Source organism: Paraburkholderia sp. FT54 (genome assembly GCF_031585635.1).
Classification (GTDB): domain Bacteria; phylum Pseudomonadota; class Gammaproteobacteria; order Burkholderiales; family Burkholderiaceae; genus Paraburkholderia.
Map to the genome: position 1 here is coordinate 111,682 of NZ_CP134196.1, position 226,759 is coordinate 338,440.

At 60.6% G+C, this 226,759-nt stretch carries 217 protein-coding genes, 18 pseudogenes, 1 riboswitch and 1 other annotated feature (2 of these 237 running past the window's edge); of the genes and pseudogenes, 109 read left to right on the top strand and 126 right to left on the bottom strand.

The window, feature by feature from the left end; translation table 11 throughout:
* The 3 genes from RI103_RS19815 to RI103_RS19825 form a co-directional block, all read right to left on the bottom strand.
* A protein-coding gene (locus RI103_RS19815) for a zinc-binding alcohol dehydrogenase family protein (protein WP_310817054.1) crosses the window boundary here: on the bottom strand, positions 1–366 show its 5' end (the start). It extends 600 nt beyond the left edge of the window; the window shows 366 of its 966 coding nt (coding positions 1–366); it begins with the start codon at positions 364–366; the stop codon falls past the left edge of the window.
* A gap of 149 nt (positions 367–515) precedes the next feature.
* A complete protein-coding gene (locus tag RI103_RS19820) occupies positions 516–1,346 on the bottom strand; it encodes a helix-turn-helix transcriptional regulator (RefSeq protein ID WP_310817055.1) in 831 nt (276 codons plus the stop codon).
* A gap of 145 nt (positions 1,347–1,491) precedes the next feature.
* A complete protein-coding gene (locus RI103_RS19825; RefSeq protein WP_310817056.1) occupies positions 1,492–2,436 on the bottom strand; it encodes an AEC family transporter in 945 nt (314 codons plus the stop codon).
* Between the two features lie 122 nt (positions 2,437–2,558).
* On the opposite strand from RI103_RS19825, the gene RI103_RS19830 reads away from it, so the two are divergent.
* Complete coding sequence (locus RI103_RS19830; protein WP_310817057.1) at positions 2,559–3,425, top strand: LysR family transcriptional regulator; 867 nt, start codon at positions 2,559–2,561, stop codon at positions 3,423–3,425.
* Between the two features lie 9 nt (positions 3,426–3,434).
* Here the strand turns inward: RI103_RS19830 and RI103_RS19835 are convergent, their stop codons facing one another.
* On the bottom strand, positions 3,435–4,103 hold the full coding sequence (locus RI103_RS19835) for a VC0807 family protein (RefSeq protein ID WP_310817058.1): 669 nt from the start codon (positions 4,101–4,103) through the stop codon (positions 3,435–3,437).
* 192 nt (positions 4,104–4,295) lie between these two features.
* Here RI103_RS19835 and RI103_RS19840 point away from each other — a divergent pair, with 192 nt between their 5' ends.
* Positions 4,296–4,829: a GNAT family N-acetyltransferase gene (locus tag RI103_RS19840; protein WP_310817059.1), complete on the top strand. Its 534-nt coding sequence runs from the start codon at positions 4,296–4,298 to the stop codon at positions 4,827–4,829.
* A 75-nt stretch (positions 4,830–4,904) separates the two neighbouring features.
* On the opposite strand, the gene RI103_RS19845 is transcribed toward RI103_RS19840, so the two are convergent.
* A complete protein-coding gene (locus RI103_RS19845; protein ID WP_310817060.1) occupies positions 4,905–5,645 on the bottom strand; it encodes a GNAT family protein in 741 nt (246 codons plus the stop codon).
* 165 nt (positions 5,646–5,810) lie between these two features.
* Here RI103_RS19845 and RI103_RS19850 point away from each other — a divergent pair, with 165 nt between their 5' ends.
* Positions 5,811–7,334, top strand: coding sequence for a PLP-dependent aminotransferase family protein (locus RI103_RS19850; RefSeq protein WP_310817061.1), 1,524 nt, complete (start codon positions 5,811–5,813; stop codon positions 7,332–7,334).
* 230 nt (positions 7,335–7,564) lie between these two features.
* Entirely contained in the window at positions 7,565–7,897 is a 333-nt protein-coding gene (locus tag RI103_RS19855) for a hypothetical protein (protein ID WP_310817063.1), read from the top strand.
* 49 nt (positions 7,898–7,946) lie between these two features.
* On the opposite strand, the gene RI103_RS19860 is transcribed toward RI103_RS19855, so the two are convergent.
* Complete coding sequence (locus tag RI103_RS19860; protein ID WP_310817065.1) at positions 7,947–8,753, bottom strand: aminoglycoside phosphotransferase family protein; 807 nt, start codon at positions 8,751–8,753, stop codon at positions 7,947–7,949.
* Positions 8,754–8,941: 188 nt separating this feature from the next.
* Between RI103_RS19860 and RI103_RS19865 the strand changes: the two genes are divergently transcribed.
* Positions 8,942–9,529, top strand: a complete 588-nt coding sequence (locus RI103_RS19865; protein ID WP_310817067.1) for a flavin reductase family protein — start codon at positions 8,942–8,944, stop codon at positions 9,527–9,529.
* 46 nt (positions 9,530–9,575) lie between these two features.
* On the opposite strand, the gene RI103_RS19870 is transcribed toward RI103_RS19865, so the two are convergent.
* Positions 9,576–10,061, bottom strand: a complete 486-nt coding sequence (locus RI103_RS19870; protein ID WP_310817069.1) for a GNAT family N-acetyltransferase — start codon at positions 10,059–10,061, stop codon at positions 9,576–9,578.
* 354 nt (positions 10,062–10,415) lie between these two features.
* Here RI103_RS19870 and RI103_RS19875 point away from each other — a divergent pair, with 354 nt between their 5' ends.
* Entirely contained in the window at positions 10,416–10,715 is a 300-nt protein-coding gene (locus tag RI103_RS19875) for a hypothetical protein (RefSeq protein WP_310817070.1), read from the top strand.
* A gap of 109 nt (positions 10,716–10,824) precedes the next feature.
* Positions 10,825–11,943, top strand: a complete 1,119-nt coding sequence (gene ald, locus RI103_RS19880) for an alanine dehydrogenase (RefSeq protein WP_310817071.1) — start codon at positions 10,825–10,827, stop codon at positions 11,941–11,943.
* A gap of 6 nt (positions 11,944–11,949) precedes the next feature.
* Here ald and RI103_RS19885 read toward each other — a convergent pair whose 3' ends face one another.
* The 13 genes from RI103_RS19885 to RI103_RS19945 form a co-directional block, all read right to left on the bottom strand.
* The gene (locus tag RI103_RS19885) at positions 11,950–12,948 is read right to left on the bottom strand and encodes a dienelactone hydrolase (protein ID WP_310817072.1); all 999 of its coding nucleotides are present in this window, start codon (positions 12,946–12,948) and stop codon (positions 11,950–11,952) included.
* Positions 12,949–13,106: 158 nt separating this feature from the next.
* Positions 13,107–13,940: an AraC family transcriptional regulator gene (locus RI103_RS19890; RefSeq protein ID WP_310817073.1), complete on the bottom strand. Its 834-nt coding sequence runs from the start codon at positions 13,938–13,940 to the stop codon at positions 13,107–13,109.
* Between the two features lie 86 nt (positions 13,941–14,026).
* Positions 14,027–15,535, bottom strand: a complete 1,509-nt coding sequence (locus tag RI103_RS19895) for a DHA2 family efflux MFS transporter permease subunit (protein ID WP_310817074.1) — start codon at positions 15,533–15,535, stop codon at positions 14,027–14,029.
* Positions 15,536–15,729: 194 nt separating this feature from the next.
* Complete coding sequence (locus tag RI103_RS19900) at positions 15,730–16,407, bottom strand: glutathione S-transferase (protein ID WP_310817075.1); 678 nt, start codon at positions 16,405–16,407, stop codon at positions 15,730–15,732.
* A gap of 73 nt (positions 16,408–16,480) precedes the next feature.
* Complete coding sequence (locus RI103_RS19905; RefSeq protein ID WP_310817076.1) at positions 16,481–17,704, bottom strand: dienelactone hydrolase family protein; 1,224 nt, start codon at positions 17,702–17,704, stop codon at positions 16,481–16,483.
* 29 nt (positions 17,705–17,733) lie between these two features.
* On the bottom strand, positions 17,734–19,374 hold the full coding sequence (locus RI103_RS19910) for an AMP-binding protein (RefSeq protein ID WP_310818636.1): 1,641 nt from the start codon (positions 19,372–19,374) through the stop codon (positions 17,734–17,736).
* A 72-nt stretch (positions 19,375–19,446) separates the two neighbouring features.
* Positions 19,447–19,842 carry a RidA family protein gene (locus RI103_RS19915; RefSeq protein ID WP_310817077.1) on the bottom strand — a complete coding sequence of 132 codons (396 nt, stop codon included), beginning with the start codon at positions 19,840–19,842 and terminating at the stop codon, positions 19,447–19,449.
* Positions 19,839–20,282, bottom strand: a complete 444-nt coding sequence (locus RI103_RS19920; protein WP_310817078.1) for a thioesterase family protein — start codon at positions 20,280–20,282, stop codon at positions 19,839–19,841. The genes RI103_RS19915 and RI103_RS19920 overlap by 4 nt, the downstream gene beginning before the upstream one ends.
* Positions 20,279–21,487 (bottom strand): acyl-CoA dehydrogenase family protein, encoded by a 1,209-nt coding sequence (locus tag RI103_RS19925; RefSeq protein ID WP_310817079.1) that lies wholly within the window; start codon positions 21,485–21,487, stop codon positions 20,279–20,281. Before RI103_RS19925 ends, RI103_RS19920 begins: the two co-directional genes overlap by 4 nt.
* A gap of 1 nt (position 21,488) precedes the next feature.
* Positions 21,489–22,340, bottom strand: a complete 852-nt coding sequence (locus RI103_RS19930; protein ID WP_310817080.1) for an enoyl-CoA hydratase family protein — start codon at positions 22,338–22,340, stop codon at positions 21,489–21,491.
* 26 nt (positions 22,341–22,366) lie between these two features.
* Entirely contained in the window at positions 22,367–22,927 is a 561-nt protein-coding gene (locus tag RI103_RS19935) for a MarR family transcriptional regulator (RefSeq protein ID WP_310817081.1), read from the bottom strand.
* Positions 22,924–23,697, bottom strand: coding sequence for an SDR family NAD(P)-dependent oxidoreductase (locus RI103_RS19940; protein WP_310817083.1), 774 nt, complete (start codon positions 23,695–23,697; stop codon positions 22,924–22,926). Before RI103_RS19940 ends, RI103_RS19935 begins: the two co-directional genes overlap by 4 nt.
* Positions 23,694–26,066, bottom strand: coding sequence for a bifunctional salicylyl-CoA 5-hydroxylase/oxidoreductase (locus RI103_RS19945; protein ID WP_310817084.1), 2,373 nt, complete (start codon positions 26,064–26,066; stop codon positions 23,694–23,696). The genes RI103_RS19940 and RI103_RS19945 overlap by 4 nt, the downstream gene beginning before the upstream one ends.
* Before the next feature lie 427 nt (positions 26,067–26,493).
* On the opposite strand from RI103_RS19945, the gene RI103_RS19950 reads away from it, so the two are divergent.
* The 10 genes and pseudogenes from RI103_RS19950 (at position 26,494) to RI103_RS19995 (ending at position 37,335) form a co-directional block, all read left to right on the top strand.
* Complete coding sequence (locus RI103_RS19950) at positions 26,494–27,213, top strand: IS6 family transposase (protein WP_310818637.1); 720 nt, start codon at positions 26,494–26,496, stop codon at positions 27,211–27,213.
* Positions 27,214–27,267: 54 nt separating this feature from the next.
* Positions 27,268–27,598: pseudogene (locus tag RI103_RS19955) on the top strand (DDE-type integrase/transposase/recombinase); the annotation flags it as partial.
* Between the two features lie 255 nt (positions 27,599–27,853).
* A complete protein-coding gene (locus tag RI103_RS19960) occupies positions 27,854–29,284 on the top strand; it encodes an aldehyde dehydrogenase family protein (RefSeq protein ID WP_310817085.1) in 1,431 nt (476 codons plus the stop codon).
* 156 nt (positions 29,285–29,440) lie between these two features.
* Positions 29,441–30,526, top strand: coding sequence for an alanine racemase (locus RI103_RS19965; protein WP_310817086.1), 1,086 nt, complete (start codon positions 29,441–29,443; stop codon positions 30,524–30,526).
* Between the two features lie 163 nt (positions 30,527–30,689).
* Positions 30,690–31,817, top strand: coding sequence for a transporter substrate-binding domain-containing protein (locus tag RI103_RS19970; protein ID WP_310817087.1), 1,128 nt, complete (start codon positions 30,690–30,692; stop codon positions 31,815–31,817).
* Between the two features lie 64 nt (positions 31,818–31,881).
* On the top strand, positions 31,882–33,174 hold the full coding sequence (locus tag RI103_RS19975; protein WP_310817088.1) for an ABC transporter permease subunit: 1,293 nt from the start codon (positions 31,882–31,884) through the stop codon (positions 33,172–33,174).
* Positions 33,174–34,310, top strand: a complete 1,137-nt coding sequence (locus RI103_RS19980; RefSeq protein WP_310817089.1) for an amino acid ABC transporter permease — start codon at positions 33,174–33,176, stop codon at positions 34,308–34,310. Before RI103_RS19975 ends, RI103_RS19980 begins: the two co-directional genes overlap by 1 nt.
* Before the next feature lie 69 nt (positions 34,311–34,379).
* Entirely contained in the window at positions 34,380–35,138 is a 759-nt protein-coding gene (locus RI103_RS19985; protein WP_310817091.1) for an amino acid ABC transporter ATP-binding protein, read from the top strand.
* Positions 35,139–35,315: 177 nt separating this feature from the next.
* Complete coding sequence (locus RI103_RS19990; protein ID WP_310817092.1) at positions 35,316–36,164, top strand: ureidoglycolate lyase; 849 nt, start codon at positions 35,316–35,318, stop codon at positions 36,162–36,164.
* A 247-nt stretch (positions 36,165–36,411) separates the two neighbouring features.
* Complete coding sequence (locus RI103_RS19995) at positions 36,412–37,335, top strand: LysR family transcriptional regulator (protein WP_310817094.1); 924 nt, start codon at positions 36,412–36,414, stop codon at positions 37,333–37,335.
* Positions 37,336–38,456: 1,121 nt separating this feature from the next.
* Here the strand turns inward: RI103_RS19995 and RI103_RS20000 are convergent.
* From RI103_RS20000 to RI103_RS20025, 5 genes and pseudogenes are all read right to left on the bottom strand, one after another.
* A pseudogene (locus RI103_RS20000) lies at positions 38,457–38,563 on the bottom strand (cold shock domain-containing protein); the annotation flags it as partial.
* 1,212 nt (positions 38,564–39,775) lie between these two features.
* Positions 39,776–40,078, bottom strand: a complete 303-nt coding sequence (locus RI103_RS20010; protein ID WP_310817096.1) for a Dabb family protein — start codon at positions 40,076–40,078, stop codon at positions 39,776–39,778.
* Positions 40,079–40,212: 134 nt separating this feature from the next.
* The gene (locus RI103_RS20015; protein WP_310817097.1) at positions 40,213–40,422 is read right to left on the bottom strand and encodes a hypothetical protein; all 210 of its coding nucleotides are present in this window, start codon (positions 40,420–40,422) and stop codon (positions 40,213–40,215) included.
* Positions 40,423–40,526: 104 nt separating this feature from the next.
* Positions 40,527–40,712, bottom strand: coding sequence for a DUF3331 domain-containing protein (locus RI103_RS20020; protein WP_310817098.1), 186 nt, complete (start codon positions 40,710–40,712; stop codon positions 40,527–40,529).
* A gap of 399 nt (positions 40,713–41,111) precedes the next feature.
* The gene (locus RI103_RS20025) at positions 41,112–41,462 is read right to left on the bottom strand and encodes a response regulator (protein ID WP_310817099.1); all 351 of its coding nucleotides are present in this window, start codon (positions 41,460–41,462) and stop codon (positions 41,112–41,114) included.
* 455 nt (positions 41,463–41,917) lie between these two features.
* On the opposite strand from RI103_RS20025, the gene RI103_RS20030 reads away from it, so the two are divergent.
* Together RI103_RS20030 and RI103_RS20035 are read left to right on the top strand one after the other, a co-directional pair.
* The gene (locus RI103_RS20030; RefSeq protein ID WP_310817100.1) at positions 41,918–43,756 is read left to right on the top strand and encodes an ATP-binding protein; all 1,839 of its coding nucleotides are present in this window, start codon (positions 41,918–41,920) and stop codon (positions 43,754–43,756) included.
* Between the two features lie 148 nt (positions 43,757–43,904).
* Positions 43,905–44,276 carry a response regulator gene (locus tag RI103_RS20035; protein ID WP_310817101.1) on the top strand — a complete coding sequence of 124 codons (372 nt, stop codon included), beginning with the start codon at positions 43,905–43,907 and terminating at the stop codon, positions 44,274–44,276.
* 158 nt (positions 44,277–44,434) lie between these two features.
* Here the strand turns inward: RI103_RS20035 and RI103_RS20040 are convergent, their stop codons facing one another.
* Complete coding sequence (locus RI103_RS20040; protein ID WP_310817103.1) at positions 44,435–44,860, bottom strand: VOC family protein; 426 nt, start codon at positions 44,858–44,860, stop codon at positions 44,435–44,437.
* A 2,150-nt stretch (positions 44,861–47,010) separates the two neighbouring features.
* Between RI103_RS20040 and RI103_RS20045 the strand changes: the two genes are divergently transcribed.
* Positions 47,011–47,301 carry a hypothetical protein gene (locus tag RI103_RS20045; RefSeq protein ID WP_310817106.1) on the top strand — a complete coding sequence of 97 codons (291 nt, stop codon included), beginning with the start codon at positions 47,011–47,013 and terminating at the stop codon, positions 47,299–47,301.
* A 143-nt stretch (positions 47,302–47,444) separates the two neighbouring features.
* Here RI103_RS20045 and RI103_RS20050 read toward each other — a convergent pair whose 3' ends face one another.
* Complete coding sequence (locus RI103_RS20050) at positions 47,445–47,717, bottom strand: hypothetical protein (RefSeq protein ID WP_310817107.1); 273 nt, start codon at positions 47,715–47,717, stop codon at positions 47,445–47,447.
* Between the two features lie 863 nt (positions 47,718–48,580).
* Here RI103_RS20050 and RI103_RS20055 point away from each other — a divergent pair.
* Both RI103_RS20055 and RI103_RS20060 read left to right on the top strand, forming a co-directional pair.
* A complete protein-coding gene (locus RI103_RS20055; RefSeq protein ID WP_310817108.1) occupies positions 48,581–49,231 on the top strand; it encodes a hypothetical protein in 651 nt (216 codons plus the stop codon).
* Between the two features lie 519 nt (positions 49,232–49,750).
* A protein-coding gene (locus RI103_RS20060; RefSeq protein ID WP_310812641.1) for an IS3 family transposase occupies positions 49,751–51,114 on the top strand; the annotation gives its coding sequence in 2 pieces (ribosomal slippage) (positions 49,751–50,213 and positions 50,213–51,114; 1,365 coding nt in all).
* Positions 51,115–52,343: 1,229 nt separating this feature from the next.
* Here the strand turns inward: RI103_RS20060 and RI103_RS20065 are convergent.
* The 6 genes and pseudogenes from RI103_RS20065 to RI103_RS20090 all read right to left on the bottom strand — a co-directional run bounded on the left by RI103_RS20065 (position 52,344) and on the right by RI103_RS20090 (position 56,363).
* Positions 52,344–52,628 carry a hypothetical protein gene (locus RI103_RS20065; protein ID WP_310817110.1) on the bottom strand — a complete coding sequence of 95 codons (285 nt, stop codon included), beginning with the start codon at positions 52,626–52,628 and terminating at the stop codon, positions 52,344–52,346.
* 150 nt (positions 52,629–52,778) lie between these two features.
* The gene (locus tag RI103_RS20070; RefSeq protein WP_310817112.1) at positions 52,779–53,471 is read right to left on the bottom strand and encodes a glycine zipper 2TM domain-containing protein; all 693 of its coding nucleotides are present in this window, start codon (positions 53,469–53,471) and stop codon (positions 52,779–52,781) included.
* Positions 53,472–53,700: 229 nt separating this feature from the next.
* The gene (locus RI103_RS20075; RefSeq protein WP_310817113.1) at positions 53,701–54,291 is read right to left on the bottom strand and encodes a TMEM165/GDT1 family protein; all 591 of its coding nucleotides are present in this window, start codon (positions 54,289–54,291) and stop codon (positions 53,701–53,703) included.
* 15 nt (positions 54,292–54,306) lie between these two features.
* Positions 54,307–54,487, bottom strand: a riboswitch (yybP-ykoY riboswitch).
* Positions 54,488–54,554: 67 nt separating this feature from the next.
* A pseudogene (locus tag RI103_RS20080) lies at positions 54,555–54,774 on the bottom strand (DUF1289 domain-containing protein).
* Positions 54,775–54,777: 3 nt separating this feature from the next.
* Positions 54,778–56,079, bottom strand: a complete 1,302-nt coding sequence (dmeF, locus tag RI103_RS20085) for a CDF family Co(II)/Ni(II) efflux transporter DmeF (RefSeq protein ID WP_310817115.1) — start codon at positions 56,077–56,079, stop codon at positions 54,778–54,780.
* An 8-nt stretch (positions 56,080–56,087) separates the two neighbouring features.
* Positions 56,088–56,363: a metal/formaldehyde-sensitive transcriptional repressor gene (locus RI103_RS20090; protein ID WP_310817116.1), complete on the bottom strand. Its 276-nt coding sequence runs from the start codon at positions 56,361–56,363 to the stop codon at positions 56,088–56,090.
* A gap of 151 nt (positions 56,364–56,514) precedes the next feature.
* Here RI103_RS20090 and RI103_RS20095 point away from each other — a divergent pair, with 151 nt between their 5' ends.
* The 6 genes from RI103_RS20095 to RI103_RS20120 all read left to right on the top strand — a co-directional run bounded on the left by RI103_RS20095 (position 56,515) and on the right by RI103_RS20120 (position 62,242).
* A complete protein-coding gene (locus RI103_RS20095) occupies positions 56,515–57,576 on the top strand; it encodes a DMT family transporter (protein WP_310817118.1) in 1,062 nt (353 codons plus the stop codon).
* Positions 57,577–57,791: 215 nt separating this feature from the next.
* Positions 57,792–58,769, top strand: a complete 978-nt coding sequence (locus tag RI103_RS20100; RefSeq protein WP_310817120.1) for a chromate resistance protein ChrB domain-containing protein — start codon at positions 57,792–57,794, stop codon at positions 58,767–58,769.
* Positions 58,766–59,950 carry a chromate transporter gene (locus RI103_RS20105; RefSeq protein ID WP_310817122.1) on the top strand — a complete coding sequence of 395 codons (1,185 nt, stop codon included), beginning with the start codon at positions 58,766–58,768 and terminating at the stop codon, positions 59,948–59,950. The genes RI103_RS20100 and RI103_RS20105 overlap by 4 nt, the downstream gene beginning before the upstream one ends.
* Before the next feature lie 31 nt (positions 59,951–59,981).
* Positions 59,982–60,716 (top strand): superoxide dismutase, encoded by a 735-nt coding sequence (locus RI103_RS20110; RefSeq protein ID WP_310817124.1) that lies wholly within the window; start codon positions 59,982–59,984, stop codon positions 60,714–60,716.
* Complete coding sequence (locus RI103_RS20115; protein ID WP_310817125.1) at positions 60,713–61,165, top strand: chromate resistance protein ChrB domain-containing protein; 453 nt, start codon at positions 60,713–60,715, stop codon at positions 61,163–61,165. Before RI103_RS20110 ends, RI103_RS20115 begins: the two co-directional genes overlap by 4 nt.
* A gap of 24 nt (positions 61,166–61,189) precedes the next feature.
* The gene (locus tag RI103_RS20120) at positions 61,190–62,242 is read left to right on the top strand and encodes a YncE family protein (protein WP_310817127.1); all 1,053 of its coding nucleotides are present in this window, start codon (positions 61,190–61,192) and stop codon (positions 62,240–62,242) included.
* Positions 62,243–62,280: 38 nt separating this feature from the next.
* Here RI103_RS20120 and RI103_RS20125 read toward each other — a convergent pair.
* The 5 genes and pseudogenes from RI103_RS20125 to RI103_RS20145 form a co-directional block, all read right to left on the bottom strand.
* Positions 62,281–62,502, bottom strand: a pseudogene (locus RI103_RS20125) (GDCCVxC domain-containing (seleno)protein).
* Between the two features lie 4 nt (positions 62,503–62,506).
* Positions 62,507–62,989 (bottom strand): DoxX family protein, encoded by a 483-nt coding sequence (locus tag RI103_RS20130; protein WP_310817129.1) that lies wholly within the window; start codon positions 62,987–62,989, stop codon positions 62,507–62,509.
* Positions 62,986–63,801, bottom strand: coding sequence for a DNA-binding domain-containing protein (locus tag RI103_RS20135; protein ID WP_310817130.1), 816 nt, complete (start codon positions 63,799–63,801; stop codon positions 62,986–62,988). Before RI103_RS20135 ends, RI103_RS20130 begins: the two co-directional genes overlap by 4 nt.
* Complete coding sequence (locus RI103_RS20140) at positions 63,773–64,663, bottom strand: DUF692 domain-containing protein (protein ID WP_310817131.1); 891 nt, start codon at positions 64,661–64,663, stop codon at positions 63,773–63,775. Before RI103_RS20140 ends, RI103_RS20135 begins: the two co-directional genes overlap by 29 nt.
* Before the next feature lie 15 nt (positions 64,664–64,678).
* The gene (locus RI103_RS20145; protein ID WP_310817132.1) at positions 64,679–64,999 is read right to left on the bottom strand and encodes a DUF2282 domain-containing protein; all 321 of its coding nucleotides are present in this window, start codon (positions 64,997–64,999) and stop codon (positions 64,679–64,681) included.
* Between the two features lie 132 nt (positions 65,000–65,131).
* Between RI103_RS20145 and RI103_RS20150 the strand changes: the two genes are divergently transcribed.
* From RI103_RS20150 to RI103_RS20160, 3 genes are all read left to right on the top strand, one after another.
* Positions 65,132–65,791: a sigma-70 family RNA polymerase sigma factor gene (locus RI103_RS20150; protein WP_310817134.1), complete on the top strand. Its 660-nt coding sequence runs from the start codon at positions 65,132–65,134 to the stop codon at positions 65,789–65,791.
* Complete coding sequence (locus RI103_RS20155) at positions 65,788–66,441, top strand: DUF1109 domain-containing protein (protein WP_310817136.1); 654 nt, start codon at positions 65,788–65,790, stop codon at positions 66,439–66,441. The genes RI103_RS20150 and RI103_RS20155 overlap by 4 nt, the downstream gene beginning before the upstream one ends.
* Positions 66,442–66,510: 69 nt before the next feature.
* A complete protein-coding gene (locus tag RI103_RS20160) occupies positions 66,511–67,125 on the top strand; it encodes a class I SAM-dependent methyltransferase (protein WP_310817137.1) in 615 nt (204 codons plus the stop codon).
* A 52-nt stretch (positions 67,126–67,177) separates the two neighbouring features.
* On the opposite strand, the gene RI103_RS20165 is transcribed toward RI103_RS20160, so the two are convergent.
* Genes RI103_RS20165 through RI103_RS20175 form a run of 3 tightly spaced genes read right to left on the bottom strand, consistent with a single transcriptional unit; the run spans position 67,178 to position 68,037 of the window.
* A complete protein-coding gene (locus RI103_RS20165; RefSeq protein ID WP_310817139.1) occupies positions 67,178–67,390 on the bottom strand; it encodes a GDCCVxC domain-containing (seleno)protein in 213 nt (70 codons plus the stop codon).
* Positions 67,390–67,677, bottom strand: a complete 288-nt coding sequence (merP, locus tag RI103_RS20170) for a mercury resistance system periplasmic binding protein MerP (RefSeq protein WP_310817141.1) — start codon at positions 67,675–67,677, stop codon at positions 67,390–67,392. The genes RI103_RS20165 and merP overlap by 1 nt, the downstream gene beginning before the upstream one ends.
* A gap of 9 nt (positions 67,678–67,686) precedes the next feature.
* Entirely contained in the window at positions 67,687–68,037 is a 351-nt protein-coding gene (locus RI103_RS20175) for a mercuric transporter MerT family protein (protein ID WP_310817142.1), read from the bottom strand.
* 67 nt (positions 68,038–68,104) lie between these two features.
* Here RI103_RS20175 and merR point away from each other — a divergent pair, with 67 nt between their 5' ends.
* The 4 genes and pseudogenes from merR to RI103_RS20195 all read left to right on the top strand — a co-directional run bounded on the left by merR (position 68,105) and on the right by RI103_RS20195 (position 71,872).
* Positions 68,105–68,548, top strand: a complete 444-nt coding sequence (gene merR / locus RI103_RS20180; protein WP_310817144.1) for an Hg(II)-responsive transcriptional regulator — start codon at positions 68,105–68,107, stop codon at positions 68,546–68,548.
* 644 nt (positions 68,549–69,192) lie between these two features.
* A pseudogene (istA, locus tag RI103_RS20185) lies at positions 69,193–69,819 on the top strand (IS21 family transposase); the annotation flags it as partial.
* Positions 69,820–70,527: 708 nt separating this feature from the next.
* The gene (locus tag RI103_RS20190) at positions 70,528–71,295 is read left to right on the top strand and encodes an aldo/keto reductase (protein WP_310818515.1); all 768 of its coding nucleotides are present in this window, start codon (positions 70,528–70,530) and stop codon (positions 71,293–71,295) included.
* Positions 71,288–71,872: an alpha/beta hydrolase gene (locus tag RI103_RS20195; protein WP_310817146.1), complete on the top strand. Its 585-nt coding sequence runs from the start codon at positions 71,288–71,290 to the stop codon at positions 71,870–71,872. The genes RI103_RS20190 and RI103_RS20195 overlap by 8 nt, the downstream gene beginning before the upstream one ends.
* Positions 71,873–72,171: 299 nt before the next feature.
* Here the strand turns inward: RI103_RS20195 and RI103_RS20200 are convergent, their stop codons facing one another.
* Together RI103_RS20200 and RI103_RS20205 are read right to left on the bottom strand one after the other, a co-directional pair.
* A complete protein-coding gene (locus RI103_RS20200; RefSeq protein WP_310817147.1) occupies positions 72,172–73,308 on the bottom strand; it encodes a hypothetical protein in 1,137 nt (378 codons plus the stop codon).
* A 449-nt stretch (positions 73,309–73,757) separates the two neighbouring features.
* On the bottom strand, positions 73,758–74,123 hold the full coding sequence (locus RI103_RS20205; RefSeq protein WP_310817148.1) for a transposase: 366 nt from the start codon (positions 74,121–74,123) through the stop codon (positions 73,758–73,760).
* Between the two features lie 46 nt (positions 74,124–74,169).
* On the opposite strand from RI103_RS20205, the gene RI103_RS20210 reads away from it, so the two are divergent.
* The 4 genes and pseudogenes from RI103_RS20210 to RI103_RS20225 form a co-directional block, all read left to right on the top strand.
* Positions 74,170–74,439 (top strand): hypothetical protein, encoded by a 270-nt coding sequence (locus RI103_RS20210; protein ID WP_310817150.1) that lies wholly within the window; start codon positions 74,170–74,172, stop codon positions 74,437–74,439.
* A gap of 647 nt (positions 74,440–75,086) precedes the next feature.
* Positions 75,087–75,290, top strand: coding sequence for a hypothetical protein (locus tag RI103_RS20215; RefSeq protein ID WP_310817152.1), 204 nt, complete (start codon positions 75,087–75,089; stop codon positions 75,288–75,290).
* Positions 75,291–75,324: 34 nt separating this feature from the next.
* Positions 75,325–76,485 carry a glycosyltransferase gene (locus RI103_RS20220; RefSeq protein WP_310817154.1) on the top strand — a complete coding sequence of 387 codons (1,161 nt, stop codon included), beginning with the start codon at positions 75,325–75,327 and terminating at the stop codon, positions 76,483–76,485.
* A gap of 95 nt (positions 76,486–76,580) precedes the next feature.
* Positions 76,581–76,754 (top strand): annotated as a pseudogene (locus tag RI103_RS20225) (polysaccharide deacetylase family protein); the annotation flags it as partial.
* Between the two features lie 191 nt (positions 76,755–76,945).
* On the opposite strand, the pseudogene RI103_RS39665 reads toward RI103_RS20225, so the two are convergent.
* The 6 genes and pseudogenes from RI103_RS39665 to RI103_RS20255 all read right to left on the bottom strand — a co-directional run.
* Positions 76,946–77,047 (bottom strand): annotated as a pseudogene (locus RI103_RS39665) (transposase zinc-binding domain-containing protein); the annotation flags it as partial.
* Between the two features lie 777 nt (positions 77,048–77,824).
* Positions 77,825–78,702, bottom strand: a pseudogene (locus RI103_RS20235) (IS3 family transposase); the annotation flags it as partial.
* Positions 78,296–78,412, bottom strand: a sequence feature (AL1L pseudoknot). Its footprint overlaps the pseudogene before it by 117 nt.
* 277 nt (positions 78,703–78,979) lie before the next feature.
* Positions 78,980–79,088 (bottom strand): annotated as a pseudogene (locus RI103_RS20240) (transposase zinc-binding domain-containing protein); the annotation flags it as partial.
* 54 nt (positions 79,089–79,142) lie between these two features.
* Positions 79,143–80,513: an O-antigen ligase family protein gene (locus tag RI103_RS20245; protein ID WP_310817156.1), complete on the bottom strand. Its 1,371-nt coding sequence runs from the start codon at positions 80,511–80,513 to the stop codon at positions 79,143–79,145.
* A 557-nt stretch (positions 80,514–81,070) separates the two neighbouring features.
* Entirely contained in the window at positions 81,071–81,325 is a 255-nt protein-coding gene (locus tag RI103_RS20250; protein ID WP_310817157.1) for a hypothetical protein, read from the bottom strand.
* A 503-nt stretch (positions 81,326–81,828) separates the two neighbouring features.
* Positions 81,829–82,452, bottom strand: coding sequence for a glutathione S-transferase (locus tag RI103_RS20255; protein WP_310817158.1), 624 nt, complete (start codon positions 82,450–82,452; stop codon positions 81,829–81,831).
* Positions 82,453–83,537: 1,085 nt separating this feature from the next.
* Between RI103_RS20255 and RI103_RS20260 the strand changes: the two genes are divergently transcribed.
* The 3 genes from RI103_RS20260 (at position 83,538) to RI103_RS20270 (ending at position 85,620) form a co-directional block, all read left to right on the top strand.
* Positions 83,538–83,864: a DUF4148 domain-containing protein gene (locus tag RI103_RS20260; RefSeq protein WP_310817159.1), complete on the top strand. Its 327-nt coding sequence runs from the start codon at positions 83,538–83,540 to the stop codon at positions 83,862–83,864.
* A gap of 95 nt (positions 83,865–83,959) precedes the next feature.
* A complete protein-coding gene (locus RI103_RS20265) occupies positions 83,960–84,730 on the top strand; it encodes a DUF4118 domain-containing protein (RefSeq protein WP_310817160.1) in 771 nt (256 codons plus the stop codon).
* A gap of 2 nt (positions 84,731–84,732) precedes the next feature.
* Positions 84,733–85,620, top strand: a complete 888-nt coding sequence (locus RI103_RS20270; RefSeq protein ID WP_310817161.1) for an alpha/beta fold hydrolase — start codon at positions 84,733–84,735, stop codon at positions 85,618–85,620.
* A 179-nt stretch (positions 85,621–85,799) separates the two neighbouring features.
* On the opposite strand, the pseudogene RI103_RS20275 reads toward RI103_RS20270, so the two are convergent.
* Positions 85,800–85,907: pseudogene (locus tag RI103_RS20275) on the bottom strand (IS6 family transposase); the annotation flags it as partial.
* Positions 85,908–86,190: 283 nt separating this feature from the next.
* On the opposite strand from RI103_RS20275, the gene RI103_RS20280 reads away from it, so the two are divergent.
* Together RI103_RS20280 and RI103_RS20285 are read left to right on the top strand one after the other, a co-directional pair.
* The gene (locus RI103_RS20280; protein WP_310817162.1) at positions 86,191–86,502 is read left to right on the top strand and encodes a DUF4148 domain-containing protein; all 312 of its coding nucleotides are present in this window, start codon (positions 86,191–86,193) and stop codon (positions 86,500–86,502) included.
* Positions 86,503–86,918: 416 nt separating this feature from the next.
* Positions 86,919–88,418 (top strand): catalase, encoded by a 1,500-nt coding sequence (locus tag RI103_RS20285; RefSeq protein ID WP_310818517.1) that lies wholly within the window; start codon positions 86,919–86,921, stop codon positions 88,416–88,418.
* 382 nt (positions 88,419–88,800) lie between these two features.
* Here RI103_RS20285 and RI103_RS20290 read toward each other — a convergent pair whose 3' ends face one another.
* Positions 88,801–89,478 carry a c-type cytochrome gene (locus RI103_RS20290; protein ID WP_310817164.1) on the bottom strand — a complete coding sequence of 226 codons (678 nt, stop codon included), beginning with the start codon at positions 89,476–89,478 and terminating at the stop codon, positions 88,801–88,803.
* A gap of 479 nt (positions 89,479–89,957) precedes the next feature.
* On the opposite strand from RI103_RS20290, the pseudogene RI103_RS20295 reads away from it, so the two are divergent.
* Positions 89,958–90,344: pseudogene (locus RI103_RS20295) on the top strand (transposase); the annotation flags it as partial.
* A gap of 272 nt (positions 90,345–90,616) precedes the next feature.
* On the opposite strand, the gene RI103_RS20300 reads toward RI103_RS20295, so the two are convergent.
* Both RI103_RS20300 and RI103_RS20310 read right to left on the bottom strand, forming a co-directional pair.
* Positions 90,617–92,362, bottom strand: coding sequence for an alkaline phosphatase family protein (locus RI103_RS20300; RefSeq protein WP_310817166.1), 1,746 nt, complete (start codon positions 92,360–92,362; stop codon positions 90,617–90,619).
* 1,224 nt (positions 92,363–93,586) lie between these two features.
* Positions 93,587–94,147 (bottom strand): cytochrome b, encoded by a 561-nt coding sequence (locus tag RI103_RS20310; protein WP_310817168.1) that lies wholly within the window; start codon positions 94,145–94,147, stop codon positions 93,587–93,589.
* A gap of 188 nt (positions 94,148–94,335) precedes the next feature.
* Between RI103_RS20310 and RI103_RS20315 the strand changes: the two genes are divergently transcribed.
* Together RI103_RS20315 and RI103_RS20320 are read left to right on the top strand one after the other, a co-directional pair.
* A complete protein-coding gene (locus RI103_RS20315) occupies positions 94,336–94,863 on the top strand; it encodes a transposase (RefSeq protein WP_310817170.1) in 528 nt (175 codons plus the stop codon).
* A 26-nt stretch (positions 94,864–94,889) separates the two neighbouring features.
* Positions 94,890–95,309 (top strand): IS3 family transposase, encoded by a 420-nt coding sequence (locus tag RI103_RS20320; protein WP_310817172.1) that lies wholly within the window; start codon positions 94,890–94,892, stop codon positions 95,307–95,309.
* A 304-nt stretch (positions 95,310–95,613) separates the two neighbouring features.
* Here RI103_RS20320 and RI103_RS20325 read toward each other — a convergent pair whose 3' ends face one another.
* Positions 95,614–97,671, bottom strand: a complete 2,058-nt coding sequence (locus RI103_RS20325) for an alkaline phosphatase family protein (protein WP_310817174.1) — start codon at positions 97,669–97,671, stop codon at positions 95,614–95,616.
* Between the two features lie 636 nt (positions 97,672–98,307).
* On the opposite strand from RI103_RS20325, the gene RI103_RS20330 reads away from it, so the two are divergent.
* The 5 genes from RI103_RS20330 to RI103_RS39670 all read left to right on the top strand — a co-directional run bounded on the left by RI103_RS20330 (position 98,308) and on the right by RI103_RS39670 (position 102,284).
* Positions 98,308–99,186 (top strand): site-specific integrase, encoded by an 879-nt coding sequence (locus tag RI103_RS20330; protein WP_310817175.1) that lies wholly within the window; start codon positions 98,308–98,310, stop codon positions 99,184–99,186.
* Positions 99,187–99,192: 6 nt separating this feature from the next.
* The gene (locus tag RI103_RS20335) at positions 99,193–100,386 is read left to right on the top strand and encodes an IS91 family transposase (protein WP_310817176.1); all 1,194 of its coding nucleotides are present in this window, start codon (positions 99,193–99,195) and stop codon (positions 100,384–100,386) included.
* A gap of 1,053 nt (positions 100,387–101,439) precedes the next feature.
* Positions 101,440–101,670, top strand: a complete 231-nt coding sequence (locus RI103_RS20340; RefSeq protein WP_310817178.1) for a hypothetical protein — start codon at positions 101,440–101,442, stop codon at positions 101,668–101,670.
* A gap of 139 nt (positions 101,671–101,809) precedes the next feature.
* Positions 101,810–102,037 carry a hypothetical protein gene (locus RI103_RS20345; RefSeq protein ID WP_310817180.1) on the top strand — a complete coding sequence of 76 codons (228 nt, stop codon included), beginning with the start codon at positions 101,810–101,812 and terminating at the stop codon, positions 102,035–102,037.
* Between the two features lie 4 nt (positions 102,038–102,041).
* Positions 102,042–102,284: a hypothetical protein gene (locus tag RI103_RS39670; RefSeq protein WP_409077012.1), complete on the top strand. Its 243-nt coding sequence runs from the start codon at positions 102,042–102,044 to the stop codon at positions 102,282–102,284.
* 169 nt (positions 102,285–102,453) lie between these two features.
* Here RI103_RS39670 and RI103_RS20355 read toward each other — a convergent pair whose 3' ends face one another.
* From RI103_RS20355 to RI103_RS20370, 4 genes are read right to left on the bottom strand one after another with little or no spacing between them, the layout of a single operon-like run.
* A complete protein-coding gene (locus tag RI103_RS20355; protein WP_310817182.1) occupies positions 102,454–103,329 on the bottom strand; it encodes an ABC transporter permease in 876 nt (291 codons plus the stop codon).
* Complete coding sequence (locus tag RI103_RS20360; RefSeq protein ID WP_310817183.1) at positions 103,326–104,282, bottom strand: ABC transporter permease; 957 nt, start codon at positions 104,280–104,282, stop codon at positions 103,326–103,328. The genes RI103_RS20355 and RI103_RS20360 overlap by 4 nt, the downstream gene beginning before the upstream one ends.
* 27 nt (positions 104,283–104,309) lie before the next feature.
* Complete coding sequence (locus tag RI103_RS20365) at positions 104,310–105,467, bottom strand: peptide ABC transporter substrate-binding protein (RefSeq protein WP_310817184.1); 1,158 nt, start codon at positions 105,465–105,467, stop codon at positions 104,310–104,312.
* 57 nt (positions 105,468–105,524) lie between these two features.
* The gene (locus RI103_RS20370; RefSeq protein ID WP_310817186.1) at positions 105,525–107,174 is read right to left on the bottom strand and encodes an MASE4 domain-containing protein; all 1,650 of its coding nucleotides are present in this window, start codon (positions 107,172–107,174) and stop codon (positions 105,525–105,527) included.
* 815 nt (positions 107,175–107,989) lie between these two features.
* On the opposite strand from RI103_RS20370, the gene RI103_RS20375 reads away from it, so the two are divergent.
* Together RI103_RS20375 and RI103_RS20380 are read left to right on the top strand one after the other, a co-directional pair.
* Complete coding sequence (locus RI103_RS20375) at positions 107,990–108,331, top strand: DUF4148 domain-containing protein (protein WP_310817188.1); 342 nt, start codon at positions 107,990–107,992, stop codon at positions 108,329–108,331.
* 300 nt (positions 108,332–108,631) lie between these two features.
* A complete protein-coding gene (locus tag RI103_RS20380; RefSeq protein WP_310817189.1) occupies positions 108,632–108,919 on the top strand; it encodes a hypothetical protein in 288 nt (95 codons plus the stop codon).
* 31 nt (positions 108,920–108,950) lie between these two features.
* Here RI103_RS20380 and RI103_RS20385 read toward each other — a convergent pair whose 3' ends face one another.
* The 8 genes and pseudogenes from RI103_RS20385 to RI103_RS20425 form a co-directional block, all read right to left on the bottom strand.
* Entirely contained in the window at positions 108,951–109,310 is a 360-nt protein-coding gene (locus RI103_RS20385; RefSeq protein WP_310817191.1) for a nitrile hydratase accessory protein, read from the bottom strand.
* Between the two features lie 2 nt (positions 109,311–109,312).
* The gene (nthA, locus tag RI103_RS20390; RefSeq protein ID WP_310817193.1) at positions 109,313–109,951 is read right to left on the bottom strand and encodes a nitrile hydratase subunit alpha; all 639 of its coding nucleotides are present in this window, start codon (positions 109,949–109,951) and stop codon (positions 109,313–109,315) included.
* A 27-nt stretch (positions 109,952–109,978) separates the two neighbouring features.
* On the bottom strand, positions 109,979–110,722 hold the full coding sequence (gene nthB, locus RI103_RS20395) for a nitrile hydratase subunit beta (protein ID WP_310817194.1): 744 nt from the start codon (positions 110,720–110,722) through the stop codon (positions 109,979–109,981).
* A gap of 124 nt (positions 110,723–110,846) precedes the next feature.
* Positions 110,847–111,842, bottom strand: coding sequence for a GTP-binding protein (locus RI103_RS20400; RefSeq protein WP_310817195.1), 996 nt, complete (start codon positions 111,840–111,842; stop codon positions 110,847–110,849).
* A 73-nt stretch (positions 111,843–111,915) separates the two neighbouring features.
* A pseudogene (locus RI103_RS20405) lies at positions 111,916–112,594 on the bottom strand (CbtA family protein).
* A complete protein-coding gene (locus tag RI103_RS20410; RefSeq protein WP_310817196.1) occupies positions 112,500–112,709 on the bottom strand; it encodes a CbtB domain-containing protein in 210 nt (69 codons plus the stop codon). Before RI103_RS20410 ends, RI103_RS20405 begins: the two are co-directional and overlap by 95 nt.
* A 495-nt stretch (positions 112,710–113,204) precedes the next feature.
* On the bottom strand, positions 113,205–113,753 hold the full coding sequence (locus RI103_RS20415; protein WP_310817197.1) for an ankyrin repeat domain-containing protein: 549 nt from the start codon (positions 113,751–113,753) through the stop codon (positions 113,205–113,207).
* Between the two features lie 230 nt (positions 113,754–113,983).
* On the bottom strand, positions 113,984–115,180 hold the full coding sequence (locus RI103_RS20425; RefSeq protein ID WP_310817198.1) for a DJ-1/PfpI family protein: 1,197 nt from the start codon (positions 115,178–115,180) through the stop codon (positions 113,984–113,986).
* Positions 115,181–115,980: 800 nt separating this feature from the next.
* Here RI103_RS20425 and RI103_RS20430 point away from each other — a divergent pair.
* Positions 115,981–116,757: an alpha/beta hydrolase-fold protein gene (locus RI103_RS20430; protein ID WP_310817199.1), complete on the top strand. Its 777-nt coding sequence runs from the start codon at positions 115,981–115,983 to the stop codon at positions 116,755–116,757.
* Between the two features lie 519 nt (positions 116,758–117,276).
* Positions 117,277–117,483, top strand: a complete 207-nt coding sequence (locus RI103_RS39675; RefSeq protein WP_409077013.1) for a transposase — start codon at positions 117,277–117,279, stop codon at positions 117,481–117,483.
* A 64-nt stretch (positions 117,484–117,547) separates the two neighbouring features.
* On the opposite strand, the gene RI103_RS20440 is transcribed toward RI103_RS39675, so the two are convergent.
* Positions 117,548–118,645 carry a recombinase family protein gene (locus RI103_RS20440; protein ID WP_310817201.1) on the bottom strand — a complete coding sequence of 366 codons (1,098 nt, stop codon included), beginning with the start codon at positions 118,643–118,645 and terminating at the stop codon, positions 117,548–117,550.
* A gap of 204 nt (positions 118,646–118,849) precedes the next feature.
* On the opposite strand from RI103_RS20440, the pseudogene RI103_RS20445 reads away from it, so the two are divergent.
* A pseudogene (locus tag RI103_RS20445) lies at positions 118,850–118,991 on the top strand (IS6 family transposase); the annotation flags it as partial.
* A 239-nt stretch (positions 118,992–119,230) separates the two neighbouring features.
* Here RI103_RS20445 and RI103_RS20450 read toward each other — a convergent pair.
* From RI103_RS20450 to RI103_RS39685, 4 genes are all read right to left on the bottom strand, one after another.
* Complete coding sequence (locus RI103_RS20450; RefSeq protein WP_310817203.1) at positions 119,231–119,806, bottom strand: acetate uptake transporter; 576 nt, start codon at positions 119,804–119,806, stop codon at positions 119,231–119,233.
* A 392-nt stretch (positions 119,807–120,198) separates the two neighbouring features.
* Positions 120,199–120,393: a class II aldolase/adducin family protein gene (locus tag RI103_RS20455; RefSeq protein WP_310818519.1), complete on the bottom strand. Its 195-nt coding sequence runs from the start codon at positions 120,391–120,393 to the stop codon at positions 120,199–120,201.
* Positions 120,360–120,521: a hypothetical protein gene (locus RI103_RS39680; RefSeq protein ID WP_409077014.1), complete on the bottom strand. Its 162-nt coding sequence runs from the start codon at positions 120,519–120,521 to the stop codon at positions 120,360–120,362. The genes RI103_RS20455 and RI103_RS39680 overlap by 34 nt, the downstream gene beginning before the upstream one ends.
* 91 nt (positions 120,522–120,612) lie before the next feature.
* Positions 120,613–120,798, bottom strand: coding sequence for a hypothetical protein (locus RI103_RS39685; RefSeq protein ID WP_409077015.1), 186 nt, complete (start codon positions 120,796–120,798; stop codon positions 120,613–120,615).
* Positions 120,799–121,046: 248 nt separating this feature from the next.
* On the opposite strand from RI103_RS39685, the gene RI103_RS20465 reads away from it, so the two are divergent.
* Positions 121,047–121,631, top strand: a complete 585-nt coding sequence (locus RI103_RS20465) for an MOSC domain-containing protein (RefSeq protein ID WP_310817204.1) — start codon at positions 121,047–121,049, stop codon at positions 121,629–121,631.
* Between the two features lie 240 nt (positions 121,632–121,871).
* Positions 121,872–122,056: pseudogene (locus tag RI103_RS20470) on the top strand (transposase); the annotation flags it as partial.
* Positions 122,057–122,380: 324 nt separating this feature from the next.
* On the opposite strand, the gene RI103_RS20475 reads toward RI103_RS20470, so the two are convergent.
* The 6 genes and pseudogenes from RI103_RS20475 to RI103_RS20505 form a co-directional block, all read right to left on the bottom strand.
* Complete coding sequence (locus tag RI103_RS20475) at positions 122,381–127,978, bottom strand: AAA family ATPase (protein ID WP_310817205.1); 5,598 nt, start codon at positions 127,976–127,978, stop codon at positions 122,381–122,383.
* A gap of 586 nt (positions 127,979–128,564) precedes the next feature.
* Positions 128,565–129,878, bottom strand: coding sequence for a cytochrome c (locus tag RI103_RS20480; RefSeq protein ID WP_310818520.1), 1,314 nt, complete (start codon positions 129,876–129,878; stop codon positions 128,565–128,567).
* 11 nt (positions 129,879–129,889) lie between these two features.
* Complete coding sequence (locus RI103_RS20485) at positions 129,890–131,668, bottom strand: GMC family oxidoreductase (protein ID WP_310817206.1); 1,779 nt, start codon at positions 131,666–131,668, stop codon at positions 129,890–129,892.
* 72 nt (positions 131,669–131,740) lie between these two features.
* Positions 131,741–132,466, bottom strand: a complete 726-nt coding sequence (locus RI103_RS20490) for a gluconate 2-dehydrogenase subunit 3 family protein (RefSeq protein WP_310817207.1) — start codon at positions 132,464–132,466, stop codon at positions 131,741–131,743.
* Positions 132,467–132,638: 172 nt separating this feature from the next.
* Positions 132,639–133,031 (bottom strand): annotated as a pseudogene (locus RI103_RS20495) (hypothetical protein); the annotation flags it as partial.
* Between the two features lie 857 nt (positions 133,032–133,888).
* The gene (locus tag RI103_RS20505) at positions 133,889–134,245 is read right to left on the bottom strand and encodes a response regulator (RefSeq protein WP_310817208.1); all 357 of its coding nucleotides are present in this window, start codon (positions 134,243–134,245) and stop codon (positions 133,889–133,891) included.
* Between the two features lie 698 nt (positions 134,246–134,943).
* On the opposite strand from RI103_RS20505, the gene RI103_RS20510 reads away from it, so the two are divergent.
* Positions 134,944–135,216, top strand: coding sequence for a hypothetical protein (locus tag RI103_RS20510; RefSeq protein ID WP_310817209.1), 273 nt, complete (start codon positions 134,944–134,946; stop codon positions 135,214–135,216).
* A 104-nt stretch (positions 135,217–135,320) separates the two neighbouring features.
* Here RI103_RS20510 and RI103_RS20515 read toward each other — a convergent pair whose 3' ends face one another.
* The 3 genes from RI103_RS20515 to RI103_RS20525 form a co-directional block, all read right to left on the bottom strand.
* A complete protein-coding gene (locus RI103_RS20515; protein WP_310817210.1) occupies positions 135,321–136,625 on the bottom strand; it encodes an MFS transporter in 1,305 nt (434 codons plus the stop codon).
* 376 nt (positions 136,626–137,001) lie between these two features.
* Positions 137,002–137,220: a hypothetical protein gene (locus RI103_RS20520; protein WP_310817212.1), complete on the bottom strand. Its 219-nt coding sequence runs from the start codon at positions 137,218–137,220 to the stop codon at positions 137,002–137,004.
* Between the two features lie 388 nt (positions 137,221–137,608).
* Positions 137,609–138,430 carry an aldo/keto reductase gene (locus RI103_RS20525; RefSeq protein ID WP_310817214.1) on the bottom strand — a complete coding sequence of 274 codons (822 nt, stop codon included), beginning with the start codon at positions 138,428–138,430 and terminating at the stop codon, positions 137,609–137,611.
* A 151-nt stretch (positions 138,431–138,581) separates the two neighbouring features.
* Here RI103_RS20525 and RI103_RS20530 point away from each other — a divergent pair, with 151 nt between their 5' ends.
* Entirely contained in the window at positions 138,582–139,568 is a 987-nt protein-coding gene (locus RI103_RS20530) for a LysR family transcriptional regulator (RefSeq protein ID WP_310817215.1), read from the top strand.
* Between the two features lie 157 nt (positions 139,569–139,725).
* On the opposite strand, the gene arsB is transcribed toward RI103_RS20530, so the two are convergent.
* Together arsB and RI103_RS20540 are read right to left on the bottom strand one after the other, a co-directional pair.
* Positions 139,726–140,799, bottom strand: coding sequence for an ACR3 family arsenite efflux transporter (gene arsB / locus RI103_RS20535; RefSeq protein WP_310817217.1), 1,074 nt, complete (start codon positions 140,797–140,799; stop codon positions 139,726–139,728).
* A gap of 2 nt (positions 140,800–140,801) precedes the next feature.
* Positions 140,802–141,317, bottom strand: coding sequence for an arsenate reductase ArsC (locus tag RI103_RS20540; RefSeq protein WP_310817218.1), 516 nt, complete (start codon positions 141,315–141,317; stop codon positions 140,802–140,804).
* A gap of 199 nt (positions 141,318–141,516) precedes the next feature.
* On the opposite strand from RI103_RS20540, the gene RI103_RS20545 reads away from it, so the two are divergent.
* Positions 141,517–141,858 carry a metalloregulator ArsR/SmtB family transcription factor gene (locus RI103_RS20545; protein WP_310817220.1) on the top strand — a complete coding sequence of 114 codons (342 nt, stop codon included), beginning with the start codon at positions 141,517–141,519 and terminating at the stop codon, positions 141,856–141,858.
* 116 nt (positions 141,859–141,974) lie between these two features.
* On the opposite strand, the gene RI103_RS20550 is transcribed toward RI103_RS20545, so the two are convergent.
* The 3 genes from RI103_RS20550 to arsH are packed head-to-tail and all read right to left on the bottom strand — an operon-like array spanning position 141,975 to position 143,573.
* Positions 141,975–142,448 (bottom strand): ArsI/CadI family heavy metal resistance metalloenzyme, encoded by a 474-nt coding sequence (locus RI103_RS20550; RefSeq protein WP_310817221.1) that lies wholly within the window; start codon positions 142,446–142,448, stop codon positions 141,975–141,977.
* The gene (locus RI103_RS20555; protein WP_409077016.1) at positions 142,449–142,787 is read right to left on the bottom strand and encodes an ArsR/SmtB family transcription factor; all 339 of its coding nucleotides are present in this window, start codon (positions 142,785–142,787) and stop codon (positions 142,449–142,451) included.
* Positions 142,788–142,796: 9 nt separating this feature from the next.
* Positions 142,797–143,573, bottom strand: coding sequence for an arsenical resistance protein ArsH (gene arsH, locus RI103_RS20560; protein ID WP_310817223.1), 777 nt, complete (start codon positions 143,571–143,573; stop codon positions 142,797–142,799).
* 348 nt (positions 143,574–143,921) lie between these two features.
* Here arsH and RI103_RS20565 point away from each other — a divergent pair, with 348 nt between their 5' ends.
* The gene (locus tag RI103_RS20565; RefSeq protein ID WP_310817224.1) at positions 143,922–145,175 is read left to right on the top strand and encodes an MFS transporter; all 1,254 of its coding nucleotides are present in this window, start codon (positions 143,922–143,924) and stop codon (positions 145,173–145,175) included.
* A 7-nt stretch (positions 145,176–145,182) separates the two neighbouring features.
* Here RI103_RS20565 and RI103_RS20570 read toward each other — a convergent pair whose 3' ends face one another.
* From RI103_RS20570 to RI103_RS20585, 4 genes are all read right to left on the bottom strand, one after another.
* A complete protein-coding gene (locus RI103_RS20570) occupies positions 145,183–145,419 on the bottom strand; it encodes a hypothetical protein (RefSeq protein ID WP_310817225.1) in 237 nt (78 codons plus the stop codon).
* A 39-nt stretch (positions 145,420–145,458) separates the two neighbouring features.
* Positions 145,459–146,016 carry a glycine zipper domain-containing protein gene (locus RI103_RS20575; RefSeq protein WP_310817226.1) on the bottom strand — a complete coding sequence of 186 codons (558 nt, stop codon included), beginning with the start codon at positions 146,014–146,016 and terminating at the stop codon, positions 145,459–145,461.
* A 117-nt stretch (positions 146,017–146,133) separates the two neighbouring features.
* Positions 146,134–146,931 carry a hypothetical protein gene (locus RI103_RS20580; protein WP_310817227.1) on the bottom strand — a complete coding sequence of 266 codons (798 nt, stop codon included), beginning with the start codon at positions 146,929–146,931 and terminating at the stop codon, positions 146,134–146,136.
* Positions 146,932–146,952: 21 nt separating this feature from the next.
* Positions 146,953–148,494: a hypothetical protein gene (locus tag RI103_RS20585; RefSeq protein ID WP_310817228.1), complete on the bottom strand. Its 1,542-nt coding sequence runs from the start codon at positions 148,492–148,494 to the stop codon at positions 146,953–146,955.
* A 294-nt stretch (positions 148,495–148,788) separates the two neighbouring features.
* Between RI103_RS20585 and RI103_RS20590 the strand changes: the two genes are divergently transcribed.
* Complete coding sequence (locus RI103_RS20590; protein WP_310817229.1) at positions 148,789–149,232, top strand: hypothetical protein; 444 nt, start codon at positions 148,789–148,791, stop codon at positions 149,230–149,232.
* 131 nt (positions 149,233–149,363) lie between these two features.
* On the opposite strand, the gene RI103_RS20595 is transcribed toward RI103_RS20590, so the two are convergent.
* Positions 149,364–149,870, bottom strand: a complete 507-nt coding sequence (locus RI103_RS20595) for a phasin family protein (RefSeq protein WP_310817230.1) — start codon at positions 149,868–149,870, stop codon at positions 149,364–149,366.
* Between the two features lie 46 nt (positions 149,871–149,916).
* On the bottom strand, positions 149,917–150,294 hold the full coding sequence (locus RI103_RS20600) for a hypothetical protein (protein WP_310817231.1): 378 nt from the start codon (positions 150,292–150,294) through the stop codon (positions 149,917–149,919).
* Positions 150,295–150,707: 413 nt separating this feature from the next.
* Here RI103_RS20600 and RI103_RS20605 point away from each other — a divergent pair, with 413 nt between their 5' ends.
* The 3 genes from RI103_RS20605 (at position 150,708) to RI103_RS20615 (ending at position 153,563) form a co-directional block, all read left to right on the top strand.
* The gene (locus RI103_RS20605; protein ID WP_310817232.1) at positions 150,708–151,439 is read left to right on the top strand and encodes a glycosyltransferase; all 732 of its coding nucleotides are present in this window, start codon (positions 150,708–150,710) and stop codon (positions 151,437–151,439) included.
* Positions 151,440–151,702: 263 nt separating this feature from the next.
* A complete protein-coding gene (locus RI103_RS20610; RefSeq protein ID WP_310817233.1) occupies positions 151,703–152,074 on the top strand; it encodes a nucleotide pyrophosphohydrolase in 372 nt (123 codons plus the stop codon).
* A gap of 52 nt (positions 152,075–152,126) precedes the next feature.
* Positions 152,127–153,563 (top strand): MFS transporter, encoded by a 1,437-nt coding sequence (locus RI103_RS20615; RefSeq protein WP_310817234.1) that lies wholly within the window; start codon positions 152,127–152,129, stop codon positions 153,561–153,563.
* A gap of 78 nt (positions 153,564–153,641) precedes the next feature.
* Here the strand turns inward: RI103_RS20615 and RI103_RS20620 are convergent, their stop codons facing one another.
* The 3 genes from RI103_RS20620 to RI103_RS20630 form a co-directional block, all read right to left on the bottom strand.
* Positions 153,642–154,412, bottom strand: a complete 771-nt coding sequence (locus RI103_RS20620; RefSeq protein WP_310817235.1) for an SDR family oxidoreductase — start codon at positions 154,410–154,412, stop codon at positions 153,642–153,644.
* 51 nt (positions 154,413–154,463) lie between these two features.
* Positions 154,464–155,318, bottom strand: a complete 855-nt coding sequence (locus tag RI103_RS20625) for an alpha/beta hydrolase (RefSeq protein ID WP_310817236.1) — start codon at positions 155,316–155,318, stop codon at positions 154,464–154,466.
* A 92-nt stretch (positions 155,319–155,410) separates the two neighbouring features.
* Positions 155,411–156,106, bottom strand: coding sequence for an alpha/beta hydrolase (locus RI103_RS20630; RefSeq protein ID WP_310817237.1), 696 nt, complete (start codon positions 156,104–156,106; stop codon positions 155,411–155,413).
* Positions 156,107–156,279: 173 nt separating this feature from the next.
* Between RI103_RS20630 and RI103_RS20635 the strand changes: the two genes are divergently transcribed.
* Together RI103_RS20635 and RI103_RS20640 are read left to right on the top strand one after the other, a co-directional pair.
* The gene (locus RI103_RS20635) at positions 156,280–156,912 is read left to right on the top strand and encodes an ABATE domain-containing protein (protein ID WP_310817238.1); all 633 of its coding nucleotides are present in this window, start codon (positions 156,280–156,282) and stop codon (positions 156,910–156,912) included.
* Positions 156,913–157,068: 156 nt separating this feature from the next.
* Positions 157,069–157,524, top strand: a complete 456-nt coding sequence (locus tag RI103_RS20640; RefSeq protein ID WP_310817240.1) for a hypothetical protein — start codon at positions 157,069–157,071, stop codon at positions 157,522–157,524.
* 7 nt (positions 157,525–157,531) lie between these two features.
* On the opposite strand, the pseudogene RI103_RS20645 reads toward RI103_RS20640, so the two are convergent.
* From RI103_RS20645 to RI103_RS20655, 3 genes and pseudogenes are all read right to left on the bottom strand, one after another.
* Positions 157,532–157,645, bottom strand: a pseudogene (locus tag RI103_RS20645) (arsenate reductase); the annotation flags it as partial.
* Positions 157,642–158,046 (bottom strand): annotated as a pseudogene (locus RI103_RS20650) (arsenic resistance protein); the annotation flags it as partial. The pseudogenes RI103_RS20650 and RI103_RS20645, both read right to left, overlap by 4 nt.
* Positions 158,047–158,065: 19 nt before the next feature.
* A complete protein-coding gene (locus RI103_RS20655; protein WP_310817242.1) occupies positions 158,066–158,392 on the bottom strand; it encodes a metalloregulator ArsR/SmtB family transcription factor in 327 nt (108 codons plus the stop codon).
* 327 nt (positions 158,393–158,719) lie between these two features.
* Between RI103_RS20655 and nthA (RI103_RS20660) the strand changes: the two genes are divergently transcribed.
* Genes nthA (RI103_RS20660) through RI103_RS20675 form a run of 4 tightly spaced genes read left to right on the top strand, consistent with a single transcriptional unit; the run spans position 158,720 to position 160,939 of the window.
* Positions 158,720–159,388, top strand: coding sequence for a nitrile hydratase subunit alpha (gene nthA, locus RI103_RS20660; RefSeq protein WP_310817243.1), 669 nt, complete (start codon positions 158,720–158,722; stop codon positions 159,386–159,388).
* On the top strand, positions 159,385–160,050 hold the full coding sequence (nthB, locus tag RI103_RS20665; RefSeq protein ID WP_310817244.1) for a nitrile hydratase subunit beta: 666 nt from the start codon (positions 159,385–159,387) through the stop codon (positions 160,048–160,050). The genes nthA (RI103_RS20660) and nthB (RI103_RS20665) overlap by 4 nt, the downstream gene beginning before the upstream one ends.
* Positions 160,051–160,061: 11 nt before the next feature.
* Positions 160,062–160,415, top strand: coding sequence for a nitrile hydratase accessory protein (locus RI103_RS20670; RefSeq protein ID WP_310817245.1), 354 nt, complete (start codon positions 160,062–160,064; stop codon positions 160,413–160,415).
* Positions 160,416–160,453: 38 nt separating this feature from the next.
* Positions 160,454–160,939, top strand: a complete 486-nt coding sequence (locus tag RI103_RS20675) for a RidA family protein (RefSeq protein ID WP_310817247.1) — start codon at positions 160,454–160,456, stop codon at positions 160,937–160,939.
* 59 nt (positions 160,940–160,998) lie between these two features.
* Here RI103_RS20675 and RI103_RS20680 read toward each other — a convergent pair whose 3' ends face one another.
* Positions 160,999–161,445 carry an SRPBCC family protein gene (locus RI103_RS20680; RefSeq protein WP_310817248.1) on the bottom strand — a complete coding sequence of 149 codons (447 nt, stop codon included), beginning with the start codon at positions 161,443–161,445 and terminating at the stop codon, positions 160,999–161,001.
* 539 nt (positions 161,446–161,984) lie between these two features.
* Between RI103_RS20680 and RI103_RS20685 the strand changes: the two genes are divergently transcribed.
* From RI103_RS20685 to RI103_RS20705, 5 genes are all read left to right on the top strand, one after another.
* On the top strand, positions 161,985–163,286 hold the full coding sequence (locus RI103_RS20685) for a gallate dioxygenase (RefSeq protein ID WP_310817250.1): 1,302 nt from the start codon (positions 161,985–161,987) through the stop codon (positions 163,284–163,286).
* A gap of 127 nt (positions 163,287–163,413) precedes the next feature.
* On the top strand, positions 163,414–164,763 hold the full coding sequence (locus RI103_RS20690; protein ID WP_310817251.1) for an aromatic acid/H+ symport family MFS transporter: 1,350 nt from the start codon (positions 163,414–163,416) through the stop codon (positions 164,761–164,763).
* A 65-nt stretch (positions 164,764–164,828) separates the two neighbouring features.
* Positions 164,829–165,854 carry an amidohydrolase family protein gene (locus tag RI103_RS20695; RefSeq protein ID WP_310817252.1) on the top strand — a complete coding sequence of 342 codons (1,026 nt, stop codon included), beginning with the start codon at positions 164,829–164,831 and terminating at the stop codon, positions 165,852–165,854.
* Between the two features lie 2 nt (positions 165,855–165,856).
* A complete protein-coding gene (gene ligK, locus RI103_RS20700; protein ID WP_310818522.1) occupies positions 165,857–166,540 on the top strand; it encodes a 4-carboxy-4-hydroxy-2-oxoadipate aldolase/oxaloacetate decarboxylase in 684 nt (227 codons plus the stop codon).
* Positions 166,541–166,554: 14 nt separating this feature from the next.
* Complete coding sequence (locus RI103_RS20705; protein WP_310818523.1) at positions 166,555–167,262, top strand: substrate-binding domain-containing protein; 708 nt, start codon at positions 166,555–166,557, stop codon at positions 167,260–167,262.
* A gap of 12 nt (positions 167,263–167,274) precedes the next feature.
* Here RI103_RS20705 and RI103_RS20710 read toward each other — a convergent pair whose 3' ends face one another.
* The gene (locus tag RI103_RS20710) at positions 167,275–167,526 is read right to left on the bottom strand and encodes a hypothetical protein (RefSeq protein WP_310817253.1); all 252 of its coding nucleotides are present in this window, start codon (positions 167,524–167,526) and stop codon (positions 167,275–167,277) included.
* A gap of 274 nt (positions 167,527–167,800) precedes the next feature.
* Between RI103_RS20710 and RI103_RS20715 the strand changes: the two genes are divergently transcribed.
* Positions 167,801–168,238, top strand: a complete 438-nt coding sequence (locus RI103_RS20715) for a DUF1801 domain-containing protein (RefSeq protein WP_310817254.1) — start codon at positions 167,801–167,803, stop codon at positions 168,236–168,238.
* Positions 168,239–168,405: 167 nt separating this feature from the next.
* Complete coding sequence (locus RI103_RS20720) at positions 168,406–168,717, top strand: hypothetical protein (protein WP_310817256.1); 312 nt, start codon at positions 168,406–168,408, stop codon at positions 168,715–168,717.
* 55 nt (positions 168,718–168,772) lie between these two features.
* On the opposite strand, the gene trpS is transcribed toward RI103_RS20720, so the two are convergent.
* From trpS to RI103_RS20735, 3 genes are all read right to left on the bottom strand, one after another.
* On the bottom strand, positions 168,773–169,801 hold the full coding sequence (gene trpS, locus RI103_RS20725; protein WP_310817257.1) for a tryptophan--tRNA ligase: 1,029 nt from the start codon (positions 169,799–169,801) through the stop codon (positions 168,773–168,775).
* 284 nt (positions 169,802–170,085) lie between these two features.
* Complete coding sequence (locus tag RI103_RS20730) at positions 170,086–170,424, bottom strand: hypothetical protein (RefSeq protein ID WP_310817259.1); 339 nt, start codon at positions 170,422–170,424, stop codon at positions 170,086–170,088.
* A 119-nt stretch (positions 170,425–170,543) separates the two neighbouring features.
* Positions 170,544–171,965 (bottom strand): aldehyde dehydrogenase family protein, encoded by a 1,422-nt coding sequence (locus RI103_RS20735; RefSeq protein ID WP_310817261.1) that lies wholly within the window; start codon positions 171,963–171,965, stop codon positions 170,544–170,546.
* A 99-nt stretch (positions 171,966–172,064) separates the two neighbouring features.
* Between RI103_RS20735 and RI103_RS20740 the strand changes: the two genes are divergently transcribed.
* The 8 genes from RI103_RS20740 (at position 172,065) to RI103_RS20775 (ending at position 181,692) form a co-directional block, all read left to right on the top strand.
* Positions 172,065–173,003, top strand: coding sequence for a LysR family transcriptional regulator (locus RI103_RS20740; protein ID WP_310817263.1), 939 nt, complete (start codon positions 172,065–172,067; stop codon positions 173,001–173,003).
* Between the two features lie 232 nt (positions 173,004–173,235).
* Positions 173,236–175,170, top strand: a complete 1,935-nt coding sequence (locus tag RI103_RS20745) for an EAL domain-containing protein (protein ID WP_310817265.1) — start codon at positions 173,236–173,238, stop codon at positions 175,168–175,170.
* 30 nt (positions 175,171–175,200) lie between these two features.
* Positions 175,201–175,620: a hypothetical protein gene (locus RI103_RS20750; protein ID WP_310818524.1), complete on the top strand. Its 420-nt coding sequence runs from the start codon at positions 175,201–175,203 to the stop codon at positions 175,618–175,620.
* Positions 175,621–176,050: 430 nt separating this feature from the next.
* Positions 176,051–177,742: a fibronectin type III domain-containing protein gene (locus tag RI103_RS20755; protein ID WP_310817266.1), complete on the top strand. Its 1,692-nt coding sequence runs from the start codon at positions 176,051–176,053 to the stop codon at positions 177,740–177,742.
* Positions 177,743–178,011: 269 nt separating this feature from the next.
* Entirely contained in the window at positions 178,012–178,452 is a 441-nt protein-coding gene (locus RI103_RS20760; protein ID WP_310817267.1) for a hypothetical protein, read from the top strand.
* A gap of 326 nt (positions 178,453–178,778) precedes the next feature.
* Positions 178,779–179,417 carry a helix-turn-helix domain-containing protein gene (locus RI103_RS20765; protein ID WP_310817269.1) on the top strand — a complete coding sequence of 213 codons (639 nt, stop codon included), beginning with the start codon at positions 178,779–178,781 and terminating at the stop codon, positions 179,415–179,417.
* A gap of 42 nt (positions 179,418–179,459) precedes the next feature.
* The gene (locus RI103_RS20770; RefSeq protein WP_310817271.1) at positions 179,460–179,936 is read left to right on the top strand and encodes a hypothetical protein; all 477 of its coding nucleotides are present in this window, start codon (positions 179,460–179,462) and stop codon (positions 179,934–179,936) included.
* 595 nt (positions 179,937–180,531) lie between these two features.
* Positions 180,532–181,692, top strand: a complete 1,161-nt coding sequence (locus RI103_RS20775) for a porin (RefSeq protein WP_310817272.1) — start codon at positions 180,532–180,534, stop codon at positions 181,690–181,692.
* Positions 181,693–181,908: 216 nt separating this feature from the next.
* Here RI103_RS20775 and RI103_RS20780 read toward each other — a convergent pair whose 3' ends face one another.
* Positions 181,909–182,574 carry a DsbA family oxidoreductase gene (locus tag RI103_RS20780; RefSeq protein WP_310817274.1) on the bottom strand — a complete coding sequence of 222 codons (666 nt, stop codon included), beginning with the start codon at positions 182,572–182,574 and terminating at the stop codon, positions 181,909–181,911.
* Positions 182,575–182,827: 253 nt separating this feature from the next.
* Between RI103_RS20780 and RI103_RS20785 the strand changes: the two genes are divergently transcribed.
* On the top strand, positions 182,828–183,121 hold the full coding sequence (locus tag RI103_RS20785; protein WP_310817276.1) for a DUF1330 domain-containing protein: 294 nt from the start codon (positions 182,828–182,830) through the stop codon (positions 183,119–183,121).
* Positions 183,122–183,226: 105 nt separating this feature from the next.
* Here RI103_RS20785 and RI103_RS20790 read toward each other — a convergent pair whose 3' ends face one another.
* The 3 genes from RI103_RS20790 to RI103_RS20800 form a co-directional block, all read right to left on the bottom strand.
* The gene (locus tag RI103_RS20790; RefSeq protein ID WP_310817278.1) at positions 183,227–184,078 is read right to left on the bottom strand and encodes a carbohydrate ABC transporter permease; all 852 of its coding nucleotides are present in this window, start codon (positions 184,076–184,078) and stop codon (positions 183,227–183,229) included.
* Positions 184,075–184,965 (bottom strand): sugar ABC transporter permease, encoded by an 891-nt coding sequence (locus RI103_RS20795; protein WP_310817280.1) that lies wholly within the window; start codon positions 184,963–184,965, stop codon positions 184,075–184,077. The genes RI103_RS20790 and RI103_RS20795 overlap by 4 nt, the downstream gene beginning before the upstream one ends.
* A gap of 143 nt (positions 184,966–185,108) precedes the next feature.
* Positions 185,109–186,341 carry a sugar ABC transporter substrate-binding protein gene (locus RI103_RS20800; protein WP_310817282.1) on the bottom strand — a complete coding sequence of 411 codons (1,233 nt, stop codon included), beginning with the start codon at positions 186,339–186,341 and terminating at the stop codon, positions 185,109–185,111.
* Between the two features lie 385 nt (positions 186,342–186,726).
* Between RI103_RS20800 and RI103_RS20805 the strand changes: the two genes are divergently transcribed.
* The 3 genes from RI103_RS20805 to RI103_RS20815 all read left to right on the top strand — a co-directional run bounded on the left by RI103_RS20805 (position 186,727) and on the right by RI103_RS20815 (position 189,780).
* Complete coding sequence (locus RI103_RS20805) at positions 186,727–187,500, top strand: SDR family oxidoreductase (protein ID WP_310817284.1); 774 nt, start codon at positions 186,727–186,729, stop codon at positions 187,498–187,500.
* Between the two features lie 64 nt (positions 187,501–187,564).
* Positions 187,565–188,647, top strand: a complete 1,083-nt coding sequence (locus RI103_RS20810; protein WP_310817286.1) for a sn-glycerol-3-phosphate ABC transporter ATP-binding protein UgpC — start codon at positions 187,565–187,567, stop codon at positions 188,645–188,647.
* Positions 188,648–188,916: 269 nt separating this feature from the next.
* The gene (locus RI103_RS20815; protein ID WP_310817288.1) at positions 188,917–189,780 is read left to right on the top strand and encodes an SIS domain-containing protein; all 864 of its coding nucleotides are present in this window, start codon (positions 188,917–188,919) and stop codon (positions 189,778–189,780) included.
* Between the two features lie 120 nt (positions 189,781–189,900).
* Here the strand turns inward: RI103_RS20815 and RI103_RS20820 are convergent, their stop codons facing one another.
* Both RI103_RS20820 and RI103_RS20825 read right to left on the bottom strand, forming a co-directional pair.
* On the bottom strand, positions 189,901–190,782 hold the full coding sequence (locus RI103_RS20820; protein ID WP_310817289.1) for a helix-turn-helix domain-containing protein: 882 nt from the start codon (positions 190,780–190,782) through the stop codon (positions 189,901–189,903).
* Positions 190,779–191,636 carry an IclR family transcriptional regulator C-terminal domain-containing protein gene (locus RI103_RS20825; protein WP_310817291.1) on the bottom strand — a complete coding sequence of 286 codons (858 nt, stop codon included), beginning with the start codon at positions 191,634–191,636 and terminating at the stop codon, positions 190,779–190,781. Before RI103_RS20825 ends, RI103_RS20820 begins: the two co-directional genes overlap by 4 nt.
* Positions 191,637–191,904: 268 nt before the next feature.
* Here RI103_RS20825 and RI103_RS20830 point away from each other — a divergent pair, with 268 nt between their 5' ends.
* From RI103_RS20830 to RI103_RS20850, 5 genes are all read left to right on the top strand, one after another.
* Positions 191,905–192,864: an MBL fold metallo-hydrolase gene (locus RI103_RS20830; RefSeq protein WP_310817293.1), complete on the top strand. Its 960-nt coding sequence runs from the start codon at positions 191,905–191,907 to the stop codon at positions 192,862–192,864.
* Positions 192,865–192,918: 54 nt separating this feature from the next.
* Positions 192,919–194,628 carry an FAD-dependent oxidoreductase gene (locus RI103_RS20835; RefSeq protein ID WP_310817295.1) on the top strand — a complete coding sequence of 570 codons (1,710 nt, stop codon included), beginning with the start codon at positions 192,919–192,921 and terminating at the stop codon, positions 194,626–194,628.
* 65 nt (positions 194,629–194,693) lie between these two features.
* On the top strand, positions 194,694–194,930 hold the full coding sequence (locus tag RI103_RS20840; protein ID WP_310817297.1) for a DUF2783 domain-containing protein: 237 nt from the start codon (positions 194,694–194,696) through the stop codon (positions 194,928–194,930).
* A gap of 321 nt (positions 194,931–195,251) precedes the next feature.
* The gene (locus RI103_RS20845; RefSeq protein WP_310817299.1) at positions 195,252–195,728 is read left to right on the top strand and encodes a hypothetical protein; all 477 of its coding nucleotides are present in this window, start codon (positions 195,252–195,254) and stop codon (positions 195,726–195,728) included.
* A gap of 94 nt (positions 195,729–195,822) precedes the next feature.
* On the top strand, positions 195,823–196,518 hold the full coding sequence (locus tag RI103_RS20850; RefSeq protein WP_310817300.1) for a 4'-phosphopantetheinyl transferase superfamily protein: 696 nt from the start codon (positions 195,823–195,825) through the stop codon (positions 196,516–196,518).
* A gap of 230 nt (positions 196,519–196,748) precedes the next feature.
* Here the strand turns inward: RI103_RS20850 and RI103_RS20855 are convergent, their stop codons facing one another.
* Positions 196,749–197,228 carry a hypothetical protein gene (locus tag RI103_RS20855; RefSeq protein ID WP_310817302.1) on the bottom strand — a complete coding sequence of 160 codons (480 nt, stop codon included), beginning with the start codon at positions 197,226–197,228 and terminating at the stop codon, positions 196,749–196,751.
* Between the two features lie 624 nt (positions 197,229–197,852).
* Here RI103_RS20855 and RI103_RS20860 point away from each other — a divergent pair.
* A complete protein-coding gene (locus RI103_RS20860; RefSeq protein ID WP_310818525.1) occupies positions 197,853–199,088 on the top strand; it encodes a YbfB/YjiJ family MFS transporter in 1,236 nt (411 codons plus the stop codon).
* Positions 199,089–199,868: 780 nt separating this feature from the next.
* Here RI103_RS20860 and RI103_RS20865 read toward each other — a convergent pair.
* Together RI103_RS20865 and RI103_RS20870 are read right to left on the bottom strand one after the other, a co-directional pair.
* A complete protein-coding gene (locus RI103_RS20865) occupies positions 199,869–200,240 on the bottom strand; it encodes a hypothetical protein (protein ID WP_310817304.1) in 372 nt (123 codons plus the stop codon).
* A 543-nt stretch (positions 200,241–200,783) separates the two neighbouring features.
* Positions 200,784–201,839 (bottom strand): LacI family DNA-binding transcriptional regulator, encoded by a 1,056-nt coding sequence (locus tag RI103_RS20870; protein WP_310817306.1) that lies wholly within the window; start codon positions 201,837–201,839, stop codon positions 200,784–200,786.
* A gap of 198 nt (positions 201,840–202,037) precedes the next feature.
* Between RI103_RS20870 and RI103_RS20875 the strand changes: the two genes are divergently transcribed.
* The 5 genes from RI103_RS20875 (at position 202,038) to RI103_RS20895 (ending at position 208,322) form a co-directional block, all read left to right on the top strand.
* On the top strand, positions 202,038–203,063 hold the full coding sequence (locus RI103_RS20875; RefSeq protein WP_310817308.1) for a TRAP transporter substrate-binding protein: 1,026 nt from the start codon (positions 202,038–202,040) through the stop codon (positions 203,061–203,063).
* Between the two features lie 62 nt (positions 203,064–203,125).
* The gene (locus RI103_RS20880; RefSeq protein ID WP_310817310.1) at positions 203,126–205,012 is read left to right on the top strand and encodes a TRAP transporter large permease subunit; all 1,887 of its coding nucleotides are present in this window, start codon (positions 203,126–203,128) and stop codon (positions 205,010–205,012) included.
* Between the two features lie 102 nt (positions 205,013–205,114).
* On the top strand, positions 205,115–205,654 hold the full coding sequence (locus RI103_RS20885; protein ID WP_310817312.1) for a VOC family protein: 540 nt from the start codon (positions 205,115–205,117) through the stop codon (positions 205,652–205,654).
* Complete coding sequence (locus RI103_RS20890; RefSeq protein ID WP_310817314.1) at positions 205,651–206,949, top strand: ribulose-bisphosphate carboxylase large subunit family protein; 1,299 nt, start codon at positions 205,651–205,653, stop codon at positions 206,947–206,949. The genes RI103_RS20885 and RI103_RS20890 overlap by 4 nt, the downstream gene beginning before the upstream one ends.
* A 26-nt stretch (positions 206,950–206,975) precedes the next feature.
* The gene (locus RI103_RS20895) at positions 206,976–208,322 is read left to right on the top strand and encodes a four-carbon acid sugar kinase family protein (RefSeq protein WP_310817316.1); all 1,347 of its coding nucleotides are present in this window, start codon (positions 206,976–206,978) and stop codon (positions 208,320–208,322) included.
* On the opposite strand, the gene RI103_RS20900 is transcribed toward RI103_RS20895, so the two are convergent.
* From RI103_RS20900 to RI103_RS20960, 13 genes are all read right to left on the bottom strand, one after another.
* A complete protein-coding gene (locus RI103_RS20900; protein ID WP_310817317.1) occupies positions 208,319–209,119 on the bottom strand; it encodes an SDR family oxidoreductase in 801 nt (266 codons plus the stop codon). The genes RI103_RS20895 and RI103_RS20900 overlap by 4 nt on opposite strands.
* Before the next feature lie 140 nt (positions 209,120–209,259).
* A complete protein-coding gene (locus RI103_RS20905) occupies positions 209,260–209,415 on the bottom strand; it encodes a DUF3309 family protein (RefSeq protein ID WP_007178285.1) in 156 nt (51 codons plus the stop codon).
* A 128-nt stretch (positions 209,416–209,543) separates the two neighbouring features.
* The gene (locus RI103_RS20910) at positions 209,544–210,770 is read right to left on the bottom strand and encodes a YbfB/YjiJ family MFS transporter (protein ID WP_310817321.1); all 1,227 of its coding nucleotides are present in this window, start codon (positions 210,768–210,770) and stop codon (positions 209,544–209,546) included.
* 95 nt (positions 210,771–210,865) lie between these two features.
* Entirely contained in the window at positions 210,866–211,480 is a 615-nt protein-coding gene (locus RI103_RS20915) for a TetR/AcrR family transcriptional regulator (protein WP_310817323.1), read from the bottom strand.
* A gap of 115 nt (positions 211,481–211,595) precedes the next feature.
* On the bottom strand, positions 211,596–213,230 hold the full coding sequence (locus tag RI103_RS20920) for an MFS transporter (RefSeq protein ID WP_310817325.1): 1,635 nt from the start codon (positions 213,228–213,230) through the stop codon (positions 211,596–211,598).
* Between the two features lie 7 nt (positions 213,231–213,237).
* Entirely contained in the window at positions 213,238–213,525 is a 288-nt protein-coding gene (locus tag RI103_RS20925) for a DUF3303 domain-containing protein (RefSeq protein ID WP_310817326.1), read from the bottom strand.
* Between the two features lie 405 nt (positions 213,526–213,930).
* On the bottom strand, positions 213,931–214,140 hold the full coding sequence (locus RI103_RS20930) for a hypothetical protein (RefSeq protein WP_310817328.1): 210 nt from the start codon (positions 214,138–214,140) through the stop codon (positions 213,931–213,933).
* A gap of 183 nt (positions 214,141–214,323) precedes the next feature.
* Positions 214,324–214,608, bottom strand: coding sequence for a hypothetical protein (locus RI103_RS20935; protein ID WP_310817331.1), 285 nt, complete (start codon positions 214,606–214,608; stop codon positions 214,324–214,326).
* 88 nt (positions 214,609–214,696) lie between these two features.
* Positions 214,697–214,975, bottom strand: coding sequence for a hypothetical protein (locus tag RI103_RS20940; RefSeq protein WP_310817332.1), 279 nt, complete (start codon positions 214,973–214,975; stop codon positions 214,697–214,699).
* Positions 214,976–215,621: 646 nt separating this feature from the next.
* Positions 215,622–215,828, bottom strand: coding sequence for a hypothetical protein (locus tag RI103_RS20945; RefSeq protein WP_310817334.1), 207 nt, complete (start codon positions 215,826–215,828; stop codon positions 215,622–215,624).
* A gap of 322 nt (positions 215,829–216,150) precedes the next feature.
* A complete protein-coding gene (locus RI103_RS20950) occupies positions 216,151–216,360 on the bottom strand; it encodes a hypothetical protein (RefSeq protein ID WP_310817328.1) in 210 nt (69 codons plus the stop codon).
* A 183-nt stretch (positions 216,361–216,543) separates the two neighbouring features.
* Complete coding sequence (locus RI103_RS20955) at positions 216,544–216,828, bottom strand: hypothetical protein (protein ID WP_095421727.1); 285 nt, start codon at positions 216,826–216,828, stop codon at positions 216,544–216,546.
* A gap of 88 nt (positions 216,829–216,916) precedes the next feature.
* Complete coding sequence (locus RI103_RS20960) at positions 216,917–217,195, bottom strand: hypothetical protein (protein ID WP_310817332.1); 279 nt, start codon at positions 217,193–217,195, stop codon at positions 216,917–216,919.
* Positions 217,196–217,610: 415 nt separating this feature from the next.
* On the opposite strand from RI103_RS20960, the gene RI103_RS20965 reads away from it, so the two are divergent.
* Complete coding sequence (locus tag RI103_RS20965; RefSeq protein WP_310817336.1) at positions 217,611–219,761, top strand: protein kinase domain-containing protein; 2,151 nt, start codon at positions 217,611–217,613, stop codon at positions 219,759–219,761.
* 51 nt (positions 219,762–219,812) lie between these two features.
* Here RI103_RS20965 and RI103_RS39690 read toward each other — a convergent pair whose 3' ends face one another.
* Together RI103_RS39690 and RI103_RS39695 are read right to left on the bottom strand one after the other, a co-directional pair.
* Entirely contained in the window at positions 219,813–220,931 is a 1,119-nt protein-coding gene (locus tag RI103_RS39690) for a formylglycine-generating enzyme family protein (RefSeq protein ID WP_409077030.1), read from the bottom strand.
* Positions 220,932–220,949: 18 nt separating this feature from the next.
* Positions 220,950–221,795: pseudogene (locus RI103_RS39695) on the bottom strand (caspase domain-containing protein); the annotation flags it as partial.
* A 368-nt stretch (positions 221,796–222,163) separates the two neighbouring features.
* On the opposite strand from RI103_RS39695, the gene RI103_RS20975 reads away from it, so the two are divergent.
* The 5 genes from RI103_RS20975 to RI103_RS20995 all read left to right on the top strand — a co-directional run.
* Positions 222,164–222,667 (top strand): DUF4399 domain-containing protein, encoded by a 504-nt coding sequence (locus tag RI103_RS20975; RefSeq protein ID WP_310817338.1) that lies wholly within the window; start codon positions 222,164–222,166, stop codon positions 222,665–222,667.
* A gap of 47 nt (positions 222,668–222,714) precedes the next feature.
* On the top strand, positions 222,715–223,149 hold the full coding sequence (locus RI103_RS20980) for a DUF4399 domain-containing protein (RefSeq protein WP_310817340.1): 435 nt from the start codon (positions 222,715–222,717) through the stop codon (positions 223,147–223,149).
* A gap of 292 nt (positions 223,150–223,441) precedes the next feature.
* Positions 223,442–223,723, top strand: coding sequence for a hypothetical protein (locus RI103_RS20985; protein ID WP_310817341.1), 282 nt, complete (start codon positions 223,442–223,444; stop codon positions 223,721–223,723).
* 224 nt (positions 223,724–223,947) lie between these two features.
* On the top strand, positions 223,948–225,402 hold the full coding sequence (locus RI103_RS20990; RefSeq protein ID WP_310817342.1) for an efflux transporter outer membrane subunit: 1,455 nt from the start codon (positions 223,948–223,950) through the stop codon (positions 225,400–225,402).
* A 229-nt stretch (positions 225,403–225,631) separates the two neighbouring features.
* On the top strand, positions 225,632–226,759 hold the 5' end (the start) of the coding sequence (locus tag RI103_RS20995) for an FHA domain-containing protein (protein WP_310817343.1). It continues 1,455 nt past the right edge of the window; only the first 1,128 of its 2,583 coding nucleotides appear in the window; its start codon is at positions 225,632–225,634; its stop codon lies off the right edge, out of view.

The window sequence follows — 226,759 nt, forward strand, 5'->3', positions numbered from 1 at the left end:
GCCGATCGCGGAGGCTTCGGCGTGGCTCAGCGTTTTCGGTTTGCGCGACAGTGCCGCGAGCGGCACCTTGATGAACTCGGCATGCGTGCCGTCGCGCGTGAAGCCGATGTCGCCGCCGGTGCCCCACACTTCGGCGCCGAGCCAGGCTTGCGGTCCGTCCACCACCACGCCGCTGAAGTCGCGCCCCGGCGTGCGCGGCAAGACCGTGTGTTCGAAATGCCCGGAGACGTTCTTGACGTCGCTCGGATTCACCGAGGCCGCCTTGATCTGTACGACGACATTGTCCGCATCGGCTTGCGGAGTCGGCAGATCGGTGTATTCGAGCATCTCGGGGCTGCCAAAAGATTTGAACTGGATGGCTTTCATCGTATGTCGCTCCAATGGGATTCCAGGCTGCGTTGCGCAGGAGATTGAACGTTAGTCTAGGTGACCGGCATGAAGGCGTTGAGACAAAGACTTTCGAAATTCGGACAAGGCGCCTGGCGACCTGTGCTCCCGTGGCGCTGCGGAGCTAATCAACCCTGGCGGCTCTTCGCCGCTTCAGGCGACACGACCGAAGCCGCCTCGCTCAAGGTGCCGCTCGGATCGAAGCCGGTCGGCGGCGCGCCCAGTTCGCGCCGGAACATGTCGCTGAAGCTGCTCGGCTGAAAACCGAGCGAGCGCGCGACGCTGCTCACCGGGCGTCCTTCCGCGAGCCAGGAGACGGCGACCGCCAGTTGCACCTGGCGGCGCCATTCGGCAAAGCCGACGCCCAGTTCGCGCGTGAAGAGGCGCGCCAGCGTCCGTACGCTCGCACCGACCGACGCCGCATGCTGCTCGAAGCTGATCGCAATCGACGGGTTGTCGATCACCGCCCGGCACAACGCTTCGAGCCGCCGGTCCGACGCATCGGGCAGCGCGATGCGCAGCGAGGAGCGCGGCGCGTGTCCGAGCTCCAGCATGGCGAGACGGTACGCGGCGTCGAGATAGGTTTGATCGCGGGAGTCGCCGTTTTCGTGCTCCGCGATCGACGTGATCAGTTCGCGCAACAGGCCGTTCACCTCGAACACGTCGCTGCGCCGGCTCAGGTGGCTGACATTGCGCTCGTGGAGATAGAGATTGCGCATCTCCACCTCGCTCATCATGTGGATGGAGTGCAGCGTGCCGGCCGGCAGCCAGACGGCGCGTTGCGGCGGCACGACCAGCGCTTCGCGGCCGACCTCGACCCACATCACGCCCGATACCGCGTATAGCACCTGCGCCCACGTATGCGAGTGCGGATCGATGCGCAACCCGCGCGGATAGTGCCGCGCGAGCGAACGGGCATCGGCGTCGTCGTGGAGGTCGGGTGGGCGGGCTTTCGGCACGGCGGCTTGGTTCAGGCATCGCGCATTGCGCAGGAAGATCGCGGACCGTGTCGGTCCGTTTGCGAAGCATAGCGCGAGGCGCGGGCCTGCGCATGTCGTGCGCCGGTCGGCGCGTTCAGATGCGCTTGCGTGCGCTGAGGTACGGTTAGGTTCGATGGCCCATCAACAGCAGCAGCAAGGAGAGCGTCACGACGGAGCCCACGGTCGACAGCAAGATCGTTCGCGAGGTGATCTGCGCTTCACGTTCGTAGAATTCGGCGAGCATGAACGGGCCGGTGCCGGTGGGCAGCGCGGCGAGGACGACCGCCATTTCGACCAGCGTGGGCGGGAGCCCGAACACGCGCGCCGCGAGCCACCACGTCAACGCCGGCTGCACCAGCAGCTTGACGCCGGTCAGCAACCAGGAGACGCCTCGTGTGCCGGCGTCGGACGGGCGTTTCTCAGCGAGGAACAGGCCGAGGCTCACCAGCGCGCACGGACTCGCCGCGCCACCCAGCAGCTTCAGAAACGTCTCCGCGCTGGCCGGCAAGGCGACATGGAGGCTCGCAAACAGCACGCCCACGATCGGCGATACGATCAGCGGATTGCGCGCCAGCGAGCGCAGCACTTTCAAACCCAGCTTATGCGGCGTGCGCTCGGTCTGCAGACCCACTTCGATCAGCACGATCGCAACCGCGAACAGCACGCAGGCGACGAGGATCGTGGCGATCGTGGTCGGCGTCAGGCTGGCTGAGCCGAACGCGATCATGCCCAGCGGGAATCCGATGTAGCCGGTGTTCGGATACGAGGCTGCAATCGCATCGACGCTCGCATCGGCGAGATGCCGGCCGCTAATCAACCGCAGCGCCAGAATCAGGACGAACACGCTGACGCACGCAATCGAAAAGGTGGCGACGAAGGCCGGCTGATAGAGCTGCTGCCAGGTGGCGTGCGCCATGATGTCGAACAGCAACGCCGGCAGCGCCAGCCAGACCACGAAGCGGTTCAGTTCCGACGCCGAGTTCGGCCCCAGCACGTTGCGCCGGCGGCAGGCGAAACCCGCGAAAATCAGGCCGAAGACGGGGAGCAGGATTTCGAGGGTGGCTAACATCGGCGCAAGAATGTGGGGGGCATGGCGAACCGCAAGCGTAGTGGCTAACGACGATACAATCCAATACTGTTTCTTGCGTCCGACAATACCTTTTTTGCATTGTCATTTCCCGTGAGGGTGTCGTGATCGATATCAAGCCGCTGCGCTACTTCGTGACGCTTGCCGAGACGCGCCATTTCGGCCGGGCGGCGGCGCGTCTGAACCTGTCGCAGCCGCCGTTGAGCCGGCAATTGGCGGCGCTCGAGGCAAGCGTCGGCGTGATGTTGGTCGAGCGCAGCCCGCGCAGCGTCACCTTGACCGCCGCAAGCGAGCGCTTTTACGTGGATGCGAAGGCGATTCTCGCCTCGGTCGAGCAAGCGGTCAGCAACGCGCAAGCCGCCGCGCATGGCGACGCCGGCAAGCTCGCCATCGGCTTCACGATGTGTGCCGCGTACAACGTCGTACCCGGCTATGCGCGCGCTTTTGGCGCCGCGTATCCCGAGGTGGCGTTGAACTTGCGCGAGGTCGTCTCGAACGATCTCGCCGCGCAGGTGCTCGCCGGCCAGATCGACGCGGCCATCATGTTCCCGAACGTGCCGGACAAGGGGCTTGCCACGCGCACGATTCTCAGCGAGCCCTTGTGCGTCGCGCTGTCGCGTAGCCATCCGCGAGCCCGCGCGCGGCGCCTGAAGATCGCGCAACTGGCCGGCGAGCCGTTCGTGCTTGCGTCCGAGGAAGTGGCGCCCACTTTGCGCGCGACCATTCTCGAGCATTGCCGCTCGGGCGGTTTCGAACCCGACATCCGCTTCGAAGTGCAGTTGCAACAGACGGTGCTGAGTCTCGTCGACGAAGGGGTGGGCGTGGCGCTGGTGCCGGCCTCTATGCGCCGCGCGCAGCTCGCGGGCGTGGTGTTCCGGCCGCTGGTCGATGCGCCGTTGATCGAACAGGTGTTGGCGTGGTCGCCGGCGAATCGCAATCCGTGTCTGGCGCGCTTTCTGGAACTGGCATGAGTGCAGCGCTCAGGAACTGGCAAGGTGGCTTGTCTGCTCGACGGTGTCGTCCGGATAGCGCAGCGCATCGCGCTTGATGAGCCGGCGGCACCAGAAGGTCCAGGCTGTCAGGCCGGCATAGACGCCGTACCTCAGCACGGTGGAGGCGATGGCCGAGTGCGGATCGTCGGGCCATTGCCACCCGATCAGGCTGCGCAGAATGTTCTCGCCCGTCATGCCGATGCCCCACACGAGCGTCATCAAGCGGATGTACGCGGCGAGCGTGGGCCGCTCGCGCCAATGCTTTTCGAATCTCTCGACGCTGCGATGGTCTTCGCGCGACATGGTCGAGCGCGCGAGATAAAACACCAGCGGCTTTGGCAGCGCGAGCGACACCAGGAAGGACGCGCCGATTATGCCGGACACCATGGGGTCTTCGATTTCTCGCATCCGGGTGCTGCGGCCGAAGCCGACGCTGAATGCCAGCAGCGACAGCACGATGCCGACCAGCACGAGCGCGCTGAGCGCGTCGAAATGGCGATAGCGCAGCAGGTCCCAGCTCATCCACGCAATCAGCGGCAGCGCCGATGCGGCCAGCGCGCCGAGCTGGCCCCAGTGCGGGAACGCGAGCCGATAGGCGAGCCAGGGCAAGGCTACGTTCACGATCAGCGCGGTGAGGTAGCGCAGGCGAGGTTTCATCGACGGAGCGGTGGTAAGCGTGGCGACGTTGCGCGGATGTACCCGGGGAGTGTATGGCGAAGTCTCTTCACGTGCCATAGCCTGGAGCGCGCGTGACACAGGATTCTGGCCACGCCCCTGGCGCGGAAAAAATCTGCGATGATCGAGCGCACTGCTTGCCGGGCCACTCCATCAACTATCCGCTTCTACGCAATGTCCATTGCTCCCACGCTCCTCACCACCCACCGCCTCACCCTGCGTCCGCACACGCGCGACGATTTCCTCGAGAGCTACGCGATGTGGTCCGATCCCGAGGTGATCCGCTATATAGGCGGCAAGCCCTTCACGCGCGAGGAAGTCTGGGCGCGTCTGCTGCGTTACGCCGGACATTGGGCGATGCTGGGCTACGGCTATTGGGTCGTGCGGGAAAAGGAGAGCGGCCGCTTTCTCGGCGAAGTCGGCTTTGCCGACTATCATCGCGAGATCGAGCCGTCATTGATGGTGCCTGAAGTCGGTTGGGCCCTGGACCCGGCCGTGCATGGCCGGGGCTACGCAACCGAAGCCGTGCGCGCCGCTGTGGAATGGGCCGACCAGCATTGGCCCGGCGGCGAAACGGCCTGCATCGTCGCACCGGAGAATCTGCCGTCGCTGCGCGTCGCGCATAAGTGCGGCTATCGTGAGCAACTTCGCACCACGTACAAAGGCAAGCCGACCATCGTGCTGCGTCGGCAGGCACACGCGGTCTGAGCCGGCGCGCGGCGCGCGGCGTCGTTGCCGGTTGCGTCGAGCGGGCCGCGTGCGACGGATCGCTCGACAATCCCCTCATTTTGTATCGTTGCTCGCCGCCGCCCGCTGCTGTGCGATCAGATCCACCAGCCGTTCGACCTGCTGCCCTTGCGCATCGAAGTTGCCGGCATCGAGCCAACGCGCATAGCTTGGACGCAGCGCAGGCCATTCGCTGTCGATGATCGAAAACCATGCGGTGTCCCGATTGCGCTCGCGATATACGATCGCCTGCCGGAAGATTCCCTCGAACGTGAAGCCGTAGCGCAACGCCGCCGTGCGCGATGGACCGTTCAACGAATCGCACTTCCATTCGAAGCGCCGGTAGCCCAGTTTGTCGAACACCTGCGTCATCAGCAGAAACATCGCCTCGGTGGCGATCCGCGTGCGTTTGAGCAGCGGCGAATACGTGACGTGGCCGACTTCGATCACGCCGTTCGCGCGGTCGATCCGCATCAGCGCCAGCGTGCCGACCGCCTTGCCGGTCGCCAGATCGATCACCGCGTAGTGGAGCGGATCGGCGGACGCGGCGGTCCGTGTCAGATGCTCGCGATAGGCGGCGAGGCTCTCGAATGGACCGACGCTCAGATAGGTCCAGTCGCGGCCATCGGCGGCCGAGCTGTACGCCTCGTACAGATCCTCGGCATGACGTTTCACGTCCACCGGTTCGATCCGGCAATAGCGGCCCACCAGCGGCTCGCGGCCGGGCGCCTGAGCGCCGTTCCAATCCGGCACGGGGGCGCCGATCGGCTGGTCGAATGCGTTACGTCTGGATTCCATATCTCTTCTCCTGTGGACCAGAGTTGGCGCTTCAGCGCGTTGCCCATGGTCCCATGCAAGATGGTTGCTCTCGGCTGCGAATGATCGTCGATGATGAAGAACGATACGGCAAACGTGGTATGTTAAAAAGATCCAGATTAACGTCAATTGATAGGTCCAGCCGCGATGATCGAGATCATTGGCCCGCTCGGCAGGCCGGCCGCATCGGCGACCGCCGGCGGCGGCGCAAACCCCGAGCCGCTGCAAAAACAATTGATCGAGCGTTTGCAACAGGCGATTCTCGCGGGCCGTTTGCCGGCGGGATCGCTCCTGCCGTCGTCGCGCCTGCTCGCGACGGAAATGGGCGTGTCGCGGAACACGGTGGTGATCGCGTACGAGCATCTGGCCGCGGTCGGTTACGTGGTCGCCGACAAGAAGGGCACGCGCGTGAGCCCGCTTTCCAGCCCATCCGCGCGGGGCGAGCCGCGCGCGCAACCTGCCGCGCCGGATGTGGCCTACGCGTCGCGCGTCGGGCAGTTCGCGGCCACCCGCACCCATGCCGACAACACCTTGCCTCTGACGCCCGGCACGCCCGCGCTCGACCGTTTCCCGGTGACCGCGTGGCGGCGCGCGCTCGAACGCTCGATGGAGCGCGCGTTGCCACTCGCGCTCGGCTACGGTACGCCGGCCGGCGAGCCGGCGCTGCGCGACGCCATCGCCGCGCACTTGCGCATGGCGCGCGGCGTGCGCTGCGAAGGCTCGCAGGTGGTGATCACCGAGGGCGCTCAGGAGGCGCTGAACCTGTGCGTGCGCCTTTTCACCAATCCGGGCGAGGTCGCGTGGGTCGAGGATCCCGGTTATCGCGGCGCGAAGGCCGCGTTTAATCTCGGCGACCTGACCACGCTGCCGATACCCGTCGACGCCGAAGGCATGGCAGTGCCGGCCGACGCGTGGTCCCAGCATCCGCCAAAGCTGATCTATACGTCGCCCGCGCACCAGTATCCGACCGGGTCGGTGCTGTCCGTGGCACGTCGTCTGGAACTGATTGCTCAAGCGCGGCGCAGCGGCGCGTGGCTGATCGAGGACGATTACGATGGCGAATTCCGCCATACCGGCGAACCGATCGCCAGCATGCAAGGGTTGGTCGAGGACGCGCCGGTGTTGTACGTCGGCTCGTTCAGCAAGACGATGTTTCCTGCGTTGCGCATCGGTTTCGTGGTGCTGCCGCGCCCGATCGCCGCGCACACCGCCGTCGCTGTGCAGGAGATGCTGCGCGGCGGGCATCGGCTGGAGCAACTGGCGCTCGCGCATTTCATCGAGAGCGGAGAGTTTGGGCGGCATCTGGGGCGCATGCGGCGTCTGTATCGTGAGCGCCAGCAGGCGTTGCGCGACGCGCTCACCGCGTATTTCGCGGCGTCGCAGATTCTGGGCGGCAATTGCGGCATGCACCTGACGCTGCGCTTGCCGCCGCGCATCGACGACCGGATCCTGGCCGAACGCGCGCTCGCCGAAGGGCTCAATCCGCGCGCGCTGTCCGGTTTCGCGTTGCAGCCGCGCGCCGGGACGAATGGGCTGGTGATCGGCTACGGCAGCACACCGGCCGAGCGACTAGCTCCCGCAATCCGCGTGCTGGCCGGGCTGGCGGCAGAACTGGACGGCAAGCCGAAGCGCCGGCCCGGCACGGCGTCGGTCACGAAAATTCGCGCGTAGCTTTTTGCGTTTGTCCGCGCGCCCCATGTCGCGCTATCGTGTCGCTTATGCGCGGCGATTTCGAGGTGTGCGACATCGACGGATCGCCCGCAGCTCATGCCGCATGCGGCGCACTGCAACATCGCGTGATGCGCGGTGCTGCAGGCGCGTTTGCCGGGTCGCTGTCGGCCCGGGCGTGAGGAATGCCTTTGTTGTGGTTATCTATGACGATTTATCCGACCGGAGACGACATGAAGGAAATCGAACCGACCCCGTGGTTTGAGCTTGCGGCCCACACGCCCGTCCGTGAAGGCTGGTACGAAGTGCAGTTGACGAGCGGGGACACGGCTTTTGCGAAGTTTGGCGACGGCGTATGGACCGAGAAACCGTTGCTCGTATTTACGCACTGGCGCGGCTTGTCCGCCGACCCGTCGGCAGCCGGAGAAGGCGAGGCCGAATCGATCGAGGCCGAGGCCACCGCGGCCCAAGGTGTGCGCGCCGCGTGGAACGCGTTCTTCCCGGGACTCGGCGAGGAACAGCACAAACCGCTAGACGCCGTGCCCAACGGTAAAGCGCCGCACTGATTCACGCTTGGGCGGCGGCTCGCGAGTTGCCGCCCTGATTTGCCTGACCTTACTTGCGCTTCAGCGCTTCGGCAGCCTGCTTGCCGATTTCCGTATCGATGTCGGGCGTCTCGCCCGTTTCGAGAATCCACGCTGCGGACAAACCCGACCACGCCAGTATCCATTGCAGCAAACGGCGCTGGTCAAGTCCGGCATTCCTTGCGACCCGTTCGACGCGACGCTCGAACCATCCCGGCCGCAACGCCGACTCCTCGTCCGGATTGCAAAAAATGTTCGCGTAGTCGAATCCGCGTTCGCCGTAGAGGCCTTTCGGGTCGATGGCCAGCCAGCCGCGCGGGCCGAATTCGAGCACGTTGCCGTGATGGATGTCGCCGTGTAACACGACTGCATCTTGCGGCGCGGCGAGTAAGGCTTGCGCGACGGTGGCGCTGTCCTCTAACCAGTCGCCGTATTTTTGCGCGGCGGGCCAAAGGCTCGCGAACCAGCGTGGCAAACCAATCAATTCCGGCAGTGCTTTGTTTCGCGGCGCGTGCAGCCGCGCGGCGGTGGCGCAGAGAATGTCGGTGGCGCGGTCATCGGCGTCGCTGTTGCCGCTGCATGCCAGGTCCGCCAGCGCGTGACTGTTTTGCGCGCGCTCGAGCAGCAGGGCGTCGGCATCGTGCGCAAGCACGCGGGCCGCGCCTTCGCCGTCCCACCACACCATCAACCGCGCGCCGAATTTCTCTTCGGGCTCCTGCGCGACTTTCAGCATTGCGGGAATGCCGTGGCGGCGTACCGGCAGGAGCCGGCTGCTGTGTGTGCGAATCGGCTCGCCGTCCTGCCGCAGATCCCATTTGACGATGTACTCGGTGAACATTCGAGCTTCAGTTCGCGAACGCGGCGATGTTGCTGTCAGCAGTATGCAGGCAGACCATGCGCACGGTTCCTCCAACGAGTTCGACGGTTTGGTATTTTCGCCTGGATCGACCCGAAATGGCGCGCGCAGCGCGCATCGAGCCCCGACGCTACAATCGCTCTCATTCATTTGACGCGCGGAACCTACGTATGAAAATCACCCGAGAACCCGTGGCTTTGCCGCGGGCCACGCAGCTGCTGAATCATGGGCCGGTCACGATCATCACCAGCGCGCACGGCGGCCGCTCGAACGTGATGGCGGCGTCGTGGGCGATGCCGCTCGACTTCAACCCGCCGAAGGTGGTCGTGGTGGTGGACAGCCGCACGCTCACGCGGCGACTGATTGAGGCAAGCGGCGTATTCGGACTGCAACTGCCGAGCCGTGGATTCGCTGCGCAAACGCTGGCAGTGGGCACGAACGCAGGCACTGAACTCGACAAGTTCTCCGCCTTCGACCTGGAGACGTTCCCCGCGCAACAGATCGACGTGCCCATGCTCGCCGGTTGTATCACTTGGATGGAGTGCAAGGTCATTCCGGACGATAGCCAGCGCCACGATCTGATCATCGGAGAAGTCGTCGCGGCGTATGCGGATAGCCGCGTGTACTCGAACAACCGCTGGCATTTCGGCGACGATCCAGATCTGCGCACCTGTCATTACGTGGCCGGCGGGACGTTCTTTGCCACGGGCGATGCGTTCGAAGTGGACGCCGTGGCGAATGGCACGGCGAGTGAGTGAGTAAGGTTCAGTGCGCGCCGCTACTTGGCGCGATTAAACGCATCGCTCACGCGTCGCTCTCGGCAAACTTCTTCAGCGCGTCTCCCGCCAACCGATACCGTACCCATTCGCTTTGCGCGCTGGCGCCGAGTGATTCATAGAAGCCGATGGCCGGCTCGTTCCAGTCGAGCACGCTCCATTCGAAGCGGCCGCAACCGGTGTCGCAGGCAATGCGCGCGAGGTGGCGCAGCATCTGTTTGCCCGCGCCGCCGCCGCGCGATGCCGGCGACACGTACAGGTCTTCCAGATACAGTCCCTGCTTGCCGAGCCAGGTGGAATACGAGAAAAAGTAGACGCAAAAGCCGATGGGCTCGCCGTTCATCTCGCAGATCAGCGCCTTTGTGCTGGAAGCGGCGGAAAACAGGCTCGCTTCGATGTCGTCGACGGTCGCAACGACTTCGTGCTCCGCCTTTTCGTAGACCGCGAGTTCGGTGATGAAGCGAAGAATCAGCGCTGCGTCGGCGGCGTGAGCGGGACGGATATGGATAGTCAAGGTCAGAGGCTCGATTGATCGGTTGGTTGAGTTGCAGATCGAAGTTTCGCGAAGGTGCACCGGCTTCGGATCAGACATACATCGTAGCGTTTAACGTGCTGTTCTGACCAGAGCGCGTCGAGAATGCGATTGACGCCTCATTTGTGCAGGGTGTGTGACGGCTGGGTTTGTTGGCGCGGCATCTGAGATGGCGTCGAGGTTGTGACGTGGCGAGTGCTGCTCGTGTATTCGCCTGGTTGTCGAGACAGCTGTTGAGCGTAACGTCGCTGCGCTTGCCGCTTGCAAGCGCGACCGGGCTCTGTTCTGGACTAAGCGCCACCGATCGCATCATACCCATTGTGCAAAGCAGCAGGTGTGGCGCATCTGGAACTGATCGATTCACTGAATCTCGTCAGGAACGCGTGCGAAACGCGCTGTTATTTGAACCGCTCGTTAAGCGAGGCGCTGACGGGGGTCCCGATCACAAGCGATGCGCGCGGCGAGGAAATGCTAGCAGCCGCTAAGTTTGTCGCAAATCCGAATGGCCCGATCTTCTCCAATCCAGCGCTCAAGATCATCCCACCCATTGCGCTGCGCCGCTCCTTGACAACAACGTCAATAGACGCGCCATGCCTCAAAGCGATATTCTGGACTCGACGCCTCCGCTTTATCTGACCCACGCGGAAGCGAACACCACCGTCGACGCACCACAAGGCGCAATCGACGCGATCACAAACGCACTTGCCACAAGCGAGCGCCTGAATCCACTCCGAGGAGACATAAAATGAAAATCGCCGTACCAAAGGAAATCAAAGCGCAGGAGTATCGGGTTGGTCTGACGCCGGTGTCGGTCGCCGAGCTGGTTCGACAAGGCCATAGCGTCGCCGTCGAGAAAGCCGCGGGCGAAGGATCCGGCATCGCTGACAGCGACTACGTCAAGGCGGGTGCAAGCATCCAGGAATCGGTCGAGCGCCTGTGGAAGGAGGCGGAGTTGATCGTCAAGGTCAAGGAGCCGCAGGCGATAGAACGCGCACGCCTGTCCCGCGGCCAGATCCTGTTCACGTACCTGCACCTCGCGGCCGACGCCGATCAGACAGCCGACCTGCTAAAAAGCGGCGCCACCTGCATCGCTTACGAAACAGTGACCTCGCGTTCCGGCGGTTTGCCGTTGCTGACGCCCATGTCGGAGGTGGCGGGCCGGCTTGCGCCGCAGGCGGGTGCGCGTTGTCTCGAAAAATCGATGGGTGGCCGCGGTGTGCTGCTAGGCGGTGTGCCCGGCGTGCCGCCGGGAGAGGTGCTGATTCTGGGTGGCGGCGTATCCGGCACTCACGCGGCGACGATTGCGCTCGGCATGGGCGCGAGGGTGACCGTGGTCGACCGCTCCGCCGACGTTCTGAAGCGTCTGACGGTGCAGTTCGGCAGCGCGATCCAGACCGTCTTCTCGGTGCAGTCTCAAGTCGAGGAACTGCTTGAACGGGCCGATCTCGTGATCGGATGCGTGTTGCTGCCCGGCGCGGCGGCGCCGAAGTTGATCAAGCGGGAAATGTTGGCGCGCATGAAACCGGGGTCGGTGATTGTCGACGTCGCGATCGATCAAGGGGGCTGCTGCGAGACCTCACGGCCGACAACGCACGACGCGCCCACGTACGTCGTCGACGGCGTGGTGCACTATTGCGTGGCAAATATGCCGGGCGCGGTGGCAAGAACATCGACATTCGCCTTGAACAACGCCACGCTGCCGTTCGTCGTCGACATCGCGAACAAAGGCTGGAAGCAGGCATTGCTTGACGATGAGCACCTGCGCCCCGGTCTGAATGTTCATGAAGGCCGGCTCACCTGCAAGCCGGTCGGCGATGCGTTGGGGATAGATAGCTGGGACATCGTTGACGTCCTCGCAAGCTGAGTTTTCCTATCGCAGCATTGCCTCAAAAAACTGCACCACGTCGGCGTTGAATTGCTCATGAAACGCCTCGCGGTCGAAGCCCGGCAGGCTGTTGCAAATCTCCGGCCGTCGCCGGGAAAGACGCGTATCGCAGGGTGGCAGGAAGTCGTAGTGGCCTGCGTTGGCAACGAGGTGATATTCGGGTGCGTGGGGCAAGTCATCGCGCACGGCCTCGTCATAGTAGGGATGCGGCTGATGGCGATCGTCGGCGGCGCTCCAGAGCTGGACCGGGGCGCGAACGCCGCGTAGCCTTGCGCGGCCGAACGCAAACCCGAACGAAGGTGCGGCGACGACCACGGCCCTGATGCGGGGATCGTGGACCCAGGCGCCGGCGGGGACATTCGCACCGATATGAAGGTCTACGCCGGCATGCTTGAGGGCTTCACACAGATCCTGATCCGCATGAGCCTCGCAAAACGGGGCGATTGTCGAAAGTTCAGGGATACCACCTGCTGCCACGAGCACGGTGAAGCCGCCGTTAGAAAAGCCAAATGCACCGACGCGCGCCGCATCCAACTGTGCGTGCCCGTGCCACTTGTCGAGCATGTAGTCAACCAGCCCATGAAGCTGGGCAGGACGGCGCCAGAGTTGCAGGACCCGGCTTTGATCATCGAAAGTGTCACCGGCGTGACTGACCGCTGCGACGACGAAGCCCGCGTGAGCCAACGCGAGTGCCGTATCGTCATGCCCGCCGTACCAGCTTCCGCCGCCGTGCGACATCACCACGAGTGGCAGGCGATTGCCAGCGATGGGCGCATCCGCTGCCACAGTCTGGGTGAAATTGCCCAAGACGTGTGACGTCGCCAGCGCATCGGTCGGATACCAGATGCCGGCAATGAGAGGCGGCTCAGCACCATTCGGTATCTTGACCTCCTCAAAGCCGACATTGGCCGCGAAGACGGGCGTGGCCACCAGACCCAGGAGCAAGGTGACAACGGCCAGCAATCTCACGGCGGTTTGCGTCATTGTCGTCACTCAAACCGAATTGGACGAAGTGGGCACGGAGAAACGAACAGTCATATGAGCGGGACGCATCGGTCGCATCGCGCCCATCCTTTAGCCGATAGCGGGGTTACCGGCGACGCACCCGCCGCATGCATCGCCATGACGAGCGTCCGGGCTCCTCAGCTCTTCAACGGCAACCAAATCTCGAGCCCGCCCATCCCACTGACAGGATCGAACTTCTCGTCATAGCGCTCAAAATTCGGTGCATCGGCAGGAATATGTCCCGATGCCGGCAGCCACTGATTCCAGATCGTGTTCCAGGTGCGCCGGATAGTCGAAATATGCTCGCGATGACTGAACACCGCATACCGTTGCGGCGAAATACGCAAGCGGCTCAACTCAGCAGGCAGCGCCGAGAAGTCACTAACTTCAACGCCACACAGATAGTCGATGTTGCCGTTATCGTCAGCGTTATAGCAAACACCATACGCCACGTTGCCGACCTGCCCCGGCACTTTGCCGAAGTAGTCACCAAAGCGCTGCCACTGCGACGGAATCGCGGCGCAGGTTTCGCTGGTATAGCGCTCGCTGAGGCCCGCGACGAGAAACGCTTTGCCGTCTTCAAAGCGCGGCGGTTCGAGATGGGTAAGCAGGGATTCGTCCATTTTGATCGGCTCCACGAGGGCGAGATTGTCGAGATGGCCACGCGCGCGCAGCGCGTCGGGCGTGAGCCCGAATTGCTCGCGAAACGCGCGTGTGAATGCCTCGTGAGAACCGTAGCCGGCGTCGATGGCGACCGCGAGGATATCCGGAGCGCCGCTCGCCAGCCGACGCGCCGCTTCGCTCAAGCGACGTCCGCGCACATAGCGCATCACCGAAAACCCCGTGGCCGCTTCGAAGGCGCGCGCCAAGTGAAAGCGCGACACGCATCCGCAGTTGGCGATGTCGTCGAGCGTCAACTCGTGGGCAAAGTGGCTTTCGATAAACCACAGCGCTTTTCCAACCGGGTTCATATGGGCTCTCATGTCAGCATGGAACCAGCATAACGAGCGCCGATCCGATGTGTTTGATCGGGATTGCGGTTTTTGCGGCGCGGCGTTTAGTAGTTTTCAGTCGCGGCTTTGTTGCCTGTGGCGGTGGAGTGTTCATCCGCTGCCGTCACGTTGCGACCGTCAGCACCTTCGTACGCACCCTCACCCCCAGCCTTCCCGGTCCGCAACAATACGCCGCCAACAACTCCCGCCACCGCCGCAAAAATCGCCCCAAACAAAAACGCGACGTGATACCCGCTGTTGAGCGCCGCCACGGCATCGCCAGATGATGCCAGCATCGCCTCACTCCGCGCCGCGGCAAGACTCGCCAGCACCGCGAGCCCAAGCGCCCCACCCATCATGAACGACGTATTGACGATACCGGACGCGAGCCCAGAGTCGCTCGGATCGACATCGCTCATGGCGGCGAGCAGCATCGGATTGAAGGCGATACCAGCGCCGAAGCCGAGCAGAATCATGCCCGGCATGACATCGAGCACAAAGCTGCCGCCCACCGGCGCGCGAGCGAACAACGCAAGACCGCAAGCCGCAACCAGCAGCCCCACAGCCAGCGGAAGACGCAATCCAAAGCGCATCACCACGCGCGCCGAGAGCCCGAGGGAAAAGAACCCCATGATCAGATTGGCCGGCAGAAACGCGAGTCCGACCTGCAACGGCCGATAGCCGAGCACGCGCTGCAAATACAGCGCGGAGATGAAGAACCACGCAAACATCGCCGCTGCCCACAGCACGCCGACCACATTCGCGGTCGCGACATTGCGCAAGCGGAACAAACCGAGCGGCATCAACGGATGCTGGACGCGCGATTCAATCACCAGGAACACAACAAGCAGCGCCAACGCGGCAAACAGCAAACCAAGCGTTTGCGCCGAAGTCCATCCAGCTTCATTACCGTTCACCACCGCATAGACGGCGAGCATCAGCGAAACAGTGACAGACACCGCACCGGCCACGTCGAGCCGCTCGCCGTGAGCATGCCCGCGCGCGGACGGCAACAGCGCGACACAGAGCACGTACACGGCAATGCCGATCGGTAGATTGACAAGAAAGATCCAGTGCCAGCTCAGCAGATTAGTGAGCAGTCCGCCGAGCAACACGCCAATGCTGCCGCCGCCCGCACAGACGAAACCGTACACGCCCATAGCCTTCGCACGCTCGCCGGGCTCCGTGAACAGATTCATGATGAGCGACAACGAAACCGCCGAGACAATCGCGCCCGCCACACCCTGAACGGCCCGCGCACAGACCAGCAGCACTTGCGAGTTCGAAATCCCACAAGCCAGCGACGCCAGCGTAAACAACGTGATGCCGATGAGAAACAGCTTGCGATGCCCGTACAGATCGCCGAGCCGCCCTCCCAGCAGCAGGCAACCGCCGAAGGTCAGCATATATGCATTGACCACCCACACGAGCGACGTCTCGGTAAAGCCGAGATCCGCCGCAATGGACGGCAGCGCAACGTTCACGATCGTGGTATCGAGCACGATCATGAGCACGCCGAGGCACAGAACGATCAGTGCGAGCCAGCGTTTGTTGCCGTGGATGGAATGGGTCATGCAGGCGACTCCTTGGCCGTGGTCGATAGGACGCGCCGCACGCGCAGCCGCGGAAATGGGCGCCGCGCCGAACGAAACGCAAGCCGGCGCAGTCCAGAGCAACCGGCTGGCAACTCGTTGACGACAATGGGATTTGTCAGTCTAGCACCCGCGAATTTCGACCCACAACTACGAGTTCCAGGTCGGCGCGAACGTCAATCGCCGCCGAGCAATTCGTACTTGCCGCCGCGCTCCAACGCCCGCTGATAAGCGGGTCGCGCATGAATGCGCTTGAGGAAATCAACCACTGCCGGAATCTGGCCTTCCATCCCGCCGCGCGCCGTGGCGGCTTCGAGCGGGAAACTCATATGCACGTCAGCCGCCGTGAAGTCGTCGCCGACGAACCAGCCAGTCTTGCTCAGTTCCTTGTTGATATAACCAAGGTGCAGCTTCAACTGCGGATCGATGAAGCTCGACTGCAGCGTGCCGGCAATCTTTCGCGCGCTCGGCCTGGCGAAGAACGGCATCGGCGCGCTGGCAATGCGCAGCGCCACGAGCTTGAGCAGCAGCGGCGGCATTGCCGAACCTTCCGCGTAATGCAGCCAGTACGTGTAACGCAGCCGCTCCGGCGTGCCCGGCGCCGGCGCAAATCGTCCCTGCCCGTATTTGTCGATCAGATACTCGATGATCGCGCCCGACTCGGCGATAGTCTGACCATCGTCGGTGATCACGGGCGACTTGCCTAGCGGATGCACCGCGCGCAACTCGGGCGGCGCCAGCATCGTCTTCGGATCGCGCTGGTAACGCTTGATCTCGTAAGGAACACCGAGTTCTTCGAGCAGCCACAGCACACGCTGCGAGCGGGAGTTGTTCAGATGATGGACGGTCAGCATGGGTCGATGGACGGTGGCCAATGGAGTGTCACATCATAAGGAGCTTGTGCAGAGGCGGGCCTCTAGTCGCACCTCATACGCGTGATTTGCTGCCCATCAACTGATTCGACGGCAGCGTTTCGTCGAGCAGCTTGCGTGCGCTTTCGATACCGGCGACCGGCAGTCCCTCGGGGTTCAGCAAGCCCACCTGCACCAGCACGGAAGCCTGATCCCAATAGATGTGCTCGTTATAGAGCTTGTCGCCGCGGAAACACACGACCGCAAGCATGGGTACCTCGAAATACTTACCGGTCGGCGCGACGCCGGGCAGTAACCAGTCGATCTCGCAGCTATGCGTGCAGCTAAAAATGAACTCATCGACGATCCGATCCGCGCCGATGGTCCGCGAAATCGGAATCAGCTTCGTATCGACGGGATTCGAATTGACGAAGTGATGCGTATAAAAACGCTTGAGGTTGTCATGACCGACGCCACCGGTCATGGTCGGAACGTGATTGACATAGGGTTGCGCGACCATGGTCGGCATGACGGCATCCACGTCGCGCGTGGCGAACTCGTAGTAGCAATGCGCTTCCCACAGCGCGTTGAGATCGTAGACCGGACCGAGCACCTTGCGCAGCAGCGCGAGCGTGCGTGAGTACGCCATCATCGCGGCCGGCTTGTCGTATTGCGGGCGCGACGGCGCGGCGAACGCGTGATCGCAACCCGGGTACACGTATTGCTCGATTTGCGGCCGTGTGCGCAACGCGGCGCTGATCCGTTCGCGTGTTTCCGGCGGACAGTGCGAGTCGTTTTCGGGGAAGTGAAACACCATCGGGCAGCGAATCGCCGGCACTGCGTCCAGATACGCTTCCAGGCCGACGCCGTAGTAGCTGACCGCGCAGTCGACATCGGTTCGCGCCGCGCTCAGGAACGCGAGCTTGCCGCCAAGGCAGTAACCCACCGTGCCGACCTTGCCGGCCTGTTCGGGCATGGCGCGCAATGCCGCGACTGTGGCCGCGATATCGTCGACCGCCTGGTTCGTGTCGAACTGGCCGAGATAGTCGAGCGCCTGTTTCATGTCGGCTTCGCCATAACCGAGCACGATGCCCGGCTTGATCCGCCAGAACAGATCCGGCACCAGCACCACATAACCTTCTTCAGCGAAGCGCTCGGCCGTCGCCTTCATGGTGTCGTTGATGCCGAAAATTTCCTGCAGCAGCACGAGTCCCGGACCGGACCCTTGCGCCGGACGTGCGACGTAGGCATTGAAACGGCCGCCATCCTGGGCGACGACTTCGACGAAAGAGGCGGCCATGCGGTGTGTCTCCATGCAGGTAATTGAATCTACGCCATGGTACGCAACTCGAAGCGTTTGAGCTTGCCGGTTTCGGTGCGCGGCAGTGAATCGACGAAAACGATGACGCGTGGATATTTATACGGCGCCACGCTATTCTTCACGAAATCCTGCAGCTGCGCGACCAATTTGTCGTTCCGCTCGTAACCGGGATTCGCGACGACGAATGCCTTGACGATCTGCCCGCGTGTTTCGTCGGGCGCACCTATCACACCGCATTCGGACACCGCGTCATGTTGCAGCAGCACGCTTTCCACTTCGGGTCCGGAGATGTTGTAACCGGCGGAGACGATCATGTCGTCGGCGCGTGCCTGGTAGAACACGTAGCCGTCTTCGTCGAGATAGACGGAATCGCCGGGCAGATTCCAGCCGTCGCGCACGAACTTCTTCTGCCGCTCGTCGGCGAGATAGCGGCAGCCGGTCGGACCGCGCACCGCGAGTTTGCCGATCGTGCCGGGCGCGACCGGGTGCATGTCGTCGTCCACCGCTTGCACCACATAACCGGGCACCGCGCGGCCAATGGCGTTCGGGCGAATCTCGTCGCCTTGCGCCGAAATGAAAATGTGGATCAGCTCGGTGCCGCCAATGCCGTCGATCATGTCGATGCCGGTCGCGTCGCGCCAGAGACGCCGCGTCGAATCCGGCAACGCTTCACCCGCCGACACGGTTTTCTTCAACGACGAGATGTCGTGGTGTGCAACCAGCGGCGCCATCTGCCGATAGAAAGTCGGCGCGGTGAACATGACGGTCGCGTGAAAACGTTCGACTGTCTGCAGCAAAGTCTCGGGCGTGAGCTTCTCTATCAGCACCGTGGATGCGCCGACGCGCAACGGAAAACACAGCAAGCCGCCGAGCCCGAACGTGAACGCGAGCGGCGGCGTGCCGCAAAAAATATCGCTCGACGTGGGCTTGAGCACGTGACGCGGAAACAGATCGCACATGGCGACGACATCGCGATGAAAGTGCATGCAGCCCTTCGGCGCGCCGGTCGTGCCGCTGGTGAAGGCGATCAGGCAGACGTCGTCGGCGGAGGTGTCGCACGCGGTGAAATGATCGGGCTTGTTGATCGCGAGCGTGTCGAGCGAATCGGCGCCGTCGTCATGGAAGAGCAGCGTTTGCTTCAGGCCCGCGCAGTAGAACTCGTCTTTTGAATCGGTGCAGTGCGCCAGTTCGGCGGTCAGGCGAGCGTCGCACAACGCCGCGCTAACCTGCGCTTTCTCGATGATCTGCTTCAGTTCCTTGGCGCGCAGAAGCGGCATGGTTGGCACCACGACGAGCCCAACCTTCAGCGCGGCGAGTGCGGTCACGGCCATGTGCAGCGTATTCGGGCCGCGTAGCAAGACGCGATTGCCGGGTTGCAGTCCCATTTCGTCGACCAGCACATGCGCGCTGCGATTCACGAGCGCCAGCAGTTCACCGTAAGTGGTGGCGCGGGGTGTGCCGTCCACATCGGACCAGATCGCGGGACGATCGCGGTGGCCCGCATCGATGGTTCTGTCGAGCAACTCCGTCGCGCAGTTCAAACGCGCCGGATAGGCGACGTCCGGGTTGTCGAGCAGAAAGACGGGCCATTGATCCTGCGGCGGAAGATTGTCGCGCGCGAAGGTATCGACGTGTGCTGACGGTTCCATCATGGTCTCCCGGGCGTTGAGCCGGCTAAATGCGCTTCGGTTGGCTTAGTGGGTTCGTTTCGTATCGCTGACTTACTGCGGGATCACGGCGGTCGCCTCGATTTCGACTTTCGCTTCGTCTTCGATCAGCGCGACTACTTGAACCGCGCTCATCGCGATGTCGTAGTCGCCGATCAACTCGCGAAATGCACGGCCGATGTCTTTCAACGAAGCGAGGTACTCGCGCTTATCGGTGACGTACCACGTCAATCGCACCAGGTGCTCGGGCTTGCCGCCTGCTTCGTGCAAAACCGCGAGCACGTTCCTGAGCGCCTGAATGGCTTGCGCGGCGAAGTCGGTCGTCTGGAAACGGGCCTGTTCGTCCCAGCCGATCTGGCCGGCAATGAACACCTGGGTGCCGGTTGCCGCGACGCCGTTCGCGTAGCCACGCGGCTTGACCCAGCCGGCGGGAAGAAGAGCTTTTTTCATGAGCGATGCGCCTCAATGGAGTCGGGCTGTGGGGCGAACGTCGCGAGCGCGCTCGCGATGTCGGTGGGAATATCGATGGATGTCCCGCGTTCGAGCGAAGTCGTCACGAGCACCTGTTTCGCGCGGAAACGCGTTTCGCCATTGCAATGGCCGACGATATCGATGCTGATCGAGCGCCGGCCGATCGCTGCAACGTTCAGCGTCAGCGTGATCGTTTCGCCCATCTGGCTAGGCCGCGAAAACTCGCAGTCGAGTTTGACGATCGGCAAGCCGAGGCGGCGTTGCGCGATCATGTGCGCATAGTCGATATGCAGGCCTTCGTTGAACCAGTCTTCGACCAGTGCGTTGGTCATCACCAGATATTGCGGAAAGAACACGATGCCCGCCGGATCGCAGTGCGAGAAGCGGATACGCACGGGCCGTTCGAAAGACGCGCTCATTTGGCGTTTTCTCCGGCGGTTGCGGCAGCATGCGCTTTCAACAGATCGCGTCCGACAATCAATTGCTGAACTTCGGTCGCGCCTTCGTAAATGCGTAGTGCGCGAATCTCGCGATACAGCGTCTCGACGGCCGTGCCGCTTTGCACGCCCATGCCGCCGTAGAGTTGCACCGCGGCGTCGATCACCTGTTGCGCGCCTTCGCTCGCGTGCCATTTCGCCATCGCGGCTTCACGTGTGACGCTTTCGCCTTGATCGCGCAGCCACGCGGCGCGATAGACCAGCAACGCGCTGCTGTCGATAGTCAAAGCCATCTGCGCGAGTTTGGCTTGCGTCAGCTGAAAATCGCCGAGCGTCTGGCCGAACATCTTGCGCGACGCGGCACGCGCGAGACCTTCGGCCATCGCATGACGCGCGAAGCCGAGCGACGCGGCCGCCACGGAAGTGCGGAAAATATCCAGCGTGCGCATGGCGAGCTTGAAACCTTCGCCGGGCGCGCCGAGCATCTGGCTGCGCGGCACGCGCGCGCCGGCAAAGTGCAGACGCGCGAGCGGATGCGGTGCGATCACGTCGATGCGTTCAGCGATCTCCAGTCCCGGCGTCTCCGCATCGACAATGAACGCGCTGATGCCGCGCGCGCCCGGCGCTTCGCCGGTTCTCGCGAACACCACGTAGAAATCAGCGATGCCGCCGTTGGAGATCCACGTCTTGTCGCCGTCGAGCACGTAGGCGTCGCCGTCTTCGCGAGCGCGGAGCGCCATGGCGGCGACGTCCGACCCGGCCTCAGGCTCGGACAACGCGAACGCCGCGATGGCCGTGCCGTTGGCGACGCGCGGCAGATAGCGCGTCTTTTGTTCGTGCGTGCCGCCGAGCGAGATGGCGCCGGAACCGAGTCCCTGCATCGCCAATGCGAAGTCCGCGAGTCCCGAGTGTTTGGCCAGTGTTTCGCGCAGCAGGCAGACGGCGCGCGTGTCGATCGTGTCGCCGTGGCCGCCGTAGGCGACGCCGCCCACGCCATATTTCAGCCAGCCCGCCGCACCGAGTTCACGCACCAGATGGCGGCAGGTCGCATCGACGTCCTTGTGGTCTTGGTGCGTGAGATTCTCGCGGCACCACGCTTCGATACCCGCGGCCAGTTCGCGATGACGCGGCTCGAAGAACGGCCACGCCAGCGCGCCATGCGGATCCAGATCGGTGTTAGCGCTCAACTCAGTCTCCTTCGAACACCGGACGCGATTTCGCGGCGAACGCGCTGTAGGCGCGCTCGAAATCGCGGGTGCTCATGCAGATGGCCTGGGCTTGCGCCTCGGACTCGATCGCTTCGTCGATGCTCATGCTCCATTCCTGATGCAGCATCTTCTTGGTGATACCGTGCGCGAAAGTCGGACCGGCGACAAGATCGGCGGCGAGCTTGTGCGCTTCTTCAAGGAGCGCGGCGGGTTCGCACAACCGGTTGTAGAAGCCCCATGCGTGGCCTTCGTCGCCGCTCGCCGAGCGCCCGGTGAAGAGCAATTCGGCGGCGCGCCCCTGGCCGATGATGCGTGGCAGAATCGCGCAAGCGCCCATATCGCAGCCGGCAAGGCCGACGCGCGAGAACAGAAAGGCGAGCTTGCTGCGCGCGGTGCCGAGCCGCATGTCGGACGACATGGCGAGAATCGCGCCGGCCCCGGCGCAGACGCCGTCGACGGCCGCGATCACCGGTTGCGGGCAATGGCGCATGGCTTTCACCAGATCGCCGGTCATGCGTGTGAAGAGCAGCAGTTCCGGCATCGGCAGATCGATCAGCGGCGCGATGATGTCGTGCACGTCGCCACCGGAACAGAAATTGTCGCCCGCGCCGTGAATCACGACTGCCTTGACGTCCGTCGCATAAGTCAATTGCCGGAACAGGTCGCGCAACTCCGCATACGACTCGAAGGTCAGCGGATTCTTGCGCTCCGGGCGGTTCAGCGTGATCGTGGCGACCTTGTCGGCGACCGACCAGCCGAAGTGCCGCGCTTCGTAGCCGGCTAGCGTGAGGCGGTTGCCGGCCAGCAGGGCGTCGGCGTTGGATCGTGTCATGAGTGTCCCCTCCGTTTCGATGCCGATCAGTCTTTCAGACTGTCGAGCAGATGTTGCTTGAGTTTGCCGAGGCGCTGATGGGTGCGCGATTTTTCGTCGAGGCTCAATCCGCCGAATAGTTCAACAACCCATTGCTCATGGGCGACCGCCATCTTGTCGAACGCCTTGCGGCCGGCCGGCGTCAGGCACACGCTGATCGAGCGTCGGTCGTTCGGATCGTTATCGCGCGACACCAGTCCTTCTTTTTCGAGCTGATCCGTAATGCCGGTGATGTTGCCGCCCGTCACCATCAAACGACGCGACAGTTCGGTCATCTTCAAGCCCTCAGGATGTCGTTCCAACTGCGCCATCAAATCGAAACGCGGCAACGTGGTGTCGAATTCGTTGCGCAGGCGTTTGCGCAACTCCGCTTGGACGAGGTTGGTCGTGGTCAGCATGCGCAGCCACAGACGCAAGCCCATATGACTATCCGCGCCGGTGCTCATTTCGAGGTCCACGACGTTCTCCGCGGGTTTGGGCACGCCTTTGCGCGGCGGTTTCGTTTCAGCCGCCGCCGTGGGTTTCTTGATGTTCGATGACTTGGTCACATGACTTCTCCACCGGAGATGGAAATGGATTGCCCCGTGACGGCGTCCGAGCCAGGTTGGCAGAGCCAGAGCACCGCATTGGCGACCTGGTCGGGACTCACGAAGCGATGTTGTGGATTCGAGCGAAGCAAGGTTTCGCGCGCCTGCTGTTCGGTGCGCGAAGTCTTGCTGGTGATCTGTTCAAGCGATGCGTGCAGCAGTTCCGTTTCCGTATAACCTGGACACACGGCGTTGACGGTGACGCCTTTTGTCGCGACTTCCAAGGCGAGCGAACGCGTGAGACCGATCACGCCATGTTTCGCGGCGCAATAGGCGGCGACGTACGCGTAACCGATCTGTCCCGCCGTGCTGGCGACATTGACGATGCGTCCATGACCGCGCTCGAGCATGCCGGGCAAGACCGCGCGCGTGCCGAGAAAGACGCCGGTGAGGTTCACGTCCAGCATGCGCTGCCAGAGCGCGATGTCGGTGTGCGTGAACTGTGCGGCTTGCGCCTGGCCTGCGTTGTTGACAAGGATGTTGACTGCGCCGGCCTCACGGAACGCGTTCGCAACGGAGTCTTCCTGCGTGACGTCGACGCTGATACACGCCACGTCGCCCAGCGTCCGGCACTTTTCGCGCTGCATGCCGAGTCGCCCGGCGTTGCGGCCCATCAAGGTGACGCGTGCGCCAGCGCGTAGCAGGCTTTCCGCTACCGCTGCGCCAATGCCGCTGCCGCCGCCGGTGACAACCGCATGTTGTCCGGCGAGTGTGGAATTGAGCGTGTTCACACGGTTCCTTCGGCGCGTTGCGCGCGTTCTTGCGGCGACAGACCGGCGTTCGCGGCGGCTTGAGCGCGCTCGCGTTCGAGATTGCGTTCCAGTTGAGACTTCGCCGCCGTGTAGGGCTTCGGCCACATGACATCGAAATAGCCGATCTTGGCCGCTTCATTCAACGTCCACGAAGGATTCGCCAGGTGCGGGCGAGCAATCGCGCACAGATCCGCACGGCCTGCCGCGATGATGCTGTTCACGTGATCCGCTTCGGAGATCGCGCCGACCGCGATGGTCGCGATGCCCGCTTCGTTGCGCACGCGGTCGGCGAACGGCGTCTGGAACATGCGGCCGAATACAGGCTTTTCATCCTTGCTGACCTGGCCCGACGATACGTCGATCATGTCGGCGCCGGCTGCCTTGAAGGCCTCGGCGATCTTGACCGCGTCGTCGGGTGTCGTACCGCCTTCGACCCAATCATGCGCGGAAATGCGCACGGAAATCGGCTTGTCTTGCGGCCAGACCGCGCGGATCGCTTTGAACACCTGCAGCGGATAGCGCAGACGATTTTCCAGCGAGCCGCCAAATTCGTCGGTGCGTTGATTGGTGAGTGGCGACAGAAAGCTCGACAGGAAATAGCCGTGCGCGCAGTGCAATTCGAGCCAGTCGAAACCCGCTTCGGCCGACATCTGCACAGCGCGAACGAACTGCGCCTCGATTTCGCGCAACTCGTCTTGCGTGGCTTCGCGCGAACGCTGGCTGACGCCACGCAGATATTGTTGCGGCGACGCCGAGATGAGCGGCCAGTTGCCCTCCGCGAGCGGTTGATCGATGCCCTCCCATGAGACACGTGTCGAACCTTTCGCGCCGGAATGACCGAGCTGAATGCCGATCTTCGCATCCGACTGACGATGCACGAGATCGACAATGCGCTTCCATGCGGCGAGATGCTCGGGCGCATACATGCCGGGGCATGCGGGCGTGATGCGCGCTTCGGGCGAGACGCAGGTCATCTCCGTCATGACCAGCCCCGCGCCACCCATCGCGCGGGCGCCGAGATGCATGAGGTGATAGTCGCCCGCAATGCCGTCGACGGCGGAGTATTGCGCCATTGGCGACACCACCACGCGGTTTTTCAACGTGACGCCGCGCAGCGTGAAGGGCGTGAACATGGGCGGGACGGAATGCTTCTCCGGCGCGCGATTCACGCCGGAACGCCGGGCGAGCCAGTCTTCGAATCCGGACAGATAACGGGCGTCGCGCTCACGCAGATTTTCGTGAGAGATGCGCTGCGAGCGCGTAAGCAGCGAATACGCGAACTGTTCCGGCTCGAACGACGTATAGCGGTCCACATGCTCGAACCATTCCGTCGAATTGCGCGCGGCGTTTTGAATGCGCAATACGTCGATGCTGCGCACGTCGGTGTAGTGCTTCAGCGCGGCCGACAGATCACCCGGATGCGCGCCCATGCTGTTGGCGAGTTCGATCGAATCTTCGAGCGCGAGCTTGGTGCCGGAGCCGATCGAGAAGTGAGCGGTATGCGCGGCGTCGCCCATGAGGACGACCGGAGTTTGGCTGCCGTCGGCGTTGCTGCGCCAATGCACCCATTCCTCGTTGACGACGCGCGGGAAGCGAATCCATTGCGACGAGCCGCGCAAATGCGCCGCGTTCGACAGCAAGGCGTTGCCGTCCAGATACTTCGCGAACAGCTTTTCGCAGAAGGCGATGCTGTCTTCCTTGCTCATTTCGTCGAGGCCCGCGGCGCGCCACACGCGCTCCGGCGTTTCGACAATGAACGTGGAGGTCTGATCATCGAAACGATAGGCGTGCGCCTGAAACCAGCCGAATTCGGTTTCTTCGAAAGCGAAGGTGAAGGCGTCGAAGAGTTTCCTGGTGCCGAGCCAGACGAAGCGGCAATCGCGCATGTCGACGGCGGGCTGATAAGTGGCCGCATACTTCTGACGGACCGCGCTGTTGGCGCCGTCGCAGGCGATGATCAGGTCGGCTTCGTAGACGCTGTCGTCTGTGACCTGCGTTTCGAAAACCAGCTTGACGCCGAGTTCCTCGCAGCGCGCCTGCAGGATATTCAGCAGACGCTTACGGCCGATGCCGCAGAAGCCGTGGCCCGACGAACGGATTTGCCGGCCGCGGAAATGGATCTCGATATCGTCCCAGTGATTGAAGGCGTCGAGAATCGCGTCGGCGCTCGGGGCGTCGGCGGCGCGCAGATTGCCGAGCGTCTGGTCGGAGAACACGACGCCCCAGCCGAAGGTGTCGTAAGGACGGTTGCGCTCGACGACCGTGACGTCGTAGGCCGGGTTCCGGCTCTTCATCAAGAGGCCGAAGTACAAACCGGCGGGGCCGCCGCCAATGCAAACGATGCGCATGCTTGTTCCCCATATGTGGACGCTGCTGATGGGGATAATTTAGGTGTAGATAGTTTAGATGTCAAGTAAATGTGGATGGATTGTCGTCTGCTTGTTCGCGACGGTGATCGGAAGAAATATAGTCGGTCGAAGAAAAATATAGACGGTCGAAGTGATCCGAGAGAATGACTGGGAGGGGCACTGGGACAGAAGTGCTCCCGGCGACGTCGTTCCAGACAGTGCAAAGGCTGCGCAGGCTTACAAGCGCGGTGGTTCGAACGCAAAATGCGCCGCGCGTCTGGACGCACTGCAGGCCCGTTCGCGGTAGACCCCATTAATTGCGCGTCCCGACGCAACGAAAAGCGAGCTCTGCGCGCCCTGGCTCTGGTGCAAATAGGGATGACGAGATCGGTTAGAGTTGTCGAAACAAACGAACTGATGGCTGATGATGAGCAAGCTGAAGACTAGGGGTGGGTTGTTCGATGGGCGGCATTTTGATCGTGAGATCATCATTCTGTGTGTGCGCTGGTACCTTCGTTACAAGCTCAGTTTGCGTGATCTGGTCGAGATGATGGCCGAGCGGGGTTTGTCGCTGGCGCACACCACGATCCTCCGTTGGGTGAAGCGTTTCACGCCGGAGTTCGTCAAAAGCTGGAACCGTTTCGGCACGCCCGCAGGGCGGTCATGGCGTGTCGATGAAACCTACCTGAAGATTCGCGGCAAGTGGGTCTACCTCTATCGGGCAGTCGATCGGTCTGGCAGGACAGTGGACTTCATGCTTCGCGTCAAACGTGACGTAACAGCAGCAAAAGCGTTTATCAGGAAGGCCATTAAGCATCACGGCCATCCGCCGCTCACGATCACGCTCGACGGCTATGCTGCTTCGCACCGGGCCGTGCGCGAGATGAAGGCTGAGGGCTTACTTCCTGCCGGCACCGAAGTTAGATCCTCGAAGTATCTGAATAACCTGATCGAGCAGGACCATCGGAACATCAAGTCGCGCACGAAGGTTATGCTTGGTTTCAAGCGATTCAGGAGCGCTGCGACCACGATTTCAGGAATCGAGTTGATGCATCGCATTCGCAAGGGGCAGTTCAATCTCGCGAAGCTCGGCCTCAAGGATGCCACTACGCCCGACGTCTGGAATGCCGTCCTGTTCAATCGATAAGGCATCCATACCACTTATAAACGTCTCGTCAAAACATCCTATTTGCACCAGAGCCTCACCGACCAGCTGCGCAGCTATCCGGCCGCCAAAGCTGAGCTTCCAGAGCTGGCGAGCGTAAAGCACGTGTTTGTCAAAGCGGCAGCCCGACTGAACAACCGGGTTGAAAACAGCCAGCAGCCGACACGCGAACGCGAGCGTCGCATCCGCGGTTTTCGTGATCCGAAACGCACCCAGGCCTTCCTGTCGAGCTCTGGACTGATCCGGCAACACTTCGCGCTCAAGCGGCATCTGCTGCTCGCTTCACTTTATCGCAAACAGCTTGCAGCAAGGTTCGTTGCCTGGCGAATTCACCGACCTCGCCCAAGATCCGTCGACTGGTTTCTAAATCATCGCCACACCTCCAACGTTTTGTCTCACGTACGGCAAGTTGACAACGCCAGCCCAACGCATCCAGCGTGTTAACTATCGTGTTAATGGTGAAGTTACGTGGCGTTAACCAGAGATGCATTTTGGCTGCCAATAATCCGCTCCGTCGTATGCCGTCGCGTGATCGCAGGCGCAGCGAGCCCCGGCGAATTTCCAGGGACGGGTCTCTAGCTATCGGCGGTGATCCAACCACGAACGATCGAGGAGTCAAGCAATGAAGCAGGTAGCCGCAGTCATCAACGGTGAGTCGATTCAGACACGCAACACCGTCGCGGTGTTGGATCCATCCAGCGGCGAAGTCATCGCCGAGACGCCGGACTGTGGTCCTGCGGAAATTGACCTTGCCGTTAGCGCGGCACGGCGCGCGTCGCATCAGTGGCGCAAGGTGGCGGTTGCTGATCGCGCGCGGATTTTGCGCCGCTTCGCGCAGCTGATCGAACGTGACCGGGATGAGCTGGGGCATCTTGAAGCACTGCAGACGGGCAAGCCTTTGCGGCAAGCGCGACGTGATGCTGAACTCACTGCGCGGTATTTTGACTTCTACGCAAGCGCAGTCGAAACACACTACGGATCGTCCATTCCGTTGAACGCGGATACGATGATTTTTACGCAATGGGAGCCGCATGGGGTCACGGCGCATGTGATTCCGTGGAATTACCCGATGCAGATCTTCGCGCGCACCATCGCACCGGCGCTGGCGATGGGCAACTGCTGTGTATTGAAGCCTGCTGAAGAAGCGCCGTTGACGGCCCTCCGACTGGCATTGCTAGCACTCGAAGCGGGCTTGCCCGCTGGCGCGCTGAACGTTGTGACCGGCTATGGTGAGACGGCAGGGGCGGCGTTGACGGGCCACGGCGACATCGACCATATCTCGTTCACCGGCTCGGTCGAAGTGGGACGCACCATCGCTCGCGCGGCCGCCGACCGCGTGATTCCCGTGACCCTGGAGTTGGGCGGCAAGTCGCCCAATATCGTGTTCGCCGATGCAGACATGGAACGCGCCGTGCCGGGCGTGGTCAACGCCATTCTTCAGATGGCAGGCCAAACATGCTCGGCCGGTTCGCGGCTGCTGGTCCACGAAAGCGTGCACGACATTCTGGTGGAGCGCATCCAGCAGGCCTTTGCCAACGTGACGATCGGTCCTGCGCTGAGCGACCTGACCCTCGGGCCACTCATCTCGCAGGCGCAGCGCAGCCGCGTCCTGTCGTTCCTCGAACAGGCACGCGGCAACGGCGCGAAGATCGTCGCCGGCGGCAACGCGCTGAACGGCGGCGTGTTCGGCGAGGGCTTCTTCCTGCAGCCGACGTTGATCGACGATGTCGACCCCGATAGCCCGCTGGGCCAGGAAGAAGTCTTCGGGCCGGTGCTGGCCGTGACCCGGTTCCGCGACATCGACGAGGCGGTGCAGTTCGCCAATGGCACGGACTACGGTCTGGTGGCCGGCGTGTGGACGCGCGATCTGAGCACTGCACACAGGATGATCCGCGAGGTGTTGGCGGGACAGGTCTTCGTCAACACTTACGGCGCTTCGGGTGGCGTTGAGCTGCCGTTCGGCGGCTTCAAGCGTTCGGGGTATGGGCGCGAGAAAGGCGCGGAGGGACTGCGCAGTTTTGCGCAGATCAAGACCGGCGTCGTCGCACTGTAAGTATCCGAAACCCATTCCAAAGTCGGATATATGCCGAGCATCATACGAATATCAACGGACCCGAGTGAGCCGGGCAGCAGTAGCGAGTCGCGCACAGTAACGTCTGGTTCAATCGAGTGCCTACCCACCCCCGCATTGTTGCTCGACGAGAGTCGCATGATGCGCAACATTACGCGTCTACGAGCACGTCTCGCGGAACGCGGCGTCAATTTGCGCCCGCACCTGAAGACGCCGAAGTCGATCGAAGTGGCTCGTCGCGTGATGGATGGTCAGGGCGGACCGGCTACGGTTTCGACCCTGCAGGAAGCGGAGCAATTTGCCGCCGGCGGCGTGCGCGACATCCTCTACGGTGTAGGCGTGGTGCCCAGCAAGCTCGAGCGCGTGACTGCGTTGCGCCGGCAGGGCATCGACTTGTCGGTCGTGGTGGACAACGTCGACGCCGCGCGTGCGGTGGCCGAGCAATCGCGCCGCACGAATGACCGTATTCCAACGCTGATCGAGATCGACTCGGACGGTCATCGCGCCGGCGTGCGGCTCGAGGACACGATCAACCTGGTGACCATCGGAAACACGCTGCATGGTGGCGGTGCGGAATTGCGCGGCGTCATGACTCATGCGGGCGAATCGTACGCCTGCAGGAGCATCGAAGAGATCGTCGCAATCGCCGAACGCGAACGCGCTGCTGCGGTCGGATGCGCAACGGTGTTGCGCGATGCGGGACTGCCCGCCCCGGTCGTTAGCGTGGGCTCGACGCCGACGGCTCATTTCGCGGCTGACCTGACGGGCGTCACGGAAGTGCGTGCGGGTGTGTTCGTCTTCTTCGATCTCGTGATGACGGGTCTTCAGGTTTGCGCGGTCGACGACATCGCGCTCAGCGTGCTTGCTACCGTCATCGGTCATCAGGCAGACAAGGGGTGGATTCTCGTCGATGCAGGCTGGATGGCGATGTCGCGCGATCGCGGTACGGCGTCGCAGCGCATCGACCAGGGTTATGGTGTCGTGTGCAGTGTCGACGGCGTGCCCTACCCAGACCTGATCATGGTCCAGGCGAATCAGGAGCAGGGGATTATCGCCGCACGAAACGGTAGTGGGGCGTCGCTGCCTCACTTGCCAATCGGTTCGCTGGTGCGCATCCTTCCGAATCATGCCTGCGCGACCGCCGCCCAGCACGCCAACTACGAGCTGATTCGCACGGGCTCGCGGGAAATCGCAGCGCAGTGGCCACGATTCAGGGGTTGGTGAAAGTTGGCGATCAATTGATCCGCCCGCTGACAAGTCATGTATCCGCATAGCGGATTTCACGTTAGCGAATGGCTCGACAAGTTGTGTTGGCTGATTTTGCTCAGCAATGAATTGGCGACAATGTAGAGGAATACGAATTGAATATCAATGGTTGGTTGTGTCTTTGCGTCGCGCCGATGGTGCCCGGAACAGGCGGGTCGACGTCATCCTTCCGGGCGGGAGAAGTGTCATGAAGATTCGCTTTGATGCGGGACGTCGCTTCGCGTGGCTGGCGGTGAGTTGCGGTGCATTGACTTTAGGAATGTCGACTGCGCACGCCGATGAAGATCACTTGAGCGCGGTAGTCAAGCGCGGCACGCTGTTGTGCGGCACGGACAACGCAACGCCGGGCTTCGGCTATCTGAATACGAAGACCGGCAAGATGGAAGGGATGGACGTCGACCTGTGCAAGGCGACCGCTGCCGCCGTACTTGGGGACCCGAAGAAGGTCCAGTACGTGATCGTCACGGACCGGAGCCGCTTCAACGCGCTTCGCACCGGACAGGCCGACGTCGTGTTCGCCCATAGTACGGTTACGCCGACGCGCGAGTCGGCGGCGCTTAGCATTTCCTTCTTGCCCACCAACTTTTATGACGGCACCGGCGTCCTCGTCAAGACCGCACTGAAAGTTAAACACATTAGCGACCTCAACGGCGCAACGTTCTGCACCACCCAAGGTTCGGAAACGGAACAGATGCTGGCCGGTTACTTCAAGGCTCACAACTGGAAAACATCGACAAAGGCGCTGACTTATCAGGACACAAACAAACTGTTCGACGCCCTGAATTCCGGACGTTGTGATGCGATGGTGACGGACAAGTCTGCTTTGGCTGGCTGGCGCGGTAATGCGAGCAATCCGGCTGCTTTCGAGATTCTCCCTGAGGCGTTCGACAAATCACCGCTCGCTGGATTCGTATCGCAGAGCGATCCTCGCTGGCACGCCGCGTTGACGTGGATTGTGTTTGCGACCTTCGAAGCCGAAGAGCATGGCATCACCTCAGCCAATCTCCCAACCTTCGTGAAGACCACCGATCCGTACCTGAAAAAATTCCTGGGGGTGAACGGTACGCTCGGCAAGGACTTCGGTCTGCAGCCTGATTTTGTGCAGAAGGTCATCGCGTCCGTCGGCAATTACGGGGAAATCTACGACCGCAACATTGGCCCAAAGACACCTTATGCAATCGAGCGCAAGGGTTCTCTGAACGCGGCGTGGAACGAAGGCGGCATGATGTATTCGCCGCCTTGGTATTAAACAGCGTGAGTCGCGCTGAAGCCGGTGGCGAGTAGGCTGCCGCCGTCTTCAGCGGAGTCCGGATATGAAACCAGATGAACTGTCCGACCGTAGTGGAAGTTCTGACGTCAGTGGAGAAGGAACCGTGTCGCAAGTAGAGCCGTTCAGCACGGAAAACAGATCGTTCGGCCGTCCTCCTTCGCCCGCCTCACGATCGGAGTTGAAGCGGCGGAGGTTGGCACGCACACGAGCAGCGGCGATCCAGACGCTGATTCTTGCGGGCATCGTCGCGGCCGTATTGGCCTTCCTGGGCATGGTATGGGCAGGTCTTCGACGCCATGGCATCGGTTTTAGCCTCGACTTTCTCGAGCAGCCCGCCGGCTTCAACCTCAGTGAAGGTCTCACGATAGCCAAGGGTCCGCATGGCCTGTCGCTGGTGCCGTTCGATTCCCAGCAGACCTACGCCCAGGCGCTGTTTGCGGGTTTATATAACACGCTCGTCGTCGCGCTTATATCGATCGTGCTTGCCACCGTTATTGGCGTGATTGTCGGCATTGGGCGGATGTCGAAGAATTGGGTTGTCAAAAACTGGGCGTGGGCGTTTGTCGAACTCATACGAAATACGCCGTTGCTCATTCAGCTCATCTTCTGGTATTTCGCTGTGCTGCTGCAACTGCCGAGCCTGGCGGATGCGTCGCTGTTGCATGGCGCATTGATCGCGAGCCGGCAAGGTGTGTTTATCCCGTGGCTGGTCGCAACGCCGGCTTTATCCCGCTACGCGTGGTTTGCAGGACTCGCGGTGGCCGTGTTCGCCATTGGCGTGCTGCTTCGCACACCAGGTCGGCGGCGCGTGGCTTTTGCAACCGGTGCCGGGATACTGCTGCTGGGCCTGGCGTTCGCTGGACGGCCATTCAGCATCGACATGCCGCAGGCCAGCGCCTTTTCGGTGTCGGGCGGCGCTGGCTTCTCTCCGGAGATGGCCAGTCTGATCATCGCACTCGGCGTGAATTTCGCCGCGTATGTGGCTGAAGTGGTCCGCGGCGCGGTGCAATCGATCGACAGAGGGCAGTGGGAAGCCGCTGCGGCATTAGGTCTTGCTCATCGCGAATCCCTCTGGGTCGTCGTCTTGCCGCAGGCGGTACGCGTCATTCTGCCTTCGCTTGGCAACCTGTACGTCACCGTGGCGAAGAGCACGTCCTTTGCGATTGCGATCGGCTTTCCCGATATGTTCAGTGTATATGGGACTGTCGCCAACCAGACCGGCCGGGCGCTGGAAGGCATCATCATCGTCATGGTGGTCTACACGCTGATCAGTTTGTCCATCAGCGCAATCGCGAATCTGTACAACCGGCATGTCATGAAGAAAGGAGCACGGTAATGGCGAAGACGATCGGCCGCTGGGCGCGGCACAACCTGTTTGCGAGCCCATCCAGTTCGCTGCTCTCTCTCGTGTCGATTCCGCTGACGCTATATGTCGCGATCCTGGCCGCGCGCTGGGTCCTGTTCACGGCGCATTGGTCGGTCGTGGTCGACAATCTGGCCGTATTGCTGGTCGGGACGTTTCCCAGGGACCAGATCTGGCGTGCGCTGGTTGCTGGGGCCGGACTGAGCGCACTGTTCGGCATGACCCTAGGTCTCGTGTTGATCGCGAAACGCTGGAAGCGCTACGTTGTCATCGCAGCCGCTCTGGCGTTGGCCGCCGCAGTATCTTACGGGATGCAACTGCAGTGGCTCGCCGGTGCGTTCGGCTGCCTGTCCATTGCCCTTGCAGCATGCGCCGCTACGAGCCGCTGGCCGCAGATCGGTCGCGGCATGGGCCTGTTGTGGCTTCTGGGCGTGGGTGCCCTCTGCGCGTTGCTGGTTCCGGCCGGCGTCGACCGATGGGGTGGTCTGCTTCTGAGCGTCCTCGTGACGGTGATTGCCACCTTGCTCAGCCTGCCGGTAGGCATCCTGCTGGCATTCGGCAGAAATAGTCGATTCTCGAGCCTGCGACTGGCGTGCTCGGGGTACATCGAATTGATGCGTTCCGTGCCGCTCGTCTGTACCGTCTACTGGTCATGGATCATTATTCCGCTGGTGTTTCCCCCTGACATTCACATTCCCGATCTGGCTCGGGGCGTCGCGGGTTTCGTACTGTTCTACGCGGCCTACGCCGCCGAGTATGTACGTGCGGGTATTCAGAGCGTGCCGCGGGGGCAATCGGAGGCAGCCCGGTCATTGGGCTTCAGCAAGCTGGACGAGAGTTTCATCGTCGTTCTTCCGCAGGCGTTGAAGGCGGTGATTCCTGCGCTCGTCGGGAACGTGCTTGACCTGTTCAACAACGTACCAGCGCTGTTCATCATCGGGCTCACCGATTTCCTGAAGGCCGGACAGACGGTGCTCGCCAATCCGCAGTACAGCAGCTCGCAATATGAAGTCTACGTTTTTCTGTTCGCAGCTTACCTTGCGATCGGCTCGCTCATATCGTACGGGGCCCGCCGTATCGAACTGAAGATGAGCGAAGGGGCGCGCTAACCGGCGCGTCGAACAAACTGATGGCCGGCCTCTTTGCTGGGTGAAGATATTTTTGACGAAGGAGTGGATATGTCCGCGATTGTCCAAATGCACAGGCTGAACAAATCGTACGGCGCATTTCACGTGTTGAAAGACATAGATCTGCAGGTACAGGGTGGCGAAGTGGTTGTCATTATCGGTGCGAGCGGCTCCGGCAAGTCGACCCTGATTCGTTGCGTCAACGGGCTGGAGAATTTTGGCGACGGACGGCTGATTGTCGATGGCATTGAGCTGGCGCCATCGGAGGATGGGTTCGGAACGTCGAGGAAGGAATTGGCCGGTATCCGCAGGGAAGTCGGCATGGTGTTCCAGCACTTCAACCTGTTTCCGCACAAGACTGTTCTGGAAAACGTGATGCTTGCGCCGATCCGCGTCCGCAGGTGGCCACGTGCGCGTGCTGAAACGATTGCCCGCAAGCTCCTCGAGCGCGTTGGCTTGCGCGACCATGTCGACAAGTACCCCTCCCAGCTTTCCGGCGGGCAGCAGCAGCGGGTCGCCATTGCCCGTTCGCTGGCTATGGAGCCGCGGATCATGCTGTTTGACGAGCCGACCTCGGCACTTGACCCGGAAATGGTAGGCGAGGTTCTTGAAGTGATGCGCGAGCTTGCCAGTTCGGGGATGACGATGATGATCGTTACCCATGAAATGGGCTTCGCGCGCGAGGTGGCAGACCGGGTCATCTACATGGACCACGGCAAGGTGCTCGAACAGGGCACGCCGGCAGTCATTTTCGACAGTCCCACGCATGAGCGAACGCGAACGTTCCTGTCACGGGTACTCAAGCATTGATGCCGCAGCGACGCTCACCGATCCAGGAACGTATGCCGCCCGCGCATGGGTGAGGGTGGTATTGAGACGGCCAGCGTCGACATGAAAGCGGCCGATGCGCCACCCGGCGCGAGCTCAAGCTAGACGGGCGATTTGAAGAAGTCGGATTTTCAATAGAACACCTTGGGAAATACAACGATGAAACTGCTTCGTTATGGGCCAAAAGGCCAGGAAAAACCGGGCTTGCTGGATCACGAAGGCAAGATTCGCGATCTGTCGGATGTCGTTTCCGACATCGCTGGTGAGGTGCTGACGGACGCCGGACTTGCTCGGGTGCGCGCGGTCGATCCCGCGTCGTTGCCTCTCGTGCCGGGCGAACCGCGCATCGGTCCGTGCGTGGGCGACATCGGCAAGTTTGTCTGCATCGGCCTGAACTACGTCGACCACGCGGCCGAGTCGAATCTGCCGGTGCCCACTGAGCCGATTGTGTTCAACAAGTGGACGAGCGCCGTGTGCGGTCCGAATGACGGCGTTGAAATCCCGCGTGGTTCCAAGAAGACCGACTGGGAGGTTGAACTCGGAGTCGTCATCGGCAAGCCTTGCAAGTACGTCGACGAAGCAGATGCGCTTGCGTACGTAGCGGGGTACTGCGTCATCAACGACCTTTCGGAGCGCGAATGGCAGATCGAACGCGGCGGTACCTGGGATAAGGGTAAGGGCTGCGATACGTTCGGTCCGATCGGTCCCTGGCTCGTGACACGCGACGAGGTGGCCGATCCGCAGGCACTCGATCTGTGGCTCGAAGTCGACGGCCATCGCTACCAGAATGGCAATACGCGCACCATGGTGTTCAGTGTCGCGAAGCTGGTCTCGTATCTGTCCCGGTGCATGAGTCTGCAACCGGGTGATGTGATCTCCACCGGCACGCCGCCGGGAGTCGGAATGGGTGTCAAGCCGTCGCCGATCTACCTGAAGGCGGGTCAGAGGATTCGCCTTGGCATCGAGGGCCTCGGCGAACAGCGCCAGACTGCGTACGCGGCCGAATGACACGTTGGTCGCCTGCATTCCGGCGAACAACCCAACGGCGAGCTTGTTCTTCCTTGCATGCCCCGGGGGACAGTCCGCGTGAACTGCCCCCCGTGAAATGCACATGCAGTTGTCCAAACGTTTCTGTTGGCGCTGGCGCCGTCCACTGCTCGCGCACGAGAATCTCCCTCACGATGACGCCAAAAAGTAAGGCGATCAGAAAACCACGGGCTAACATGCTCTGTTCGCTGCGCGAACGCTCAAGACAATGATCTCGACCGAGGACCTGCACTTTTTCACCATGCTTGCGAGTGCCGTGTCGCTGGCGGATGCCGCGCGTAAGCTCAATGTCACGCCGCCCGCGGTCACGCAGCGACTGCGTCTCCTGGAAACCCGGTTGGGCATGCGGTTAATCGACCGGTCGGGTCGGCGCATGGTGCTCACCGATGAGGGCGAGCTCCTTGCAATACATGCGCGCCGGATCTGCGATGACATCGGCAATTTGTCGGACAGGCTGGCGTCGCGACGCGATACGGTGACCGGACATCTGCGCGTGATTGCGCCGCTCGGTTTCGGGCAGCGTTACGTCGCGCCGGCCATTTTGCAGTTTCGCAGCCTCTATCCGGGAGTGGGCGCAAGCCTGATGCTATCCGATCGTCCCGCGCGCATTTCAAACGACATGTGGGATCTGATGGTCCATATCGGCGAATTGCGCGATTCGTCGCTCGTCAGCCGGCGCCTTGCGCCTAACCGGCGCATCCTGTGCGCCGCGCCTCGCTATCTGGCCCAGCGCGGCGAACCACGGCATCCGGACGAACTGCTCGCGCATGACTGTATTGCGCTGCGCGAAAACGATGAGGACGTGACCATGTGGCGCTTCACGCCGAAACATGACGGCACACCGGCGAACGTCCGTATCGAGCCGGTCTTGACGAGCAATGACGGCGGCACCGTGCGCGATTGGGCGCTTGCGGGGCTCGGCATCATTGCGCGTTCCGAGTGGGACGTCGCCGAACATCTGCACGCGGGGCGGCTCGTCCCGCTGCTCGAGGCATGGACGCAGCCGGACGCCGATATCGTTGCGCTGATCAGTTCGCGGCATGGACGCTCGCTGCGTGCTACGCGTTTTCTGGACCTTCTTCAGACGTCGACGTTGCAACAACCCTGGTTACCGCGCGGTGGCCTCGAATAACCCCAGCGTGGCAAGCGCGGACAGGCCTCAGGTGCTGCTGTGCTGCTGGATTGATGACTCCCGTGAGTACCACGTGACCAGCATGGTATCGCGCGCGGCGCCGCCATGCTGCGATCAAACGCCCTGATGCACTTCAATTGCGGTAGTCGGGTTCCGCATGCCAAATGCCGGCGTTAAGTTGGTCTGGCGCCGTGGGCCCAACGATCGACTGAGAGTTCCTGCAGAGGGCACCTTGTCCCAATTTGCAGCCGCCCTTTAAATGCGCGATCTGCACCTTTCTTACCTGACTAACTTCCCCAGTAGTTGGCCTCAAAACCTATAGATCGGTCACCAGCTCTGGAAAATGGGTGGACCTCCACATTCAATGCCGAACGTAAAAGTGCAGACTTCTCGGGACGGTTTTTTCACGGAAGTGATAGGCAAACTTTCTCCGGGTTTGCACTGCGTTGGTGAAAACCGTCCGAAAACGCACAACGAGTTAACGTTTTAGGTTCTCCCACTAGCTTTGCCCAGGTACGACATTACAGCTTTGCCATAACAAACTTTGTCAAAGCCATTTCAAGATGTCGCAGTGGCGGCCAGATAGAAATGTCGTGTTTTTACGGGTTAAAAGGCCTGTCTCCAAAGGGTTACCGTTCACTCAGTGTTGAAGGACAGTGCCTGAAAAGGCAGGGCGCTTAGACGGCCCATCACGATGGATGGCTCAGTCGACGAAAACGCGGGCCGAGAAATGTCCAGCTGCAATCGCGGGCGCGTCGCACTCGGAGCGCTCGTGCGAGCCGATTCGCATCGTTGACAGGACAACGTGATGCATTTGTCACATTCTGTTGATACACAGGAAGTGCAATCCGCGAAGGAGGTTGATTTGGACGTCCGAAAGTCAGCGTGACACGTCGATAGCGCAACGAAGCATCCATTTGAGACCTGCTTCGTCGACCTTGGTGTGCGCACGAGTAACGGATGGCCGACCGGGGTACGCGTTTTTTGCGTGGGCTATCCAATCCAGGACCGGTGGCCGGTGCTGGACCTTGAGGTCGCCTACGAACAGACGCTCAACGACCTGCCAAAACGCGGCGAATTAGAGCTTGGTCCAGGCGGGGGTTCCAAAGGTTTACTTGTCTCTTAAAGCCTCCTGCCCGAATCTCTGAAAAGAGTGCGCGAACAGGTCCTCGTCACCATCATCGGGCGTGATGAGACCAAAACCCTTTGCGTCCTTGAACCACTTCACACTACCTGAAGCCGTAGTTCGAAAACCTGTTGTTTGACGATGTGTCGCCGACGGGTTGACCTACCAGCCTCTCCCTTCGAATACAGCCTTACGCCAGGCCTTCAAAAATCCCCCGAGTCCGCCGTCCATCCAGAAAACACCAGCGCAGTCCGAGAGTGCGATTCGAGGCCTTCCCCGGGTCGCAGCCCGCATCGAGCAGCCACCGTGTCATATAAAGCAGCGGGACACGACTAACGCATACCCCGGACCCTCACGCCGCAAGCGTCCAGCGTATCCGGGTTTTAATCGGCCGTTTGCGCATCGCCGCTATGCAAACGGTCCGCTCGTTAGCGGCACATCGACGCGACCCAAGCGTGTCGAACTTGCAGGAGAAGTATCATGAAGTATTCACTGAAGCTCGCCCTGGCCTGCTGGACCGTTGCTGGAACGTGTGCGACGGGCGCCGCGTTTGCTCAAGGTGGTGGAAATGGCAATGGTGGGAGTGGCGGAGGCAACGCGCATGGCGCGGCGACGGCCGGCATGACCTACCACGGGGACCCTGTCTCGGGCCCGCTTGCTGCGATACCCGGCAAAGTGGAAAACAGCACATCCGGGTATGGCGGTGTATCCGGAAGCATCGGTGCAAGTGGTAGTTTAACGCCCTCGGGAGCGGCTACCTGTGGTCATCGGCCCCAATGCAACGCCGACAGCGGCCACTAAACAAAGAAATCCAAAACGGTGGGGCTTTCGCGGATTGGCTTGCCTCATCCGCGAAAAGCCCTGTCGGGCGGTAGCCGGCAGAATGGCGGTCGCGTAGGTCGGTCGCTGACTCGTCGGGTCAGCTGAACAAACCTGGCCCGTTTCCGGTGAACGTCCGTAAAGCGGATTGAGGCTGGGTCGTGCGGTCACGCTTACTGCGGTCTTGTCCTTTACGAGCATCTGAAAAATTCGCCTTGTACGTCCGGAAGCGCGGTCAGGTTCGAGGTCAAAGCGATAGGTTTTTCGATTGTACCGGCGATACCTGAAGTCGCTGCCAGTCTAGAGGGGAGCCTTGCCGCAGACACGGTGCATCAGCGTGCAGCTGAGGCAGACATTTTCGTTGTTGCTAGAAGCTTTTAAATTCTAGATGCCGCACCGACGAAAGCCATTCGCTAGATATTCTTTACTTCTTCTACCTAGCCATTTGCGCCGCCACGCGCGGTCCGGAAAATAGGTAAGCTTGATAAGAAACGCTCACATTCGCGTGTAATCAATTTGATGATGCGCGATGCGGACGCCTTCCAGCTCCGCTCTGGCCTGTAGGCGTACCGGATGGTGGGCATACTGCTTCAGCGCATCCATCGACTCGAATTCGGAGTAGAGAACGACATCGCAGGCATAGTCCACGCGACTAACGTCGACTCCGACCTCAAGATGTCGCAGACACGGGATTCGGCCGCGCATGCCCTCAAATATGCGCTTGACCTGCAGCGCCGCACGCTCCCGTTCCGCCGCTGACTCCCTACGGACGTCCCGCATCACGATGAGCTTAATCATCTCCTTCCTCCTCGGTTCGCTGCACAGACGGACGGTCCGGGCGAGCGTGATTGCTGACCGCGAACTGGGGGAGGTAGTTCATCAGGAACCTGACGCGGAATACCGGAGTCGCGGGTCGGTTCAGAGCTAGTGCGTCACTGCGACTCCGGGGCGTCGAGTCGCGCTTGCGCAATCTCGGGCGGGTGTTGACAATGATACGCATCGAACAGTTGCGAGCAGAGCTGGCCAAGCGACTCAAGGCCAACGGCCTGGTCCGCGTGCTCGACCTCGCCTGCGCTGAGCATGTCATCGAGAACCGGAGCGAGACGGCGCAGTCGTACAAACATGGCGGCTTCTACTTTCATTTTGGACCTCCTGTTGCCGGACGGTGGAGCGCACCCTGGTCGTCCATCACCGGGCGATGCTTCGTTAGTGACTTCGACTCAACATACGCCAAGTCCAGCGAGCGTCAGGTGCCTGTGCGGGTCTTGACCAGCTCGCTGCCCAGAATCATTGAGTCTCCTCCGCGGTTTCGGGGACGGTAGACCGAGTCGCCCAGGTTGATAGGCTTGCCGGACAGGGCGCAACGCCCCGACGCGCGAGCGAGACACGGCGACCAGACCTGCTCTTCGTAGTTGCAAAGCGTCGGGGTCACGCTAACACCGTGAACACGAATTCGACAGGCGCTGCACGACCGTCACAGTAAGGGTGGTGCGCACGTCGCCGCGGTCCGTCTGCCGCGGACGGAACGACGCCCAAGCGTCCGGGCGCTTCGCAGACGAAGCGCAGTAAGCGGACTTCGACCGGGGTGGCCGGCCCGGTCGATGCGGCGAGCGGTGATGGCCTGAAGCAGTGCGGGGACAATAGACGTATGTTGGAGCCATTCTCTGACAGGATGTCCGAAGTCGTATTGGGTTCAACGTTCAACATCGTGTTCCTCCCTTTAGCACTGTTTCGGGCGGCTGTGCTCTCGTCGATGCGGTACTCCTCGACGGAGACAGGAATGGTTTTCCATTGCCGGCGTATCGCCGGGACCGGTCACGGCGATTGAACCCTACCGTGAACTGTGCAGCCGAAGCAGTTCGAGCAGGCGCGAGGCTGCAAATGGTTTTCTCAGAAACGCCGACACCCGCAGGTGGGGCGGCGGTGTCGCCACCGCTGAATTCAGAAGGACAGGAATAGTTGCAAACTCCGGCTCGGCCGCGAGCGCGCCGATGAGGGCGGCACCGTCCATGACCGGCATCGTGAAATCCGAAACCACGATGTCCGGGCGCCTTCGGCGCGCTGCGTGCAGTGCCTCATCCCCGTTCGACGCAGTCATAACCTCGTAACCTTCCCCGCAGACCAACGTCTCAAGCGCCTGAAGCAGGTTCATGTCGTCGTCGACCAGTAATACCGTCACCATGACCCGGCCCAAAGCGGTGGGTTTTCACTTCTCTGTCTGCCCGGCAACGGCTATTCCGTTGCTCGCGCGCGTTGCAGAGGTCGAATGCCCGCTGACTTGCGGAGTTCTGCGCTGTCATCACGGCGAGCGCTGTCTCGATGAGACAAGAATAGGCTTTGGCGAAGGGCGAATCTACTCTGCGGTTGGATATGCCGATGCCGCGTTAGCGTAACTCGCTTATACGAGCGTATAACCGCGGTGAGGAGACTTATCGAGCGGTGTCGTACTGCAACAAACGGGCAAAAGCGCTCCGCGTCTCGGACCGATACAGCGCTTGTCTGTTCGTCCGGCAGATTTTTTCATTCTTTAAGTAACGCCGGAATGAGAACCGAACAGTCGGAGAAGTCGAAAGCGTCGGCTATTATCCGGAGACCTATGCAAGCGATGGGTGCAGTGGCGCTAAAGGGAGACGTTCTGTGCGCACGACAGTTTCTTCACATGAAAGCAGAAGCCTGCGGTACCTGGCGACGCTGTGGATGGCAGGCTGTATCGCGCTCGGAGCCGTCACTGCAACCTGTGTCCTGCTGGACCAGGAAGAGAGCACCGCTGGCTTCCTGCTTCTGGTTGTCGTTGTTCTCCTGTCCCTGCTGGACAGCTTCATCTCATCGGTCATTTTCTCGGTTGTCGGCGCCGCGCTGCTCAGCTATTTTTTCACGGCACCCATCAATAGCATTCACATCAGCAAACCCCAGGATTCCTTCGCCCTTGTTGCCTTTCTCGTCACGTCACTCGCAATCACTACCCTGGTCAGGCGGATTGGCCGCGTTGAAAAGACGCAGCGCGCGCAGGCAGAGTTGCTGGAGCTGACACACGACAGTATCATCGTGCGCGATAAAAACAACGTGATTACATACTGGAATCATGCAGCAGAGTCGCTCTATGGATGGAAGAAGGAAGAGGCGATGGGGAAGTTCATCGACGAATTTCTGAGGACGGTGTTCCCACTGCCTCGAGATGAGCTCCAGCGGATTTTTCTTCGCGAGGGCCAGTGGGAGGGCGAGTTAATTCACAAGAGGCGGGATGGCACCGAGATAATCGTGACAAGCCGCTGGGCGCTGCAGCGCGACGGCGCGGGAAACCCGCTGGCCACGCTTGAGACCAACAATGACATCACGGAGCGCAGGCGCGCCGAGGAGCAGCTTCGAAAAAGTCAGGCACAATACTTTGCTGAAGCACAGAAGCTGAGCAAGACCGGCAGTTTCGATTGGAATGTCTCGAGCGGCGAACTCTTCTGGTCCGAGCAGACTTCTTCCATCTTCGAATACGAGCTGGCGGTCGCGCCCACCATCGAACTGGTCAGGCAGCGGGTGCATCCAGACGATATTCCCCTGTTCGACGAGAAAGTTGCAAACGCGCGCAGTTTGGCTGCCGGGTTTGACATCGAGCATCGGCTGCTTTTTCCTGATGGACGCATCAAGTATCTCCACGTCGTTGGAAGGGCAGCGAACGGTCAGCCGGATAACGAACAGCTCATTGGGGCCGTGATGGATGTGACGCGAGCCAAGCAAACCGAGGAGCAGTTGCGGCATGCGCAAAGCGAACTTGGACGCGTAGGCCGGGTAACGGCGCTTGGTGAGCTGAGCGCATCAATCGCCCACGAAGTGGGACAGCCCCTTGCCGCCATCGTAACAAGCGGTGAAGCATGTCTGCGCTGGCTGCATCGCCAGCCTCCGAACATGGAAGAAATAGAGGGTTGCGTGAGCCACATGACAGACCAGGGAAATCGAGCTGCAGAAATCGTGCAACGCGTGAGGGCGCTCATGAAGGGGGCGCCGCCGGACCGGGCAGCGATTGCAATCAATGACGTGATCGAGGAGGCGATTATCCTTATCAGGCGAGATATTGAGCGCCAGAGTGCCTCTCTGACACGTCGTCTTGCCAGGGAGCTACCGCTGATACAGGGCGACCGTGTGCAACTCCAGCAGGTGCTCGTCAATTTAATCATCAACGGTCTGCAGGCGATGGCGAGCGTCAACGGCAGGCGCGAACTTGTCGTTCAGTCCCGCCTTGACCCTGAAGGCAATGTTGTCGTGGCGGTAAGGGACTCGGGAGCTGGCATCCACGAGGCCAATCTTCCGCAACTCTTTGAACCGTTTTTTACGACACGCAGTTCCGGCATGGGAATGGGGCTTGCTATTTCCAGTTCTATTGTTGAAGCCCACCGTGGGCAAATCTGGGCCTCCAATAACCCTGAAGGTGGTGCGACGTTCTCGTTCAGCCTTCCGCCAGCCATGAAGGAGGAGGTGCGAAAGTGACGTACGGTGACCGACGCGCACATAGTTCGGTTCACATATACATTTGTACGATGTCACCGAACGCGGCTGTGAAGTAATCTGCTAATCAGGAGAGGCGGGCGGCACCGACCACACGTCATCCTCAGAGAGAATAATCGAGGGCCCCATTTTGCAAATTACGCCAGTCGTTTCGATTGTCGACGACGATTCAGCCGTCCGTGTTGCGTTAAGCAGCCTTATCCGGTCGCTTGGCTGGACCGTGCGCATGTATGAGTCGGCAGAAGAATTTCTTGCATCCGGGCAGGCCGCTCATACCTCCTGCCTGATTTCCGACATCCGTATGCCTGGGATGTCGGGTATCGAGATGCATGAGCGCCTTCGCGCCCAGGGACATGCCCCGGCCACCATTTTTATCAGTGCATATCCGACGTCGGCATTGCAGGCAAAAGCGGCGAGTAACGGCGCACTTGTGGTGCTCCAGAAGCCTTACCAGGCCACTGCAATGACTCACTGGCTCTCGGTCGCTCTCGGAAATCCGTAGCGAATCATCGACGCTGTGCAGAAGTGCTAACGCACGACGGCACTCAATGATGACCGCCGTGGGGCAGACGGGGCGGAGACACCCTCTGATGTTCTTGCTCTGGCTCTCTAAAACTGCAAGCGCGGCCAGCGGCTGGCAAACCACCGGTCCCATTACACTCACGGGTGCCGCATCGACGGAGTAATTGTTAGGCCAACCAGCAATCCTTCCGGAGAAAGAAATCGTGTGACTGTTTGACCCCACGGTTCCTTCTTGCTCTTAATGAGAATTCGATAGCCTCGAGATTCCAGTTCCGCAGTTGCTCCTTCGACATCCTCGACATCAAATTCGAGCCATGCCTGGGGAACGGGCGTGTCGTCCGGCCAGGAATCTTTGCCAAAGCAGGACTGCGCCGCCTGCTCGAGCGGCCATAAAGCAAAACTCTGAACTCCTTTCAGAGCCTCAGTATGCAGATAACCGCCCGCCTCCTCCTTGAATGAGATATTGAACGTCTCCCCGTACAAGTTCCGTCCCGCGATTTTATCGCGGACGATTGGTCCAAATCCGGCAACGAACAGGACCTTGATGCGCTCAAAATCTTGCATGTGAACACCTCCTTTGACTGCGGATGCGGCAGGTAGTGGGCGCGTTCCAGCATGGACAAATCACGGATGAAGCGGCTCACACCTTTCTTCTGCCGGCTTGACTGCAGCTTTCGCGGTTACGCAGCGCGATTGCGGAACCGGGCGATTCAATGGCCATGCCCGCCTCCGTGCCCGCCATGACCGCCCCAGTGGCTATGTCCACCACCCCAGTAACCGAAGTTGAACGACACCGACGGCCCCCACCAGCCGGGCCCGCCATACCACGGGTAGGGGGGATAGTACGCCGGGTAGTAGGCGGGCGCGACGTACATGGGCGCCGGAAAGACATACGCGGGTTCACTCGGGGATGCGGGCGGGATGTTCTGGGCGTCGGCGCCGTTCGACAAGCCGTAGCGTTGAGCAGGGACTTCGTGCTGGGTAGCGACAGTAGGAACGGCGGGATAATATCCGTATGGATAGTAGCCGGGGTAGACGTAGTAGCAGCCGGACAGCGCAAGCAGTACAACGGTGCTACGGTCAACAACAATTCGGGCGTGACCACGACGACAGTCCGACTTTTGAACTCGGAGGATGCCGGCAGCGCCCACGTCGTTACCAGTGTGACCCTTGAGCACGGCGTGCTATGGGAACCGACTATTGGCAAGAACAGCAAGGCGGCGGTGGCACTCAATACGGGGCATCCGTTCTACACGAAAGCGTAGGCGCATATGACGGGTTGTAACCTCCGCTGGGTCATTTCCTCAAGTAGGGACTCGCGCCCGTTAATTCGCTTTGTCTAGATTCAAATCGAAATGTGAGCGAGGAGCGGCCGTATAGAACCCGACCAGGGGAAGGTGTCAGCGGCCGCCGCCATGTCCGCCCCGGCCTCCATGTCCACCTTCGCCGGCATGTCCGCCCCAACCTCCGCGTCCGCCGTGCCAGCCACCGTGCCAACGGTCGCCGTGCCAGTAATTGCCGTACCGGCCGCCCCAGGCGCCGCAGTCGCCCCAAATACCGCAGGTCCCGTACCCCGGCCCGTACGAGGGATAGCCGTAGACTGAATCGTATGGCTGGACATTTCCATATCCTGGTGCGACGGCGCACCCACACAGGCTCGCTGCCACAGTAAGCAACGCAACTAACTTACGCACGAATTTCTCCCGAGTGATGCTGAGGGTAAAACACGTAGCGGGAGCGGGCAGCAACGAGAGTAGTTGCGATAGCCGAGACCATCGAAAGAAAGCTTGCTGCGGCTTGATTCTTCGATTTTCTCACGCTCAATACCAAGCCTAAGGACGACAAGCCGCCATGTGGCCACTTCACCCCTTACTCCTTAACTGCGCTCGCCGAAACAGCGGACACGGAAAAATATAGAGTGGTGTCCATGGCGTACGGATGGACGCGAGATTACGAACAAGTCATAAACGTCACACTCATCCGACGCTGGAGTCGTGCAAGAGGTTTGCTCCTCTTATCCGTGCTTCAAACTCGCTCGCATAACGTCGATGCGCCTGCAAGACCCTAGAAGCAGCAGCTTCGAGGGTTGAGATAGATATCAGCTTGCCTCGCCCGGTCGCACCTGGAGCCAGGCCGCGCGATGCGGTATTACGTCACGGTTCGTATTCAGTTGACAGAACGTCGGGCGCCACCCGGCCGTTGACGCACGGTACAAAGACGTGGCGATTCCGCGGACCTTCCAACTTGCAAGACCCATTCATTTGAAACGCTATGTGACGGCTCGTTGCCTCGTTGCCTGGAAGCCGGCATTTTTGTTTACCGCCCCGGCCGTGGTTACAACGGCGTAACTGCTTTTTAAGGCTGTCCTAACTCTTGCATGCCATCGTTGCCAGGACTCACATCAAAGCTTCTGTTTTGCCGCCGGCGCATCAGCAGCGTCTTTGCCCGGCCATTAGCGCTACGGCGACGGCACCGAAATAGCTACGAAAGGAAATTCAACCCACCATGTCTATCAAATTGCGAACCCGAACACAAACCCGACCGACCACCCGCAGCAAGCATTCTGTCGATGGTTTCAGCTGCCGCAACCACTCCCGCTACTCTCCGCACCCGCGACGTGTCTCGCCCTCAGCTCCGGGAGACATTCGTGCGTAAGTTAATAGTGTTACTCGCCGTGGCAGCGAGCCTAGGTGGTTGCGCCGTCGCAGCAGGGTATGGAAATGCACAGCCATATGGAGATGCGCAGCAATACAATTCTATCTACGGCTATCCTTTCTACGGGCCGGGGTACGGGACCTGCAGTATTTGGGGCGATTGCGGCACCTGGGGTGGCTGGTACGGCTATCACTGGTACGGGTACCGTGGGCACGGTGGATGGCATGGCGGGCACGGTGGATGGCATGGTGGTCATGGAGGTTGGGGAGGACATGGCGGCGGAGGCGGGCATGGCGGCCGCTGAAACGTTCCCTTGGCCGTTCCATACGGCCGCTCATATTTCGCTTTGAATCGGCCAGTCGATGCTCGTAGAAAGCATAGGTTAAAGCGAGGAATATCTGCGACGGGGCGTCGCAGATATTCCATTTGAGGTAAACGGACCATTAGTGCCCACGCCATCAAAAAACGACCAAGGAATCGATGCCTTTCGCGGTTAGTCCCCAAACGGGTTGCCGGTGCCTTTCACTTCGGTATTGAGGTTGTATTCCGCACGCACGACCTTGAGTACGCCCTCGATGTCGCGCTCGAAGCCGACCGCGTTGCCGAAGTGAGTCATGTTCCAGTTGCAGCCTGTCTTGTCAACCTCTTGCAACTGCGGCCGCGGCACACGAAACTTCACGCCATCCTCGACGATTTCCTGCAATCGATGGATTCGCCGGTTGACCTCCTGCTGTAGCTGCGAAGCGTTGAGCGTCTTGCGTATCATCCAAGTCTCCTTCCGGTTGCTCAAGACAGTCTAGCGCAAGTGAGGCGTTTCGCGACCTCGCGCTGAAAAGCAAGTGCCTGAGAGAGAGCAGGCACCTTGGTCCGTCGGGGTGCGTCAGTAAGTCCGTACGCGACAATCACGGCGACGCTGCCGCCAATGCCACGACCACCGGCGGCGCCGACGACCGACATGCTATTCACTGCTCGCTTTGTCTTCGTTTTAGATTCAATGTCTTCGGTCGCAGAACCACGTTCGAGGACCAGCATGCGAATCATGGTCCATGACGGGTCGCGTTTTCTTTGCAATCAAAGCGTCAGCTTGAGATGCAGCTTCTTCAGCTTCGTCTGGTTTTGTTCTAGTGTTGCCATTGCGACCCTCAAGATGATTGCTGACTCACCGCACCACGTCATAGGCGTCGTCATCAACACGTAACGCGAACAGCAAAGGTTGCGTAACCTGTTTCACCATTTCAGATGCGCCCGACAAATCACCAGAAGCAAAAATCCGGGAGTAAAGTCATGAAATCAATGCGCTGTGTGGTCCGGAGCTCGGCATTAGTCGGACGCGCCTGCATCGTTGTCCTGATGTTACTGATGCCATGTTCCAGCCACTCACAGGCATCTGGCACTGCAGCAGCGTCGATGCCAACATCTCGGCCCCCCGTACCGTCAATCAGGCTCCCGCCCTCCGTGTCTTCATCTACGAATGCCCCAGCTATTGCAGCCAGTGTCGCGTCGCAAGTGTCTCAGCAGCCAGCTCTGACGGGGAAAAGCTCCCCTTCAGGTCAGTCTACCAATCCTGCACCAGGCACCACGTCCGTATCGGCTCCCGCAAGCGGCGTCGCGCCCGAGCCGAGCGAGCAAGTGGGGAAGAGCTATGGTTGGCTTATTGCAAGCGGTCTCGCTGCGTTATCACTGTTTGCGTCCATATTCGCCATCCTTCTGTCGATTTTGACAATCTGGCGCAATTGGTCCATTGCCCGTGTCAATCTTGTCGCCAACTGCCACAAGACATACGGCGATATCTTCAGCGAGCTTTTTGAGCTCAACGAAGAGGCGAAGATGCAGGGTCCGGTGCCAGCCGGGCTACCGGGGACCGCGAATCCGCCGGCGGTCGACCCTATGCCTGTTATCAAGCGGCGGGCGCACAAACTTCTGCTGAGGCTATGGAACCTGCAGCACGAACAATATCTCTACTTTCGGGAGGAGCTCATTCCGCAACCCGTGTTCGAGAGCTGGCTGATCTATCGATACGCGGACTACCGCAGCACTGATTACAATTTTGACGGCATTGGCTACAAGTGGACGTGGGACACACGGAAAAGAGAATTCGCCCACCAAAGCGATTTCGTTGAGCTTATGGACCTTGCCATGGACACAGCCAACAAGCACTCGAACGCTGCTGACGCCGCATCGCTCGCAGTGCAGGACGCAATGTACCTATACAAACGCTCAACTGCGGGGTCAAACATCCGGCGCCATTGGAGCAGAATCGCAGATTTCTATAAACACTGAAGGGTGGGCGACAATCGCGATGAGGCAGCCGACGCGAGTGCGAAGACAAGTCAGACATACATATGCTTCCGGTGCAGCGGAAGCTTCATTAGCAGGCTGTTGAAAAACTGTTTCGAGGGGTGCTCGCAAGCGGTTTTCCGGGGTGACCTCACCCTTACCGAGGTTGCGCGAGCGGCTTGCAGGCCGTTTTGTGAGGCCCGTGATTTTCACTGGCGCTTCGTCAGGGAGAATTTCAACAGCCTGTTAGAAAGACGAGTACGCTATGGGCGAAAGATACTTCTTTTTCGCCCGGTCGGAATGATGCACCGGCGGAGCATAAGTTACGGCACGGGATACGAGATGGTCCACGTTGAACGATTAGAGTACGTTCGTACATGAAACCGGTGCAAACGACCACAGCACCGAAAGTCCTATATCGGGGCGGCTCATAACGCGCCCAAACGCCGCCAGCAAAAACTGCAGTAACCTGAACTGCACCCCAAAAGTTGGACACCGATCCAACCTTTTGGGGTGTTTTTCATGACGAAGTACAGTGAGCAGTTAAAGCTGAAGCTGGTGAAGCAGTACGTGGCCGGTTCGGCTGGTGTCGAGGTACTTGCAAAGCGGTATGGAGTGAGTCGCTCGGTTTTACAGCTGTGGATTTCGGCCTACGAGCAACATGGACGGGACGGACTGCGCAAGAAATTCAGTCACTATGACGCGCAGTTCAGGATGTCGGTACTCATGCACATGTGGCAGAAGGATTTGCCATACCGGCAGGTGGCTGCGGTGTTCGACATCCGCAGTCCGGGCTGCATAGCGCAATGGGAACGCCGGTATCATGAAGGCGGTATCGACGCACTGGCGCCTCGTCCACGATGGCGCCGCAAAACCATGACCCAGCCAGTTCCTGAAAAGCCGACCGAAGACAGTGCGCCAGATAAGCGCACGCGTGAGCAGTTGCTCAAGGAAAACGAGTACCTGCGCGCGGAGGTGGCCTATCTAAAAAAGCTCGATGCCCTGCTTCAGGCAAAGAAGCAGGGCGTGCAGAAGAAAAAGCGCAAATAGTGCAGGAGCTCCGGCAGCACCACCCGATGCCCGCTTTGCTGAAGGCAGCGGGTCTGGCGCGCAGCACGTTCTATTACCAGTTGAGCGTGCCGGATGCCGGTGAGCGGCACAAGGACCTCAAAACCCGCATCAAGACTGTGTATGAACGCCACAAGGGCCGTTATGGCTACCGGCGCATCACGGCGGCGATCCGGCAGGCAGGCCCGAGCGTGAACCACAAGACGGTGCAACGTCTGATGGGAGAACTGAAACTGAAATCGCTGGTGCGCGCGAAGAAATACCGCTCATGGCGCGGCGAAGTCGGCCGTATTGCGCCGAACCTGTTAAACCGCGAGTTCAGCGCACAGCAGCCCAATCAGAAGTGGGTGACGGACGTGACGGAGTTCAACGTGCTGGGTCAGAAGCTGTATCTCTCGCCGATCATGGATCTGTATAACGGCGAGATCGTGGCTTATCAGATGAACACCCGACCGGTCTTCGATCTGGTCAGCAGCATGCTAAAAAAAGCGCTGGCAAAGCTTGGTCCCCAGGAGACCCCGCTGCTGCATTCAGACCAGGGCTGGCAGTACCAGATGCCTGCTTACCGGAGGCTGCTGGATCAACACGGCCTGACGCAGAGCATGTCGCGCAAGGCAAACTGCTACGACAATGCGGCAATGGAAAGCTTCTTTGGCACGCTCAAGGCGGAGTTCTTCCGGCTGAGCAGGTTTGAAAGTATCGACGAGTTGAAGGCTGGCATCAGACAATACATTCACTACTACAACCACAAACGCATCAAGCTCAAACTGAACGGGCTGAGTCCTGTGATGTACAGAACCCAGCCCGCTCAAACCTGAACTCAAACTGTCCAACTTTGCGGGGTCAGTTCAACCTCGCCAACTTTGTTAAATATTTCTGAATGTGTGTAGTCTCTCGCATCGCTCCCGTAGATGACTTCCAGATGTGCTGGCTGCTGCGCAAGAGGGCTATATGAATTCAGGAAGCGGTTGAACGCGTCTTGCCATGCGGCCAATCATATTCAAATCGCGCAATGCGAATGCCAAAGCGATTTCCGCCGCGTGTCTGAGTTCAAGAGCGTCGTAAATTCCCTAACATCCCGCTCAATCAAGGTAACTGGAATACCTCGTTGAGTCGCCACTAGGGCGCATGCGACTCCGGATACGCCTCCGCCTAGAATCAGTAGCTCGTTTCCGAGGGTGCCGTCGATTTCTTCAGAGTCAGCGGCCAACCCTTCTGTCAGAAGAATCGCTCGAAACATTTGGTCACGGACGCTTCCCGTACGAAGGCCGGTGAGGTCATAACAACTTTCGCTGACGCGGTGAAACGCCAAGACCTGGTTTCGGAGCATCGCGCTCTCAGAAGACTATGACCTCCCATCGAGAGTACGAGATGGGGGCGAACTTGTTGAACTGCCAGTATCAGCGAACCCTGGAACGCCGCTCAATTACGAGTACACGCTCCCTATGCGATTCCAAGAAGCTACCCGTGAGCCAAAGTAATGGCAGATAGCAGCCGACAATCTAAGCTATCGCAGTAGCGAAAAATAGTCCAAAGGTTCGTGCAAAACTGCCCAATTCCATAACTACGCCCACCTTTTTTCAGGAAGAATCGACTTCGCGGTTTTCGGCCGCTTCACGGATGTGGAACCTGCCTCGCAACATCCCTGCGAGGACGCGGTCACCTTGACTTTAGGGAGGCAAGACAGGTCCTCAATAATCGCACATTCCCTCGTCGGCCCTTCGCAGCATACCTCGTTGCAGCTCTCGACAAACGCCATCAGAGTCGTTTCAAGCTGTCGCATTTCCTCCAGCTTTGCGCGCACTGCGTCCAGATGCACGTGCGCCATGTCACGCACTTCCACGCAAGAGCTGACTCCGTCCTCAAAAAGTTTTGACCAGTAGGCGAAACACGGCCGGATGTGAATGCCTGTGTCAACGGCGCCGAACGCCCATCAAGGGGGATTCGAACGCGCTCGAGCTTGGGCTGACAGGATGAACCCCGATTTGGGGTTCGTCGAATCACGTCCGCGAGCATTCAGTCGCTAGCGGGCGCAGCCGTCGGTGAATCAGTCGTCATCGTCGCCATGATGATGACGTTCCCATCCACGGTGGCGACCGTGGTCATGCCACCTGCGCTCGTCATAATCCCCTTCATAGCGGTAACTGTAGCCGTAGACCGGAGCGGGTGCGTAAACCACCGGTGGGGGAGCCTCGTATACGACTGGGGGTGGCGCGACATAGACGGGCCCGGGCACCCCCAGATAAACTCCGATGTCAGCGTGGGCGAGAGCCGCACTGGATGCGCACGCAGCGGAAAGTCCCACTGCCAGAAAAAGGGTCGCGTGTTTCATGGAGTTCTCCTGTCCTGCTCATTTCTGCCGGCCGCCAAACAATGGCGAACGACGCGGATTTTAGGGCTGGCGCGCGGAAGCAGGTGCGGCGGAAATGTCAAAACTGTATCCGGCAGTAACCCGCTGTGATGCTGCCGGTACCGACCATGCCTACGACGCGGTCAGGGAGTCGCCCGAGACACGGACACGTTCACCGACCTGAACATGAGGCTGTGTCGTGTAGGTGAAATTCCGGTAGCTGCCGTCCTGCATTCTGACCTGCACCTGGTAGGTCGTAGACTTGCGCACCGCATGCTCGATGCCATTGCCCGCAAACCCGCCACCGACCGCGCCAGCAATCGTTGCCAGAACGCGACCGCGTCCTCCACCGACCTGATTTCCCAACAGCCCGCCAGCGACAGCGCCGCCTACGGCTCCGAGCCCCGTCGTCGGCTCGGGGTCCTGGACAGCGTTGACGGCGACAACCTCCCCGGCATTCGGGTCAACTGCTACTGGCCTTGGAGCGGGTTGAGCCTGACTTTGATAGGTATCGTTGTTCGCATACCTCGGAGCCTGCTCAACCGGAGCGCTACGGTGATGATGGACGCGCGGCTGGGCTGGCGCCTCCTGCGTCGCACGTTGTTCAACGTACTGTTGCGGCGACGTGACCGGCGCGCTGGCGAGCGGGGCGACCGCCGCAGCAGCTTGCGTCGGAGGCGCCGTAACAGCTCGTGAAGTGGGCAGCATTCCGGTCATCGCCGCGATACCGGTCGCGCTGGCGAGGATAACGGCCACGGCCGCACTCGCGACCAGGGGATGGATGCGACCGCGCGGCGGCATGTTCGAGGCAACGTTCGTGTTCATTGCGAGCTCCACAGGGATGTGCCTTCAATAACGTCACAGCAGCGAGGATGGTGCACCCGCAAGCACAATGCTTTGTAAGCATTTGTACCGTCCTGGCCTCGCAATCCGGCGCGCCTGAAAGCTCAGACGCCCCCAGAGCGTGACAGTGACGATGGAAGTGCCGCGCGTCAGTTGGTTAGGCTCGAAGCTCAGGCGACGCCGGAATATGTGCCTCCACGCAGCCGTCCGGTTAAAACACTGGATGCGCAGCCGGATAAAGCGCCGTTCTCAGAGCCAATCCGCCGAGCACGACAAAGATAATCGCCGCAAGAATGTGAACAGCTCTTGTCGGCAGACGGTCGGCAAACTTGTGCCTAAGGTAGATGACCGGTACGTTCGCCAGCATCATGCCCAGCGTTGTTCCCGCGACTACGCCGAAGAACTCGTGAAAGCGCGCGGCCAATGCGATGGTGACGATTTGAGTCTTGTCACCCATTTCGGCGAGAAAGAATGTGAGCGCCGTCGTACCGAAGACGCCCATCGAGTTTTTCGTCAATACCGCATCGGCGTCGTCCAGCTTGTCCGGAATGAGAATCCACACTGCCATCACCGCGAATGACGCGACGACTGCCCAGTTCAGGATGCCTGGGCTTAAAACACTCGCAAGCCAGGGCCAAAGCGCACCGGATGCGGCATGGTTGATGAGTGTCGCGACAAGCACACCAAGGATGATGGGAATGGGCTTGCGATATCGTGCAGCCAGCACCAGAGACAGAAGTTGGGTTTTGTCGCCGATTTCGGCGAGGCCGACCACACTGGTTGAAACAAGGAAGGATTGCATGGGTTGTGAGAGCCGAGTCGCGCCGTAAGAACGCGATGACGCGCATTCCGGCGACGCGGCCAGGTCGGAATGCGTGTCATCGGTCTTGCCAGGCATTTAGCTACGCACGCCATAGCGGGTCTTTCGACTCGCCAAGTATGTTGACGTGCGCCCTCGAACATCGCGTTCGAGGCGGCTACTCCCCAATGAGCGGGTGCGCTTCTATCGCGCTAGGTGTTACAGAAACAAGTCGCCAGAATGAAGCGGCGGCGCTCCCCATCGATTCAGGTGTCCTGCGTTCGCGGCTGTTCGGACGATAACACTGGAGAATCGCGCTGCAACTTGGCCTCGCGCCGCGCCCGGTCGTTAATCACCTGGTGGCGCCGGTAGTCAGTCATCTTCTTCCACGCCCGAATTTCATCGAGTGTGCGAAAAAGACCCGACGCACAATTTGGTCTTCCCATCGAAGGCACAGACATCGATGCACGGCGACTTGACCGCCATGGGTCAGGCTGCCGCGTATGAAGGTCGCACTTCAACGGTGACATGCGACAGCCCCTTGAAGCGCCTGAGCACTGCGTGATAGAAGCGGGAGTCGCGCTGCGACTCACTCGTCGCCACTGACACCACGGCACTCATATGACCAGGACCCACCCGCCACACGTGCAGGTCGACAACCTTGTCGCCACGGTCCTCGATAGCGTTCCGGACGTTCTCGGCCATGCGCCGGTCGGGATTCATATCGAGCAGGATTGCACCGGTGTCCCGCATCAAGCCGTACGACCAGTTTGCAATCACCAGCGCACCGATGACCCCTGCGAGCGGGTCCATCCAGAGCCAGCCAAATGCACGTGCCAGCAGGAGACCGATGATAGCCAGCACGGAGACAGCCGCATCAGCCATCACATGGATGTAGGCCGACCGGATATTGTGGTCCCGGGTCGCCGCTTCATGCGCGTCGTCGTGGTGGTCATGTTCTTCGAATTCGACTTCGTGCTCGCCGTCCGGCATCCGCACGATGGCCTTGAAAGCGTGCGGCTCAGGAATGTCTTCCTTCGATTCCAGATAGGTGCCACGGTCAGCCAGCTCGAATACCTGTTGTGTCCCATCGGGGCGCAGCGTCGTAACGGACACCGCTGAAGCGTCGAGTCGCGAACCCTCAGTCGCCGGCGTAATCCGGAAAACGGGGGGAACCCCATCCTCGAAGATGGAAACGGCAAACACACCGGACGGCGCGAAAATCTTCTGCACCTCGTCTTCATGAGCATGGTCGTCGTGACCATGCCCATGCCCATGCCCGTGTCCGTGGCTATGACCATGGCCATGACCATGGCTATGGCCGTGGTCACCGCCGCTCAGCAGCCACACGCTTACCAGGTTGACCAGCAGGCCGACCACGGCGATAGGAATCGCTTCGCCGAAGTGAATCGGTACCGGCGACATAAAGCGCGAGACTGCCTCGTAGCCAATCAACACCGCAATCATTGCAAGCACGATGGCACTCGAAAACCCTGCGAGGTCGCCGAGCTTGCCGGTACCGAACACGAAGCGGGAGTCCGTGGCATGTTTGCGCGCGTAGGTGTACGCGAGGGCCGCAATCAGCATGGCCCCAGCGTGCGTCGACATGTGCAGGCCGTCGGCGACAAGCGCCAGCGACCCGAACATACTGCCGCCGACGATTTCAATCAGCATCATCGCGCTGCACAGGGCAATCACAGCCCACGTCTTGCGTTCGTTTTTTTCATGACCGGCACCCAGAAAGATGTGGTCATGTCCTGCGCCGAATGCGGCGTCTTTGAACTCACTCATTTTTGACTCTACTTGAAATAGCTGTGAACAACTTCGATGAGCTGTTCGGTCGCGCTGTCACCTGGTTCCTCGCCGCTCTCCGCATCGACAAGATGATTTCTGATGTGGTCCTCCAGCACGACGGCGAGCAGACCGTTCATCGCCCCTCGACAACTCGTGATTCGTTGCAGGACGTCTGAGCAGCCGTGCTCTTCCTCGAGCGCGCGCTCAATGGCTTCAACTTGCCCCTTGATACGGCGAACCCTGTTGAGAAGTTTCTGTTTTTCCTGAACCGTGTGACCCATCGCGCCCTCCAAATACCCCCTACGGGTATATAATTGCCCTCAGTCTACCATAGGGGGCCAGGGTATTGGTTGTTCAGGCAAAACTTTCCGTGCTCGCGGATTTCACTGGATACTTCCCGAACCTGGTTAATGTCTCGTAGTCCGTCAACCCATGCACGCACGCCACAACGCCGCTTTCACCGCAGTTCTTGCCGCCGCGCTGTTCGGCGCGACGACGCCTCTCGCCAAGACCTTGCTCGGTTCTCTGTCGCCGTTCATGGTCGCGGGTCTGTTCTATCTTGGTAGCGGCGTCGGTCTTGCCATCGGAATTCTCTTCCAGCGACTGCGCCGCACGGCCGACGAACGAGAAAATGAAAGCCGGATTCAGCTCGCCGAAGTGCCCTGGCTTCTTGGTGCCATCGCAGCGGGCGGGATGGTCGGGCCTGCGCTGCTCATGCTCGGCCTCAGTTCGACTCCTGCCGCAACCAGTTCCCTCCTACTGAATCTCGAGAGCGTTTTCACCGCGGTCATCGCCTGGGTGGTATTCCGCGAGAACGTGGACGTACAGATATTTCTCGGGATGGTGGCAATCGTGTTGGGTGGTGTCGTCCTGTCGTGGCAGCCGGGTGCCGCAGGCGTCTCGCCAGGTGCCCTCCTCGTGGTCGCAGCCTGCGTTGCGTGGGCGGTCGACAATAACCTGACGCGGAAGGTGTCGACGAACGACGCGATGGTCATTGCCTGTCTGAAAGGTCTTGTCGCCGGCTCAGTCAATCTGTGCATCGCGCTGCTTCTCGGCGCGCATCTGCCAGGCGTCGGGAAGATTGCGGCTGCCATGCTCACCGGCTTCGCCGGCTACGGTGTGAGCCTGGTCCTGTTTATCGTCGCCCTGCGAAATCTCGGTACCGCCCGAACCGGCGCGTATTTTTCTGTCGCCCCGATATTCGGCGTCGGGCTATCCCTTATTCTCTGGCCCGAGGTCCCGTCGGTGTCTTTCTGGATTGCGGCTGCGCTCATGGGCTTGGGAATCTGGCTGCATATCCGTGAACGGCATGAACATCCGCACACTCACGAGGTCCTGGACCGCAACCATCGGCACCGGCACGACGAACACCATCAGCACACGCACGACTTTGAGTGGGATGGTGAGGAGCCGCACACGCATCCCCACCAGCACACGCCTATTACCCACACGCACGCGCATTTCCCCGATATTCACCACCGCCATATTCACTGACGACGGAATCGAATCTTCGCTTGGAAAGCTCGACGGTCGGTGCGTTCTGCGCCGGCCGTCGGACATCGGCTCGTCACAGGGGCCATGGGCCCCCCAATCCTCTTCCAGCCAGTTTCGAGGATTCCGGGTCGGCACCGCTGCGGTCCGCCCCATTCCAATCCGCGTTCAAAAATTGATTCTTGTAGAGTTATCTACCATGTTGTAACGTATACAACATGAATCGACTTAACGACTGGCTCCTGCTCGTGTTGTCGCTGCCGACCGATAACGCAACGGCCCGGATGCGCTTCTGGCGCGCTCTCAAGGCCAAAGGTTGTGCTGTCTTACGGGACGGGGTCTATCTGCTGCCTGCGACCGATGCCGCAGAAGCTGAACTGTTGGATCTTGGAACCAGCATCGGGGAAGCCGGAGGAGCGGCCCACGTCGTCGGCACCACTAGCCGGGGAGTGGACCAGGAGGCCGAATTCCAGTCCCTGTTCGACAGAACCGACGAGTACGCAGCTTTCGCGCGGTCGCTGGCGGACGCAAGAAAAACCCTGTCGGACCTCTCTCCCGCCGAAATCACCCGCTTATTGCGCCGTGTTGGCAAGGACTTCGAGGCCATTTCAAGCATCGACTTTTTTCGGAACGAGGCATCTACGCGGGCCGAGGCCGCCTGGCAGGACTTCGTTGTGGTGGCGAACACCGTCCTGTCGCCGGGGGAACCTCATCAGGCCGAAGGTGCGATTGCGGTACTGCGTCGCGAAGACCATCAGGGCCGGACGTGGGCAACGCGTCAACGCCTGTGGGTCGACCGTGTTGCCAGCGCGTGGCTCATCCGGCGTTTTATTGATTTTCGGGCACGCTTCCTGTGGCTCGCGTCGCCGAGCGAGTGCCCGGACGATGCGCTGGGCTTTGACTTCGACGGCGCTGCGTTCACACACATCGGCGACCGCGTGAGTTTCGAGGTGCTGGTAGCCAGCTTCGGCCTTGAAGACGAACCGGGGCTGCTTAAGCTGGGCGCGCTGGTGCATGTACTCGATATCGGCGGCCCGGTCGTACCAGAAGCGATTGGCTTCGAAGCGGTGATGGCGGGGGCAAAAGCTCGTGCGTTGACCGACGACGAAATGCTCGCCGAGATGAGCAACGTCCTTGATTCGCTGCTCGCCCACTTTGCCGCATCTGAAAAGACTGACGCCGGGAAACGTCCATGAGCACGGTCACGCACGCGGCGCCCACTTATACACTGGGCCAGCTCGTCCGCTACATGCTGCGTCTCGGCACCGTTGGCTTCGGCGGCCCGGTCGCCCTGGCCGGCTATATGCACCGCGACCTCGTGGAGCGATGGGGCTGGATTAGCGAAGCAGACTACAAGGAAGGGCTCACTCTCGCACAACTGGCGCCCGGGCCGATGGCCGCGCAACTGGCCATCTATCTTGGATATGTGCACTTCCGGGTGCTGGGCGCCACCCTCGTCGGAATTGCGTTTGTCATTCCCTCGTTTCTGATGGTGGTGGCGCTCGGCTGGGCGTATGCGCACTTTGGAGGCCTGTCGTGGATGCAGGCGGTGTTCTACGGTGTGGGAGCGGCTGTCGTCGGCATCATCGCGATGAGCGCCTACAAGCTGACGACAAAGACAGTCGGCTCGGACAAGCTCCTGTGGGCGATTTTCCTGACGCTGGCCGCCGTCACGTTCATCACGGAGTCCGAGATTGCGTGGCTCTTCATTGCAGCAGGGGTTATCGGGTGGTTAAGACGTGCTCCACCGAAGTGGCTCACCAAAGGTTCCACGCATGGAATTGCGGCGGCCTATCTGCCGACGCTGAGCGGCGTACTCAGCGGCCTGGACCTGCCGCTGCTCGGCCAGATAGGACTGTTCTTCGCGAAGGCCGGCGCGTTCGTGTTCGGTTCTGGTCTCGCCATCGTGCCGTTCCTGTATGGAGGCGTGGTCACTGAGCACCACTGGCTGAATGACCGTCAGTTTGTCGACGCGGTTGCGGTCGCGATGATTACGCCTGGCCCAGTTGTCATCACAGTCGGCTTCATCGGATTTTTGGTCGCGGGGTTTTCGGGGGCCTGCGTCGCTGCGCTGGGGACCTTCCTCCCCTGCTATCTGTTCACTGTACTGCCAGCGCCGTACTTCAAAAAATACGGAAAGCTGCCGGCCGTCAAGGCATTCGTCGACGGCATCACGGCCGCCGCCGTCGGTGCCATCACGGGTTCCGTACTGGTTATTGCCAAGCGTTCGCTGATTGACGTTCCCACTGTCGCGCTAGCCATTGCGACCGTGCTGCTTCTGTGGCGCTTCAAGAAATTGCAGGAACCGGTCATAGTCGTCGCGGCGGCGCTGTTTGGTCTTGCTGTTTATCCGCTAGTCCATTCTCACGGGATGTAACCGTGGGCGCAGCTTACGAGGAAAAGCAATTATGGCAACACGTCGTAACTTCCTGCACAACACGGCCGCTGTTGGTGCGGGAATCATGCTGGCTCAGGCACAGACCGTACATGCCGCAGAGGACGCCGGCTACACCGATAAGCTGACAGACGCGGATGGCAAATACGCCGCGGCGCCATTGCCATTTGCCTACGATGCCCTTGAGCCGGTCATCGACGCGCGCACCGTTGAACTGCACTACAACTTTCACCACAAGCCGGCAGCAGTCGGCGCGAACAAAGCCGAAGATGGATTAGCAAAGGCGCGGGAGACGAATGACTTCGCGTTGGTGAAGTATCACGAGAAAGAACTCGCGTTTCAGTTGTCCAGTCACATCCTGCACACCATTTATTGGACCAGTTTGTCGGGCAAAGGCGGCGAACCGAAGGGAGACCTCGCAAAGGCAATCGAGAGAAATTTCGGCTCGTATGCAAAGTTCAAGGCGCAACTGGTCGCGGCGACCGTTGCCGTGGAAGCGTCTGGCTGGGGCATCGTTGGCTACCATCCAGCGACCGCAAAGCTCATGGTCTTGCAGTGTGAGAGCCATCAGAAGCTCACAGCCTGGGGCATTCAGCCCATCCTCGTGCTAGACGTGTTTGAGCACGCGTACTACCTGAAGTATCAGAACAGGCGCGGCGACTACGTCAATCAGCTGTTTAGCCTCATCAACTGGGATAACGCGGCTCAGAGAATGCAAGCTGCGCTTCCCGCGCGGAGGGTGACATGAAATGGATTACGCGCGAGCGCCCGAAAATTGACCGCATTGCCTGCCCGTGGCTTATCCGCAGGTTCATCGATGAGTCGCCGGAATTTCTCTTTGTGCCAGCGGACCAGGTGCTGGACGTCGCAGAGCGCGAAGGTGCGATACCGTACGACATTCCGGGCGTGAAGCTCAGTCACGTTGGCGAACTTTGCAGTTTCGATACGTTCCTGGCGGAATATCGATTGACGGACCAAGCGCTCGCCACGCTTGCGGTCATCGTGCGTGGCGCGGATGCGGCGCGCCTCGACCTGGCTCCGCAAGCACCGGGCCTGCTGGCCTTATCTCTGGGCCTGTCGCGAATCTTTGAGGACGACCATGAGATGCTTTTGCACGGCATGGTGATATACGACGCGCTCTATGCGTGGTGTCGCGATTGCCAGAGCGAAACACACGGCTGGCCGCCGGCCGCGTAGGAACGACGGTGCCGGAGTGACATCATGGTCCTGTCGGGCACGTCATCGATGCTTCGAGCCTTCGCTGTCGCCGCTCTCGCGCTTGTCACATTTGCTTCTGTTTCAGGTGTTCCGACAACCGCAGAGGAAGCATTCAAAGTTTCCAGTCTACCTCTGCAGAAAGTCGCTGATGTGCCGCTGGGCGGTAAGACAACCCGCTTCGATTACGAAAGCTTCGATTCCAGCCAACATCTGCTATTCATCGCGCACCTGGGGGACAGCCAAGTTGTCGTCTTCAACACTGAAATGTCTCGCGTTATTGGGCGCGTCGACGATGTCAGTTCGGTTCATGGCGTGCTGGCGATTCCTGAGCTGAGGCGCGTATATGCGTCCGCTACCGGGGCAAATGAGGTGGTCGTCATCGACATGGCGACGCTGAGCATAACGGCTCGCATACCTGCAGGCATATATCCGGACGGCATGGCCTACGCACCGGAAGCGCACAAGCTCTATGTATCGGATGAGACCGGCGGGACCGTGACGGTTATTGATGTGACGTCGAACCGGCGAGTCGCGACCATTTCGCTCGGAGGAGAGGCAGGCAACACGCAGTATGACCTGAGCTCGAAGCACATTTTCGTCAACGTCCAGACGCGGAATCAGTTGGTAGAAATCGACACGAGCACGGACCGGATAGTCGGGAGGATTGACGTGTCGGGCGCTCAAGGCAACCACGGGCTGCTGATAGATGCTGACCAGAGGCTGGCCTTCATCGCATGCGAGGGAAACAACCGGCTCGTCGTTCTCGACATGCGCACAATGCGCGTGGCATCTTCATTCGAAGTCGGAAAAGACCCGGATGTCCTCGCCTATGACCCTTCACTTCACCTGTTATACGTCGCCGGTGAGGCAGGTGTCGTCTCGATGTTTCGGGTAGAACGCAGCGCGGTCTCAAAACTGGGCGATGGTCATGTCGGCCCAAACGCGCACGTCGTGGCGATAGACCTCGAGACACACCGCGCCTACTTCCCACTCAAGAACCTGGAGGGCCGGACTATGTTGCGTATTCTGGAGCCCGTGCGCCAGGGGGCCGGCTGACTTCGTTCGGACCAGGAAGGCGCCAAAGCCCATCCGGGTCAGTCAATGCAGCATGAGCCTGACTGCTGCATCGGCGGACACCGGTTGGTGCCATATGAGCAGTACAGTACACGCAGCAATCTCCGGGTTTCGGCCTGAGCACGGTTTTGCAATGTTACGCATGCGTAAAACTAGACACGCGCGTCGGTTGGCATGGTCTCGCTCTTCATATGTCCGCACACCGGACACGTAATGGTCGACTCCAGAACAATCGCATTCATCGCGTTATACGTTTGATGTTGGGCGGCTACTAAAGCGCCTGTATAACAGGTAGTCCAATGACCATTTGCCGGCTCCTCGGCACAGCAGAACCAGCAGCATCGCGGCCCACTGAATGTGCGTAGGCCATGCTTGCGGATACACGAACACCTCGATGACCGTTGTCATGCCGAGCAGGACCAACGCGACGGGTCGCGTCGCCAGGCCGAGCACAAGTAGAACAGGTGTTGTCAGTTCGATTGACACTGCCAGGTTAGCTGCAAGCTCGGGAGGAAGCAACGGCAGTCGATAGTCCTCCCTGAATAACTCGAGCGCGGCATTCCAGTCGGCCAGTTTGGTCATCGCCGAGTTCCAGAAGACCGTGGCAACAGCGAGCCTTAGTGGAACCGCGAGAACCGTGTGCGGCACCCGCTCCAGCCACCCGACGGCGCGTCGTACACGGTCAACCAGTCTCGAACTGCGACGAGCGGATTGAGAATCCGGCATCATGTTTCTTGCCTCCCAATTGTTTGGCTGGAGGCCTCGTTTGATAGGCAGATGTCGACAAAACATCCAGATGCAAGAAGGTGCGCGAGCCAGACCGATGTCTCAGCGTCCGTCACGTCGACAAGGGCATCATGCAAGGGGCGCCCCGCAAGCAAGGCAGTCGTGAACCGGTATTGCCCTTCTGCCATCCGGTTCACCTCGACACCCGAAGGCCCCCGGTGGATGTACAACCATACCGGGTCAGCGGCCAGATTGATGTTTGCCAATGCGCCATCGTCCCGGGACAAGACGGCGTGCCAGATGGCATCGACGGGAAAGGACGACTCAAGTACCCGCACGGCAGAACTCGGGAAAAATCTTACGGCGTGCATGTCGACTGCGTCGAATTGCTCAAAGCGGCGCAAGTCAAGCGGCTTTGCGTCTGGCGCGTGCAGCACCTCATTCACGGCCCATTCAAGCCGTGCCGTATCTGGCAGATAGACAAGAGATACCGCTTCCGGCATCCGCGCCAGAAATTCCGGAAACGACTCGCCGTAGCTGTCTAGCAGTGCGCACGACGGTGGGCATCGCTCAATAAAAAGTCGAGCCGCGCCTTCGAAGAATTCGGACCCGACCAGAGCCTGCACGGCTGGATAGGTCAGCCGCAATGCTGTAAGCAGCGTGCTGTTCGCCGTATTTCGATAGATGGCGAGCCGCGCGTGCGGAGCCAGGCCGTCGGGTACCACATACCCAGATGCGTCGCCATGGGCAAGCCCAAGCACGTCCCGACGGACCGCGCATTGCAGCTCAAGCAGCGTGGGTGCACAGGTTGTCATTTCGCTGCCTCTCAATAGCGGCCTCTGCAATCGCGGCTTCTTCCATCAGAATCTCAAGCGCCGGGACATCGGTGTCCCATTCAATCAGCGTGGGAACGGGTCCAAAGCGCTTGAGGGCCTGTTCGAACAGGTCCCACACCGGAGATGCGACGCGCGAGCCATGGTCGTCGATGCGAATTATCTGTCCCTGGTCAAGCTGTCGGACGCTGTGACCGCCCAGGTGAACCTCGGTAATTGCCGCCGGTGGCAGAGCATCGAGATAGGCCAGCGTATTCCAGCCATGATTGCTGGCACTGACATAGATATTGTTGACGTCGCAGAGAATGCCGCACCCCGTGCGCCGCGACACCTCGGCGAGAAATTCCCATTCCGGGATGGTTGAGTGGCGGAAACGCAGGTAGGACGATGGGTTCTCTAACGAAATCCGCCGCTGCAGGTGGGCTTGGGCCTGGTCGACGTGCATGCAGACAATGTTCAACGCTTCTTCCGTCATGGGGAGCGGCAAGAGGTCGGCGAGATAGATGCCGCCGTTGATGCTCCAGGACAGGTGTTCTGAAACCAGCCCGGGCTCAACACGCTTGATGACGTCACGCACACGCTCCAGATGCCGGACATCCATCCCTTCGGCGCTGCCCAATGAAAGGCCTATGCCGTGAAGCGAGATTGGATAGTTCCGGCGGATGGCGTCCAGGCAAGCTGGCGCGCTCCCGCCTCCCATGTAATTCTCTGTATGCACCTCGAACCAGGCGGCGGGCGGATGCCTTTCAACGACCTCGTGATGGTGGCGAAAGCGCAGCCCGACCCCGGCGCACGCCGGAATCACACCATGTGCATGTTGCGAGGCTTCAGAAGCGGCATCCATGACGATTCCCCTCGCTCAAGCCGGCTTCAGCTTGCCGCCCTGGATTTTGCTGCAATCGCCGGCGGGCAGCAGAACAAATGACTTGGGGTCGCGAGCCTGCGTAGATTGTCCGGCACAGGAATGGGCTCCTTCGGCGCAGTCGTTTTTCGATACGGCATTGATGCCGTAGCACTTCTCCAGTTTGTTCGCTTCCATCCGGGCCATGTTGTCCTTCACAACTTGCGGCTTTCCGCTCATATCCTTCATGGTCTGGGCCTGGACCGGTACTACCTGCATGGCAAGTGCCAGGCCGATTGCCGACGAGAAGGTCGAGGCGGCCATAACATGTTTGTTCATCACGCTTGCTCCTGAGGGTTGCGGCCCGACATTGCGGCCGTGTAGGGAAGTTCGGCCAGCCACACCAAAAGGTTACGTCCCGAGCAAACTTTTTCTGCGTGACAATCTATCGTCGGGGCCACAAAATTCCGCATGCCCCACCATCCACACCCACCCCGTCCGGTTTCAGGTTCCGAAAACGAGGACCTGGAGTCGTTCATCCCGGTCGGCCAGGCCGCGCCGGTTGCCAGCCGTGCTGACGGCAAACTGGACTGGTCCATCACTATGGCCAGTGCGCAGACCGGCGACCAGGAAGCCTATCGTCGGCTGCTCCAGGACATAACCCCGTATCTTCGTGCGCTTGCCGCGCGGCACATCCGGAATGCCGATGACATTGAGGACACGGTTCAGGATGTGCTGCTCACCGTGCACTCAGTCCGCCGCACGTACGACCCTTCCCGTCCGTTCGGGCCGTGGCTGGTCGCAATTGCAAACAGACGCATCGTAGACGGTTTGCGTCGGCGGGGACGCGTTTACGCACATGAATCTTCAGAGGAGAATGGACTTGAAACCTTTGCTGCTGATGAAGCGAACTTACAGGAAGAGGCCATGAATGCCCGTCTGGTGAGGGAAGCTATCGAGCAATTGCCTGTTGGACAGCGTGACGCGATGCGCATGCTCAAGCTGGAAGAAATGTCTTTGCACGATGCCGCGGCCGCAAGCGGAACGTCGGTTGCAGCGTTGAAGGTAGCCACTCACCGGGCAATGAAACGATTGCGGGAAATGTTCCAGCAACGAGGAAGCAAATCATGACCCGGACCTCCGACCTGATTGACGTGCTGGTCGCGGACGCAACGCCGGTCCGGCGTCTGCGGCCCCCAGTGGCGAGAGCTGCATGCTGGTTGTTGTTTGCCGCAGCTGTGATGCTCTTCGTCGGCATCGTGCATGGGGTGCGTGCCGACCTGGCGGTCAAACTGCATCAGCCTGTCTTCGCCGCCGGCGTAGCTGCAGCCGTGGCAACAGGTATTCTGGCCGCCACGGCGGCATTTGTTGCCAGCGTGCCAGGCAGGTCCCGCCTTTGGCTTCTGTTGCCCGTACCGGCCTTTCTCGCCTGGATAGCTACCATTGGCTACGGTTGCCTGACCAACTGGGTCACGTTTGGACCGGATGGCATGTCCGTCGGCGAAACGGCCAGATGCTTCGCTACCCTGGTATTGGTCGGTACACCGCTATCGCTCGCGATGCTGATTATGCTGCGCCACGTCGCTCGGCTGTCACCGGGCCCGGTCACGATGGCAGGCAGTCTCGCGGTCGCTGCAATAACCGCGGTAGCGCTGTCGATTCTCCACCCGCTCGACGCAACCGCGATGGTATTGCTGTGGAATCTTGGCGTCGCCGGGCTGTATCTGTCACTGAGCGGCTGGTACGGTCAGCGACTTTTAGGTTGGGTGGCGCAACGCTGAAGTCTGAATACCCCGCCTCAACGCCAAAGAAAGGTCCTCAAGACATGGCGCGGCGTTTAAGGATGCAACATGGACAGCAAACAGCACTGGGAAGACGTTTACCGGTCGAAGGCCCCGGATGCAGTCAGCTGGTATCGGCCGCACCTTGACATCTCGCTGACGCTGATTTGCGAAGCCGTGTCGGACCGGAACGCAGCCATTATTGATGTGGGCGGAGGAGAATCGACGCTGGTCGATGATTTACTTCAGCGTGGATATCGAAACCTGACCGTGCTCGATATGTCCGCCATCGCTCTCGAGACGACGAAACAGCGTTTGGGCTCTGTCGCCGGGCAGGTAACGTGGGTCGAATCCGATATTATGGTGGTCGACCTGCCTGAGCATCGATACGACGTGTGGCATGACCGCGCCGTCTTCCACTTCCTGACGGAACCATCGCAACGAGACGCCTACACCCGCCTGCTGACGAGAACCCTCAAGCAGGGTGGCCGCGCTGTAATTGCCACATTCGGACCACTGGGACCAAACAGGTGCAGCGGGCTGGATGTCAGGCGATTCGACGTTCAGCAGCTCTCCGACGAGTTTGGCCCAGGTTTTGAACTGGTCACCAGCACACTCGAGGACCACCACACGCCGGCTGGCTCCAGCCAGCAGTTTCTTTACTGCAGTTTCCGGAAACTGTGACTGTCGGGTAGCCCCGACTCGGCGTCGTGCCTCGCCTATTACGTGAGCCTGGTCAGGCGCAGCAGGAACCGGACTGTTGCATCGGCGGGCACCTGTTCGTGCCATACGAGCAGTACACGCAGCAATGCCCGGATTTTGGTCTGAGCACAGTCTTGCAATGCTCGCATTCGTAAAACCACAAACAGGCGTCGGTGGGCATCGTTTCGACTTTGGTATGTCCACACACGGGGCACGAAATGGTGGAATTCAAGGCGACAGAACTCATCACTGCTCCTGCTTCACGTGAGACGGATAGCCAGCATCGGCTGTGGCGTTCGTCAACGCGTCGACCGAAGCCTTGTTCGGGTCAAATACCACCTCCGCGCGCTTGCTTGCGAAGTCGACCTTGGCCGAGGTCACGCCGGGCACTTTCTCAAGTGCCTTGCGAACCGTAATCGGACACACAGCGCAATCCATGTTTGTGACGTCAAGGGTGACCGTGCGAAGTCCCTCGGCCAACGCCGCGGACGCGGTCAGCGCCGTCGCGACGAGCACAGCAATCAGTTTCTTCATGGAAGGTACTCAATAGAAGAGCGGCGCATAGAGCGGGAACGACATCAGGGCGAGCGCGGCCGGCATCACGACCCAGAAAATGAAGCGTTGCCGATGATGCGCCGAAGGCGGCGCGCAGGTTTCGCCCACCGTACATTGTTGGGACCTGGCGTTGAGCCTACGGAAAGCGACCGCGAAAAAGGCGATGGACATGACGACAAATAGGGGTTGAAACGGCCGGAATGCGGTCAGGCGCGAGCCCCAGACGCCCCCGACTCCCAGTACGACAAGGAGCAAAGGGCCGGCGCAACAGGCGGATGCGCCAAATGCGGCAGCAGTTCCGGCTAGCAGGGAGCCGGTGGTGGCCCAGCGAGGTAGCATGGCACTTCCTTTTCGGACGGGTTGAGTCTAGTCTAGGTGCGTACCTGAGTACGGAGTCAAGCTCACCATGCCGGAAATGACCATCGGACAGCTGGCTGAAGCGGCGGAGGTCAACGTCGAAACAGTGAGGTACTACCATCGTCGCGGATTACTGCCAACGCCACCCCGCCCCGCAGGAGGCATTCGGCGATACCCGACAGCCGTACTGACGAGGCTTCGCTTTATCAAGCGGTCTCAGTTGCTTGGCTTTTCGCTTGATGAGGTGGAAGCCCTGTTGTCTCTGCACGATGGTCAAGCGTGCAACTCTGCGCGTGTTATCGCCGAACATAAGCTCGCCGATGTGCGCCAGCGCATCCAGGATTTGTCCGCGTTAGAAGTCGAGTTGATAACACTGGTGCAGCGCTGCTCGACGTCGAAGGGCAAAGTGTCCTGCCCGCTTATTGACGCGCTCATGGACGGCGGTGATGGTCGTCCGGCCAACGCTTTTCCAGAAGCTCATCGCGAAAGTTGATCGATGTCTGGAACGACTCGCCAAATGGGTTCATCGATGAACTTCGCGCTCGTCACCAATTTTGCTGTTCACAACGGAACCCAAGTGATGCGAACAGCAAAATCACGGGGTCACTGTGCCTTAGAATTCAAGAGCCTTTCAATAAAGCTCATTTTAAACCTTGATGTATAGCGTTCGCCTTTAACCCTATAACAGTCGCGCGTAATACTAATTGTACGAATAACATAGCGGTGCGCTGCGAAGTTGCCAGTTCAGACGCACCCGCATCTCGCTGCAAATCCATATGCGTGCGACGATTCGATGCGGCGGAGACAATGTATGTATGCTCGACGAATTTCCGCACAAAGTACACGCTTTCACTGCGCTAGCGCAGTGAACAAATACTTTTACGCAGATCTCAAAGTCGCAGGCACTCAGCACACCTTGTCGCCAGAGTAATCGCCAGTCGTATTCGGTGCTATCGAAGGTACGTGTTAGCGCCGATGTAAAAATGACCCTCCCGCCGAAGTAAACCTGGCCCACCTGGGAGACGATGGCGGCTTTTTGCCGCCGATACTGACTCAGGAGCAAGCAGTGGAAATCAAGGTTTTGGCCAGGCGCGGGACGGCGGTTCGGGAGATAGCGAGGCAAACGGGTTTATCGCGCAGGCTGATTTCACCGTTATCCGACGAGGACGCGAGCCGTTGCTCGCGCTGGTCGCCACGATGGGTTACAGCCGTGCGAGCTTCGTGCGATTCATCTCAGGCGAGGGCGCCACCACACTGTGTGAATGCCTGCGCGAAGCGCTCGTCTACTTCGGCGGGACGCCGGAGCACGTGCTGTTCGACAACGCGAAGTCCGTGGTCATCGAGCGCGATGCATTCGGTGAGGGCCAGCATCGCTGGAATTCGCAGTTGCTGGCTTTGGCGGAGACCTACGGCTTCACGCCGAAGGTGTGTCGTCCATATCCGGCGAAGACCAAGGGCAAGGTCGAACGCTTTAACCGCTATCTCAAGGAGAGCTTCGTTGTGCCGCTCGCTGCGACGCTCAGGTCATCGGGGTTGAAGCTGGACGTCGAGGCGGCCAATGCGCACATTGGCCGGTGGTTGACCGAAGTTGCCAACCGGCGCCGTCACGCAACGACGGGCGAACGTCCAGCGGTAAGGCTGGCTGCGGAACAGGCGGCGCTCCTGCCGTTGCCGGCGCAAACGCCAGTGCTTGCTGCGCCAGACAACCGCCGGGTGCTGCCACGTGAGACCCTCCAACATCCGCTACCCGATGTTCCAGTTTGATCAGCACGGCAAGCTCCGTCCGGAAGTCGCCGAACTGCTTTCAATCTTACCCGACGATGATGATCGCGGGGGATGGCGGCGAGCGTTCTGGTTGTATTCGCCGCACGCGCTTCTAGACGGTCTGTTGCCGGCAGAGTCTTTCACAAGCGAACCGGCACGGGTGCTCGAAGCAGCGCGACAAGAATTCGCGGGTGATCGGGACGCTTGGTGGTGAGCGCTGAGTCGTAGTTCGGTAAACGATCGTGCTGGATTCATACCGAACCTTGGGCGAGGGCCACGGTGATATCTCATTACAGGATGCCATTGCCGTAGGAAACGCTCTCGCGAATTGCTCGGCGTTCAAGGCGCACCTTATCACCGTGTCGTGGGGTATTTTTATATGCTCGTGCGTGTTGAAAAGGAGCACGATGAGGTGGCGTTTCGTCAGTGTCACCTTACTCCGCATCCCTTGTCTCCGTGATCTACTCAGGTCGCACGAAGTGAAATCCTCCGCGGCCTAGTTCAGCCGAGCGAGTTCCCGACGTACTGCCTTCACAACACCAACTATAGGTGCGAAAAAGAGTCGGGGGCTTCGTCGTGAAGCCATCACGAATTCTCGTATAAACGCATTCATTTACAGACCTCCGACGATTGGACGAGACAACTCAAGAATAGTACAGTTTAGGATGCAGCCTTAGAGCTTGTGATAGTACTGTCAGGTACCGGCTTATCGATACGGCTGCGGCCTATATGAATGAGCAGCAGGTGGGGCAGGGCATTCGCGCTTCCGGTGTACCTCGCGAGGACATTTTCGTTACGACCAAGGTGTGGATGACAGATTACGGTTACGACCAGACGCTGCACGCCTTCGATAGGAGTCTTCGCAAACTAGGATTCGATTATCTGGACCTGTATCTGACTCACTGGCCTGTCCCTTCGGCCTTTGATGCAACGGTAGCTTCCTACGAACCCGCGATGAAGCTTCTGGCAGAAGGGCACGTCCGGGCGATTGGAGTGTGCAACTTCAGCTCTGCTCATCTGCGCACTCTCATTGAGCGAACCGAACACGTCCCGGCTGTGAACCAGATAGAAGTACACCCGTTCTTCCCCCAGAGTGAACTTCGCGAAGCCAACGAAAAGCTGGGGATTATTACGCAGGCCTGGTCTCCTATAGGCGGTATCAAGCGTGACGGAGAGAAAGCAAAGTTGTCGGGGAAGGTGCTCGATCCGCTGTCCCATCCGAGCGTCGTTCAACTCGCCGCAAAGTACGGAAAGAGTGTCGCACAGATCATCCTTCGCTGGCAGATCCAGATCGGCACCTGTCCGATTCCCAAATCCGTGCGTCCGGAACGAATTGCCGAGAACATCGATGTTTTCAACTTCGCGCTCGCGGCCGACGAGGTCCAAGCTATCAGCGCGCTCGACACGGGAGAACGTGGCGGCCCGGACCCGGAACTTGTGAGTCCTCAAACCTTTCCGCTGACCACCCATGACTGAACTGAGCGCGCATACCTTCACCTCGCGACGTCACACGACACGCTACTGGGAATGCGGCCCGGTTGACGGGCCGCTTATGCTCTTCATTCATGGCTGGCCGGAAATTGGCCTGATGTGGCGCGCACAGCTCGAGGCATTTTCGGCGGAAGGCTGGCGCTGCGTCGCGCCAGACATGCGCGGCTACGGTGGCTCATCGAGCCCGACCGCTTCCGAGGCCTACACCCTGAGCGAGATCGTTCAGGACATGGTCGAGCTGCACGATCATCTGGGAGGGCGTCCGGCAATCTGGGTTGGGCATGACTGGGAAAGCCCGGTGGTCGGGGCACTGGCCGCACGGCATAGCGACCGCGGTCGCGGCCAGGTGCTGATTTCGGTGCCATATTTCCCAGACGCCTTCGCGCTGCCAAACCTTTTGCCGCTAATCGATCGAAAACTATACCCGCTCCACCTCCATCCCGATGGGCAGTGGGATTACTATCGTTTCTACCTGACTCACTTCGAACAGACGGTAAGCGACTTCGAGGCGGACATCCCAGCGGCGCTGGCGTTCAGCGTCCTCGACGCCAGTCAACACTAGGTCGCGTCGTCGCCGTGGTGTCGCTGCGTGCCGCACAACCCGTGTGCGGCACGGCGGCTCTGTCACGTTGGCGAGGTGGTCGCGTAAGATGTCCATCACACCAGTGCCAGCGGTGCCCGTGATAAAGCGATTTCGATTTCTGTTTCTTCATCGCATTATCTTTCGCAGCCGCATTGCCAACCTGACAGACCCCTGCTGATCTCATAATTGTTACGCGTGGTAGGCAGCCCCGACCACCCTAGGCCGGGCGGATCGGGTCATGGTTGCACGATGTTTTGGCTGAAACGACCTCACCGCGTTCAACGCACAGTGAACACCGAGATACCGCCGTTCGGGAACGCCCCGCTGCCTGCCTGGAACGGTACATAGACCTGGCCTGAAGGACCGTCGACCGCAACCGAATGCGCGCCCGTACCGATTGCCAGCTGGGTGATAATTTTCCGGCTGGTACCGTCGATGACCGCCATCTGCGGCGTAAAGCCCGACGCCGCAGCCACGCCGTTCGCCGTCCAGTGTCGCGCAGGCAGGAAATAGCGGTTGGACGTCTTGTCGTAGGCGATCTGGTCGACTCCTCCGAACGGCAATTTGGCCAGCGTGCTGCCGTTGGTGCGATCGAGGATCAGCGTGATCAACTGGTTGCCCGCGCCCGGATCGCAGCCCACCATCACATCCTGGTTTGGCCCAAGTGCCAGGCCGGTCGGCGCGCACGAACCCAGAGGGAACGCCTTCGTCACAACCGGTTGGCCCGCGGTGATCGAGCTCACAGGAATCACATCGAGTTCGCCGTCCGGATTGGCCGCGGTGCCGTCGTTGTTGATCAGGAAGCTCTTCGTGCCCGCGTCGTATTCACATGCTTCGAGACCCGCGGAGCCAGTAAAGTTCAGGTGCGAAACGACCGCTTGAGTGTCCGTGTTGATGAACGTCAGGAACGGCGGCGAGTCCGCGGGATTTGCCATGGCAATCAGATGATCGTCCGGATCGAAGCACCCTTCGTCCGTGCGGTTGCCCGTTGTGCCGATCGGGATCGTCTTCGTCACGGTTTGCGTGGACGTGTTCATGACCTTGACGGCATTCACATCTCCCACATAAAGCGTGCTCGTACCGGGCAGCCCGACCAAGCCATCCGGCCCGGAGGAACTGGTCGTCGCGCCATTGCCGGCAAAACTGCCTGTGATCTGCGCGATCAGTTTATTGCTGGCTGTGTCCACCACATCGACGGCCTTGTTATTTCGGTCAGCCAGGAAATACTTGCCTTGATCCGCATAACCGATGTCAAAACTAAAGGCCGGCGTCGTCGAGTTGGGCACCGCTATATTGGTCACCAGATGCGGCGACGAACTAAGGTTGTTATCCGAGCCGCCACACGCCGCGAGCAGGCAAGCGACAAACGAGCATGCGGCGATAAGCACGCCACGCTGTGTGATCCGTCTTTTCATTTCTGTCTCCTGGAAGTACTTCAAGTAATTGTTTGGCGCCACAGCGCTCAATGGCCCAACGCCAACTGACGCAGCGCTCCAACTTGGGCACTATCGCGACCTGTATATTGCATTCAAAGTGCATCCGGTTGGCTCTGACGAACTCTAGCTCACCGCAGACGCTATGTGTTACCTGGGTAAACACGCGTCGAAATTAGAATTGGCATCGGATCGAACATGGCGCGTAGTTTTTTGTATGCAAAACGCAAATTGACAACTGATTGCTAGTTTCGACGCTGATTTTGTACGGAGCGGTCGAACAAGCCCGAGGCGCCGATCGATGTCGGGCACGGCTTGCTGAAGATGCGACGATATGTTTTGGTATGCGAAGATGAAGGTATCAACGCGTCGAGCACGATCGCGACGCTGGGCAGAGCGCCGACGATGCTACACAAGGCCCGGACGTGAGATCAGTTTCGGCAGTAGTGCCGCGGGTTGATCATCGTATAGGCGAGCGTCTTTAACGCGTAGTGCACGTCGCTGATCCGTTCGAAGCGCAGTAGCAGACGGCGGAACTTATCTTCCCAGGCAAAGACGCATTCGATGGTTCTGAAGCGCTCCTCGAAGATCGCCGGATCAAAGCGCTGCTTGCGGGCGCGCCTCGGTGTTTTGCGCCCACGTGGGTTCTCGGGGATATTCGAGGTCATGCCGCGATTGAAGATCGCCTTGCGGTTGGCCCGGCAATCGTAGACGCCATCCAGACTGACGGTTGAACCTTGCAGGTCCGCGCCAATAGTGCGGACCATTTCGGTTAGTCTGAGCAACGCGTCGCGCAACAGCGGCGATTCGTTGCTGTTGCCCGGGGCCGTCACGAACGGCGCGATGATGTTGCAGTCGCGATCTCAGTTTGAGGAATTTGTTTTGCCACACCTGAGTCGTTGCCGACGCGGACAGCCACCGACGCTGTCGTTGCACAAGATCTTCAACTACATCCTTCCAGCGGTACGGCAGCGCTGGAACATGAGGCATCTCGTCACCCGAGGCGAACATGACGCGCGGCGTTGGCCTCAACTCCACGGCTATTTCAACGAGTTCGATATCCGACATGCCCGGAATCGCGAGATCGGCGAGCAATACGTCGAACGTCAGTAATAGTTACTTATGGAACAAAGAAATGATGCGTTTATCCTGCTTCTTGTCGGCGTGCCCGGCGCAAACTTGAATCGGGAAATGGGCGCCCTTATCCCTGAGGGGTTACTCGCCACTCCGTCTGTGACTGCAACAGGAGACGACCGGCCCTCGCTCGATTCTTCGCGGATATGCGCTCCTTGACGGTAACCCCGCTTCCATCTCCGCGTTAAATTGGCCTTAAGTTCTCTTGACAATTTTCGGTGACAATCCGCGGCGCGACTCGACTCACGTCCGTTTCCCTGCCCGGTACAGCCCTGACAGACGGCCGACTTACCTATTCTCAGGTTCTAGCGCGACTTGGAGGCGAGCCCCTTTCATGCGCCACGAGGCTGGCTTTTCGCGCAAGCGGCGCATGGCGTATGTGATCAGCTCCGCTCGCTTAAGGTTTCCTTCAGAGTGAACCTGTAGATTCGGTGTGGGTTGCGGATACTGTGTCCCGCAATTGATCCTGAAGTGCCTGTGATTAACTCAATAGAACCGGTGAGATTCGATGCGAAGGGGAAGAACTACCGGGAGCGAAGCACCGGGGGAGGCTTTCGCGTCGTGTCAATTGCGCTTGATGATGCGCATCACCGTACAGGCGTGCGCCATCTGCAGTCCCAGCATTAGTGACGAAGAAGTACGCGCGCAATGTCGAACGTTTGCCGCTTGCCACGGCGTTCCAACTGGCCATCGGTTTCGGCAAGGTGCCGTCTGCGACCAAAATTTCTGTAGAAGAGATGCAACTCGGCCGGCCGGATCGATGGCACAGGAATCGGGGCGATATGTTCCATAGCCCGTTGACGACCGGTGAACGCCGTAAAACCTGCTAACACGCCGGTTTTAACCTAGAGCGACTGCTCCGAATTGAATATCGGCGATAAAAAGTGGTTGAGAGGAGACAGTCAGCGCATGAAAGCATTAAGGGTTCTCCATAGCGAGTCGTCTCGGGGTTGGGGCGGCCAGGAAGTACGTACACTCAAGGAAATGATCGCGCTACGTGCGTTGGGTCACAACGTGGAACTTGTCTGCCCTGACGATGCAACGCTCGGGAGCCGTTCGCAAGCTGAAGGCTTTACGGTGCATCACGCACGCATGCGCGGCGGCGCCGACGTGCTCTCCATGCTGACAATCCGGTCAATTCTTGACCGGCGTCGCTTTGATGTGCTGAATACGCACAGCGGTCATGACAGCCTGATCGCCGGCATGGCCGGACGTCTCGCGGGAACGCCACTCATTGTCCGGACTCGGCATCTGGCGCTGCCCATCACGTCGCTGGCTACATATAATTGGATCCCGCACTGCGTCGTCGCGGTGAGTCATTACGTGCGCAACTATCTGATTTCCGCCGGCATGCAGGAAAGCCGTGTGGAAACAATATATGACGGCATCGTTAGACCGGACCCACTCACGCATTCAACGCTGCGCGATGAACTCGGACTTGATTCGAACGCTGTCATCGCTGGAATCGTGGCGATGCTCCGCGGGAATAAGGGGCACGCCGAGCTGATCGCAGCGGTGAGGCCGATGATGATCGACCGGCCGCATCTACATGTCGTGATCGCTGGCGAGGGTGGAGAGTTTGACAGGCTCAAGTCGATGATCGACGGCTTCGGGTTATCCCATCGCATTCATTTGCTGGGCTTCCGCAAGGACATCAACAACGTGTTGCGTGGCTGTGATCTGTTCGTGCTACCGACCCATCAGGAAGCGCTTGGCCAAGCGTTCATAGAAGCAATGGCGATGGGGCTGCCGGTGATCGGCACGCACGTGGACGGCGTACCCGAGTTGATCGACTCTGGCGTGAACGGCTTACTGGTGCCCGCACAGGACGTGGATGCATTACGTGGCGCGCTCACACGGTTGGTCGACGACCCAACATTGCGCGCGCGTTTCGGACTCGCCGGGCGTATGAAGGCGGATAGCAATTTCACGGTCGAGAGTATGGCGAACGAGACCATCGATTTATATCGGCGCGGTATCAATCGTCGGCGTCAGGCATCCAGTCGGTGGCGGGCGGCGACATGACCCGGTCCGCTAGAGCGGTGCCCGTGCTGATGTACCGCCATATCAGCACGTAGCCGGGCATGATTACGGTATCACCCGATCACTTCGCCGCGCAAATGGCGCACCTTGTAAGCGCGGGCTGCACGACGATAGGCAGCACGCAACTATCCGCCTATCTGGCGGGAGAGCCGTTGCGGAAAAAGTGCGTCCTGCTGACATTCGACGACGGCTATCTCGACAACTGGGTGCATGCGCATTCAGTTCTACAGGCGCACGAATTGACCGCTTTATGCTTTCTGGTGACGAGTTGGATCGGCGAAGGACGGGTGCGCGCATATGCGCGCTCAGGTGCCACGTTACCGCCGTTACTCAACCACCGGCATTGCGAAATGGCGATTGAAAAGGGAGAAGGCGATCGCGCGATTCTGGTCGGAGATCGATGCGATGCGCGAAGCCGGAACCTTCGAATTTCACAGTCACCCACGTCGAAGTACGGGACGGGCAACAGGTCCGTCTTAAGGCGGTCGAGCCAGTCTGCGCGGGCGAGCGACTGGCACTTCGGACAGTGCCGGTTACCACAGGTAATGGGGCGCACTCCATTACCTGTCTTATGGGAAGTATTGTCTAACGGGGAGTCCGAGACCAGGTTCGGTGCGATGCCGACTGAACGCTTCTAACCTGCGCCTTCAGAGACGCATTCCAACTCCCCATAAAAACGCGCTCCTCCCTTGCTATCGTGATCTAGCTTTCACGGGCAATCATCACGGGAGGATGTGATGCTAGACAGATACCTGGTAGCACCCAAAACCTTGAATCGCCTGCGCACAGGTCCGGCCTGCGCCTTCATGGACAGATTCGCTGATACGCTCGAACAGGAGGGATACTCTGCGGCCAGCGCCGTACGTTACATACGGGCTGGCGATCATCTGGGCCGCTTCATGCTGATGAATGGTGGAACTCTGGCCGAAGTGGGTCCGCAGACGTTGGAACTCTTCCGTCGACATCTTCCAAAGTGCTCCTGTCCAGAAGCAAAGGGCGGTAAGGCGAACCACCACGTTTACTTCGGAGCGAAGCGCTTTCGAGAATACCTGATTGGGATTGGTGTCTGCGAAAGCGACAATCCTTCAAATGCCGAGACTAGTGAACCAGCCACCGTGGGCGGTTTCCGGCGATGGATGCAAAAGCATCGGGGCGCGAAGGCGTCGACCCTTCGGCTCTACTGTCGCGATGCCTCGGCAATGCTGGAAGTGCTTGGTCATGATGTGAGCGAGTGGGATCCAAAGCGCGTGCGCACGTTCCTGCTGGACAGTGCGCGCAACTGTGGCATCAGTACCGCCGAGAAGCGCGTGACCAGCACGCGGGCCTGCTCAAGCGCATCCAGAACGAAGTTCGTATGCGCCGATGCTGATACACGCCAGCCGACAATGCGCCGGGCAATCACGTCAATGATGAAGGCGACATAGACGAAGCCCTGCCAGCTCGATACATAGGTAAAATCTGACACCCACAGTGCATTGGGTCGTTCGGCCTTGAACTGCCGCTGCACACGATCCAGCGGACACGGCCTCGAACTGTCGCTAACGGTCGTCCGGATGAATCTGCCTCGCCGCACACCCCGCAGGCCCAGCTTCTTCATCAACCGCTCTACCGTGCAGCGGGCCACCCGGATGCCTTCGCGGGCGAGTTGCAGCCAGACCTTGCGCACCCCGTACACCTGGAAATTCTCCTCCCACACACGCCAGATTTCCCTGCACAGCATCGCATCACGCTGGGCCCGCGCCGGCAGGTGTGCTGGATCGGCGCGCCGGGCCACATGCTGGTAATACGTCGACGGGACGATCGGCAGCACCCTGCAGATCGGCTCGACCCCGTAGACCTGCCGGTGATCATCAATGAACGTGACCATCACTTCGGTCGGCGGTCGAGCTCCGCCTGTGCGAAATACGCCAATGCCTTGCGCAGGATCTCATTGACCTGGCGTAGTTCACGGTTCTCCCGTTCCAGTTCTTTCAGGCGTTCCTGATCGGCGCTGTTGCCATCGGCCCGCAGGCCCCGATTGCGTTCGTCCTGACGTACCCAGTTACGCAGCGTCTCGCCGGAACAGCCCATCTTGGCGGCAATCGACGCAATTATTTTCCATTGCGATTCATGTTCGCCGCGATGCTCGTGCACCATCCGGACTGCCCGTTCACGAACTTCCGGCGAATACCTTGGTGACTTCTCCTTGATGTTTTCCATGACTCGATTCTCTCAAAAGTTGGAGTCTCCGGAAAACCCGGTGCGGTTCAATTTAGCGACGACCGAATTTTTACACTCGCGCTGACCCTACCGAGAAACTCGAAACACTCAACGCAATCGTTCCACGGCAACTGCGCAGGAGCTCGTTTCGGCCGTCCGACAAGGTGATCGCCATGCTCAGAGGGCGAAGCTTTAATGGAGAGTTGATCGAGCGCGGATTCCCCGATTCGGGCTCGCTCTACACGCCCACTCCCCGTTGGATAATACTTCCCATAACACACGAGTTGTAGGCAATGCGCTGGTGTCCGCAGGCGTCGCACTGCTCGAAGTGGCCGCCCAAGGGATGCTGTGCAGCACTGCTCAGTGGCGCGCATGACGCGACACTGCTCACGGTTAGACACCGCCGGTTTTTTTCACAAACTGCGTCAGTAGTTTTTCAGTTAGCTGGCACAGTTCGCATTTGTCTGGGCACCCGACATGCCCATGAGCCAGCCGCAACTGCACCAGAACATCAGCATCGTCGATTCCCACATGAAATCATCGGTGAGGTTCTTCGTGATCATGCCGATTATGAGAGCCAGACCTGCACGATAGAGGAGTGGGTGTGTCTTGCGCGCCCCGTAAAAACGGTAAGCGAGTGACGAAAAAACAATGATTTCGAGCACTAGGCCGACAACCCCAACCTGCAGCAGCGTGTTCAGAAACAGGTTGTGCGCGTGAGTCCGCACGTTCTCATCCAGTTCGACGAGGGTGGGGGGGACCAGGCTCCCGTAGGCAATTGACGGCAGCGGTTTGCCGAAGCCGATACCTATCCAGGGGTGTTTCAGCACCTGACTGCTATAGAAGCTCCAGATTTGCGGCCGGGTGTCGGCGGTGATGGCACGGTCCGCTGCGCGTAGCGCCAGAAACCTGGACATTAGTCCAACGTGATGGTGCGGATCGGCGTCGGCCAGGCGCGCGGCGGGGTCTTCAGTATGCAGGGATGCCAGCATCATACCGATATAGGGCTTGGCCATCGTCGCGCGCGCAGTCACCGTCTCCAATCGCGTCGCGTTGCTTGCAACCGTGGCGAGACGTAGCTTGTTACTAAAGCCCGCGGCGATCAAGATGAAAACAAAGAGCGCACTGAGTATGCACGCCGCACGCTTGCGGTCATTTGGCGTATGCGGCCATAGCAATATCACCACGACTGCGGCAAGCGCGGCCCAGAAGAAGCGGTTCAGCGTGGCACCACCGATTATGACGCAGAAAAGGATGCCAGTAAGTCCGCGGATCCGTGTATCGGCATTTGCGGCCATGACGCCGAGTGTGGGTATCGCCATCAGTGCCAGGGTGCTGGTGTGTCCAACGCGGGGATAAAAGTGCAGCAGACCGGGTTTCGGCAGGGCCGGATCGAGCAAGTGGAAATACGCGACGCTGATGCCCGCAAGAATCAGGCACGCAGCCCATAGGGCCATCTGCAGGCGCCGCACGTGGTGTGGTTGTTGTCCGGTCAGCCAGAACACGTAGAAGCCTGTGAGCGGATAGCCGACTTCGTCGAACCACGCGTGTGCGCTAATGGCGGGGTCGGCTGACCAGCTTGCTGACATCAGTGTCCAGATTGCCCAGAGGCCGAGCGGCAACAGGAGCGGGCGCGTATGCGAGTCCTTGAGCAACGATCTGCCGGCACACCACGCGCCAATCACGACCAGCATTCCGAGATCTACATATTTGATCGCCATCACGTGGTCGAACATCGCCACGAAAATCAGTATGGCGCAACCCACGGACAGTGTTTCCCCGATCCGAGATTGAAATCTCAGGTCATTCATCTCATTTTCTATCAAAGATTGGTAAGAAATTGGAGTCGGCGGATTGTACGTCAAAGGTCATCGGCCGGTCTGCGACCGGTGCACGAGATTGCGCGCTAGTCAAGGGCCAGATGCGAAAGGGAAACGAAGGGAGTTAGTGCCGACACCAGGGATGGCGCCGCGCTGGTGGCAGGGACGGAGGGCGCCTAGCGCCGGGCAAAGATTTCCGCTTCTATTCGACGCAGCGGACTTCGCGGAGAACTTTGTCAAATACGAGATTAGTGGTGGGGCGGCGGCGTCCGTGGATTTACGGCTTGTCATCATTGCCAGTACCAGTTGATGGAATGCTGCGGGGGTTGACCGATGATGCCATGGTGCCTTCGCACGGCGGTTGTAGACGTCGCGGACCCTGACGATGCGGAATTCGTCCGGCCGCCGGATCCCCGCGAAATCCATGAAGTCCCTCAGGTCCATCTGGTACGCGCGTCGCGTGCGGGTTGTCGAGATTCGCGAACGACTCGGCTTCGGCCCGCATCGCGGCCAGTGGATGGAATTCGGCAGCCGGCTCGAGGGCAGCGTCAGGAGACGTCGGCGCCCTGGGCGCGGATCACGGCAATCAGCTCCCCTTGCGTGATCTCGTAGCGCATTTCGCGTTGGAGACCGGGCCTGCGCGCGTCGGTGTCGACCAGCAGCACGCTCCGGCCGTCGGGCGTGGCTTCGAGACGGACCATGCGCCGGATCATTCCCGACGCCGGATCGGTTTCGGTGAGCAGGTGCAGCGCACCGTGCGCGCCGACGACTGGGGACAGCAGCGGGGACAGCGGGGACGACATCAGACGGGTTCTCCTGAAAAGACGCGCTGGCGATTGCTGAAAAAGCTCACCATTCGAGCGTGGCACCGTACTCTTGGTAACGGTTTTTATCAATAGTGATCTAGGACACCCAGAGCATGACGAGCCAGTCGACCGAAATCACTTCGCTGCCGTTTTCCCGGATACGTCCGGCCGCTCGTTGAGGCCACCTGCTTGAGAGGGAGCATGCTCTCTCTCAATAAATTCGTTGCGCAGCGAAGACCGGCACATAGTCTTCCGGATATAAACATTGAATGGTCCTTGCAAACAGAATCAAAGGTACAACGGTCATCCATGCGGTCATGTCGGCCGGCAACGACTACGCCGAAGTGGTGGTCGGTTCAGTGGCAAGTCAACTGCCGATATAGCTTGTTCGCGCGGCCACCGACGACCCGTTCGAGCGAACAGCTGCTTTGACAGTCAAATGACGCAATGAACGCCTCAAGGCCCAACAGTATGGTGCCCTGAAGGTTCCGAACTCAGGCTTAGGCAGTTGCGACGCTTGGCCGCGCTCCCACGCGGGCGCGCCAGTCTTTGAGATTTGTAAGTGTGTCGGGCACTTCGATCTTGAGGAAATCCGCGAGGCTCAGTCCGGCGAACGCGGTGATGTCGACCATAGAGAAACTTTCCCCTGCAAGGTACGGTTGCCCGCTCAAGACCTGGTTTAGATAGTGCAGGCCGGCAATCCCGCGCTTGAGGCTTCGCTCGCCCCATTCGCGGTTCTGGTAGAGCTCGATCTTTTCACCCAATCCCGGTGTGGCGTGATGAAAGTAGGTCCCTAGAGCATCCATCAATTCGACTTCCGCCCGGCGCTGCATCATGTGAATGATCGCGCGTTCCTTACCGGTACGGCCAGTGAGCGTCGGCTCGCCGTCCAGGTGGTCAAGGTACTCGGTGATCGCCGTGCATTCAGAGATCGTTGTGCCGTCATCGAGCTCGAGCACCGGTACCGCGCCTGACGGATTTTTGGCAAGGAACTCCGCAGTTCTATGTGCGCCGCCGGGCAGATCGACCTGCACGAACTCGACGCGGTTGGTGAGACCTTTCTCGGCAATCGCGATACGAACGCGGGCGGGATTAGGAAAACCTTTGAAATCGTAAACCTTCACTTCTAATGCTCCGGAACATGAAATTGGCAGGGCGATGCAAGGATGGGCACACATTTAGCGCCCGTTTTGAGTCTACCTACTTCTTCGCATGCATGCGTGCCGCAGAAGTAGGCCTCAGAGAAGGCGGCCAACGGAACGGCTGCTCGCGCCTCGACATGAGGCGGTCGGACGCGGCGCTTCGATCAGCCTATTGCCGGTTGCGACAGACCTTCAGGCTCTGGCTGTGTCACCGAACAGGCAAATCCGGTTTATCGCCGCTCGCCGACAACTGTCGAATCGATTTCATCGTTCAGCCCGATGTGACGAAACGCCGCCGGCGAGTTGACCCCATTCCCTTCGTCTGGCGTTTTCATCGAACCTGCTTTTCACTGCGAGTAGAGCACCCCCTGCCGCGTCAGTTACCGAGGCGCTTGTCGAGCCTTCATGGAGACATGTTTCTTTCGGTTCTCGTCTTGCTGATCTGATCGCGATAGTTCGCCTGCGTTTCGGGCGCGGATTGACCCAGCAGCCATCGCGAGCGAAATAAAGACATTGGTTAGCGCGAGTGTCCAACAGGCATCAGGCTGCGCGAAACCTTTTCGCTGGCTCTGAGTGGCCTGGCGGAGCGGTGAGGGATGGTCGATTCTGGATTTGCGCGCCGTTGATCGCTGTTAGGCAGAGCGTGCCAGGAACGGCCGATCGAAGGCACGGTGTAAATCGTTGCCAATATAAGTTCGTGTGCACCTGGGGCTCAAATGTTCCTGGATGCGGCCCTCTCAGCCAAAAATCTCGCTAGGGCAGCCGTGCTTTCCGAAGCGAAAGCGAACCGCTCCCCGATGAGCGGTCTGCACCGCGCCGCACTGGCAGTATGTTCATCGCCTGGTTGCCGACACCACCTGCAAAGTGCCTGATTCATTTTTGAAGTTGAGCACAACGTCTTCCGGGGAAGGTCGGGCGGGGGAGTGTCCGATTGAAACAAGCTATGTGATCTATAGAAACTATCATGCGACGGATGCGCATAGTGCGGGTTTATACTTATTCGACTGTCGTCATAGCACTCACTTTCTCGGCATCGCCGTTCGCGGCCAACAACCGGAGGTTTCGCCATGCTCAGGTCACTCATTTCCGCTCTCGCTCTCGCTTCGGCGTTAGCCGCGCCGGCCGTATCGTTCGCTCAATCGAACGGGTCTGTCACTCGCGCTCAGGTGCGCGCGGAACTCTTCCAGCTCGAGAAGGCTGGCTATCACGTGGGCGACGGCGACCACACCAGCTATCCGGCTGGCATTCAGGCCGCCGAAGCCAGGGTCGCGGCGCAAAATGAAGTGACAGGTAGCTATGGTGGCGTAGCCGGTGGTCTGTCGGCATCCGGTGCCCCCACCGCGGCCCGCTCTGAAGCCACTGGCAACACAAAGTCGATTTACTTCGGTCATTAAACCGTCAGGTTGGCGGGTGCAGTTCGCCCTGACACACAAGATTTGCCGGGTATCTGAATGAGCGCAAGACCAGGCGTCAAAGCAAATGACAAACTATGAAAGTTCGTAATGCGAGCGGCTGGGCGCCCCGGGGCCTTCGCGGCTGGTACTTCGCAGCGCTCGCGCTCGTCGTCGCGAGCGGGGGCCGGCTGCTGCTGGGTCCGCTGCTCGGGCCCATCATGCCCGGAACGGCCTATTTCATCGCTGCGGCGTTGATCGCATATTTTTTTGGAATGGCGCCGGCGCTCGCCGTCATGGGGTTTGGCCTCGTGATCGCCGACTACCTGTTCGTACCGCCCTATCAGCAAATTGGCGTTCTCGACCAGTCCGACATCGACCTGATTGTCTCACTTCCGCTCGTCAGCATTTTGGTGATCTGCCTGATCGAGAGATTGCGCCGCTCGCAGTTCCGAACCGAACTCATCGGCCTCGTGGCGCAATCCCGCTATGAAATGCTTTTACGTGCTGATAACGAGCGGTTGTTGGCCGGTCGTGCGGTCGATGAGACGCATCGGCTGCTTCGACATCTTCCTCATTACCACGACAACATTATCCTGATCCAGGCACTCGATCACCGGGTGGCGCTAGACGACCCCGGCGACGTCCGTGTTGCCGGCTCGGTGAGGATTGCAGCGGCCACCGCGCCGGGGCTGCGCTATGAGCATGTTCATTCCGATGACATCAAGCTCCTGTTGCCGACGCTTACGCCCGGCAACCATCGCGCGCGCGTGGACATGGGTGCCGGAAAGTTCAAGCCAATGGACTGCATCTGCGAACGCTTTACGACGCACGCAGGTGACTTTCTGGTGTTACGGCTAGCAGGCTGAATTTGTCAGATACGACGTCGTTGTTCAACGCAGGGGGGGATCACGCCGTCCTCCTGATCCATGGCCTCTCCAGTTCGCCGCTCGAGATGCGATTCCTTGCCCGGGCGCTTGAGCGCAACGGCTTCGTGATCTGCGCGCCCACGTTTGACGGTTATAGCGCGGGGTCCCCCGAACGCAAGATGGAAGCATGGCTGACGGCAGTCATTCAAGAATTCGACGAGCTGTCCGGCCGGTATGCCCATGTTTCCGTCTGCGGTCTTTCCATCGGGGCAACATTGGCTCTGGCGCTTGTCAGGCATCGCCCGGCGGCTCAAGCCGTTGTTCTCCTGTCTGTCACGCTCGCCTATGACGGCTGGGCAATACCGTGGTATCAATTCCTGCTGGGGCTGGTTTACTACACGCCCATGCGCGGAAGGTGGCGATATCGCGAGGGATCGCCATTCGGACTCAGGAACGAGGCGCTGCGAGCAAAAATTGCTCGGGCAATGCAGAAGGATGCGTTCAGCGAGGTTGGCCCTTCCACCATTTCCGTGCCGGCGCTCCACGAAGCTTCGCGACTCGCCAGGAGCGTGCGCGGCTTCGTTCGCGATATCAAGAACGACTGCCTGATCATCCACGCCATCGACGATGAAACTGCGAACGCCAGCAACGCGAGATTTGTCAGCTCGCACATTGGCTCCGCGTTCCTGCGTTCGATTTATCTGGACGATTCGTACCACATGATTACATCCGACAACGAACGCGAAATCGTCGCGCGGGAGGTGGCCCTGTTTCTGCGGGAAAGTGCAATGGCCCGAAGCGGTGGAGACGGAGAAGCGGCGCCGGTGGTCTCGAGGGCGCTTGCGAGGCGTTTGCGGCACCTCGCAAAAGGGAGGCAACGCGGTGCTTGACTCGGGGCGTGATACTTCGCATGCGGGCGTCGGCGCCACGGCTCTTGCAACGACGGGAAGGGCGTAGTGAAAGCAGGCCCTGCGCTGCAGCGCCTGCCGATTGCGTTGGGGTGCGTTTGGCTTGTAGTGTCGCGTTAAAGGAAGGTGGGGTGAGCAAACGCCTGGATGAAGAGGACTGCCTACATCGCGAGAGAATAGAATTGGTCGGCAGCAGTCGCAGCGACGCCATCATCATGCATCTGCCCTTTACGTATCATGTGCGCAATCTCGATGCCGGCCAGGATGATAGCCATTTTTCCGCCAGCGGTTCGTCGGTCTATCGCGACACGCGTGACCTGTCCGCTTTCGTGTTCGGTGAACGTACGCATCTCATAGATGCAAGGAACAAGTGGCGGCTCACTCCGGGAATTCAAATCCAAACATGACGTCGGTGTAATGCGAGCGTCAGGACACGTCCACCTTCGCTATGCAGAATCACTCTTGCTCATTCCCGTTGCGACGAGGAAGGCGATCAGCGGTTTCGATCACCGATCGAAGCTGACCAAATCCACGTTTATGAGGTGATCCGCGATGAAGTCGCATTTTTATGCTGCCCTGGTTACTGGGCTGCTCGCACTCCCGACCGTCTCCTTCGCTCAGGACGCCAGTGTGTCAGTGACGCGTGCGGACGTACAGGCGGATCTGATCCGGTTGGAACAGGCCGGCTACCGGCCAAGCAGACTGAATTATCCGGCTGATATCCAGACGGCGGAGGCCCGCCTCAACGCGCAGGAGGTCACGGCATCGAACAACACCGGCGTGGGTGGCGTGTCGGATGGCTCTTCGCAGGTGAGTGCGCCCACGACAATCGTGGGCGCCCACTCGATCTATACCCATCACTGATATTGATTGTCAGCGCACGCGGTGACCGTCAGGCTGCTAACGGCGGTCTTTTCTGTGGCCTACGTCAATCGGTTTGGTTAAGTTATGCGGGGGACGCGAGCCGGAATAAAAACTAAGCTCAATTTGACAATGTAGTTGCCGAACCTGAAAGCGCCAGAGACCGTATGTGCAGAGCCGTTGATAAACCCAATAGCGGAACACATGACAAATTTGTCATTTCCCCGCCCCCTGGATGACAGATTTGCCGCCCTAACATTCCGCGGCGGATGTGCCAGAGGATGATGTCGAGCTTGAACTAGCAGCGTTTGAAATCGATGATCGCGATTTCGCAATCTAGCACGTCCGCACGGCCCTGCTCAAATAAGGAATTAACCGTGAAAAGATCTAAGACTCAACTCTCAGTAAGCATTCTTTCGATGATCTCGGCTATCGCGATCGGTCAAGCCGCATATGCAGAAGGCATGACGCGCGATACTGGACAACCGGTCGGCGACAACCAGAATTCCCAGACCGCAGGTCCCGAAGGTCCGGTTCTTCTGCAGGACTCGAATCTCGTCGAGAAACTGCAGCGCTTCGATCGCGAGCGCATCCCGGAGCGCGTTGTTCACGCACGCGGCACGGGCATTTTTGGCGAATTCGTTCCCAGCGCTGACATCAGCTCGTTGACCACCGCGAAGGTGTTCACGCCGGGCACGAAGACGCCGGTGTTCGTGCGGTTCTCGACGGTGATGGGCTATCGCGGATCTCCGGAGCAGGCTCGCGACCCGCGCGGCTTCGCGATCAAGTTCTACACGCAGCAAGGCAACTGGGACATGGTCGGCATCAACTGGCCAGTGTTTTTTATCCGTGACGCCATCAAGTTCCCGGACTTCGTGCATGCGAACAAGCCGTCGGCAGTGACCGGCGTGCAGGACCCGAACCTCGCGTTCGACTTCTTCGCTCACTCACCCGAAGCGACCAACATGCTGACCCATCTCTACACGGATGAGGGCATGCCCAACTCGTACCGTCACATGGATGGCTTCGGTGTGCACGCGTTTAAGTTCGTCAACGCGAAGGGCGAAGTGCACTACGTGAAGTTCCACTGGAAAAGCCGCCAGGGCATCGAAGGCATTCGTCCGCAGGACATTCCGCATTCGATCGGCGCGGACTGGAACCTGATGACCAACGACCTGTACAACTCGGTCAAGGCACATTCGTATCCGCAGTGGGACCTGTATATCCAGGTAATGTCGCCGAAGGATCTGGCCAAGTACGATTTCGACCCGCTGGACGACACGAAGGTATGGCCGACGTCGATTGCTGAGCAAAAGGTCGGCACCATGACGCTCAACCGCGTTCCGGATAACTACTTCCAGTCCACGGAAGAATCCGCGTTTGCGCCGTCGCGCTTCGTGCCGGGCATCGAGCCTTCCGAAGACCGGATGTTGCAAGGGCGTCTCTTCGCCTACGCGGACACTCAGATGTACCGCCTTGGACCGAACTACAACGACCTGCCGATCAACCGCCCGGTTGTCCCGGTGGACAACAACAACCAGGACGGCTTCATGAATGCCGGCGACCGCAAGGGCGAAGTCAACTATGAGCCCTCCGGTATCAACGAAATCTCCGAGCAGCCGAAGTACAAGTCCGTGCGGACGACGCTCACGGGTACGACGCAGCAACAGGCGATCCACAAGACGCTCGACTTCCGACAGGCTGGCGAGTATTACCGCAGCCTGTCCGATCAGGACAAGACGGATCTGGTGACCGCCCTCTCGGCCGATCTCTCACACGTAACGAACGATGCGAACAAGTACACGATGCTGTCGTACTTCTACAAGGCTGATTCCGACTACGGAACCCGTCTTGCGCAGGCAACACACGCTGACGTCGCGCGGGTCCAGGGTCTGGTGGCACATCTAGGTGACAATTAAAGACGGGTCGTAGTTTTCGGTGTCGGTGCCGTGCACGTATGGTGCTGGCTCGAGCCACACCTATGCTCGGAGGTTGTGACGTGATGAACGCTCCTTTGCAGTGGATGTCACGACCTGATCCGCGGCCCGCGACGTGGTCGTGACAGACGATCCGCTGGCCGCGGAGGGTAATTCGCAGCCCCCTCAATTGGAGAAGTAGACCCACAGAAAACGGACCACCCGAGGGATTGACTTTCAATGCCTCATAGAAGTGTGCTGCACCCACCGGTTGAATCCGCCGTTAGCAGGCGGGCATTCGAGTCGCGAGAACGAATGTAGTTCATCTGCAATTCAATCGAAGGACTGTCGACAACGGGCCCAACCAGGTTTTAGCTTCCCTTTTCTAACGCAGCAGATCATCAATGATGATCATCGGGTTACCTGCGGACCGATCCCGGATCAGCGGTCCCGAGGCCAGCCGGTACCCCAGCCTGAAGCGAGGACGCCTCGAGAAAAGCCGCCACAGAGCGCATCTCCTGTTCCGACATGTGTCGCAGATCGCCTTCATCACCTCGCCGCGGGGACTCTGCCTAGCGTGCCGGAAGACCAGCAATTGCTTAACGATATAGTCGGCATGCTGGCCTGCGAGCCGGGGAACTCCGCCCATGCCTTCGCCACGTGAGCCATGACAGGCGCTGCATGCTGGCACGCCCTTATCCGGTATGCCGGAGATAAAAATTGTCCTGCCGTCGTCGATCGCCAGTCGATCGCCGTGCACACCTGCGGGTGGCGATCGGCTGGAATAGTACGTGGCAAGCTGCTCGATCTGCTCATCGCTTAGATGCGTAAAGCCCCACATGAATTTTCTGACATTCGGGTCGGACCGGAGGTGCGCCCTGAAGTCCATCAGTTGATTGACCAGAAATTCCTTTGGCTGACCTGCGAGGGTGGGAACCATGGGGGACACGGAAATGCCGTTCACGCTATGGCAGTTCGAGCAAATCTGTAGCGCGATCGTCGTGCCCGCGACAGCGGGATTGTCGATCTGTCTGGAGTGCACCCGAAAGCTGTGGAAGGACATGCATGTCCGCAAGCGACAGCAATTCATTGAACCGCTCTTTAGGTTAGCAGCCCGAGAAATCTGACATTGAGTAAGTCGTGGGCCTTTTCGAGCAGGCCACATGAGAAGCTTTGCCGCGTCCGCGATGATTTCCAGCCCTTGCTTGAGTCCGAGATTGCCTGAATAGAGGACGACCAGCACCCCGTGGCCGATGGAGAGCTGTGCTCGATAGGAGTTGTCCGCGCTTGCCCCAACTCGAAAAGAGTGCAGACTTCCGCGAGGTGTGGCTGGCGTCTGCCAGTATCTGAGGTTCGACGCAGGGAAGCTTGGAAGAGACTGCCCTTGGGCAGTTCAGCGCCCTCGTCCCAGCGATGGGGTGAACCGACGATATGACGTTGGCGAAGGTCTTGCGCAAGCTGGCAGGACCGGTATCGCCTGGTGATACTTCAGCGATGCCTGAGCCGTCTGCGGCGAAAGTCGCTTGGGCGGTTCTTTGGGGAGGAGACGGCAGTGATGCCGTCTCTTTACCCGCTCATCTGTTGCCGCAACCGCTGCATGGACAGGAGCGGTGCGTCTATGGTGACAGCGCGTATGCCGGCCAGAAGGCGCTGATTCGCAGCAAGGCGCCGGACGCCCAGGATTTCACGAATCAGCGCACGCGCCGTGCCGGCGGCGAGGTCGATGAGGTGCAGCGCGGCAAGAACCACAACAAGTCAAAGATCCGCGCGCGCGTGGAGCATGTCTTCGCGGTGGTCAAGCGACTGTGGGGTTTTACGAAGGTGCGCTATCGCGGCCTGGGAAAGAAGGCCTGCCGGGCGTTCACCGCGCTGGCGCTCGCTAACGTCTACCTGTCGCGCCGACGATTGATGCCATCGGTCCGCCCGTAAAGGGCGAGAATCGGGCAAATGACCCGCCAGCAGGGCCCGAAAGGGCCGGAAAGTCAGGGGCGGAAGTGCGACTTGACGACTAATCAACCCACACATGGCGAGGACGCCTCAAAAACAGTGGCTTGTTCAGCATAGCCTTAGTTCGAAGGGGGAGACCAGCCGTTCGCCGCCAGACCGTCAATAGCGGCACTCGACCCAGGTAGAACGTCCAAGTGCGAAAACCCGCTGCAGGCAATGCCTGCGGCGGGGCTAGCTGTCGTGCTTCCGTCGTTTCAGTCGCGGCGCTTGCCGTCGTCGCTGTCACCCTTGACGACCGCTCCGGTGACCTGATCGAGGATGAGAGGACGCAGATTCGGCTCGCGCTCGAAGTCGAACATGTTATCGAGCGAATTTGCATGCCGGTCGACGGATCCCGTACCTGCGGGAGGAGCAACTGGGCCATCGATGAAGCCGAGCTTCCAATTGTCCTCGATGAAACGAAGCACTGAGGCCTGCTGAGTCAGCGTGTGATCGACGAAGTTCGATTTCGCCCAGGGCGAAATCACCAGCAGAGGCTGGCGCGGGCCGAGACCGCAGCGCGCGGCGTCGGCACCGGGCTGCGGCGTGCCGCAATTACCGGGGCCGAACAGGAAGTCGATGTTGGTCGCCGACGGGGTCAAGAGCGGAGGCATGACGTGGTCGTACCAGCCATCGGAATCATCCCAAACGATGACGATCGCAGTGTCGTGCCAATAGCGAGACTGCTGGACCGCGTTGATTGTCTTTACAAGGAACGCTTGTTCGGCGAGCGGATCGGAGTTTTGCGGATGGCCGTATTGATAGACCGGCGCCTTCACGTAACTGACCGAGGGCAATGAGTTGTGGGACAGCGCCGTGTCGAAATCCGAGATGTCGTACTGGTGGTTGGCCTGGTCGGTCTTGCCAATCATTTCCGCCGAGCTCGGCCGCAGATGGTGTGGGTTGCGCGTGCTCGCATATTTCATGAAAGGAGTAACGCCGGTGCTGTAGTCGTTCTCGAGGACATGCACGTCCGGACCCGGGTTAACGCTCGGGTTCTGCACGTTATAAGTGACGCCGTTGATCTGCACTTGATGGGCGACATGCTGGGAACCGCAAACCGCAGGCGCAGACATATTGCCGTTCGCATCGAACTTCGCGGGCGCGGTGGGCAGGAAGCCGCCCTGGAAATAGCCCCAGGTCACGTTCTTCTCGTTCAGGAGATCGCCGACATTCTTGCCGGTCATTTCAAAAGTCCGGCCCTTTCCGCAATCGTCGAGATAGCCGGGAAGGTTGGCGTCGGTCAAGGTTATCGAATGATCCGTCGGATTGACGTAGAAGCCGCTGGTGTCGGGGTTCTCAGGGTTGGCGGGATCGTGAATGATGATCCCATGCGTGTTGCCCGAAACGATATTGGCATGGCCGGGCACAGTGGGGCCGTAGGTGGTGGAAAAGGAATTGTCGCTCATGGCGTAGTGCTGAGCGTAGTTCCACAGCGCCTGGACGGTGTTGCCGTCGTAATAATTCATGATGGTTGAGCCGTCCACGGCGCAGCCCGGGCCCTTGCCGGTGGCCGTCTGCGGGAAGCGATCCACAGCCCCGCCATCGTACGCCTGCTGCTCGGGTTCGTAGTTATGCGCCATATCGCAGGTGTAGGCGTCGGCGGGGCGAAGCCGCGTTGGGTTGGCGGGGCGTCCGGACAAGCTCCAATTCGGATTGCTCCGCAGCAAGTCCGGCGTCAGGACGTTGGCGGCCGGCGTGCCGGGGCGCGCCACGAATTTCGGCGCAGGCACACCAACCCAGCTTTGCTCGCCGGGAATATTCGCCGCGTGCGGATAAGTCCCGAAGAGATTGTCGAAAGTTCTGTTCTCGGGAATGATGACCACGATGTGCTTGATCGGTGTTCGCGTATCGCCGCGATGGTTGTCCAGATCACCATCAGCGGCGTGAACGACGGCGGATAAAAGCGCCAGCGACGCAGCCGATGAGAAAAGAGTTCTACGGATATTTAGACGAAACACGGAATACCTTTCGAGGAGTGTCGGGAATTAACAAGATGCCATAACGGCGAGCGGTGTCGCGATGAGAGAAGAGTAGGGGTAGCCGAAGGGGTGAATCTACTCTACGGTTGGATATGTCGATTCCACATTGGCGTAACCGTTTTATGCCGGCGTAAAAGCGCGGCAAGGAGGCCTCACGCGGGAGACCAGCGCACAGCCGACTTGAGCAAGTGAAGTTGACCTGAAGATTGCAACCTGCGGAAATGGCAATCGGATTCTAGAACCGCCATATGACACGACCGTGATGACCTACCTGAATTCTTCGGGCCATTTCAATCTTGGAGAACGGCCTCGGTTGCTTCAGTTGAACGGTACTCTCGCACTTTTGATGGTCGAGCGAGTGAAGACGTGAAACATAGGTATTCCGAAGTTATTAGACGAGGCGATCCAGCATTGAGTTGCCAGTCACGGCTTCCCACGCTTCATAAAGCCTGCGTGCGCGCCCGCCGCTTGTCTTGCGCGTTCGCGTTGTAGCGGCAGTGCATGAACAGGTTTGCCACCTAGTCGTTGGATCGACGTAAAGCGTTGCAAATGACGCGCTGATTTGAAACGGCGCATGATCTTCTCGCTTACCCGCGTTGGCTGGTGCGAGTTCTGCGTCCAATTGTTCAGTCCTTTGCGCTGCCGGTAACGGCGGCTGCTTAATGTCTGTGAATCGCACACTTAATGCTATTCTCTAATGATGCAAGGAACCCTTACCACAGAAGAAATTTTCGAATTGTCGGGCTTATCGCAACACAACCCAACTCGCGCGCCCCGGCCGGCGCCCGCGGCCGAGGTGGAGAAGCGGGCAATCATCGCGGCTTGCGAGAGCTTCATTCGCGACGTCCTGAAGCCGCGCTTTCTGCCAGAGGTCAGACCGACCGACTGGAATTACATGGTCGACATCCATGGCGCCTGGTCGGCGGGGCGATACCGTTTCATGCAGCGCTACAGGTCGGGTGTGTGGAGCACAATCGCGGCGATGAGTTCGATGAGACCTTCGCCCGTATCGACCGCATGGGACGGGACCATTTCGATACTGGATGCGGCACACCGGCAAAAGGTGCTGGCTCCATGCCGGTGTGACGCTTGGGCGAGGCGCTTCGGATCATCGAAACGGACCGTGTCCTGCATCCGGTCTAGCCGTCTAGCGGCGGCGACCGTAGTGATGAGCGAGTAGGGGTGCGGTGGACCTAACCACAGTCAATGGCGTGACGGCCCTGCGTGAGGCAACATCCGCTGCAACACATGGTCTCTTAGAACAAAGCGATGGAACAACGCTGCGACGACATGCAGACTAATCAGTGCGAGGAGCACCCATGCGAGGATGCCGTGCACGTCACCCATCTCGTCGCCAAAAGCTGAACCCTGCTCGCCCAGTGCCGGATAGGGCACGACGCCCAGTAAGCGGACCGTCCAGCCACGTGAGGACGCGTTGATCCAGCCGAGCAGCGGCACTAGCACCAGGGTGGCGTAGAGCAGAAGATGCGTAATGCGCGAGACGGCGCTGAGTAGCGGCGACAACTCGTCCGGCGTTGGCCAGTGAGTCAATCGCCAGATCACCCTGACTACCATCACGGCGACTAGTGTCGAACCAACGCCGAGATGCAAGGCGATCAGGCTAACGGGCTGTGTGTCCTTGTGGACATCAGGCATCGTCCAGCCGATCACAAACTGCATAGTGATCAACAGGACGGTTAGCCAGTGGAGCGTGCGCGCGACTGCGTCATATGCCGGACGCTTCATTTCGTAGATCTTAGCCATTCCCGCTCCTCAAGCTGTCACGGTTTGATTGGATTGATGAAGGGCGCAGCCTGCGACTCTTAAAGCGATAGGCTCGAAAAGAGCACCGCACAAAACCAAGAAATACTAGCGACCTCACCTTAAGGGAACCTGAACCGCACCGGGTTCTGAACTGACCCCCAAGAGTTGGACACGACCTTGGAGGTTCCGTGAGGAAATTCGATGTAAGGTTTAAGGGGAAAGTGGTTCGCGAGTACCTCGCTGGCAAAGGGGGCTATAAGCTCCTTGCCAGGAAATTCGGTGTTGCGGAAAGCATGGTGAGGCGATGGGTCGCAGCATATCGTCACCATGGTAACGCCGGGCTTATCCGGCAGCGTTGTGCTTACACCCTTGAGTTCAAGCTTGAGGTGTTGCACCGGGGCGTGGTGCAGAACCTTTCCCGTCGAGAGCTGGCTGCCATTTACAATATCAGCAATCCGCATAGCATCACGACGTGGCAGCAACAGAAAGCGCGGGGAGAGCTTCGTTCGCTAAAGGGTATGCGCCCGTCGGGGCAGGATGTTTCGATGCCAGCCAAGAAAAAGACCTCGAGTCAGTCCTCGAAAGCCAAGCTGTCTGGGGAATCAGACCAGCTGCTTCGCGAGAATCAGCGGTTGCGCGCGGAGGTCGCGTACCTAAAAAAATTCAATGCCTTGGTTCTAGCAAAGAAGTTGGCGCGACAGAAAGAGCCAAAATAGTGCTTGAACTGAGGCAGGAATTCCTTTTGGCTGACCTTCTCCACGCTTCGGGCTTGCCACGCAGTACATACTACTATCAGGTCAAGACGTTGGCCGCTCCAGACCGGTATGGCGGACTCAAGGCGAAGATTCAGGCTGTCTATGCAGCACATCGCGGCTTGTATGGCTACCGTCGCGTCACCTTAGCTATCCGCAGTGATGGCGAGTTGGTCAATCACAAGAAGGTGCAGCGCCTTATGAACGAATTAGGAATCAGGTCGAGGGTGCGCCGGAAGAAATTCCGGTCGTACCAAGGCGAGGTTGGCGAGGCCGCTCCAAACCTGCTCAATCGCGAATTCACCGCATCGAGACCAAACGAGAAGTGGGTTACCGATGTGACCGAGTTCCGCGTCGCGGGGAAAAGCGGAATTGTTGTCGCAGTCGAGACCGTGCAGTGGAAACGGTAATGTGTGACGTCTCCTGCAAGTTCGACGCGCTTGGGTCGCGTCAGCGCAGATGTGCCACTAGCGACGGACCATTTGCGCAGCGGCGGTGCGCAAGCGGACGATTGACGATGGCCTCGAATCTGACTACGAGTGAGCTGCGGCTTCTACATAGACGAACGACGCGGGGGAGTTTTGAAGACTCAGCGTGAGGGCATATTCGAAGAGTGAAGTCATCGCAGGCCCCGCGTCATGAAAAAACGCGGCGCGATTTTCATCGCGCCGCGTCTGGACTGCTCCGAAACCACGGATTCCCGGCTTCAGAACCTCAGAACGGCCACCATCCTTTACCGCCGTTCTGGCCTTGCGCGTTGCTGGTGATGCTGCCGTTGCCATTGCCGCCTTGATCGCCGTGATTGCCGTTACCGCTCACGCCTTGGTCGAAGTGGAACGCGCCGAATAGATCGCCGATCGCGGGTGCGTTGACCGGCACATACGGGTTCGAGCCGGTCTGTTTCGGATTCGGCAGATTGTCGCGGCTGCGGCCCGTGATCGGGGCGAGCTGCCAGTTGCGCTCGATGAACTTCACGATGGACGCGTGATCGTCGTACTCGTGCGCGACGCGTCCGCCTTGAGAGTAAGGCGAGACCACGATCAGCGGAATACGCGGACCGTCGCCGAAGAAGTCGACCGGCTGGATATAACCCGAATCGTAGTAGCCACCGCCTTCATCGTTGGTGATGAGGATCGCGGTCGATGCCCACAGTTTCGGATTGCTCTGAACCGAATCGATGATCTTGCGCACGAATCCTTCGTATAGGTCATATTTCGACGAGGCGGGGTGACCATCGAGGCGTCCGCCCGGCTTCACGAAGGAGACCGCGGGCAGCGTGCCGTTTGCGATGTCGGCGTAGAGATCCGTCGAGTCCTGCAGGTGCGCCTTCACGGTCGCCGGGTTCGTCATGATCGACGTCTCGTAGAGGAACGGATTGCAGATGTTGCAATAGACGCTCTGAGACGGGTTGGTGACGAATGTGTTCCAGTCTTCGCCGTAGTACTTCCACGAGATCTTCCTGGCGAGCAGCGAGTCTGCAATTGTGCGAACCGGCGAAGGCGGGATCGTAAACGGGCTCGTATTGACCGTGCCGTTGCCGTTATAGCCCGGGTTGTAATTGTTTAGCAGGTAGTACGCACCTGCCGCACAGTTCGCGCTCGGATGGTAGGGCAGCGACCCCAGGTAGTTGCGAATCGGACCGACACCCGGTTGTGACGTGTCCGAGCAATTACTGTAAGAGCCGCCCGAGTAGCCGTCCTGCGCATACCAGTTGTTCGTGCCCGGCATCGGACGCGGGTCTTCGATCTGGTTCTTCGGGGGCGTGGACATATTGCCGTTGCCGTCCGTGTAGTAAAGCGCGTCGGCCGTGCCGACCATGATGCTGTTCGCGCCCGTGCCGCCCATCACCGGCTGGTGATAGTTGTCGCTAATCGTGTATTTTTGCGCAAGCTGCGTGAAGTAGGGCATATCGCCGGTGCTCGCGTTATAGAAACCGAGTGCCGTCGAGCCTTCGCCCGTTGTCTGATCGGTAAAGCCAGCCGGCCGGGGGCTGCCGTTGGATCCCGCTCCGATCGACGTCTCGACCCACGGGAAGAGATCCATCTTGCATCCGCTCGGATTGCTGGCAGTGGCATTGGCGAGACTGCAATCCGACTGCTGCCAGTTCTGATAAAAGCGATGCACTGGGCTCGCGGTGTACTGATCGTAATTCGGCCCGACACGCGAGATCTGATAGGGACCGCTCGGCAGGTTGTACGTATTCGAGCCAAAGCGCGTGTCGACAGCGCCTTTCGGAAGACCCGTCGCACCCGTTGTCAGATGAACGAGATCTTGCGGCTCGAGCGCGTTGCCCTCGGCGGCCTGTGCTTCAGCAAGCGTCGTAAAGGGCGCGCTCGTATCGCTGGTGGCGCTCGGCGCGGAACCGGTATTCGGCGCGGGCAGCACGGAGTAGGCCGTTTTCGAAGTGGGACTCATCAGGAAGGTGGTCGGATCCGTCGCTTGCGCCATGTTTTGCTGCGCAAGCGAGAAGTTCGGGCCCGGGCTGCCGTCGGCATTGATGATGCCCTTCGAGAGCAGATTCTCGATCGTTTGTCCGTGACCCGGCTGGTAGCCGCCGAAGACCTGGTCGAAAGTGCGGTTCTCGCCGACGATTACGATCACGTGCTTGATCGGCGTGACGGTGTCTAGAGATGGATCTGCGTTCGTTGGCGGATGCGACTGCGTTTGCGCGAGGGCTGGGAATATCGAGCAGGCTACCGTCAGTGCGGCTGCGGTGCCGATAAAACCGGCGCGCCGCACGAATTTTTGTGGGGCTTCTTGTTTTCGCTTCATTCACTACTCCGTTGCCATACAGCTCTTGTGGGGATTGCAAGATCGAAGGGTAGGTATGCAGGTGTGCGTCGGTTGGCCTCGGGGACCTTGTTATAGGAGATTCGTTGAGGTGCGAAACATAAAGGGCACGCATGACGGAAGCGAGAACATCAGGTTTCAATGTCCCGACGCGCAGATAACAAACGTGGGCCACGCTTCTTGCTGATTGTTTACGTTGCTTCGCGCATGCAACTGGCGAGACGCATCTTCGGTTTTGTGTACCGATCGTCGCAGCCGCGCCGTACGGGGCTCGCGCCGCGAATACGATCAAAGACTCGCCCGACCGCAAGAGCAAAGGTGAATACCGGGCCGATGCTTCAGTCGGCTTTTCACTGCACGTGTAAAAAAAAGTAAAATTCGTAAGTCCCAGCCTGCAGCCGCACTGGCGCTGAGGGCTTTAACTGCCGTCATAGCATCTTCGGTGTAAGGAAGGCGTGGAGGCGCAGCCGAGATAACATCGATTGAACTAACCCGCTGACGCGGGAGAAGGCGGTCAGTCAGCGACTTCGGCTCCGGGATCTTCCGTAGGGCGCAACCGTTCGAGTGGGACGATGGCAGTGCAGTTTGCTGTCGTGACCATTCCGAGCGGAGTCCACCATGACACCCCTACGTCGACGCATGATCGAGGATATGCGCGTACGCAGCCTCGCGGCCAATACGCAACGCGCGTATCTCCAGCAGGTAAGCAACTTTGCCAGACACTTCGGCCGTTCCCCTGAACTGCTGGGCCCGGAGGAGGTGCGCGCCTGGCAGGTGCACCTGATCGAAGTCCAGCGGCGCTCATCCAGCACCCTGGTGGTGGCGACTGCGGCGCTGCGCTTCCTGTATCACATCACGCTCAAACGCGAGTGGGCGGTCGAAGAACTCCCGATAGCGCGGAGGCCGCGCAAACTCCCGGTGATCCTCAGTCAGGACGAGATCACCCGGTTCCTTGAAGCGATCCGTAGCGTCAAGCATCGGACCGTACTGATCGCCGCCTACGCCGCCGGCCTTCGCATTTCGGAAGCCACCCGGCTGAAGGTCGGCGATATCGACAGCCACCGCATGATGCTGCGCGTCGAGCAGGGCAAGGGCCGCACCGACCGCTACGTGATGCTCTCGCCACGGCTGCTGGACATCCTGCGCAGCTACTGGTGTATTGGCCGGCCCCAGTACTGGCTGTTTCCTGGCCGCTTCCCGGATCAACCTGTGGGTGCCGACGTGGTGCGACAGGCGTGCCATGACGCACGTCGCCGTGCCGGTATCACCAAACCAATCACGCCGCACTCCTTGCGCCATGCGTTTGCGACGCACCTGCTCGAATCCGGCACGGATGTGCGTCTGATCCAGTTGCTGATGGGCCATCGCAGCCTGGCCACGACGGCGCGTTACCTGAAGGTCGCGACCAGCACGATCTGCGCGACGACCAGCCCGTTCGACCGGTTGCCGTCAACGTCTCCGCAGGCTTCACCTGAACCACCGGTTGAGCACGTTTGAACCGCCATGAAGGCTCCGCTGGAGCTGGCGGACGTCCTGTGCCGCCACGGCCCGACATACCGGCATCTGCACGCCGACTCGCTCGACCGCGAGCAGCGTCGCGTCATGCGTGCCATCGAGCAGTGCCGGACGGCGGCTCTGGGCGGTCACGTCGAGCAGTGCGACGCCTGCGGACATCAGCGCATCGCCTACAACTCGTGTGGCAACCGGCACTGCCCGAAGTGCCAGTCGCTCGCCCGGGCACAATGGCTCGAGCGCCGCCAGGCGGACCTGCTACCTGTGCCTTACTTCCACGTCGTCTTCACGGTCCCGCAGGAGATCGCGGCCATCGCATTCCAGAACAAGCGAATCGTGTACGACATCCTGTTCCAGGCAACCGCCGAAACGCTGCAGACGATCGCTGCAGACCCACGGCACCTCGGCGGCACGATCGGCTTCATCGCACTGCTGCACACCTGGGGGCAGAATCTGGGCCACCATCCGCATCTGCACTGCATCATCCCGGGCGGCGGCCTTGCTGCCGACGGCACGCGCTGGGTGGCTTGCCGGCCGGGCTTCTTCCTGCCGGTGCGGGTTCTCTCGCGCCTGTTCCGTCGGCTGTTCCTCGAGCGCTTGCAACAGGCCTTCGATATCGGGGCACTCCGCTTCTTCTCGTCACTGGCTCACCTGTCTGAGCCGGGCGAATTTGCCCGCTATCTTTCTGGCTCGCGTCAAACCGGGTGGGTCGTCTATGCCAAGGAACCATTCGGCGGTCCTCAGCAGGTGCTCGACTATCTCGGCCGCTACACACACCGCGTCGCGATCTCGAACAGCCGACTCATCAGTCAGACCGATCAGCACGTCACGTTTCGCTGGAGGGACTATCGTCATCCCGGCAGACCACGCGTGATGCGCCTGGACGCCTGCGAGTTCCTGCGCCGTTTCCTGCTGCACGTATTGCCGCATGGATTACAACGGATTCGCCACTACGGACTGCTTAGCAACCGGCTGCGCGAGTCCAGCCTCGCCACATGTCGCCGACTGCTTGGTGCGCCGTCCAACGAAACCCATGGAACATCCAGGCCTGACTACCGCGACCATTATGCGCACCTGACTGGCGGGTCACTGCGCGACTGTCCCGTCTGCAAACACGGTCACATGATCTGCGTCGAATACCTCCTGCCTGGCGCACCGGCGCGGGCACCACCATGCCGGCAATGAGGCCCGAACGCATGTCCCGCCTCGGCACCGAACCCGGCACCTCCTGCGCGCCCGCGTGGCACGTATGTCCAGTGCGCTCTGAGCGGGCCTCGCTCACGCAACCGAAGCCATTTGCTATTCGTCATGCCCGCACGCGGCCGCCAGATCGTGGACCCAGATCCTTTCCTGCCCTCGCTTTCCTGCCCGCATCCGCCGGTCACCACCACTGCGCCACCGATTCAATTCCCATAGCCACCGGCAGCGGAGCGGCTTAGCTCAAAGCATTTTAAGCAGGGCGGAGCCGGCTCGTTCGCCACGCCCTTGCTTGCTCATTGCGCCGGCTCCGCCCTGCTTAAAATCCTCTGGATTATCACCGGATAACCCACGATCCCGTCCAACCCGCGCGCGGAGCGGGCGGCGACTAATCCTGTCCTGCGCCGGCCGGTCCGTCGATCCGGCCGGACCACGCGGTCCCGTTGCTGGTGCTGGAACGGGCCACTGCGTCCTTCAGCCGGTTCCGATAGCCATCCACTCTCATCAGGCAACGAACCCGAAAGAGCCCAACCCCTCCCGCCCCGGCAGCGGCCCCGCGCCGGCCGTCACCTGCGACCGCCGTGTCCGGTGAAGACGCGCAACAGGTCGTGACCGAAGGCGACCACGCCACCGGTCCGCTGGCGGCCTCCCTTGCGCGGGGACGACACTGGGCCGTCGAGGAATGGGGAAGCTCCGATCACCTTGTGCTCCCCGACGCCCGCGACTACGCGGCCCGTAATTAACGGACGATCAACGTCAGAACGGCGAACTGTATGCATCGCTGTCTCCGGGAGGGGCAGGTGGATTCCGGTATGTTCGACAACTTGCTGTGGATCGTCGCCAGCCTCGTTTGCCAAGTGTGGGATACCGCATCGACCAGCCCAGACTGCGGATGCACATTGCGCGCATTGATGTGCATCTTCTGTGGCGCGCGGACGGCCTGGCAATGGTCCAATATGGACAGCGCAACTTCGCGAGTGAGCCGGATCAGGCGACGGGAGGAAAGTGCACGTACCCAGACAACATGTGTCGATCGCATCCATGCGCAAGATATTCCTTGAACTAGCCGGTAAGGTGCGGCAGGTCCAGCCAGAACTCGGCGACGAATATACGATCACGGTGACCCGACCGGACGGTCTCGCGTGTACTGATGACGAGGCCCGGCTGATCCTCGTAGAGTGCCTTCGCCAAGGGCCCCGCAGGCGACGCAAGGTCAAAGAATCCGAGCAGCAGCAGTTAGAGGCCCGAGGCCAGATGCGTCTGGTGGACTGAAGTCGGTTGACTCCACACGGCGCAGTCGCAACCTGCTTTCGCAGGGATCGATTTACTTGTAGGCCAGTGGGTGCCTGTGGCGCGACAGCTCAATTCCGTAAGCCGACGGACGGCCAACGCGCACAAAGCAGAGATTTTTTTGATTACCGCTCGCGGGCTGGCCCCGACTCGCCTGTTCACCCGTCAGCAGCCGCGATCGCCAACCAAAAAAATCTCTGCTTTATGTGAAGCTTTCCATAAGACCGATGAAGGTGGATTCGTTTTTGACAAGCCGATGGCCGGTTACGGAGCAAAACTGATGCGTGAACATTTGACCGACGGCGCAAGTGACCGAATTAGTAAGCACTTTCCGGATCTCGTGGCATAGAGATGTGGACTGGAACACCATGTTGATGGACGGCAAGTGGGTTCCGACCTTCCCCAAGGCCCGCTACCTGATCGGCAAGCGCGAATTCGAGCATTGGAGCATCGAGGGCGACGACGAGCAGATCAAGGAAAGCACTCAACGACATCCCGTCGAGATCGAAACCGCTGATCGGACCAGTCCGGCCGCTTTCGACGTGAAGACCGTGCGGCTTCACGAGAGGATTACGATGTTGCCAGCAGATGCGTGAACTCGAATCTCTCCTATCACGACGCGCGCCGCCGTCGATGCGATCGTCTCCACTTGCGACGATGGAAAATACCATTCGGCTGCCGAAGAAGCGCTGAACGCTACAACACATCGAGCCCTTGCATCGTATCGCCGCACGGATCAGTGCATCGCCGAGATCCGTCGACGCTCTACATCTCATTCCGAGGATCGAGCGCATCCCGCAGGCCATCTCCGACGAAGTTGAAGCTCGTCACCGCCAGCGTGATCGCAAGACCGGGCACGATCGCGAGCCACGGTGCGCTCGTCAAATAGGTCTGCGCGTTGTCCAGCATGTTTCCCCAACTCGGCGTGGGCGGCTGGATGCCGAAGCCGAGGAAAGAGATGTAGCTCTCCGCCAGAATCGCGTAAGCGACGTTCAGCGCGGCCGCGTTGGGCAACAGCTCACGGAACATGATGCGCGAGTGAGATGATCCCATCGACAGCGCCGCCAGCGCGAAGTCGCGCGTCTTCAGCGACCGTATCTGCGCCTCGACGACGCGAGCGACTTCCATCCACGACGTGATCGCGATGAGAAAGACGATCGACGGTACTGACGGCGAGATGATTGCGGAGATCGCGAGAAGCAGAAAGATCGAAGGAAAGCACAGCACGCCGTCGACCAGCCGCATCAGCATATTGCCGATCACGCCACCGAAGTATCCTGCGGTCATGCCGACGCACACGCCGATCACCATGCTGATCAACATGGCGACAAAACCGATCGACATCGAAATGCGGCCGGCCATCAGGAGCCGCGCGAACACGTCGCGGCCGAGCGGATCGGTGCCGAGAATATGCGCGCCGGAGAACGGCGGCATCAGTCGATGGCGGATGTCGATATACGTGTCGGTGAACGCGAGCAGCGATGGACCGGCGACGCAGGCGAGCACCATCAGCACGATGCAAAGCGCGCCGAGAATCGCCAGCTTGTGCCGACAGAAGCGGCGCAGCGCCGGGCTCATCCCGACACTCTTGGCGGAGTTGGTGATCGACGGTTTGGTGGCCACGGTGGGTGTCTCACTCATCGACGATCGCCCGCAATTCGGGGATCCGCGAAGCCATAGAGCAGATCGGCGAGCAGATTGCCAAGCAGCACGAGAACGGCGCTGAACATCAGGATGCCCATCACGGTCGGATAGTCGCGATAGCTGATCGAATCGAAAAACAGTCGGCCGATGCCCGGCCAGGTGAACACCGTTTCCGTCACCAGCGCACCCGACAGCAGGGTAGGCACATGCAGACCCGTAATCGTGATCATCGGCAACAGCGCGTTACGCAACGCGTGACGCATCACGATCTGATATTCCGGTACGCCTTTGGCGCGCGCGGTGCGGATGTAATCCTGGTTGATGACTTCGAGCATCGACGATCGCATGTAGCGGCTCCACACAGCCGTCGTCACCAACGCCAAAACGACGCACGGTCCGATCAAATGATGCACGTAGTCGAAAAACGAGCCGTCTCCTTCGGTCATGCGGTTGCCGGCCGGCAGCCAGTTCAGATGCACGGCGAACACATAGATGACCACGATCCCGAACCAGAACGTCGGAATGGACAGCGCGATCATCGCGCCGACGGTCGCGAGCGAATCGAACAGCGAATAGCGCCGCACCGCGCCGAGAATGCCGATGCACCCGCCGATGAACATCGCGAGCAGCGTCGAGCAGAACATCAGTTCGAGCGTCGCGCCGATGTGGGACGCGATGATCGACGTAACGGCGTGCTGATCGCGATACGACAGACCCCAGTCGCCCTTCAGCATACGCACCAGCCACTCCAGATACTGGATGGGTAACGGACGATCGAGGCCGAGCTGCGTCGACAGGCGATCGAGATCGGCCTGACTCATATCGCCGGAGGCCGCGAACTGCGAGAGCGGGCCGCCCGGCGCAAGATGCAGGATGACGAATCCGATCACCGAGACGATCAGCAGCAGAATCGCCGAATGAATGGCGCGGCGGGAAAGAAAAGGCAGCATGAGTCCGGTCCCCCGACTGATCGATCGCTATACTGTCTTCTTCCAAGACCATTCGTTCATGTTCCAGCAGTTCTGGCGCTGGTTCACGTTGGGTCGATAGCCGAGCAGGTTGTCTTTCATGCCTTCGATGAACGAGTACTGGAAGAGCGGCAGGATCGGCAATTCCTCGCGCACGATAACTTGCAGCTGACGATAGATGTCCTTGCGCCTGGCCTGATCGAAGGTCGCTTCGCCGTCGGCCATCAGCTTGTCAGCGGCCGGGTTCGACCACTGCATGTAGTTGCCGCCGCTGCCGCCCTTCAACGGGATCGCGCTCGAGCTGAAGCGGTTGGCCGGATCCGCATCCGCGCCGGTTCTGAACGACGTGCCGACCAGCAGCGACTGAAACTGAGACCGCGAATAGAACTCGCCCCAGATGATGGCGGCCGGCATGTTCTTGATCTTCATCGACACGCCGATCTCCTGCCAGTCCTGCATGATCAGTTGCTGACATTGCTCGCGCAGCACGTCGCCGGTGGTGGTTGACATCTCGAAGGTGAGCGGCACGCCGTTCTTGCTGCGCATACCGTTAGAACCCTTCACCCACCCGGCCGCATCGAGCATCTTGTTGGCCGCAGCGGTGTTTTTGCTCTGCTTCGGCAGCCCGTTGAAATAGGCCCACGACTCCATCGGAATGAATGATTCCGTCGGCTTCATGACGCCGTAGTAGATCGCGTCGATGATCGCCTGCTTGTCGAGAGCCGCGTACAGCGCCTGACGCACGGTCTTATCCGCGAACGCCTTGTTGTCGAGGTTCGGCATCACGACTTCCAGATTGCCGTTGGTCCACAGCGCCACCTTGCGGCCCGGCAGCCGCGAGGCTTCCTGATAGTAGTTGGCCGGAATGCCCGGCACGGGCACGAAGTCCACCTGGCCGGTACGGAACTGCGTGTAGAGCGCGGTCAGATCCGGGATGTACTTCAGCACGACCTTCTCGAGGAACGGGCCTTTGCCGTGATAGCGCTCGTTGGCCACCAGGGTGATGTTGTCGCCGGGCGTACGCGTGCCCCACTTGAATGGACCTGTGCCGACCGGCGCGCTGTTGAACGGCGCGGTGTTTGGATCCGAAGCTCCTTTGCGTGCCAATTGAGCGTGAGCACGGAAGTTGATGTTGGTCCCGCGTGCGCTCTGGATCGCGACGCGCAAGACCGGGATGTCCGCGCGGACCGCAACTGCGCAGGAGGGCGTCGCGCTGCGTGGCAATCACAATGAAACTTCTGGATGGACCGGCAGCGTGAACTGAAAAACGGCGCCGCGCGGCACGTTCGCGCCTGCCCACAATCGTCCGCCATGTGCTTCGACAATTGAACGGCAGATCGACAGCCCCATCCCCAAACCGGTGGACTTCGTGGTGTGGAAGGGAGCGAAAAGGAGCTCGGCGCGGTCCAGAGCAAAGCCTGGACCCGAATCGCGCACTGCCACGAGCACGTAGTCACAGTCGGCATTGCGGGTGCTGACTAGCAGTTCTCGCACGCCATCGCTCACTCCGCTCATTGCCTCGATCGAGTTGATGACCAGATTGAGGAGGACTTGTTGCAGTTCGACGCGGTCTCCCTCGACGAATTGCAGGCTGTCGGCGAGTTGCGTCTGCACCGAGGCGCCGTTCTTCATTGCTTCGCCACGGATGAGCTCAAGGGCCTCGCGAATCGCCGCGTTAATGTCCACCCTTTCCTTCCGTGGAGGCGCCTTCTTGATCAGTTCGCGGATCCGGCCGATTACGTCCCCCGCTCGATTACCGTCGGTGACGATACGGAGGAGTCCCTCCCGAACCTCCTCCATATCAGGAGGCTGGGCATTCAGCCACCGCAGCGCAGCCTCAGCGTTGCTGACCGTCGCGGCGATCGGCTGGTTGACCTCATGGGCGATCGAGGCCACGAGCTGGCCCATGGTGGCGACGCGGTTTGCGTGCGCGAGCTCCGCCTGCAACTCGCGGTAGCGCCGCTCGCTCTCACGGTGCATCTGCGCGTAGAGCCTCGTTATCTCATACAACAGGACAAACAGGACGAGACTGCCTGACAGGAGGCTGCAGACCTTGCCAGCATAAAAGCCCACACTGAAGCGGGCCGGAACGGGATACGAGATCAGGAAGAACTCTGTGACGTATGCGAACATCACCACCATCAGCCACAGATCAAGCACCGAACGCCGTCGGATCCAGAGCGCAACGAGCGCAAGGACGCTCAACAGCGCCATGGATCCGGCGGCATAAAGCCAGAGGGTAGAAAAACGGATCGTATCGAGCATCATGCGCGGCAGCAGCGCATTTCCCGCGGTGACAAGAAAAGTCACTGCACAGACCACGGCCGCCGTCAGCGCGACACTCGAAAGGATGGCCGCACCTACAGAACCCCGCCACGACCGCTTCGCCGGCTCAGCATCCTTCAACAGGGCATAAGCGGTGACGAACATGGCAAACCCGGCGTGCCACAGAATATAGAGCCAGTTTGTGCTCTGCAACCCGGCTCCAAGCAGGCCGCCCGGCGTGACGACGCCTGGAAAGGTCAGCATCCACGGCAATAGCATGAGCGCTGTGAAGAGATACCCACTCGCGATCACGAGGATGGCACGCGAACGGAGGATGGAGAACTGGGCGAATAGCAGAACAGCGGTGATCGAATCGTTCACGATCATCGCCGTGGCATAAGCTGGGATGACGTCGATCCGTCCCGGCTGGAGAGTCGAAAGCGGCCCAGTCGTGATGAAACAGGAGACCAGAAAGGCCAGAACGACGGCGAGGGCAAGCCGTTTCTGCGCCCGGCCGGGCGACAAGTTCAAGAGGATGAAATGCTGCTCCTCGGGGACAACGGCGGCTATCTTTACCATCGGGGCGACTTTTCGCAGCACCTTGAGCACGCGACACCAAGCTGGTACGTTTCGCCACGCTTGTCCCAAGGCGCCTCGCCGCCAGTTCTGCCCATTGGGCTCGCCCGACGTCGAGAAAAACAAGCACGCGACCTGTGAAAAGGTGGGTTGAAGGGATTCGCGCGTCGACGCATGCAACCGCGTCAGTGACCGACTTCAGAACACTGTTCTCAGTCCACTGTTCCGACTCTCCCCGGTCCAACCAGTCACCCAGCGAGGCCTCAATGTATCTCGTTTGCGGGCACTTGTCTTCATCTACGAAGCGACAGGCCTTAATTGCCCGGATGCCGCTTGTGACGGACCGCATCTAGAGCAACGGCCGTCCGAATTGCAGGCGCCTAGCGTCTGCAACGGGGCCGATCAGTGCCATTCGAACCTTACGTGCGCGAACGCCTGACGTGCGAAAATTTTTCAAAACGAACGCTCGTGAGCAGGCTGATTCAATGAGCGGCCGGACGTATCTGGAAAAAGCGCGGCGTCGTGGTTTTTGCCGACCGGAGCGTCGCGCATTTTTGAGGTTGCTCCCCTGTTGATAATACAGAGGATCAATAGCCTGTTTCGCCCTCGGCTCGCTTTAGGCTCACAAGAGGCGAAGGTTTAACCAGGTCAATCGAGGAGTACCGCCTTCGCTGCGGGTACTGCGGAGCCGCGGGCATGCATCGAAAGGCAGAATCGACCTATTTGATCGATAGAAACTATCGAAAAGACTTCTCATATAGTAAGGGTTTATACTTATCTCCCTTGTTGTCGCAACACATTGTTCGGCACTCAACTGCCGTTCGCGGCCAACAACTGGAGATTTCACCATGCTTAAGTCACTCGTTCCCGCCATCGCTCTCGCTTCGGCGCTGCTGCTGGCAAGCGGCGTGGCGTCAGCAGCCGGCAAGCTGACACCGGCTGAATGCAACGACTATCCTTTCAAGCCATTAAGCAAACCGGTCACGCATGCTCAACTGATGCAAGAGCTTAGCGAACTGGAATCGGTCGGCTACGAGCCGTCGGCTCGCGATGAAAGGTACTATCCGTCGAACATCCAGTTGGCGGAAGCGCGCCTCAGGTTGAAATACCGGGCCGATTGTCTCGGAGAGAACGTTAAGGTGCCCACGACACGGATTGAATCGAGCAGTGACCTGTTAGCACCGATGTAAGCCTGATATTCATTGAAAGGCGTTCCCGCAGCACCAAGGAGAGGGCGGCCGAGGTGTGGGCAATCGTCTCATGCAATTGGCCGAGGGGGAGCGCCGGCACGTGAACGAGCGCTTCGATCGCTTGGGGCAGGTTGCGACTCGCGCGCCAGTTTCGCGGCTCGCACACGTTCGTTAGTATGACCGGCCTGCACAGACGCATGCTGTCCAGCGACACGGATCGCAACAACTTCACGACGCAACGGACGGAACGTTGTTGTGGTTGCGCAAGTATGAAAGAGGGCGTGAGCAACGGAAGCGCCGGTGGAGGACGTTGCGAATCGCGTCATTCGGTGGGCGAAGCTTGAACGGCCGGGCGGGGTCGCGTTGAACCGACGGGCAACCGGCAAAGTCGGCCAGCTCGGGCCGTTCGTCACCCGCAGCTCCAAACGGCTGGGGCGCCGCTTTCGCTATCAAGAAAAGACATTCATTGCGAAGGCGGACGACACTTGGTTCACGCAGTCGATGACCGCGTCGATCATGGGACAAATGAGCACCTTGATCAGGAGCAGCACATTGCCGATGTCAAAAGCCTTCGTACTCAAAGGATAAGATCCGGCGAACTGGGCGGGGATGGGACCGATCATGGCGGCCTTTCCCGGGGAGGCGGTGGGGTCAGGGCCGACGCCAGGCTTGCGATTTCGACCGGCGACAGCACGCCAGCCTCAAGCATGGTCTGCTCAAGCGCAACCAGGAAGCGCTGGTAGTAATTCCACTGGGGCTGGCCGGGGCACTGTCCGGCTTCCCACTGCGCGATCGAGCGGATGAGGTTCTGGCGGAAATCCTCCCACTCGAAATAGCCGGCCTTGGAAAGCGACAACGCCAGGCCGAAGACCTTGCGTTCCCATGGATGACCGAAGCGCAGCTTGCCTTGTGAGCGTGGCGGCGAATCGGGCTGGCCGAGCATGCTGGATGCCGCGTATTCCTCAAAGCGCGTGAACATGGCTACACCGTAGCAGACGCGCCGGCCGGGGGAGCGACGAGCGCCACGCCCATCATGGATTCGGGGGTGACGAGTTCCGCCAGTTCGGCTTCGCTCATGCCACCGGTGCCGGCCGGCCGCTCCGGCACGACGAACCAGCGGATCTGCGCGCTGCTGTCCCATACCTTGACCTGAACGTCATCCCTGATTGGCACGCCGAACTCCTTGAGCACCGCGCGCGGCTCGCGCACGCCGCGGGCCCGAAACACCGGGTCCTTGTACCAGTACGGCGGCAGGCCGAGCACCGGCCACGGATAGCACGAGCACAGCGTGCAGATGATCAGGTTGTGCACGCCGTTGCCGTTGGCGACCGCGGCCATGTGCTCGCCTTCCGCTCCGGTCATGCCGGCCGGGAAATTCATTTCTGCGATCGCCTTTGGCGTGTCTTCGATCAACCGCTGCTTGAATGCGGGGTCCACCCACGCACGGGCGACCAGGCGCGCGCCGTTGAAGGGCCCGGCGACCGTCTCGAAGTGCTTCAGGACCGTGTCGACCGAATCGCTGCCGATGACGCCCTTCTCGATCAGCAACGCCTCGAGCGCGCGGACCTTGGCGGCACTCTCGGATTCGCGGTCGTCGTCGTATTCAAAGAGTTCGCTCATGCTTCGCTCCGTATCAATGAAGGCCAGTCAGTTCGAGGCTTCGAGATAGGCTTCGAACAGGTCGGCATAGATCGTCGTGTTAGGTTCGCTCTTTTGCTTGCCCCAGATATCCTCGGCGGCAAACGCCACGCGATAGACGGGCATCGGCGCGCCGATGCCGTCCGGGCCCGTGGAAACGAAATAGGAGTACGCGCCCGGGTATACGAGATCGACTGTGCCATGCTTGTTGCGCAAGTACCCCGGCAGGCGCGTGTGATCGACCGCGTCGGGATCGGCGACCGTCACACGGGCCCCCTGCGCGAAGCGTGGCGTCCCGCCGAGCGGGCGCAGTGGCGAATCGCCGTGCATCAGGTAATCGACGATTTGTGCCGAAATGGCCGGTTTGGCACTGGCAGGCAATGGCGCATCGGGGTTGGCGCGGTAGTAGTTGGTCTTGCTGACCAGTTCGTCCGCCGACACGTAGCCCTGATCGACAAAGAACTGCGCGATGCCCATCAGCCATTTCTCGTAGTAGCGGTACTTGAAGTACTCGAACGGATTCATGTCTTCCGCGCCGGCGCGCAGCGACGCCCAGGTCCACTTTTCCTTGAACGCGGTCGGCAGCGTCTTAACCGGATAGTTCTGGAGCGCGTCCGACAGGTGGGTGCTTTCCGCCATCATCACGGTGTGAATGCCGAAGATGCGCTTTTCCCATTCCTCCGCAAAGACACGGGTGTCCAGGTTGACTGGCCCGAGATTCTCGAGGCCACCGAGGGTGTGTGCTAGTTTCATCGCGAGTTTCCTTGCGAACAGGGGCGTATCGGCGAGGGCGGGCTCGTCGATGCTGACGGGAGGGCTTCGATCACTATCACTGTGGGTTCCTTTCGAGAAAGAGACAGCAGTCGAACAGGACAACTCAGGCCGCGAGGCATTCAGCGAACGATTTGCGCAGACGATGCGGGTCGATACCACGGCCGATAAAGACCAGGCAGTTGCGGCGCGCCTCGTCGCGCCGCCAGGCACGGCCGGGACGAGCCTCCAGCAACATGTGCACGCTGTGGAACAGGAACTGGCGCGGCTCGTCGACAAAGTTCAGCACCCCCTTCATGCGCATCAGCCGCGTGCCCTCCTCCTGGACGAGCAGGTTGACCCAGCGGTTGAAGCGCGTCGGGTCGAGCCGCCTGTCCTCGACAATCGAGTACGACTGGATCGAACTGTCGTGCTCGTGGTCGTGCTCGGCGTCTTCGTCGAGCAGGTCCGGTTCGATGGCCAGCACGGCAGGCAGGGAGAAGCGCTTCACGCCGAGCAAGTCGTCAGCCGGCACGGATGAGCGCGTCGACGCAAAGAGCGTGGCGGTTGGGTTCAGCGATTTCACCTCGGCCTCGATCGCGGCGCGCTCGCCGTCATCGACGAGATCGAGCTTGTTGACGATCACGACGTCGGCGAAGGCCACCTGCTCGCGAGCGATCTCGTCCTGGATCTGCTGGGGAAAATGCCGGGCGTCGACGAGGGTGACGACGGACTCGAGCTCCACGAGCTCACGCACGTCGGGATCGGCGAGGAAGGTCTGGAGGACGGGTGCCGGATCGGCAAGGCCCGAGGTCTCGACGATCAGCCTGTCGACCGGCGTGCCGCTGACGCGGCTGCGCGCCAGCAGTTCCTTGATGCCGGCGACGAGGTCGACGCGCACCGTGCAGCAAATGCAGCCGTTGTTGATCTCGACCAGCGCCTGCTCGTCGGCCACGATCAACTGGCCGTCGATGCCGACCTCTCCGAATTCGTTGACGACGATGCCAATGCGCTCGATCGCGCGCTGTTCGATCAGGTGATTGACCAGCGTGGTCTTGCCGGCACCCAGGAACCCCGAGATGACGGTGACCGGAACTTTGGCATAGCGGGTGGTGTGAATCATCTACACCCCTCATGTTTCAGATGACGACAAAGTGAAAGGAGGAAGTACGCCGGTGAACGCATGTCGGCACCCTTCAAGCGCGGGCGTCACCCAGTTCGCTGCGCTCGACCCACACACCGAACAACAGGCCGATCGTCGTCCACATGATCACCTGCATGCCAATGGCCGCGACGCGAAACTTCCAGGCCACGACTGCAGGAAATATCGCAGACACTTCGCTGATTGCCGGCAGGCGAGCTGCACCGCCGTGATGATTGCGATGAACACGAGTCCAGCGAGGATCGATGCATTCCATTGCCCCACCTTGACTGCTAGCTGACGGCGCACGTCGAGCGAAAAGATATCGTCGCGACCGAAATCGCGATCATCAGGAAAAACAGGGAGGTGCGATAGCCGATTGTTTCCGGATTGCCGACCGATGGAGGATTTGCCGGATATTTGACGTTCGGCACGATGACGAGCGCGACGAATGCCGCCAACGCGAGCCACGCGGACAGTGGTCGCGCCGAGATCCGCCCGAAGCGGCCGTACGCGTATGCGAAGGTCACCGCAAACAATCCACCGAACGCGGCGCCGTAGGTCACGACGCCCGTCAGAAGTCCTATGCCCGCCAGCATCCCGCGCAAGAGCAGCTTTCCAATCATCCGGGCCTCCGCGTCAGTGACAGGGGAAGCCCAGCAGATGCCGGCCGTCATGCACGAACTCATGTACGTACATACCGGGTACGATCGAGGTCGCGCCCTCTTCCGCACCGACGAAATAGATTGCAAGCAGCAGAATCAGGCCAGCGAACACGACCCAGGGCAACAGTTCACGGACGGGGATGGGGGTTGGCGTGACGACCGGTTTCAGGATTGCTTCACTCATGTTGAAACCTCCCGGGGGTATCGCGTCCCGTAGACAGCAGAGGAAGTACGAAGGCAGGCCAAGTTCCCGGAAGTGGGGATTCCCGGTTACAGTGGCGCCACTACGCCGCGATTACACTGGCTTTCGCGCTTCGTATCGGGAGATTGTACGCGTGAATTCAGCGACGTTGTAAGCCACTTGGAATGGTAGGCAAGCGTCGTGCACTGCGGCATGAGCGCGTTCGCACACTGTTACGCAACGCGATCGTGTTCCCAATATTCGTCAACGATTGGCCGGTGATTATCGTGATTGGGCGGTGACTATCATTTATCTGCTGCGACACATGTCCGTGCCTGACCCGTGCGGATCCTGCGGCAGGAAACGCCACAAGGCGAGGCGGCCCGTCAGAAGCGGTGAAACCGGAGCGCCGAATGCTCTGGTCAGCTTTTTCTTAGCACCATTCCTTTACGGGAATCGAATGAACTGCCGGGATGATGCGATAGACCGAACATCAGATCAGCGCACACTGGGCGGCGCTGACTTCAATTCCTGCAAAAGCGCCAGCGCTTTCGAGGCGCCCATCCGATGGGCCGCATCGGCTGCACTGACGCCCGATGCATCGGTAGCGTCAAGATTGGCGCCGCGGCTGACCAGATACTCGACGATCCCGGTGCGGTCGAACATCGCCGCGATCATCAGCGCCGTGCGCCCGTCGGGCGATGCACCTTCGATATCGGCGCCGTACGCGAGCAACAGCTTGATCATCGGCAGATCGCCCTTGAAGGCGGCGCCTGCCAGCGGCGTCTGTCCGTTGCTGTTGCGAAGATCTGGATCGGAGCGATGCTGAAGCAACACGCGCACCGTTTCCAGATGTCCGTGATACGCGGCCAGCATCAAGAGACTGTCGCCGCGATGATTACGCAGGTTCGGCGACAAACCTTTGCCAAGTAGTGCGCCAAGAGTTTCCGCGTCGCCTGCGCGGGCGAGATCGAATACCGCGTTCGCGAATTCGAACGTATCGTCGTCGAGCTCGCTCGCGGGCGGGGAATTGCGGACGGCTCGCATTTTAGTATTCCTCTACACACGATGGATGGAAAGTCACTATTCAAGGCAAACCCTGCGGGAAGACTGGTCGTCCAACATAAATGACACAACTAAGAATCGATGCATACAATGTGGGCTCAGATATTTCGATAAGTGGTCGAGCATACTCATGCATACCTCCACAACATTCGTCGTCGTCTCATTCGCTTTGAGCATCACCTCGACATTCGTGCAGCATTCCTCAAACTGCGTTACTGACTCGTCTGCTGGAACATCTTCAGACGTACGGAGAAGTTCTTTTCGTAGGAATCTGTCGATTGATACCCCAAGGGGGAAGGCGTTTTCGATGATCCGCTACTCTGTCGATGACACGCCTGAGCGTGACAGCCAGGTGCATACAGTTCCCGATCAAGGCACGTTTCGCTTTGATAGTGAAGGCGATACTGCCTAGGCGAGATGCCCAGACATCTTTGGAAGACGCATCTCATGCGATCTGGATTCCCAAAGCCACACGCATAAGCGATCGCTTTCAAAGGAATTTCGCTCCCCTGCAGCATGACGCGCGCAGCGTTCATGCGGGCATCCATGACATATTCGGCAGGCGAAATTTTCGTGTCGTGGACGAACGTGCGAGCGAATGTACGAATGCTCATGTTCGCAATGCGTGCGAGAGCTTTGACCGACAGGTCATCGGCTAGATTCGACAGGACGTATTGCTGGACTTGTGCAACCCGCGAACAGCCTTTCACAGATGGCGTGAAGTGGGGACTCGACTGGGATTTCCCACCCGCGCGCTGCATGGACGCGTAGAGCCGCTCGGCAACTTTCGACGCGACTTCACTGCCTTTGTCCAGGTTCAGCAGGTGAAGGGGGAGATCGACTGCTGCTGTTGCGCCGGCCGACGTATAGACGTTGCCGTCCTCAACAAAAGGCCGGTCGACTTCGACACGGGCGGTAGGGCACAACGCCGCAAGCTCGTCTGCATAGTTAGCGTGAATGGTGATCATTCGGTGATCCAGCAGGCCGGCGCGCGCCAGAATGAAGACGCCACTGCAGATCGCGCCGAAGCATCGCGCCTGCCGACTTGCACGCTTAAGCCACGCATAGCTCTCGTCGGTGAACTCCCGACGAACCAGTCCGGGGCCGCCCGCCACAAGCAGCAGGTCGTATGCATCATGCGCGTTACTGAAATGTCTGTCGGCGAAAATGGCCAATCCGTTTGAACATCGAAGCGGCCCATGCTCCAGCCCCACTACTTCCACTCGATAGTGCGAGTCCGCCGACGGGAAGCGGTTGGCTTCCGCGAAGACGTCGAGGGGCCCACAAATGTCCCGCGATTGGACACCGGGAAAAGCGACTATAGCGACGCTTCTCATGCGGCTGCTCATATCCCTGAACGGCCGCGGGTGCGACAGCGTGGATGGTCTGGTAGCGATGGGGGTGTTCATGGAAAATCCTTTCGTGGCGCGTGAGCGCGAATGCCGATATAGATTTCATCTGATGAATTGCTTCATTGAAGGGCTCGTTACGCGGGCCAGCGGCTATCGGGTGGGCAGTGTGCGGGGACGGCGCGGGCACGCCAGGACAGGCTTGGCGGACTTCCCATCGAGCCTGGCGGGGATGCAAACTGATGGGTGGGTTGCGGGCATCGACGCCCACGGGTCTCTGACACCAGGCGCTGAAGTGAGTCGGGCCGTACGATGAGATGATGGGTAGTCGGCTGTGGGCAGCACGGGATCAAGAGCCATATTATAAGTACTGCTATCAGATGTTACCTCAGAAATCGCATTGCTTTCGACGTTCAACATCGTGTCCCTCTCTTTAGCGAAGAGTGAAGCAGCAATCGAACTATGGATCGAGGTCAAATAACCACTGACTTGCAGCTATTGAATGCAAATCGCGGAAAGGTGCGACGGTACGGCGATAGATGTGCTGCCAAGTCACGGCGCGAACGTGTATTCCGGATAAGCGTTACTGATATATGTCAAGTTGTCAGGTCAACTGGCACGACGATTCCTTGAAACAGTTAATCAAGCGAACGGGGCCGACGGGTAGCCCGGATGGCGAGGTTGACTGGGCCACGGAGCGTGGTATGCCCTGTCATAACGCCGAGCGTCACCTTGATGAAAGAACAGTAGGTCTTGCCGAAGGGCAAATCTATTCTACGGGGGGATAAGCTGACGCCGCGTTAGCGTAACTCGCCTATACGATGGTATAAGCGCATCAAGCAGGCTTCATCTGGACCCGCGTGGTTCAGGTCTACGTGCCCCGGGACGCTCGCGGACAAAGAGCCCTGCCATTCATCGTGTCGGGAGACGGCATTCCGGCATCGGCAGGTGTTGTTCCGCTGTTCCGCATTGAGCCGTTGCTGTTCCCGGCCCTGGACAATCTGATCCGTGAGCGGCGAGTCCCGCCGATGGTGGCCATCACCGTCGAGAACGGCGGCCAGGACGCACAAGGGAGCCAGCGCGGGTTCGAGTACGATTCCATAAACGGGCAGTACGCGGAATTCATCGAGACCGAGGTATTGCCCCAGGTCGAGAAAATAGCGGGCATCCGCCTCACCCACGATCCTGCGGGCCGGATCGCCATGGGGTTCAGCGCGAGCGCCGAAGCGGCCTTCACCATGGCCTGGTTCCACCCCGAACTCTTCGGCAAGGTCCTCTCCTATTCCCCGACCTTCACCAACCAGCAGTGGCCACACAACCCCAACCTTCCGGGCGGGGCCTGGCAATATCACAGCCAGTACGCGGGCCCGCCTCCGACGCAGCTTCTGCAAACGGAAAGCTTCAACGTTCCCACGCCGGTCGCAGCGAACCAGTCGCCGGCTTGCCCCTCGTTCCCAACAGTCCCAGGAAGCCTATCCGGGTGTGGTACGAGGTGGGTGATTACGACGGCTGGTATCCCAACCCGATGGCGGACGGGATGCACGATTATGTGCTCGCTTGCGAGAACATGGCCAAGGCGCTCGCTGCGAAAGGGTACGAGTACCAGTTCATCTTCGCCCACAATGCCGGGCATGTAGACCTTGCCACCATCAAACAGACGCTGCCGAATGCCATAGCGTATCTGATGGGTGGATATCAGCCGAATGGAGATTAGGATCGCAACACGGCGGCTTTAACCGGTGCGCCTGGATTTCCAGGACCGGCAACGGCTCAGGAAAGTTTGATACTTCGATGCCGCGCGGCAAATTGGACTGGCGGCTGCCCACAGCCGCGCGGTCGAGGTACAACATTACACTATCTAGCAGGCGAAAAGCAGAGATACCAGACGCGTCGACAAGAGGTATGGCTGGCATGCTGCGCCGGGCGAACACGTATTGGATGCGCTATTGCCACCCCAGTCATGCGCTCATGCGCGGTGCGGGCCCAAGAGTCTGCGCGACAATCTGCGCCATATTTCAATCATGACCACTTCGGCGTACCTCGGGCGACGACATCAACCGCGCCAAACAGGTCACCGAGGACCGCCTGTAACCAACTCGTGAGGGCCGTTCTCGACAGCTGATTGAGTGGAATGGTAATTTGGTACCCACCAACTTATGGTGGGCACCAAACTGGACGAGACATGGAGTGGGCGCGCGAGCGGCGGTGCGTACATGCGACCGAATTTCCCAACTGAGTTCAAGCGGCACCTGGTCCAGCAATCCTTTGAGCCGGGGGCGTCGGTAGCGCTGATCGCCCGCGAGAACGACATTAACGCCAACCTTCTGTTCAAGTGGCGCCGGCATTATCTTGACGGTGCCTAGCTAGGGTCCGCCGGCGTTGCCGGAACACACGAAGCCGGCAACCGATAGCAGGAGTCCAGGATTGTCATCGGCAACTTGAATGTCGTCGAAACTTGACGGTGTGAAACTCACTGCGTGGAACTGTCTTTTCTTGATTCGTCTTCTTCGTGTCCGGCTTATCTACAACTTGGTTTTTCTTCGCTCCTTTCCCTGATTTCCCTTGTGGTTGCCGTATTCTGTCCAGAAACCTTCCCAAGGTCAGCCGTGGCGCAGAACCAGCGCGCCACCACCGCGTTATTGCTGCATCAATGTGAATTTCAAACCGTCCGTTTTGGACGAATTTGACGCCGCCGCTAACAAGGATTGTTGTTGCCGGTGGATATCGTTCCCGACACGCCTGCTCCTGGCGAATCTCCCACGCCAACTCAACCGCAGCCGGCGTCATCGACGCGACGACCAGTGCACCAACTGCCTCATTGATCGGTGCTCCGGCAATCGACTGACAGGTAGGTTCTCCATGAGCGCCTTGCGCTCGGTCGCAGACATACCAGGCTTCCTGTCGTCCGCGTCGCGTGGCGTACCGGAGCCGGAGATGCCGACCACAACGCCTGCAGACAGCGCGGCCCTGCAGTAGAGCAGCTCCCTCGCGTGGTGGCGACGATCGCGCAACTTCGTACCCACGACCATTTGTTTCCAGAACCTTGAGGTTCTGCTGAAACTGCTCCCAGGTAATATATCCGGGATGGGCGTCCGGGATCCAGGCAAGCCAGTCATTGCGATCACGTCTTCGAGGCACCTTCCACCCGTCTGCAATTCTCCGATAGTGCCGTCGGCCGTAGGCGTAGGCACCTGCGTAGCGCGGATTGTTCAGCATCCGAAGTGCCGTCGACGCGGTGAGGTGCTGGAACGTTACGAACTTCTCGTTGCGCGTGCAGGACGGGAACAGAAGGCCTTCATTCTTGAAGACCTTGACCGTCTGACTGGCGGAGCCGACCCGCCAGAATATCTCGAAGAAGTACGCGATGGTCTCCCTGACCTGCGAATCCGGGTCAAGCACTACGTTGCCGAGTTCGTCGTAGACAAAGCCGGTTGGTAGCAGGCAGCGATGCTCGCCGCGCTTGACCTTGTTCAGGATTCCGCCGCATAGTCGTGCTTTGAGAACATGCAGTTCGGCTTCGCTCATTGTTCGTTTGAGCAGGGGGCTGCGCTAGGAGCTGTCCGGTCGGGAGGACAGCGTGGTGTATCGCAGGCTCAGATATTCCGAGCGGTGTAAGAGCACGTCTCCTGATTAATAATGCTAAACGTGCAATTGTCCGTGCCCGTCGACGATCACGATCGAGGAATCTCCCGCTGATTGAAATGCGCGACGGGGTTGCAAACCTCGGGCAGGAGGTCCAATTATCTCAATAACCTGTTCGAGCAGGACCATTGGACGATCACGCGACGAACGCGGCCAATCCTGAGTTCAAGACCTTTTGCTGTGCCCGGATCCTCTGACCGACATTGAGATTATGCACACGATCATCAAAGAATTAAACGCGAACCGATTCCAGTGCGCCGGATGCAATAACACGGGCTTGACAAGATAGACAGAACCGCATTGGTGAAGTTGTTATTAAATCTCCGTTGCCGAGGCAAGGATGAAATGCTGGGCACTTGATTCGCTACGGAAGACTCTCTCGCCGACGTAGGCGGCTTCGAAGCGACAAACTTATCTTTCAAAAGCCTGTTACGACGAAAAAATCGGTGGACAAATTTTCGTCATCCCTCATCGTCCGGCTTCTCCAATAGGCAAGAGAGATTTACCATGAGCGTCGTTAATTACTATAGCGGCAGACAAATAGAACGCTGAAACCGCAGTGAGTAATCCAATGTAACCCGAAGCGACCCGTAGACCTGTTGACGCTGTCCATTCACTACCGGACAAAAGGAAAAGCGCCATCCAAAGCAGTAAAAAGACAATCTGCAAAGCACGTGGAGAACGTAGCGTCGCGACCCACATGTAAAGAGTAAACATTCCCCACAAAAAAAAGTACCATCCGATAAATGCATGGGAGACGTTGCCTCGAAGGAATTGGACAAAAATCGAATACGATAGCCAGAAACAACCGTAACTCAGGGACGCGGTACCGCCGAAAGTATTCCCACCTATGAATTCCAGGACCCCGGCAATGACTTGAGCCCCGCCCCCGTACGCAAGTGCACTGACAACGACAAGTGCTGTTGCGTCACCTGGAAACCAGCCTGCGTTGATCATGCTCGATAGCCAAGTTGTTAGAGCAAAACCGGCTAAGCCTACCGCTGCAGGATTGCCTAGCTTTGCAACGTTGGATTTGTTGCTCATTTATTTACCTGTAATCGAACATGAGTAAATCACGGCGGACTAAGCTGGCGGGCCAAATATTCGCACTACGTGGGTGACGCTTCGCTTTGAGACGGTCGTCCTTAAGAGTGGCGTCTTAGCGAAATCGTCCACTATGAGGATGAAGGGGATCCGTCGCGACGGGCCGATAAATCATGGTTTTTCTGATTACTCACACATCACGCGTTTGAACGAAGGATCGTTGTATCTGACGTCGCTATCAAGGGTAGTTATGCAAAATGTAGAAATCCGCACCTCATCACGGAGTTATGGTATCCCGATCCTTATCGAGGGATAAAGTGTGGCTGGTGTGTGACTTGTTCTCAACACGTTCGATCAATCAGTTTGCGCCAAATTCCCTCGAAATACTGCCATCATATCGTCGCACTCGCGGCAACCAATATGGATACTTGCTGTTCGGACCCGAGTGCCTGAGCCGCGCATTGCACGTCACAGGCACGTTGCAGTGTCCACATCAGCCAGAAAGCCTTCGGCAGTGAGGCCGCCGCCACAAGCAGGCCATGGTTACGCAGTATCAGGGCATTTTTGTTGCCCAGGCTGGCGACCAGCCGTGGCTGTTCGCCGGGATGAACGGTGCTGCCCTCGAAGGGATGATAGGCAAACCGTGTTGACGCATCAGACGACCAACCCGCTTATCGTTGATGCGGCCGGCTTCATCCCGCAGTGCCCGAGGCATGCGCCGTACCAGCCGCTCTTCGACACGTCCAGCGACTCGCACATCAATCCGACCAGGTAAGCGTTTCGATGTCGCTCGATCCAGGCGTACCTCACAGCGACTCCTTCGCGAAGTACGCCGCTGCTTTTTTCAGCATTTCTTTCTCCATTCGCAGCCGTGCATTTTCCTGCTTCAGGCGTGCGTTCTCAGCTTCCAGATCCGTTACCGGTGGCCTTTGCCCACGCTTGACTGGCGCCTCCCCCTTACCCGTGTACTTCCGTTTCGGTACTGATTTCATCGCTTTCTCCACAAGGCTGATTATCAACCTTATGGCGTCCGTTTTTCGGGGACCAGATCAATGACGGAATGAACCCCAAGCTTGCAGAAGGGGAGAGTCCTTATAGGTTGCTTCTGGCTGGAGCGGTTGCCGGGTGGGGCTTACACCCACGGGGAAAAGCGCCGCCGTAGCACGGCGCACGCTAGGAAGCGTCTTTCGCGGATCCGCTAGAATGCTCCACGGTTGAAACTGGCAGAACCAACCCATGCATGCCCTTGTCATCACGCCAATTCTTTGAAGATCACTCGATAATGGACGGAAAAGTCATTGCGGTTCACGTCAATGCCTCCCACACGTTTTCCAAACAATCCGTTTGGCAGATCATGTTGCTGAAAGGGTTGGGTGTTGAAGGCGATGCCCACTGTGGCGCCACGGTTAAACACCGCTCGCGTGTTGCACGAGATCCCTCGCAACCCAATCTGCGCCAGGTGCATCTCATGCACGGTGAATTATTCGACGAGCTATTGGAAAAGGCGTTTAGAGTCCTACCTGGTGACCTTGGCGAAAACATCACGACCCGCGGGCTTGATCTTCTCTCGTTGCCCGTGGGTACAGAATTACATATCGGCGAGCATTCGGTCGTCACGCTCACTGGCCTGAGAAACCCGTGCGCGCAAATAGAGCAGTTCCAGCCGGGCGTCCTCTCAGCCGTTCTTGGTCGTTCGCCGGAAGGAAAGCTCTTGCGAAAGACCGGCGTGATGGGTGTTGAGACCACGGCGGGACCGGTAAGCTCGGGCGACGAAATCACCATCAAGGTACCGCCGCCGCCATACCGAGACCTTGAAATGGTATAGCTGTTGGAGATCGTTAATTTTCCTAGCGGTGTCCATGGAAGCGCTAATGATGTCCGTTGATTAACTCGGAAAATCCCCCGGCTCTGCCGGGGAGCCAGTAAAAGTTTGACGTATGCGGGAGCCGTCCATCGGTGAAACTCCCCCTCCTGAGCCGCCAAGCACACTAGAGGGAGAATCATAATGGACGACTTTGATAGCCTAAGCCGCAGCAGATGAGAATGTAAATATCACGCGGTATTCATTCCGAAGTGCCGTAGAAAGGTGTTGTACGCGCAGCTGAGGGGACATCTGGGTGGGGTCTTTCGACGACTGGCTCAGCAAAAGGAGAGCGGGAAGAAGAAGGGCACCTGATGGCGGATCATGTTCATATGCTGTTGTCGATATCGCCAAAGTATGCGGTGTCACAGGTGGTCGGCTACATGAAGGTAGCGGCGCGATAGGCCAGAAGCGACAATCACCCCAGCGCGCGTTCGCGCCAACGGATGAGCGCTTCCAGGCGACGCGACAGGCACTTGACGACGACCCGTTAGAGCCAGTCAGCCGAATTGCGCAAAGGACAGCTGTTACACCGATATGAGACGGCCGCCAATCAAACCGTGCTCATTCTGTTGAGCGGTGAAAGTCGCCCGGTGCAGATTGATTCCAACCTGCACTGGGCGAGCGGGTATGCAGTGCGCAGGTGGGGGCCAATGGCATGAAACAGATCGCCAAAGGTTGTCCCGTCCTGCTTCGCGCGAAGTCTCTCCGAGTCATGACGCGCTCTCGCCAATCGAAGGCAGACTGAACTGGAATGTGGCGCCCTGTCCGGCATGGCTGGATGCCCACAACCGTCCTCCGTGAGCTTCGATGATCGAACGGCAGATCGACAGCCCCATGCCCATCCCGTCGGCCTTGGTGGTAAAGAAAGCGCTGAACAGCCGGTCCGCGTTGGCCGGATCGATGCCCGGGCCGGAGTCCTGAACCGCGACGACCACGTGTCCCTCCGTATCCCGGCGCGATTCGATCAGTAGCTCACGTGCGTCGTCGCCAATCTCAGCCATCGCCTGCATCCCGTTCATCATCAGATTGATTAGCACCTGCTGAAGCTGCACCCGATCGCCGAGCAGCGCAGGCAATCCGGAGCCGAGCCTGAGAGACAACGATACCCGACGGTTCGAGACTTCGCGCTGCACCAGCAGCACCACGTCATTGATCACATCGTTGAGTTCGAGGCGCGTCTTCTGCGGCGCGGCGCTCCGCGTGAGCGAACGGATATGCTGGACGATCGCGCTCGCGCGCCCGCCTTCGGCGATCATGTGCGTCACGCAGGCCCGCACCTCCTCGGGCTGCGGCGTCCGGTGGCCGAGCCAGCGCAGGCACGCCTCGCCGCTCGTCACGATCGCACTGAGCGGCTGCCCGACTTCGTGGGCGATGGACGCACTCAGCTCCCCGAGCGTCGTCACGCGCGTTGCATGCGCGAGTTCCGCCTGGAGCGCCAGCAACTGCTCCTGCGCGCGCTTCGCCTCGACCCGCCGCGTGGCAAGCTCGGCCTCGGCCTTCTTGCGTTCGCTCAGATCGAGCACGAAGGCCACGCCGTTTTCCTGCGAACCTTCCAGTAAGGCCGCGCCGATCAGCACCGGAATGCGCCGGCCATCCTTGCGAATGTATTCCTTCTCATAGGGCTGGCAGGTCCCCCCTTGCCGGAGTACGTCAAGTGCGTGGGCATCGGCGGCGCGATATTCCGGGGGTGTCATGCCGGCCCACCCGACCTGGCCTGACAGCAGTTCCGGTCGCGAGTAGCCAACGATGCGCAGAAACTCGTCGTTCGCGTCCGTCGCCATTCCGGTCACGTTCCAGAAAAACAGTCCGATGATGTTCGACTCGACGAGCCGCCGGATGCGCGCTTCGCGCTCGCGCAACTCTTCCTCGGCCAGCTTGCGTTCCCTGTTTTCGCGCTGCACATCGGCATAGAGCAGCGCGTTCTCCAGCGCGATCGCGGCCTGCGAGGCGAGCAGCTTCAGCACTGCAATGCGCGATGGGGCAAACACGCGGGGCGCCAGGCTGTTTTCGAGGTATAGCACGCCGATAAGCTTGGCCTGCGCGAGCAACGGCAAGCAGAGAATGGACCGCGCCTGCCGCTGCTGGATGTAACAATCAGCGGCGAACGGAGATTCGGCCGCGGCATCATCGAGGATAACGCTTTCCCCAGAGCGCAGGACATAGTGGAGCACCGACGCCGGCAGCACGGTCTCGGCCACGGACTCGTCGCACAAATGCACGGCCACCGTATCGCCGCTGGTTGTGGCTTCCGCAGCGATCCGCTGCGTAGCCCCTCGCGCAAGAATCAAAAGAACTCGCTCGGCGCCCGCCTGCGCCATCGCCGTGCGCATAAGGGTGTCGAGTAGTTTCTCCAGGACGATCTCGCCCGAGACGGCTTGAGACACCTTGATCACGGTCGCCAGGTCGAGGTGTTCGACCGGCGCGCCGATCGTGCTCGTCGGCCCTGCAACAGGCGGCTCATGCGTAAGCTGCGGATATGACTGATCAAGCTGCCTCACCTTGCCATTGGCGCCCCAGCGGAGATAGCTGTAACGCGCATTTCCGAGGTAGACACGCGCAATTTCATCGAAGCCACGTGCCGCATAGAAGCGCGCGGCCACTTCGTAAGCGAGCCCCTCGTTATGGACAAAGCCGTTTGTGCGAGCTGACCGGATGGCCTGTTCGTAGAGCTGCTCAGCATCAACCACGCGGCCTTCGATGCGGGCGATCTCGGCGCCGACCAGCGCGGCGCGGTTCTCGAAGTTCTCCGGACAATTCTCCGCCCAGACCTGCAGTTGTCGGTGATGCGCAGCCAGCGCTTCCATGCACTGCTGCCGCTCCCCGGCCGGTGCGCAGTCGCAGTAGGCCGCCTGGGCCAGCGCGCCGTAAAAGTGATATTCGGTTTCCTCAAAGTACAAGGCTGAGGTCCAAAGCAGCCGTTGCGCTTTTGAAGCGGCGTCCCGGGCCGCCGCATAGTCGCCGGCCAAATAGAGCGCCTGCAATTTCCGGATCCAATACCAACACGCAGCAAGCGTCAAGGCCGGGTTGCTGGATAAGTGGTGTTCGATGTGAAGCTCATTGAACTGCCCGTCGTCAAAGTAACCGAATTTCAACGTCAAGCCGCGCAGCATCCGAATCATCGCAAATTGCACAGCGATGACGTCAATGACAAGGCCGAACCGCGCCTTCCTGGCGTATGCGAGGCCGTGTTCGGCTTCGCCTTGCACCTCGGGTAGCGGCTCGCCGGCGAAAAGCAGGTTCGAGTTGAGATGCGTACACGTGTAGGCGCCATACGTGAGGTCTCCGTTCCGGTTCGCCGCTTCGAACGCGCGGCCCAACAGATCACGGCAAGCCCGCACGTGTTTCATCCAGCGCATGACAAAAACCGCGAAGCAAAGATAGGTGCTCGCCTCAAAGCGCTTTAGCCCGCGTCGTTCGACGAGTTCATAGCCGAGCTGGCCGAATCGAAATCCGGCCGGGTAGTCGCCGAAACGCGGTCCAGCGACTCTGCCGAGCTGGACATAGGCGACACAGGAGGCATCACAGTTGCCGAGTTCGATGCTGAGACTGGCCGCCTTGCAGATCGTCAGGGAAGCCAGGTTCGCATCGGTAAAGCGGGCCGGCGGCAAAAGCTTACTCAGAACATCGACCGTGGCGAGGGACGCCGCGTCCGCCATCCGCGGCAAATCGATGAGATCCTCGATAGTCCGGCCCCCCAGCAGTGACCAGATGCGTTCATATTCATGTCGCACCTCCTCCTCTTTCGGATGAGGGGACCACGCGATACCGACATGCCGGAGGTATTCAAGACATACAGCAACCGCGCGGCCGCTCTGATCAAGTGTCGTGCAGACGTCGCTATGCAAGCAGGTGACGAGGGCGCGTTCGACCGTTGTTGCGGGACGCTTTGAGAGAGCCGTCAACCGCTCCTCTGCGATCGATAACTGGCCGGTCAAAAATTCGCATTCGGCCTGGTTCAGCTTTAGCGCAAAGACCAGCTCACGCCGGCGCTCCAAGCCATCTCCCGCCAACAGCGCCGCACCGGCATTGAAATAGGTGAGTGCCGAGGTAAAGGCCGTGGAAGACTTGGCGCGCTGGCCGGCGAGCAGATTGAACTCGGCGAGTTGCTCCCGCTCGTCGCAAGACGTTATCAAGGCCGCGCCGCGGTTGAGCTGACCCACGATCTCGAAGATCGCCTCTTCCCGTTTTTCCGGGGGTGTCTGTGCGGAAAGCAGACGTCCGATTCGCAGATGGGCCTCGGCGCGTGATGCTTCCGGGATCAGTGAATAGGCGGCTTCCTGCACCCGGTCGTGAACAAACTTATAGGAACCCTCCAGCCGCACAACCAACTCCTGACGAAGCGCCTCCCACAGCGCCCCGTGGACCCGCGTCTCCGAGACCCCGAGTACGATCGAAAGCATGGCGATGGCTGCAACATTCCCCAAGCAGGCGAACTGTTGCAACGCCTGCTGCGTATCGGCTGGCAGGCGGGTCACCTTGGAAACTATCAGGTCGACGACATTGTCGGTATAGCTCCTGGCGTGAATGCTATGGAGGTCCCAGCGCCAACACGCCGCGTCATAGTCGAAAGTGAGTAATGCGTCGTCGGCAAGCGCCTGTAGAAACTGAATCACGAAGAACGGATTGCCGGCGGTCTTCTCCCGCACGAGCTGCGCCAGCGGCGCGGCACACGCCGGCTCGCCGTGAAGAGCATCTGCAATCAACTGCGCTATGTGCTCACGAGCGAGCGGTGCAAGCGTCATCTCCTCGATTTTGGCGCCGGCTTTTTTGATCGTTTCGAGTTTGCGCATCAGCGGATGCGTGGCATCGACTTCATTGTCGCGATAGGCGCCGATCAGCATCAGATGTCGGAGATCCGAGCTGGTCAACAGATCCTCCAGCAAGTCGAGCGTTGTCGCGTCGAGCCACTGCAAATCGTCGAGGAACAGCATTAGCGGATGGTCCGGTCGTGCGAAGACGCCGATAAAACGCCGGAACACGACCTGAAAACGGCGTTGTGCCTGCTGCGGCTCAAGCTCCGGGACCGGCGGCGGCTCGCCGATGACGAGCTTCAATTCGGGGATGAGGTCGGTCATGAGCCGCGCATTCGGGTCCAGCGCTTCCAGCAACGCGCCGCGCCAGCTCGCCAGCTCCGTGTCGCGCTTGCCGAGCAGCGGCCGCACCAGGCTTTGAAAAGCCTGCACCAGCGTCGAATAGGGAATATCACGCTTGTACTGGTCGAACTTGCCGGAGGCGAAGAGCCCCCGACGAGGCACCAGCGCTTTGTGCATTTCATTGACGACCGAGGATTTGCCGATGCCGGAATAGCCGGCAACCAGCACGAGTTCGGGCGCACCGCGCTCGACGATTCGATCGAACGCGGCGACTAACGTATCGACCTCGCACTGTCGCCCGTACAGCCTCTCGGGAATCAGCAGGCGGTCGGGCGTGTCCTGTTCGCCCAGCGGGAAATCGTCGATGGGGTGATCGCCCCCCAGGCTGGCAAGGCAGCGTCGCAGGTCCCGTTCGACACCGCCCGCAGTCTGGTAGCGCTCTTCGGCCGTCTTGGCGAGCAGCTTCATGACGATGCGGGAAACCGGAGCCTGGATAGTGCGCAACCGCTCGCTGGGCGGCACCGGCTTTCGGGCGATATGGCAGTGCACCCATTCCATGGGGTCAGCGGCCGTAAACGGCAGCATGCCGGTGAGCATCTGATACAGCGTGACACCGAGCGAATACAGGTCGCTTCGCGAATCAATGGAGCGATTCATCCGGCCGGTCTGCTCGGGCGCCATGTAGGCGAGCGTGCCGGCGAGGGACTCCGGCGGTTCGGGCGCCTGTCTCTCTCGCGGCAGCCGCGAGGCGATGCCAAAGCCGGTCAGCCGCACCTGTCCATCCGTGCAGTTCACGAGGATATGGGCAGGCTTGAGGTCTTTATGGACGAGGCCGCGCTGGTGAAGTTTGCCCAGCGCTGCGGCGATGCCGACGGCGAGGCGCATAACGTTGCCCACCGCCATGGGCGCGCCGAGCAGCCGCTCGAGCGGCTCACCTCCCGGATCCTCAAGCACCAGCAGGGTTGCACGGTCTTCGCGCACCAGTTCCAGCGGCCGCACCGCCCACGCGCCATCGAGTTCGTCCTTCAATCCGAACTCGTGGGCGAGCCGATCGAGGCTAGCAGGTGAGGGATGTTCGACGGCGGACCGCGCGATGAGCACGGTGTCGTAGCCGCCATCGGCCGGCCGTCGTGCTCGACTCAACACCCGCTCGCCGTCCGCCCACAGGGTCTTGAGGCTGTTGCCCATCCCGTCGCGACCATATGTAGCATTCATCTGTCGCCCTCCGCCGTCTCCTCAGAATACACCGACGACTTTTGAATACGACCGGATGTCCTGCTTGACGCTATCCAGGTGGGTGTGGGCATCCCGCAATATCGGCATGACCTTTCAATTTACCGCTTCCGCGTATCGGTAGCTTTGCCACGGGCGGCTTGTCTCGCGAGAGCGGTCGACCGCAAATCGATTTCGACGGACGGTTCATGGCCGGCTGCTGTCTCATGCGAATGCATACACCGCTCGATCTTGCACGGCGATGATCGCACCGTTGATGAAGAAGACGCTCTAGTCTCGCGATTACGCGCACTGTATGTAGTGGTCGTCGTCAATCTGTACGCATCAGTCCAATGACCTGGCCGGGCTTACTGTGCCGGCTTGTGGCGTAGTGCGGCATAGTGCGACCTCTCAGGTTTTGGCACGGCCCCGGAAATGATTGCTGCTGGGCATCAGGCAGAGTGCGGCTATGAACGGGCGCAGCATTGGCTGCGCCCGCAGGATTACAGACTCGTCGAGACGATACGTAGACCGGCCCCATGCCGGTCACGTGGCATGGGGCGGGCATCCGGTCTAACTTCCGCGTACGTTAGCGCTTCGGCGCAGCGCCGAGGCTTGCAACCGGTATTGCGGCGCGCACCTTGGCGACCTGTGTCGCGGTGACGGGCGAGGCGTGATTCCCCCAGCTAGAACGCAACAGAGTTAATACGTTCGCTACCTCGGCATCCGACAACCGCCAACCATACGGCGGCATCGTGAACTGGGCGGGTGCCGCCTTCGTCGCCGGCGTGCTGCTACCGGCGAGCACGATGTGGATCAGCGACGTCGGATCGCCGCCAGTCACCACAGGATTAAGCGCGAGCGCCGGAAATACCGACGCATACCCCTTTCCGTCCGACCGGTGGCATGCGGCACAGCTATTGAGGTACGTATCGGCACCCGGTCTCGTCACATCGCCCGAATGCAACGCGGTGCTGATTGCTGCGTCATACGCTGGGCGGACTTCGCCCTTCGTTCCCGGCAACGACTTGAGGTATTTTGCGATCGCGGTCCGGTCGGCATCCGTCATGTACTGGGTGCTGTGCTGGACAACGTCGGTCATGCCACCAAACGCAGCGGTGCGGTCGGTCGCGCCCGATTTCAGGAACGTCTCAAGATCGGCCTCGCTCCAGGCGCCGAGACCAGTCGCCGGGTCACCGCGGAGGTCGGTGGCGATCCAGTTATCGATCTGGCCGCCTCCAGACAAAAACGTAGAGCCCTGTTGCGCAGTGAGGGCGAGTTCCTGCATGCCTACACCGCGCGGTGTGTGGCATGCGCTGCAGTGCGCAAGGCCCTCCACCAGATAGGCGCCGCGCGCAATCACGGGGTCGGTGCCCGGCGGCGGGCTGCTCGCCTCGACCTTCGGTGCAAAAGCCCAGCGCCATAAGGTTAGGGGCCAGCGCATCGACATCGGCCATGCGATTCCTTCGGCGTGGTCCGACTGGGAAACTGGCGCGACGCCGTGCATGAAGTACGCGTATAGCGCGCGCATATCCTCGTCATGTACGTGCGCATAGGAGGGATACGGCATCGCGGGATACAGCGTGTAGCCTTGCTTCGAAATACCGTGGCGCACGGCACGCTCAAAGTCTTCGTACGTATACCTGCCGATACCGGTTGCGGTGTCGGGCGTGATGTTGGTCGAATAGATCGTGCCGATGGGCGACTGGATTGGCAATCCGCCAGCAAACGGCTTGCTGCTGTTTGCCGTGTGGCACGCGACACAATCACCGACCCGAGCAAGATACTCGCCGCGCCGCACCAGTTGCTGTGTCGCATCGTCTGCCAGCGCGACGGTACTCATCACCTGCGCGAAAGCGCCGAGCGCCAGTGCTGCGCCCCATTTCAGTACAGATCTCTTCATGATTTCCAAGCCTATGCTGACACCAGCGGTCCAGGGTTGCTCAGATATTTTTCGCGGATAGCCTTCGCGGACCAATAAGCGAGCGCGCCTACCAGCCCCGTCGGGTTGTAGCCGATGTTCTGCGGAAACGCCGAGGAACCCGTGACAAACACGTTGTGCACGTCCCAGCTCTGCAAATACCGGTTGACCGCGCTTGTCTTGGGGTCGGTGCCCATGATGACGCCGCCGGTCGTATGCGTGGTCTGGTATTGACGCACGTCGTAGTGGTCGCCCGGCTGGCGTATCAGCAGCGAATGCGTCTTCGGGTTCATCGCCTTGACGACTTCGAGTGCGCGGTCGGTCACGAAACGCGACATCTTGTATTCGTTGTCGTGCCAGTCGAACGTCATCCGCAGCAGCGGTTGTCCCCACGAATCGCGATAGGTCGGGTCGAGGTCGAGATAGCGATCGCGGTACGACATCACGGAACCGTGCGTCACCACGTTCGTCGTGTGCAGGTAGCTGTCCTTGGCTGCCCGCTTCCACTGCGCGCCCCACGCCGGCGTACCCGGCGGTACCGAGAGTTGCTGGATCGGCCGCCCGCCGGTCTGTCCACCGATGATGTACGCACCGCCGACGAAGCCATGCGGCCCGTGGTCGAAGTGATCGGAGTTGAAATCGTCAACGATCTGCGAGCCACCAGAGCCTGCGGCGATGAACGGGTTGATCGGCACGTTCTTGTCGAAGAAGACCGACATCGAACTCATCATCTGATACGCAAAGTTCTTGCCGATCGTGCCTTCTTGCGACACCGGGTCGTACGGCTTGCCGATACCGGACAGTAGCATCAGCCGCACGTTGTGGAACTGGAACGCCGCGACAATCACCATGTTGGCCGGCTGCTCGACTTCCTGGCCTTGCGCATCTATATAGGTGACGCCCGTCGCGCGCTTACCGGTCGAATCGAGATTGACCTTGAGGACTTCGCTGCGGGTGCGCAATTCGAAATTCTTGCGCTTCATCAGTACTGGCAGAATGGTCGTCTGCGGCATCGCCTTCGAGTAAAGGAAACAGCCGAAACGTTCGCAGAATCCACACAGGTTGCAGGGGCCCAGACGTACGCCATAGGGGTTTGTATAAGGGCGCGACGAGTTAGCCGAGGGCTGTGGAAACGGATGGTAGCCGACTTCTTTTGCTGCCTTTGCGAACAGGGTCGCCGGGTAGGTATCGGCGACAGCCGGGTTCGGATACTCGCTTGTGCGGCGACCCTCGAACGGATTGCCCCCGGGCACGATCGTGCCGTTCAGGTTGCCGGCTTTGCCCGATGTACCGCACACGCGTTCGAACTGATCGAAGAACGGTTCCAGTTCGTCGTACGTGACGCCGTAATCCTGGATCGTCATGTCCTTCGGCAGGAAATTGCGGCCGTAGCGCGACTCCATGTGGGTACGCAACATCAGGTCTTCTGGCGACGGCCGGTAGTGCTGGCCGTTCCAGTGCACGCCCGCGCCACCGACGCCGTCGCCAAGCAGGAACGACGCGTATTGCCGGTAGGGCAGCGCGGTATCGCCGATGTTGTGGCGCACCGTCACGGTGTTGTCGGCGAGGCGCTGGAACAGCTCGCCGCGAATCCCGTAAGCGAGTTCGTCGACGATCTTCGGATAGGTGAAGTCGGGTGACGTGTCACGGTAAGCACCGCGCTCGAGCGCGACGACATCAAGCCCCGCGTCGGTGAGCTCCATGCCCATGATCGCCCCGGTCCAGCCGAAGCCGATGATGACGGCATCGACTGGCTTCTTCTTGATAGCCATGTAATTCCTTCAAATGCTGTGTAGTCTGCTTGCGCGTTCTTCTGGGCAATAGCGGCAACTCCCGCATGGGACTTACGCCTTTTCGCCCGAGATTGAAACGGGGCCGAGCGGATAGGTCTTGCCCGGCTGGTCGACCCAGTCCATGAAGTCGGCACGTGCACCGGGAAAGCCGATCATCTTCCAGCTACCCATGTGCTTGTTGCCGCCGTAAATGGGATCGGCAAAATAGCCTTCCTTGGTATTTGCGAGCAGCGTCGTGAAGAAGATGGCCGCGGGGACCGCCTCCAGTTCTGCTTTGCCGGATTCGAGCTGATGAAGTACCGCATCGCGGGTCGGGCCGTCGAGGGCGGCGAATGTGTTGCCGTGCGTCTTGCGGCAAAAGTCGTCGATCGACGTAATCGCGGCACGGTAAAGTTCTCGCGGTGTCAAACGCAACTGGTAACCGAGCGTCGGTTCACCGTCCGTTTTGAAAGGGCCTCGCATGTACCAGAATGCGCCTCGTCCATAGGGCGCTTCCATCTGACGGTCGATGAATTCGGGCACACCCAGTTCCACCCCACCGGGGCCGTCATCATTCGACGGGATCAGACGGTCGACCGCCGCATTGATGAAGGCCCATTCGGCTGGATGGAAGTAGCGTGGCTGATAGAGTACTTCCGGCGCTGGTGCATCGGCTGCGCGCCCCTGATTCGACAACGCGATCGTCGCGGCGCCGCCCGTGAGCGAGACGGCGGGCACGATTGCCAGCGTCTTGCGCAAGAAAGCTCGCCGATGGGTCGGCGGTTTTTCAGTGGACATTGGAGTTCCTGTTGGCTTGAATGGTTAGCGACGGAATCGCGAGCAATGCTTGGCGGCTTTTCGGAGATACTAGGAGCGGGACGGACAGAGGCGCTGTATGCGTAGGCTTTGGCAGCCTGGCCGCGCGTCGGAAATAGCGCATTAATGGCGGCTGTACATCGCGTTCCAGTCGGCCGAATTGGCGAGCGATCGATGCCAGCCGCTCGCACCATTCCCAAGGGCCAAATACGTCGTGGACGTTCTGCAGACAACTGAGCAATTCGACGGCCAGCGGATCGGACACATTGATGCGCGAGCGCAGCAACGCGCGCTTGAGCGCGGCGACACCGATATCAATGTAAGCCGACACGTTCTCCGGTGGTTTCGCGATGTAGCGGACGGGCACGCCTTCCATCGCCGTCATGTAGTCGCGCGGCTTAATGAAACTGCCGACCGGACAGCCACCGCAGTAACCCCGATATGCGCCGCCACCACGGGGTAGCAAGGAGGCTTGCGCCTGGCCGAACAGACGCTGCACGGCGTGGTTAAAGATCTCCTGATGTGTCAGGAAGCCGAGGCTTTTCATGCTCATCTCCTTGCACCCTGCGCAGCGGCCAATCGTTGATCATCGAGCAACCTGCGCTTTCAGTATCGAACGTCGGCGCCGGCGCGACAGGGCTGCCGCGAACACATACGACGCGTTGTTTTGACGAACCTCGATTTGGCTCAAAGCGACCTGCGCGGGTCAGACGCGGAGGCGTATCACGTTACCGCATCGGGTATGGGCTTACATTACAACCGCGACCGGAATTGGGCTATTACACGGAAGTCAGGAAGGCCCCTACGGCGGGATATACCAGCACCGCCTTTAGCGTTGCCTGGATATACCGGCGTATAGCCCGTCAGAGATTCGATAGCCGTTGCGTAGCTTCGCAGTTGGTCGGTCACGATCTTGCGGGGTGCCTCAGCATACGAGGCAAGCACGCGCTTGAAAATCGTTTGGCTGCAGCCTTGTCGCGGCGCTTCTGTAGCTTGTGTAGCACGATATCGAGCTCGGCATCGTGCTCGGCATCGTGCTGATCGACGGCACGCCACAACAGGTAGCGGTAAGCTTCGCCTTGTGGATTGCATCGCATCGATTCTGAAAAGCTCAGCCCCACTTCGCGAAAAAGCGGACTTGACTCCGCTACCGGCCACCGAGGATGAAGCACGCGCGTACGTCTCGACATTATGTTGGAGGCCAATAGTCCGCATGCATCCACTCCTTCATCTATTCACAGTCGTCTGGTTGTTTGGGAATTGGGAGGCCTTTTGGCTCGTTGTCGAACGAGCCCTAGGGCAGCGCTGCGCACCTGACAGCGACCTGACAGATCTTCGCTGTGAGGATAGGAACGCAGCTTACCGGCAGAAATTGGGAGACGTGATGGCGGAAGAATCGCGGCTTCAATGCGCGTTCAAAAGGCGTCGTACCATTCCTAGCAGCGTGTCCATGGGCACGGGCTTTATCAAAAAACTGTCCCATTCTCCTGCATCCGAGTGGTCCAATTTTTCAGAGCTGGTGAGAATGACCGGAATTCGCGAGAATTCTGGCCCTGACTTGATGTGACGGAAAAACTCAACGCCGCCCGCTATTGGCATAGACCGGTCTGTGATGATGAGGTCGGGCTTTCTTCCGTTGGCGGAGAAAAGCGCCTGATGACCATTGATGGCTGTCAGAACTAGATAGCCTTCCAATTGAAGGACACGTTTCCACGCGGTCACGATGATGGGTTCATCCTCCACGATAAGAATGGTTTTCATTTTTGCATCCTGTGAGAATCTAGGAGCGCCGGCATCGTATTCAACATGCCTCGGCCTGACTGCCGCTCGCGAGTTGCTAATGCATCGGTCAGGCAAATACGATGGGTCATCAATCTCGGTAAGGAATGAGGTCTCGTAATCTCTCACCTTCGATTGCTGGATGCATGTTGCGGAAACGTCGACAGCACGGCCACAGATATCGAGTCCATGAGGCCGTTAAATTGGGAAGCGACCGGCGAGGCAACCCAAAAGACGACGATGTCAACGGCCCGCGCAGCGAGCTTGTGCTGACGCGACCGCGAGCCCTGTTTAGGTAAGAGAAGAGTAAGGTTCTATGAAAGGCGAATCTACTCTACAGATGGATACGCTGACACCACGTTAGCGTATCTCGTCTATACGTTGGTATCGTCGCAGTGCACACTATTCGTTCAGCTCGAGGAAGCGTGATAACACGTGTTCGGAGATATTTTCGAGTGAAGCAACGACAACTGGCGACGGCTTGGCAACGCCAGTGGTCGGGAGCAGTTAATAAACCTGCATCACGTGTTGACAGGCCGAGCGCATGTCCTGCCGAAGGTCGTGATGGAGGGCTGCGGTGACAGAACCCTCGCGCAATAGCTGCGCCTTCTCCCTGTGCGACAGGTCGCGAAACGCCTCACTTGCGCTAGACTGGTTCGAGCAACCGGAGGGAGACTTGGATGATACGCAAGACGCTCAATGCCTCGCAGCTTCAGCAGGAGGTCAACCGGCGAATCCATCGACTGCAGGAAATTGTCGAGGATGGCGTGAAGATTCGTGTGCCGCGGCCGCAGTTGCAAGAGGTTGACAAGACAGGCTGCAACTGGAACATGACTCACTTCGGCAATGCGGTCGGCTTCGAGCGCGACATTGAGGGCGTGCTCAAGGCGGTGCGTGCGGAATACAATCTCAATACCGAAGTGAAAGACACCTGCAACCCGTTTGCGGACTAACCTTCTCGGCGTCGCCTTCTTCCGGCCCTAAGGGACGCTCGATGTGAATGAGGCCACGACGCCTGTCGAGCTGTCGTGACGTCATTAGGCCAAGCCCGAAGTGATTAGGTGCTTACCCGCTCACGCGGTTGGAAAAGCGCAAGACACGCGCCGGCAAAAAGCGCTGCCGCGATGACGTATATGCCGGCGTTGGTACTGTTTGTCGCGTCCTTCATCCAGCCCACGATGGTGGGGCTGACAAAACCCGCGAGGTTGCCCACTGAGTTTATCAGTCCGATGCCGGCTGCTGCTGCACCGCCGCCCAGCATGGCGCTCGGCCACGCCCAGAAGACCGGCATCGTTGCGAGTACCCCTGCTGTACCCAGGGAGAGCGCCACCATAGCGAGTCCAACGTTGGAGCCAAAGATGGTGGCGGCCAGCAGCCCGGCGCTTGCCATAAGTCCGGCTGCCGCGAAGTGCCAGCGGCGCTCGCGCAGACGGTCGGCGCTTCGCGCGATCAGCAGCATCGCGACTATGGCACAGCCATAGGGAATGGCCGTCAGCATGCCGATGTCCAGCGCATCCTTGACGCCTGCGGCCTTGATGAGCGTTGGCAGATAGAAGCCCACGCCATAGAGACCCATCATGCAGCAGAAGTAAATCGCTGCCATGAACCACACGCGACCGTTGCCGAGGACACTTCCTACCGTGGCGTGCAGCTTTCCAACACCGTCCTGCGCAATCTTCTCCTCAAGAAGCTTCTTCTCGGGTTCCGTGAGCCACTTTGCGGCGCGAATTCCGTTCGGCAGATAGATGAGCGTGATGACGCCAAGAACGATGGAGGGGATGGCTTCCAGCAGGAAGAGCCACTGCCAGTTTGCGAGGCCATGCACGCCATTGAATGCCTGCATAATCCACCCCGACAGCGGGCCGCCGATGACCCCTGCAACGGGGATGCCGATCATGAACAGCGCATTGACACGACTGCGGCGCTCGGCCGGATACCAGTAGGTCAGGTAGAGAACGATACCGGGGAAGAAGCCGGCTTCGGCAATGCCAAGCAAAAAGCGCAATACATAAAACGAGGTTGGCGTTGACACGTAAAGCGTGGCGGACGAAATAACCGCCCATGTAATCATGATTCGACTAATCCAGACCCGGGCGCCGAAGCGATGCATCAGCACATTGCTGGGAACTTCGAAGAAGAAATACCCGATAAAGAAAATGCCGGCGCCGAGACCATAGACCGTGTCGCTGAACTTCAAGTCGCTGAGCATCTGCAGTTTTGCAAAACCGACGTTGACGCGGTCAAGGTAAGCGGCGACGTAGCAGAGAAACAGAAAGGGCAGAAGGCGCCAGGTGACTTTGGAGTAAGCGAGGGATTCCAACTTGTCCCGGTCGATACTGGGATTCAGAATTGTAGCGTTCATTGTCTCGTAATGCTTTGGAAGTTATCTGTATGCACCCTCAGGTCGTGCGAGGACCGCAATTGCCAGACGCGAATCCGGCAGCATACTGAAGAATTCGATTTCACGCTGTCTGTCTCGTGAAAGGTCAATGTCGAATCGCCAACGCAAGCGAGCAGCGAACCCATCCAGACGCGGACGCTTTGCCGAACGACACGACAGCTTGGGTGAGTGCCCGGGCGTCTTCGTCTTCTTCGATATTGCCGACGAAGGACTTGTCAATCTTTAGCGTGCTGATGGGAAACCGCTAATGTACGCAAGATTGGCGTAACCGGTCCAGAAATCGTCTGGTACGACCTCTGCCCATACCTCAACCCGCCGCCAGTCCAGAGATTGCGCGTTACAGCGACTCAACGGCTTCGAGTCGCGCTTGCGCTATCTGCGCAATCTGGCCGGGGTGATGGCAATGGTATGCGCCGAACAGCTGTGAGCATAGCTGGGCCAGTGAAACCAGGTCTACGGCCTGATCTCCATGCTCTACTTCGCGCGCGTTGAGTACGTCATCGAGAACTGGAGCGAGACGGCGCAATCGTACAAACGTGCTGGCGTCTAGTTTCATGCTGAATCTCCTGTGGCCAGACTGTGCAGTTCACCGAGTCGGCCAGCACCAAGGCGATGCTCACCCTCCGTATGCCTGGCCTGTTAAATCTCGTCTGCATGCAACGAGTTCGTGATGCCTCTACCCGGACGGAGTGGCAATGCAAGGGCCGGCATAGGTCGGCATCCCAGTCCACAAGGCAATGCCCTTATATTGACCTTTTGAACTGACCGTATGCTGACCGGCAGATTACGAGTCTGTCATCGGCGCCTCCACGGTCACTCCTCGATGCGACGCGCGGCTACCGACAAACGGTTTGCCCATCGCAGGGCAAACCGTTCTCTACCGGAGCCTGCGTTGTTCGGCGCGATGCTTGGCGGATGGACTGCCTGCAGCGCGATGACAACAGTTACGCGTCCCATTCCGGCGCGAACGGCGGAGTGACGAAACGGTGGTTCTTCGGCAACAACGCAATAGCACGCCGGTCATCATCGTCGAGTTTCACCGCCAGCGCATCGAGATTGGATTTCTGACTTTCGCGGCGTTGAGCCTTAGGAATAACGGCCACTCCGTCCTGTTCCAGAAGCCACGCAAGAGCAACCTGGGCAGCGGTCGCGCCATGCTTGATGCCGATTCCCTCAAGTACCGGGTCGCTTGCTGCCCTGCCTTGTGCCAACGGGGCATAGGCGACAAGTGGGATGCCTTTTTCGCGCAAATAGCTCAGCATTTTCGACTGGTCCAGAAACGCGTGGTATTCAATCTGGTGGCAGGCGATGGGTGCGCCGATTTCCTCGATGGCTTTTCGCAGCATCGTCATGTTGAAATTGCACACACCGATTGAGCGAACGGTGCCGTTCTGCAGAAAGCCTTGCATTGTTTCCATGACGGCGCCGAGGTCCATGTCACGCGACGGCCAATGCACCATGTACAGGTCAACGTAGTCGACACCGAGCTTTGCGAGGCTGGCGTCAAGGGCGCGACGCAGCGCATCCGGCGCGAGGTTCTCGTGCCATACCTTGGTGGTCAGATGCAGTTGCTTCCGCGCGAGACCCGAGGCCGCAATTGCGGCGCCTACGGCTTCTTCGTTCTGGTACATCTCGGCGGTGTCGATGTGCCGGTATCCGAGCTCCAGCGCACTTTCAACTACTGGCTGGCAACCTCCGCCCGGCATACGGAATGTGCCAAATCCGAGGCGGGGCAGTTCAATTCCCTGTGTCTTCAAAGCTTCCATGGTTGCTCTCCCAAGCTGGTCCTGGTTTGTGGCGTAAGCCGCCGTAGCGTTCAGGAGGACAATCTCTCATTTCTTGATTGTTGAATAAAGTACGTGCCGTTCAAATCACTCGTGATTAAACTATCTGAATGAGATTCGCCTCGGAGAGGGCATGACATTTGATGGTCGACTGTTTTCTGGCATCACCGTACTCGCCGCAGTCGCAGAGAGCGGCAGTTTCGTGCGCGCGGCAGATGCTCTCGGCTTGTCGCCATCGGGCGTTAGCCGTGCTGTTTCACGCCTCGAAAAGCGGGTGGGGGTGCGGCTGCTTGACCGAACGACGCGCTCGCAAACACTGACCGACGAAGGGAGGCGACTATATGAAGCGGTTGGGCCGCACCTGACCGGCATCGAAGAGGCGGCTTCAGCGGCATCGGGTTCGGCGAACGTCGTGCAGGGAAAGCTTCGCGTCAACGTCGACCCGTTCTTTTCAAGAACGGTGCTGGCGTCAAGATTGCCGGATTTTCTGGCACAGCATCCTGACCTCTCGCTCGAACTCATCATGCGCGACGACGTCGGCGACCTCGTGGCAGATGGATTTGACCTGGCGGTGCGTTTTGGACCCCCGCCACTGGGAACACTGATTGCGCGCAAGCTGCTCGATACGCGCATCATTACAGTCGCGTCTCCACGCTATGTGGCTGAGCACGGGCAGCCCGGAAAACCGGAGGAGGTGAGCAAACATCAGCGAATCATGTTTTATAACCCCGTGACGGCCAAGCCTTTCGAGTGGGAGTTCCATCGGGGTAAGAAGGTCACGGAGATACCCGCAGAAGGGCGTCTGCTCGTGTCGGACGTGGAAACCATGCTGGGCGCGTGTATCGCCGGCGCTGGCATCGCCCAGGTGATGGAGATTGGCGTCGAGCAGGTAATGCGTGATGGCTTGCTTGTGGACCTCTTCCCGCACTGGCCGGACGAAAGATTTCCGCTGTATGCGCTCTTTCCGTCCCGGCGCCATCGAGCTGCGAAAGTCGACGCGTTCATTAATTTCTGCCTCGAGTCATTATCCGCGGCCGCACCCGTTACGCACCGTCAGATAGGTCTCCGGGGGAACAGCGGCAGCGCAAAAGCTAAGGCGCGCACGTCATCGCGCCCATGACAATTGATATCAAGCCGAGTACGGAGTAACTGGTAATGCCGCAAGGAACAACCCGGTTCTCTTCGAAACCTATTCCGAGAAACAAACTGGTTTGTGGCGTCGACGTACAGGTACGTTCACGCGGTGCCGTCTTCGCAGCGGAAAGCGGCTGAGTCAGTCACGACGACCGCTGATACCAGTTACGGGACGAGTTAACGACCTTGACTACGACCAGCATGACCGGCACTTCGACGAGTACGCCGACCACTGTTGCCAATGCCGCACCGGACTTCAGACCGAACAGGCTGATGGCCGTTGCAACAGCAAGTTCAAAGAAGTTGGACGCGCCAATCAGGCAGGACGGTGCAGCAACGTCGTGCGATACGCCCAGTTGCCGGTTCGCCAGGTAGGCGAGCGACGAGTTGATAATCACCTGAATCAGGATAGGCACCGCGAGCAGCAGGATGACGAGAGGCTGAGCAATGATTTGCTCGCCCTGGAACGCGAAGAGCAGCACAAGTGTCAGTAGCAGCGCAGCGATGGAGAACGGGCCAATCTTCGAAAGCGCTTGCTGGAAGGCCTGCTCGCCCTGACGTAGGAGAGTCTTGCGAATAAGCTGCGCAATGATGACGGGGATGACGATGTAGAGCACCACCGAGGTCAGCAATGTATCCCAAGGCACCGCAATGTTCGAGATGCCGAGCAGCAGACCCACGACCGGGGCAAACGCGAACACCATAATCAGGTCGTTCAACGCGACCTGTGACAGCGTGAAGTAAGGGTCGCCTTTCGTCAGCTGACTCCAGACGAAGACCATCGCTGTGCAAGGCGCCGCAGCCAGAAGAATCAGGCCGGCCACGTAGCTGTCGAGCTGGTCGGCGGGCAGAAGCGACGCGAATACGTGCCGCACGAAGACCCATGCCAGAAACGCCATCGTGAACGGTTTGACCGCCCAGTTGATGACCAGCGTCACGCCAATTCCTTTCAGCTGCGTGCGGACTTTGCCAAGCGAAGCGAAGTCAATGCGCAACAACATCGGAATTATCATGACCCAAATCAGAATCCCGACGGGGAGGTTGACGTGGGCAAACTCCAGCGTCGATACGGTGTGGACAGCGCCGGGCAACAGCTTGCCGAGAACGATGCCGACCACAATGCATAGCGCGACCCACACGGACAGATAGCGCTCGAAAAAACCAATGCCACTCGGCGCCCGCCGCGCGGCCTTCGCGGCTGTTTGACTGCCCGCCATCGTTACTCTCCCTTCTCACGCAGCGACGTGCCGATGTTCTGCATTTCCTGCTGGACCGCAACGCGGTCCAGCTCTTCGAGCGGCAGATTCGCGAAGAGCTCGATGCGCTTCTTCATCTGCACGTAGGCCTGCAGAAATGCCTTGCGCTTGGCGTCGTCGGAGCCCTCGGCCGTCGAGGGGTCGGGTATGCCCCAGTGTGCTTTCGCAGGGTGACCGGGCCAAATTGGGCATACCTCGCCGGCCGCGTTGTCGCAGACAGTAAAGATGAAATCGATTTGCGGTGCGCCGTCTTCAGCGAATTCATCCCAGCTCTTGCTGCGTAGCCCTTCGGTCGAAATCTGCTGTGAACGCAGCAGGTCAAGCGCAAAGGGGTTCGGAGCAGTGCCAGGGTGACTGCCGGCGCTGTACCCCACGAAACGGTCGCTCGCGAGTTCATTCAATGCCGCTTCCGCCAGAATGGAGCGTGCGGAGTTGTGGGTACAGAGGAATAAGACATTGTATCTTCGGGGTTCGGTCACAGATTTCTCCTGGCGACGTTTGGTCTAGGCAGCTTCGAATTAATCCATATCTCCAATATAATGGAAACGTTGTGATGCAGCAAGCGCGGGCGCGCTCTGTCGTTCGTCGCTGGCAGCGGTGAAGTCTGGGGTCGACTGTTCCACCCCGCGCCGGCGGCGCCGCGTTAGAATCGGCACATAACCTTGAAGACAGAGCCTTATGAAGGAAAAAGACGCCATCAAAGCTTTGGCCGCGCTCGCACAGCCGACGCGCCTGGCTATTTTTCGCCTGCTCGTCACAGCCGGCCCGGAAGGTCTCAACGTCGGAGTCATCCAGGAGCATCTTGACCTGGCTAGCGCGACGCTCTCCTTCCATCTCAAGGAGCTGACGCATGCTGGCCTGGTAACGTCTCGTCAGGAAGGTCGCTTCGTATATTACGGGCCCGAAATCGAGCACATGAACGACCTGGTTGGCTTTCTGACCGAGAACTGCTGCCAGGGAGTGGACTCGGCTGCATGCAAGCCCGCCAAGAAAGTGAAGTGCAAGCCCGTGACCGCATGAACAGGCGCTTGATGCGGTAAGTCGCGCAGGAACACACGTCCATCATCCGCATCAGTATCCAACTGCAACGGCCGCCTCGCCGACCTTGGGCGGCCGTTTGTTTTGATGCTGCGGATTCAGCCGCAGCAGACCTTTTTCTCAATCACAGCGGGGATGGACGTGGAGGGGGCGCAGCACGCGCCGCTGGGCTCCGACATGGCCGCCTGTCGGCTGTCTGCGCCAAACACAGGAATGTTGCCGAGCGTGTGATAAGTCTCCCATGGCACTCCAGCGGGGTCCTGCGTCCAGTACTTGTTGGAACTCGCGTAGCAGCACTGGGCTGCAGGCTGGTCCTCGACGCTGACGCTCCCCGCGACCACCTGCGCGCGCAGAGCCGCCAGTTCCTCGTCGCTGTCGACCTGAAAGCCCAGGTGATTGACGCCAGTTTCACCGCCGCGCGCTGAGATGGCGAAATTCATGCGCGGGTCCTCGAGCATCCACTTTGCGTAATCGTCCTTGAGCACGGAAGGTTCCGCGCCAAACATACTGCTGTAAAAACGCACGCTTTCGTCGAGTTTCGGGACAACAACGTGCACGTGAAATCGCTTCATTCAAGTCTCCGTTTCGTTGGTCGCACAGCCGCATTGCTCTGCTTGCTCGGCCGCGCAGCAGTTTTCCATCAGGAAATCCATCAGCGTCTGCATGTGGTCATAGCTGGCGCAATAGATGATGAACCGGCCCTGGCTCTTGCCCTCGATGAGCCCTGCGTGTGCGAGCTCCTTCAGGTGAAATGACAGCGTGGGTGCAGGCAGCCCCAGCTTTTCGGCGATGGCACCCGGACTCATACCCGAGCGTCCGGCTGTCACCAGAAGGCGAAAGACCGCGAGACGCGTCTCGTGCGCAAGCGCCGCGAGCGCCTTGACTGCCAACTTCGAATCCAGGGTTGCCATCACAGTCCTTTATTGGTTACTCGCCTGAACTTCCTTGCGAGAATGGTCGGCGATTGCCCGGGAAGCCAGGTCAGTCGTGGGGTCGAGCGGACGGCCGTCTTTCACCCGTTCGCTGTAACGGTCGACCAGGTAGTCGGCACGGCCGCGGAGTAGCAGCGTGAATTTCACGAGTTCCTCCATGACGTCCACCAGGCGGTCGTAGTAGGACGACGGTTTCATCCGGCCGTCCTCTTCAAACTCTTCAAACGCCTTGGCAACCGACGACTGGTTGGGGATGGTGAACATACGCATCCATCGTCCCAACTGGCGGAGTTGGTTCACCGAATTGAAAGATTGCGAACCGCCGCTGACTTGCATGACAGCCAGCGTGCGCCCCTGCGTCGGACGGATGCCGCCGCTGACGAGCGGGAGGTGGTCAATCTGCGTCTTTATCAGACCGGTGATGGTGCCGTGCCGCTCCGGGCTGCACCACACGTGCCCCTCTGACCACAGCGAAAGCTCGAGCAGTTCCTTCACTTTCGGATGGTGCTTCACGTCGACGTCGTCTGCGTGCGGCAGACCGCGCGGGTCGAAAATCCGCGTTTCGGCACCGAACGTCTGCAACAGGCGAGCGGCTTCCTCGACGAGCAACCGCGAATACGACCGCTCACGCAGCGAACCGTAGAGCAGCAGAATCCTGACCGGCGGCTGCCCCTCCATTCCGAGGCGTGTCGCGATATCGGTGTCGAAAAAATCTGTTCTGGCGGCCGGAAAGCTCTGGTCGCCATTGATTGCGTGAACTGTCATCTCATTACCCTGCTATTTGACATTTCCAACTATATGGAGGTGTTTGATCGATTCAACGCGCTTTGCAGCGCCCCGGAACACGACCTTCATCACCTCATTAGTTGCATTCTACTACATTTCCGGTATTCTGGAAATATGAAATGCTTGGGGCTGTCATGGACTGCGAAGACCGGGTTATGACGGAGTCGCTCGCGCCTGTGTCGGAAGGGGACCACCTTCACGAGCGCGTCGGCGCTGTCATCACGTATAGATTCGCATCGACAACATTCTTTTGCTGCGCCGCCTTTCGCACCGGCTGCGGGACCGTCCACAAACTGAGCCAGATGAGGGGCTGAAAAATTGAGCACAATGTCGAGCCGAAGTGAGAACGTCAGCGGAAACACCGCTCCCCGAGATAACAAAGACAGTCTGGTTACATGGGCGTTGGCACTAGCGCAGCTAGTCTCCTGGGGCTCCGTCTACTATTCATTCTCCCTGCTGGTTGTGCCCATGGAGCAATCCATGGGCTGGAGCAGAACGGCGACAAATGCCGCCCTTTCGGTCGGGTTGCTGGTTTCCGGGTTTGCCGCATATCCAATTGGTCGCTGGATTGACCACGGATTCGGGCGCCGCGTGATGGTGGCCGGCTCGGTCATCGCAGCCGCAATGCTGTTGCTTTGGGCCGACGCGCAGTCGCTGACGTTGCTCTTTGTCGCGTGGATTGGCCTTGGGATTGCTATGGCGTCTACGCTTTATGACCCAGTTTTTGCCGTCGTAACGCACCGATATCCGCACAGTTTCCGGACCAAAATCACCCTCATTACGCTGGTGGGCGGATTCGCCAGCACGGCCTTCATTCCACTCACCCAGTTTTTGGTTGGCTCGGTTGGATGGCGGGCATCACTCGTCGTTCTTGCTGCCGTGAACCTGGCCATCTCCCTGCCAATTCATGTCCTCGCCGTCCGCTCGTCCCGGTTGCACGGCGAGGCGCGGCCGAATCACGGCGAGGTCAAAGCGGCGAATGACGAAGCCACACGTCGCGCGCTCCGCACGCCCACGTTCTGGGCTCTCGCCGTCTGCTTCACGGCCTACTACGCGACGTTCGCGGCGCTTACATTTCATCTCGTGCCGCTCATGGTCGAGCGAGGAGTATCGAATGCCGTGCTGGTCACAACCATGGCGCTCATCGGTCCCGCTCAGGTCGCCGCTCGTGTAGCGTGGTTCACATTCGGCCGGACCGTACACGTCAGTACCGTGGGCATCATTATCGTGACGCTGTTCCCGCTCTCGACCGTTCTCCTGATAAGCGCTGGTCACTCGGCCGCGCTTCTATGGCTATTCGCGCTTTGCTACGGCGCTGCGAATGGCATGATGACCATACTCCGCGGCACCATCGTTCAGGACCTGATGTGGACCGAAGGCTACGGTGCGGTCAGCGGCATGCTTTCGTTTCCGTCGAATGTCGCCAAGGGGATAGCGCCGATTGCCGCTGCCAGCATCTGGAGCTTCACTCACGGCTACGTAGCTGTCGAATGGACCGTGTTTCTCGTCTCGATACTGTCAGCAATTGCCTTCTTCGTTGCCGTCCGCGAAAGTCGTCGCGTGGTTGCCAGCGCAGCTTGATACTGCTTCACCCGTGCCAATCATCAATCCCTTTGCCATGAAGATACGTGCCGCCCGAAGAGGTGACCTCGATGCCATCAAAGCATTGCTCGCAGAGAACCAACTGCCGGTTGCCGATGTGGATGCAGCCTTGCTCTTGGACTTCCTGGTAGCTGAAGATGCCAACGGCAGGATTGTTGGCAGTGTGGGTATTGAGCGATTTGGTCGCGCGCGCCGGATACATCGGCCCAATGTGTGCCGGCACGACGCGCCGAACTCGATACGATCCTGTCAGCCGGAGCCGTCAATAAGACCAGTAGCCGAGGCGTTGCGGGTAGCTGTAAACCACGGGGCCCGGCACGTACGCGACAGGAGGCGGAGCGTAAACAGGAACCGTGGAATAGACGGCCGGTTGGGAAATACTGTTGCCCTTTGAGGCCATGCACTGCGCGTAGGCGGCTGTGTATCGCGCCTGCAGACTGGCCGAAGTGGCTTGCGAGTCGTTTGCACCTACCGCACTGCCGAGCAGCAAGCCCGCGCCCGCACCGATCGCTGCGCCGACGCCGGCGTCGCCTGCCGCTGCGCCGAGCAGCGCGCCAGCGGCCACTCCACCTATGGTTCCGATCGCACTGCTGCCGACGCCGTTTGGTATGGCGCTGTGAGCCGGTGCGGCGGCATTGTCCGAGTGGAATGCGTAGTCCCGGCATGCGTAGTCTTCCTGCTGGAACACGCTTATTGGTTTGCCATTTGGCGGCAATGCGACGACGGACGGCCCAGTCGGCGGGATGACGGCACAGCCGGTGAGCGCGGCGGCGATCAAGCATGCGGGCAAGGCTATGCGTGTGGTTCTTAAGAGCTTCATGATGTTCACGTCCCCTGATTCGATGAAGCCATCTTGAACGCGCAGAGTTAGCCCTGAATTAGATTGACGCTGTGCGGGCGAGGGGACGTACGCGCTGATGCTATCCGCCGCAGCGGCTCACCCGTTGCTCGGAAAATACGATGCGTCGACGAGATGGTGTTCGCGGGTGAATGTGCCGTAGATGTGTTGCGGGTTCTCGACGTCCTTGTTGTAGTACTCGTGCCACCAGCTTGCCGACTGCCAGATCGCCTCGGGGCAACTGGACCGGCTCTCGAGTCCTGGCGTGAGATCAAATCCATTGGCGGCATAGGCCGTCTCCAGCATCGCAGCCGAAGGCATGCCGAAGCCTTCGCCCAGTGGATTCGACGGTACGCCGCAACCCCACGCATAGCCGATCCAGCGCAGCAGTAGACTCGACAGATCAATCGACATGCGCTCACGGCGCAGTTGCGTGAGACTCGCTTGAATCGCTTTGGCCGCCACGGGCCACAAGATGAGCGCCAGGTTCGGATACTGTTCGGACGAATCGATATGCGCCAGCGTGCCCGTCTGAATCGCGTTGCAAATGGGCGCAAATCCGTCCGGCGGATACCATGCTTCAGGCCCAAGCGACACGCTGATCACTTCCGTGTCCTTCGTCGCGGCTTTGGTTTTCATGTCAACGAACATAGCCTGCGACCATGAACTCGGCGACATGTCGCTGCGCACGTGCGCCTGCGCGAGTCGCAAGCGGAACGACAGCGGATCGGCGCCGCCTATCAGGAGGACGAAGCTGTAGTCCGCGATGTTTTTCAACGGGACGCTCTTGAGTGCCCGGTTGATCCACACGATGTTGCTTTCTTTCTTCTGCCGTCTCAGCTCGACCAGATTCTTATTGCGTGAGGCCGCTCTTGACCGGCGCGCGATGACTGACATGATGGTGTCTCCTTTATCGTTTCAGTGAGCAGCCGTCAGTTTGAAATGCGTGCTCCAACGCGTTTTCGCGTTCACTTCCTGGTCGTGATGAAGAGGCATGTAGTCGACCTGCACATCGAGAGACCCGCCCACACGCTGAATGCCGAGCATCAGCGCAAGATTGCCTCTCATCGATGAAGAGGGGTGAGGATCGAGCGTCGTCGGCAGCAGGAGCGACTGATAGTCGCCCAAGCTGCCGAATCTCGATGGCGGATCTTTGGGAGTAGGGTGCGTGGGCCAAGGATCGCGTGGTCCGAACCAGCCGGCAATCGCCGACTTGACCTTCTTGAATTCGTCGATCCCGATCGACTTGACCAGCGAAGTAGGCGATGAAATCACTTCATAAACGGGGCCGCGGTTCAACGTATCGGCGCGCAGTATCCTGCCCCAGTGAACATCGCCGGTCAGGCAGGTCAGCGGCAATCCCGCAGTCGAGACGCGCTCTATCTGGTCCACCATAAAGCGATAGTCGGCTTCGTAATTCGCCAGCTCGTAGTCCGCCACATGGCCATCGAACGCGCTCGCCGGATCGGCAAAGAGCGATTGTCCCGTCAATAGAAAACCGTAGCGGGGCTTAGGCGTGCTCGCGGAGGCAACGAGCTTGTCCACCCACGCAACGAGCGCATTGCGGCCCGCGTTGCCGAGCAGTGCGCCGGGCGGGTCGAGCATCGTTGCATGATCAGGCGCATCGCCGACGCCCCTTTCGCGCTGACTGCGCGTATCCAGCAACAGGATCGTGAGCGGTTCTATGTCGATCACACGCGGCTGCCCCATCGAGCCCGGGTAACCTTGCTGAAACATGCCGAAGCCGATTTCGGCTGCGGCGCGCCAGCGGTCCCGGCCGGCTTCCGTCCAGCTGTTCTGGATGAGCGGACTCTTGAAGGGGGCATTGTTCCAGTACTCGTGATCGTCCGGAATCGACGCGACGGGCGCCAGCGAGAGCAATTGTGGAAACCCCTCTGGAATGCCACTTCCGTTCGCAGGCGACGCACCGGGCGCATACCAGTTGCTCACGTAGTCTTCCTGGAACTTCGCTTCGAGCCAGGCCTGGTTATCCTGAAAGTTGAGTTCCGTGGGCAGATCCAGATAAACCTGATCGCCCGCGAACAGCACGAGGTCTGGACGCGGCTTATATGAAGAGATCCATCTGCCCGCTTCTCCATGCCGGTCCTGTGCGCCGTGAAAACATGACAGAAGCAGCAGATTGAATCGCTCGCCGAATTCCTGCGGGATCGCTTGAGGCAGGGTGCGAAACGACCGCACGACGGTTGCGGCGGCGTCTACGCTCAATCCGACTTCATGCTCGGACGCGGGCGCAAGGCCACTGAATTCGACAATGGTGGAGCAGAACGGGAGCTTTCCCTGAACCTTCCAGCACTGCAGCGGGCGCACTGTCGAAGGCACGACCGGATTGCCGCCGACTGTCCAGGCCAGTGCCGATGCAGTGCCATTGGCAGCCGCAAGAATACCTGCCCATACGCGCAACGTCGTGGCGTTATCGGCGACGTGATTCACAAGGGACACGATCATTTCGATGGCCCGGAAGAATGAGTCGATTCTTGTGTTTCGAACGGGCAATACCTATCCGGCGCAATCGAAGTTGCGCGGACGAGCACGGATTCGATGGCCCACCCAGTCAAGATGGAATTCTCCCAACAGCATAGAAATAGACCTGACAATTTGTAATGAGGGTTTTCCGGTGAAATCGAAAAAAACCACGGCAACGCGGGAGAGAGTAACTTTCGGATGGGAGTCCGGCCGGTTGCGGTTCGCAAGCAACCGGTCACCGCTGAAACGAAGCCGTTAGGAGGATCTGCCGTGAATACCAAGCAAAGTAAAAAGGGACATCTCGATGCTGCTGCATCGCATCACGAGCAAGCAGCGCGATTTCACCGGGAAGCATCGCAGTATTACGAGGCGGGCAAGGATTACGATCACGCCGCTCATCAGGCAGTATTGGCGCAGGGCCATGCGCTGTTTGCCATCGACGAGTCCAATCTGGCCGCCAAACATACCGGCGCGCCATTGCCGCCGGGGTCCATTGACAGCGGGCTGACTGCTGCGCGACATCATGCAGCTGCGTCGGATCTTCATGGGCAGGCGGCGCAACATCTGCGGCGCGCGGCAAAGCTTTTCGATGATGATCGCAGCGCCGTCGCCCATGAAACGCAGTTGGGGTTTTCGCTTGCGTCACGGGCGCTTGCGCATGGCAACGAAGCAGCCAGGCAATATGTTGCGTCGCTGCGGGAAAAGGGCGTTTGATCTTTACTTGAAAACGAGAAGCGCGCTAGCGCTTCTCGCATATGCCGACCACGGAAAGATGGGCCCGGCATGTACAAAACGTCTCGTGACAAGGAGGACGGTTGTATCAAGGTTGTCCTCAAGCCCTGGAGTTAATCCACGCCGCCGTCTGACTCGTTGTCGGAAATGATTTTTCCGGAGCTGTCTAGGATCGCGGCTGCCGTCCCGGCCGCGGCTCTCGGCGGATCCATCGTAAGCAGGCTCGAGGTGTCGCCCTGCGCCCTGGCGGTCGACATTGCGATGTCGACCGGCGCCCTAAGCGTTGCCACAAAACGTTGGAAACTCGCTTGCATGACGGAGGCCAGTTCTCCCCCAGTTTCTACGGCAATTTCTTCGACGTGACGCCAATACGCAAACGTCTTTTTCACTGCGGCGGGTAGCTGCTGCGACTGAAGATCGATCACTTCACTGAAAGACTGAAATGAAAGCGCCGCCCCGGCCAACACCTCCTGTTCGCGCAGAGATGTCTTGACGGTTTGCACATTCAATTCGACGATTCTCTCCAGTCCGGTAGCGGCGCAACCCACCCAGTCGAAGACGGTGGGAAAATCGGCGTCGCGGCGAAAGAGGGGGGAGTATTCCAGGGTAGTAGGGTGCATAGGAGGCTCGGTGAGGGTAAAGGGGCAGGCACGTGCCGGCGTTGAGCTACTCAGCAACCGTCGTTCCACCACTGGTGGTTTGCACTGCATGCGCTCTGCCGTTCAGCGTCGCGCTTTCTTCTTTTTCGGTTTTGCCGGCGCCAGCGCCGCCGTCCAGAAAGCGCTCGTTCCTCGTTTTGCCGCTGCCAGAGCCAAATCCGAATCCTTGCAGAGGATTGGGACGGGAAAGAGGCGAGAGCGATGACGTGCCGATCGCCGCGCCGAGCACACTCAGAATCAGATAGGCAATCAGCGAGAGGATGACCCCCGCGATCACAGAGCCCCACGAAACACGGGGTAGTCCGCTCTGGGTAGTGAGGAGTTTCATAGTTAGCCTGTGGCGTGGAAGATTAAAAGGAATGAACGCAAGATGGCTTGTGCTCATGACATCCGATCCGCGCAACGGCTGTTCCCGATGCACGGCCGACGCGGTTAGCTGACAAATGCGATGCAAGGACGATCTCTATGGGTGCCGGTTGGATGAATTTCCCCGAGCACTTGCCGCTCAAAAGGCGAAATCCACTTCGGGCTGTTGGGTCGAGGCGATGCCTCGGCCCAAATAGTTACGAAGCTCCTGCACGAATCGTCAAATGAACGGGTGATACGAAACACAGTGCGCCTGCGAACGGGCACAGCGCGTGCTCAATGTTCGTTGCGACGCGGCCTCTCGTTCGACAACGGGCGTCCATTGGCTCGGTCCAGTCGACGTAGGCGTCTGCCTCGCCTGGGCGCAACCCATCACGAGTAATGCGTGACACTCACCTGGAATCGGGGTCCAGGAAGAAAAACGGAGAAACCATGCTTGCCGTCGTCATTCCAGCCCATAACGAGGCTCATCTAATTGGTGCGTGCATCCTTTCGATTATTCGCGCGTCCCGCCATTCCGGTCTCGGCGGCGAGGAGGTGCGCATTTTTGTTGTGATGGACAGTTGCACTGACGAAACGGGATTAATTGCCGCGTCGCTCGGGGCGCAGATCTTATCGGTAGAAATGCGCAACGTCGGCGCGGCGCGCGCGACAGGTGCACAGACAGCGCTGGCGCAGAGCGCCCGGTGGTTGGCTTTCAGCGACGCCGACACAACGGTCGCGCAAGACTGGCTCGTGCAGCAGCTTGACTGTCGAACCGACGCGGTGTGCGGAGTCATCAGCATCGAGGATTGGGCAGGACACGGCGCCGCCGTGCGGCAGGATTTCGTCACGACTTATCGGGACCGCGAGGGGCACCGCCATGTTCATGGCGCGAATCTGGGTGTGTCTGCTGCGGCGTACGTGGCGGTTGGCGGGTTCAGACCGTTCGCGTCAAATGAGGACGTGGCGCTCGTCGAAGCGCTGATCGCAGCAAAGGCATCCGTTGCATGGAGCGCCGCGACGCGAGTGGTGACCAGCGCCCGTCTCGATTCGCGCGCGCCTCACGGCTTCGGCGCGGCACTGCGGGCGGTCAGTCTGCAATTGGCGGCGGCGGACGCCATGGCTAACGACACGAAATTGCAGGCGTGCGAGGATTCGGAGCATTCCGACGCCACACCCTAAAACGCCTCGCCTCATTCAACGATGCGCCATCACGGGAAGAGACTTTGGCGCGGCAAGGACAGGCCAAAAAGCACCAGCAAGAAACCCACGCTTGCAACGGCCAAAGCCGGTTAGCCCCCCAAAGCGCAGTGCAATTTCACACAGCGATCATTCGACAGTCACAACCTCGTCGCGAGCGACGTTGTCAGGCTGGCGGAGACCGGTTCCTGCAAGTATGCTATCGGACTCGGTAATTATTCCAGGCATGCGCCAGCGGGAGCAACGTGAAAAAGACTGAGTCGCAAAACGACCTATTGGCATTGCGCGAACTCATTCGCGAGTTTGTCAGCGAGCGAGACTGGGACAAATTCCACACGCCGAAGAATCTGGCAACAGCGCTAAGCGTCGAGGCAAGCGAGCTACTCGAGCCTTTTCAGTGGCTTGTTTCAGGCGACAAAAGCGAACTCGACGAAGCGAAGCAGACGGCTATCCGGCACGAGATGGCTGACGTTCTGGTGTACCTCGTTCGGCTCGCCGACAAGATGGACGTTGACCTCTTTCAGGCGGTGCTGGAAAAGATGGCGCTCAATCGGGAAAAATATCCCGCCGACAAAGTGCGCGGCGACGCGCGGAAGTACTCCGAGTACAAAGACTAAAGGTAGTGAACCGTTCCCGCAGCCTCAGCCCGTCACTCAGGAGTGTCAGTCGATGTCGGTTTCGTCATCCGCCACTACGCGCCCCGGCGCTTCCTCGCTGATCACCTCGCTGGTCGCGGCCGCGTTGTTCATGGAAAACCTCGACGGCTCGATCATCGCAACCGCGCTACCGCAGATGGCGCATTCGTTTCATATCACGCCGGTCGAGTTGAGCATCGGCATTACGTCGTATCTGTTGACGCTTGCGGTATTCATTCCGATCAGCGGCTGGATCGCCGACCGGGTTGGCGTCCGCACGGTGTTCACGGCGGCGCTGGCGATCTTCACCGCCGCATCGGTGCTGTGCGGGCTGACCGACAACCTCGTCGAATTCACCGGCGCGCGGATTTTGCAAGGCATTGGCGGCGCGATGATGGTGCCGGTCGGACGGCTTGCCGTGCTGCGCGCCACGCCTAAAGAAGGCCTGATGCGCGCGATCTCGATCATCACGTGGCCGGGGCTGGTCGCGCCGGTCCTTGGACCGCCGCTCGGCGGCTTCATCACCACGTACTCGTCGTGGCGCTGGATTTTCTATCTGAACGTGCCGCTCGGTCTTGCGGGCATGGTGCTCGCGTGGCGCTTCATCAGCGCGGAACGCGACACGGATCGTCGGCCGTTCGACATGTTGGGTTTCGTGCTCACCGGAGTCGCGGGCACCTCGGTGATGTACGCGATGGAGGCGATCGGCCGCGCCGACACGTCATGGCGCACAGCCTTGGTGTTTCTGGCGATCGGTCTCGCGGCTTGCGCGGCGGCGTGGTTCCATCTGCGACGCAGCGCGCATCCCATGATCGATCTGTCGGCGTTCCGGATCAGGACGTTCATGGTGGCGATCGGTGGCGGGTCGCTGTTCCGCATCGCGATCGGCTCGGTGCCGTTTCTGCTGCCGTTGATGTTTCAGGTCGGCTTCGGCATGAATCCGTTTCAGTCGGGCTTGCTCACGCTCGGGGTATTCGCCGGCAATCTGTCGACGAAACTCGTCACGACACAGATCTTGCGTCGCTTCGGCTTTCGCGCGGTGCTCCTGTACAACGGCGCGTTTGCCGCGGTGACGCTAGCGAGCATGAGTCTGCTGACCGCCTCCACGCCGTATGGATGGGTCCTCTTTGCGCTATTCGTCAGCGGCGTCGCGCGGTCGCTGCAATTCACGGCGATCAACACGCTCGGCTTCGCGGATGTGCCGAAGCAGCAGATGAGCGGGGCGTCGACCTTATCGAGCACGCTGGGCCAGATGACGATGGGGATGGGCGTCGCGGCCGGCGCGATTGCGTTGCGGATCGCGGCGTGGTGGCACGGCCACGACGCGCAGACACTGGCGCCGGCCGATTTCACCATCGCGTTTCTGATGATGGCGGCATTGAGTGTGATCGCGATAGCCGATGTTTTTTCGTTGTCGCCCGATGCCGGCTCGCATGTTAGCGGGCATCGGCGCACGGGCGAGACGTCGTGACGAAACAGGCGAGTACAGCCAGCGCATTACGCCTGTTTAAACGTTAAACCGCGATACGCGAGCATCGTGGCCCGCGACTCAAATCGACTTCACTTCTCCGCCGTCCATCCGTAAGGTCGAACCGGTCATCCAGTGCGCCTCCGGCGATACGACGAACGCCATCAACGCGGCAATCTCCTCCGGCGTGCCGTAACGCGCGATACCCGCTTCAACCGGAAACTTTGCTGTCGCTTCTTCGACGGACAGGTTATGCAGCGGCGCCCAATGTTCCAGGTACGAGCGTCGCCGGCCGGTCATCACGGGTCCCGGCAACACGCTGTTGACCTGCACGCCGTCGGCGATGCCGCGATCCGAGAATGCTTTCGCGAGCGCCACGATCGCCGCGTTGATCGTGCCCACCGCCGCATAAGGCGCCTTGGGAAACAGTGCCGAGTTCCCGGACATCAGCACGACCGATCCTGAACTCTCCTTTAACGACGGCCACGCCGCGATCGTCAATCGACGCGCGCCGTGCAGCTTGAGCGCGAGACCGTGGTCCCATTGCTCATCGGTCATCTCGAGCACGTCGATCTGCGGCACGGCGCCCGCAATGTTGAGCAAGGCGTCGATCCGCCCGAACGTCGCGAGCGTCCGGTCGACGACTTGCTGTGCGGCGTCAGGTTCAGACAGGTCGATGTCGATGACGAGCGTTTCGGCGCCCGCTTTCTTCACGTCGTTGGCGGTCTCCTGGAGGTTCGCGCGGTTGCGCGCCACGAGCACGATCGAGTCAAAATCCCGCGCCAGTCTGATGGCGGTCGAACGACCGATACCCTGGCTTGCGCCCGTCACGATTGCGACTTTGCTGGACATGTTGCGTCTCCTGGTTGATTGAATGAACCGCGGTTCAGAACTTCGGATATTTCATCGGTCGAGGAAATCCGAAATAGCCGCGGCGATTTCGGTGGAGTGCGTCTCCAGAGCGAAGTGGCCGGTATCGAAGAAGCGCACCACGGCGCCCGGAATGTCGCGCCTGAATGCGTCGGCGCCGGCGGGCAGAAAGAACGGATCGTTTTTCCCCCACACGGCGAGCAGCGGCGGCTGATGCGCGCGGAAGTATTGCTGGAATGCCGGGTACAGCGCGACGTTGCTTTGATAGTCGCGGAACAGATCGAGTTGTACTTCGTGCGCGTCCGGCCGGCTCAGATAGAAGTCGTCGAGCGAGTAACCGTCAGGCGACACGGACGCCGTGTCGGGTACGCCATGCGTGTACTGCCAGACGGTCATCTCGTGCGTGAGCATTGCGCGAAGCGCGTCCCGATTCGCGGGCGAAGCGTCTTGCCAGTACGCACGGATAGGATTCCAGCCTTCGCTCAATCCTTCCGCGTAAGCGTTGCCGTTCTGCGAAATGATGGCGGTGATCCGCTCGGGATGTCTGACTGCGAGGCGCAAACCGGTGGGCGCACCGTAGTCGAATACGTAGACCGCAAAGCGGTCGAAGCCGATCACCTCGGTGAAATGCTCGATGACGTTGGCGATGTTGTCGAACGTGTAGGCAAATTCGTCGCGGCTGGGCATGTCGGATTGACCGAAGCCGGGCAGATCCGGCGCGACGATATGGAAACGGTCGGCGAGCTTCGGAATCAGGTCCCGAAACATATGGCTCGAACTCGGAAAGCCGTGCAGAAGCAGCAGCTTTGGGGCGCCAGGGCGGCCGGCTTCACGGTAGAACACCTTGAAGCCGTGTACGTCGGCGTGACGATAAGCGATTGAAGTCATGGTCTGCCTCCTGAGTGGAACAGTTTTGAACGGGTGACGAAAGGCACCGTACGATGTTGGTATCGCCGGTCGTACGGAACTCGCGGATACCGTTAGCGAATGGAAACCGACTGGGCCGCTTCGGCGATGACATGTGTCACCGCGTCGGGAGCCGTCACGATCGGTGTGTGATCGGCCTGATACGACCGCACGTGCGCCTTCATGCGAGCGGCCATGAAATGCTGGGTGTCGGGGTTGATCATCCGGTCCTGTTCGGCAACCAGGAACCAGCTTGGACGGTCGTTCCAGAGCGGACGTCCGACCGCTTCGCTAACGCACGACACCGAAATCGGACGCTGCACCGCAGCGAGCACCGCCAGCTCCTGCGGCGTCGCGTGCTGCGCAAACGCCTGGGCGAACGCTTCTTGCGGCAGCCATATCAAGCCGTGTCGATCCGGCGCGAGTTTCGGCGCCAGCGGATGCGTTTCGCCGCGATAGAACACATCGCCGACCGTTTCTCCTTCACTCGGTGCCAGCGCGGCGACATAGACCAATGCCCTGATTTTTTCGGACCGGCTCGACCCGATCACGGCACCGGCATACGCATGGCCGGTGAGCACCACCGGGCCTTCGATCCGTTCCAGCGTCCGGTCGAGGGCGGCCACATCCTCACTCAGCGACGTGAGCGGCACCGGAGCAGCGACTGCGTCGATCCCCTGTTCCCTCAGACCCTCGATCACCTTGCTCCAGCTCGATCCGTCCGCCCATGCGCCGTGCACCAGCACCGCGCTCACATTGCCGGAAGACATGTCCCGCTCCTTTGAAAATGGTGAATGCTGCTTGCGAAATACGGCCAGATCCGCCGTTTCTTTGTAACCTGTATAGCTATGTTTTAGAGGTTACTAACTTAATGTGTAACTTGTCAAGCGCATTGTTAGTGGTTACGATGCTGACATCGTCATTGCACATTGATTACAAGAAAATGGACTACCGTCAGATTCCCGCGATTTTCGTAGCCGATGCGCCGGGCCTCGATTTCCTGAACTCGGTTGCGACACCGGTGGATGAACAGGTCGACTGGATTAGCGATGGAGCGGGCTTGCTGGCCTGGTTGGAGCAGGCTGGATTGGCGCCGCGCGCCGCGCTCGCGGCGCTGCTTGCGCAGTCCACGCCGGCCGAGCTCGACGCCGTTGCGGCGCAAGCTCGCGCGCTGCGCGAGTGGTTCAGAGGATTTGCGCAGAAAAGGAAGGGGCGGCCGTTGACTGCGAGAGATCTGCGTGAGCTCGCGCCGCTGAATCAGCTGCTCGAGCGGGACGATCGATATGGAGAAATCGTCGCCAATGCGACGGGCGGCGCGTCGCCCTTCGAACTCCGCACGAATCGGCGCTGGAAGTCGCCGGAGTCATTGCTGATGCCCATCGCGGAAGCGTTGGCGAACCTGGTGTGTGACGAAGACTTCACGCAGGTGAAGGCATGTGAAGGTCCGCGCTGCACGTTGATGTTTGCGGATCACACGCGGGGTCACGCGCGCCGCTGGTGCAGCATGGCCATTTGCGGGAACCGCGCGAAGGTTGCCGCTCACCGGAAGCGGCTTAAGGAACAGCAAGCCGAGTGAGCTAGTCGATGGCGACGCTTGGGAGTCGACGCAGCGTCGAACTGCGGATTGTGCCGATCGCATGCGGCCATCCGCTGCATGCCGTTCGAGTGAATCTGCGAATGCTTCCGGCGCGCAGCTATAATCGCGCTCGAACATGGTTAGGGAAGTTTACTCGTGAAAAAGATCGCTGCCTTTGTGCTCGTTGCGCTTGTACTGACCGGTTGCTCGTCTCCCGAAAAGCAGGAGCGGCAAGCGCAGAACTTTCTCCACAACGAAGCCAACCTTACCGCCGCCCAACGCAATGCGGCGGTCGACTGCGAACCGGCGAACTGCGACGCTGCTTGGGCGCTTACGAAACGTTATATCGAGCGGCATTCCGATACCGCCGTGACACGCGCGGACGCGGTCGCAATCGACACCGACGTGCCCAGTGGTTCGGGCAAGGTTGCCTTTTCGGCGACCCGCGCGGCAAAAGGTGCAGGCGCGACTTTGACTCTCTTTGCGCAGTGCCGCGGCATGTATGGGCCGGACAATGCGAAAGGTTCGGACTATGACGAGTGCGCCGAGAAGATCCTCAAGACACAGAACGGCTATGTGGCGTTTCTTAGGGCAGGTGCGTCCGGTCAATAACGCCTAAGGGCAGCCTCTTCAAATACCCGATGATCTTCGGCTCGACGCCCGCATTGCGAATCATCGCCAACGTATTGCGCGAAGTGCCGCAATCGGGATTGTGATAGATCGTGACGCTCATGCACGCTGTTCATTCACGCTTTGTTTCGTCTCGTACCAGTGCTGCGAACGATTGACGACGCCGACCACCAGCAGCATCATCGGCACTTCGATCAGCACGCCGACAACGGTGGCCAGCGCGGCGCCCGAGTGGAATCCGAACAGACTGATCGCCGTGGCAACCGCCAGCTCGAAGAAATTGCTCGCTCCGATCAGACTCGACGGACCCGCCACACAATGCGCAACGCCGAGCCGGCGATTCAGCAGGTACGCGAGGCCGGAATTGAAGAACACCTGAAGCAGAATCGGCACCGCGAGCATGGCGATGACCAGCGGTTCCTCGACGATTGCCTGTCCCTGGAAGGCAAACAGCAACACGAGCGTGGCGAGCAGCGCGCCGATCGAATAGGGGCCGAGATGTGCGGCGACGTGGCAGTGTCGGTCATTTCTCGCGACAGCCCGGAAGGTCACTGGCGCCGCACGTCGTGCCCGCGCAGCAGTTTTCCGTGAGGAAGGCAATCAGATCCGTCATGGAATCGAAATTCGCCGAATAGATGACGAAGCGGCCATCTTGCCGTGGCTTCACCCATTCAGCGTGCGTCAGGTCCTTGAGGTGGAACGACAGGCTCGAAGGGGAGAGCCCCAATTGTTGCGCGATTTCGCCGGCCGCCATGCCGTCTTTCCCGGCGACGACCAGCAAGCGGAAAATCGCCAGACGAGATTCATGAGCGAGCGCGCCAAGGGCGCGTACCACGACGTTCGAGTTCATGACCGCACGATACGCCTTTCGTTTTTATATTTAAAGTACTGTTGAAATGAAGGTTGAACATCGCGTTCGGCGTAGCGGTGCGGTTCAGCAGGTAGCGCAAAGTGTCTTGCCGAGAAGCAGGTTGCACGCAGGGTGTTTTCTATTCAGATTTCGCCGACAAGAAAGCACAGTTTCTTCAACTGATGGCAGTCCTGCACGATCTGATCGACGCCGAAGGCCTGGATCGAACATGATGGCTATGCGTACACGCTGCCTCTAACCGAGATTGCATTTGCCCTCCGCACGAACCATACTTGTTTTCTCCAGTATTGTTCGCGGCGAACGGCGATGAACGATAACGATCCCGATGGCCATCACCAGACGCACCCGCACACCGACTCTCACGAGCACCATGGTAGTGCTTTGTCGGAGATGGATCTGCGTGTCCGCGCTCTGGAGTCCCTGCTGATTGAGAAAGGGTATGTCGATCCGCACGCACTGGACGTACTCGTCGAAACATATGAGCACAAAGTCGGGCCGCGCAATGGCGCGCGCGTGATCGCAAAGGCGTGGCGCGATCCGGCGTACAAACAATGGCTGCTGGACGACGCCACTGCGGCGATCGCGTCGCTCGGCTACACGGGCAGACAGGGCGAGCACATGATCGTGCTGGAGAACACGCCCGCCGTGCACAACATGGTCGTCTGCACATTGTGTTCGTGCTACCCGTGGCCTGTGCTCGGACTTCCGCCGGTATGGTACAAATCGGCACCGTACCGGTCGCGTGCCGTCATCGATCCCCGTGGTGTATTGAAGGAGTTCGGCTTCGAATTACCCGTGGAAGTCGAGTTTCGCGTGTGGGATTCCACCGCTGAGGTTCGCTATCTTGTGTTGCCCATGCAGCCGCCCGGGACCGCTGATTTTTCCGAAGAGGCGCTAGCTGAACTGGTAACACGTGATTCGATGATCGGCACGGGATTGCCAAAGACTCCCGAGTCGATACGGGGGACACCATGAACGGCGCGCAGGACCTCGGTGGCATGCAGACTTTCGGTCCGATATGTCCCGATAACGACATCTCGCCCTTTCACGCCGACTGGGAGCGCAGGGTGCACGCGATCACGCTGGCCATGGGCGCAGTCGGTAAGTGGAACATCGACATGTCGCGCGCGGCGCGGGAGAGTTTGCCGCCGGTGCAATACCTGTCCAGCAGTTACTACGAGATCTGGTTTGCAGGTTTGAAGAAACTTGTCCTGAGCACCGGTCTGGCTACGGCCGACGAAATCGAGTCAGGCGAGTCGAGAAGCGAAGCAGTGTCGGTACCGCGCGTGTTAATGGCCAAAGACGTCACCGCGGCGCTGTTCCGAGGCAGTCCCGTCGACCGGCCCGCGGCCGTCGAAGCACGATTTGCCATTGGCGACTGGGTGCGGGCCCGTCAGATCAATCCCACCTCGCATACCCGTTTGCCGCGCTATTGTCGGGGCAAACGCGGGCGCATCGTTGCCGTGCATGGCACGCATGTCTTTCCCGATGCCAACGCGGTCGGCCTGGGCGAACAACCGCAATGGCTCTATACGGTGCGCTTCGACAGTGCTGAGCTTTGGGGAGCTGATACGACTGCGGCATCGGTCTGCGTCGATTGCTGGGAACCGTATCTCGAGCAGCCGCCTGCGCCATGAATGATGCTCCAATGAACCTGCCCGAACTGCGCGCAGCATTGCCAGCACTGCCTTGCGACGACGCAGGGCCGGTTTTCAACGCACCGTGGGAAGCGCAGGCGTTTGCTATGACGTTGGCGTTATACGAGCGCGGCATGTTCACCTGGGCTGAGTGGGCAACGTGCTTGAACGAGGCAATCCGCGCCGCGCAGGCCGCGGGCGACGCAGACCGCGGCGACACTTACTACTCGCATTGGCTGACAGCGCTGGAGCGCATCAGCACGATCAAGGGACTCGTGACCGACGACTCGCTTCTGCGTCGCCGCAACGCGTGGGACGCTGCAGCGCGCCGCACACCGCATGGACAGCCGATCGAGCTCGCGTGACGGTCGGTTTGTTCTTCGTACGTTCCGAGGAGACGGCGATGGCAAGAATCGAGGCAAAGCTGGCGGAAATGGGATTGACCTTGCCGCAGCCGCTACAGATGCCAGCAAACATCCGCATGTCATTGCCCTTCGCCTGGGTGCGCGTGAGCGGCACGCGCGCATTTGTCTCGGGCCACGTGCCGCTCAATGCCGACGGGACGATTGCGCAACCCGTCGGTAAAGTCGGCGCCGAAGTTTCGCCGGACGAAGGCTACGCGGCAGCACGCCTCGTAGCGCTCGCGCAATTGGCCAGTCTTCAGAAAGCGCTCGGCGACCTGGATCGCATTACAGCGTGGGTGCGCGTCTTTGCAATGATCAACGCAGCGCCAACTTTCGACCTGATGCCACGGATCGCAAATGGCTTCTCGGATTTGATCCTTGAGCTGTTTGGGCCGGACATTGGAACGCACGCGCGGTCAGCGGTCGGTGTGGCGCTCCCGCTCAACGTGCCTGTCGAATGCGAGGCCGAGGTCGAGTTTGACTGATCACGCCTCAAGGCGCCTTTACGCGCCTTGAGCAACGGAGCGAGCCTCTGCATGCGTCATCAGTCGGGTATCTCGGGCTCGACCAGCTTCGCCAACTGAGCAAGCGACTCTTGCCAGCCGAGATAGCACATCTCCACCGGAATGACCTCAGGCACGCCCTCCTGCACAATGGTGAGTTCGGTTCCGCACGACACCTGCCGCAACGAAATGGTGGCTTGCATCTGGCCGGGCAGGTTCGGGTCGTCGAATCGGTCCGAGTAGCGAATCTTCTCGAACGGCACCAGTTCGAGATACTCGCCGCCGAACGAGTGACTGTTGCCGGTGCCGAAGTTACGGAAAGACATCTTGTGGGTGCCGCCGACCTTCGCCTCCATGTGGTGGACCTGGCAGGTGAATCCGTAGGGAGGAAGCCACCTCACTATCGCATCGGGTTCGAGGAAGGCGCGGTAGATGCGTTCGGGCGTAGCGCGCAAGACGCGATGGAGGTGGATGGTTCCAGTAGCCATGGTGTGTTCTCCTTTCATTAGAGAAGTTGGACATACTCATACGACGATCCGGCGACGCCGGTATCGACATGGCTTAAGACCAGGAAAAACCCGCGGGCGTCGCGCAGTTCAGGTAAATCACACGCCTGGTCCCCATTTACTACCACGTCTACGATCTCTTCGTGCCGGCGCCGTGCGTTCGCGAGTTTGCGAATTCGATTCACCCCCATCTGTTCTGTTTATCGCGATCTGAAAGAACTTCGCAACCGGTTCGCGGAGCGGAGGGAGTACGGGATCCCGAAAGCGCTTTACGGGCGCGGCTTGCCGATATCGTCAGATCAGGCAAGAGCAAGCAGTACTGCACTTTTCGAGTCAGCTACTTGTGGTTTACCCGCCCTTCCTGCCAGACGATGCAATTAATACCTTTGTATCCCGAAACGCACACTCTCTACCCCGCCGCCACGAAGCGGCCCGGACGCAGTGCTTGCGCGGCGCTTTTGCACCCGCTATCCGAGTGTGCTGCGCCGGCGGTCTAAATGAGTTTTTGGAGGAGTACAGGTATGGCACGGATCATTGGAGGCATCGCGGCCTCGCACACACCAACCATCGGTTTTGCTTTCGATAAGAACAAGCGTGACGATCCCGTGTGGGCACCCATCTTCGAAAACTTCGCACCGCTGGCCGGCTGGCTCGCCGACAAGCGTCCTGATGTGCTGCTGGTCATCTACAACGACCACGTCACTTCGTTTTTTTTCGACCACTATTCCGCGTTCACGCTAGGCGTGGGACCCGAATGGAGCGTGGCGGACGAAGGGGGCGGCGCACGCGATCTGCCGCCCATCAAAGGGCATCCGGAGTTGGCCGCGCACATCGGCACCTCGCTCATGACCGATGAGTTCGACATGTCGTTCTTTCAGAACAAGGCGCTCGATCATGGCTGCTTTTCGCCGCTGTCCATGCTGTGCCCGCACAAGCCCGAATGGCCGGTGAAACTGGTGCCGCTGCAGATGGGCGTGCTGCAACTGCCGGTTCCGAGTGCGCGGCGCTTTTACAAGCTTGGGCAGGCACTGAGACGTGCCATCGAGAGCTACCCGGAAGATCTCAAAGTCGCGATCGTCGCAACGGGTGGTCTGTCGCACCAGGTGCACGGAGAGCGCGCGGGTTTCAATAACACGGAATGGGACCAGCGCTTTCTCGATCTCTTCGAGAACGATCCCGAGCAACTGGCCGACATGACAATTGCCGAATACGCGGAACTCGGCGGCTTCGAAGGCGCGGAAGTGATCATGTGGCTGACGATGCGAGGCGCACTGTCGTCCAACGTCGTTTGCAAACATCGCAGTTACTACCTGCCGTCGATGGCAGGCATCGCGACCGCGATCTACGAGGGCGAAGAGAATGAGACGAAGCCTTCCGTCGTCGAACGCCACCGGCAGCGGATGGCGGTTCAACTCACCGATGTCGGGAAGCTCGAAGGTACCTATCCATTCACCATCGAAGTGGCCGTGAGGGCCTATCGAATCAACGATTACCTTCATCGGATGGTCGAGCCGGCTCATCGCGAAGCGTTCCTGAACGATGCGGAAGCGAGCTTCGAAGCGGCGGGGTTGAGCGACGAAGAGCGGGACTTGATCCGCCGTCGCGACTGGCGCGGTCTGCTCCACTACGGTGTGATCTTTTTCATGCTCGAAAAACTCGGCGCCGTGGCCGGCGTTTCGAATCTGCACATCTACGCCGCCATGCGCGGAGAAACGCTGGAGGCTTTCCAACGCACCCGCAATGCGCCCGGCGCACTGTACTCGGTGGCGGGGAAAACCGCCGGCAAGCTGGATTGGGACAACGCGGAAAAAGGCAGGAGCTGAAGACGAAGTACTGCGCCGATACATCCGCCGCGAGGCGTAGTGTCGGACTCGAACAAAGCGCGGCATGACGGCAAACAACACAGGCAACTACGTCAGTACGCCAAAGCAAGGAGACAGGAGTAAATCGATGACAAACGGAAAGACGATCGACATTAAGGCGTTTATCGACGAGCGGGCCATCTCGGCCTACCAGTGGCTATTGGTGGCGCTGTGCTTTCTCATCGTGACAGCCGACGGCATGGACGTCGCGATCATGGGCTTTGTGGCGCCCTCAATCATTCACGACTGGGGGATTTCACGCCCCGCATTTGGTCTCGTGATGAGTGCGGCACCGCTCGGTCTCGTGATCGGCGCGTTGGCGGCAGGTCCGGCTTCGGATCGTGTCGGGCGCAAGTGGGTTCTGATTACGTCGGTTTTTCTCTTCGGCATTTTCACCATCGCGACGGCATTCACTCACTCGCCCATGGAAATGGCGGTGCTTCGGTTGCTGACCGGTATCGGCCTTGGCGCCGCGATGCCTAACACGACGACGCTTCTGTCCGAGTACGCACCTCAGCGCAAGCGTTCGCTGATGATCACGATCATGTTCACCGGTTTCAATCTGGGTTCGGCGCTGATCGGCTTTGCGGCCGGCTCGCTGATTCCTGTCCATGGCTGGCGTTCGGTTCTGATTTTCGGTGGCGCTTTGCCGTTGGCGCTGATCCCGTTGCAAGTGTGGCTGCTGCCGGAATCCGCCCGCCTGCTCGCGGTGCGTGGCGCGTCGCCTGCGCGTATCGGCGCCGTTCTCGGCCGGGTATGCGGTGCGCGCTTTACGGGCGGCGAGGTGTTCGTTTCCAACGAACCGCCGCTGCCCACGCGCAAGCCAATCGGCGTGCTCTTCTCGCATGGCTATGGCTTCATGACGGCGGCGCTTTGGGTGACCTATTTCATGGGTCTGCTCGTCATCTATCTGCTGACGGGCTGGCTGCCCACGTTGATGAAAGACGCGGGTTTGACAGTCACATCGGCCTCTAACGTCACGGCGATGTTCCAGATCGGCGGAACGATCGGCGCCATTCTTGTGGGTTGGGTGATGGACAAGGTGCGGCCGGCGCGGGTGATCAGCGCGGCTTACCTCGGCGGCGCGCTGTGCGTTCTCGCACTCGCATGGATCGGCGCGTTGTCGTCGTCGCTGGCCTTGCTGGTATTCGCGGCGGGTTTCTGCATGAGCGGCGCGCAGACGGGGTTGAATGCGTTCGCGCCTGGCCGTTACCCGACGGTTGCGCGTGCCACCGGCGTGAGCTGGATGCTGGGTATGGGTCGCTTCGGCAGCATCTTCGGCTCCGCCATAGGCGGCGCGCTGCTCGGACTCGGCTGGCAGTTCGGCGCGATTCTCGCGATGTTGGCCGTGCCCGCAACGCTGGCTGCACTCTCCATCATGGTGGCCCAACGGACGAGAACCGCCGAGCCGGCACCGCAGCCGACAGTTGCACACTGAGCAAGTCATCGGGCGATGCCATTCGCGGCATCGCCCGAGAAATGAATCAACTGTCTGGAGCAAGGATGATCATCGATATTCACGGCCACTATACGACGGCGCCCAAGGCGCTGGAGCAGTGGCGCAACCGCCAGATCGCCGGCATCAACAACCCTTCCGGAATGCCCAAGGTCTCTGAGTTGCAGATCGGCGACGACGAGTTGTGCGAATCGATCGAAAGCAACCAGTTGCGGTTGATGCGCGAGCGCGGCCTCGATCTCACCATCTTCAGCCCGCGCGCCAGCTTCATGGCGCATCACATCGGCGATTTTCAGGTCTCCAGTACATGGGCGGCGATCTGCAACGAGTTGTGTTTCCGTGTGAGCCAACTGTTTCCCGACCACTTCATTCCGGCTGCGATGCTTCCGCAAAGCCCCGGCGTGGATGTCGCCACCTGTATTCCCGAACTCGTCAAATGCGTGGAGCAGTACGGCAACGTGGCGATCAATCTCAACCCGGATCCGTCGGGCGGTCACTGGACCAGTCTGCCGCTGTCCGATCGCTACTGGTATCCGATCTACGAGAAGATGGTCGAGTACGACATCCCCGCGATGATCCACGTGAGTACGAGCTGCAATGCGTGCTTCCACACGACGGGCGCGCACTACCTGAACGCCGATACCACCGCGTTCATGCAGTGCCTCACGTCGGACCTGTTCCGCGATTTTCCGAGCTTGCGCTTTGTGATTCCGCATGGGGGCGGCGCGGTGCCCTATCACTGGGGGCGTTTTCGCGGACTCGCGCAGGAACTCAAGAAGCCGCTGCTGAAAGATCATCTGCTCAACAACGTCTTCTTCGATACCTGCGTTTATCACCAGCCGGGCATCGATCTGCTGACGCGCGTAATTCCGGTCGACAACATTCTGTTCGCCAGCGAGATGATCGGCGCCGTGCGTGGCATCGATCCGGAGACGGGCAGCTATTTCGACGACACGAAGCGCTATATCGAGGCCGCGCATATCGATGCGGATGAGCGGTACAAGATCTACGAGGGCAACGCGCGCCGCGTCTATCCGCGCCTCGACGCAGCTTTGAAAACGAAGGGGCATTGATTATGTATCAACTCGGTGTGGTGTATCGCAACATTCAGCGAGCAGACGGCGACGTCGCCGCGAAACTCGGTGGTCTCGGGAGCGCCACCGTGCACGAGGCAATGGGCCGCGTCGGTCTGCTCAAGCCTTATATGCGCCCGATCTATACCGGTGCACGTGCCCACGGCACGGCCGTCACGGTCCTGCTGCAGCCCGGCGACAACTGGATGCTGCACGTCGCGGCGGAACAGATTCAGCCTGGCGATATGGTCATTGCCGGCGTCACGGCCGATTGCACGGATGGTTATTTCGGCGACCTGCTGGCGACGAGCTTCAAGGCGCGTGGCGCGCAAGGTCTCGTCATCGATGCCGGCGTGCGCGACGTGAGCGTGCTGGCCGAGATGAAGTTCCCGGTATGGAGCAAGGCGATCTCGGCTAAAGGGACGGTCAAGGCGACCCTCGGTTCGGTGAACATTCCTGTGGTATGCGCCGGGGCGCTGGTGAATCCGGGCGACGTGATCGTGGCGGATGAAGACGGAGTGGTCGTGGTCCCCGCGGCGTCGGCGCGAAAGGTGCTCGACAAGGCGGCGGCGCGCGAAGCCAATGAAGGCGAGAAACGGGCGAAGCTGGCCGCCGGCGTGCTGGGTCTCGACATGTACAGCATGCGTGAACCGTTGCGACAAGCTGGGCTGCGATACATCGATTGAGTGGGGCAGTGGACATGGTCGACGATCAAACCATGAGCAAGCAGCTCACCGGCATCTCGTCGATGGCCACCCGTGCTGTGCTCGCCGAGTTGGTCCAGAAGTATGAGCGGCAAGCGGGGCAACCGGTTGTCATCAAGTCTGTGGGTGGTGTCGATGCCGCCCGTCGCGTGGAGAGCGGCGAGCCATTCGACTTTGTCGTACTCGCCGCCGATGCGATTGATCGGCTGGAGGCCGCCGGCCGCGTCGTTTCGGGCAGTCGGGTCGATATCGCCCGTTCGGGGGTGGCGATTGCGGTAGCAGCCGGTGCGCCGCCGCCCGATATTGGCACGGAAGCGGCGCTTCGCGACGCGGTGCTTGCCGCGCGCAATGTCGGGTATTCGACGGGGCCCAGCGGTTCACACCTGAGCCGCCTGTTCGAGCGTTGGGGCATTGCTGACGTGGTTGCGCCCCGGATCGTGCAGGCCCCGCCGGGTGTTCCGGTCGGTGCACTTATCGCCCGCGGGGACGTCGAGTTGGGTTTTCAGCAGTTGAGCGAACTCATGCACTTGCCGGGAATCGATGTCGTCGGCCCAGTGCCCGCGGAAGTTCAGATCGTCACCGTCTTTTCAGCCGGCATATGTCAAGCATCGGGGAAGAAGGAAGTCGCGATGGCGTTCCTCTCTTTTCTGGCTTCCTCACAGTGCGATGCCGCCAAGCTGGGTCAGGGGATGGAGCCTGCATAAATACTGAAGGCGTCATTGCTCCTTTTTTTGCGCCTGCGCAGCGATCATCCAGCAGACCACCGCACCCGCAGCCCAGCCACATGCGAACATCAGTTCGAGATCGAACAGGCTTTGGAAATTCTCCGCGTTTTCGTAACGGCACGTTTGATGGGTTCGGAACTGAATGCAACCCGTTTGAGCGTCCTGGAACACGACAAATAGTTTATACAGACCGAACATTGTGAATGACAGCGCTAGAAGCGCGAGTTTCTTTGATTTTTTCATCGCATGTTCTGTTGGGTCGGTTTGACAAGATACCAATTGTCAGCGATGTACACGCGCTGATTTGACCTATTCGACCTGTCGCGGGAAATCGGACACAAGGAGCCGATATGCCCGGGTTCGATATCGCCATTGTGCCCGCGTAATGGCTCACAGCTATCCGCCGCCGTTGACGAACGCCAACGCTTGACGCGCACACGATCTCGGTGCTTATATTCATTGAGCGAGGTAGTCGCTACCGCCTATTGCGCGGCCATATGAAACGGGACTGGAATCGATGAATAAAGATCCAATAGATGCATCGGAACGTATTGACGAGTTGATCGCCGGATTAACGGACTGGCGTGGCAAGACGTTCGCCAGCGTCCGCAAGATCATCCTTGAGGCGGACCCGGAGATAATCGAGGAATGGAAGTGGATGGGAAGCCCGGTATGGTCTCGCGACGGCATGATCGCGGTCGCCAACGCGCACAAAGGGAAGGTGAAGCTCACCTTTGCGCACGGGGCGGGCATCGAGGACCCTGACAAGCTCTTCAACGCCGGTCTCGAAGGCAATGCGCGACGGGCGATCGATTTTCTCGAGGGCGATAAGATCGATGCGCGCGCGCTAAAAAGTCTCGTTCGGGCAGCTATCGCGTATAACCGGACCCATTTGAAGAAGAACAAAGCGCCCGCGAGTACGCGAGCGAAAACAGACAAAAGCAAAGAGACGTGAAGGTATGGCCATCGGCTACCTGGCGCGGCGAAACATGGCGCAGCTATGCGCCAGCGCGAGTCGTTATATTCACACTGGACTCCACCAGACAGACCCGTTAGTCTGAGAACATTGCACGACGCAGTCCTGGCGATGCAGTTCCTAGCCGACAACGTGGGAGCCGAAACATGGAAGTGAGCACGGAAGCGCTTGTTGACATGCTGCGAGAAGTCGAAGCCGACGACCCGATCGACTACGCCGACCTTCCTTTCGGAGAGCAGGAGCTCAGGCGCCTTGTCATGACCTCGCTCGTCGAGCGCCACCACCAGGTCGAGGCCGGCAACATGTCGGTGTCCGACATCCATGCGCTGTACCTCCTGAGCACCGCCAAGCTGGTTCTTGAAAACACGGTGCTCCACGCAAGGCTGCTGCTGCTCCAGGGGCAGCAGATCGATATGCAGTCTCTGCTGGCTCCGTTCACGCTCAAGGGCAAACCATAGACCGGGCAAGGAAGGGCCCCAATAACGGGGCGAACTACCTCATCAAACCAGTCCGTCAGCTCTGAAAGTAATTCAGGCCGAGCGCACCTTTCACTTCTGACACCGTCGCACCCGCCACTTCCCGCGCGCGCAGGGTTCCGCGGCGCAGGACGTTCAGCACCTCCGCGCGGTCTGCTTCGAACACGCGGCGGCGCTCCCGAATGGGCGCGAGCATCGACTGCAGCCGCTCGTTGAGCGCGCGCTTGACCACACTGTCGCCAAGACCGCCGCGGCGGTAGTGCGCCTTGAGTTCGTCGACCATCGGAACGTCCGGCTCGAACGCGTCGAGGAACGCGAACACAACATTGCCTTCCACCTGGCCCGGGTCGTTGACGCGCAGATGGTTAGGGTCGGTGTACATGTTGTTCACGGCCTTGGTGATTTCGTCCGGCGTCGCGCCCAGCGTGATCGCGTTCCCCAGCGACTTGCTCATCTTGGCTTTGCCGTCTATGCCCGGCAGCCGTGCAACATGCGAAAGCACCGCTTCGCATTCGACCAGCACCTGCTGGTCGACCGTGTTGTTGAATCGGCGCACCAGTTCGTTGGTTTGTTCGATCATCGGCAACTGGTCGTCGCCGACAGGCACGCGCGTCGCCTTGAACGCAGTGATGTCGGCGGCCTGGCTGACCGGATACGTCAGAAAGCCGGCAGGGATGTCCCGCTCGAAACCGCGCAGCACGATTTCCGCCTTGATGGTCGGGTTGCGCTCGAGGCGTGCGACCGTCACGAGATTAAGCAGGTACTGAGACAGTTCCGCCAGCTCGGGCACCTGCGACTGGATGAAAATGGTCGACTTGGCCGGGTCGATGCCGACCGCGAGATAGTCGAGCGCCACCTCGATGACATTTTCCGTCACCTTCTGGTGCCGGCCGACGTTGTCGGTCATGGCCTGCGCATCGGCAAGCAGCAGGAATTGCTGCGCTTCGTGCTGGAGCTGCACGCGCGAGCGCAGCGAGCCGATGTAGTGGCCAAGGTGCAGCGGGCCGGTCGTACGGTCGCCGGTGAGGATAATGGGTTGGTTCGTGTTCGGTTTTGCGTCTGTCATGTCTGGGGTTTTGCGTTTGTCGATACCACCAGCCGTCAGCGCGCAGAAACAAAAATGCCGCCAGGACTGGCGGCATCACGTTTCGATGGTCGAGTGGAAACGGGCCGCCCAAGTCAGGCGCGCCACCAACAATTCAGCGTGATCGGCTTCGTATCCATCGGCAGAGTATAACGCGGCGGCTCGCCAGGTCGTCAACGGCGCGCAGGAAAGTGCGTTCCGGCGGCTGCACCCGGGAGTCCGGACGAGTCGCGGCCGCACGCCGTGCAAACACCGCGCACCGTCCCTTAAGTCGCGGAAAAAACGACCGCTGCGGCGTCCTCGACCTGCGTGAAAGTGCGCACGAAGCGATAGGCCTGGCCGCCGATCTCCATCTGGTTGACGCCCGAGCGCGTCAATTCCAGCATCTCATTGGCGAGCGGGATGGCAATCGTGCCGAGCTTCTTCATTTCCTCGAGCAGACCGGCCGGGTCGCCCAGGTAAACCGTGCAAAGGTCGTTGGTGTGGCGCGTCATGACCACGCTCGCCGCCTTGTCGAGCGAGAGTTCGAGATATTCGACCAGTGTCTGCAGCGACTCTGGCACGGGTCCGTGAGAGCCGTTCATCGATGTACTTGCGATTGTCATCTGGTAGTCCCCCATCGCGCCGATCTGCGGGTGCGCCGCTGGAGATCAGCGGTGCATCCACTATACGGCATCGTACATCGATACTCGACCCGCCAGGCTCGCGGGGCGGCGATGGCCAGTCAGAGAACACCCAGCACCGACTTCGGCTCCAGAAATGCTTCGAGGCCGAACGTACCGTATTCACGTCCAATCCCGGATTGCTTGAAGCCGCCAAACGGGGCAGCCGGCTCATGGGCCAGCGTGTTGACAAGCACACGACCCGCTTCGATTCTCGACGCGACCTCATGCGCGCGTTCCTTGTCCCGCGACATCACATAAGCCTGCAAGCCGTAGTTCGTATCGTTGGCGATGGCGATCGCCTCTTCAGTATCGCGATAGCCGATGATCGACAGCACCGGGCCGAAAATCTCCTCCCGAGCAATCGTCATGTCGTTCGTGACATCGCTGAAGACGGTCGGACGCACGAACCAGCCTGCGTCGACGCCATCGGGCCGTCCCTCGCCGCCCGCGATCAGGCGCGCGCCTTCGTCGATGCCGATGCGGATATAACGCTGCACGCGCTCCCATTGCTTCTGACTGACCATCGGGCCGACGCTCGTTTTCGGGTCGCGCGGATCGCCTGCCTGGATGCGCGCAACCTCTTCCTGCACGCGCGCTTCGAACTCCGCGAGCCGTTGCCGCGGCACCAGAATGCGAGTGCCCGCGATACACGCCTGACCGCTATTCATGAAGCCGGCCTGGATGGCGAGCGGCACCGCTTCGTCGAAGCTCGCGTCGTCGAGCACGATCACGGGCGACTTGCCGCCGAGTTCGAGCGTCACGCGTTTGAACGTGCCGGACGCCGCGCGCAAAATCGCTTTGCCGACAGCCGTGGAGCCGGTGAACGACAGCTTCGCGACATCGGGATGCGAACTGATCTCCGAGCCCACGGTGTCACCGCGCCCTGTCACGATGTTGAACACGCCCGCGGGGAGGCCCGCTTCATGCAGCGCCTCGGTCACGATGCGCGTCTGGATCGCGCTCATCTCGCTCGGCTTGATGACAGCGGTGCAGCCCGCTGCCAGCGCGGCAGCGAGCTTGCCGCAGATGAAGCCCGCGTCGCTATTCCACGGTGTGATCAAACCGGCGACGCCCAACGGTTGCATCACGACCTCGGCGCTGCCCGCGCGGCGCGTGAATGCATAGTCCTGCAAGACCTTGGCCGCTTCGAGCAGGACGCTGCTTGCATGCTGCGCCATCCAGCGGCCACGCGACACCGGTGCGCCATATTCTTCGGTGATCGCTTCGTAAAGCTCGTCTTCTTTTGCCACGACGGCTTCATGCATGCGCTTTAGCATGTCGATGCGTTCACGCGGACTGGTGCGCGAAAAGGCGGGAAACGCGTGTTTCGCCGCAGCGATGGCGTCGCGTGCGTCTTGCGCGTCGGCGAGGCGCACCCGGCCGATCACCCGCTCCGTCGCCGGATTGAAGAGATCGAACATTTCGCTGCCGTGCGGCGTGACGAACGCGCCGTCGATATAAATCTTTTCGATGATCTGCATGGTTGCTCCAAAGAAGGCTCCGAACGAATCACAATAGACCGATGGCATTGCGCTGACTAGCCGTACAATCGAGCGCGTCACGTTGAGCGATTTGGGATAATGAAAACCTCAGGTTTGGGTGAGCTGGAGGCCGTGCTGGCCGTTGCGCGTCATCGCAGCTTTCGGGCGGCCGCGACCGAACTCGGCGTATCGACGTCCGCGCTCAGCCACGCGGTTGCGGCGCTGGAAGCGCGCATCGGCGTGCGGCTCTTCAATCGCACGACGCGCAGCGTGGCGCTGTCGGAAGCCGGCGCGCAGTTCGTGGACAGCGTGGCGCCGGCCCTGTCGACGATCCGCGTCGCAATCGAGCAGGCCGGCAGCTTTCGCGACACGCTGTCGGGCACACTGCGCATCAACGCGTCGGCGGGCGCGGCGAGGCAAGCGATGCCGCTCTTCATCGCGTTTTTGCAGCGCTATCCCGAGATGAAGCTCGACCTCGTGACCGAGGGTAAGCTGATCGACATCGTCGTCGAAGGCTTCGATGCGGGTATCCGTCTGGCCGAAACGGTGCCGCGGGACATGATCGCCGTGCCGTTCGGCGACAAGCAGCGCTTTGCCGTCGTCGGCAGTCCGGCTTACTTTGCGCAGCACAAACCGCCGCGTACACCCGCCGATCTGCTCGCGCACCGCTGTATCCGCACGCGCATGCCGAGCGGCGCGATCTATCACTGGGAATTCGAGCGCCATGGCGAGACGGTGCGTATCGACGGAAACGGCGCGCTGCTGCTCGACGAACCCAGCCTGATGCTGGAAGCGGCGCGCGCCGGCCTCGGCGTGACCTATCTGACCGAATGGAATGTCGCCGCGGATCTGCGGGCGGGCACGCTGGTGCGCGTGCTGGAGGACTGGACTCCGCCGCTGGACGGCCTGTGTCTGTACTATCCCAGCCGCCGTCACGCGCCGGCCGGGTTACGGGCGCTCATCGATATGATTCGCGAACATGCCGACGCACAGCGCGAATACGCACGGACAAAGCGCAAGCCGCGTGGCGCGCGGTAAATCTCGTAGATTTCGGCTCTATTGTCATTCTGCGCGAATACGTCGAACATTGGTGGGCCTTCAAACGTGCGCCACCGAACGCGGTCACACGGGACAACGCCAATACATTAACGTTTCCTGCCCGGACGGGGCGGCATGTTTACTCAATCGAATTAACCCGATCCTTTATGTTTACGTAATAATCGCATTACGCGCGGGTTTCGATTCATTAACCATCAAAAATGCGTAGGTCATGGCTTTCAGCGAACCAAGGTCTCCATTTTTCAAGTGGGTCGTCTCTTCGTCTCAGGACCTGAGCGCGGACAATCGGCAGATATTGCTTGCCAATCTGTTCACGCGAACCGCGTCGATCGTATTCGCGTCGATTTGTGAAACCAGCGTTTGCGCGACCGCATATTACCTCTATCCCAAAGCCCTTTACGCAAGTTGGGGCAGCGCCGTCGTCGTATTGCTGATCGCCCGGCTCGCGTTAATCTGGTTGTGCTCCGCGCGCAGCGCCAACGGCCAGCCGACACCCACGTCGGCGTTTCTGTTCGCGAGCCTGCTCTGGAGCGTGCTGTTCGGCTATGGCACCCTGCTGTGCAATATCAGCGGAGACCAAACCCTTTTCCTGCTCGGCAACGTTTGCGCCGTGGGCGTTATCGGCGGCCTGGCCGGACGTAATGCGGGGACGCCCCGGCTCGTGTTGCTGCAGATTACCTTCATTCTCGGGCTATTGGCTCTCGGCGCGGCGCTGTCTCCCGGCTCCGGCAAACTCGTACTGCTGTTTCAGGCACCGTTCTGCGCCGCCGGCTTCTTTACGGTTGCGCTGCGCAGCAATCGCGACACGGTCGCGTTGCTCCTCGCGCGGGAAAACAGCCACCGGCTCGCCCATCACGACAGCCTCACTGGCTTGCCCAATCGGGCGCGCATCAGTGAATTGCTGCTCGAGCGCACGGAGATGGGCGCGTTACGCAAAGATCAATCGTTCGCTGTTCTACTGATCGATCTGGACGGCTTCAAGGCTATCAATGACAGCCTGGGCCATGCCGCCGGCGATCAGATCCTTCAGGAAGCGGCAATCCGCTTGCGTGAAGTGTTGCCGAGCGGCGACCAGGTCGGACGCCTGGCCGGCGACGAGTTCGTGGCGTTTTCCGACGGCACCGGGCAGGAACGCGACATCCGCCTTCTGGCGGACCGCATCGTGAAGACCCTGGCGCGCCCGTTCGCGCTGCGCGAGGCGCTGGTGCATATCGGCGCGAGCGTGGGCGTGTCGCTCTATCCCGAGCACGCGAGAACCGGCCCGCAATTGCTGATTTGCGCCGACCGCGCCTTGTATGCCGTGAAACGCAGCGGCAAAAGCGCGTTCGCCATTTTCGATGCCGCGAAGCACGCGTCGGATGAAAGTCTGAGCCTTCTGCGCAGCGACCTGGAAGGCGCGCTCCTTTCGTTCAGCGGTTTGCGCATGGAGTACCAGCCCATCGTCGATCTCAGCAGCGGCGCGGTGTCCGGTCGCGAGGCGCTGATGCGCTGGACCCATCCCACGCGCGGCGAACTCTCGCCCTCCGCGTTCATCCCTACTGCGGAACGGACGGGCCTCATTCTGGCGTTGGGTGAGTGGGCCTTGCTGCAGTCGTGCAAGGAAGCGGTCACGTGGCGAGACCAGGTGACCGTCGCCGTCAATGTATCGCCGGTGCAATTGCGGGAGGAGTCGTTTGCGTCGACCGTTGCAGCGATTCTTCGCAAGACGAAGCTTCCGCCGCAGCGCCTGAATATCGAGGTCACGGAAACGGTGCTGCTGAACGACGACGTCGTGACCCGGCGCAATGTCGCGAGGTTGCGTGCGTTGGGCATTGGCCTCGCGCTCGACGATTTCGGTACCGGCTTTTCGACCATGTCTACCCTCGTGCGCTTTTCGTTCGACAAGCTCAAGATCGATAGTTCGTTCGTCAAGGAGTCCGTGCATCGTCGGGAATCGGCGGCGGTGGTGCGCGGGATCGTGGCGTTGGCGCGGGAGATCGGTATGCCGACTACGGCGGAGGGCATCGAAACGCAAGAGCAACTGGATTTCGTGCGCGTATGCGGATGCACGCATGCTCAAGGCTTTTTGCTCGGCAAGCCGGTGCAAGGACGCGAGATTGCACGGATCGAAGAAAAGCTTGCCGCGCATTCCGCGGACAAGGAATGAGCGCTCATGAATGCCAATACCGAGGCAAATATGGAACCCGCCTTGCAATTCCAGCTACGGATTACCGCCTCGCCCGAACTGGCCGACGCGTTACGTGCCGATCCCGCGTGTGCGTCGCATAGCACGCTTCGCGATGTTCTGCGCAAGCACGGCGCGACGTTGAAATGTCAGTTCGACGCATTCGCCGACTATGTGAGCGAAGCAGAACGGGAGGGGACGGAATCCTATCCACTCTATCAATGGACCCGCGAGACGATCGAGAACCCGGAGAAGAAGGCGAAGTACCTGCGATCGTTTACAGTCTACGTAGATGGCGACGAGGTCTACGGCAAAAATGTCGCCGATATCATGGAGAGCGAGCTATTGCAGTTGGTCAGTGAAGACGGAATACAACGTGTCTCCAGATTCGATACCAATCCGGCGACTAATCCGCAGCCGCCCAGACGATAGCCGTCACGCTTACTGAACGTAAAGTTGTCGCATCTCTGCACGACGCCGGTTACTTCGACGCGATCACCGGTCTTTACACCGAGGTCCGCTCGCGCGTCGTTGCCACGCCAATGCGTGTCCCATTTCTTCCTCGCGTTATTTTTCCATTCTGCTTCCAGTCAACGGCCATCTAGTTCATCGTGATCCGCTGTGCGGCCGTCAGTCCACGGGGCGCATGAATCCCCGTCGCCTGCTGTCAATGCCGGCGGTCTGGTTGGTGAAATTGAAATGCGTTTGAAGGCGGTTTCATCCGAGTGTCATAGCCTGGCGACTAGGATGGCTGGTCGTCTCCGTTACGCGCCGGTCTTCAGCGCACTCGCCGTTCAGGCAGAACGCGGTGTGCCCGTCTTATGCGTCGGCGTCCTTCCACCCTCGCACAACAACACCAGACATGTCGAACAGAAAAATCGCTAAGGCTTCGCCGACCGATCAGGGCGCTTCCATCGTCTCGCGTCGTGGGTTCCTGAAGTTTGCCGGCGCTTCCAGTCTCGCCACCGCGGCGGGCACGCTTTCGTCGGCGGCGCGCGCGGCGAACAGCACACCCGACGGCACACCGGAGCAGGTCCACCTGACCTGGGGCAACGATCCGACCAACGAGGTCACGGTGTCGTGGGCGTCGCTCGCGCCGGCAGTGAACCCACAGGTGCGCGTCAGCGGCGCGCGAGAGGGGAAACACACGGTGCATGGCGTCCAAAGCACGTATACGGACGGCCTCAACGGCGAGGTCGTGTTCACCTATCACGCGCGTCTGCGAGATCTGAAACCGGATACCAGCTACGAATACGAGGTGACCGCCGAGAACGACAGCAACGCCGCTCAGCCCTTCACGGCAAGCTTCCGTACTGCGCCGCGCGGACGTGCACCGTTTCGCTGGACGAGCTATGGTGATCTCGCGACGCCGAATACCGGCTGGGTTTTGTCGTCGCCGCAAAGCAGCTTCGCGGTGCAGGCGGTCGAGCGCTTTCAGCCTCTGTTCCATCTGCTCAACGGCGACCTGTGTTACGCCAATCTGAATCCGATGCATCAGCCGGATGTGTGGCGCGACTTCGGCAACAACTGCCAGAGCTCCGCTTCGAACCGTCCGTGGATGCCCTGTCCGGGCAACCATGAACTCGAGTTCCATAACGGCGAGCAAGGCCTCGCCTCGTATCTCGCGCGCTATACGCTGCCGGACAATCACACGCGCTTTCAGGGCCGCTGGTACAGCTTCCGCGTAAGCTCCGTGCTGTTCATCTCGCTCGATGCGGACGACGTCGTTTATCAGGACGCGGCCGCGTTCGTTGCCGGACCGGATCCGCTGATGCCGGTGGCGAGCACCGGCAATCCGCCGATTAAACCGGGCACGTCGCTCTATGTGCGCGGCTATAGCGCCGGCGAGCAGACGCGTTGGCTCGAGAGGACGTTGCACCGTGCAGCCGAAGACGACGAGATCGACTGGATCATCGTCCAGATGCATCAGGACGCGCTGAGTTCGTCGAAGACCGGCAACGGTTCCGATAAAGGCATCCGCGAAACCTGGCTGCCGCTGTTCGATCGTTACGGCGTGGACCTGGTGCTGTGCGGCCACGATCACGACTACGAGCGCAGTTTCCCTGTGCGCGGCTGCAACCACCACAAGGGCACCGACATCGCGACGGGCCGGCCGGTCGACACGCTGCAGCCGCAACCGGTGATGTCGGCGGTATCGTCGGGCGCATCGACGTTCGATACGAGCCACGGCACGATTCACCTGATCCTCGGCGGCGGCGGGACGAGCGCACCGCTGGATGTCTATGGCGTGGATGCCGGCACGGGGCTGCCGCAGGCGCGTATTTTCACGCGTCCCAACCGCCCGGTTGCCGGCGCGACGGCTGGGACTTTCGTGCGCGCGAACGCGGATGCTGTGGAAGATGCGATCTGGTCGGCGCAACGCGATACCGGCACCGGTTACGGGATCGCCGTGTTCGATCATGATCCGGGCCATCCGGGCGGCGAAACCACGATCACGATGAACTACTATCACGCGCCCGGCGCGGATCAAACGCCGACGCAGAACTACGAATTGTTCGAGACCATCGAGTTGAAAAAGAAGCGGCGCGGATAAAGATCTGGATGAGTGGTTGGCGGGCTGCCGGTCTACGGCGGCTCGCCAGTATTGTCGACATGGTAAGCAATATGATTAGCTATCCGTAGGATATTCAAATGCAGCTGGCCGTCGCCTCTTCTTGTTGGACTTGAATCGATAAAAGCCTCTGCCCTCGACCCTTCGATCATTTTGTTACACGTCTTACCGATACAACGCGACGTGGTTACAAACGCCTTTCAAAAGCACGGCTATACTCGGCGCCGTCAACAACAATGAAAGAGCTTTTTATGACGAAGAAAATCCTCCAGATTGTTGCCGTTGCAGCGCTCACGGCTTCGGCGTCGTTGTCGGCGGTGGCCGGCGACATGAACAACGCGCTTGGCGGCGCGCTCGGCGGTGTCGCCGGCGCTGCTCTGGGTGGCGCGGTCGGCGGCAGCACGGGCGCCGTGCTCGGCGGAGCAGTAGGCGGCGGCGCAGGCGGCGCGGTCACGTCGAATCGCAGGGAACGCACCGGCGCCATCATCGGCGGCGCGCTCGGAGGCGGTGCCGGCACGGCGGCCGGCAATGCAATGGGCGGTCGGGGCGGCGGTCTGGTGGGCGCTGCGTTGGGCGGCGGCGCGGGTTCGGCGCTCGGCGGCAACATCTCGCGCTCCAACTCATATGCGGACGACTATTCCCGCAACAACCGATCGGGCAAGCGTCATCACAAGCATCGGCATTACGACTGAGCGGAGAGCGACCTCGCAGTCGAACTGCGCACGCTGCGAGGTGACTTCACGATTTCCTCCGTCCTCGGGAGCCGAAAAAATATGCCACGAGTGTATTGCGCAGGACCGCTCTTCAACGCAGCCGAACGAACGGAAATGGAGTCGATTGCAGCCACGCTGTCTGCGTTGCCGCAGGCCGTTCTACTTGAAAGATTGCGAAGTGCGGCGGAGACCGCGCTTGCATGTAGAACTCCGCGAGAGTGTGCCGTCATGCAATTCATCAGACTAAAAAGTGGAGGTAATACCCCCACTTGACGGTGCGTCCCCCACGTGACAGTATCGCCGCCATGAATTCGGCGATCGACGATTTGCAGCCACCCGGTTTGCGCGACCGGCACAAGGCGAGAACCCGTGAGAACATCCTGGGCGCGGTCGCGCGCACCCTCGAGGGTGAGGGTCTGGCCAACTTGAGCTTTGCCCAGATCGCGCGCGAAGCGGGCGTGGGCGAGAGCACCGCGTTCCGTTACTTTCCCACCAAGGAAGCGCTTCTCGAAGCGTTCTGGGAGTGGGCGCCAAAGGCCATCAATCGCGATCAATTCCCGCGCACGTACGAAGAATTGTGCGCACGGCTAGGGCCAGATTTCGCCGGCTTCGACGCGCGTGAATCGCTGATTCGCGGAATGCTCGCGTCGCCGCTCGGAAGAGAAGCGCGCCGCAAGGCCAACGTGTCTCGTCAGAAGGCGTTTCGTGAATTGATCGACCGTGAAGTCGGACCCATGCCCGATGTGGAAAGCAAGCGCCTGTGCGCGGCCATGCAACTGCTGTACTCCGCGAGCGCATGGGCGGCTTTCAAGGACTACTGGGACATGGACGGCCACGAGGCCGCAACCGCAGCGACACAGGCGATCGGCGCACTGCTCGACGACGCGCGCCGACGCATGCGACAACAGAAAAAGAACGGCTCGAAGGCCGCCCGTAAAACGTAAAAGGACCGAACCTTCAATGTAGATTTTCGACAGAGGTCACTCATGCTGTTTCATGCTTCCATCCCGGCTCGCAATCCGGAAAACGTCGCACGTGTCATTGCCGAACTGTGGGGCGGATTTCACGCCCCATTCCCTTCCTTTCCCGATTCGTGGATGGCGATTGCAGGCGACGACCGTGGCTCGATCATCGAGACCTATCCCAACGATCGCGTGCTTTGCCCTGGCGGCGAACAAAGCTCGTATGTCCCAAGTTCGAGCCCTGCCGCGCAATACAGCGCATTTCACATTGCCATTGCGAGCAAACTGTCTCCCGAGGAAGTATTCGCGATTGGCGAGCGTGAAGGCTGGCGCACGGTGCGATGCACGCGCGGTCGCAATTTTTTCGATGTGATTGAGTTGTGGATAGAAGACGTTCTGCTGATCGAAGTGCTGACCGAAGAGATGCAGAAGCAGTATCTCGCCTTTGCCACGCCCGCAAACTTCCGCGCGTTTGCGGCGAGTGCGGCGGCGCAAGTGTGAGTCAATGAGCGGCGCCGCAAATCTTTATCTCCTGATCACCGCCTTCACCTGCGCGCCGCTCTTTCCGCACCCGGCACAAACGCCGAACAGGGCCCATTGACGTCCCGTCACCGCGCAGCCGAGGCGGCAGATTGCGGAAGCATTGGTGCGGATGCGTTTGACGAACCGGGCGGCCTGGCCCGGTCCAATTACATAGTCCTTTCGCTCAGGGCTTTACCGTCCAAATCGCGCCACACCGACTTCCGGTACGTGCCGCAACACGCTAAGCTTCGTCCCCTCGTTGTTCTTTTGACGCCACGCGGTTTATTTTTTTTGACGCTCATTTATTTTCATCGCCCTATGATTGGGTTGCTCGTTTTCCGCCGCACTGGCTAGCACCCGTCCACTGAGCCGATCTGAAAACCATGCAATAAATAAGCGCACACCATGGCAAAGCCATTGAAATGATGTGTCGCGAAATAAGATCCAATAACTACTTATGCTTCTCGCAGTTTGCGCAACAAATGATTGAAAACGTATTGCATGTGCGTGCATGGCGCTGGCGGAAAGAGCAATTGATACCCTCAATTACCGCTTGATCTCGGAGCCAACAAGTATGAAAAAGTCTTTACTCGCGGCCGCGCTCTTGGGCGCATTTACGATGTCGGCGCATGCGCAAAGCAGCGTGACGCTCTACGGTCTCATCGATACCGGACTGGTTTACACGAACAATCAGTTTGGGCACAGCAACTGGCAGGAAGTGAGCAGTTCGACTCAGAACACGGTGTTCGGTCTCAAGGGCTCGGAGGATTTGGGTGGCGGCTTGCACGCGGTCTTCAAACTCGAGCAAGGCTTCCTGCTGAACAACGGCGCCCAGGCATTCTCCGGTGATGGTTTCGGCTCCCAGGCATGGGTCGGCCTGCAAAGCGATCCATACGGCACCTTGACATTCGGTCGCCAGTTCGACGTGATGAACGACCTCGTCGGACCGCTGACGGCGGAGTTCAACACGTGGGGCGGCAGCATGGCTGCGCATCCGTTCGAGAACGACAACCTTGCTGCGAATTCCGTCGTGATCAACAACTCGGTCAAGTACGCGAGCCCGACTTACCGCGGCGTCACGTTCGAAACGATGTATTCGTTCAGCAACAAGGCGGGTGACTTCGGGAATAACCGGTCATACGGTTTCGGCGTGTCCTATGCGCAGGGTCCGGTGAATCTGGCTGCCGGCTACCTGCAATTGAACAACGCCGGCAACGGCAGCGGCGCGGTGACGTCGAGCGATACAAGCGCGAACTTCCTCGCACAACGCCAACGTATCTGGTCGCTGGGCGGTAACTACACGTTCGGGCCGGCTACGGTCGGGCTGGTCTGGAGCCATACTCAGATCGACAACGCGTCGGGCGTGTTTTCGTTCGGCACGGGCAGCTACCTGGGTTCGGGCGATGCGTCTGCCGGATCGCTGGCCGGATCGCTGCGCCTCGACAATTACGAAGTGAACGCAAAGTACGCGCTCACGCCGGCGTTGAGCGTATCGGGCGCGTACACGTACACGCATGGCGCCTATAACGGTTCGTCGCCGGGCTGGAATACGGCGATGCTGCAGACCGACTACTCGATCAGCAAGCGCACGGACTTCTATCTTGAAGGCGTCTATCAGAACGTGCACGGCGCGCCTGCGGACTCCGTACTCTCGCATGCCATGATCAACACGTTGTCGCCGTCGGCGACCAACACGCAAGTGGCGGTCACCGTGGGCATGCGTCACGCGTTCTAAGCAGTCTCGCGTTGCGTGACGTGTGAAGACGTATGCCTGGCTTCTGCCGGGTGTACGTCTTCGTGCAGATCAAAGCGGTGACCCGCGATGGTCACGGCACGACGCCAGGCTCAAGGGTCTGGGCGCGTACTCCACTCCGCGACAAAGTAACGCGCTCGCCGCATGTCGCCGATTGCCGGCCGTATGGTGTTGCCGGTGCATGGGCAACGTTCAGCGTTACGTCTCCTGCGAACCCTCGTTCTCCGCTTCGGCCAGAATCTGCTGGATGACTTGCTCGAAAGTTTCCACAGGCTGTCCACCGCTCACCAGGTAGCGACGGTTGAAGATAATGGCCGGCACCGACTGAATACCCATCGCCTCGTTGTTCCGCTCTTGCGCACGAACCTCCGCGGCGTAGGTTCCGTTTCGCAGTACATCGCGTGCCTCCGCGGTGTCGAGCCCAACGGATTGCGCGGCTTCGATCAGCACTTCGTGATCGCTGGTGTCCTTGCCGTCGGAGTGATAGGCCCGCAGCAGCGCCAGCTTGAGCGGCAACTGCTCGCCCTTGAGGCCGGCCCAATGCAGCAGACGGTGCGCGTCGAAGGTGTTGTAGACGCGCGTGCGCGGGCCGATGGTAAAACCGACGCTCGCACCACGCTCGCGGATCGCTGCCTGCGTTTCGGCGATCTGCTCCGGTGTGCGGCCATATTTTTTGCCGAGGTAGTCGACAATGGTTTCGCCGTCGGCTCCCATGTCCGGATTTAACTCGAACGGATGCACGACGATTTGAGCGTCGACCGCGTCGCCGAGACGCAATAGCGCACGTTGGAGCGAGGAGAGGCCGATCGCGCACCATGGGCATGCGATATCGGAGACAAAATCGATTGTGAGCGCTTGTGTCATTGCGGTGTTCCTGTCGAGCAGAATCTGTTGCGGCCGGCGTGGTGCCAGACCGCCCGCCGCACACAGCGTAACCTGAATTGCCGGTATTTGCAGCGCCGCGCCCGTGAAGGAACGCGAGCCGGCGTCTTACAATTCACGGCCGCGGTTGGAGCCATTGACCACACCAGCAACAGGGATGCCGACAGGCGGCATAATCCCTGTTCGCCGTCGTGCACGAAAACGACTGCTTTTCCAACGTTGAAAGGAGCTTCAAATGAGCAAGGGATATTGGGTGACGTCATATCGCGCGACTAAGGACGCAGCCAAGCTGGCCGCGTATGCGCAGCTTGCCGCGCCCGCCGTGGCGGCTGCGGGCGGCAAATTCATCGTGCGTGGCGTGGCGGAGGAGGCTCATGAGCAAGGCTTGAAGGAACGGACGGTCGTGATCGAGTTTCCGACCTACGAAGCGGCCGTCGCCGCCTACGAAAGCGAACCCTACAAGAAAGCGCTGGCGGCATTGGGTGATGGCGTCGAGCGCGATCTGCGGATTGTGCGCGGCGTGGATTAACGCGAAAGATGTGGTGGGCACGGCCTGCTTATGCGGCAGGTGCGCGCCCGGCGAGGGCGGCAATGCAATGTGATGCAATGCACTTGCCGCGCCTCCGACCAAAATCTACTTCACCGCGCCCAACGCGAGTCCCTTCACCAGATACCTTTGCAACCACGCGAACACCACCGAAACCGGCAACGTCGCGCAGAGTGTAGCGGCCATCACCAGATGCCATTCCACAACGTATTTCCCGGCCACCATGTCGGTCACCTGCACGGTCAGCGTCTTGTTCTCCGGTGAGCGGATCAACGTATAGACGACGGCAAACTCGTTCCACGCGTTGATGAACGTGAAGATCGCGGTGACCACTATCGCAGGCACCGCAAGTGGCAGAAACACCTTGAAGACCGCCTTGGTCCGCCCGCACCCTTCGAGCCACGCCGACTCTTCCAGATCTCGTGGCACCGTCTGAAAGTATGAAGACAGCATCCACACGGCAAACGCGATATTGAAGGCCGCGTAAGACACGATCACGCCGATCTTGGAGTCGACCAGGTTCCCATCGCCATAAGGAATCATCGCGGCCAGCCGGAACAACCCGACCACGAGCAGGATAGGCGACAACATCTGCGTGACGAGCAGAAACTGACGGTAGAGCCCGCGTCCGCGAAACGGAAATCTGGCCAGTGCGTAAGCCGCCGGCAAGCTGACGGCGAGCGCGAGCGCGGTCGACAGCAGGCTGATCACCGTACTATTGCGCAGTGCCACGCCGAAATTGGCTGCCACCCACATATCGGAGAAATTGCTCCACTGCCAATGCACTGGCAGCCAGCGTGCCGGATAAACAAAGATCTCGGAAGCCGGCTTCAACGCAGTGAACAGCATGACGGCAAACGGAAACAGCACCACTACGACGAGCGGCGACAGCGCGAGCCAGCACCACAGCGAACGCTTCATCTTGACGCTGAGACTCATGACGGATCTCCTTCTTTCGCGGGCTGCAGGCGCAGATAGGCGATCGAGAAAACGAACAGCATGACGAGCATGATCAGCGACACTGCCGCCGCTTCGCCGGGACGCCCCAGCCGGAAGCCGAGCTCATAGAGATACGTGACGAGAATGTGCGTGCTGTTGTCGGGGCCGCCCTGCGTCATCACCCAGATGATCGGAAACGAGTTGAACACGTAGATCACGTTCAACAGAATCGTCATGTTGATGAACGGCCGCAACAGCGGCATGGTGAGTTTGCGAAACTGCTGCCAGGCGCTCGCGCCGTCCATGCGTGCGGCTTCGTAAATATCGCCGGGCACCGAGGACAATCCGCCCAGCAGAATGGTCACGGTAAACGGAATCGACACCAGTATGCCGACAGCGATTTCGACCGGAAACGCGAGCTCCGGCGTGGCCAGCCAATGAATCGGACCGCTGATCAGGCCCAGCCTCTGCAACGTGACGTTGACCATGCCATAGTCGTCGTTGAAGGCCCAGCGCCACACCACGGCGGTCATGGTCAGCGAAACGGACCACGGCAGCATTACGATCGTGCGCGCCACGCCGCGCCCGTAGAAATCCTGATTCAGCACCAGCGCAACGGGCACCGAGATCAGCACCGTACCGCCCACCACGCACACGGTCCAGACGACAGTCCGTTTAGCGGCGGCAAGAAACGCGGGATCGCTGAAGATCGTATAGAAATTGCGCAGCCCGGTGAAATCGCGAATCGCGCCGAAGCGCGAGACCTCGTGCAGCGATTGCCACACGATGTTGAAAATCGGATAGCTGATGATGAAGAGCGCCAGTACCAGACTCGGCGCAATCAGCAACCAGGGCGCTTGCAGGCTCGAAGAAGCGGAACGGCTCATGCGTGCTCGATCGTAAGACGCATCCGCGGTGATCGGCGGGCGCGACGGGATGGGCCGGATAGTGCATTACGGCCGAAACGCGCACCGCCTTCGCAGTGGCGGCGCGCGTTTCGGGTTCAGCAGATCACTACGAGATTACGCGATCACTTGCCGAGCGACTTGTTTGCTTGCGTAGCAGCGGTGTTCAAGGCATCTGCCGGCTTCGCCTTGCCCAGATAGATCGACTGCATTGCATCGGTCACGGACTTTGCGGTGTCTTCCCAGCCGGTCACGGTCGGCGCGAAGTGGGCGGTCGGCAGCAGTGCGACGAAGGCTTTGGTGTCCGGATCGTTGAATGCCGGATCGGTCGCCTCAGCCTTGGTGGTCGGCAGGAAGCCTTCGGTCGTGGTGAACTCCACGCGCGGTTCCTTCGTGAACAGATAGTCGAGGAACTTCCAGGCCGACTTCTTCACCTTCGAGTTCTTGAACATCACGATCGAGTCCGTGACGGCGTAGGTGGCATGCGCCGTACCCATCGGAATCGGATCGATGCCGTACTTCAGGTTCGGCGCTTCCTTCTTGATCTGCTTGGCGAGGAACGGCGCGGAGACCATCATCGCGACGCGGCCCTGCTTGAACAGATTCTGCACGTCTTCGCGGCTATAGCCAGTCACGCCCGGTTGCGTCAGGCCCTGGTCGATCATCGTCTTGTACAGCGTGGCCGCCTTGATGCCAGCCGGCGAATTGAACGCAGCCTTGCCGTCCTTGCCGACCACGTCGCCGCCATTGGTCCAGAGGGCGTAGTAATAGTAGACGTCGGTTTCGATTTCCTTGCCTTGCAGGCCGAAGCCGGCAATGCCCTGCGCCTTCAGTTTCTTCGACGCTTCGATCACGTCGTTCCAGGTCTTCGGGCCGTCGGGGTAGCCGACCTTCGCGAGCAGGTCCTTGTTGTAGTACAAAGCGCGCGCGGAAGCGGCGATCGGCAGGCCGTACACCTTGCCGTTGATTTCACCCGGGGCGAGGAACGGACCGATGAAGCGGCCCTTGAAGCTCGCGTCCATGTAGCCGTCGAGCGGTTCGGCGACGTCGTCCTTCACGAAGTCGAGCAGCCAGCGCGTGCCGACGATTGCGAGGTCGGCGTTGGCGTTGCCGGAAATGTCTGTCTGCAGTTTCTGTTGCAGCGTGTCCCAGTTCACGTCTTCGATCTTGATGGTCGTGCCGGGATTGGCCTTCTCGAAGTTACGGGCCATTTTTTCGAAGTACGGCGCGGTCGCGTCGCTGTAGTGCGCGACGGTGACGCGGACCGTGTCGGCGTGAGCCGCGACGGCGATACCTGCAAACGTGAGCGCCACGGCAACTTTGCCGAGCGCGAGGGAAGCACGGGCATGCAACGACATTTTCTCTCTCTCCTGTGTCGAACGGAGTTGGCGCTTTAGCGCTGACTCCGGTCCCACGCACAGCGGTCGAACGGAGTGGGCGCCTTAGCGTTTACTCCGGTCCCATCCAGCATGGGGGGGTGGTTTGCTGCCGTCGCCGGCCGCTTTGGGTTGAATTGTTTGAAAAAATCCTACATGACGAAAAATAGCTTGTCACGTAGGGTCTGCCATATTTCTTCCCGGCCGGTTTTGTGCATAAGATGCTGTAAAGCAGGGATATTCTGTGTCACGTGAAGTCACGGATACCCAATCTTCGGGATGACTAGACAACCGTGCGGGTTTTGGTTTTGTAAGAAATTTACACGCTAGTCCGGTGCTGGCGGCGCGGTTGAAAAGCGAGGCGGATATGAATCGTGTGGTGTTGGTAACCGGCGCTTGCGGCGGCATCGGCAGCGTGTTGTGCAAGCGCTTCGTGGAGCAGGGCGATACGGTGCTGGCACTCGACATCGACGCCGCCGCGCTGAACGCTTTGACCGCGCAACTCGGCGAGGCGCACGTCACGCCGGTCGCGGTCGATCTCGGCGATGCCGCCGCAGTGCAGCAGGAGGTGGCCGCCGCGGTCAAGCTGCGCGGTCCGGTCGACGTGCTGGTCGCCAACGCGGGCGCGGCACAAGGTCTGACACTTGCCACGACCGACGCGGCGAGCTGGCAGCGCGACATCCATCTGAATCTGAACGGCACGTATCACACGGTTGAAGCCGTGCGCGCGTCGATGATCGAGCGGCAGCGGGGCGCACTGGTGCTGATCGGCTCGGTGAACGGCATGGCCGCGCTCGGTCATCCGGCGTACAGCGCGGCGAAGGCCGGGTTGATCAGCTATACGAAGGCGCTCGCGCTCGAACTCGGCCGCTACGGGATTCGCGCGAACATCGTGTGTCCGGGCACGGTGAAGACGCAGGCGTGGCAGGCGCGCGTCGACAAGAATCCGCAGGTCTTCGAGAATCTGAAAAAGTGGTATCCGTTGCGCGACTTCGCGACGCCTGACGACATCGCCGACGCGGTGCTGTTTCTCGCCTCGCCGATGGCGCGCGTGATTACCGGCGTCGCGCTGCCGGTCGACGGCGGCCTGATGGCCGGCAACCGTCTGATGGCGGAAGAACTGACGCTCGAATCGCTCTGAACTACGCGCGGCGACATGCAGGCAGCACGAGATCGAATCAACGAAGCAAGACGATGAGGACAGCATGGCAGCAGTGCAACTGAGCGGCATCTTCAAACGCTATGGCGACACGCAAGTGGTGCACGGCATCGATCTCGACATCGACGACGGCGAGTTCGTCGTGCTGGTCGGACCGTCGGGGTGCGGCAAGAGCACGTTGATGCGCATGGTGGCGGGGCTCGAGGAAATCAGCGGCGGCGATCTGATGATCGGCGGCACGCGCGCGAACAGTCTCGCGCCGCAGCAGCGCAATATCTCGATGGTGTTCCAGAGTTACGCGCTGTACCCGCATCTGTCCGTCTACGAAAACATCGCGTTCGGGCCGCGCATTCGCAAGGAGTCGTCGGCGAGTTTCAAGCCGCGCATCGAGGCCGCTGCCAAGATGCTGAACCTCGGCGGCTATCTGGACCGTTTGCCGCGCGCGCTGTCGGGCGGCCAACGGCAACGCGTGGCGATGGGCCGCGCCGTGGTGCGCGAGCCGTCGCTATTCCTGTTCGACGAACCGCTGTCCAATCTCGACGCCAAACTGCGCGTGCAGATGCGCACCGAAATCAAGGCGCTGCATCAGCGGCTGAAGAATACGGTGATCTACGTCACGCACGATCAGATCGAAGCGATGACGATGGCGGACCGCATCGTCGTCATGAACGCGGGGCGGATTGAGCAGATCGGGCGTCCGCTGGAACTGTACGACCATCCGGCGAATCTGTTCGTGGCGAGCTTTCTCGGCTCGCCGTCGATGAACTTCGCCGAAGGTGTGATCGCTAGCCGCGCGCAAGGTCAGGGCCTCGCTTTGAAACTCACGGACGGCGGCGAGATCGTACTGGAGGGCGCGCCCGCTTCGGCCGTGGTCGGCGCGAAGGTCACGCTCGGCGTGCGGCCGGAACACATCGAAACCATGACGCCGACACCCGACGCCACCATGGAAGTCGAAGTGGTCGAGCCAACTGGCGCGGAGACTCATTTGTACGGGAAAATAGGTGGCAGCGCGTGGTGCGTGACGACGCGCCAGCGCTCGAAAGTCGAGCCCGGCCAGCGCGTGACGTTGCGCTTGCCGGCCGAGCATATCCATTTGTTCGATACGGAGAGTGGACGTAGGCTGGCCTGAACCGCGTGTTGCCTTTTGAGGTCGATTCACGCCGATTCAACCAGAATCAGGCTTGCCTCAGGCTGATTGAAGCTGCGACGCGACGCGGGTTCGTCTTACCCGTGAGAAAACGCCGGGCCGCCCCAGGTTTTCTCACCCTCTCAGGGGGCCTGGCGCGATGCGGCAGGGCGAGGGCCTCTTACTAAAACGCCGGGCCGCCCCAAGTTTTTGCACCCCTCGGACGCCTGGCGCGAAGCGACAGGTCCGGGGGCGCTTTTAAGGAACACCGGGTGTCCGCACCGAACTTGATTCCCCACATTCGCAGCGCACTCGCCAGTTTGCGGCCCGCCGAGCGCAAGGTCGCCGACATGGTGCTGAGCGACGTCGACTTCGCGATGCGGGCGAGCATCACCGAACTCGCGCAGCGCGCCGACGTGTCCGAGCCTTCCGTCACGCGTTTTTGCCGCGCGATCGGTGCGCATGGTTTGCGCGACTTCAAGATGCAGTTGGCGCAGAGCGTGGCGGGCGGGCTGCCGTATGCATCCACGGCGGTGGCGCGCGGCGACGACGTGCAGACGCTCATGGACAAGGTGGGCGAGGCGGCGGTCGACGGCATCACGCATGCGCGTGGCGCGCTGGATCCGGCGGTGGTCGAGAGTGCGATCGCGGCGTTGTCGAGCGCGCGGCGGGTGTTTTTCTTCGGTGTCGGTTCGGGCTCGGGCCTGGTCGCGCAAGATGCGGCGCTGCGGTTTCTGCGGCTCGATATTGCATCCACCGCGTTTACGGATGGGCATCTGCAACGTCTTTACGCGGGACTCATGGAACCGGGCGATGTCGCCTTCGCGATTTCGCATTCGGGCCGCAGTGTCGAAGTGAATGAAAGCATTCAGATTGCCAAGGAGCGGGGCGCGACGACCATTGCGCTGACCAATGTCGGCTCGCGCCTCGCGTGGCTGGTCGATATAGCGCTGCTGCTGCGTGTGCCGAGTCCGATCGATCCGAATACGCCGGGCGTGTCGCGGCTCGTGCATCTTTGCATCATGGACGCGCTGGCGATCGGCGTCGCGCTCAAAGCCGGGCCGAAGACGCTCGAGAAGATGCGGCATGCGAAGGCGAGATTGGCGTCGCATGTGCCGGAGGCGACGGGAGAGTGAGGGGGACGCGGCGTCGCGCGCCGAAGCGCACCACGCTCCCGCTCAAGTACGACGGCGCTGCGTCGGGCGTCGAAAGCGCTGCACTATGCGTGATGTGGATGTGGTCAAAAAAACCACTACTCACATCCACCCAAAACGCCGCGACAACCGTAACGTCGCGGCGCGCAACGTCTGCGCTGGCCCGCCCGCCAACTCACTGTCGAAGCTGCCGCTCGGCCCCATCAACGCCAGGACGAGGCAGATGCTGCCGGTATGATCCAGCACCGGCGCGGCTAGTGTATTGATGCCCGGCACAGGCCGGCTGAGCGCGGTATCGATCCCGTCCGCGCGAATTTGCGCAAGACGCTGCGCGTAGGCTTTTGTCAGCGGCGGCAACGTGGACGCTGCGTCCGTGCCGGCCGCGGCCTTACCGTCGCCCGCCGGCGCCGCCTTTCCCGCAAAAATATCCGCCGCATGCGCCCCCGCCAACCGCAGATGATCCTGCACCAGCAAATCCGCGCGCACATCGTCCGCGACATAGGCGGCGAACACGCGGCCAATCGCCGTATTCGCCAGCGACATCACCGTGCCGACCCGCAGGCTCACATGCAGCGGCCGCGCCGATTCTTCCAGACGCACGACGGTCGGCCCAAGCGGTCCGAGCACCGCCATCGCGACGCTCATGCCCGTCGACGCGGCCAGTTCGATCACTTCGGGTTCCGCTTCACGCGTCGGCGACAAACGCTGCAAGCCGATCAAACCCAGTTCCAGCGCAAGCGGCCCGGCCTCGAAGCAGCCCGCCGCATCGCGATTGAGCAAGCCGATTTTCAGCAGACTCACCAGGTGCGGAAACGCCTTTGCCGGCGGCATGCCTGCAGCGGCCGCGAGATCGCGCAGGCTCAATGGCCGCGCCGCCGCGACCAGCGCCGCGAGCAATTCGCCCGTGCTGTCGAGCGACTGGATGCCGCGCTGCGGTTTCGCATTGGCGGCATTGGCGTGAGAAGTGTCGAGAGAATCGGTCACGATGCGGAAGTCGCTAGTAAGGAAGGTGCGCTTGCCGATTCGGCGCCGATGTCGCGTGCCGCAGCAAGCAGCGCACGCGCGATCGGACCATCGTCGGCGACGTCGATCGCGCCGGTCGGGCCGATCACCGTCAGCGCGAGCGACAAGCGGCCGTCGGCATCCAGCACGGGCGCGCTCAGACTGCTGATGCCCGGACTCGGCACATCCACGCTGCTTTCCAGGCCGCGCGCGCGAATCGCGTCCAACGCAGCCTCGAAGGCGGCGCTTTCGTCAGGCGGCATCATGACGTTACCAGCAGCGCCCGACTGATTCGCCCACATCCCATCCAGCACTTCGCGCCGCAAATAAGCGCAAAACACGCGCCCTGTCGACGTGGCCAGCAGCGACATTACCGTGCCGACATGCAAATTGACGTGCAATGGAAAGCCCGCATGCTCATAGCGAACGATAGTCGGCCCGTGCGGCCCGGCAATACAGATCGCGACACTGAAGCCGATCGCTTCGGCCAACGCGGCCACGCGCGGCACGGCGGCGCGAAACGCCGGCTGGTTCTGCAGATGCAACAAACCGAGCCGCAGCGACAGCGGACCGGGCTCGTAACGGCCCGACAGTTCGTCGCGCTTGATGAGACCCAGCCGGCTCAAGCTCACCAGATACGCGTGCGCCTGCCCAGGAGCAATCTGCGCGGCGGCGGCGAGGTCGGACAAGGCAAGCGGCGCGCGCGCCTGCGCGAGCGCCAGCAACACGCGGCCGCCCACTTCGACGCTCTGAATGCCGCGTTGCGCCTTGCCGCCGTCGGCCGTCGCGGTGTCGCCCGCGCCTTTGCCCGTGGCCGATTTCGCTGCTTTGCTCACACCCGCGCTCGTCCGTAAAAAGGGTCCATGTTAGCCGAAGGCCTATGCCTTCCCGTATTCATCTTAGGCCTCTCATAATTTGTGTATAGCGATACATTTCGCTATTGACAAAAAAACTGGCGACGTCCTAAGATGCATTCACCCCGACGCACCGGCGCAGTCACAGAGTCAAAAACGGGGCGAGACAATCCTCCAATACTTGTCAGCCCGCGCGGTATTTGCGCGGCCGGCCGTCTCGCCTCACGTCCAACTTTTGAGGGAGACAAGCATGGCAAAGGCATTCGCATCCCAGGCCGACCTGGAAGTCAAGAAGGTCACGTGGACCAAGCTATCCGAGAACGCCTACGCGTACACCGCTGAAGGTGATCCGAACTCGGGCGTGATCATCGGCGACGACGGCGTGCTGATCGTCGACACCACCGCCACGCCGGCCATGGCGCAAGACCTCATCGCGAAGATTCGCAGCGTCACGGATAAGCCGATCAAATACGTCGTGCTGTCGCATTACCATGCTGTGCGCGTGCTCGGCGCATCGGCGTATTTCGAGGAGGGCGCGCAGGAAGTGATCGCGAGCCGCGGCACGTACGAGATGATCGTCGAGCGCGGCGAAGCGGACATGAAGTCGGAGATCGAACGCTTCCCGCGTCTGTTTGCCGGCGTTGAAACGGTGCCGGGGCTGACGTGGCCGACGCTCGTGTTCGAAAAGGAAATGACACTGTTCCTCGGCAAGCTCGAAGTGCGCATCGCGCATCTCGGCGCCGGTCACACGAAGGGCGACACGGTGGTGTGGCTGCCGTCGCAGAAGGTGCTGTTCTCCGGCGACCTGGTCGAGTACGACGCAGCCTGCTATTGCGGCGACGCGCAACTCGAACAATGGCCGGCCACGCTCGAAGCATTGCGCGCGCTGCAGGCCGACAAGCTCGTGCCAGGCCGCGGCCCCGCACTGACCACGCCCGAAGACGTCAACAAGGGGCTGGACTACACGAAGGATTTCGTCACCACGCTGCTGCAGCAAGGCCGTGAAGCCGTCGAACAGAAGCTCGATCTGAAGGCCGCCATGGCGCACACGCGTAAGGCCATGGACCCGAAGTTCGGCCATGTCTTCATTTACGAGCACTGCCTGCCGTTCGACGTGTCGCGTGCCTTCGACGAGGCGAGCGGTATCACGCATCCGCGCATCTGGACCGCGCAACGCGACAAGGAAATGTGGGACGCGCTGCAGGCCTGAGACGAATAGGCACACAGCCAGACAAAGCAGAGCGGAGAAGGACGGAGACACAAGATGAGCATCAACTACCAGACGCTGTCGTTCGAATATCAGCCGTGTCGTGAACAGAACGCGCAGGGCGGCGTGGAGCAGGCGGCCTATCCCGTGATCGTGGTCGGCGCGGGCCCGGTGGGGCTCGCTACCGCGATCGATATCGCGCAGCAGGGCGTGCCGGTCGTGCTGGTCGACGACGATTGTTCGTTGTCCACGGGATCGCGCGCGATCTGCTTCTCGAAGCGCTCGCTCGATATCTTCGACCGCCTGGGGTGCGGTCAGCGAATGGTGGACAAAGGCATTAGCTGGAATGTCGGCAAAGTGTTCCTGAAGGACGAACTGGTGTACACGTTCAATCTGCAACCGGAAGCGGGCCACAACCGGCCCGCGTTCATCAACCTCCAGCAGTACTACGTCGAAGGTTTCCTGCTCGAACGCGCGCGGGAGATGCCGAATCTGGAGATCCGCTGGAAAAGCAAAGTGGTCGGCGTGCAGCAAAGCGGGACACCTGGCACGCACGAGGCCAGCGTGACGCTGACAGTCGACACACCCGAGGGTCAATATTCGTTGCGCGGCCGCTATGTGGTCGCCGCCGACGGCTCGCGCAGTCCGATCCGCAATCTGATGGGACTGGACAGTAAAGGCGTCACGTTCAAGGATCGTTTCCTGATCGCCGACGTCAAGATGGAAGCGGAATTTCCGACCGAACGCTGGTTCTGGTTCGATCCGCCTTTCCATCCGAATCAGTCGGTGCTGCTGCACCGTCAGCCGGATAACGTGTGGCGGATCGATTTCCAGTTGGGCTGGGACGCCGACCCGGTGCTGGAAAAGACGCCGGAGCGCGTGATCCCGCGCGTGCGCGCGTTGCTCGGGCCGGACGCGAAGTTCGAGCTGGAGTGGGTCAGCGTCTATACGTTTTCGTGTTTGCGCATGGAGCGCTTCCGGCACGGCAACGTGCTGTTCGCCGGCGACTCCGCGCATGGCGTGTCGCCGTTCGGCGCGCGCGGTGCGAACAGCGGCGTGCAGGACGCGGAAAACCTCGCATGGAAACTGGTGATGGTGCTGGAAGGCAAAGCCTCCGATACCTTGCTCGACACCTATGCAAGCGAACGCGAATTCGCCGCTGACGAAAACATCCGCAACTCTACGCGCTCCACCGATTTCATTACGCCGAAGAGTCCCATGAGCCGCGTGTTTCGCGATGCGGTGCTGAAGCTCTCGCGTCATCATCCGTTTGCGCGGCAATTGACCAATAGCGGCCGACTCTCGGTGCCGGCGGTGTTGCGTGATTCACCGTTGAATACAGCGGACCGTGACGGCTTTGAAGGCTCGATGGTGCCGGGCGCATCGTGCGTCGACGCACCGGTGCAGGTGTCGGGAGAGCCGGCATGGCTGCTGCAGCAACTTGGCCAGCAATTCACCGGCGTCTTGTTCTGCGGCGAGCAAGGTGTCGATCAGGCCACCCGGGCCGCGTTGGACGCGCTGCGCACGGGCCCGATTCCGTTGAAGCTCGTCGTGGTGACCTGTGACGATGCGCAGGCCGGCGTGTCGGCGAATGTGAACGTGGTCCGCGATATCGAAGGTCTAGCCCACGCACGCTACGACGCAAAGCCGGGCACGTTCTATCTGATTCGTCCGGACCAGCATGTATGCGCGCGCTGGCGGCAATTCGACGCGGTCGATGTTGCGCATGCAGTGAAACGCGCGCTGTGCGTCGAAGGCATAGCTTGAGTGTGTGGCAACAGCAGCTCGCGTGGCGCGCGCAGCGCATCGGCGAAAAATAGCAGGAGACTGAAATGGCACTGAACACGCAACCGAATCTCGCTCGCCCCGACGATTTCTACGAGGCGTTGATCGATATGCATCGCGATCTCGACGATGCGCAGAGCCAGTCGGCCAATGCGCAACTGATCCTGCTGCTCGCCAACCATATCGGCGATCACGCCACGCTGCTCGAAGCGATGCGGCATGCTCGTGAGGGCGTGGTCGACGTTTCGATGCGAAATGGTGAAGCGCATTCGCTGGCGGCTTGAGCTCGTAGCGCGACCGAAAAGTGATCTTGTGTGCCGTAGATGTTGGCGTGCCTCGAATGTGAATATTTATTGCGCTCGATTCTTTTGAATTGACGGCGTGCAATCGCGATTTCTCTCAATTTATTCCGTCCTACTATCAGACTCCTCTTAGCAAAGTGGAGCGTGTCCTACTGCATACTCATGCGCCTATCCAGAGAAGGATGATCAGATCGCATATAGGATGTGAGGTTGCGGTGAGCCAAAGTGCTTTGTGCCGGCGCATCATGTCCTCGTGCGTTGCCGGTGGGGAATTTCCCACGTCCGGCCATGAGAAGACACGAGATGAAATTGTTTTTGATAAGCGACCTTGTCGTTCAAGAGTTGGGAGCGATGAAAGTCGACGGAAAGTGGCTTTCTCCGGTGCAGTTTGCTGAATCGGTATTGCTTTGGATTTCCCGCTACGCGCCAGGCGTGAAAATGCCTGAATCATTTTTCCTCGAACTCGAGTGCGAAGTGTTGCAAATCGCCACGCAACTTGCGACCGGCGAATTGGCGTGCGACGAAGAATCGCCATTAGCGCAACTGTTTGGAGACTATCCGATGGTGGATTACGCGCATCCTTTGAGCGCGAAAGCGTTGGGTGCGACGCTCGCAATGTGCCGTGAAAAAATGGACCGTGGTGCCGCGGTAGCTATATCCGCCGACGCGATCTGGAAGCGGCAGTTCGCTGCCTGCGCGAAGAATTTGCCGCCCCGTTTGGGGTGTCATCCAACCTTTTGCCAGTTGATGTGCCACATCGGCAATACGCCGAAGACCTGAAGCGCCGCCTGAAGACCGAAGGCTGCGGACGTCATATCGGGTAGAGTCGCGGCTATGCGTTAGCGATTGCGCCCATCACGTCCAAACCTTTGCAATGTATTCGATCGACCCTGTTCCCCTATCGCACGATGGCCCGTCAGACATTGCGTTATGGCGGATCGACATCGACTTCACCGCGTCGCTGGACGCCCCAGCCTTCGCATCCCTTAGCGACGACGAATGCACGCGAGCCCGCACCTTTCGTCGCCGTGAAGACGCGCTGCGCTTTGCGAGCATACGTGTCGCGCTGCGTGAACAACTCGCGCTGCGGCTCGATATCGCGGCACATGCCGTGCGTTTTGCGCTCGACGTCAACCTTCGTCCTCATCTCGCGGATTCGAATCGCTTCGACTTCAATGTATCGCATGCGGGCGCGCACGGGCTGATCGCGATCTCGCCGGTTCGGCGCGTCGGCGTCGACATCGAGCAGCACAGCGACAGATTCGCTTGGCATTCGATTGCTGCTTTGACGCTCGATCCGGAAGAGGCTGCATGGATCGGACGCCTCGATGCGGGACAGCAGAGCGCCGCGTTTTACGATGCGTGGGTCGCCAAGGAAGCGCTCGTCAAGACAACGGGCGTGGGCATCACGCGCGGATTGCGGCATTTGACGGTGCTGCCGCGCGAGAGCAAGCGCGTGGCGCTGCGCCATCAGATTCCCGACGATATGCGCGATGTCGCCGCGCACTGGCTTGCTGCACCGGACGGCTACGCCGCGTGCGTGGCGTGGTCAGCGACGGCGTTCCCGTAATCGCAAACAGACGCAGCGCGTTGCGGGTCGGCGCACCCGAATGGCAAACCTTTCGGCCAGCCGAACATGTGCACCTGTGTGAGCGGCTGCATGGCCGGCTGTGCAAGTGTGACCGCCGCGCGAATCCTGCCTGCCATCGGCACGTCGAGCACATGCCGAGTCGCCGCTATCGCGCACGCGCGCAGTCGCTGGCAAGCCTGCTCCAGTTCCAATGGCATAGGCCTGCTTCCTCAATGCATGTACGTGACGCGCCGTGCTTGCACGTCGAGTTCCACACCGGCGTCGAGCAAATCGATGGCGAACCAGCGAATCAGCTTCAGGACACCACTCACCGCGGGCGCGGGCAGCCATTCGTTGAGCATGCGCAACGCGGCGCCGCTGTGTGTTTTCTGCAGCAGCGCGATGGTTTGCAGGATCACGGCCTCGTCCTTGCCGAGATCGCTGGCGCAGCGGCAGCGCATGTCGAGCGGTCGATACGACACGTGCATCAGCGAACGCATCAGCAGATCGAAGTGGTCGATGCCGTCCTGTCGCAAGCCGACGCCGCTGAGAATGTCGCGCCAGTGCACGCCGCCGCGCGCCGTTTCGCAGGCGGGCCGCAACCACGTGCGAACGGCGCTCAGGACGGTGCGCTCGGGCGCGTCGGCGGTATCGGTCGGATGATCGTCGATCAGTTCCGGGCGGCTACTGTGCTGAGAGCGAAAGTTCATCGATGCTCCTGGGTGGACACGGTCCAAAGAAAACGCGCCGGCCGGATGGGATGGGTGCCGCGTCGCAGGCCAGCGCATGTCGCGTGCGACGGATGGACGATGACGCAGCGTCTGCGTCAGGTGTCGATGTTCGGTGCCGGTAGGGGCGCCTGCTTCAGCTTCGGGCCGGCTGAGTTCGTTGCCACTCGCGCTCGGCGTCGGCCGGACCTGGCTCGATCAGCGGCCATTGAGTTGACGCGACACCAGAACTTCAAGCGGCGCCGAGGCATTGAGTCCGGCGTCGACGGCGGCCTCTGCGTTCTGCGGGCGCCGGCTTTAGATTTCGGGCGGCTGATGTCGAGCCTCGTCATGGTTTCGGGTTCGGCTGAGGATACGAGTTGAATAATGAGGCAATCACGTTCTAAATGCAAATCATTCGTATTTGGAGCGTGATTGCGAGGGAATGGGGTTGTGCACGTCCCGCGCTCGGCTCGAAACGTTGACAGGTCGATCCGCTGTGGAACAGCGCTATAACGCAACTAACGGTCAACGGCGTCCGCCATCCCCGAACATGACGGCGGAGCGCCAAATCCAGCTTTTTGGCAAAATCGGCCTGCAGCCTCCTTGCCCACTTTCCCTCGCCACATGCCGACAAAAATACTCGACGCCGCATCGACTTCCAAGACCACCGAAGCGGCGCAACGCCTCCCCACGCTGATGCTCGCCGCGACGCTGTCGCTGGGCAGCGCGATCGCGCTCGGGCTCGCCCGCTTCGCGTACGCGCTGCTGTTGCCATCGATGAAACTCGACCTCGGCTGGAGCTTCGCTCAAGCCGGCGCAATGAATACGGCCAATGCGCTGGGTTATCTGCTCGGCGCGCTCGCTTTTCCGCGCCTCGCGCGCCGCTGGTCGGCCGGCGCGTTGTTCGGCGGCGGTTGCGTGGCCACCGCGCTGCTGATGGCCGGCAGCGGCCTGCTTGCCGACACGCACTCGCTGCTTGTGTTGCGCGTGATCACCGGCGTGAGCAGCGCGGCGATTTTCATCAGCGGCGGCGTGTTGGCGGCGCGGCTTGCATCCGCGAGGCCGCACGACGCAGGGCTCGTCCTCGGCCTGTATTACGGCGGGACGGGATGGGGCATCGTGGCGTCGTCGGTGCTGGTGCCGCTGACCATTTTCAACGTCGCGCACGGCTGGCAATTCGCGTGGTTTGCACTCGCGCTTGCGTGTGCGGTATTCGCCGTTGTGGCCATCGGCGCTGCCCGAAAAATCGAGAGCGTACACGCGACGGTGTCGTCGGCGACGCACTCGCATGCTGCCGCCGACGCCCCACGTTGGCCGCGATTCAGTCCGGCGCTGGCGGGTTACGGCTTGTTCGGCGTCGGCTATATCGGCTACATGACGTTCATCGTGGCCCTGCTGCGCAATGCGGGCATGAGCGCGGCTGTCGTCACGAGCTTTTACCTGCTGCTCGGCGTGGCGACCGTGATCTCGGCGCGCGTGTGGTCGAGACTGCTCGACCGCATGCGCGGCGGCCAGGCGCTTGCGGTGCTCAACGCTTTGCTCGCGGTCGCGACGCTGCTGCCCGCGTTGTTCACGCAGCCGTGGGTGGCGTTCGTGTCAGGCGTGCTGTTCGGCGCGACGTTTCTCTCCGCCGTGGCGTCGACCACGGCTTTCGTGCGCCACAATCTGCCCGCGAGTCATTGGGCCAAAGGCATCAGCGCGTTCACGATCGTGTTCGCGTTCGGGCAGATCGTCGGACCGATGGTAATCGGCTGGGTCTCGGACGGCGCGGGACTCGCGCGCGGGCTCGTGTATTCCGCGCTGCTGCTCGCGGCGGGCGCGGTGCTGGCGGCGTGTCAGAAGCCGTTGCGCGGGATGTGAGCCGGCGCATTCAGGCCAGTGCGTTTCACGCTCACACCTGCACGGACGGGATGCTCTTCATGCAATGCAAGGCGAACATCGAGCGGCTATTGACGATATCGGCGAGTGGGCGATTTCGGGTGGTAGGGGACCGCGCCGGAAGCTCGTTCCGGGAAATTGCCCTCTAGAGGGAGATCGTCCTGTTGATGCGCAGAAACTCACTCCTTTAAGAAGCCTGTCCCGCAAGCCCCCGGGTATATTTTCAGGGTGCATTCATGCCGGGGACAACCGTCCGGGCTGCGAGCCCTCAGGCTCGCGGCCTTGCGCGGCCACAAGCTGTCATCCGGTGTCTCGCTGCCTTCACAGGAACGCAGCACGTGGGCGAATTGCGGCGTCACCAGCGCCGTAAGACGCGCTCGCCGGGCATGGACGCATATTCATATCCGAATGCTTGCGAGCATGACCGCTCGCCCGACCGGCCTCGTCGACCCGCGTAGGAAGTGGCAGCGCGTACTGACATGCCGCAACACACGCCCGCTGATTTCGTTCCAGTTGTACGTTTGATGGCCGCGACATTTGCATCCGTATTTGCGTCGGGCGTGGCGTCGACGGCAATTTTCTCGCACCCGTTGCGCACCGTTTTACAACGGCTGAAGCGGCTGCGCGCCGTGAATCGTCCGATGGGTAGTGTGCTGGTCGGTAGGGGCACGCTGACGGTGGCAGTGCGCTCAGTGCGTCAACATCGTCGCGCGTTGTCGGCCACACATCGCCTCGATCCAGGGGCGACATGTGGCCGCATGATCAACTTGCTTTGGTAGGCGCTTTTACCGCACTCTGTACCGCGACATTGCGATAGACGTCGCGACAGAATTGCATGCCGCTTTGATGCGTGCCGTTGACGGCCGCCGCAATACGGACTGTTCCCTCCACATGCTGAGGCACCGGCGGATTCACGACGGCGGCGTTGATCGCGAACGGATCCGCAGGCGACGCGCGCATGATGCCAATGCCCTTGATCGTCACGGCAAGGCAGGGGTCAGGAAGTTGCGCACCGTGGCCAGCCGCGACGTCGAAATTGATGTTGAGCGTCCAGAAACCCTCGTGAATATCCTGATGAATAATGACGGCCTTCACCACGTCCTGGTGTGACAGCGTGTACTCGTTGCTAGTCATCGGTCCCTCCTTGCTCGCACGCATCTTTGATCGTACGTGTGCAGATATGGCAATTTGCGCGGACTAGGGAAGGTTAGTTTTACGCGCCATTCCCCGCAGCGCAAGTGGAAAGATCGGTGTGGTGATGCGTCGGCGCGCAGGCATCGCGCGGACGCGCGAAAGGCAATGCCCGGACGCTGGCATCGCCTTCGCGCCGCAGCCTGGATGTGGGCCGCGGCACAGCGGAACGAACCTCCCATCAACTGTGCAAACGGGTAGGTTGCAAAAGATTAATGGAAGATGAGGTACAGGATGACCAGTACGATCAACGGGACGCCAAGCAGCCAGCCGAGAAGATAAGGCATGGTGAAATCTCCTTTCGTATCGAAGTTTGAATACGAAAGTGATTGAGCATCCGGCGTGCCTGAGACGCCGTCTCGAACCGTGGTGTCCGCTCGACGCTCCGAACACCGCTCCGACCATCACGCCACGCCAGCCTGAATCGCCGCTGTGACGCCGATCGCGGCGTTGCGCATTGCGGTGCTCTACGCGGCCATTGCAACTTCAAGGCAGATTCTCCCGTAAAACAATGCTGAACTGCACCGGCTTCACGTCGCTTATCGGGTCGCGCTTCTCGCGCACGTTGCGAAAAATGCGCAGACAATTTCCCACCATGGCTTGCGGCGTTTGCGTGATCAACGCATCCATGGTGCCGTCGATCAGCAACGCCCGCGTGTCAGGCGTCAAGCCGTGGCCGACAAACAAAATCTTCTGCTCAGAACGCGCTTCGACAATCGCGCGCGCCACGCCATCCGACCCGCCGCCGCTGTTGTAAATGCCGGCAAGGTCGGGATGCTGCTCCAACAGCTTGCGCGTCTGCATGTAGTTGCGCTCGCTATCGTCGTGTCCCTCACGCAAGCCGATCACGCGTACTTGTGGAAACGTCGATTCGATCAAATGCAGAAAACCGATCTCGCGTTCCTCATGCCCGCGATAGTTGAGGCTGCCCGCGAGCATCGCGATCTTGCCACTCGGCCGAGATCCCATGAAACGTCCGAGCAGCAACGCCGCCGTGCGTCCCGCCGCACGATTGTCAATGCCGACATAAGCCAGCCGCCGCGCATTCGATAAATCCGAAATCAGCGTGATGGCCGGCACGCCCCGGTCCGCCAACGCATTCACGGCGTCGCGCACTACGGGGTGTTCAAGCGCCATGAACACCACGCCGTCCGCACGCTGTCCGTAATGCAGCAGACGGTCGGCCAGTTCCTTCGGATTGAAACTTTCGACATAGTGCACGCGGCACTTCATGTCCAACGCGTTCCACTGATCGTGTGCGAAGTCGATGTAATCGCCAAGCATGTGCAAGTAGCGATTGGTGCCGGCGGGCAGCAGAAACGCGATTCGCATCGGCTTCGAGGCGGCCACGACGGGCGCCTCTGGCGTGAGCAGATAGCCGAGCTGGGCGGCCGCTTGCAACACGCGTTGCGCCGTCACGGCGCGCACGCCTTCGCGGCCATTGAGCACGCGATCCACCGTGGCGGTTGAAACAGCGGCGGCGCGCGCAATGTCGGGAATGCGGGCGCGCGCGGCGGCGGTGAGGTGAACCGTTTCGGACATAGCCGTCCTTCACAGAAGAGAAGTCCATCAAAAAACATCAGGTTCGCGGTTTGACAGCACTTGCCGCGCACGCCTAGTCTTGCACCTATCACGCGACGACTCAACACCGGCGACTGGAAATCACGGCGTGGCGAGCAAGCTATGATGGTTTTTGATGGATTCGACAGTCACATCAATTATAAGCAAGGAGACGTTCAAATGACCAACCTCGCGAGACGCACCCTGCTGCGTGCGGCAGCCGCCGTGCCGGTAGCCGGCGCGCTGGGCTTTCCGGCAATCGTGCGCGCGGCGTCCGGCCCGGAGTTCGTGTTCAAGTACGGCAATAACCTGCCGCTCACGCATCCGCTGAACGTGCGCTCGCAGGAAGCGGCCAATCAGATCCGCGAGGCGTCGAAGGGGCGCATGGAGATCCGGATATTCCCGAACAACCAGTTGGGTGGCGACACCGACATGCTCGCGCAGGTGCGCAGCGGCGGCATCGAGATGTTCACGCCGTCGGCGCTGGTGGTGTCGACGCTGGCGCCATCGGTCGCGATCAACGCGGTGGGCTTTGCGTTCAGCGACTACAACCAGGTGTGGGGCGCCATGGACGGCAAGCTTGGCGCGTATGTACGCGCGGCGATGCAGAAGGCCGGGCTCGAATCGTTCGAAAAGATGTGGGACAACGGGTTTCGTCAGACCACTACCAGCAACGGTCCGATCACGAGCGCGCAGAACATGCGCGGTCTGAAGATTCGCGTGCCGGTGAGTCCGCTTAGCATCGACATGTTCAAAGGACTCGGCGCTTCGCCGACAAGCCTGCAATTCAGCGAGGTCTATTCGTCGCTGCAAACACATATCGTCGATGCGCAGGAAAACCCGCTGCCGATCGTGCAGGTCGCGAAGCTCTATGAAGTGCAGAAGTACTGCTCGCTCACCAATCACATGTGGGACGGCTACTGGTTCGTGCTGAACCCGCGCGCGTGGCAACGCTTGCCGAAGGATTTGCAGGGCATTGCCAGCGACGCGTTCAACCAGTCGGCGCTCAAGCAGCGTGAAGACGTGCGCAAGCTGAACGAAGCAGCGGTCGCGGATCTGCAAAGCAAGGGTCTGTCGATCAACCGTCCCACACCGGACACGTTCCGCGCGGCGCTGCGCCAGGCGGGTTTCTACGCCGAATGGAAGAGCAAGTTCGGCAATCAGGCGTGGGACCTGCTCGAACAATCGGTCGGCAAGCTGGCCTGATCGTGCTGCATACGGGTGAGCCTGACACGAAGCGCGGCGAGGCGCCGCGAGGAGACAGCAGGATGTCGAATCACGCATTGAATCCAGCGGACGCGGGCGTGCCGTTGCACGCGGCGAGCATGCCGCGCCGCTGGCTGAGGAGTTTCGATCGCGGTCTGATTGCGCTCGTCGAGGTCTGCGCGGCGGCGCTGCTCGCGGTGGAAATAGTCGTGATGCTCGCGGGCGTGGTGTGCCGCTATGTGCTGCATCAGCCGCTCGTGTGGTCGGATGAACTGGCCGGGATTCTGTTCCTGTGGCTCGCCATGCTCGGTGCAGTGCTTGCGTTGCGGCGCGGCGAACATATGCGGATGACGGCGCTGGTCAGCCGCCTGTCGCCGCAGCGGCGCGCATTCGTCGATACGCTGGCGATCGCTGCATCGATTGCGTTGCTCGCGCTGCTGATCGCTCCCGCGTACGACTATGCATCCGGCGAAGCCGCGATCGTCACGCCCGCCTTGCAGATCAGCAACGCATGGCGCGCGCTCGCCTTGCCGATCGGCGCGGCGCTCATGCTGCTGGTCGGCCTGATCCGTCTTGCCCAGGTGAGCCGCGTGCGCGACGTCCTGATCGTGCTCGCGATTACCGCTGTGCTGGCCGCGATAGCCGTGTACGCCGGGCCGTGGTTTCAGACGCTCGGCAAAACCAACCTCGTGATCTTTTTCGTCGGCGTGGTGGCGATCGGGATTTTCTCAGGCGTGCCTATCGGCTTTTCGTTTGCGCTCGCCACGTTCGGTTATCTGGGCCTCTCGACCTTTACGCCGCTCGAAGTCGTGGTGGGCCGCATGGACGAAGGCATGTCGCATCTCGTGCTGCTCGCTGTGCCGCTCTTCGTGTTTCTCGGCTTGCTGATCGAGATGACCGGCATGGCGCGCGCGATGATCGAGTTTCTCGCGAGCCTCGTCGGTCATGTGCATGGCGGGCTGTCATTCGTATTGATCGGTGCGATGTATCTGGTGTCGGGCATCTCCGGTTCGAAAGTGGCGGACATGGCGGCCATCGCGCCGGTGCTGTTTCCCGAGATGAAAAAACGCGGCGCGTCCGAAGGCGATCTGGTCGCGCTGCTCGCCACGACCGGCGCGCAAAGCGAAACCATTCCGCCGAGCATCGTGCTGATCACGATCGGTTCGGTAACGGGCCTGTCGATCTCCGCGCTTTTCACCGCGGGCATGCTGCCAGGCGCGGTGCTCGCGCTGATCCTGTGCGTGGTGGTGTGGTGGCGCTATCGCAAGGAAGATCTGAGCGGCGCGCAGCGTTTCAGCAGGCGGCAGATCGGGCGTCTGTTCATCGTGTCGCTGCCGGCGCTGGCGCTGCCGTTCGTGATCCGCATGGCGGTGGTCGAAGGCGTGGCGACGGCGACGGAGGTGTCGACCATCGGCATTGCCTACTCGATGTTGATCGGCCTGCTGGTGTATCGCCGCTTCGAATGGCGGCGGCTCGGCCGCATGCTGGTGGATGCAGCGACGCTGTCCGGCGCGATTCTTTTCATCATCGGCTGCGCCACGGCAATGGCCTGGGCGCTCACGCAATCCGGCTTTTCGCAGGACCTCGCGCAACTCATGGGCTCGATGCCCGGCGGCGCTTACGGTTTCCTCGCGGTGTCGATTGTCGTGTTCGTGATGCTCGGCAGCGTGCTCGAAGGGATTCCCGCCATTGTGCTGTTCGGGCCGCTGCTGTTTCCCATCGCGCGGCTCGCCGGCGTGCATGAAGTGCATTACGCGATCGTCGTGATTCTTTCGATGGGCGTGGGCCTCTTCTCGCCGCCGTTCGGTGTCGGCTACTACTCCGCGTGTGCGATCAGCAAGGTCAATCCCGACGCGGGCATTCGTCCGATCGTCGGCTATATGGGCGCATTGATCGTCGGCCTGATTCTGATCGCGGCGATTCCCTGGATTTCGATCGGATTTCTCTAAGCAGGTCCCTCAGCTTCATTAACAGATCGACCTTCGGGCGCTGCGTCTTCGCCGCGCCGGGGCGTCGCTCGTCTTTCAACCCCGCAGCATCGGGAGAGTTTCATGAGTCGTTTCTTTGGCGAAATCCGGCAGGCAGGCTACGTGGTCCGGGACATCGAGGCCGCGATGGACTACTGGAGCCGCGCGCTCGGCGTGGGTCCGTGGTTCTACAACGAACGCGTGCCGATCGAAAACTACACGTACCGCGGGCAATCGTATGAGGTGCACAACTCTGTGGCGCTGGCGAACTCGGGACCGTTGCAGGTCGAACTGATCCAGACACGCAACGACGCGCCGTCGATGTATCGCGACTTTCTCGCCGCGGGCCATACCGGCTTGCAGCACAACGCGTACTGGACTACTTCGTTCGACGCGGATCTCGCGCGCCTGCAGGAGCAGGGCTTCAAGGTCGCGATGAGCGGCGAGGTGGGGCGCAACGGGCGCTTCGTCTACTTCGATACGGAGAACCATCCCGGTACGGTGATCGAGTTGTCCGAGATCGCCGGGCCGAAAGGCAAGCTCTTCGACATGATCTACGCGGCGTCGCGCGACTGGGACGGCCGCGAGCCGGTGCGCCGCTTTCCCGATCTGGGCACGCTATGAGCGAGAAGCTGCAACCACGCGCAGTCGACCAAGATACGCTCGAGGCGGACTATCTGATCGAAACGCCGCTCGATCCCGCGCGCGTCGCCGACGTCATGGCCGGCGAGCAGTCGAGCGGGACTTTCGTGCGGGTCGCCAACGAATCCGATGCGCTGCGCGCGCGCAGCCGCGCGAGCGTGCTGCGCGTCGAAGAACTGGAGGCGGTGGCGCGGCCCAGCTTGCCGAATGCATGGCTCGAGCGTCAAGGCACGCCGGGCCCGTGGCGGCGCGCGCGCATCACGCTGTCGTTTCCGCTCGCCAATATCGACGCGAATCTGCCTACGCTGGCCGCGACCGTCGCCGGCAATCTGTACGATCTCGGCGAAGTGACCGGCATGCGGCTGCTGTCGTTGCGCTTGCCGGCGTCGTACCGTGCGCGCTTCGAGTTACCGCGTCATGGCGTGGCCGGCACGCGCGCGCTGACGGACGTGAAGGACCGCCCGATGATCGGCACCATCATCAAGCCGAACGTTGGCCTGAGCGCGGCGGAAACGGCGACGCTGGTGCGTGAGCTGTGCGAAGCGGGCGTCGATTTCATCAAGGACGACGAGGTGTGCGCGAATCCGGCCCACGCGCCGCTGGCCGAACGCGTGCGGGCGGTGATGGCCGAAGTGCGTCGCTACCGTGAACGCAGTGGGCGTTTTGTGATGGTCGCGTTCAACATTACCGACGACCTCGACGCCATGCGGCGTCACGCGGAACTGGTCGAACGCGAGGGCGGCAACTGCGTGATGGCCAGCATCAACTGGTGCGGCTTTTCCGCGATCCAGACGCTGCGCCGCGCGACGCCGCTCGTGCTTCACGCGCATCGCAACGGCTACGGCATGATGTCGCGCGATCCGGCGCTGGGCATGTCGTTTCAGGCGTATCAGACGCTCTGGCGTTTGAGCGGTGTCGACCATATGCACGTGCATGGCCTCGCCGGAAAATTCGCCCAGAGCGACGCCGAAGTGATCGAGTCGGCGCGTGATTGCGCGACACCGCTTGCCGCCGGTTGCGACGATACGGTGCTGCCGGCGTTTTCGTCGGGGCAATGGGCCGGCACCGTGCAAGCGACATTCGATGCCGTGCGTTCCACCGACCTGCTGTTCATGTCGGGCGGCGGCATTCTCGCGCATCCGGACGGCCCCGCGGCAGGCGTCACGAGCGTGCGCCAGGCGTGGGCGGCGGTGCAGGCGGGCACGCCGCTGTCGGTGTATGCCGAGCACATGCCGGAGTTGCGGCGTGCTTTGGCGTTTTTCGGCAGCCGCGCGTGAACGCTTCAGGCGACACGGAACAAAAGATGAGCGACGAAGCAAACGGCAACCGTCCCGCCTACGCCTTCTACGGCGACGACTTCACCGGCGCGACCGACACATTGGCCCATCTCGCCCGTGCGGGTCTGCGCACCATGCTGTTTTTCGCACCACCGGACGCCGCGCGTCTTTCGATGCTCGACAAGCTCGACGCGATTGGCGTGGCGGGCGCCGCGCGGACCATGCCACCTGCTGCGCAGGCGCAGGAACTCGAGCGCGTCGGTGCCGCCTTTGCCGCGTTAGGCGTGCGGGTGATGCACTACAAAGTGTGTTCGACATTCGATAGCGCGCCGGAGACTGGCAGCATCGGCGTGGCGATTCGCACGTTGCGCGAGTACTGCGCGAACGAACTCGTCGCGGTGGTCGGCGGGCAGCCGAATTTGCGGCGCTATTGCGTGTTCGGTGAACTGTTCGCGGCAGCCGGCGCGGACGATAACGCGCAGTCGATCTATCGCATCGACCGTCATCCGACGATGAGCCGCCATCCCGTCACGCCGATGAACGAAGCGGACTTGCGCGTGCATCTTCAGCGCCAGGGTGTGAAGAATGTGCAATCGATCGACTGGCGCTGCTACGCACGCGGCGACGTCGAACTTCATGCGCAGGTGCAACGCCGGCTCGATTCGCAACCCGACGCCGTGCTGTTCGACGTGCTCGACGATTCGCATCTGCAAGCGATTGGCCGCGTGATCGCGCGTCATGCCGCGGCGTCGGCGCCGTTGCTCGCGGTCGGTGCGAGCAGCGTCGCGCAGGCTTATGCTTTGATGCGCGCGAACCGCGCCGAACCCGCGGCTGAGGAAGCCCGAACCACGCCGATGCTGGTTCGCGCCCGCGGCCCCGTATTCGTTCTGGCGGGTAGTCTCTCGCCATTGACCGAGGTGCAGATCGGCGCCGCGCAGTCCTATCTGCGTGTGGAACTGGACCCGTTGAAAATGACCGGCGACGCAGCCTCCGACTATCTGGCGGAACGCGTGGCGGCGATAGCCGCACCCTTACGCGACGGACGCAACGTACTCGCTTTCACGACGCGCCGTGCATCGCGCGAGGGCGGCGCGCTACCGCAACTCGCGCACGCCTGTGCGTCACTGTTGCAACAGGTACTCGGCGCCGTGCGCTTGCAACGCATCGGCATTGCGGGCGGCGACACGTCGAGTATTGCCGTGCGCGCGCTCGGCGCGTGGGGGCTGTCGTATCTCGCGCCGTTATCGGCGGGCGTCACCGTGTGCCGTCTCCATGCCGATTGCGCGGAACTCGACGGCATGGAGATCATGCTCAAAGGCGGCCAAATGGGCGATGCGGATCTGTTCGAGCAACTGCTCGAAGGCAACGGCTAGCCGTTGTCGGCGAAACCGGGATAGAGCGTCATGCCGCCATCGACGAACAACGTCGTGCCGACCACGTAGTCGCTTTCGTCCGAGGCGAGCCAGACGGCGGCCTTGCCGATGTCGTCTGCTTCGCCCACGCGGCCGTAGGGAATCAGCTTCAATAGTTTCTGCAGCGCGGCCTCGGTGTCCCATGCGTCCTTGTTGATCGGCGTGCGAATCGCGCCCGGCGCGATGGAGTTGACGCGGATGCGTTCGGGCGCGACCTCCTGAGCGAGCGATTTCATGAACATCTGAATGCCGCCTTTTGACGCCGCGTAATTGACGTGCCCGGCCCACGGAATGACTTCGTGGACCGAGCTCATGCAGATGATCTTGCCGAGCGCTTTCGACGTGCCCCTTGGTCCGCGTCGTCGAAACTCTTTCACGGCCGCCTGTGCAGTCAGAAACTGGCCGGTGAGATTGGTCGCCAGTACCTGTTGCCAATCGTCCAGCGTCATGTCGGCGAACGCACGGTCTTTCTGCAAGCCCGAGTTCGCGACCACGATATCGACGCTCTCGAAACGCCCGCGGCTTGCCGCGAACATTTTCTCGACCTGCACGGGATCGGAGACGTCGGCCTGAACCGCGAATGCGGCGCCGCCTGCTTGCTCAATCTCGCCCGCGAGTTGCTCAGCCTCTTCGGCGTGCGAGTGATAGTTCACCACGACGGCCGCGCCCGCTTCCGCGAGCGCTTTGGCGACGCCAGAACCAATGCCCGAACTGGCGCCCGTGACCAGAGCGACCTGGTTCGCGAGTAACTTTTCCATCGTTGCTCCCGGCGTGACAAGGTGGAATGTGCATCGACCATCGACATGGCAAGGCCGCCGGATATCCATGCAGCGAACTGCATCGATACCCGGCGGCCAACTGACTTCAACGATCGATTGGGTGTGTGAAAACGCGACGTCTATATGACGCCGACGACCAGCAGCACGATCACCACGATCACGATGAGGCCGATCCCGCCGGTAGGACCGTAGCCCCACGAACGGCTGTGCGGCCACGACGGGAGCGCGCCGATTAGCAGAAGAATCAACACAACTAGAAGAATAGTTCCCAACATATGAATGACCTCCGCCTGGTTGATAGGACCTGCCCTTACGACAGCTGCAAAAGGCAGTATCGATGCCATGCTTGAGCAAACCGCATGCCCAAGGCGAACAGGTCGACCCGGCAGACGTTCTAAACCAGCTAGACAGCGGCGTGGCGGGCGATGCCGATACGCGACGCAAGCAGATCCGCGACGAAGGCGAAACTGAGCGCCACCGCTCCGCAAGCGAAAATCAACGCATAGTCGTTATGCGTATGCGAGAAAAGGTACGAGTACCCATAGCCGCCGAGCGCCTGGAAGAGCGCGAAGGCTGTCGTCGCACGACTCCATGCGGCCCGCTGTTCGGTGTGATCGTGCGGCACGAGTTCATGAATGCGGCCGAGCACGAGCGGCACGATGCCCGGCGTGAAGATACCGAGAATCACCGTCGAGGCAGCCAGCACCAGCGGGTTGCCCGAAAACGCGAGCATGGCGACAGCGGCCGCTTGCAGAAGCAGTCCGACGCGATACGCCTTGCCGAAGCCGATGCGATCGGCCACGTTGCCGCAGATCACCGGCCCGGCGATCGCAGCGAGGCCGTACAGCACCCAGTAGTCCGCGCCGATCGCGGCGCCGCGCCCCAGGCCGCGAGCGACATAGTCGACGAGCAGCACCATCGCCGGTACGAGGCCAAGCGCATTTGCCGCGTATTGCGCATACAGCACGCGCAGCCTCAAGCCTTGAGGGCGCACCCTATGATGTGCGCCGGACGGCACGGCCGGCGCGGGCGGATTGCTCGACGGCCAGCCGAACCAGCTCAGCGCGGTCAGCACCAGCGCCACCACGCCGAGACCGGTCCACGTGGTTTGCAAGCCATGGTGAAGCAGCTTCGGAATCAAGGTGCCGGATGCCGCGATACCGAGACCCAGTCCAAGAAAAATCATGCCGCTCACGAAACCACGGCGCGGCGCCGGAATATGCGGAAGAATCGACGTCGCTACCAGCACCATGATCGCGCCGCCGGAAATGCCCGACAACAAACGCCACGCGAAAAACCAGCTCACCGAAAGCGGATACGCGCAGGCGAAGAAGGCGGCCGTCACCACCGCCATCAGCATGCGCAACGCGCTGCGGTTCGACAGCGCCGCTGCGAGCGGACGGCCGAGCAACGCGCCCACCAGATAGCCGGCGAAGTTCGCCGCGCCAAGTGTCACGGCTTGCGACGACGTGAACCAGTGTGCCTGGATCAGCGAGGGAATCAACGGCGTGTAGGCGAAGCGGGCGAGGCCGATGGCGACGAGACTGCCGCACAGTCCCGCGAGCGTGGCGAAGAGCGCGCGGGCATCGAGTGAGACTGGACTATTGGACGTTATCGGTGCAGCGGGCATGACGGTTCCTTTACCGGTGCGCTCGCGGGTGGCGGCGCTGCCGGATGTCGGTGGGAAAAGCGAAGCGAAGGGGTGCGCCTTGTCAGGCGCGTGGCTCAGACGTCGTTGTCTGGCGCCGGTAGGGCAGGCAAACCGAGCAGCAGCAAAACCGGTGCAATCGCGCCGATGAGCAGCGCCTGTTGCGGGTTGACGCGCGCCAGAACACGGACGCCGATTAGCGTGGCCAGCAGGTGAGTGGCGGCGTCATCGGCGGAAACGACGGTGGTGATTTCGCCGCTCTCGCTGGCCGCCACCATGCGGCGGTAAAAAAACGCGCGTATTTCGGCGAACTCCATGGCAACGATTTCACGGAATGCTTCGTCCTCCGATGTGGTTTCCAGCGCCGAGTTGACGAGCATGCAACCGCGTTGCGCGGGATCGGCGAGCGTTCGCTCCAGGATCTCGTGGAAGAACATCGTGATGCCCAGTGCCGGCGATACGGTCCGTTCCAATCGCCTGATCCGTTCGCGCAAAGTGTGTTCGAGATAATGCTCGAGCGCGCGCAGATACAGCGTGCGCTTGTCGCCGAACGCGTTGTAGAGGCTCGGTTGCGTCAGGCCGGTCGATTTGACCAGGTCGCGCGTGGAGGTCGCCTCGTAGCCCTTCGTCCAGAAGGCCGCGCTGGCGGCTTCCAGCACCTCGTGTTCACTGAATTGGCGGGGTCTTGCCATATGAATATCCCTCGAACATGCTGACGACCGATTCTGTATCAGTCGATATAGAAAGCGATTATATATCGACTGATACAGAACGCAAGAAGAAGATCGAGGGCGGCCGGCGGCGCACTTACAGCGCGTTGTGCGGCGGGAGAGCGTCTGCGGGCGGCTGCCCGTTTGGCGTGAGTTCGGGTTCCGGATAGCTGATCCGCACGGGGGGCACGAACCAGGCGAGGCACAGGCCGATCAGCGCGGCCGCGCCAGCCACCAGAATGCCGATGTGAATCGACTGCACCAGCGCTTCGCGCGCGGATGTCATCATGGCGTCCCCGGCGTGGCCGGTGCTCACCAGACGATTGATCAGCGCGGCCTGTTCCGCGCGATCCACCAGCAGTTCAGGGCTGGCGAAGGATTTGAACCACTGCGTCGCCTGATAGGAATCGAGCGAGCGATGCACCCCGCGCGAGTAGAGATGGCCGAGCAACGCGCCGGTCATCACCGTGCCGAGCATGCCGCCGAAGGTCCTCAGCGATTGGAGCAGCGCGGTGGCCGCGCCGACATGGTCCCGCGCGACGATCTGCTGCGAACAGACGGTCAGGCTGGTCGCCACCAGACCAAGGCCGAGTCCGCTGATGCCCATGCACGACGCCCACACCAGATGCGGTTCCGTGCCCCGCAATACGACCACGCTCAGACAGGCGAGCGCGGACAGGGCAAAGCCGGCGTACATGATGCCGTTCGCGCGGCGCACCCGTGTGACGATACGATTGTTGAGCACGCTGCCCACCGTCGTGCCGAGCAGCAGCGGGGTGATCAGCATGCCCGAATCATGCGCGGACATCGCGTAGCCGCCCTGAAACAGCAGCGGCACATAAAACACCAGCGAAAAGAGCGCGAAGCCGCCGAGCACCGACATCGCGAAGAGCGCGGAGAGCTTGCGGTCCATGAGCATGTCCACCGGCACGATCGGATAGCCGATGCGCCGCTCCCATAGCCAGAGAATCAGCCCGCAAGTCGTCGCTACGACGGTCAGCGCGATGGTCGTGGCGTCAAAGCCGCGCCGCGGAATCAGCTCGATCAGCACCTGGAATGAGCCGAACGTGACCGCCACCACAAACGCGCCGAGCCAGTCGAGCCGCACAGGGCCCTTGTGCCGCAGGTGAAGCAGCGGCGGCAGAAAGCGCTGCACGAACAGCAGCGATACGAGTCCGACCGGCACGTTGACGAAAAACACCAGCCGCCAGCCGCCATACTGCGTCAACAATCCGCCGAGTGTCGGCCCGATCATGTTGGACACGCCGAAGGCGGAGGTGACAAACACCAGCCAGCGCAGCCGCAGTTTCGGATTGGGGAACAGATCGGCGACGGTGGCGAATACCGTGCCGATCAGAATGCCGCCGCCGATCCCCTGCAAGCCGCGCGAAATCACCAGCAATAACATGCTGCCGGCGAATCCGCACAACACAGAAGCGCCGGTGAACAACAGGATGGCGGCGATCAGAAATCGCTTGCGGCCGTACAGGTCGCCCAGCCGCCCGAAGATCGGAATCGTGATGACGGAGGCGAGCATGTACGACGTCGCGACCCACGCGTACAGATCGAAGCCCTTCAGATCGGCGACGATGCGCGGCAGCGCGGTGCCGACAATGGTCTGATCCAGCGCCACCAGCATCGCGACGAACGCGATGCCGAGCATCGCAAGCAGCGATTCGCGAAACGGCAGCAGTTGTCCGCCCGGAAGCGGCGCGGCGAGCCCGGCGCTCATGGCATGCTTACTTGTTACCCGCTGCGGCATATTTGCCGAGGGCGCCGCCGAGTTCTTCGTCGGTCAAGGCGGGGGAGATGTTCATCGTGAGCAGGTCGCCCCACTGGAGCGCCAGCGCCGCCATCGCGCCTGTGTCCTCGGACTCGACGATCGCCACGCCGTGCAAGCCGCCGATAGCGTGCCAGCGTCCCAGCAATTTGACTCCGTCTGGCACCCGGCCGCCGGTCTTCATGAAACGTTCGATGACGGAACTCTCTGCGGTCGGTAAACCGTTCCATAGGACGATAAATTTCATTGCGCGTCTCCAATCCGAAATGGCGATGCCGGCTCGTGGCGCGCTGCCATCGTCGCTATGGTTACGGTGCGTCGCGGATGCGATGCGTCGTGTTCACTTCTGCGCCAGCAAGCTGTCCGGATAGTGCGTGCTATTGGCGGACGGCGATAAAAAACCACGTGGCGTCCTAAGCATCATAGGTGAGCGCAGGGCGGGCGGCGTCGCCGCGTGCGGACATTCACCAGGCTAATTGAACAAGTCCATCTTCATGGCGAAGAAGCGAAAAGCGCGGTCGCCAGATGGGAATATTTCGTGGGTCATTTGCGTTATCTGGTTGCGATGCTGCGCGCGCAAAAGCGAACGGCACACGTGAGTGACGCGTGCCGTTGCTGTGACTGTGACTGTGCGGAGTTGGGGCGAGGCGCGTTATGGTTTGCGCTGTATGGCCGCTTTGGCAATCGTCCGGTGCGCGTTGGGAAATCCCGGCGGATATTCGACGACGCGTGCCGAAGCCGGCACCAGCGGCACGGCAGCGTTCAGCCGCGCGCCGATGCGTGCGCCGCCGACGATGGCCGCCATCGCCTGACGATCGAGTTCGACGCTGTCGGTGAGGTCCCTGATGATCAGCTTGGTCATGGTGGCTCCAGGAAAGAAATCGAGCGGCGCGCCGGTGCAAGGCGCCGGCCGCCGCTCGGGTGTGTCGTGAAGTGTGCTGAGGTCTCCTCGCACTATCAGTATAGGAAATCCGTCTGCGGCTCGCCGGCGTGTGACGACCGGCCAGCCGTAATGAGGCGCCCCGGCGCCCGCTACGGCAGAAGGTCACACGTTGGCGTAGTTGGCGCCCCACAGCGACGGGCTGACGTTCAGGTGCAGCGGCACGAAGCCCGCGCCGATCACGCCGACGTTGTTCAGCGCGGCGACGTTGACGTACTGCAGCTGGTTCAGGTTCTGGTTCACCGAGACGTTGACGTTGGCAATGCCGCCAAGGCCGGCGATCGAGGGCAGGCCGGGCACGCTGCTGCCGGTGCCGCCGGCCACCGCCGACATGGCGCGGCGGTCGAGCTCGCGGGTGCCGGACAGATCGCGAATCATGAGGGATGACATGGTGCTTCTCCAAAGGTGCGCGGAAGACGGGGGTAACCGTCGGCAGGCGAAGCGCGCCGGGGAGCCGGGCGCCTCGCCTGGCCGCGTATTACACGTGGATGTTGTTGCTGGTCGAGATGTACGGGTTGACCGTCGAGGTGATGCCGCTGGCGAACGCGACGTTGTTGCCGTTGGCGTTCTGCAGGTTCAGTTCGGTGTTGATGAGCTGGGTGGCGTCGACCTTCTTGCTGTTGTTCGGAGCGAAGACGGGGCTGAAGTTGAAGTACGACGAGGGCGGGTAGTAGCCGGTGCCGCCGCGCACGGCGCTCATGGCCTTGCTGTCGAGTTGTTCGGTGATGGACAGGTCTTTGATCATCAGCGTGTTCATGGTGAGTCTCCAGAAGGTAAGGGTCAGGATGTTGCGGTTGGGTGCGAGCAACTTGTCTGCTCGGGTGTCACTAATGCACGGGTTGTGCCAGTTTTATTCAAGGTTCCTAAGAAAGTTGACGGAGGCCTGCTGCGCAAGGGTTTCGCGTTGCAGTGCCGGCACGGCGCCAGCGCACCGCCGCGTGCAAGCGCTGGACGACTGATCGCATGCGCCCCACTGACCACCGCATGCTGTTGGATATCGCACGACACGGGAGGCGGCAAATGGCGTCGGTTTGGACGGACGCGTGTTCAGACTTCAAGGATGCGAAAAGCGTGTCGATCTGGAATTGCGGAGAGCGCGCGAGCGATTCGCGGCACAGGCGCTCAGCCGTCACACTGTCGCCTGCGCGAATCGCTTGAGCGGTCGTCGGGTACAGTCGCGGACCGGATAAGATCGTTTGATGAGTTCAATGGCTTTGTCGGCCTGGACGAAGCGGTGGCCGAAGAGGTGTCGTTCAACGTCGCGACGTTGAAGTGTGAGGGTCAAGCGGCAAGTATCGAAGAGAACACGAGACGCGGGAGATTCACCGGGTCAATGAACAGGCCCCCTCCAACGGCGAAGATGTGAAGGAGGCCTGTTTCTAATTACGGACATCTCGTGCGTCCTACAAGTAGGGTCCTTTAATACGCCCTTCGAAGATGGCGGTGTTAATTCCGAAGTCGTCGACTTGGCCGAGCGGGCCATGGTCGACGGTGACAACGACGGCACGGCCGCCGCGCAACGCCTTCATCTGCTCGGCGGTGAGCGTCATTTCGTCGTGTAGGTGATCCGCGGAGCGCGGCAGGTCTTTGATGATGAGCACGGATTTCATGGCATTACTCCTGAAGGTGGATGGGCGAGCACGGTGCGGTGCTCGACCTTCGTTCTGCAAGGGTTATGCCAATTTGCGCACGATGCGCGAGGAAACCAAATGCGAGGCGGCAACGCAAGGCCAGCAGGTAATGGACGTCATGCGTTCGCCGAGCATGACGTTCAGTGAACGCGAGATTCGACGGAACTGTTCGGCGAGGTCCGACCAATCGCGTGCGGAATGTCGGCTTACGTCGCTCTGCCGACAACAAAAGCGAACGGCACGCGTGAGTGACGCGTGCCGTTGCTGTGACTGTGACTGTGCGGAGTTGGGGCGAGGCGCGTTATGGTTTGCGCTGTATGGCCGCTTTGGCAATCGTCCGGTGCGCGTTGGGAAATCCCGGCGGATATTCGACGACGCGTGCCGAAGCCGGCACCAGCGGCACGGCAGCGTTCAGCCGCGCGCCGATGCGTGCGCCGCCGACGATGGCCGCCATCGCCTGACGATCGAGTTCGACGCTGTCGGTGAGGTCCCTGATGATCAGCTTGGTCATGGTGGCTCCGGGAAAGAAATCGAGCGGCGCGCCGGTGCAAGGCACCGGCCGCCGCTCGGGTGTGTCGTGAAGTGTGCTGAGGTCTCCTCGCACTATCAGTATAGGAAACCCGTCTGCGGCTCGCCGGCCGGTGACGACCGGCCAGCCGTAGTGAGGCCCCCCGGCGCCCGCTACGGCAGACGGTCACACGTTGGCGTAGTTGGCGCCCCACAGCGACGGGCTGACGTTCAGGTGCAGCGGCACGAAGCCCGCGCCGATCACGCCGACGTTGTTCAGCGCGGCGACGTTGACGTACTGCAGCTGGTTCAGGTTCTGGTTCACCGAGACGTTGACGTTGGCAATGCCGCCAAGGCCGGCGACCGAGGGCAGGCCGGGCACGCTGCTGCCGGTGCCGCCGGCCACCGCCGACATGGCGCGGCGGTCGAGCTCGCGGGTGCCGGACAGATCGCGAATCATGAGGGATGACATGGTGCTTCTCCAAAGGTGCGCGGAAGACGGGGGTAACCGTCGGCAGGCGAAGCGCGCCGGGGCGCCGGGCGCCTCGCCTGGCGACGTATTACACGTGGATGTTGTTGCTCGTCGAGATGTACGGGTTGACCGTCGAGGTGATGCCGCTGGCGAACGCGACGTTGTTGCCGTTGGCGTTCTGCAGGTTCAGTTCGGTGTTGATGAGCTGGGTGGCGTCGACCTTCTTGCTGTTGTTCGGAGCAAAGACGGGGCTGAAGTTGAAGTACGACGAGGGCGGGTAGTAGCCGGTGCCGCCGCGCACGGCGCTCATGGCCTTGCTGTCGAGTTGTTCGGTGATGGACAGGTCTTTGATCATCAGCGTGTTCATGGTGAGTCTCCAGAAGGTAAGGGTCGGGATGTTGCGGTTGGGTGCGAGCAACTTGTCTGCTCGGGTGTCACTAATGCACGGGTTGTGCCAGTTTTATTCAAGGTTCCTAAGAAAGTTGACGGAGGCCTGCTGCGCAAGGGTTTCGCGTTGCAGTGCCGGCACGGCGCCGGCGCACCGCCGCGTGCAAGCGCTGGACGACTGATGGCATGCGCCCGACTGGCCACCGCATGCTGTTGGATATCGCACGACACGGGCTCGCCGCGCAGGCAGCGGGCCAATCCTGGTTTGCGAAAGCACAGACGTGGAGCTAGTATCGAAGCGGCACATGTAACTGGTTACGACAGGTTCTCTATCAGCCCGACAGGCCTGGATTCCATGCGATCCGGCCCAACGGCAGCGGCGGCGCTTCGCACAAATGGCTAGCCTTGCGCGTGTGATTCACGATTTTCAGAACGGCGAGCTGTCCCGTGACGAGTTCGTGGCTCAACTCGACAGCACGTTGACGACCGAAGGACTCGGCCCCACGCAGCTGATGGACATGCTTGGCGCGGCACATCGCAAGGCACCGCTCCCCCACGATCTCTATGTGGAAGTGCGACGACGCATCGAGCAGTTGCGTGTGTCGAACGTGGCGGCGGGCGGCGACGAAACCGGCATCCAGACCACCGTCGAGATTCCGTCGATACGGTCAGCCAGCGCGGGAAGCGCAGCAAGCGCAGCTAACACAACGGGCGCCGGCACGGGCGCCGGCAGCGCCGCGGGACACGACCAGATCAAAGGCACCGGCGACACGCTCAATAACCGCTTCGTGCTCGAGGAATGCCTCGGCGTCGGCGGCATGGGCACGGTGTACAAGGCGCTCGACCTGCGCAAGCTCGAGGCCTCGGATCGCAAGCCGTATCTCGCGATCAAGGTGCTCAACGTCCAGTTCCGCGGCAACCCGAATTCGCTTGTCGCGTTGCAGCGCGAGGCGCGCAAGGCGCAAGTGCTCGCGCATCGCAACATCATCACGGTGTACGACTTCGACCGCGACGGGCCAATCGTCTACCTGACGATGGAGTACCTGTCCGGCAAGCCGCTCAGCCAGTTGCTGCGCACACCGGGCTATCAGGGCATGCCGGTGCGCGCGGCGCTGCCGATCGTGCGCGGCATGTGCAGCGCGCTCGCCTATGCCCACGAGCGCGGCTTCGTGCACTGCGACTTCAAACCCGCCAACGTGTTTCTCACGACGAATGCCGAAGTGAAAGTGATCGACTTCGGCATTGCCCGCGTGTTCCAGCGTCCGGAAGAGGAGAGCGACGCCACCGTGTTCGATCCGGGCAGCCTCGGCGCGTTGACGCCCGCGTATGCCAGTCCCGAAATGATCGAGCATCGCGAGCCGGATCCACGCGACGACATCTACGCGCTCGGCTGCATCACGTATGAACTGCTGACGGGCCACCATCCGTTCGACCGGTTGTCGGCGACGCAAGCTCGCAATGCCGATTTCAAACCGCAGCGGCCGGCCAATCTCGATTCGAAACAATGGCGTGCGCTGCGTGCCGCGCTGTCGTTCGATCGCAATACGCGCATGCCGAGCGTGGTGCGCTTCATCGCGGAGTTCGATAACGAAGCGCGCGCTGAGAAATCTGGCACGCTGGCGAAGGTGGGGCTCGCGAGTTTCGCCGTAGTGTGCGCCGCGGCGGTCGGCGTGTTCGCGTTCCGCTCGGCGCCGAACCGGCAGAGCGGATCACAGACGGAAGCGGGCGCTTCGCAGGCAACAGCGGAGCAGGCGGCTTCGTCGTCGTCGGAAGGGACGGTGTCGGGACCGGTGGCTGCTCCGCCTGCGGCACCGCCGGCAAGTCCGGTCGCCGCAGTGCCCACCACGCCCCCGGCGCCGCCCGCGCCGAAGCCGGCGCTGACCCTCGCCGCCGTCACGTCAGCGCTGACGCAGGTGCCCTGTTCGGCACTGTCCGCCTCAGTACAGGACCACTCGTTGACGGTGCGTGGCTACGTCTCGCAACGCTACGGCGCGGCGCATCTGAAGCAGACGCTGGCTGCGTTGCCGGGCGTCGACACGCTGACGCTCCAGGCCGAACCGCTCGCCGACGACAAATGCGACACCATCAAGGCGTTCGCGCCCTACTGGATCCACAACATGCAGGCCGGACACGTTGCGGCACTGCACGTGAGGCCGCCAGGCGGTCAGTTGAGCGAAGGCAATCCGCTGATCGTCGACATCACCACGCCGGGCTACGACTCGTATGTGAACCTCGACTACTACCAGCTCGACGGCAGCGTCGTGCACATGGTGCCGAGCCCGCGCGCGAAGGACAATCAGGCGCCGCCGCACTATGCCGCCACCGTCGGCAGCGCCGGTGACTGGATCATTTCCAGGCCGTTCGGATCGGAGCTGGTGGTGCTGCTGATTACGCCGGCGCCGCTATTCGACAAGCCGCGCCCGGAGAGCGAATCGCGCGCCGACTATCTGCGCGCACTCGACACGCGGCTTGCGCAGATCGGTGGCAAATACGGCCGCGATCACATCGTTGCCGATTTCGCGCCAATCACGACGAAGCCACACTAACTCTGAGCGGAGTACCAGCGCGGCTCGCGAGTCGGCCCCGAGTCCGGCACGTCACTTGAGATCTTTGACGACCCGGAAGCCATCCTGCGATTGACGCACGCCCGCGCTGTACTTGAAGCGTGTCGCGCTGAGCATGTAGCCGCCGCCTTCGCGCCACGAACCGCCGCGGATCACGCGCATGTCGCAACCGGGGCTGTCCCACGCGTGGCCATCGGCGGGGGCGCCCTGATAGGAGTTGTGCCAGCAGTCGGCGGTCCATTCCCAGACGCTGCCGTTCATGTCGTACAGACCGAGCGGATTCGGCGCGAACGAGCCCGCGGTTTCAGGGCCTTCCTTGTGCCACGGGTCGCCGCAGTCCTTGCAATTGGCGTTGCCCTTGCGCATCTGGTCGCCCCACCAGTAGGCGGTCGTGGTGCCGCCACGATCCGCGTATTCCCATTCCGCTTCGGTGGGCAGACGGTACGGTTTGCCGGTGGTCTTGCTCAACCATTTCACGTATTGCTGCGCGTCGTCCCAACTGAGGTCGCGCGCCGGTGCGGCTTTGTTGGTGTTGCTTTCGGGCGTGAGCTTCTGGCAGGCATTGGCGGCGACGCACGCGTTCCACTGGTCGACCGTCACCTCGTATTTGCCGATCGCGAAGGGCGCGCCGATGGTCACGTGATGGACAGGCTTCTCGGACGGGTCGTCGGTACTGCTGCCCATCGAGAACGAACCGGCAGGCACGGCAATCATGATCGGGCAGGTGGCGCAGTCGCGGCTTTCACCCGCAACCGGCGCATGCGTGGCGGGTTTCTGCGCGACTGCCGCAGCGGGCGGCGTAGCTGGCGGGGCGGCACTTGTTGCGGACTTGGGCGCTGCGGCACTGGGCGGCGGCGTTGGCCTGGCGGCTTGCGGCGCGGGTGCGACTGAAGGCGCGGCGGGCGTGGCTGCGGACGGCGCACTCGACGTCGCCGCGGCGCGCAAGCGATCGATGCGCGCATGAGCGAGCGCGGCGAAGCGGCCATTCGGATAGGCCTTCAAATACGCCTCGTAGTCGCCCGGATAGTTGCTGTCCTTGATCGAATTCCAGAACGTGATTTCGTATTGTTCGCTGCTGTCTTTCGGCAGGATGCCTCTGCTGCGCAGCGTGACCAAGGGGTTGTCCTGAGCGGTGGACGCGGCATCGGACATCAACAGCCGTTGGGGAAGCGACGAAGCACGCCACGGCGATTGCTCGCCGCCAGTCGCGGCGCGAACCTCCGTCGCGACGCGTTGCAACAGTTCCGCCAGAGTTTGCGACGGAGCGCTGTCGAGCGCGTGCAGCCATGCATTCGTATAAACGCCGTGACGCACGCCGTCTGCGGCGAACCCGCCGGGCGCGGTTGCGTAGGCAATTACCGTATTGTCCGGAAGCACTGACGTATCGTCGGTCACGTTCGCCGAGAACGGGTTGTTCAGACACGTATCGAGGATCACGAGATTGAGCCGGTCATCACCCGGTGCGCGCATTGCCTGCAATACGGTGGACAGATCGACACCGTTGCTCACCACCGCCGCCGGCGAGCGGGCGTCGAGTCCAGCGGGAATGAGCAGTGTCCGCGGGCCGATCCGCATACCGTGTCCGGCGAAATAGAAGAGACCGACGCCGCCTGCGTGCAACCGCTGGTGGAATTCGCCGATGGCCTCGCGCATTTGCTGCGGCGTCGCATTCGTGCGCATGATGACGTCGAAGCCGAGCGTTTTGAGCCTGTCGCGCATAGCTTTGGCGTCGCGCGGTGCGTTCTCCCGCAGTGCGTCCACTCGCGCGTCAGGGCGATCCGCACGGTCCGCGCCGCCCGCACCATACGCACCGTTACCGATCACAAGCGCGACACGCGGAGAAAGGACGTCGCGCCGTTGTGGCGTGAACGGAGTGAACAGTGTGAGCGGCACACTCGCTGCGTTCGCCGCGCTCGCGCCACGTTCGGCGCCCTCACGCTGCGGCGCCGCATAAGCATTGCCCCACTGCGCCTGCATCGCCCCGGCCATGCACATCAGCACGAATATTCGCCACATCTTCACATCCTGTTTGTTCCGGACAGAACATAGGCAATCGAGGACCGCGCGACTCGCAGCAGCCGCTGGAGCCAATCGCGCGAAACATCGACGCCGCTATCGACCATCCATCTGCAACCTCTTAATAACGATAGCACGCGCTTTGCGCGCCACAACTGTCCGCGTGCCCCGAATGCGTTATACGGTTAACGAGTGTGGCGTATCTTTTTGGCAAGTTACGTCCTAAGCTAATTTCACAAAGTAGGGCGGCAAGCTCGTTTTAACCAGGTGGCCGTCCAATCGCGCGTGCGCGCGCGACATTCAGCCGGAACGCCCGGCCTGCCTCGTGCAGCCGGCCTGGCCATGACCACTCTTCGGGAGAGTGCGCTATGCGAAGAACCGTTACCCCCGTTGTTCTCGACATGCGTCATGGACCGAACGCGCGTCGCGAGGCATTGCGCCGGGCTTTGCGCGCAACGCTCGTCCTCATGTTCGGCAACATGGTGCCAAGCGTCTTTGCGGCGGCCGAGCAAACGGCGTCGCCGCCGGGCGCCGAGGAATACATCATCTGGCCGTCGGACGGCACGGTGATTCACGGCGGCAAGTTGTGGGTGCGCATGGGACTGCGGAACATGGGCGTGTGCCCGAAGGGTGTCGTGTTCCCGAACACCGGCCATCACCATTTGCTGATCGACACCGACCTGCCGCCTCTCGATCAGGAAATCCCATCGGATCGCAATCACCTGCACTTCGGCGCGGGTGAGACGGACGCGCGTATCGAGTTGCCGCCGGGCAAGCACACGCTGCAACTCATTCTCGGCGACCACAACCACGTGCCGCATGTGCCGCCTGTGTATTCGAAAAAGATCACTATCACCGTGCTAAAAGACTAGCGCGATCCGTTCGTTCAAAGCGGGTCCGTCAGGACGGAGAGACCTTCATGTACAAGATCATCGCGGTCGCGGCGCTCGTCATGTCGGCGGCATTGGCTTCGCCGAATGTCGCCATTGCAGGCGGCACGCCGGCGCCGGCCGGCGCCTATGCCTATATCGGCTATCCCAACGATGGCCAGGTCGTCCCCGCCAACAAACCGTTCAAAGTGTGGTTCGGTCTGCGCTACATGGGCGTGGCGCCGAAAGGCGTCAAGTATCCGAATACCGGCCACCATCATCTGCTGATCGACACTGACCTGCCGCCGATGGATCAGGAAATCCCGTCCGATCGCAGTCATCTGCATTTCGGCGCGGGTGAAACGGAGACCATGATTCAACTGCCACCAGGCAAGCACACGTTGCAGCTGCTGATGGGCGACGACATGCATGTGCCGCACAATCCGCCGGTGTATTCGAAGAAGATCACCGTCATTGCGCGGTGACGTAGCGCGCGGCGTGACGTGGCGCGACGGTCAGCGCCTTGGTGTCACGCCGCAACCAACAATTCCGCACGGATTGTTGGCCGTGATCCACCATCCTCCTCACGCCGCTTCACTGCTCAGTCCCGCGTTCACCTCCCGGCCCGCCCCGCAACCCTGTACCTATCGCGCTCCGGAACATTTCTTAGGATAGGGAAGCAATCCTGGCACAGCCCATGCGTTAGTGACACCCGAGCAGACAAGTTGCTCGAACCCAACCGCAAACTGTGCTGTATTCCCTTCCAGGAGATTTACCATGAACACGCTGATGATCAAAGACCTGTCCATCACCGAACAACTCGACAGCAAGGCCATGAGCGCCGTGCGCGGCGGCACTGGCTACTATCCGTCTTCGTCGTACTTCAGCTTCATGCCGGTGTATGCGCCGAACAACAGCAAGAAGGTCGACGCCACCCAACTGATCAACACGACGATGAACATCCAGAACGCCAACGGCAACAACGCAGCGTTCGTCTCCGGCATCTCGTCCACGATCGACCCGCACGTGTACGCCAGCAACAACATCAACGTGCACTAAACGGCGCAGGCCGCCGCGGAGGCATGACAGCCTCCGCGGACTCGTACCGGCCGCTCCTCAAAAAGATTTCACAGCTAATCGTTCTTTTCACGCCACCCCGTTTCGCCGCCCGATTCCCACGCCGATCTTCTCGCATCGCTTCGATGGTGAAGCCGCGCTGGAGATGCTTTACTTAAAGGGCGCGCTCGACTCGTGCAACGAAGTGGGCGTCATCGGAGACCATCGTGTCAGCGTTGCTTTCATCAGCTCGTCAGCGCTTCTTCCGCGGGACCTCGGCGCTGCGCTGCGTTTGCGCGGCGACGGCATGCGCGCTCTCGCTGTCGGCCTGTGTCGATGTCAGCATGCCCGACTACAAGCGTCCCGACACGCCCGCCAAAGCCTCGTGGTCGGATCAGAAAGGCGCGCCCGTCTCGGCCGCCGCGACGATCGAACCCGACTGGTGGAAAGGCTTCCACGACCCCTATCTCGACACGCTGATCGCGAAGGCAATTGCCGGCAACTTCGATATCAAGGTGCTGGCCGCGCGTATCGACGTGGCCGGCACGCAGATCGGCGAAGCCAAGGCGGGCGCCTTGCCGACCATGGATCTCGGCTTCGGCGCCGATTTCGAAAAGACCACGCACCAGACCTTCTCCAAGCAGTACAACCTCGCGACGCAGGTGAACTGGGACATTGATATCTGGGGCAAAGTCGAAAAGGGCGTGCAGGCGCAAAAGGCGGAATTTCACGCCAGCGAAGCGGACTGGCGCGCCGGCTATCTGGAACTGGTGTCGAACGTGGCCAGCACGTACTTCCAGATTCTGCAATTCGACGACCAGATCGAGCAGCAACAGAAAACGCTCGAAACGAACCGGCAAATTCTCACGATTTACGACGGCCAGCGCCGCAACGGTCTCATCCCGCAAACGCAGGTGTTGCGCCAGCAGGCGGAGATCAACCGCCTGACGAATCAGCTGCTCGAACTGCGCCGGTCGCGCGCGCTGGGCAACAACGCGCTGTGCACGCTGATCGGCGTGCCGGCGGGCGAGTTTCAAATGCCCAAGGGCCATTTGCAGCAGCGCGTGCAACTGCCCTCCGTGCCGGACGGCTTGCCCGCACAACTGCTGGCGCGCCGTCCCGACGTGGTCGCCGCCGAATTCAGAGTGCTGGAAAGCTACGACCTCGTCGGCCAGGCCAAGCTCGCGCAACTGCCGACCATCAGCCTGACCGGGCATGCCGGCACCGCGAGTTTCGCGCTGACCGATCTGCTGAAATCGTTCACGTACGGCTTCATGCCCAGCATCAACATTCCGCTGCTCGATCCCGGCGTGCGGGCGCATGTGAAAGTCACGCAAGCGCAATCGACAGTGGCCGAACAGCAGTATCGCGCGGCGGTGATGGCCGCGTTCGAGGAAGTGGAAAACGCGCTGGTCAATGTGAATTCGCACAAGGAACAGCGCGTGGAGTTGCAGCAGGAGGTGTCGCGACTGCAAATCGTTGCGGACCAGATCCAGTCGCAATTGCGCCTTGGCGTAGTGTCGCAACTGGAGGTTTTCGAAACCGAACGGACCTTGCTGGAGGCGCAGCAGGAACTGCTCGCCAATCATCAACAGATTCTGTCCGACACGGTACTGCTTTATAAAGCGCTGGGCGGAGGTTGGCCGAGCATCGACGTGCAGACTCAAGTAAAGGAACACTGAGCTAATCCGCAATGTGGCGCGCAGCGTGGGTATTTCGGCTGTATCTGACGCGCTCGTTGCCTTCATAATTCGACGATCGGAAAATTGACACTCGCCATGTGTGACTTACAATCTTTAAGGGGCCGGATTTTGCAAGGCTCATTCGAACAATATCTTTCCGCCGTAGTCCTTCGTCCCGTTTCCGCTGCGCTCCCGCCGCAACGGGTAAACGCTTAGTGATCCAGATAAAATGGCCACCGGCGAAGCTCCGATTGCTGAGATGCGCGCGACAGAAGACGCCGCGTTCGACGTGGTGTTGTCGCCCGCTGCGTCGGCGCAACGTCCCGCGCTAGACGCGATCCGGATCGTCGATAACCTGTTTGCAATCGGACGCAGCGAAGCACCCTTTACCGACTATCCCGCCGAGCGGATTGCGCGCCTGTCGCGCCGTCACGCGCGGGTTTTCACGGAACACGGCGCGGTCTACGTCGCCGACCTCGGCAGCAAGAACGGCACGACGGTGAACGGCGTGGCGGTGCGGCAAACACCGGCCCGTGTGCGTGCCGGCGACGAACTGTGCTTTGGCGGCGAACTCTGCTACCGGGTGAGCATCGAGCCGCGCGCGCGTATCGTGGCTGCGGCCAGTTCGCCCGCTGCGCCCGGGTTGCTGTTGGTGCCGCAACGCGACGACCTCGGCCTGCAACCCATCGAGGTGCAGGCGTTTCCGTTTCTCGTCAGCAAAGCGGATGAAGTTTTCTCACGCTACAAGGACCGGTATCCGCATCAGGTCAATTACATCTCGCGCCGTCACGCGCACATCTTTCTGAAGGGCGGTGAGCTCTATGTGGAAGATCTCGGCAGCACCAACGGCACATTTGTCGGCGGAAATCGGCTCGACGAATCCGCGCTGCAGTTGGTAGAGGGCGACATCGTTGCATTTGGCGGAGACCACTTCGTCTACAGGGTGACGCTGCAGAAACCCCCTGAAGTCGAGCCCACCGTGACACAACTATTCCTCAATCCGGCCGCCGACGAAGCCGTCGATCCCGACAAGACCACCTTCGTCGGCGCCGCGCATTCATTCCTCGATATCTTTTGCGTCGACCCCGGGCTGCAGCGTGAAGACGAAGTCAACGAGGCGGCACAAGCCGCGTCCGCGCATGCGAAGCGCGACGCGCCGACGGGCACGGCAAGAGGGGCGGCTGGCGGGAGCGGAACCAACGGTGCGAATGGCGCCGCCCACGCGGCCGCCGCGAAGGGTCGGCCGCGCCGTTGGCGTTTGCTTGCGGGTGAACTCGGCAAGGCGTTTGCAGTCGACGATCGCACGAGCGTGCGGCGCATGGCGACATGGGGCGGCGTGGGCGTCGTGGTGATAGCG

What these genes read in the sequence shown, in the direction of transcription:
- RI103_RS19825 (WP_310817056.1), bottom strand. Translation starts at nt 2,436, where the DNA reads ATGTTAGCCACCCTCGAAATCCTGCTCCCCGTCTTCGGCCTGATTTTC.
- RI103_RS19835 (WP_310817058.1), bottom strand. Translation starts at nt 4,103, where the DNA reads ATGAAACCTCGCCTGCGCTACCTCACCGCGCTGATCGTGAACGTAGCC.
- RI103_RS19840 (WP_310817059.1), top strand. Translation starts at nt 4,296, where the DNA reads ATGTCCATTGCTCCCACGCTCCTCACCACCCACCGCCTCACCCTGCGT.
- RI103_RS19845 (WP_310817060.1), bottom strand. Translation starts at nt 5,645, where the DNA reads ATGGAATCCAGACGTAACGCATTCGACCAGCCGATCGGCGCCCCCGTG.
- RI103_RS19850 (WP_310817061.1), top strand. Translation starts at nt 5,811, where the DNA reads ATGATCGAGATCATTGGCCCGCTCGGCAGGCCGGCCGCATCGGCGACC.
- RI103_RS19855 (WP_310817063.1), top strand. Translation starts at nt 7,565, where the DNA reads ATGAAGGAAATCGAACCGACCCCGTGGTTTGAGCTTGCGGCCCACACG.
- RI103_RS19860 (WP_310817065.1), bottom strand. Translation starts at nt 8,753, where the DNA reads ATGTTCACCGAGTACATCGTCAAATGGGATCTGCGGCAGGACGGCGAG.
- RI103_RS19865 (WP_310817067.1), top strand. Translation starts at nt 8,942, where the DNA reads ATGAAAATCACCCGAGAACCCGTGGCTTTGCCGCGGGCCACGCAGCTG.
- ald (WP_310817071.1), top strand. Translation starts at nt 10,825, where the DNA reads ATGAAAATCGCCGTACCAAAGGAAATCAAAGCGCAGGAGTATCGGGTT.
- RI103_RS19885 (WP_310817072.1), bottom strand. Translation starts at nt 12,948, where the DNA reads ATGACGCAAACCGCCGTGAGATTGCTGGCCGTTGTCACCTTGCTCCTG.
- RI103_RS19890 (WP_310817073.1), bottom strand. Translation starts at nt 13,940, where the DNA reads ATGAACCCGGTTGGAAAAGCGCTGTGGTTTATCGAAAGCCACTTTGCC.
- RI103_RS19895 (WP_310817074.1), bottom strand. Translation starts at nt 15,535, where the DNA reads ATGACCCATTCCATCCACGGCAACAAACGCTGGCTCGCACTGATCGTT.
- RI103_RS19900 (WP_310817075.1), bottom strand. Translation starts at nt 16,407, where the DNA reads ATGCTGACCGTCCATCATCTGAACAACTCCCGCTCGCAGCGTGTGCTG.
- RI103_RS19905 (WP_310817076.1), bottom strand. Translation starts at nt 17,704, where the DNA reads ATGGCCGCCTCTTTCGTCGAAGTCGTCGCCCAGGATGGCGGCCGTTTC.
- RI103_RS19910 (WP_310818636.1), bottom strand. Translation starts at nt 19,374, where the DNA reads ATGGAACCGTCAGCACACGTCGATACCTTCGCGCGCGACAATCTTCCG.
- RI103_RS19915 (WP_310817077.1), bottom strand. Translation starts at nt 19,842, where the DNA reads ATGAAAAAAGCTCTTCTTCCCGCCGGCTGGGTCAAGCCGCGTGGCTAC.
- RI103_RS19920 (WP_310817078.1), bottom strand. Translation starts at nt 20,282, where the DNA reads ATGAGCGCGTCTTTCGAACGGCCCGTGCGTATCCGCTTCTCGCACTGC.
- RI103_RS19930 (WP_310817080.1), bottom strand. Translation starts at nt 22,340, where the DNA reads ATGACACGATCCAACGCCGACGCCCTGCTGGCCGGCAACCGCCTCACG.
- RI103_RS19945 (WP_310817084.1), bottom strand. Translation starts at nt 26,066, where the DNA reads ATGCGCATCGTTTGCATTGGCGGCGGCCCCGCCGGTTTGTACTTCGGC.
- RI103_RS19950 (WP_310818637.1), top strand. Translation starts at nt 26,494, where the DNA reads ATGAGCAAGCTGAAGACTAGGGGTGGGTTGTTCGATGGGCGGCATTTT.
- RI103_RS19960 (WP_310817085.1), top strand. Translation starts at nt 27,854, where the DNA reads ATGAAGCAGGTAGCCGCAGTCATCAACGGTGAGTCGATTCAGACACGC.
- RI103_RS19965 (WP_310817086.1), top strand. Translation starts at nt 29,441, where the DNA reads ATGATGCGCAACATTACGCGTCTACGAGCACGTCTCGCGGAACGCGGC.
- RI103_RS19975 (WP_310817088.1), top strand. Translation starts at nt 31,882, where the DNA reads ATGAAACCAGATGAACTGTCCGACCGTAGTGGAAGTTCTGACGTCAGT.
- RI103_RS19980 (WP_310817089.1), top strand. Translation starts at nt 33,174, where the DNA reads ATGGCGAAGACGATCGGCCGCTGGGCGCGGCACAACCTGTTTGCGAGC.
- RI103_RS19985 (WP_310817091.1), top strand. Translation starts at nt 34,380, where the DNA reads ATGTCCGCGATTGTCCAAATGCACAGGCTGAACAAATCGTACGGCGCA.
- RI103_RS19990 (WP_310817092.1), top strand. Translation starts at nt 35,316, where the DNA reads ATGAAACTGCTTCGTTATGGGCCAAAAGGCCAGGAAAAACCGGGCTTG.
- RI103_RS19995 (WP_310817094.1), top strand. Translation starts at nt 36,412, where the DNA reads ATGATCTCGACCGAGGACCTGCACTTTTTCACCATGCTTGCGAGTGCC.
- RI103_RS20010 (WP_310817096.1), bottom strand. Translation starts at nt 40,078, where the DNA reads ATGATTAAGCTCATCGTGATGCGGGACGTCCGTAGGGAGTCAGCGGCG.
- RI103_RS20015 (WP_310817097.1), bottom strand. Translation starts at nt 40,422, where the DNA reads ATGAAAGTAGAAGCCGCCATGTTTGTACGACTGCGCCGTCTCGCTCCG.
- RI103_RS20025 (WP_310817099.1), bottom strand. Translation starts at nt 41,462, where the DNA reads ATGGTGACGGTATTACTGGTCGACGACGACATGAACCTGCTTCAGGCG.
- RI103_RS20040 (WP_310817103.1), bottom strand. Translation starts at nt 44,860, where the DNA reads ATGCAAGATTTTGAGCGCATCAAGGTCCTGTTCGTTGCCGGATTTGGA.
- RI103_RS20045 (WP_310817106.1), top strand. Translation starts at nt 47,011, where the DNA reads ATGGAAATGCACAGCCATATGGAGATGCGCAGCAATACAATTCTATCT.
- RI103_RS20050 (WP_310817107.1), bottom strand. Translation starts at nt 47,717, where the DNA reads ATGATACGCAAGACGCTCAACGCTTCGCAGCTACAGCAGGAGGTCAAC.
- RI103_RS20065 (WP_310817110.1), bottom strand. Translation starts at nt 52,628, where the DNA reads ATGAAACACGCGACCCTTTTTCTGGCAGTGGGACTTTCCGCTGCGTGC.
- RI103_RS20070 (WP_310817112.1), bottom strand. Translation starts at nt 53,471, where the DNA reads ATGAACACGAACGTTGCCTCGAACATGCCGCCGCGCGGTCGCATCCAT.
- RI103_RS20075 (WP_310817113.1), bottom strand. Translation starts at nt 54,291, where the DNA reads ATGCAATCCTTCCTTGTTTCAACCAGTGTGGTCGGCCTCGCCGAAATC.
- dmeF (WP_310817115.1), bottom strand. Translation starts at nt 56,079, where the DNA reads ATGAGTGAGTTCAAAGACGCCGCATTCGGCGCAGGACATGACCACATC.
- RI103_RS20090 (WP_310817116.1), bottom strand. Translation starts at nt 56,363, where the DNA reads ATGGGTCACACGGTTCAGGAAAAACAGAAACTTCTCAACAGGGTTCGC.
- RI103_RS20095 (WP_310817118.1), top strand. Translation starts at nt 56,515, where the DNA reads ATGCACGCACGCCACAACGCCGCTTTCACCGCAGTTCTTGCCGCCGCG.
- RI103_RS20100 (WP_310817120.1), top strand. Translation starts at nt 57,792, where the DNA reads ATGAATCGACTTAACGACTGGCTCCTGCTCGTGTTGTCGCTGCCGACC.
- RI103_RS20105 (WP_310817122.1), top strand. Translation starts at nt 58,766, where the DNA reads ATGAGCACGGTCACGCACGCGGCGCCCACTTATACACTGGGCCAGCTC.
- RI103_RS20110 (WP_310817124.1), top strand. Translation starts at nt 59,982, where the DNA reads ATGGCAACACGTCGTAACTTCCTGCACAACACGGCCGCTGTTGGTGCG.
- RI103_RS20115 (WP_310817125.1), top strand. Translation starts at nt 60,713, where the DNA reads ATGAAATGGATTACGCGCGAGCGCCCGAAAATTGACCGCATTGCCTGC.
- RI103_RS20120 (WP_310817127.1), top strand. Translation starts at nt 61,190, where the DNA reads ATGGTCCTGTCGGGCACGTCATCGATGCTTCGAGCCTTCGCTGTCGCC.
- RI103_RS20130 (WP_310817129.1), bottom strand. Translation starts at nt 62,989, where the DNA reads ATGATGCCGGATTCTCAATCCGCTCGTCGCAGTTCGAGACTGGTTGAC.
- RI103_RS20135 (WP_310817130.1), bottom strand. Translation starts at nt 63,801, where the DNA reads ATGACAACCTGTGCACCCACGCTGCTTGAGCTGCAATGCGCGGTCCGT.
- RI103_RS20140 (WP_310817131.1), bottom strand. Translation starts at nt 64,663, where the DNA reads ATGGATGCCGCTTCTGAAGCCTCGCAACATGCACATGGTGTGATTCCG.
- RI103_RS20145 (WP_310817132.1), bottom strand. Translation starts at nt 64,999, where the DNA reads ATGAACAAACATGTTATGGCCGCCTCGACCTTCTCGTCGGCAATCGGC.
- RI103_RS20150 (WP_310817134.1), top strand. Translation starts at nt 65,132, where the DNA reads ATGCCCCACCATCCACACCCACCCCGTCCGGTTTCAGGTTCCGAAAAC.
- RI103_RS20155 (WP_310817136.1), top strand. Translation starts at nt 65,788, where the DNA reads ATGACCCGGACCTCCGACCTGATTGACGTGCTGGTCGCGGACGCAACG.
- RI103_RS20160 (WP_310817137.1), top strand. Translation starts at nt 66,511, where the DNA reads ATGGACAGCAAACAGCACTGGGAAGACGTTTACCGGTCGAAGGCCCCG.
- RI103_RS20165 (WP_310817139.1), bottom strand. Translation starts at nt 67,390, where the DNA reads ATGAGTTCTGTCGCCTTGAATTCCACCATTTCGTGCCCCGTGTGTGGA.
- merP (WP_310817141.1), bottom strand. Translation starts at nt 67,677, where the DNA reads ATGAAGAAACTGATTGCTGTGCTCGTCGCGACGGCGCTGACCGCGTCC.
- RI103_RS20175 (WP_310817142.1), bottom strand. Translation starts at nt 68,037, where the DNA reads ATGCTACCTCGCTGGGCCACCACCGGCTCCCTGCTAGCCGGAACTGCT.
- merR (WP_310817144.1), top strand. Translation starts at nt 68,105, where the DNA reads ATGCCGGAAATGACCATCGGACAGCTGGCTGAAGCGGCGGAGGTCAAC.
- RI103_RS20195 (WP_310817146.1), top strand. Translation starts at nt 71,288, where the DNA reads ATGACTGAACTGAGCGCGCATACCTTCACCTCGCGACGTCACACGACA.
- RI103_RS20200 (WP_310817147.1), bottom strand. Translation starts at nt 73,308, where the DNA reads ATGAAAAGACGGATCACACAGCGTGGCGTGCTTATCGCCGCATGCTCG.
- RI103_RS20210 (WP_310817150.1), top strand. Translation starts at nt 74,170, where the DNA reads ATGATGTTGCAGTCGCGATCTCAGTTTGAGGAATTTGTTTTGCCACAC.
- RI103_RS20245 (WP_310817156.1), bottom strand. Translation starts at nt 80,513, where the DNA reads ATGAATGACCTGAGATTTCAATCTCGGATCGGGGAAACACTGTCCGTG.
- RI103_RS20250 (WP_310817157.1), bottom strand. Translation starts at nt 81,325, where the DNA reads ATGTCGTCCCCGCTGTCCCCGCTGCTGTCCCCAGTCGTCGGCGCGCAC.
- RI103_RS20260 (WP_310817159.1), top strand. Translation starts at nt 83,538, where the DNA reads ATGCTCAGGTCACTCATTTCCGCTCTCGCTCTCGCTTCGGCGTTAGCC.
- RI103_RS20265 (WP_310817160.1), top strand. Translation starts at nt 83,960, where the DNA reads ATGAAAGTTCGTAATGCGAGCGGCTGGGCGCCCCGGGGCCTTCGCGGC.
- RI103_RS20280 (WP_310817162.1), top strand. Translation starts at nt 86,191, where the DNA reads ATGAAGTCGCATTTTTATGCTGCCCTGGTTACTGGGCTGCTCGCACTC.
- RI103_RS20285 (WP_310818517.1), top strand. Translation starts at nt 86,919, where the DNA reads ATGATCTCGGCTATCGCGATCGGTCAAGCCGCATATGCAGAAGGCATG.
- RI103_RS20290 (WP_310817164.1), bottom strand. Translation starts at nt 89,478, where the DNA reads ATGTCCTTCCACAGCTTTCGGGTGCACTCCAGACAGATCGACAATCCC.
- RI103_RS20310 (WP_310817168.1), bottom strand. Translation starts at nt 94,147, where the DNA reads ATGGCTAAGATCTACGAAATGAAGCGTCCGGCATATGACGCAGTCGCG.
- RI103_RS20325 (WP_310817174.1), bottom strand. Translation starts at nt 97,671, where the DNA reads ATGAAGCGAAAACAAGAAGCCCCACAAAAATTCGTGCGGCGCGCCGGT.
- RI103_RS20330 (WP_310817175.1), top strand. Translation starts at nt 98,308, where the DNA reads ATGACACCCCTACGTCGACGCATGATCGAGGATATGCGCGTACGCAGC.
- RI103_RS20335 (WP_310817176.1), top strand. Translation starts at nt 99,193, where the DNA reads ATGAAGGCTCCGCTGGAGCTGGCGGACGTCCTGTGCCGCCACGGCCCG.
- RI103_RS20340 (WP_310817178.1), top strand. Translation starts at nt 101,440, where the DNA reads ATGCGCAAGATATTCCTTGAACTAGCCGGTAAGGTGCGGCAGGTCCAG.
- RI103_RS20355 (WP_310817182.1), bottom strand. Translation starts at nt 103,329, where the DNA reads ATGAGTGAGACACCCACCGTGGCCACCAAACCGTCGATCACCAACTCC.
- RI103_RS20360 (WP_310817183.1), bottom strand. Translation starts at nt 104,282, where the DNA reads ATGCTGCCTTTTCTTTCCCGCCGCGCCATTCATTCGGCGATTCTGCTG.
- RI103_RS20375 (WP_310817188.1), top strand. Translation starts at nt 107,990, where the DNA reads ATGCTTAAGTCACTCGTTCCCGCCATCGCTCTCGCTTCGGCGCTGCTG.
- RI103_RS20385 (WP_310817191.1), bottom strand. Translation starts at nt 109,310, where the DNA reads ATGTTCACGCGCTTTGAGGAATACGCGGCATCCAGCATGCTCGGCCAG.
- nthA (WP_310817193.1), bottom strand. Translation starts at nt 109,951, where the DNA reads ATGAGCGAACTCTTTGAATACGACGACGACCGCGAATCCGAGAGTGCC.
- nthB (WP_310817194.1), bottom strand. Translation starts at nt 110,722, where the DNA reads ATGAAACTAGCACACACCCTCGGTGGCCTCGAGAATCTCGGGCCAGTC.
- RI103_RS20400 (WP_310817195.1), bottom strand. Translation starts at nt 111,842, where the DNA reads ATGATTCACACCACCCGCTATGCCAAAGTTCCGGTCACCGTCATCTCG.
- RI103_RS20410 (WP_310817196.1), bottom strand. Translation starts at nt 112,709, where the DNA reads ATGAGTGAAGCAATCCTGAAACCGGTCGTCACGCCAACCCCCATCCCC.
- RI103_RS20415 (WP_310817197.1), bottom strand. Translation starts at nt 113,753, where the DNA reads ATGCGAGCCGTCCGCAATTCCCCGCCCGCGAGCGAGCTCGACGACGAT.
- RI103_RS20425 (WP_310817198.1), bottom strand. Translation starts at nt 115,180, where the DNA reads ATGAACACCCCCATCGCTACCAGACCATCCACGCTGTCGCACCCGCGG.
- RI103_RS39675 (WP_409077013.1), top strand. Translation starts at nt 117,277, where the DNA reads ATGGTGGGCACCAAACTGGACGAGACATGGAGTGGGCGCGCGAGCGGC.
- RI103_RS20440 (WP_310817201.1), bottom strand. Translation starts at nt 118,645, where the DNA reads ATGAGCGAAGCCGAACTGCATGTTCTCAAAGCACGACTATGCGGCGGA.
- RI103_RS20450 (WP_310817203.1), bottom strand. Translation starts at nt 119,806, where the DNA reads ATGAGCAACAAATCCAACGTTGCAAAGCTAGGCAATCCTGCAGCGGTA.
- RI103_RS39680 (WP_409077014.1), bottom strand. Translation starts at nt 120,521, where the DNA reads ATGCCTCGGGCACTGCGGGATGAAGCCGGCCGCATCAACGATAAGCGG.
- RI103_RS39685 (WP_409077015.1), bottom strand. Translation starts at nt 120,798, where the DNA reads ATGAAATCAGTACCGAAACGGAAGTACACGGGTAAGGGGGAGGCGCCA.
- RI103_RS20465 (WP_310817204.1), top strand. Translation starts at nt 121,047, where the DNA reads ATGCCCTTGTCATCACGCCAATTCTTTGAAGATCACTCGATAATGGAC.
- RI103_RS20475 (WP_310817205.1), bottom strand. Translation starts at nt 127,978, where the DNA reads ATGAATGCTACATATGGTCGCGACGGGATGGGCAACAGCCTCAAGACC.
- RI103_RS20480 (WP_310818520.1), bottom strand. Translation starts at nt 129,878, where the DNA reads ATGAAGAGATCTGTACTGAAATGGGGCGCAGCACTGGCGCTCGGCGCT.
- RI103_RS20485 (WP_310817206.1), bottom strand. Translation starts at nt 131,668, where the DNA reads ATGGCTATCAAGAAGAAGCCAGTCGATGCCGTCATCATCGGCTTCGGC.
- RI103_RS20490 (WP_310817207.1), bottom strand. Translation starts at nt 132,466, where the DNA reads ATGTCCACTGAAAAACCGCCGACCCATCGGCGAGCTTTCTTGCGCAAG.
- RI103_RS20505 (WP_310817208.1), bottom strand. Translation starts at nt 134,245, where the DNA reads ATGAAAACCATTCTTATCGTGGAGGATGAACCCATCATCGTGACCGCG.
- RI103_RS20510 (WP_310817209.1), top strand. Translation starts at nt 134,944, where the DNA reads ATGATACGCAAGACGCTCAATGCCTCGCAGCTTCAGCAGGAGGTCAAC.
- RI103_RS20515 (WP_310817210.1), bottom strand. Translation starts at nt 136,625, where the DNA reads ATGAACGCTACAATTCTGAATCCCAGTATCGACCGGGACAAGTTGGAA.
- RI103_RS20520 (WP_310817212.1), bottom strand. Translation starts at nt 137,220, where the DNA reads ATGAAACTAGACGCCAGCACGTTTGTACGATTGCGCCGTCTCGCTCCA.
- RI103_RS20525 (WP_310817214.1), bottom strand. Translation starts at nt 138,430, where the DNA reads ATGGAAGCTTTGAAGACACAGGGAATTGAACTGCCCCGCCTCGGATTT.
- RI103_RS20530 (WP_310817215.1), top strand. Translation starts at nt 138,582, where the DNA reads ATGACATTTGATGGTCGACTGTTTTCTGGCATCACCGTACTCGCCGCA.
- arsB (WP_310817217.1), bottom strand. Translation starts at nt 140,799, where the DNA reads ATGGCGGGCAGTCAAACAGCCGCGAAGGCCGCGCGGCGGGCGCCGAGT.
- RI103_RS20545 (WP_310817220.1), top strand. Translation starts at nt 141,517, where the DNA reads ATGAAGGAAAAAGACGCCATCAAAGCTTTGGCCGCGCTCGCACAGCCG.
- RI103_RS20550 (WP_310817221.1), bottom strand. Translation starts at nt 142,448, where the DNA reads ATGAAGCGATTTCACGTGCACGTTGTTGTCCCGAAACTCGACGAAAGC.
- RI103_RS20555 (WP_409077016.1), bottom strand. Translation starts at nt 142,787, where the DNA reads ATGGCAACCCTGGATTCGAAGTTGGCAGTCAAGGCGCTCGCGGCGCTT.
- arsH (WP_310817223.1), bottom strand. Translation starts at nt 143,573, where the DNA reads ATGACAGTTCACGCAATCAATGGCGACCAGAGCTTTCCGGCCGCCAGA.
- RI103_RS20565 (WP_310817224.1), top strand. Translation starts at nt 143,922, where the DNA reads ATGTCGAGCCGAAGTGAGAACGTCAGCGGAAACACCGCTCCCCGAGAT.
- RI103_RS20575 (WP_310817226.1), bottom strand. Translation starts at nt 146,016, where the DNA reads ATGAAGCTCTTAAGAACCACACGCATAGCCTTGCCCGCATGCTTGATC.
- RI103_RS20580 (WP_310817227.1), bottom strand. Translation starts at nt 146,931, where the DNA reads ATGTCAGTCATCGCGCGCCGGTCAAGAGCGGCCTCACGCAATAAGAAT.
- RI103_RS20595 (WP_310817230.1), bottom strand. Translation starts at nt 149,870, where the DNA reads ATGCACCCTACTACCCTGGAATACTCCCCCCTCTTTCGCCGCGACGCC.
- RI103_RS20600 (WP_310817231.1), bottom strand. Translation starts at nt 150,294, where the DNA reads ATGAGCACAAGCCATCTTGCGTTCATTCCTTTTAATCTTCCACGCCAC.
- RI103_RS20605 (WP_310817232.1), top strand. Translation starts at nt 150,708, where the DNA reads ATGCTTGCCGTCGTCATTCCAGCCCATAACGAGGCTCATCTAATTGGT.
- RI103_RS20615 (WP_310817234.1), top strand. Translation starts at nt 152,127, where the DNA reads ATGTCGGTTTCGTCATCCGCCACTACGCGCCCCGGCGCTTCCTCGCTG.
- RI103_RS20620 (WP_310817235.1), bottom strand. Translation starts at nt 154,412, where the DNA reads ATGTCCAGCAAAGTCGCAATCGTGACGGGCGCAAGCCAGGGTATCGGT.
- RI103_RS20625 (WP_310817236.1), bottom strand. Translation starts at nt 155,318, where the DNA reads ATGACTTCAATCGCTTATCGTCACGCCGACGTACACGGCTTCAAGGTG.
- RI103_RS20630 (WP_310817237.1), bottom strand. Translation starts at nt 156,106, where the DNA reads ATGTCTTCCGGCAATGTGAGCGCGGTGCTGGTGCACGGCGCATGGGCG.
- RI103_RS20635 (WP_310817238.1), top strand. Translation starts at nt 156,280, where the DNA reads ATGGACTACCGTCAGATTCCCGCGATTTTCGTAGCCGATGCGCCGGGC.
- RI103_RS20655 (WP_310817242.1), bottom strand. Translation starts at nt 158,392, where the DNA reads ATGAACTCGAACGTCGTGGTACGCGCCCTTGGCGCGCTCGCTCATGAA.
- nthA (WP_310817243.1), top strand. Translation starts at nt 158,720, where the DNA reads ATGAACGATAACGATCCCGATGGCCATCACCAGACGCACCCGCACACC.
- nthB (WP_310817244.1), top strand. Translation starts at nt 159,385, where the DNA reads ATGAACGGCGCGCAGGACCTCGGTGGCATGCAGACTTTCGGTCCGATA.
- RI103_RS20670 (WP_310817245.1), top strand. Translation starts at nt 160,062, where the DNA reads ATGAACCTGCCCGAACTGCGCGCAGCATTGCCAGCACTGCCTTGCGAC.
- RI103_RS20675 (WP_310817247.1), top strand. Translation starts at nt 160,454, where the DNA reads ATGGCAAGAATCGAGGCAAAGCTGGCGGAAATGGGATTGACCTTGCCG.
- RI103_RS20680 (WP_310817248.1), bottom strand. Translation starts at nt 161,445, where the DNA reads ATGGCTACTGGAACCATCCACCTCCATCGCGTCTTGCGCGCTACGCCC.
- RI103_RS20685 (WP_310817250.1), top strand. Translation starts at nt 161,985, where the DNA reads ATGGCACGGATCATTGGAGGCATCGCGGCCTCGCACACACCAACCATC.
- RI103_RS20690 (WP_310817251.1), top strand. Translation starts at nt 163,414, where the DNA reads ATGACAAACGGAAAGACGATCGACATTAAGGCGTTTATCGACGAGCGG.
- RI103_RS20695 (WP_310817252.1), top strand. Translation starts at nt 164,829, where the DNA reads ATGATCATCGATATTCACGGCCACTATACGACGGCGCCCAAGGCGCTG.
- ligK (WP_310818522.1), top strand. Translation starts at nt 165,857, where the DNA reads ATGTATCAACTCGGTGTGGTGTATCGCAACATTCAGCGAGCAGACGGC.
- RI103_RS20705 (WP_310818523.1), top strand. Translation starts at nt 166,555, where the DNA reads ATGGTCGACGATCAAACCATGAGCAAGCAGCTCACCGGCATCTCGTCG.
- RI103_RS20710 (WP_310817253.1), bottom strand. Translation starts at nt 167,526, where the DNA reads ATGAAAAAATCAAAGAAACTCGCGCTTCTAGCGCTGTCATTCACAATG.
- RI103_RS20715 (WP_310817254.1), top strand. Translation starts at nt 167,801, where the DNA reads ATGAATAAAGATCCAATAGATGCATCGGAACGTATTGACGAGTTGATC.
- RI103_RS20720 (WP_310817256.1), top strand. Translation starts at nt 168,406, where the DNA reads ATGGAAGTGAGCACGGAAGCGCTTGTTGACATGCTGCGAGAAGTCGAA.
- trpS (WP_310817257.1), bottom strand. Translation starts at nt 169,801, where the DNA reads ATGACAGACGCAAAACCGAACACGAACCAACCCATTATCCTCACCGGC.
- RI103_RS20730 (WP_310817259.1), bottom strand. Translation starts at nt 170,424, where the DNA reads ATGACAATCGCAAGTACATCGATGAACGGCTCTCACGGACCCGTGCCA.
- RI103_RS20735 (WP_310817261.1), bottom strand. Translation starts at nt 171,965, where the DNA reads ATGCAGATCATCGAAAAGATTTATATCGACGGCGCGTTCGTCACGCCG.
- RI103_RS20740 (WP_310817263.1), top strand. Translation starts at nt 172,065, where the DNA reads ATGAAAACCTCAGGTTTGGGTGAGCTGGAGGCCGTGCTGGCCGTTGCG.
- RI103_RS20745 (WP_310817265.1), top strand. Translation starts at nt 173,236, where the DNA reads ATGGCTTTCAGCGAACCAAGGTCTCCATTTTTCAAGTGGGTCGTCTCT.
- RI103_RS20750 (WP_310818524.1), top strand. Translation starts at nt 175,201, where the DNA reads ATGGAACCCGCCTTGCAATTCCAGCTACGGATTACCGCCTCGCCCGAA.
- RI103_RS20755 (WP_310817266.1), top strand. Translation starts at nt 176,051, where the DNA reads ATGTCGAACAGAAAAATCGCTAAGGCTTCGCCGACCGATCAGGGCGCT.
- RI103_RS20760 (WP_310817267.1), top strand. Translation starts at nt 178,012, where the DNA reads ATGACGAAGAAAATCCTCCAGATTGTTGCCGTTGCAGCGCTCACGGCT.
- RI103_RS20765 (WP_310817269.1), top strand. Translation starts at nt 178,779, where the DNA reads ATGAATTCGGCGATCGACGATTTGCAGCCACCCGGTTTGCGCGACCGG.
- RI103_RS20770 (WP_310817271.1), top strand. Translation starts at nt 179,460, where the DNA reads ATGCTGTTTCATGCTTCCATCCCGGCTCGCAATCCGGAAAACGTCGCA.
- RI103_RS20775 (WP_310817272.1), top strand. Translation starts at nt 180,532, where the DNA reads ATGAAAAAGTCTTTACTCGCGGCCGCGCTCTTGGGCGCATTTACGATG.
- RI103_RS20780 (WP_310817274.1), bottom strand. Translation starts at nt 182,574, where the DNA reads ATGACACAAGCGCTCACAATCGATTTTGTCTCCGATATCGCATGCCCA.
- RI103_RS20785 (WP_310817276.1), top strand. Translation starts at nt 182,828, where the DNA reads ATGAGCAAGGGATATTGGGTGACGTCATATCGCGCGACTAAGGACGCA.
- RI103_RS20790 (WP_310817278.1), bottom strand. Translation starts at nt 184,078, where the DNA reads ATGAGTCTCAGCGTCAAGATGAAGCGTTCGCTGTGGTGCTGGCTCGCG.
- RI103_RS20795 (WP_310817280.1), bottom strand. Translation starts at nt 184,965, where the DNA reads ATGAGCCGTTCCGCTTCTTCGAGCCTGCAAGCGCCCTGGTTGCTGATT.
- RI103_RS20800 (WP_310817282.1), bottom strand. Translation starts at nt 186,341, where the DNA reads ATGTCGTTGCATGCCCGTGCTTCCCTCGCGCTCGGCAAAGTTGCCGTG.
- RI103_RS20805 (WP_310817284.1), top strand. Translation starts at nt 186,727, where the DNA reads ATGAATCGTGTGGTGTTGGTAACCGGCGCTTGCGGCGGCATCGGCAGC.
- RI103_RS20810 (WP_310817286.1), top strand. Translation starts at nt 187,565, where the DNA reads ATGGCAGCAGTGCAACTGAGCGGCATCTTCAAACGCTATGGCGACACG.
- RI103_RS20830 (WP_310817293.1), top strand. Translation starts at nt 191,905, where the DNA reads ATGGCAAAGGCATTCGCATCCCAGGCCGACCTGGAAGTCAAGAAGGTC.
- RI103_RS20835 (WP_310817295.1), top strand. Translation starts at nt 192,919, where the DNA reads ATGAGCATCAACTACCAGACGCTGTCGTTCGAATATCAGCCGTGTCGT.
- RI103_RS20840 (WP_310817297.1), top strand. Translation starts at nt 194,694, where the DNA reads ATGGCACTGAACACGCAACCGAATCTCGCTCGCCCCGACGATTTCTAC.
- RI103_RS20845 (WP_310817299.1), top strand. Translation starts at nt 195,252, where the DNA reads ATGAAATTGTTTTTGATAAGCGACCTTGTCGTTCAAGAGTTGGGAGCG.
- RI103_RS20850 (WP_310817300.1), top strand. Translation starts at nt 195,823, where the DNA reads ATGTATTCGATCGACCCTGTTCCCCTATCGCACGATGGCCCGTCAGAC.
- RI103_RS20855 (WP_310817302.1), bottom strand. Translation starts at nt 197,228, where the DNA reads ATGAACTTTCGCTCTCAGCACAGTAGCCGCCCGGAACTGATCGACGAT.
- RI103_RS20860 (WP_310818525.1), top strand. Translation starts at nt 197,853, where the DNA reads ATGCCGACAAAAATACTCGACGCCGCATCGACTTCCAAGACCACCGAA.
- RI103_RS20865 (WP_310817304.1), bottom strand. Translation starts at nt 200,240, where the DNA reads ATGACTAGCAACGAGTACACGCTGTCACACCAGGACGTGGTGAAGGCC.
- RI103_RS20870 (WP_310817306.1), bottom strand. Translation starts at nt 201,839, where the DNA reads ATGTCCGAAACGGTTCACCTCACCGCCGCCGCGCGCGCCCGCATTCCC.
- RI103_RS20875 (WP_310817308.1), top strand. Translation starts at nt 202,038, where the DNA reads ATGACCAACCTCGCGAGACGCACCCTGCTGCGTGCGGCAGCCGCCGTG.
- RI103_RS20880 (WP_310817310.1), top strand. Translation starts at nt 203,126, where the DNA reads ATGTCGAATCACGCATTGAATCCAGCGGACGCGGGCGTGCCGTTGCAC.
- RI103_RS20885 (WP_310817312.1), top strand. Translation starts at nt 205,115, where the DNA reads ATGAGTCGTTTCTTTGGCGAAATCCGGCAGGCAGGCTACGTGGTCCGG.
- RI103_RS20890 (WP_310817314.1), top strand. Translation starts at nt 205,651, where the DNA reads ATGAGCGAGAAGCTGCAACCACGCGCAGTCGACCAAGATACGCTCGAG.
- RI103_RS20895 (WP_310817316.1), top strand. Translation starts at nt 206,976, where the DNA reads ATGAGCGACGAAGCAAACGGCAACCGTCCCGCCTACGCCTTCTACGGC.
- RI103_RS20900 (WP_310817317.1), bottom strand. Translation starts at nt 209,119, where the DNA reads ATGGAAAAGTTACTCGCGAACCAGGTCGCTCTGGTCACGGGCGCCAGT.
- RI103_RS20905 (WP_007178285.1), bottom strand. Translation starts at nt 209,415, where the DNA reads ATGTTGGGAACTATTCTTCTAGTTGTGTTGATTCTTCTGCTAATCGGC.
- RI103_RS20910 (WP_310817321.1), bottom strand. Translation starts at nt 210,770, where the DNA reads ATGCCCGCTGCACCGATAACGTCCAATAGTCCAGTCTCACTCGATGCC.
- RI103_RS20915 (WP_310817323.1), bottom strand. Translation starts at nt 211,480, where the DNA reads ATGGCAAGACCCCGCCAATTCAGTGAACACGAGGTGCTGGAAGCCGCC.
- RI103_RS20920 (WP_310817325.1), bottom strand. Translation starts at nt 213,230, where the DNA reads ATGAGCGCCGGGCTCGCCGCGCCGCTTCCGGGCGGACAACTGCTGCCG.
- RI103_RS20925 (WP_310817326.1), bottom strand. Translation starts at nt 213,525, where the DNA reads ATGAAATTTATCGTCCTATGGAACGGTTTACCGACCGCAGAGAGTTCC.
- RI103_RS20930 (WP_310817328.1), bottom strand. Translation starts at nt 214,140, where the DNA reads ATGACCAAGCTGATCATCAGGGACCTCACCGACAGCGTCGAACTCGAT.
- RI103_RS20935 (WP_310817331.1), bottom strand. Translation starts at nt 214,608, where the DNA reads ATGTCATCCCTCATGATTCGCGATCTGTCCGGCACCCGCGAGCTCGAC.
- RI103_RS20940 (WP_310817332.1), bottom strand. Translation starts at nt 214,975, where the DNA reads ATGAACACGCTGATGATCAAAGACCTGTCCATCACCGAACAACTCGAC.
- RI103_RS20945 (WP_310817334.1), bottom strand. Translation starts at nt 215,828, where the DNA reads ATGAAATCCGTGCTCATCATCAAAGACCTGCCGCGCTCCGCGGATCAC.
- RI103_RS20950 (WP_310817328.1), bottom strand. Translation starts at nt 216,360, where the DNA reads ATGACCAAGCTGATCATCAGGGACCTCACCGACAGCGTCGAACTCGAT.
- RI103_RS20955 (WP_095421727.1), bottom strand. Translation starts at nt 216,828, where the DNA reads ATGTCATCCCTCATGATTCGCGATCTGTCCGGCACCCGCGAGCTCGAC.
- RI103_RS20960 (WP_310817332.1), bottom strand. Translation starts at nt 217,195, where the DNA reads ATGAACACGCTGATGATCAAAGACCTGTCCATCACCGAACAACTCGAC.
- RI103_RS20965 (WP_310817336.1), top strand. Translation starts at nt 217,611, where the DNA reads ATGGCTAGCCTTGCGCGTGTGATTCACGATTTTCAGAACGGCGAGCTG.
- RI103_RS39690 (WP_409077030.1), bottom strand. Translation starts at nt 220,931, where the DNA reads ATGTCCGATGCCGCGTCCACCGCTCAGGACAACCCCTTGGTCACGCTG.
- RI103_RS20975 (WP_310817338.1), top strand. Translation starts at nt 222,164, where the DNA reads ATGCGAAGAACCGTTACCCCCGTTGTTCTCGACATGCGTCATGGACCG.
- RI103_RS20980 (WP_310817340.1), top strand. Translation starts at nt 222,715, where the DNA reads ATGTACAAGATCATCGCGGTCGCGGCGCTCGTCATGTCGGCGGCATTG.
- RI103_RS20985 (WP_310817341.1), top strand. Translation starts at nt 223,442, where the DNA reads ATGAACACGCTGATGATCAAAGACCTGTCCATCACCGAACAACTCGAC.